This is a genomic window from Nocardia callitridis, from assembly GCF_039543305.1.
GTDB classification, from domain to species: domain Bacteria; phylum Actinomycetota; class Actinomycetes; order Mycobacteriales; family Mycobacteriaceae; genus Nocardia; species Nocardia callitridis.
In genome coordinates, this window is record NZ_BAABJM010000004.1 from 228675 (window position 1) to 404615 (window position 175941).

Consider the following 175941-nt stretch of genomic DNA (forward strand, 5'->3'; position numbering starts at 1 on the left):
CGCCAGGCGGTGCGCTGGCACTCGGGTCGCAGGATGTCGGTGAGCGCGGACTGGAGCGAGCGACGATCGAGATCGGCCTGGCGCAAGGCGGTTCCGACGCCGAGCGCACGCAGGCGCGCGCCCCACATCGGCTGATCCGCGCCCAACCAGCACACCAACGTCGGGATTCCGGCACGCAGCCCCGCCGCGGTGGACCCGGCGCCGCCGTGGTGTATCGCGGCGGCGCACCGAGGCAGCACGGTCGCGTGGTCGAGGGTGCGCACGACTCGAACGCGGTCGCTGTCCTGGCCCGCCATGAACTCACTCCACCCCGCCGCGACCAGCAACCGGTAGCCGAGTGCTGCGGTGACCTCGGCGAAGACCTTCGCCAACCGCGCGGGCTCGGCGACCGTCATGCTGCCGAAACCCAGATAGATCGGTGGCGGACCGGCGTCGAGCCAGGCGGCGGTCTCGGTATCGGTGCCATCCACCCGGCCACGGGTCGTGCGGTCGAGATCGAAGAAGCCGACGAGCGGGCGCTGGGCACCCCATTCTCCGGCCAGCCCAGGAAAGAGCGCGGGATCGTAGGCCTGGATCTCGATGGCTCCACGGCGCGCGATGCGGGTGGCAGCCGGGGTCGTCGGCCGGTCGAGGCCGAGATCGGCCGCGAGAGTCTGTTCGGCTGTCCGCGTCGCCTGCCACAGGACGTGCTCCAGGCCGGTCCAGCTGGCGCGGCGCACCGTGTTCGGGAGCCGGTCTCCCGGCAGCATCGAGACCACACCGTTGCGCCGCACCGGACAGTAATGCACCGGGATGTAACCGATTTCGCGTGCCTGCGCGACATTGAGCGCACGTTCCTGACCGACGCTGCCGCCGATGATCGCGTCGGCGTCGGCGGTGAGCTCCATCAGCTCGGCCTGCATCTGTCGTCCCCCGCGCAAGGTCAGCTCGGAGATCGCTCGCAGCTTCGTCAGCGGGTTCGCCGATTTCAGCCGATCGGTGACGAGATCGGAATCGAGCAACTCCTTGGTATCGGTGCCATACGGGTGTGTGGATAGTCCCGCACGGCGGCCGAATTCGACAAGATTCGGCGGCGCGGCCAGTTGCACATCGTGCCCGCGCGTACCCAATGCCACACCGAGCGCCAGCGCCGGTTGCACATCACCGCGACTTCCGGTGAAAGCGAGTACGAATTTCATCGATCTCCTCGCACTATCGGCTCTGCCTCGAAGAACGGTCATATTTCCAGAGGTGTCGCCACCGCGCGCGTCGAGCGCGGGGTCAGGTGCTTCTTCTCACAACCGCGAGGTCCTGACCTGCGAACTGGGGCGTAGCGCCCCTAAAATGTCGAGGATCGAGGCAAGGAGAGCCCATGAGGTTTCTGCTCGCGTTCAATGGGACTCGCGGAGATATTCAACCGGCCGTGGTCGTGGCGTCGGAATTACAGCGACGCGGTCATGACGTCGTTTTCGGTGCTCCACCCAACCTGTGTGCTTTCGTTGCCGCCGCCGGTGTATCCGCACGCCCTTTCGGCGCGGATAGCCAGGCGCAGATGAATTCGGAATTGGTGCGCACGGGGTTGCGCAGCGGTGGACCACGTCGGCGAATGAAAGCGCTGGCCGAGATTCGTGATCTCGGTTGGTCGCAGGCCGTCTCGGACATGGCCGCGATGTACGAGGGCGCCGACGCGATCGTCACCGGCTTCATCACCGAACAGATCGCGCAACCGTACGCCGAGTCGCTCGGCGTCCCCTGCCTGTCGCTGCACCACGCGCCGATTCGCCCTACCCGCCATATCGGCCCCGTGCCCGGCGCGCCCGCGTTGCCGCCGCTGCTCAACAGTGCGATGTGGACGGTCGCGCAATACACGATGTGGTTGCTCACCAGGAACCGACAGAACGAATTGCGTAGGCGCCTGGGCGTTTCCGGTGCCGCTGGGGTGAACTACCGTGGTGCGCTGGAGATTCAGGCCTACGATCCGCTGCTGTGTCAGGAGCTGGTGCGGGAGTGGGCCGGGCAGCGGCGGCCGTTCGTCGGATTCCTGAACCTGTCGCGCGAGCAGCGCGTGCGCATCGGCCTGGACAGCACCGACGATCCGGGCCTGGCCGCATGGTTCGAGGCCGGGGACGCGCCGGTGTACTTCGGCTTCGGCAGCATGCCCGTACCCGACGTAGCGGCGACGGCCGCGGCCATCGTCGACGCTGCCCAGCGGGTGGGGGTGCGCGCGCTGATCAGCAGCGGATGGGGTGCGCTCGCCGCCGCCGTCGCCGAGGACGACCGCGTGCGGGTGGTCGGCGCGGTCGATCACGACCGGATTTTTCCGCGATGTCGCGCGGTCGTGCACCACGGCGGGGCGGGAACAACGGCGGCTGCCCTGCGGGCGGGTGTGCCGAGTCTGGTGTGCTGGGTGGGCTCGGATCAGCCGTACTGGGGTGCGCGATGTGTGCGGTACGGAGTGGGGGAGACGACCAGATTACCGGGCATCGACGCCGACATCCTCACCGAAAAGCTCGCCACCATACTGTCTTCCGAGTACACGCGGCGGGCGCGTGCGCTGGCCGAGGGCTTGATTTCCCCCGAACAGGCGGTGCGGCGTTGCGCCGATCTGATCGAGCGTAGTGTCCACGACCGCGCTACCCACGCCGACGACTCCGAGAGCGAGCGCACATGAGGGCCGCGGTCGCACGAATGCAGCCGGAAGACAGCACCTACTGGTTCGTCCGCGAGGCGTTCGGCTGGTCGGTGGTGTTGCAGATGGTGTGGCGCTTCGAGCGACCGCCCGAGCCCGCCGCACTGGCCGCGTTCAACGAGCGCTTGGCCTCGGGCGTACTGAACCGCCGATTGATCAGGCCCGCAACACCTTTCGCCCGCCCGCACTGGGTGCGTTCCGAGGACGCGCCAGATCTCCTCATCGACGATGGGCCGATCGGCGCCGACGCCGTCGAACGGTGGGCCGGTGTAGAGCTGGACGCGACCCCGTTGGATCCCGAGACCGGCCCGACCTGGCGGCTGCGTACGGCCGAGGTCGACGACGGTGGCGCGGTGCTGTCGCTGACCACCCTGCACCTGGTCGCCGACGGCAGGGCGATGGTCACCGCGGCCGCCGCGGCGCTGGCCGACACCGCCGCCGACCCGTTGGCGCCGCGCCGCCCACCCGTTGGCGCGGCCGCGCTCGTCGCCGATGCCACCGACGCGCTGCACCAGGTCACCGCCGCGGGTGTCGGGGTGCTGCGTGCCGCCCTGAGCACGGTCCGAAACCGTTCTGCGACAACAGAACCCATGGCAATCGTGCCCAAGGCCGTCGTGTCCAAAACCGAGGCGCATGTCCGCGCGCCGCGCGCACGCTACTCGTGGACGACCGTCAGCGTCGAGGCCACCGCGTGGCAGGAGGCCGCCCGCGCGCACGGCGGCACCAGCAACACGCTGTTCATCGCGGTCCTCGCGGGTGCGCTCCGTGCTGCCCGTTACGTGCCACCGGGCGCACCGTTGAAGGTCGGCATCCCGGTGAGTCGACGCGGCGACGGTGACGAACGCGCCAACGCGACCGCGGGTGTGTCGGTGTTGCTCACCGACGATCCCGGCATGGACCTCACCGCCCTGCGCGCACAATGCAAGGCCGCGTTCACCCGCCTCGCCGAGGGACACCGCGCGCCGCACATCCACCTGTTGCCGCTGCTGTCGCTGCTGCCGACCGCGCTGGTGGTGCGCGCCGCGACCGCGGGTTCCGGGATGCCGGACGTGGTTGCCTCGAATCTCGGTGAATTCGCGCCGGAATTGGCGCGCGTCGGCACCGTCTCCGCGAGCGCGGTGGCATTCCGTGGCATCGCACAGGGCGTCGAGCCCGCCGAGCCCTACCGGTTCGGTGACGGCGTGCAGTCCTGGTGCGTGCAGGTCGGTACCGTCCTGACGTTCTCGGTTGTCGCCTTCGACGAACAGCACTTCCCGCGACCGGACGATCTGCGCGGCGTGCTCGCGCGCGAGCTGACCCGCTGGGGTGTCGCCCACCGAATGTGGTGAACGTCGCGTTCGGTGCCGCAGCGGGTGCGAGCTCGAACGGGTGCCATTAGCCTGCGTAAATGGACAGGGTTGCAGGAGCGGACGAGTCATACCTGCTGGCAGAACGGTTGTTCGGCTGGTCGGCTCCGATCCAGTACGCGTGGATCTTCGGTGCCGTGCCGGAGGAGAAAGCGCTCGCCGCGTTCGGCGACCAGCTGGGTTCCGGGTTGTTGAGTCGCAAGGTGGTCGACGCCGTCGTCCCCTTCGCGAGGGATCGCTGGGTGCGTTCACCGCACCCGCCGTTCCTGCGCATCGACCCGACCCCGATAGCCGACTCCGAGGTCGGCGCGTGGACCGACCGGGTGTTGCGCACGGCCGATCTCGACCCCGCAGCGGGCAAGGGGTGGCAGCTGGTCGGGGTCGCGACCACTTCGGGGAAATTCGCACTGTCGCTGTTGATTTCGCACATGGTCGCCGACGGCCACGGGCTCTACAACGCGCTGGCCGCAGCCCATACCGGTACCTCGAGCAGTTCATTGCGCCGCGCAGAGGACCTCGGGTGGCGGACGAGAGTGCTTGGCGACCTGAGGGATTCGGTGGGTCAGCTCGCCGAGGCCGCGACAGCGAGCCGGGTCGTCGCCACCGAATTGTGGCGGCAGCGGCGCGCGGGGAAGTCGAAACCCACGGCATCGGCGAATCCCGAGCCGCCATCCGCTGTGGTGTCGCACACGGGGGCGGCCGCGTCGACGGACGTGGACGTGACTTCGAGCAGGCATATCGCTGCGCAAGCGGACAGGGGCGCCGCTGTACCGGCGGCCGAGGGCGTCACTGTGTCGTCGGACGTCGGCGGTTCCTCATTGCCTGGCACGGACGTCACCGTGTCGTCGCATACCAACACCACGGTGCCGCCGCATGCCGACTACGCTCCGCCGTCGGACCCGAGCGTCGATCGGCAGTCGGACCGCACTGCCGGTGCACGCTCGCACGCGGATTCCGGGGCGGCTTCGAGCGCGGCCGATCCGGACACCACATTGGCCATCGTGGACGTGGATCGGGGCCAATGGGTTGCGCGGGCACAGGAATTCGGTGGCACCGGTAACAGTTTGTTCACCGCCGTCCTCGGCGGGATCGTGCACCGCTGTGGGTATTCGGTAGGCGCCGAAGGGCTGCGGGTCTGTATGGCGGTGAGCAAGCGTGCGGAAGGTGACGAGCGCGCCAATGCCTCCGGTGGGGTCTGGATTCGGGTGCCCGGTGAGATCTCCCCGGAAAAGGGGCTCGGGGGCATCAGGGCGCTGAGTAAGCAGGCGTTGCGCGACTACGAGTCCGCCGGCAAGGACAAGCTCGCCGACAACCTTCAACCGGTCGTGCGGCTGCTGCCGAAACCGTTGATCCGCAAGCTCATGCTGTCGGTCGCGGGGCCGGACACCACCGTCTCCAACCTGGGCGCCGCGCCCGAAAGTGCTTTGCACGTCGGCGGTTTACGCGCCGAGTCGTTCGCGATCCGCGCGATCATGCAGGGCCGCAGCGGCGTCGAGCGCCGTCGTCAGGGCCCGGCTATCGCCGCATGGGCTGTCGAATACGACAACAAGATCACCATCACCTTCTTCGGCATCGACCCCGATCACTTCGGTGAGTCCGAACGCCTGCGTAAGACGATCGACGCCGAACTCGACCGCTGGGGACTGTCGGCCACTCCGTGGTAAGTGGCGCCCGGGGCCAGCCTCGATCGCTGATCAGGTGACGCGGTATGCCGTGTAGCGCACCTGGCCCGCCTCGCGCAGCGCGGCTGCGACGAACAGCGCCTGTTCGAGCTCCACGAGCCGCGGACTCGACGTTTCCAGTCGTACGACGAGGCGGAAGTAGTACTCGGACGGGTCGACCTGATCGCCGCGCTGGAGCGCTGCCAGCACCTCGGGGCGCCCGCTGCGGACGCCGTAGGTGCGGATGTGCACGTGCTCGCCCTTGGGTGTGTGCGCCGAATAGCGTGCCTCGATCTCGATCGCGCCGTCGGGACGAACCACCTGCCAGTCGGCGCCGCCGGGCAGGACATCGGCCTCGAACAGGCCGGTGATGCGCCCGCCCACGATCGGAACCACTCTGCGGTGGCCCGCGCGGGTCACTCCGTGGTCCTGCATCGGCCCGAGATCCGCCGCGACCTCGAACGCGGCGGCCAGGCTGGGAACCGGTGGTGCGGTCATGGTCTACTCCGGTCTCGCGTGTTCATGGGTCGCGTGTTCATTCCGGCAGCACCGGCAGGTCGATTCGCGACGCGGCGGCCGTCGCATGCGAAAGCGTCTGGGTCGCAGCATGTGTGGTGGTCGCTGTCGCCGCGGGTTCGCCGGATCCCGGGTTGCGCGCGTAGCGCGGGTGCGCGCCGGAGCTGATCTGAATGCCGACGCGGTGACCCGGTGCGAATTGGTGGAACGTCGGCCAGAGCCGTACCTCGACCTCCTGAAAACCGTCGGCGTCCTTCGGCGGATCGCTGTCGCGGGTGCCGACGCCGCCGATGCGGCGAATGCCGTCGCACACCGTCATCGAGCGGCCGTCGGGATGGTGGTCGCAGATCCGGATGAACAGGTCCGCACTCGGTTGCGACGAACGGAACCGGATATGCGCGACCGGTTCGCCCGCGAGAGTGACCGAGGTCGGTAACGTCTCACCTCGGAACACCACCACGTCGGCGCGGCGCTCGTGCGCGGCATTGTCGACCGGGCCCGAATTCTGTTGCAGGCTCGGCCCACCGACGGCGGGGGTGGGGTCGGCCGGGTCGTAGCGATAGCTGGTGACACCGTCGTCTGGACGTTCGGGTCCGAGCCCGCCCGCCTCCCGCAGGTACAGCGACCGCGTGGAAGTCCCCGGTGGCGGCCAGGATTCGAGGTCGTGCCAGCGCTCGTCGCCGGTGCGGTACGCGCGAACCGGTGCCGCGCGCTCGCTCGGCGCTGCGATGAACTGTTCCCGGAGAAACGCGGCGGACTCGGCGACGGACGGGGCGTCCATGGCGCGTGACATATGCCCCCACGGGCCCAGTGTGAGCCGAGGCGGGCGACCGGCCGCGACGAGTTGAGCGTAATTGCGCAGCTGCCACGGCAGAAAGATGTCGTACCAGCCGCTGATCATGTACACCGGCGCGGCGACATCGGGAACCGATGCGGTGTGCGACTGTCGGGTCCAGTACTCGTCGCTCAACCGTTCGTGGCGAACCCAGTCCTGATACCAGTGCACCTGATGCCCGCTCACCGCCACATCGCCCTCGGCGAGCGGCAGCACATCGAATGCCTTGCGTAGCTGGGGGTCCGAACGCAGCTGCGCCCACCCCAGTGCCAGGAACTTCCTGCGGATCATCAGATCCATCATGCGTGACCAGCCGAGCGCGTTGCGCAGTGAGAAGGCCGCGTTGTCCCAGGTGATCACGCCGAAGTCGGGCATCGTCGCCACCAGGCACAGTGCCTCGGGGGCGATCGCGGGTTCGTTGACGTGCAGTTCGCCGGCGACCGCCCACTGGGTGAAGCCCATGTAGCTCTTGCCGAAGGTGGCCACCGCGTCGGTGACCCATGGCTGTTCGCGGACCCAGCGGTGGGTGGCGATCCCGTCGCGCTGATCGTCGATCTGCGGAGTGAACACCCCGCCCGAACCCCAAGTGCCACGGCAACTCTGGAACAGGACGGTGAATCCCTCGCGGGCCAGCGCGCGCGCCTCCTTCGCCACCGGTCCGGCGTGGCCGTAGGGGCCGCGCATCACGATCGTGGGTAGTCGCCGGTCGACGTCGCCGATCGGCGTGATCAGGTCGGCGAGGAGCTCGACTCCGTCGGGCATGGGCACGCGCAGGTTCTTGCGCACCGTGATGTCGTGCGGTCCGGGTGTCAGCCCGGTGATGGTCCGGGTCTGTATCCATCGGGATATGCTCTGGCGTAAGCTCATTCGGTTTCCTGTAAGGAGTTGATTCGCTGGATCGCCGCCCGTAGATGTTCCAGGGCGGGTAGGGCGGCGGCCAACGCGGCTCGATCGTCGACGCTGAGTGCCGCGGCCGCGTCGGTGACGAGATCGCCGCTGGTGCGGTCGAAGCGCGTGAACAGGTCTCTAGCCTTGGCCGTGAGCAGGATTTCGACGTGGCGGCGGTCGTCGGGCCGGGAACGGCGTTCGATCAGCCCGCTGGCCGCCATGGTGGTGAGCAGATTGCTGACCGTCGGGCGGCTCAGGCCCAGCCGTTGGGCCAATTCCCCTGAGGTACTGCTGTTTCCGTACGGCAGCGCGCGAATGATCTCGATCTGCGCGTCCGGAATCTCCGGCAGGCCCTCGGCGTTCCTGGTCGCGGTCAGCAGTGCTCGACGCAGGGGGGAGATCACCGCGGCCAGTCGCGCGGGGTCCAGCGCGGTCATGGCGTCGCGCCCGGTGTGCCGCCGTGTGGGCGGGGCGTGAGCGAGGGGCGCGCGTTCAGTGCCTCAGGATGAAACCCCGCCGCCTTCTTGTATCCGGTGGCGATCTCGGTGAGTTCCTGTGGCGAGAGCACATCGTGGATATTCGCGAACCCGTCCGGTGCTCGCTCGTGGGCGAGCACCATGACCCGCTCCGGCCCCTGCTGCCGGTTGCGGTGCACCAAATCCGTGGTGGCGGGCCTGCGATCGCGCTCGTAGGCCGCGAGGCCGATGTCGGTGTCGCGTGCGGTGGCCAGGTGATAGGCGAGGGTGCGCGCGTCGAGGATGGCTTGGGAGCCACCATTGGAACCGTTCGGATACATCGGGTGCGCGGCATCGCCGAGTAGGGTTGTGCGACCGTGGGTCCACCGGTCGAGCGGGTCGCGATCCACCATCGGATATTCGAGTATTTCGGCTGCGGCACCGAGTATTTGGGGCACATCCAGCCACGGGAAGCGCCACGAGCGGAACAATTCGATGATCGGTGTCGCATCGACGGCGCGGTTCCAGTCCGCGTTCGCGCCGCCGAATCCCGTGGCGCGGCGCTCGGCGATGAAGTTGATCCCGTCGCGGATCGGGTAGGCGACGAACTTCTGTTCCGCGTCGCCCGCCATAATCATCGTGCGACCGTCGAGAAATCCGGGCAGTCGCGCGGTGCCACGCCAGAGTGTCAGGCCGTTCCAGATCGGCGCACCCTCGTCGGGGCGGCGTTCTCGACGCACGGTCGAGTGGATGCCGTCGGCGCCGACGACGAGTTCGGCGTGCACGGTAACCGCACCCGCTGTCGTCTCGAACCTGGCCGTCCCGGCGGGATCGGTGGAAACCAGACGATGGCCGGTGCGAACGGTGTTGGGGCCCAGTCTTTCTCGGACAGCCTCCAGTAGCGCCAGTTGAAGTTGCCCGCGACCCACCGACAATTGCGGCCAGTGGTACCCGGCGTCGAGGCCACGCGGCTCGCGCCAGATCTGTTGGCCGTGCCGGTTGTAGTAGGCGAGCGTGCCCGGCGCGACCCCCAGCGCGGTGACCCGCTCGCCGAGACCGAGCTCGGTCAGCTCGCGGACCGCATGCGGCAGCAGATTGATCCCGACCCCGAGCGGGCGCAAGGTTTCGACGCGCTCGTAGACCCCGATGTCCTCGAATCCCGCGGCGTGCAAACTCAACGCCGCCGCCAGCCCACCGATCCCGGCGCCGACGATCACGATGCCCATGGCTAGGTAGTTTTGCAACAAAAATAACCCACGTCAATCGGACCTGCGCCTCGGCCTCCTCGGTGCGCGAGTCCTGCCCAGAACTACTACGACCCGGCCAACGCGCACCGCATGCCCGTCGCCCGCGATGAGCGACACCGTCGCCGCCGTGCGGGCAGCCGACTCGTCTACGCCGACAGCATCGCTCCCGTGCTGAGCAAGGCGGTTTTGTGGGAGAACAGCTTTCGCATCGACGACAACCTGGTGCTGGAGGCGGGCCCCGGTCGCACACCGGGCTCATCGCCGGTGCGGTTGTCCTCCGGTTCGGATCGCGCCGTGTTCGTCGGCGACCTGGTGCACAGCCCGGTGCAATTCCTCGAGGACCCGGTGACGGCCTCCGCCACCCGGCGGCGAGTGCTCGAACGGGCAGCCGACACCGCCGAGTTGATCATCCCCGCACACTTCGCCGGTCCCGGCGCGGCCGAAATCCGCCGCGAGGGCGACAAATTCACCGTCAGTCGATGGGCGCAGAGCTGACGCGGCGGTCGGCGGCGCCGCCGAGTCGGTCCCCCCGCGACCGAAAGCGCAGGTACCCGGTGCGGCAGAGCAGGACCCACCACGCGCCGATCGCCCAGCCGCCGAGAACGTCGGTCGGCCAATGCACGCCGAGATACACCCGTGAGACGCCGACCAGCGCGACGAAAACGACCGCGACTGTGACGAGTGCGGCGCGCGAGGACCTGCGCGCCTCGCCCAGGACGAACACGCCGACGAGAATGCCGATCACCCCGATCGATCCGAGGCTGTGGCCGGAGGGAAACGATTGATTCTCGACCGTGACCAGCCGAATCGCCAACGGCGGTCGGTCACGATCGACCACATACTTCAGTACACGAACCAGTAGAAGCGTTCCCACGCCGGCGATGACCACCACCGCGAACTCCGGCCAACGGCGGTGTGCGGCATACCAACCGCAGGCGATCAGTGCCAGCACCCACATGGCGACGCTGCCACCGAGCGTGCTGATCACCGTGAACACCGTGTCGAGCCAGCCGTGCCGATGCTCGACAGCCCAGTTCATGAGGGGCACATCGAAGCTCGTCATGCTGTGTCCGGAGACAACCGCCCAGGTCACGATCGCGACGATCAGCGCGAGCAGGAGCGCGGCGAGTGCGGTCGACAGCATGCGACCACGATAGGCGGGGCCGGGGTCGGGCCCGCTATTCGGCGTCCGTAGGGGGCGGCACGAACAGCGTCAGCGCGGCGGGGCGACTGGTGAAGGTGAGGGTTCGTGCGCGGTGGTTGACCTCGCCGTCGGTGGCCAGTGCCACCGGATGCCCGTCGAGCGCGATTTCCGAGCGTGCCGTGCGCCGATGCACATAGGTGCCCGAATACCCCAGCGTCCCCGTCCATGTCGCCCAGACGAGGCGGGTGCGCGAGAGGCGGCGGTCCGCGCGCAGATATCGCACATCGAGCACGCCGTCGTGCAGGCGTGGGCGCGACATCGGGATCTGATCGGCGGGGTGATAGGCGCCGTTGCCGACGAACAGCATCCACAGGGCGACTCGCTCACCGTCGATCACCGCGTCGACCGGCTTCGCGTGTCGCAGTACCCGCAAGAGCGCCAACCCCGCCGCGGGCCACTTGCCGATCCGATGTTCCCAGCGCTCGCGCGACCGGACGAAATCGGGGTAGCCACCGAGGCTGGCCGTGTTGACGAACGAGCGCTGATCCGCGCTGTCGAGCCGGACCTCGGCGGTGTCGACGAACACGACATGGCCCTGTTCCAGCGCGGTCAAGGTGGCCTCGGGGTCCTCGACGCCGATGTCGCGCGCGAAATGATTCAGCGTGCCACCGGGAAACACCGCCAGGGGAAGACCGTGGCGCACGGCGGATTGCGCCGTCGTCGAGACGGTGCCGTCGCCGCCGAGCACACCGAGTGCCGTGACCCGACCGCCGCGTATCCGTTCATCGATCCGTGCCTCGAGGTCGAGATTCGGATCGAGTTCGAGAATCTCCGCGTCGTTGAGCCGCCGACGCAAGAGGCTGAACAGTTCGTCGTCACCGTCCTGTCCGGAGGCCCGATTGACCACAAGCAGCAATCCCGCGCCGCGCGGCAACGGGTCGATCTGTTTCTGCGGACCGACGCTCGCGGGCTCGTCGTCGCGCACCGCCCACCACCGCCGGGTGGCCAGCGCGACACCACAGCCCAACGCGGCACCGACCACGACATCGGAGGGCCAATGCACCCCGACGTGCACCCGTGAATACGCGACGGCGGCGGCGACGGGTGCCAGCACGGCGGCCGTCGACGGCGACTCCAGGGCCACCGCGGTGGCGAAGGCGGCCGCGGACGCGGCGTGGCCGGAGGGAAACGACGACGACACCGGCGGTGTGATCAGCCGACGCACGGAGGGGACGGCCTCGGCGGGTGGTCGACGTCGCGGAAACAAGGGTTTGGCGACACCATTGGCCAGCGTGCTCGCCACCCCGACCGCCAGGAGCCCGCGCACCGCACCGCGACGCTGTGCGCGCCCGCCCGCGACGAACAACCCGGCGGCCACCGCCGACCACAACACGCTGTGATCCGCACTGGTACTCAGCGCGCGAAGCACACGGTCGACCGAGGTCGGCCGTAATCCGGCACTGCGGGCCACCAGCCAACGGTCGAGGGTGCTCACCGTCGAGGTGCCAGGAGAAGCCGTGGTGAACGGTTCTCGCCGTGGCGAATTCATGGCACGGACGAAACGGTGACGCATCGGGCGATTCTGTCACGAATCGGCGCGCGTGCACCGGTCCGCGTGCGACGCCTCGGCGATGCTCAACTCGTCGTGGCGTCGGTTTCGATCACGCGCTTGAGGTTGCGCAGGGTGAGGTGAATGTTCTTCTGCTGAAAGTCCGCGAAGGTCTTGCCTCTGGTCACGATGCGGTCGAAGACTCCTGCCACCCTGTCGGGCCAGTTGGTCCTGTCGTCGTTCCAGGTCTCGGTGACGCGCGTACCACCGGCTTCGGGTTCGAATCGGTACTCCCAATTGGCGATCCGGCCGTGCAGGAGGGGTTTGCCGACACCGATGACGTGCACGCGGAACGCGAAGCGCGCACCGGGGTCGGCCGCGGTGACCGTGCACCGCGTGGACCACCGAAACGCGCCGCGCTTGTTGTGCCCTTCGAACACCATCCCCACATAGGCCGCCGCCCTCGGCTGCGCGATCTTCGCCCCCCGATTCTCCGGACTCCACGACCCCATCTGCGTGACATCACTGATGCGGTCGTAGAGCGTGGTCGGGTCGGCGTCGATCACAATGCTGTCCGACACTGTCATCGGTCGTTCAGGCACGGTCCACCTCCGAAAGACTGTTCCCGCCGCGCGGTGCGGTGGGATGGTTGTGAGTTCGCAGTGTGTCACGGACGCGCGTTCCAGAGCGCCGCCACCGGCATGGCCAGAAATTTCGGCCCGAACGCGGCAGGGTCTCGGTACCGGTGTCGATCCCAACTCGGGAAGCGGCCCGGTCGCGGGTCAGTCGGCGAACCAGCCCTCGACCGTCGGCGCGGTGTTGTGCCAGATGTGCTTGTGCTCTTGGTATTCGGCCAAGCCACCCGGTCCGAGTTCTCTGCCGATGCCGGAGCGGCCGAACCCGCCCCATTCGGCGGCTGGTGTGTAATAGCCGAAGTCGTTGAGCCACACGGTGCCGTGCCGCAGCGCTCGCGCCACGCGCTCACCACGGACCGGATCGGCGGTACGAATCCCCGCGGCCAGGCCGTATGCCGTGTCGTTGCCCAGCGCGATCGCCGCGTCCTCGGTGGCGAATCGTTCCACCGTGAGAATCGGCCCGAAGGTCTCCTCCTGGACGATGCGCATATCCCGGTGACAATTGTCGAAAATGGTGGGCAGGTAATAGCTTCCGTGCGCCAATGCGGGATCGGCCGGGCGCTTTCCTCCGGCGACCAGCGTCGCGCCTTCGGAAATGCCGAGCGCGACATACGCCTCCACTTTCGCCCGCTGCTGCCGCGAAACCAGCGGACCGGTCCGTGACGAAGGATCGATACCGGGACCCACACGAATGCGGGCCGCGCGGCGGGCGAGCTCGGCGACGAAATCATCGGCGACGGATTCGTGCACGATCAGGCGGGTCCCCGCCGAACACACCTGTCCGGAATGCAGGAAAACACCGGTCAGCACGGCATCGACGGCGGTGTCGAACTCGGCGTCGGCGAAAACGATATGCGGATTCTTTCCGCCGAGTTCCAAGGCGACCTTGGTGATGTGCTCGGCCGCGTTGCGCGCGATCTTCGTGCCGGTGGCCGCGCCCCCGGTGAAGGAGATGAGGTCGACCTCCGGGGTGGTGGTGAGCGCCGAACCCACCACCTCACCGCCGCCCTGCACCAGATTCACGACCCCCGCGGGCACCCCCGCGCGATCGATCAATGCCACCAGCGCGACGGTGCTCAGCGGCGTGACCTCGCTCGGCTTGGCGACCATGGTGCATCCGGCGAGCAGTGCGGGCGCGATCTTCCACGACATCTGCAACAACGGATAGTTCCACGGCGCGATGAGCGCGCACACCCCGATCGGTTCGGCGACCACTCGACTGAGCACGGCCGGATTGCCGGTATCGACCCGGCGTTCGGTGCTCGCCTCGGCCAGCGTCGCGTAGTAGCGGAACACGGCGATGACGTCGTCGATGTCGATGTGACTCTCGCGCAGCGTTTTTCCGGTGTCGAGGGTCTCGATGCGTGCGATCGCGTCCCGATTCTGCTCGAGCAGGTCCGCGATACGCACCAGGTAGTCGGCCCGTTCGGTGGCGGGGGTCGCCGACCACCTGCCCGCGGCGAACGCGGAGCGGGCCGCGGCGACCGCGCTGCGCACATCGTCGTGATCGGCTTCGTCGACGACCGCGATCACCGTGTCGTCGGCGGGATCGGTGATTTCGCGGGTACCGCCCGCGCCCGCGCGCACCCAATGCCCGTCGATGTACAAGCCGCGCGAGCGAAGCAGGGGTTCCTCGTCGAGGATCATGCGGTGTGCCCTTTCTTCGCTGGTCCATGGCGGTAATTCACCGAAACACCGTTCGGTTCCGACAGCGTACGAGGTCGGCGAATGTGGCCGCTCGCACGTTGTCACCGTGACCGCGCGGATTTCGCTCGGGATGAATGTAATGCTGGCCGTGTCTATGGTGGGCTAGTTTGATTTGGGCCGAGTATGAGCTTCGAGGGAAAGGGGCCGAGCGCATCGAAGGCGTGCAACAACGCGATTGTCGACGGATGCGCACCGTATTGTCGCGCTGTGCGTCATCGGCAACGTGCCATCCTGAGCCGAACGAGCAACGTCGATTACGCTATGGCGGCTTGTGCTCGGCGACTGCGCACCGACCGGATCCGGCCTGCCTTCGGGTGATGGGAGTCCCGTGAACTTATGGAGCTACGTCCAAGGACGCGGCGAATTATTGACCTTCCTCACGTATCAGCATGCCTCCCTGGCATTTCAGACGGTGCTGGTCGGAACCATTGTCGCCGTTGCCATCGCGGTGGCGGTGTATCGATTGCCGGTGTTGTCCGCGCTGTCGCTCACCTCCAGCCGCGTCGCGCTGACGATTCCGGCGCTGGCACTGCTGGCACTGCTGCTGGTGCCGTTCGGGCTCGGCGTCGTCCCGTCGTTTGTCATGCTGGCGTTCTTCGCGGCACTGCCGGTAATCGGCAACGCGATCGTCGGATTGCGTTCGGTGCCGGCCACGGTCGTGGAATCGGCTCGCGGCATCGGGCTTTCGCGGTGGCGCATTCTGCTCACCGTTGAGCTGCCGATCGCGTGGCCGGTGATCCTCACCGGAATCCGGGTCTCGACGCAGATGATCGTCGGCGTCGCGGCCATCGTCGCCTACGTCCTCGGCCCCGGCCTCGGTTCGTTGATCTTCAACGGACTGTCGCGGCTCGGCGGAGCGAACGCGCTCGAGATGGCGCTGACGGGCACCATCCTCATCGTCATCATCGCGTTGGTGTTCGACGCGCTCCTCGTCCTGCTCGGACGCCTCACGATCGCAAAGGGACTGCAATGACCGATGGTGTGACAAGCCAGGCCGCTCCGACGACACCGGGTCGCACAGTAACCGGTGCCTCCATCACGCTGGACTCGATCGTCAAACGTTATCCCGGCCAGGATGTTCCGGCCGTCGAGCGGCTGGACCTCGAGATCGAAGCGGGCGATATCGTCGCGTTCGTCGGCCCATCCGGCTGCGGCAAGACCACCACGCTCAAGATGATCAACCGGTTGATCGAGCCGAGCGAGGGCCGAATCTTCATCGGTGGCCGCGACGTCACGAAAGAAGACCCCGACAAGCTGCGGCAGTCGATCGGGTACGTCATCCAGTCCGGCGGCCTTTTCCCGCACTGGTCGGTGGCGCGCAATGTCGGCGCCATCCCACGGGTGCTCGGCTGGGACAAGAAGCGCATCGCCGAACGCACCGAATACCTGCTCGACCTGGTCGGCCTCGACCCCACCGTCTTCGCCGACCGGTTGCCCAAGGACATGTCCGGCGGACAGCAGCAGCGCGTCGGTGTCGCGCGAGCGCTTGCCGCCGACCCGCCCGTGCTGCTGATGGACGAACCGTTCGGCGCGGTCGACCCACTCACCCGTGTTCGCTTGCAGGACAGCCTGATCGCGATCCAACACGAACTCGGCAAGACCATCGTCGTGGTCACCCACGACTTCGAGGAAGCCACCAAGCTCGGCGACAAGGTGCTGATCCTGTCCGAGGGCGGCCACATCGAGCAGTACGCGCGGCCCGAGGAAATCCTCACCGATCCGGCTACGCCGTTCGTGGAGGATTTCGTCGGCTCCGGTGCGAAGCTGGCCTACCTCACCGTGCAGCGAGTGAAGGACGTCGAATCCAACGAGGTGATCACCGCGCGCGTCGGCGAACCCGCCCAGGGCGTGATCGACCGCGCGAAGGCGGCAGGACACACCTGGGTCGTTGTCGTGGACGCGGCGGGACGACCACGGTCGTGGCCCTCGCTCACCGAGCTCGCGACCAAACCCGAGGTTTCCGACTATCTCGATCGGCGACTGCCCGTCGTCGCGCGGTCCTCGACCCTCAACGACGCACTGGACGCGATGCTCGCCGCGAGTCAGGGTGCCGCGCTGGTCACCGATGGACGCGGCGCGGTCGTCGGCTCGCTCGGCATCGCGTCGGTGACCGACACGATCCGCACCAAGCTCGCCGACGTGCGCTCCGAGGAAGAAGCGCCGTCCTACGAAACCTACGTCGACGGCACCGATCCCACACCGACCCCGGTGATCGCCGCCGAGGGTGAGGACGAAGGCCGCCAGCCGGCCACCGAAGCGGGATCGGCCGAACCGTCATGAGCCGCCTGCGCACCGTCCCGTTCGACGTCTGGCTGGAACCGCTGATCATTCTCGTCATCGGCATCGGCTACGCCATCTGGTACCGATCGACGACGTTCACCGCGACCGAACAGGCGTCGCTGCAGTGGTCCAATTTGCAGACCACGATCCTCGAGCACATCAAGCTCACCGTGGTCGCCACGCTCATCGTGGTCGTCATCGCGATTCCCCTGGGTATCTTGCTGACTCGGCCCTCGGTGAAGCGGTTCGAGCCGGTCGCGGTCAATATCGCGAACATCGGTCAGGCCGCGCCCGCCGTGGGTCTACTGGTCTTGTTCACCTTCTGGTTGGGGACCGGATTCCGCACCGCGGTGGTCGGCCTGGTCGTGTACGCGGTCCTGCCGATTCTGCAGAACACCATCACGGGCCTGCGGCAGGTGGACCAGCGCACCATCGAGGCCTCGCGCGGCATCGGTTACTCGGGGACGAGAACGTTGGTGCAGGTCGAATTGCCGTTGGCGGTGCCGGTGATCCTCAACGGTGTGCGTACCGCGCTGGTGATCCTGGTCGGCACCGCGACCCTGAGCACCTTCATCGGCGCGACCAGCCTCGGCACGCTCATCACCACCGGCGTCACCCTGTTTCTGCCGAAACTGCTGATCTCCGGCGCGATCCTGGTGGGGCTGTTGGCACTGATCATCGACTGGCTCGGCCGACTAGTCGAACTGGCCGCGACCCCGCGAGGTATCTCATGAGAGCGCCACGAGCCCGACTGATCACCCTGTTGTGTGCGTTGGTCACGACGACGGCCATGCTCGCGGGATGCGGGTTGGTGAGTTCGTCGGGGAAGTTCCACGAGGCGCGCCTGCCCGGCGGTGAGCAACCGCTGGCCGGCGCCAAGCTGACCGTCACCTCGAAGAGCTTCACCGAGGGCGTGCTGCTCGGCAAGATCACCGCGACCTATCTCGGCGCCGCGGGCGCGAACGTCGCCGACCTCACCGGGGCGCCGGGTTCCGCATCGTCGCGGCAGGCGCAACTCAACGGTGACGCCGACGTGCTCTGGGAGTACACCGGCACCGGGTGGGTGAATTACCACAACGAGACCGAGACGATCGTCGACCCGAACGAACTCTGGAAGCGGGTCAACGAGGTGGAGCAGCGCGACTACCAGTTGGAATGGTTGCCGCCCGCCAACTTCAACAACACCTACGCCTTCGCCGCGTCGACGCCGACGGCGCAGCGGTTGAACGTGAAGTCGCTCTCGGACGTCGCCGCGCTGCCGGTCGCCGACCGGACCTTCTGTGTCGACGACGAATTCTTCAGTCGCTCCGACGGTTTCATTCCGATGCTGGAGAAGTACGGCATTCCCTACAACGGCCCGAACGGTGTGCCCTCGGGCAATGTGACGCGGATGGACGCCGGTGTCGTCTACACCGCGACCTCCAACGGATCGCCCTGCAACTTCGGCATGGTCTACACCACCGACGGTCGCGTCAAGAACCTGAAATTGCAGGTGCTCGACGACGACAAGAAGTTCTTCCTGCCCTACAGCGGCACGGCGGTGGTGCGCGAATCCATCCTCCAGCAGTATCCGCAGCTGCGGCCCCTGATCGCGACGATCTCCGAACACCTCACCGAAGACCTGATGCAGGATCTCAATGCCCGCGTCGACATCGACGGCGAGGATCCCTCCGATGTCGCCTACGACTGGCTGAAGAGCGAGAACCTGGTCGAGTAATCGTTCACCGCACGTAATCGTTCACCGTGCGGTGAGTCGCTCGATGAACCACCGCGTGAGGATCGCGTCGACCGCCGCGGCGGTGGGTAGCTGTGGTGCCGGTGCCAGGCCGGGTTCCTCGGCCAGCGGGTGCGCCAGGTTCGCGACCGTCGTCAACTCGACGTCCTCCGGTGTCGAGTGGTGCTTGCGCAGCACATCGACCAGGTCGTTCGCGTCTGCTCGGAAGGCGGGATGGTCGAGTTCCCCGCTGACCAGCAGCAGCGGCGGCGTCGTGTCACGGTCGGCGAACCGACGCACGTAGTCCAGGGCGTCGGCGGTCTCGGTGGCCGCTTCGGTCCACGGATACGGCTGCCCGAACCCGGTTTCGATGAGTTCGACCGCGGACCGTATTCGGACCGCCGGATTGACCAATGCGACCGCCGCGAGCGGAATCTCCGCTCTGGCAAGCACTTCCAACGCTACGGCCCCGCCGAGTGACCCGCCGAGGATCGCGACGGGACCGTCGTCGACCGGCAATTGATCGCGCACGGCGGCCAGGGCGGCGGGGAATTCGTCGGCGGCTTGGTAGAGGAACGGGGCGAGGTAGGCCAGCAGTGGGTCCTCGCGGATGAGTTCGAGGACGGCATCGACGCGGCCGTCGACCATCCGCGCGCCACACATCGGCATCCCGAGATGCACCCGCCACGCGGGAACCCCGGCCATGGGCAGAGCGGCCGCGAAGGCCGGATCGGTGCGCGGTGCGTCCAACATGTGCCAGGTCACGATCAGTGGTGCGGAACCCGTGGTGCCCTCGGCCGGTGGCAGCGCGGTGAACGGTACCCCCGCGGCGGTACCGGTGATGGTCTCCATACGTCCCCTCGCGGTTGTCTCGGTTACGGGGTCAGCGTAAGCAGACATCGACGCGCCGGGGGATCATTTCGCCAACGGCGAAACGGCCGAGGTTTCTGATTGGCTATTCACCTGTGGCACAACAACTTCGGGTTCGATGCGTGGGTACTGATCGAACAAGGCCTATGTTCCGTTTCGATCTCCCGCCTGTGGCGGCTCAGTACCTGGCGCTGCGCAGCCCACCACGTTCTCGGGTCCGCGGTTGTCGGTCATGCGTGCGATGATTCCCACAGTTATATCTGTTGCGCCAGAAAGGGACTCCGAATCTCGTGACCGATCTGCCCGAACCCCCCGACGAGTCCGACGTGACACACCCGTGGATGGAGGTCGGACTGGAGGACTTGGACTACGCCTACAGCGTCACTGTGATTCACCACGTGGATCCGGACGAGGCGCTGCGCCGTTACGGGATCGACGAGAGCCGGATCATCACGACCACTTGGGCCGAACTCCAGCTGGCTCGCGAGGACAGCGTCGTTTACCGGGTGGTCGCCGCGTTCGGGCTCGGCCCGCACACCCTGATCGTCGAGGACGGTGGCGAGGGGGCCTCGCAACCGGAACTATCCGAGGGAACCTTCGCGGTCTCGAGCTATTGCAGCATCAACGCCGACCAGCTATTTCTGGTCAGCCGGGACGGACAGACCCTGGCCGAGTTCGATGAAGGCTTGCCGAGCGGGGTGTGGGGAGCCGAACCGTGGGTGATCGAGGAAGCCCTGGCCGTGATGGGCATCGATGACCCGAACGTCTTCGACGAGGACGACGCCGAATTGCTCGACGATCTCGAGTTGTTGTGCCAGCTCGCCGAGGTCCGACCGACGGTCGCGGACGTGGCAGGACCCGCCCGCGCCATTCTGGAGTGACAGCGACAACGGGTGCGGCCCCCGGGATGCCGCGACACCAGCGGATCACCCTGGTGTAACCACCTACCCCTCGACATCGAGCCGGGTGCGAGCTGACAGACAATCCGCACCTGAAGACCGCCTCGGACCCGCGGCTCCCACCAGTGGTGCGGGACAAACGAAAGAACGAATCGACAACCAGTAAGGCGCGCCGACCTCGCTCGTTGAGTCGGTGGTGAGCCTCCCGTGTGGTCGGCGAGCTCGTGGTGGTCGTGGTGTTCGCCTTTGCCGCCGCCGACGGGGTAGAAAGGTTCGTGGCCGGGCCTTCGCGCGGTCACCCCTTTTGCCCCTGTCGAACGAAGAGAGCGGATTCATGGCGACCTCTACAGCGCGCGCCCAGATCGGCGTCACCGGCCTGGCGGTCATGGGCAGCAATATCGCCCGAAACTTCGCCAAGCACGGCTACACGGTGGCGTTGCACAACCGCAGCGTGGCCAAAACCGATGCCCTGCTCGCCGAACACGGCGCCGACGGCGAATTCGTGCGCACCGAGACGATCGCGGAATTCGTCGGCGCACTGGAGAAGCCGCGCCGCGTGCTGATCATGGTGAAGGCGGGCGAGGCCACCGACGCCGTGATCGAGGAATTAGCGAACGCGATGGAGCAGGGCGACATCATCATCGATGGTGGCAACGCGCTCTACACCGACACCATCCGGCGCGAAGCGGCGATGCGGGAGCGTGGACTCAACTTCGTCGGCGCGGGAATCTCCGGCGGTGAGGAGGGCGCGCTCAACGGGCCCGCGATCATGCCCGGTGGCCCGAAGGAGTCCTACGAGTCGTTGGGGCCGCTGCTGGAGTCGATCGCCGCACAGGTCGACGGCACCCCCTGCTGCACCCATATCGGTCCCGACGGCTCCGGCCACTTCGTGAAGATGGTGCACAACGGCATCGAATACGCCGACATGCAGTTGATCGGCGAGGCCTACCAATTGTTCCGCGACGCACTCGGATTCGACGCGAAGCAGATCGCGGACGTCTTCACGCAGTGGAACTCGGGCGATCTCGAAAGCTACCTCGTGGAGATCACCGCGCAGGTGCTCGAGCAGGTCGACGCGAAGACCGGCAAGCCGCTGGTCGACGTGATCGTGGACGCGGCCGAGCAGAAGGGCACCGGTCGCTGGACCGTGAAAGCCGCGCTCGACCTCGGTATCCCGGTGACCGGCATCGCCGAAGCGGTGTTCGCACGGGCGCTGTCGGGTTCGCGGGCGCAGCGCAAGGCCGCCGTCGGTCTCGCGTCGGGCCAGTTGGCCGAAAAGCCCACCGACGTAGCGCAATTCACCGAGGACATCCGGCAGGCGCTGTATGCCTCGAAGGTTGTCGCCTACGCGCAGGGTTTCGACCAGATCGTCGCGGGCAGTGTCGAATACGGTTGGGACCTGCACCCCGGTGACATGGCGACCATCTGGCGCGGTGGTTGCATCATCCGCGCTCGCTTCCTGAACCGGATCAAGGAGGCCTACGCGCAGGACCCCACCCTGCCGAGCCTCATCCTCGCCCCGTACTTCCGTGAGGCGATCGAAACCGCCATCGACAGCTGGCGGCGCGTCGTGTCCAGCGCCACCCTGCTCGGAATTCCGGTGCCCGCGTTCGCGTCATCGCTGTCGTACTACGACGCGTTGCGTGCCGAACGCCTGCCCGCCGCGCTCACCCAGGGCCAGCGCGACTTCTTCGGCGCGCACACCTACGAACGTGTCGACAGCGAAGGCAAGTTCCACACACTGTGGAGTGGGGATCGCAGCGAGGTCGCCGCAGGCTGATCGCCGCACTTGCTGTCGAAGGTCCGGCACCGCCGCGGTGCCGGACCTTTTGTTGTGCTGGTCGCGGGGTTGTCTCGGCCGTCGACTCAGGGCAGCGCGTGGCGAACGCGTGGTCACTTCGCTCGACCGGCATGCGGCACCGCTTCCGGCTGGCTGCGCGTCGAGTTCTGTCGGTGCACAGTGGGCACGGTGAGTTTCGACGGGGTACAGGGCGGTCGCTCGCGCGGTGTGGTCCAGTCTCCCTTCCCGCCGCGCGCTGACGGTGTGGCCCGACATCTGCGCTGACCGTCCCCGTTAGTGCTGGTCCCGGGCACGCTCGCTGAGTGCGATCGCCGTGGAAAACTCGCGGCGATGTTCGAAAGAGATTCTTGGGCAATCGATTCCATGCAAGACAGCAGCATCGAAGTGACACCGCGCTCGGTCCACGCGGCGAGCAACTGGGCGACCGCGCTGTTGACCGGATTCGCCTTCTTGACCACCGGTTTCGCCCTGGTGACCCAGCAGTCGCCGGAAGGCCTCGGCATCCTCCGGTGTCGTGATCACGATTGCCGCGCTCGGTCCTGAACCGACCGGACGGCTTGCGGGGGCTGCACTCGAAGTCGTGCGGCTTGTGCATCGACGGCGTCGTGGTCGCTGCCGGATACGTGGTCTCGCGCCGTTCGGTGGACACTGCCGACGCGCCCAGCGTAGGTCGCCGAAGTCGGTGGCGACCGATTCCGTGCACGCGGGCCTGCCGAGCGCGCGGTACCGGGCAGTCGCGTGGCACGCGTTGTGACGCAGGCTATCGCGCGGGTCAGTGCTGGCCGAATGCCCCGGTCTTGTCGAACGCCAGCTGCGCGAAACGTGTCGCGATCAGCTCGTGTGTCGCCGCGTCGGGGTGCAGGTTGTCCGGCAGCGGGTGTGCGGCGGAGTCGTCGGGGCCGTAGAGCTCGAGACCGTCGAGGTAATGCAGATTCGGGTCGTCGGCCATGCGCGTGGCCATGAGGTCGGCGAGTTGCTCGCGAACCACCTTCAGGGTGAGTTTGCCGCGGGGAACCTCGGCGGGGTCGCCGGTCGCCAGGAACCGAACCCGGCCCACACGCAGCGCCTCCACATCGAACATGCCTGGGCCGGGGGCGTTCTCGTGGATCGGGCAGTACAGCGGGCCGACCACGAGCAACGGCGCGTCGGGGTGTCCGTCGCGGACGGTATCCAAGAACCCGTGTACCGCGGGACCGAAGGCGCGCAGCCGCATGACGTCGCCGTTGACGATATTGATACCGATCTTCACGCTGAGCAGGTCGGCGGCGGTATCGCGCATCGTGCGCGCGGTGAACGGGTCGAGCATCGCGCTGCCCGCGAGTCCGAGATTGATCAGCTCCACATCGCCGCTGGCCGCCGACAGTGCGACCCACGTGGTGCTGGGGCTCGCGGCATTCGACCCCTGACTGATCGAGCTCCCGTGGTGCAACCAGACGCGTCGATTTCCGATCGACGCGGGCGTGATCGGCGCGTCGGTCCGCAGCGCGACGAGCTCGATGCGCTCGTAGTGCGGCAACCAGATCTCGATGTCCTTGTCGTGCGCGGGCAATTCGGCGAACCGCACGGTGCCGACGGGTCCGTGCTCGATCTCCACCTGCCCGGTGGAGAGATTCGCGCGCACCACATCGCCACCCGTTGTAGTGACCCGCTGCGCGAGTTTCCCGTCGACCCGCAGATCGACCGTCCCGTCCGGACGATCGGGCACCCCGACAATGGCGTTTCGCGTGCGCAGCAGGTCGAGCTCGATCACCGTTGAGCTGGTACGAAACACCAACCGCACACCCGACGGTTGTGCCTGCGCACCCACCAGTTGCGGATCCGCGCACTGCGCGCGAGCCGCCGCGGGCAGGCGGTGCGGAAGCCACCCGCGCTCGGTCGGTGCCAACTCGGCGGCACCACGAACGAACTCGATATCGAGAGGGTGGTCCCGCATCACATTGTCCGCACTGGTCATAGTCGCTCGCTCACCTCCTGTGTGGAAATCCATGCAACCAGGCGCCGACCGAGAACCGACCATCGGGTGCCGCCTCGGATCGGCGCGGAGTTCTCTGCTTCCCGTCGTGGGTCACATCGCGTCGCGGCTGGCGGGGGAGTCAGCCGATGTCCTGCGTCGCCGCACGGGTCACGACAGGCGGCGAACGACCGAAAGATGTACTACACCAACGTCACCGCCGCCCGTGTCCGCGGGTCGAACAGGGCGTCGAGGCCGCCGGCACCCGCGATGTCGCCGCCGAAGCCGGGGCGAACCAGGCGCTGGCCTACCGCTCTCGCGGGTCGAGGAAGCTCTTTCACCGCGAGTGCGGATTCGATCGGAGCCCGAACACCGCCGTGTGTGCATCGGCCTGAACCGGCGGCGCCGGAGTGCCCAGTTTTCGTCTGCGTCGACGACTCCTCGAGTTGCACAGGACCTCGAGGAGTGCCGAGCGGCCCTGCGCGAGCTGACCGCGCCTGGCCGAGGGCGGCGAATCACCTTCCGCGGCAGCCGGACTCGCCGCACTCCTGCTCTCGGCGCGACAGCCCGTGGAAGAGCTCCACGCCTACCAGGCGCACCATTCTCACGCGTCGTGGCCGGGATGGAAATCACGCACATCGGCGAAACCGACCAGCCGCGAATCGGTTTCGTCACTCGTCCGGGTGTCGAGAGCGACGGGCTCGAGCAGATACCCCCGGTGGTCGCCGAAATCCACGCGCTCGATGATCTCGCCGACGAACCAAGCGGCGGCTTCCTCGAGGATCGGTGTTCGGTACGGCCCGTCCCGCCACCGGCAGCGCGCGAACTTGTCGACGTCATCGCCGGTGGTCTCCCCGAACAGGTGGGCGAGCCCGATGTCGTGCCGCGCGACCAGGTGCACTGCGAGGTGGCGTGCCTCGGTCGCCACGCAGCTGGTGAAGTTCGCGACCGACACGCACACCAGGAAGCGCGGGGGCTCGATACTCACCTGCGACGCGAACCCGACCAGACACCCGGCCCGCTGCTCACCGCCGCGGCAAGTGACGATGAACATCGAGTAGTCGAGCAACGCCAAGAAGCGTTGTGGGTCAACGGCCATACTCGGTCCTCTCGCCGGCCTGCCGCGCTTGCTTCGACCACACCGACACAGGCTTGATTCGGGTGTGCGGGTCCTGCTGTGCGAAGTGCCCTGGACTCGCGCAGCCAAACGTGGTGTGGGCTAGGTTTTGTCTCGAAGTGGAGCAAGGACAGGCCACGGGCCTGTCCTTGCTCACGAGTGTCTTAGCCACTGGTTGATCACGGCAATGTGGATCGTGGCCTGTTAGCCGACAGCGAGTTTGTCGAATCGGGTTGCCACGGCCCGATGCTGTTTTAACTGGTTGATGCCGCGTGGTCTCACTCTATCTGGAATGGGTCGACGTCGACGTCAGCCGTGACCGGATCACCGACGCGGCTGTCGATATCATCTTCGCGCTGGTGCAAGCCGCGCGATCGTCCCCGTGAAATCCGGCAGCCAACTTTCAGATCGTCGCGGTACGAGTGGCGCGACCGGGGTGCCGTGATCGACTCTACTGTCGCCCAAGGAAAGCGATGCCGAGTAGTGCGACGACGATACCGGCGGCATCGTCCACTAGCTGTTCGCGGGTGATCGTCAGGTGTCCGTCGGTCCATTCGAGGTATATGGCGGTCAGCGCGCCGGCAAGGGCGGTGCCGATGGTGGCTAGCGACTCGTCGCTGCTGGTGAACAAGGTTTCCGCAACGGGGCCGAGTAAGGGTGCCAGGCCACGGAACACCGAGGGGGTCCGCTGGGTGATGTGGCGGCGCAGATAGTCATCGGCCATGGGCTCACGAAGTAATACACGCGCGCGGCGCGGGTCTTCCTCGAAGAAGTCGGCGCATGCCTGCAACGCCGTCCGAATGGCAGCGGACGGGTCGGCATCCGGTGCGATGGCTGAAAACTCTTGGAACAGAGCGGTTTCGGTGCGGTCGTACACTGCGGCCAGGAGAGTTTCGCGGTTGTCGAAGCTTTCGTAGAAGTACCGAGGACTCAGATTCGCCTCCCGGATGACCGCCCGCATGGTAACCGCACTCGCGCCCGCAGTGCCGAGTAGGTCGAACGCGTGATCGAGTAGTTGTTCGCGTCGTTCGCCGGATCGGTCCTGAAGAGTCTGGCCGCGCCAGAGTTTGGGTGTCTCGGTCACGAACCCCATCCTCGCATCCGGTATCCGCCACTACATTGACATCATGCGATTCTATATGAATCGTGTGATTCATCTTGAGTGCGGAGCCGCCACATCGTGGCCGCCGCAGTGGTCGTGTGAAAGGTGCGCCATGTTCAACGAGGAACAGTTCCAACAGGCTCTACGGCAGCCGCGGCTGTCCAAGCCGATTCCGGAATTTCTGAATTCCAATCGCGCGGTGCCGATTCGGGCGATCCCAGAGGCCGAGTTGCAGGTCAGCACCCTGCGGTGGTTCGAGGATTTCGAGCGCAAGCTGGAGTTCTACAGCAAGCTCGGGGCGGACCTGAGCTGGGTGATGGAATGGGCCAAGAAGTACTGGTGGAGCTTCCTGGTCCGCGATATGAGCGTGAACGACGAGCTGTACTCCGCTGACATCCGGTATACCGATGTGACGACGTTCGGGCGCACGATCGTGGGGATCGACGAGTTCGTGAAGTACAACTTCGCGTTCTTCGACGCGATCCCGGACTGGCGATATGACCCGCTGCCGAACCAGGTGTACTTGGACGTGACACCAGAGGGTCGGGTGCGCACCATGATTCGCTACATCGGTAGCGGGCATTGGACCGGCCCGCTGCGGTTGTACCCGTACGACGAGTCCGCACCGGTGATCTACGGCAACGGGCGTTTCATCCAGTGCCCGGCCGTGGACCGCTATCACTTCAACGCCGACGGGCTGATGGAGGAGGGGGAGACCCTCTATGACTTTCTGGACGCGACCCAGCGCGGCGGTGTGCTGCCACGCGACGACAGCTGGCAGTTCCGCACCCTGATGGCCGCATCGAAAGTGCCCGCACTGTTGTCGCGATTCGGGACCAAGAGGTAGTGGCCGGTGCGCGCACTGTATCCGGCGGTGCGAATGCGTATTCGGCGCTGCACACCGATGCCACGGGCTGCGGGACGGGGACGACACGCCGCCTCGAACAGGTGCGGACCGGGAAGGTCGCCGGCAACTCCCATTCCGCGGTCTTGCCGTTGACCTCCCAGCGACCGCGTATCTGTCCTCATTCATCGAAAGGCGTAATCCATCGTGTGCGAGCCGGGCAGGGGATCGGTCGTGAATTGGCCACCGTGCTGCACAGCCGAGGCGCCTGCGTGGCGCTGGTCGACATCGACGGCGAGTGGGTCGAGCGCACCAGTGCTGTGCTCGGCGACCGTGCGCTGCCGATCGCGACCGACGTCGCCGACCGCGACGCCATGAGGGATGCCGTCACCGCAACGGTCCAGCGGTTCGGCGGATGTGATGTCGTAGTTGCGAACGCTGGCGTCGTGCCGCCACCGGCAACGTTGCGCATCGTGCCGGGCGGGGCGTTCGATCGTGTCATCGCGATCAATCTCACCGGCGTGTTCAACACCGTCCAGCCGGCTTTGCCGCACGTCATCGCCGGGGCAGGACATGTGGTTGTGGTTTCGTCGTGCGCTGCCTTCGCGCCACGCATGGGCGGAGCGCCGTACATGATCAGCAAGGCGGCCGTCGAGCAACTCGGCCGTGCGCTGCGTGCGGAGCTCGCGCCCCACGGTGCCACCGCCGGCATCGCCTATCTCGGAATAGTCGACACAGCGCTGACTCACAAGACGCTGGACGACGATGATCTCGGGCAGGAGATGAATACATTGCTGCCCAAGCCATTACGCACTCGGATCACCTCGGTTGATGCGGCCCGTAGCATCGCCTCGGGCATCGAGCACCGCGCGGCGGCGACGTTCGCGCCGCGCGCATGGCAGCCGTACAGCCTGCTGCGCGGACTCGTCAACGCCTGGCTCGATGCTGTATATCTCTCAGGCCGTCACGATCTAGGCCCAGGTGCGATACATCGCCGACGCGATCGACCGAGCCGAGCGCCACCACATCACCGCCCTCGACGTTCGACCCGAAATCTAGCGGGAATTCACCGGTTCGGTAGATCGAAAGCTGGCCGGCAGCGTATGGAACAGCGGTGGATGCTCGTCCTATTATCTCAGCTCGACCGGGCGGAACTTCATATTTTGGCCCGGATTCGCCTGGCAATCCAGCGTCACAGGGCCAAAGCTGACCTGGACGACTTCGTAACCGTTCCTGCGTCACCCCCCGGTTCCAGCCAACAAGACGGCACCCTCGACAGCCTGAACTCGCAGAGAACCGTTCGCGGTGGCCAGGCGTCGCGAATTGGACCTGTGATTCTTGGATCAGGGCCGTCGTCGCGGTCGCGATGGCGGTGGTGATCGATGTGCTCGGCTCGCAATTGCACAGTAAGACAAGCGAACTCACCGGCGTCGACGACCGTGGGACGCAGGCAGCGCCCGCCGAGCAGGTAGCACTCGACTACTCGGAGGGCGCCGCGGAATGAAGTTCCAGGATCTCGCGAACAGCTCAGCGTCGATTGCCGGAAACGGCTGGGCCCGCACCGAGGAGGCGCGGCCGGTAACTCACGCTGAACACCTGTTTTCTCCCAGACATAGGCAGCTGCGGTCGCTGGGATCGGCAACGCTGTCTTGTTCGACTCGTCCAGGGGATCTTGAATTGTTCCCACCTGAGCACTCCAGTTTCGAAGGGTGGGAACCGTGCGTGAAGTCGTCCTCGTCGAGGCGGTACGCAGTCCGATCGGCCGCCGCGACAAGGGCCTTGCGGATGTTCATCCAGTGGACCTGGCGAGTCAGGTGCTGTGCGCACTGGTGCGGCGCAGTGGGCTGGACCCGACGCTGATCGATGACGTGATCATGGGTTGTGTTTCGCAGGCGGGTGAGCAAGCGGGAAACATCGCCAGGATGGCCGCGCTCGCTGCGGGGTGGCCCGAGGCGATCCCGGGCGTGACAGTCGACCGGCAATGTGGGTCCTCGCAGCAGGCAATCCAATTCGCGGTCGCGTCGGTGATGTCGGGTATGCAGGATGTTGTGGTCGCGGCGGGAGTCGAGTCGATGACTCGGGTTCCGATGGGCGCGGCCCGCCTAGACGTCGAATCCACGCTCGGCCCGGCGCTGGAGCGGCGTTATGGCCTGCGGCGATTCAGCCAAGGCGACGGTGCCGACCGGATTGCCGAGCGTTGGCAGCTGTCCCGTGGCCGCCTCGATGAGCTTTCCGCCGAATCACACGCCCGTGCGCAGCGTTCGCAGGACGCGGGCGAGTTCACCGACGAGATCGTGGCCATCACTACGCCGGATGGCGACAAGATCGCAGCCGATGAGGGCATCCGTCGCGGTACGACGACGGAGAAGCTCGGCGTGCTGGCGCCCGCCTTCGGCGGCGCGCACACCGCGGGCTCCGCGTCGCAGATCTCCGATGGTGCGGCAGCGGTTTTGGTGATGGCGGCCGAACGTGCGCGCGAGCTCGGATTCGAGCCCCTCGCGCGTCTGCACGCGTTCAGTGTCGTCGGCACCGACCCGATACTGATGCTGACCGGACCGATCCCGGCGACCGCGGATGTGCTGGCCAAGGCGAAGCTGTCGATCGAGGAGATCGATACCTTCGAGGTGAACGAGGCGTTCGCGGCGGTGCTCGGTGCCTGGTTAGCGGAGACCGGCGCCGACCCGGCGAAGACGAACCCGCAGGGCGGGGCCATCGCGCTCGGGCATCCGCTCGGCGCTTCCGGCGCCCGGTTGATGACCACGATGGTGCACCGCATGCGTCGCGAGGGAGCCCGCTGGGGATTGCAGACCATGTGTGAAGGCGGCGGCATGGCGAACGCGACGGTCGTGGAGACGCTGTCGTGAACGCTGCGGACGGAATCCGACTGGATCGCGAAAACGGAGTCGCCACAGTGACTCTCGATCGACCGGCACGTAAGAACGCGCTCGACCAGGCCGCATGGATCGCGCTGCGGGCCGCGGTCGAGAAGGTCGCCGACGACGGCACGAGTCGGGTACTGGTCCTTCGAGGGGCAGCCGATACCTTCTGTGCCGGAGCGGATGTCACCGCCGCGGGAGCGCAGCCCGTGCACCCTGCCGTCCGTATGCGCTCGATCACCGCCGCCGTTCTCGCGCTGCATACTATCCCGCTGCCGACGATCGCGAAGGTCGACGGTGACGCGGTCGGGGCGGGGTGGAATCTCGCGCTTGCCTGCGATCTGGTGGTGGCGACGAGTAGGGCGAGGTTTTCGCAGATCTTCGCTCGCCGTGGGCTTTCCGTGGACTGCGGTGGATCGTGGTTGCTGCCCCGCATGATCGGCGTGCAGCGCGCCAAGGAGCTGCTGTATTTTCCCGATCTGCTCGACGCGCGCCGAGTGTACGAGCTGGGGTTGCTGAATCGTCTGGTGGAACCGGACGAGCTGGACGAGACCGTCGCCGAACTGGCGGCACGGCTCGCCGCAGGACCGCCGGTCGCGCTGGCACAGAACAAGGCGTTGATCGACAGCGCGTTCACCGGAACGCTCGCGGAGGCGATCGCCAGGGAGAACGCCGCCCAATTGGTCAATTTCGCGACCGATGCGCCTGCGGGTCGGGCGGCGGCGAGCGCCAAGACGACACCACAATTCGAGGGGACGTGGCAATTATGACCGCCCAGCAGATGCGCACCCGCTTTACCGAGCTGTTCGGCATCGATGTCCCGATCGTGCAAGGTGGCATGCAGTGGGTGGGACGCGCCGAACTCACCGCGGCGGTCGCCGACGCGGGCGCGCTCGGATTGCTCACCGCGCTCACCCAGCCGACGCCTGGTGCGCTCGCCGCCGAGATCGCACGCACGCGTACTATGACCGACCGCGAATTCGGGGTCAATCTGACGATCCTGCCCGCGATAAATCCGCCGCCTTACACCGAATACTGCAAAGCCATCGTGGACAGCGGCGTCCGCATCGTGGAAACCGCGGGCAACCTACCCGCCGACATCATCGAGCTATTGGCACCGCACGACGTCAAGATCATCCACAAGTGCACCAGCGTGCGACACGCCCGTAAAGCCGAGTCGCTCGGTGTCACCGCGATCAGTATCGACGGCTTCGAATGTGCGGGACATCCCGGCGAGGACGACATCGGCGGGCTGGTGCTGGTTCCTCGAACCGTGGAGAGCGTGTCCATCCCGGTGATCGCCTCCGGGGGGATCGCCGACGCCCGTGGGCTGGTGGCGGCGCTCGCGTTGGGCGCGGACGCGGTGAATATGGGCACGCGCTTCATGTGCACCAGAGAGGCGCCCATTCATCCCGAGATCAAGGACGCCATTGTCGCCGCCGACGAGCGCGCCACCGAACTCATCTTCCGGGAACTGCGCAATACCGCCAGGGTCGCGAGTAATGCGGTCAGCCGCGAGGTCGTCCAGCGGCTCGCGGATGGTGCGCGATTCGAGGATATTCGGGAACTCGTCGCCGGTGCGCGTGGGCGTCGGGTCTACGAGGACGGCGACCCCGATCTCGGTATCTGGACCGTGGGTGCGTCGCAGGGCCTCGTCCATGACATACCCACGGTGGCCGAACTGGTCGAGCGCATCAGCCGCGAGGCCGTCGACCTCATCGCCGACCGGTTCGCACAGCTGGTCGGTGCCACGGACGGAGTCCGCTCATGACCGAGCAAGTACTGGTCGAACGTCGCGACAACGTTCTGCTGATCACCATGAATCGACCGGATGCGCGCAATGCGATGACGCTCGCGATGTCCGAGCGTATCGCCGCCGCGGTCGATGAATTGGATTCCGACGACACGCTTTCGGCCGCGGTACTGACCGGTGGCGCCTCGGCGTTTTGTGCCGGCATGGATCTCAAGGGGTTCCTGCGCGGCGAAAAGCCTTCCGTACCTGGGCGGGGGTTCGGTGGTATCACCCAGCGGCCACCGGTGAAGCCCCTCATCGCCTCGGTCGAGGGATGGGCGCTGGCGGGCGGTTTCGAACTCGTGCTCGCCTGCGACCTGGTGGTGGCGGCCGAGACCGCGCGGTTCGGGCTGCCGGAGACCAAACGGGGCTTGGTGGCCGCCGCGGGTGGCTTGTTCCGGCTGCGCGAGCGCGTTCCCGCGAATGTAGCGCTGGAATTGATCCTCACCGGAGACCCGATCGACGCGTCGCGACTGCACCGTTTCGGCCTGGTCAACCGACTCACCGAAACCGGTGCGGCGCTGCGGGAAGCACTCGAGCTGGCGCAGGCGATCGCGGCGAACGGCCCCCTCGCTGTTGCCGCCAGCAAACGGGTTTTCGCCGAGGCGCCCGACTGGGCACGCGACGAACGTTTTGAGAGACAAGCGCCTATCACCGGACCCATTTCGGCGACGAACGATGCGCGCGAGGGTGCCGCGGCGTTCGCGGAGAAACGCCGACCCGAATGGACCCGCTCATGACCGTCGGCGTTCTTGCCGGGATACGTGTTGTCGAACTCGGTGGCATCGGTCCAACGCCGTTCTGCACCATGCTGCTTGCCCAGCACGGTGCGGCCGTCACCCGACTGGTTCGTCCGGGCCGAGGCCCGCGACCAGCCGCATTGGATCGAGGAAAGAGTTTACGCGAAATCGACCTGAAGGACCCCGATCAGCGCGCCGAAGTGCTGGCTCTGGTGGCTGAATCCGATGCCGTAATCGAGGGTTTCCGGCCCGGAGTGAGCGAACGACTCGGGTTGGGGCCCGATGATCTGACCGCCGTTCGCCCCGGTCTCGTCTACGGGCGGATGACCGGTTGGGGACAATACGGTCCGCTGGCGGGCACGGCAGGCCATGACATCAACTACATCGCGATCAGCGGCGTGCTCGGCGCTATCCGTCGCACCGGTGAGCGACCGATCCCTCCGCTGAACCTGGTCGGCGATTTCGGCGGTGGAGCGATGATGCTCGCCTTCGGCGTCGTCGCCGCTCTGCTTCGGGCGCGGGCTACGGGAGTCGGCGCGACGGTCGATGCCGCGATGGTCGACGGCTCGGCCAACCTGATGGCGATGACCTGGGGTTACGCAGCTGACGGCCGATGGTCCGAGCCCCCGGGGGGCAACCTGCTCGACGGTGGGGCGCCCTTCTACGACACCTATTCCTGCGCGGATGGCCGTTACGTCGCCGTCGGTGCGATCGAGCCGCAGTTCTACCGAGAACTGTTGGCAGGACTGGGTTTACAGAACCAGATCGACGCGGCCGAGCAGCTGGATCGCTCGGCGTGGGCGCGGCACCGGAAGCTGTTCGCCGAGCGTTTCCGCACCCGCGACCGGGATGTCTGGGTCGACCATTTCACAGGCCGGGACGCATGTCTTTCCCCGGTGCTCGACTTGAACGAGGTACCGGAGCATCCGCACAACCGGGCCAGAGAAATCTTCGAATACGACGACGCGGGCCATCCGCTGCCGCGAACGGCTCCACGCATCACCGCACTCGACGTCGCGTCGGCGCCTGCTTTCTCAGGAGAACCTGATGACGAATTCCCTGTATCACGCTGAGCACGAGGAGTTTCGCAGCTCGGTCCGTGGTTTCCTGGATCGGGAGGTCGTTCCGTATTTCGCGGAGTGGGAGCGTGCGGGCAAGGTGCCGCACGACTTCTACGCCAAGGTCGGCGAACTCGGAGTATTTGGGCTACGGGTGCCCGCCGGGTACGGCGGCGGGGGGTTGGCGAACAGTTTCCTGTATCAGTCGGTGTGGACCGAGGAGTGCGGAAGGGCCGGAGTGGCGCTCGGCGGTGTCGGCGCCCACGCGAACCTGGTGATCCCATATATTTTGGCCAACGGCACCGACGAGCAGAAAAGTCGCTGGCTGCCGGACATGGTCGCCGGCCGGTGCATGGGTGCGATCGCCATGACCGAACCCGGCACCGGTTCCGATCTCGCCGGTATGTGTACCGGTGCGGTCCGCGACGGCGAGGACTGGGTGCTCAACGGGCAGAAGACCTTCATCACCGGTGGCATCAACGCTGACCTGGTGATAGTGGCTGCCCGCACCAGCACCGAGCAGGACCGACGGAAGGGCCTGTCGCTGTTGGTCGTCGAGTCTCACTTCGGCGGGTTCAGTCGAGGGCGGAATCTGGAGAAGATGGGCCAGAAGGCCACCGACACCGCGGAGTTGTTCTTCGACAACGTCCGGGTGCCGGGCGACAATTTGCTGGGCGAGGAGGGAAACGCCTTCGCCTATCTGGCGCAGAACCTGGTGGGTGAGCGGCTCGGCATCGCGCTCGGCGCCCAGGTTTCGGCGGAGACGGCGCTGCGCCTCACCCTTGACTACGTGCGCGAGCGCAAAGTCTTCGGTCAGCCGGTGGCGCAATTCCAGAACACCAAGTTCGAACTCGCGTCATGTCGCATCGAGATCGCCGCGGGCCGTGCCCTGATCGATCGGTACATGGTGGCGCACGAAGCGGGCGAGCTGACGGCGCCGGAGGCTTCGATGGCGAAGGTGTACTGCACCGAACTGCAGGCACGAGTGATCGACAGATGCCTGCAATTGCACGGCGGATACGGCTTCATGAGCGAGTATCGAATCAGCAAGATGTACACCGATTCCCGAATTTCGCGAATCTACGGTGGGACCAACGAGGTGCAGCGGGTCATCATCGCGAAGTCGATCGGACTGTGACGCGATAGCGACCGAGTGGGCCCTGCGACGGGAGAGACGATGGAACTGCAGCAGCTGCGATACTTCGTGACCGTCAGTGAGCAGGGCAGCATCAGCGCGGCGGCGACACTGCTGCGCGCCTCGCAAACCACGATCTCCGAATCGTTGCAGGCGCTGGAGCGCAATGTGGGGACCCCGCTGTTCTTCCGGCTCGGCAGCGGGATGAGCCTCACCTCGGCGGGGTATGCCCTGTTGAGCACCGCGCGCCGCGTGACGCGGATGGCGGCGGCGACGCCGTGGAAGATCCGTCGCGGCGAGGACACCATGCCGGATCGGCTGACGGTGTGTCTCATCGACAGCACGGCGTCGGGTGCGGGAGTGCGCTGTATCGCTCGATTTCTGCGTGCGCATCCGCGCGCCTCGGTGGTGACCAAGCGTGCGCCGGACCCGACCGAAGCGGCGGACCTGGTGCATCGTGGCGTCGCCGATGTCGCCTTCGTCGTGGTGACGCCGGGTGCGGCGCGTACCAACGAGTTGGACTCGCTGCACATCGATACCGAGACCGTGCTGGCGGTGTATCCGCCGGGCAGTACGGTCTCGGCGGAGGCGGTGAGCTTGGCGGCACTCACCGAACAGCCACTTGTGCTCACGAGTGCGGAATCGGACGTGTATCCGGCGCTCGCCGAGCACTTCAGCCTGCTGAGGTCGCCGCAGCGGGTGCCGGTGCGTGCTTCGCGCCGTGAGGATCGGCTCGGCCTGGTCGCCGCCGGGCTCGGTGCGAGCCTGGTCACCGATCGGGACCGCGTACGCGCCGAGCATGTGGGCGCCGTGGTTCGACCGTTACGCCCGGTTCTCGACCGTGATGTACTGCTGCTGTGGGAGAAGGACCGCGAGACCGGCGTCGTTCAGGAATTCGTCGATCTCTGTAGGGCCGAGGCACAAATGTGGCGGGAGGCCGCGAGCCACGCCTGAGCGGCGGGTGTCAGCGGGCCTGCCCGGTGCGCCACACCCACGTCCCGAAGCAGCGCGGGTGTCAGCCCCCGGTGCGGAACCCCAGGCAGCACCATGTCGGCTGCCCGCGCCGAAACGAAGGTGGCGGCCCCACCGTGCGCCACGACGTCCCACATCGTTTCCCGTTCGGCGGCGGTCAGTCGGATCTGTTCGGTGAGTGTCGCCATGACCTGGGTGGAGCGAGAGTGCCCCACACTGGCCCGGTCGAGGACCGCGAACGGCAGCCGCCGAGCCTCGGCGGGCGTCATCGGCTCCGACGACGACCCCAGCAGCGACTCCTGACCCGCGACGACGATCTCCTCCCTACCCAAGGGGTAGGTGACCAGCGCTTCTTCGTGCAGCGGCAATTCGACGAACCCCAACTCCGCGGCGCCGGCGCGGACCATGGCCGCGGCGCCTTCGGGCGAGCCGCCATCGAGGACGACGATCTGAATGTGGGGATGCCGGTTCAACATCGCGCGCGCGATCTCGGGCAGTGGGAAGACGCCGAAGGTGCTCGACGTGGCCACGGTGACCCGGCCGGAACGCAGCTGCTTCACCTCGTCCACCTGGCCGCGCGCCAGGTCGATCTGCGCGATGATCTCCCGCGCCTGGACCGCGAGTTCCGCACCCTCCTCGGTCAATTCGAGCCTGCGGCCGGCCCGGACGAACAGTGCCACGTCGAGGCGTTTCGCCAGCGTACGCATCGCTTGGGACAGTGACGGTTGGGTCAGGTACAGGGCGTTGGCGGCTTCGGTGAGGCTGCCGTGTTCCACGACTGCCAGAAAGTAGCGCAGCAGTCGAAGATCCATACCGGGAGCGTACAAGGGGGCGGGCGGTGGGCAGAGCGGTCTCGACGGAATGCGGCATAGGCAGTTCCGACCGGCGACCTCGCCGTTCGTACTTTGTGCTCGCGGTCGCCCTCGGCTTCGCTGGAGACAGGTTGCATTCGACTGGAGGACAGCATGATTCGCGCACATGGCGGAACCGATGACCGAACGATCGTGTGAGGGGCGCGTCGCCGTGGTGACCGGCGCGGGCAGGGGTCTCGGCGCGGCCTATGCCGAGCGGCTCGCCGCGGCCGGTGCCCGCATTGTCGTGAATGACCTCGGGGTCACCCTGGACGGGGCGCCCGACCCCGCTTCGCCTGCCGCCGCAGTGGTTGATCGCATCACCGAGCTCGGCGGCTCGGCGGTCCTGAGCGGACACGATGTCGCCGACCGGGAACAAGCGGGGGCACTGGTTCAGTTCGCCGTCGACACGTTCGGTCACCTCGACGTGCTGGTCAACAACGCGGGCATCCTGCGCGATCGCAGCATCGTCAAGATGACCGATGCCGAGTTCGACGCCGTGATCGGCGTCCACCTCAAGGGCACGTTCAACACCATGCATCACGCGGCGGTGCACTGGCGGCAACGAGTGGACCATGGGGCTCGGCTCGATGCTCGCCTGATCAACACCACCTCGGTCGCCGGACTGTTCGGCAATGTCGGGCAGGCGAACTACGCGGCGGCCAAGGCGGGTATCGCGGCCATGACCCTGGTGGCGTCGAAGGAACTGGCGCGCTGGGGTGTGACCGCGAACTGTGTCAGTCCAGGAGCCGCGACCCGGATGCTGGCTTCGATTCCCGGGCGTGATGTCGCCGCGCTCGCGGAGACGATGTCGCCACAGTGGCCCGCCGCCGTGGTCGAGTGGCTCGCCTCGGCCCGCAGCGCGGGCGTGACGGGTCGCGTTTTCCTGGCGTCGGGGCGCAGGATTTCGGTCGCCGAAGGATGGGAGCACGGGCCGAGCGCCGAGCCGAGCAAAGATCTCGACACTCTCGATAACGTGTTGCGGGAACTTGTGGATACCGCCCGCCCGAACGCCGACATGCGTGGACCGCGATGACCCTGCACTACGCGAACATCGGGGCCGAGGGAATGCCGTGGCAGCGGGAATGGCACGTCGATGACACATTGCTCTACAACCTTTCGGTCGGCGCGGACGCGAGCGATCCGCACCTGGTGACCGAGAATTCCCAGGGTGTCGGGCTGTGCGCGCTGCCGAGCTTCGCGGCGGTGCTGGGTGGATCGCTGCGTTCGGTGCGGCATCTGGTGGGGGAATTTCCTTCGCACGCGGTTGTTTTCGTCGGCCAACAGCTCGAACTGTTCGATGCCTTGCCGGTCGCGGGTCGGATCGAGGTCACAACCTCGATCGCCGAGATGACCGATCGAAGTACCGGCGTTCTCCTGGAAACCGAGGCGGTCGCGGTGGCAGGTCCCGCAGGCAGGAAGTTGTTCACCGCCCGTGCTTCGTATTTTCTGCGTGGTCTCGGTTCGCGTCCTGATTCGACCGGCGCACCGGTCATCGACGCGCCGCGTTGGGCTACGACGTTGAGTGTGCGTACTCGCACGGATCAGGCGCTGCTGTATCGGCTGTGCGGCGACCGTAATCCGCTGCACAGTGACCCGGTTGTCGCGAAGCGGGCCGGCTTCGATCGTCCTGTTCTGCATGGACTGTGTACCTGGGCGATGGTGGCGCGCACGGTGATCGGGCACGTGCTTGGTGCCGAGGTCGGCGCGGTCGACGAAATCGGTGGCCGTTTGCGCCATCCGGCCTACCCCGGGGAAATATTGACGATCGATCTCGTGCAGACGGCGGAATGCGTGCTGAATTATCAAGCCCGCGTGGCGGACCGAATCGTGCTGGCCGATGGCCTTGTTCGCACCGCGCACGAGGTGTCACTGTGACAACGGAACCGAAGCCAGTCCCGATACCCACGCCGTTGACCGCACCGTTCTGGGCTGCCGCACAACGCCACGAGATCGCCTTGCAACGCTGCGGCGAGTGTTCGGCGGCGATCGGCTATCCCCGGTTGAACTGTCCGAACTGCGGCGGGCGTGATCTCGACTGGTTCACCGCCACCGGGCGAGGTCGGGTGTGGAGTTACGTGGTCGTCGAGCGTGCGGATCCCACCTTCGCGCCCGACGTGCCCTATGTGCTCGCCGTGATCGAGCTCGACGAGGGACCTCGTTTGCTGTCCATTGTCGTTGATGTCGTGGCGGCATACGACATGGGATTGCTCGATCTAGCGGTGCGTGCGTCGTTCGAAACCCGTGGTGCGCAGCAGGTTCCGATTTTCGTACCGATCGGGGAGGGTGCATGACCACCGGTTGTTTCGTTGTCGGCGCCGCCGAGACAGCACGTCTCGGCCGTATCCCCGACCAGTCCGTGCTCGAACTGAACGTCGAGGCCGGGCTGCGCGCACTGACCGACGCCGGGCTCAGGACCACCGATATCGACGGGATCGCGGGTGCCTACTCACCGCATCAGGTCGCGCACGCACTCGGCGTCCAGCCGCGATGGGTGGACACCACCAATGTCGGCGGCTGCTCGTTCATGGCGCATGTGCGGCATGCGAGCGCGGCGTTGCGCGCTGGATACGCCGACGCGGTGCTGATCACCCACGGTGAGTCCAATCGGTCACGGGTCGGCGTGCCTCCGCGTCCCCGTGACCCCGCGTCGCTGACCGGACAGTTCGAAGAACCCTACGGTGCGCGAGCGCCGTACACGAAGTTCACCCTGCCCGCGTTGCGTTATATGCACGAGCACGGTCTCACCGAACGAGATCTAGCGGAGGTTGTTGTCGCACAACGGCACTGGGCGCACCGGAACAGCCGGGCGGGTCGGCGTACGCGCATGACGGTCGAGGAAGTGTTGGCCGCGCCGGTGCTGGCGTGGCCGTTCCGTATCCCGCAAGTATGCATGGTGACCGACGGCGGTGGTGCGCTGGTGCTCATTCGGGCCGGGGACGCCCGTGTCGGTCAGCGTGCGCGCGCGGTAGAGGTGCTCGGCACCGGCGAGGCTACGGAGTCGCCGATGGTGGCCTACCTGCCGAACGCGGGAGTGTCCGGCGCAGCGCGCCGCGCCGCGGCCGATGCTTTCGCGGAGGCAGATCTGCGCCATGGCGACATCGACCACGTGATGAACTACGACGCCTTCGCGCATCTGCCGTGGATCGGCTTGGAGAGCATGGGGTTCTTCGGACCCGGCGCCGCCGCGCGCTTCATCTCCGAGGGCGGCACCGCCCCCGGTGGCCCGCTTCCCCTGAACACGAACGGCGGCGGCCTCGCCTATACCCACACCGGGATGTACGGCATGTTCGCGCTGACCGAATCCGCGCGCCAGGTACGCGGCGAAGCGGACGCCGACATCGGCCCGGTCGGTACCAGTCTCGCGCTCGGCTTCGGTGGCATGTTCACGGCGGCCGGAGTGACCATTCTCGGCCGTCCCCGTTGACCGGTTGTCCGCTGCGTCCTCGCCGAGGCGATTTTTTATGGAGGAACGATGCGAAACTTTCACGCCTATGCCGAGGTGGCGCCGGACCGACCGGCCGTTGTGGACCCCACCGGTGCCGTCACCAGCTTCGGTGCGCTTGCGGCACAGGTCGATCGGTTGACCCGCTTCCTCAGTGACCGGGTGCCGACGCGTGGCGCCTCGGTGTGCGTGCTGCTGCCCAACGGCGGTGCGTTGCTCACCGTCCAACGCGCGGTGCTGCGGCGACCGCTTTATCTGACCGCGATCAACTGGCATTACGCGGCCGCCGAAATCGCATACGTCCTGCGGGACTGCGACGCCGAACTGATTTTTACCGATACCGACCATCTGGAACTGGTGCGCGCAGCCGTCACACTCGCGGATCTTCCCGACGACCGCATCGTGGTCGTCGACGAAACCGGCGGCAACGAGACGATCGCCGCGTATCCGGCGACGCCTCCCGAACCGAGCACCGGCGGTAGCCGAATGCTCTACACATCCGGGACGACCGGGAAACCCAAGGGCGTGCGGCGCGCACTGCCTGCCGCCTCCCCGGAACGTCTTGCGGCGGCGGTGGTCGAGCGCGCCGAGCTGTACGGTGCGGCCCATGAGCACGGGCGTTATCTTTCGGTGGCGCCGATGTACCACGCGGCGCCGTCGGCCTATGCCGATCAGGCACTGGATGTCGGACACACCGTGGTTATCCTGTCGCGCTGGGACGCCGAGTCGGCGCTGAAGGTGATCGAACGGTGGCAGATCACCTGGACGTACCTGGTTCCGTTGATGATGCGAGACCTGTTGGAATACAAGGACTCTCACCCGGCCGGTCTGCGCAGCCTGCGGTCGATCGTGCACACCGCCGCACCGTGCCCACCGTCGGTGAAACGAGCCATGATCGAGTGGGCGGGGCCCGTTCTCAACGAAATCTACGGCGGTACCGAGGGGTCGGCCACGTTCATCTCGACGCCGGAATGGCTGCGGCGCCCGGGCTCGGTCGGGCGCGCCCGCAAAGGGGTGACGATCACGGTGCGCGCCGAAGGCGGTGCGGTGTTGCCGCACGGGGAGATCGGATTGATCTACTTCGCGAATGCGGGCGCCCCATTCGAGTACCACCACGCCGAGGACAAGACTCGATCCACCCGGATCGGAAACCAGGCCACCCTCGGTGACATCGGCTACCTCGACGCCGAGGGATACCTCTATCTCTGCGATCGGACAGCCGACACCATCATTTCCGGTGGCGTGAACATCTATCCCGCCGAGATCGAGCACGCGTTGCTCGAGTTGCCGGAGATCAGGTCGGCGTGCGTCGTCGGCCGTCCCGACTCACGGTGGGGTGAGTCGGTGCACGCGGTGCTCGTCGCGGCCGATCGGGTCGCCGACACCGAGGCGCTGGCGATAGAGATCGCCGCGCGGCTACGAACGAAGATCGCGGGCTACAAGGTGCCGAGGACATTCGAATTCGTCACCGAGCTGCCCTTCTCGGCGGTCGGCAAACTGTTGCGTCGCGAGGTCAGGGACCGGGTGATCGCCGAGGCAGGCAACGAGGGCGGCGCGGGGACGGAAAGTGCCGACGAAGCACGAGAATAATCTCGACGAATCGAGCGGCCCGGCGCTACCACTGCGCCGGGCCTGCTCTTGTGCGCCAACCGGTCTCAGCGGTCGTGCCGAACCACCGCTTGCAGGTTGGTGTACGCGTCCAGGGCGTAGGTGCCGCCGGTGCGTCCGATACCGCTGTGCTTGTTTCCGCCGAACGGCGCATCCGGGTGTCGGGTGGTGGTGTTCACCCCCACCTGGGCGGCGTCCAGTCGCGCGGCGACGCGGTCGGCCTGTTCGAGGTCCGCGCTGAAGACGTAGTCGTACAGCGCGAAGTCCAAACCGTTCGCGATCTCGACGGCTTCGTCGTCGCCGGAGACCGCCGTCATGGCGAGCACGGGGCCGAACGCTTCGACTCGCAGCACATCGTCTTCCGGCTGCGCGTCGGCCACCAGGGCGGGTGCGGTCCAGTACCCAGTGGCAGGCAGCTCGGTGTGTCGATGCACGCGCCGCCCCGCGGATTCGGCGGCGCCGACCAGCCGTTCGATATGCGCGCGCTGTGCTGCCGAGATCACCGGCCCGACAGTGGTAGTGGAGTCTCGAAGCGCGCCCGCCCGCAGCGTGCGCAGCTTGGCGACCAGCAGATCCTCCAGGTCGGCCGCGACCGTTTCGTCCGCGAGAATGCGAGCGGGTGTGAGGCACACCTGTCCGGCCTGGATCGTCCAGGTGCGGGCGACCGAATCGGCGACCATGGCCAGGTCGGCGTCGGCGCGCACAAGCACCGCGCCTTTGCCGCCGAGTTCGAGCAACAACCGCTTCATGTGCGGTGCGGCGTTCGCGAAGATCGACCTCCCGACCCCAGTGCTGCCAGTGAAGCTGATCGCACCTACCCGAGGGTCTGCCACCAGCGCCTGTCCGGTCTCGGGGCTCGATCCGGTGAGCGTGCCGACCACCCCCGGGTCGAGCCCGAGTTCGGCGGCGGCGCCGGCGGCGAGTCGTCCGAGCTCCATCACCAGCAGTGGATCCTGTGGGGCGGGTTTGAGCAGGACACTGTTGCCCGCGAACAGCGCGGCCGCGACCTTTCCCGCCATCGCGAGGAGCGGAAAGTTGTACGGACTGATGCAACCGACGGTGCCGACCGGGCGACGATACAGTGCGGCGGACAATCCGGCCGTCTCGGGCGGGCCCGATGGTTCCAGCACGCTTGCGGGTGTGGCGGCCCAACCGCGGAAGCGGGCGATCGCGCGATCTACGTGCAGACTTTCCGCGATGACGAGGCGGGCGCCGGTGTCGGTGACCGCGAGGTCGACCAATGCGTCTCGTTCGGCCTGCAATTTATCGGCGATGCGATCGAGGAATGCTCGCCGCACATCGAGATCACTTGCGGCGAAACCGATTCTGGCGCGTTCGGCGGCGGCGATCGCCCGTTCGATATCCTCGGTGTCGCACTCGGGAACCTGTGTGATCTGCGCACCGGTCGACGGGTCGTCCACGCGGTAGGTCCGCGTGGTGGTCGCCTCTTCGCCGTCGATCCATGTCGTGTACATCGGTACTTCCTCCAGCTCGGTCAGCGATCGCGGAAATCGAGGTAGCCACGGGCGATCTCGCCCCGCCCGAGGCTCGCGATGAGCTCGTTCACCTCGTCTGGAGCCACGATGGTGGAAACGACGGGTGTGAGATCGAGTTCGCCACGGCCGACGGCGGCGGCCAGTTCGGGAATGAAGCGTCGCGGTGGGACCGAACCCATCCGGCAGCCGAGCAGCGCTTTGTCATTGAACAAGTCGCGCACCTCCAGGTTCAATTCGGTTCCTCGGGTGGGCAATCCGACGATGACGGCGCGACCGCCCCATCCCATGGTCAGGAACCCTTCGCGTAGCAGTGCGGGAACGCCGGTGCATTCGAGTAGTACGTCGAAGCCGTTGTCCGGTGCGATGCTTGCGAGCGATTCCGCGGTGTCGGGGGTGTGAAAGGCGTCGGCTCCGCAGCGCAGTGCGAGTGCGCGCTTGCTTTCGTGCGCGTCATAGGCGGTGATGTGGCGCGCGCCGTAGTAGCGGGCGGCGATGATGGCGTTCAGTCCGACACCGCCCGCACCGGTGACCAGAACCTTGTCGTCGGGACCGATCCGTGCTTGTTGACGCGCGGCGCCGAAGGCGGTCACGGTGGCGCAGCCGAGCATCGCTGCGACCTTGGGGTCCAGCGTCTCGGGAAGCGGGATGAGTTGCGACTCGTTGACCACCGTGCGGGCGGCGAAGGCGCCGAGCCGGACGAACTGGTGAACGGGTTGCCCGTGCCGGGAGAACGGGGAGTGGGGGCGCGAGGCGCTACTGCGGCACCAGTGTTCGTGACCGCTGCGGCAGTGTTCGCAGTGCCCGCACGACGGCAGCACGGTCAGCGTGACGCGGCGACCGTGCCAGCGCTGGTCGACGTCCGCGCCGAGTTCGACCACCCGTCCGACGGCTTCGTGTCCGAGGACGACGGGAGTCTCCTGGGGGATGTTCCCGGTCACGGGGTTGAGGTCGCTGTGACACAGTCCAGCGATGTCCACTTCGACGGCCACTCGGCGGGGGCCCGGCGCCTCCACCGAGAGGTCGTCGACGCACAGAACTTCGGTTCCGGTCCAGAGGATGCCTTGCAATTTCCCACACCTCTATTTCACTGACACATATCAAGTTTCTCTGAGCGGAATTTAACACGGCATTTTTCCGTGCTGGAGCGTTCGTCGTCGGGATCGGTTGTTTCGTCGCGGTCTGTTCGCCCGCTCATCACGCCCGCAGTGGGGCACGGCGCGGTCCGCATAGGCATTGCCGAGGGGGTGTCTCGGTGAATTTTCGCGCGCGAGGCGTTGACGCCGCCCGCGGTGAACGTAATGCTCAGTGGAGTTGAATTCCGCTCAGCGTAATCGCGGGTGGCCGTTGAACCTGGAGGGTGTGATGGGTTCGTTGCAGGACGTCGTGATCGTCGACGCGGTGCGCTCGCCGATGGCGAAGGGAAAGCCCGGCGGACAGTTGTCCTCCGTGCATCCTGCCGAGCTGCTCGGTCAAGTGTTCCGGGCGCTGCTGCACCGAAGCGATCTCGACCCCGGTCTGGTCGACGACATCATGACCGGATGCGTCACCCAGGCTGGTGAGCAGGGTGCGACAGTCGGCAGGGTCGCTTGGCTGGGCGCGGGACTGCCACAGCACGTACCCGCGACCACCATCGAACGGAAATGCGGTTCCGGGCAGCAGGCGGTGGTCTTCGCCGCACAGGCGATCGGGGTCGGGGCGGCCGATGTCGTCATCGCCGCCGGGGTGGAATCGATGAGCCGGGTGCAGATGGGTGCGGCGAAAATCGCACAGGACGGCTACAGCCCGGCGATGTGGCGACGCTTCCCGAATCTGACGAGCCAGGGGGTAGCGGCCGACCGAGTCGCCGCCGAATTCGGACTACAGCGCCCGCTGCTGGATTCCTATGCGGCGTCTTCGCATCATCGAGCGCACGCCGCTGTGGAACAGGGAGCGTTCGATGACGAGATCGTGCCCATCACACTCGACGACGGAACCCGCGTCGGCGCGGACTCGACGATCCGGCCGAACACCACCGTCGACAGTCTGGCGGCACTGGCGCCCGCTTTCTCCGATGCTCAGGTGCGTGCGCGTTTTCCCGACCTGGTGAGCGTGACCACCGCGGGCAGCTCGTCCCAGCTCACCGACGGAGCGGCCGCGGCGCTGCTGATGTCGGCCGCGCGTGCCGACGCACTGGGTCTGCGGCCTCGTGCACGGCTCGTGGCGTCCACCGTGTGTGGTGACGATCCGGAATTGATGCTGACCGCGCCGATCCCGGCGACTCGGCGTGTGTTGCGGCGCGCTGGTCTCACGCCGTCGGATATCGACCTGTTCGAAGTGAACGAGGCGTTCGCCGCGGTGCCGCTGGCGTGGATGCGCGAACTCGGGATCGACGAGGAGCGGGTCAATGTTCGTGGCGGCGCGATCGCTCTCGGGCACCCGCTCGGCGCCTCGGGCGTGCGGCTGCTCACCACGCTGATCGGCGCGCTGGCGGATTCCGGTTCGCGTTATGGATTGCAGACGATGTGCGAGGCAGGCGGGATGGCCAACGCCTACGTCATCGAGTCCTTGACGCGGTAACGCCGTCGCATGCGATATCGCCCCAGGCGGAACTGTTTTCCGCGCAACACAATACGCGAGCTGTGGGATGTGGTTCGCAGTCGAAGGAGTCGGAAGTGAACAGGCGAGATCTCCGTCGGGCGTTGGCGGTCGCCGCCGCGGCCGTCGTGTTGTGCGGCGTCGGCGCGGGTTGTGGCGCTCCCGCACCCACCGTCAGTGACGGAATGGCACCGGATGAGATGTGTCCGACCGAGCAGACCGCGGGCACGGTGAAGATCGGGATGAGTTCTCCGCTGGCTGTTTTCGCACCGCTGCTGCTCGCGCTCCAGACCGACGCGTTCGCGGGCACCGGACTGGAGGTGAGCACCGAGTCGTTGCAGAGCACCGCATCGCTGCCCTTGGTCGCTCGCGGGCAACTCGACGCGCAGATCACCTCACTGTCCAACGCGCACTACAACACCGCGAACGCACACGTTCCGCTCGAGTGGATCGCTCCGATGGACAAGCAGGAACCAATTCCCGCCGGTGAAGCTGTCGCCGGGTACTGGGCCAGGGTCGACCGGGTCGGCTCTGCCGCGGCGCCGAACCTGGCGGCACTGAAGGGCGCCAAGGTCAGTACCCCGACGCGCGGCAGTGGCGTCGCGGGTCTGATCATGGACAACGCCCTGTCCAAGGTCGGGCTCCGTCTCGGCGACGTCTCCCTGACCGCCCCCCTCGTCGGTGCCGACGCGCTGACCGGCCTGATCAACGGTTCCGTGGATGCGGCATGGATTTCGGCGCCCTTGGAGGTAGAGGCGGCCAAGTACCCCGAGTTGGTGCCGATCGCGGGTTACGAGCCCGGCATCACCGGAACCTCGGTGATGGTGGGCCCGACCATGCTGAATCGGCCGGACGTCACCGTGAAGTTTCTGCAGGTGTTGCGCAAGGTCACCCAGCGGTACCTGACCGGCGACTATCGTCGCGACCCCGAGACCGCCGCACTGCTGGCCGAAGCCGAGCAAACCGACATCGAGACCGTGCGCAACGCGGCACTGCTCGCCTTCGACCCGACCTTCTCGATGGACGGCGCCGCCGAATTCGTCGACCGTCTTCAGACTTTCTCGCTGGAACGCGGGGAACTCGAATACGACCAACCGCTGGACTCGTCGGAGATCATCGATACCCGATTCACCGAGGCGCTGGCGCTGTGTCGCCCGATCGTCTGACCCACCCGAGCTCGATGCCCCGACCGACGACAGCTGGTTTCGTCCGGGGCGAGCGGAGTATCCCCGCCTACCACGCGTCATCCCCGGAGGAGCCAATGACCGACCGCCATGTCACCGTCGAGAAGAAGGGTCGAATCGGTGTCGTTTACCTGGATCGCCCCGACCGGCGCAATTCCTACACGCCGCTGATGGCCAATCAATTGCAGGCGGCATTGGTCGAATTCGACGACGACGCCGACGTGTCCGCCATCGTGGTGACCGGTCGCGGCGACCATTTCGGGGTGGGCGCGGACCTCGGCCTGGATTGGCGTGAGGTCGACGCGCACGCCGTCGAGTCGCTCACGCGACCGGACCAGGCCCCGTGGCGGTTGCGGACACCGATTATCGCGGCACTGAACGGGGATGCGATCGGTGTCAGTCTGACCTGGGCCATGCAGGCCGACATTCGGGTGGTTGCCACGGACGCACGCTTGGCGTTCTCCTTCAACCGGGTCGGCATCATCCCCGACCGCGGCTCGATGTGGTTGCTGCCCCGGCTCGCCGGATTCGGTGTGGCGATGGACCTGTTGCTGACCGGTCGGACCATCGACGGCGCCGAATTCAGCAGGCTCGGCTTGGCGACGCACTGTGTTCCCGCCGCTGACGTCCTCGACCACGCGATAGCCCTCGCCGAGGAAATGGCGCAGCGCTGCGCGCCCGCGTCAGTGACTGTAACCAAGCAGCTCATGTACGAGTTCCTGGAGACCACCGACCGGCTGCACGCCTACAACCGTGAGCGTCGAACCCTGAACTGGGTACGCACGCTCGGTGAAACCCTGAGGGGGATCGCGGCTTTCAAGGAGAAGAAGCCGCCACAGTGGCAGACCACCAAACACACGACGATCCCGGCGGAACTGCGATGACCACGGCGTCGCGCGCGCGGGAAGTCCCTGACCTCACCCCGCTGTTGTTTCCCGAGAAGGTCGCGATCGTGGGTGGCGTGTCGAAGCCGACCGGCCTCGGTAGTCGTACTGTGCGTCACCTACGAGAGGCCGGTTTTCCGGGAACGATTCTCACCCCCACCGAGCAGCACCCGCTCACCGAGCCGGTCGATGTGGCGATGATCGGTGTTCCCGCACCTGCGGTCGCCGACGTGCTCGCCTCCATCGACGGGCAGGCCCGGTTCGCGGTGGTGTACAGCTCAGGGTTCGAAGAGGTCGGGCTCGCACCGCCGAAGACCTCGAAGGGCACCCAGCTCATCGGACCCAACACGGTCGGGCTGTACCACGCGCCTGCCCGTGCCATCCTCACCTTCGCGCAGGCATTCGACGCGCTGGTCGACTGCCGCGGCGGCAGTGGCGCTTTCCTCGTTTCGCAGAGCGGTGCGTTCGGGGCGCGTGTGGTGAGTGCGGCGGCGCGGTACGGACTGCACCTGGACGGTTTCCTCGGAACCGGGAACGAAGCTCGATTCGATGTCTGCACGCTGGCACGCGGTGTACTCGTCGCCGCCCGACCCGCCGTGCTGATGCTGTATCTCGAAGGGCTGCGCGACATTGCCGCGCTGGAGGCGCTGCTGGCCGATGCGCGCGCGGCGCGAATTCCGGTGGTGTGCCTGCTCGGTGGGCTCTCCGCCGCTGGCGCGACCGCCGCGGCCTCGCACACCGCCGCGGTCAGCGCGGATGCCGAAGTGCTCGGCGAGTTGTTCCACGCGTACGGCGCGACATTGGTGCACTCCGATCGTGAACTCATCGTGAGTGCGCTGGGCTTCGCGCTGCTCACCACGGCAAAGGGACGGCGAGTCGGCATCGTCACGGGTTCCGGGGGCGCCGGTGTCGTGGCTTCGGATCTCCTGAGCGGCGCAGGTCTGGCATTGCCGACCCTTGGCGAGGGAACGCAGCAGAAATTGGCGGCGTTGTTGCCCCCGATCGCATCCACCCGAAACCCGGTGGACGTCACCGCGCAAACCATCGGTGACGACGTGGTATTGCGGCAGGTTTGCGACGTACTGCGCGAATCGGGTGAGGTGGACACGATGTTGGTGATCGGTCGCGAGACCCAGTCCGATGTCGCCGGGGCCAGGTCGGGCGCCGATATCCCCACCGTGCTGGCCACTTTGGACCGGGAACCAGCCGATGTGCGCCCCCTGATCGAAACCGGTGGTGTCGTGCTGCCCGATCTGGACTCAGCCTGTGCGGTGCTCGCGGCCGTCACCGGACACGCGGGCACCCTGTCCGGAGAGCCACTACGGCGGACGGACACTACGCCTTCGGCGCCGCTCACCACGGATCCGAGCGCGGCCGACAGCATGACGCTTGTCGCCAGCGCGGGAATCACCGTCGCGCCATGGGATCTCGCGACCGCGCCCGAGCAGGTCGAGGCGATCGGTGACCGGATCGGTTGGCCGGTGGTCCTCAAGGCCGATACCGCCGCGGCTGTGCACAAGGCCCGAGCAGGCGGGGTGCGGCTCGACGTCGCCCGCGCGACCGCGCACATGGTCGCGCGGGAGATGTTCGAGCGGGCGGACAGCGTCATCGTGGCTCGGCAGCTGCGGTCCTCGGTGGAGCTGTTCGTGGGTACACGTCATGACGAGCAATGGGGCGCAGTGGTTTCCGCCGGGCTCGGCGGCGCGAACGTCGAACTGATGAATCGCACGGTCGCGTTGCCCGCCTTTCTCGGTGAGCAAGCGCTGGCGCGCAGGCTCGAGGAGGTGATCTTCGCGTCGGTCGCGGACCGTTATGTCGGTCTGGCCGCCGAATTGGCCGCAGTCGCATACCGGCTCGTCGCCCTGACGGAGTCCACGGGGGCTGCGCTGGTCGAATGCAACCCAGTGGGGTGGGTCGACGGTGAACTCGTCGCACTCGACGCGAGGGTCGTGCGATGAGCCCGGTCGATGAACTGCGCGCGGCGCTGGAACGTACCCTGCCGGCGGAATGGATGGCGGCAGTCCGGTCCGAAGATCGCGAGCGGCTGGACGAAGTGCTCGATGGCACCGACCGAGGCACGATCGACGGTTACGTTCGTCAGATCGCCGCCGATGGGTGGCTCGTTCCCGAGTGGCCGCGTGAACTGGGTGGGCGAGCGTTGGATGCCGACGCCACCGTCGACGTTCGTCGTGAGCTGGCGCGTTGGCGGGTCGGGACGGTGGACAGCGCTATCGGAACCGGGTGGGTCGGGCCCGCCATTCTGCGTTTCGGTGACGCGACGGTGGCACGGGAGTTGCTCCCCGCGATAGCACGCAACGAAACACTGTGGTGTCAACTGTTTTCCGAGCCCGACGCGGGATCGGATCTGGCTTCGGTGCGTACCAAGGCCACACCGGACGGCGAGCATTGGCGGGTGAACGGGCGCAAGACCTGGACCAGTCGGGCCGACCGCGCGCAGTGGGGTCTCGCGGTGACGCGGACGGACATCGACGTGCCCAAGCACGCCGGGCTCACCTGCTTTCTGGTGGACATGACGAGTCCCGGTGTCACGATCGAGCCGATCCGGCAGATGACCGGTGACTCTGAGTTCTTCCAGGTCACCCTCGACGATGTCGCGATCGCGGATCGCTACCGACTCGGCGCTCGGGGCCAGGGGTGGGAAGTGGTGCGCACGGTGCTGCAATGGGAGCGTCTCGCGGGGTCCGGTGCGGGAGCGGCGACTCCCGGTTCCATGGTCGGGCGCTCGATCGAAGAACTGGTGGCCGCCTTTTTGTCTGGTGCCGACGACGTCGCGGCCGACCGGATCGCGCAGCTGTGGGTGGAGTCGCGGGCGATCGCGTTCAACAATCGCCGGCACGCTCTGCATCGCGCCGCCGACCTCCCTCCGGTGGCGGGTGGCACGCCCTACAACAAGGTGATGCAGGCCGAGCACACGAAACGGCTGCAGCGCGCCTTTCTCGAGTTCGGCGGAATGTCGCTGCTGGCACACGGTCTCGATGACCGGGCTGCCGCATACGACGTCTGGGCGTTCCTGCGGGTGCAGCCGAAGACGGTGGCGGGCGGCACCTCCGAGGTGCTGCGTGATCAGATCGCCGAGCGCGGGTTGAGCATGCCGCGCGGCACCGATCCCAGCCGGGGGCAGACCTGGCGTTCCTTCCTCGAATCTCCTGGGGCGAACACATGAGACTTCCGACCACAGAGCAGCGTGACTTCGTCTCGACCGTCGAGGCGATCGCGGCGAAGCACGATCCGTTGCGCGGTGTCCGCGCTGCGGCGGCATCCCGACAGCTCGACGAGGCGCTGTGGCAGGCGCTGGTCGACGCGGGCGTGCTAGAGCCGCTGCGCGAGGGTGATGTCCTGACAGCATGTTTGGTTGCCGAGGCGTTGGGCAAATCCGCTGCTCCGGTGCCTTACCTTTCGAGAAGTGTTGCGCAGGAATCGCTCTCGGTTATGGGTGCGGATGACCCCGAAGTGTGGGCGACGTTCGGATTCCTCGGCGCCGATGGTGGCTGCACCGCGCGGTCACTGGATGAGCGTGAGGGCAGGGTGGACGGTGTGCTGCCGTTCGTACCGGACGCGGATCTCGCTCAGGCGGTGGTGGCGGTTGTCCGTGGCGACCGGCCCTGTGCGGTGGTGCTCGACATCGCCGACGCGAAGCGGACACCGCTACGCACCTTGGATCTCACCCAGCCGATGAGCAGTCTGGAATTCGGCGGTGCGGCGGCCACGGTCCTGTCGGTGGCGGGTACTGAGCTGGTCGCTGCCATGAACCGGGTGCAAGCCGTCGGGACCGCGATCCATTGCGCGGGTCTGGTCGGGGCGATGTCCTGGCTGCTGGAGACCACTGTGACTTATGCGGGTCAACGGGTGCAGTTCGGTCAAGCGATCGCGACGAGGCAGGCGGTGAAGCACAGCTGTGCCGAGATGCTCGCCGAGGTCGAATCCAGCCGTGCGATGGTGCTCGAGTTGGCGGACGCACTCGGCGACGAGGGCAACGACAACGACGCCCACGCGCGCGAGCTGTTGGTGTCCACGGTCAAGGCGTTCGTCTCCGACGCGGCCCAGGACTGTGCGTCGCGGGCGTTCCAGCTGCACGGTGGAATCGGTTTCACCTGGGAACACGATCTGCACCACTACTTCAAACGATGTGTCACCGGTGCCACCCTGTTCGGAACGGCGACCAGCCATCGTGCTCGGATCGCGCGGTACTTGCGTGCGCTGCCCACCGCTCAGTAGAAGTAACTTCAGCCTGGTGGAATTCTGCTACCATGGCGGCACAAATCGGGACCGAGGGGAGCGTCGTGGCAGAAGGGTCGATCACCCGAACCCTCCGTGTCCTGGAAGTGGTGTGCGCCAAGGGGCCGCAGCCGCTCAAGGCGCTCAGTGACGAACTCGATCTCGCGCCACCGACGCTGCTTCGCATCTTGCGGCTGATGGAGCAGGAAGGGTACGTGACGCGGTTGCCGGACCGCACATGGCGCGGCACGATGCTGCTGTGGAGTCTCGGCTGTGCCGTGAACGCCCAGGTGGGCTATTCGACACTGTCCCAGGAGCACACCGACATTCTGACCGCCGAGTTGGAGGAGACCTCGGTGTACGCGGTCTTCGAACAAGGGGTCGTCACCTACGCGGCGCACTCCGAGCCGGCTAAACCGGTGCGCGCGCATGTCCGGCTCGGTCGTCGGCACCGGCTGCTGTCCACCACGACCGGCCACGCGGTGCTCGCGTGGCTCGACGAAGCGCAGGTCGAGGTCGCCGTGGCCGAGCAACGTACGACGGATGAAACCGTAGCGGTCGAGGCTGTCACCGAGGCCATGGGGCGGATTCGGGCGAGCGGCTACGCCGCGGGCGCCGGGCTGAAATGGCCGGATCTCTGGGCGGCCGCCGCGCCGGTCTTCGACGCCTCGGCTCAGGTGGTGGGTGCGCTCGGTGTCACCATCCCGGCCTCGCGGCCGGACGAGCTGCGCGAGCGCGCGATCGGCGCGGTGGTCCGTGAGGCCGACGCGATGACGCGCAGGCTCGGCGGCCCCCGGCGCAGGGTGCTCCAACTCGAAGCCTGACGGGCGACGAGCTAACTCGCGGAGAGCATTTCGGCGATCGCGTCGAGCTGGGCGAGCGCGTCCTCGAAGATCACCGAGAGATAGATGCCGTCGACGTGCGCACTCAGCTGCGACAACCGCTGCGCGCAGTCTCCGGGAGAGCCGACCACGGCGAACCTGTTCAGGAGATAGTCCTCGATGTCCGGCCGATCGGCGAACATCGTGGCATTGCTGGTCTTTCCCGCGACGCCGTGCGCGGTGTAGTCGTAGTGCGCGTACCGCTCGGTCAGTACCGACTGGAAGTGCTCGGGGACATTCTTTCCCGCGAAGGTCGCGGCGAACGCGAAATGTGACGCGCTGACCGCACGGGGGACGAGCGCGCGCCGCAGGCGTGCGATTTCGGTGTCGTCGCGTCCCACCGCGAGTCGGACCGATGCCCAGATTTCGGTGCGTTCGCGTCCCGGTGCGCGGGCGACGTCAGCCGCGGCACCGATGGTGCGGATCGCGACGGTGTCCGCGCCCACGCCTGCGATGACGCCGTCGGCGGCGCGTCCCGCTATCCGCGCCGTGCGCGCCCCACTGGCGGCGACGAGAGTGCGCACGGTGGGGACGTTTTCGGTGAACGTCGCGAGAAACCGCTCCATGGCCGACAGTCCCGCAGGCGCGAGCCCGAACGTGCGTACCGCGGAATCGCCCCGGCCGATGCCGAGTCGGAACCGCCCCGGGTAGGCATCCTCGAATGTGCGTCCCGCCGCGGCGGCTACCGACCAGTGTCTGGTGATCGGATTGGTGACGCTGGTGCCGACGACAAGGGAGGACGTCACGGCCAGTGCGTCGGCGCACGCTGAGTACAGCTCGCCGTAGTTCGGGGAGTCGCCGATGCCGATGCCCCACAACCCCATGTCCTCCGCGCGCCGGGCGACCGATCGGGTCAGTTCCGGCCGCAGCGGGAGCCAGTTGATACACAGACGCATTTCAGGAGCCTCCTGCACTGATGGGTTTGCTCGAACGGCCACGAAAATTCCGTGCTGCGCCGAGGTCGCATAATCCTGGCCATTCAAATGCGTGCCCGCGGAGTCCGACAAAGTGGTGGTTCCGAGGGGCCCGATCGCGATTCTCGATGGCTCGGCCGCGGCGAGTCGCGAATGCCGCCGTGAGCGGTTCGAATGCCGGAAACACCGGGTCGCGGCCCCGTTCGAGCGCGCACTGTGACCCTTGACATAGCCGAAGCGGGCCGTGACTATTCAATTCAGCAGAAGTTAGTTTCGCTGAGTCTAATTTGAGGTGTCTGATATGAAGGCTGCATCCGACAGTCCTCCCGGGCAGCTGGACCTACACCCAGGCCATGAGCGCGCGGAGGCCAAGATTCGGGTCGAAGGGCTCGAGTACCGCTACCGTCCCCGTGGTCGCGACGACGTGGTCGCACTACACGACGTCGATCTCGAGGTACGTCGCGGCGAGTTCGTCTCGGTGGTCGGGCCCTCCGGCTGCGGAAAATCCACGCTGTTGCGGGTCATCGCCGGGTTACAGAAGCCGACCGAAGGACGTGTTCGGCTGCGCAGGGAAGAACCCGCGAGCCCACTGGTCGCGCCGGTCTTCCAGGAGTACAGCATCTTCCCGTGGCGCACGGTCGAAGCGAACGTGCGCCTCGGGCTCGACGCCGCGGGCATCGATCGCCGCGAAGCCACCAGGCGGGTCCACCGGTGGCTGGATCGAGTCGGACTGTCCGGCTACGAGAAGGCATACCCGGGAAACCTCTCCGGTGGCATGAAACAGCGGGTCGCGCTGGCGCGAGCGTTCGTGGTGGAGCCGGAGATCCTGCTCATGGACGAGCCGTTCGCCGCATTGGACGCCCAGCTGCGCAAGGTGCTCCAGGAGGAATTGCTCGCCATCGTGCGCGAACACCAGCACACCGTCTTCTTCGTGACCCACAACCTGGACGAAGCACTCCTACTTTCGGACCGGATCGCTTTGATGTCCGCCCGCCCCGGACGAATCCGGGAACTCATCGATGTCCCCTTCGGGCATCCGAGACAACCGGAGCTGCGCCAGGACCCCGAATTCGTTCGGATGGAAGAGGTCCTGTGGTCGAAACTGCGCGGTGAAGTCCAACAGGTCGCAGGAGGCGCCTCGTGACGATTCATGCCGAACAATCGAGTGCCACCACGGAAAAGCCATGGGTCGACCGCAAACCGGATGCACGACAGCGGACGACCAGCGTGCAGGCGCGACGAGATCTGTTGGCGCGCATAGCGCTCGGGTTGTTGCTGCCGGTCGGCCTGCTGGTGCTGTGGGAGATCGCGGCACAGGCGGGCTGGATCGATGCCCGCTTCTTCAGCCACCCCAGCGCGGTCGCGAGCAAAGCCCTCGACGACGTGCGATCCGGGCTGCTGCAAGGTGAAGTGCGGGTCACGGTGGTCCGGCTGGTCACCGGCTACGTGGCGGGCTCGCTGGCCGGGATCGCCGTTGGCTTGGCCATGAGCCAGTCCCGGCTGCTGCGCTGGATGCTGGAACCGATCATCCGCGGTCTCTACGTGATCCCGAAACTCGCGCTGCTACCGCTATTCCTGCTGGTCTTCGGGCTCGGTGAAATGCCGAAACTGGTCTTCATCGGATTGGGGACCTTCTACATCGTCGCGTTCACCACGCTATCGGCGGCGATGATGATCCCGACCCCCTATCACGAGGTCGCCCGCTCCTACGGCCTGTCACGGTCCCAGCGGTTCCGGTGGATGATCTTCCCCGCCTGCCTGCCGCAGATCGTCGCCAGCCTGAAACTGGCCTCCGGCATCTCCATGCTGCTGGTCATCGCGGTCGAATTCGTCAACGCCCAAGAGGGATTGGGCTACTACACCTGGCATGCCTGGCAGATGTTCGTCCCGGACCGGATGTACGTCGGCATCGTCACGGTCTCGATCATCGGCGTGCTGTTCAGTGCCGTGATCGGGCTGGTCGGCGGCCGGTTGGTCCGGTGGTCCGACGGCGAATACGGCCAGCAGCGTTGAGCCCGTTTCGTGTAATCGCACCCGCACAGCAACAGTAGAAGGACTCGTATTCACCATGTCGACAACTACCGCGGCCGACCGCGCCGACACGGCAGACGAACTCGATGACCTCCGGGCCGTGGCCAAGGAAGTCGCCAACGAGCGGTACGCGCCGTTCGCCGAGCAGTGGGATCGTGACCGAAGCACGATCTCGGTGCAGGAGCGCCGCTACCTCGCCGAACTCGGCTGGCTGGGAATCGCGCTACCCGAGGAATTCGGCGGCGCGGGAGGCACTTTCGCACAGGCGTTGGTGGTGGTCGAAGAACTCGCCAAAGTGTACAGCCCTGCGGCGTTCCAGGTTTTCGAAGCGAATGTCGGTCCAGCACAACATCTCGCGCGGATCGGTACCGAGGAGCAGAAGCGCCAGTTCCTGCCCGGAATCGTCAGTGGTGAACACACCATGGCCGTCGGCATCTCCGAGCCGGACGCTGGTTCCGCGGCGACGGACATGGTGACCAAGGCGGAGATCCGCGACGACATCGTGGTCGTGCGCGGGCTGAAGCGTTGGATCTCGAACGGTGGCGAAGCCGACCGGTACCTGGTCTACGCGCGGATGGACGATACGCCGGGATCTCGGGGCATCGGCGCGGTGATCGTGGAATCCAACCGGCCGGGAGTGCGTTTCGGCAGGCGGGAACGACTCATGGGGTTTCGCGGCATCCCCTCCGCGGATGTCATTTTCGAGGATGTCGAGGTCCCGGTGGAGAACATCGTGGTCCGCCCGCCGGACGGTTTCCGCAAGCTGTTCAGCAACTTCTCCATCGAGCGCCTCGGTAATACCACCATGAGTCTCGCGCTCGGGCAGGCGGCACTGGACAAAAGCATCGACTACGTACAGCAGCGCCTACAGTTCGGCCGCCCGATCGTCGAATTCCAGTCCGTGCAACTGACTCTCGCCGACATGGCGCTGCAGGTCGACGCCGCTCGTCTGTTGCGCGACCGCGCGGTCGCGAGCCTCGATGCGGGAACACCGAGCACGCTCGAAGTCTCCTTGGCCAAATGCGCCGCCAACGAAATGGCCAAACGCGTGACGGACATGGCGATGGCACTACACGGCGCGAACGGATACTCCGAGGAATACGGCCTGGAACGCATGCACCGCGACGCGCACGGCTGGGCGCTCGCGGGTGGCACACCCGCCATGCAGCGGATTCGGATCGTGTCGGAAATTCTCGGCCGCGGCTTCGATCAACGTCCGCCTCGCCAATCCTGACCGCGTCAGCCGCAACAGCTTTCGATCCAAGAAAGAAGACGAAAAATGCGAATCAGTGCAAGTACCGCTCTGGTGACCGGTGGCGCCTCCGGCCTCGGACGCGCGTGCGCGCAGCGACTGCTGCAAGACGGTGCGCACGTCGTCTTGGTCGACCTGCCGACCAGCGACGGTGCCGCGGTGGCCGAGGAACTCGGCCCGAACGCGTCGTTCCAGCCTGCCGACGTCACCGACAGCGACCAAGTCGAGGCGGCGGTGACGGCCGCCGAGCAACACGCCCCTTTGCGCGCGGTGGTGCACTGCGCGGGGCGCGGCGGACCGGTCCGTGTGGTCGAGCGTGACGGTGAACCAGGCTCGATGGCGACCTTCGAGGCGGTGGTGCGCACGAATCTGTTCGGCACGTTCAACGTCATGCGCTACGCCGCGGCGGCGATGGCCCGACACGACGACCTGGACGAGGAGCGTGGAGTGTGCGTCCTGACCGCGTCGGTCGCCGCATGGGAAGGGCAGATCGGACAGTTGCCATACGCGGCGTCGAAGGCGGGCGTGGTCGGGATGACCCTCGTCGCCGCCCGTGACTTGGCGCGCAATCACATTCGCGTCTGCACGATCGCACCGGGACTGTTCGACACCCCGATCCTGGCGCGCGTTCCCGAGGAAGTGCGTGGGCGGCTGGCCGATGCGGTGCCGCATCCGAAGCGGCTGGGCGACCCGAAGGAGTTCGCCGATCTCGCGGCGCACATCATCGCCAACCCGATGCTCAACGGCGAGACCATCCGACTCGACGGCGCCATTCGGATGGCGCCGCGCTGACCAACCCGCCGTGAACCGACGCTTGTAGTAACGATTCCGAAAGGCCAACTGCGATGACCCTCGATGCCGTGCAGTCCACGGAGGAGCCGATGTTCGACGCGGCTCGCGACGTGTGGGATCCAGCCTTGCTGGACCCCGAGATCACCTGGGACGGAATGTGGGCCGAACTGACTCCGCGCCAACGCGAGATCCGTGAACTCGCCCGCGAACTGGCTGTGCGGGAACTGCGTCCCCGCGCACACCGGTGGGATGAGAATGAAGAGTTTCCCCGCGAGAGCTTCGCTGCCGTGGTGGAGTCCGGGCTGGTCGGGCTGACCATTCCGCGCGAATTCGGCGGGCAAGGCGAAGGACTGCTCGAGGGTTGCCTCGTGGTGGAGGAGTTGGCTCGCGCGTGCCTGTCGACCGCGATGGCGGTGCAGCCCTTCCTGAACGGCCCGTGGCGCGCGATCAATGTACTCGGTACTGATGATCTGCGTCAGCGACTACTGCCGGGAGTCGCCGAGGGCACCAACCATTTCGCGATCGCGATGAGCGAGCCGGTGGCGGGCAGCGCGGGAACGGACATGCGCTCCACTCTCACCCCCGAGGGTGACGGCTTTCGGCTCACCGGGACGAAATGCTGGATAACCGGTGGCCGAGAGGCGGACACGATCATCGTGTTCGCGCGGCTGGCGGGCAGCGCAGGTCCGTACGGTATCGGTGCCGTCGTCGTGCAGGGTCACCCCGAGGGGATGGGCGAATTCGTGGTGGACCCGAAGATGGGCATCCGCGGGGTCGGTGAATGCCTTGTTCGCTTCGACGATGTTCGCATCGAGGCGCAGAACGTTCTGGTGTGGCCGCACCTGGACTCCAAGGAAGGCACCGGGATACTGGTCGACCAGTTCAATCCGGAACGTTGCGGGAATGCCGCGATGTGCACCGGCCTCGGTCAGGCCGCGCTGGACGCGAGCGTGGGGTACCTCAACGCGCGCAACCAATTCGGGCGCCCGTTGTCGAGTTTTCAAGGGCTGCAATGGAAAATTGCCGACATGGCCATGGATGTCCATGTCTCGCGGATGCTGCTGTGGCGGGCGGCGCGTACCGCGACCGACGGATTCCCGGACCAGACCGCGACATTGATGGCCAAGCTGCACAGCAGCGAGATGGTGCAGCGCGTGACCAATGAGGCCATCCAGGTACACGGTGCACGCGGGTATTCACGGCGCTGGCCGGTCGAGCGCTATTTCCGGGACGGCCGGGGGCTCGCGATCGGCGGCGGCACCGCCGAGGTCATGCGCAATGTCCTTGGCGCCAAGGTACTCGGTGTCAGCGGCAGTCAGCGGCGCCGATGAGCGTCCACGACCTCACCGAACGCGACGTCTACGACAGCGAACACCGCGACTTCGCCGAGAGCGTCGCGGCTTTCCTGCGCAAGCAGGTGACGCCACGGGTCGCGGAGTTCGAAAACGCGGGAATGGTGCCACGTGAGATCTACCGGACCGCAGGTGAGCTCGGTATGGCCGGGCTACAGATTCCCGAGGAGTACGGGGGCGGCGGTCAAGCCGGGTTCCTGTTCAATTGCGTTGTCACCGAACAGGTGGCGTACGAACGTGCGACGCTGGGTTCGTTGCGGGTGCACACCGATGTCGTCACTCCGTACCTGCTGAGTCTGGCCACATCCGAACAGCGGCGACGATGGTTGCCCGGCATGGCCTCCGGCGAACTCATGACCTCGATCGCGATGACCGAGTCAGCGGCGGGATCCGACCTCGCGGGCATCAAGACGAGCCTGGAACGCAAGGGCGAGAACTGGGTCCTCAACGGCGCGAAGACCTTCATCACCGGTGGCGCGCAATCCGATCTGATCGTCGTCGTCGCGCGCTCGCAGGCCGCACGCGAACGCAGGGACGGACTCACCCTCGCGGTCGTCGAAAGCTCGATGAACGGGTTCGTGCGCGGCGCACCCCTGGAAAAACTCGGTTTGAAGGCGCAGGACACCACCGAACTGTTCTTCGACCAGGTCGTGATCCCGCCCGAGAACATCCTCGGCGAACCAGGGCGGGCGTTCGAGTATCTATCCGCCCATCTTGCGCAGGAACGGTTGTCGATCGCCGTCAACTCCCAGGCGCAAGCTGTCGCCGCGCACCGCATCACCTGCGATTACGTCCGTGACCGCAGGGTATTCGGTGCGATACTCGGCAGTTTTCAGAACACCAAATTCGTGCTCGCCGAGCTGGCTGCGCGGATCGCCGCAGGCCAGGCACTCGTCGACCGAGCGATGCTGCGCCACGAACACGGCAGGCTGACACTCGCCGAGGCGGCCGCGGTGAAGCTCTACTGCACGGAATTACACGGTCACGTCGTCGACGCCTGCCTGCAATTGCACGGCGGTTACGGCTACACCTGGGAGCAGGACATCTGTCGCATGTATGCCGATGCCCGTGTCGCTCGAATCTACGGCGGCACATCGGAAGTCATGAAAGGCATCATCGCCCGCACGCTCGATCTGGTCGAGCGGTAGTCGACATCAGGGCGGTACCGCGAACCAGACTGACGTAGCGCGTACGTTGTGGGTGGCCGAAAGGCAGGAGTAAGGCGGGTGGACCGGGCGGCTCAGCTCGATCAAACCAAACCGAATGAAAATCGTGGGTTCAGTGGATAAAGCTGCTGGTCAACAGGTGGCGGCCTCGCACGCGCGGGGATGGTCCATCGAAGCCTCACGGGGATGTGGTGAGTCATGATGTTGGCCCCAATCTCCGTCGGGGGTGGCGTCGAATATGGCGTCACCTCGAGGGGGTGGCCACCTGTCATGCGTGACATGGTCCGCGTCGGGGTTGGGCAAAGTTGGGGGGCTTCCATAGGTCAAAGGTTGTTGTCGGTGGGGGGGTTTTATGGTGTCGCCATGACTGATACCGGGGGTGCTCTGGTGGGTGGCTGGTCGTCGTTCTCGGTGGCGGAGCGGGGTTGGCTGGGCGCGTTGTGGGGTTAGTCGGCCGCCCGTGCGGGTGGCACGGCGAATCTGTTGTTGTCACACATGCTGGACACAGCTGGGGGCTGCTGCACGATCGGGTGACAGTGGTTACGCAGCCTGTCGGGCTGCTGTGGTGATGATGGTTTCGTATTCGATCGGGGTCAACCGGCCCAGGCGGGCTTGTCGGCGTCGGCGGTGGTAGGTGCGTTCGATCCAGGCCACGATCGCGGTTCGGAGCTGCTCGCGGGTCTGCCATTGTCGGCGGTCGAGCACGTTGTGTTGCAGCAGGCTGAAGAAGCTCTCCATCGCGGCGTTGTCACCCGCGGCACCGACCCGACCCATCGATCCCGACAATCCGTGAAAAGACAACGCGCGCACGAACTTCCGACTACGAAATTGACTTCCTCGATCGGTGTGCAGCACACAACCGGCCACAACACCACGACGGGCCACAGCATTGTTCACCGCGGCCACCGCCAATCTCGACTTCATGCGCGAACCGATCGAATAACCCACGATCCGGCCTGAGAACACATCCTTGACCGCACACAGGTAGAGCTTGCCTTCTCTCGTCCAGTGTTCGGTAATGTCGCTGAGCCACAACATGTTCGGTTGATCGGCGATGAACCTTCGTCGCACGAGATCATCATGGACCGCCGGGCCTGGGCGACGTGATTTTCCTCGGGAGCGTTTAGCGAACACGCTCCACCACCGCCGCGAGGAACAGATCCGCCACGCGGTCCGTTCACTCATTAAATTACGAGAGCTCAAGCGCCGCAATCGTTTACTGGAGCAAGAGAACGAGGTGTTGCGCCGGGCAGCGGCGTATCTGTCGCAGGCGAATCTGCCGGGAAAAGGATCTACCCGCTCGTGAGCGAGCTCGCCGCCGACGGGATCCCGACGGCATGACCTCCGGCACACCGGACTTACCTGGCTGGCCGATGCCGGGGTGAGCGTGCACCTACTGCAAAAGATCGCGGGCCATGCCGACAGTCGAACAACCGAGCGCTACCTACACCCTGATCAGCGGGAAGTCACCGAGGCAGGCGACAAGCTCTCGAAACACCTTCGGTCCCGTTCTGGTCCCGCTCTCCGTGTTGTCGGCTAACAGAAAAACCCTCTCCAACCAAGGTCGGAGAGGGTTTTTTACTGTCGGGCTGACAGGATTTGAACCTGCGACCACTTGACCCCCAGTCAAGTGCGCTACCAAACTGCGCCACAGCCCGTTGCGTCGTTCGGTGACGGCGCTCGATGAGAATACATCAGCGGTATTGCGGGGAGCTAATCGGCTGGTCAGTAGGTGTTTCGGCGGCCGTGCGGTGGTGTCGACGCGAGGCCGGGGCAGCTCTGCGCACCTGGTCACCTCGGGTGGGAGCACCACGGACTACTGTTGGTCGTCTGGCTCGCGGATACGGACAGTTGTGACGCGCAAGCACTTTCGATATTCGGAAGCTTGTCACATCGCTCGAGGATCACCGGATCAGCGTGCTGGCGTGCCGCGACCGTCCAGGGGTTCGCGCCTGATCATTCGGCACTGGATCGGCGGGGCAGCACCGCTGCTCGCCGCGACCATCTCGGCGATCAGTGGCCGGTGGGTGATTGGACCGGATTGGTCGCTGCCGCAAAGAATTCCACGATCAAGATCATGCGTATGCGGGAGCTGCCTGCGCAGCCGCCGCAGCATCGCCAGGAGTACGACCCGGAATGGGCTCGGGTGTTCGTCGAGGGCACGGTCGGGTTGCACAGCCCGTACGACCAAATACTCTCCCAGGTGAAGACACCCATACCCGTACGCGCACACGATCGACGCGCACACCGGTGTCGATATCGGCGCGTACTCGGACGTGCAGGCAGTGAACGCTCAGGCGATCCTGCGCGCGGCGGGCGTCGACGTGGAGTATCACTCCTTCCCCGAGTCGGCACACACGATGCACGCCAGCGAACCGGAGCGCTACGCGGCGCTCCTCGCGGAGTGGGCCCAGTTGCTCGCTGTAGGTCGACCACCTCGGCGTCGGTGTCGGCCCGAGGGGACTCGGGCTGTTCGGCGACCTTACCGGTGCCACTGGCGATCGCCTTCGCCACCGACTGGGACCCCCAGCCCTTCCATCTCGGCGAGGACACCGCCCGCGACACCTATCGACTCAGTCAGCGGCGTTTCGACCCGGGGCAATCAGGAGAGGTCGAAAGGGGTGGGGTAGTGGCCTTCCCAGATCTGGCGGGATGCTTGTTCGGGGTAGGGCAGAGTCTTCGACTCGGTGTCCAGGACGCGGGTGAGGTGCTCGCCTGGCCGGTGGGCGGACCAGCCCGCGTCGCCGGTGGTGAGGAAGCGGACCCATGCCTGCTGGAGTTCGCGGGAGAGCGCGACGGCTTCGGGAGTTGGCTCCTCGCCGATGAGTTGGGTGCCGACGGGGCTGTCCAGCGTGCCGAACGCCAGGGGCACATCGAGGCTGTGGCAGGCGCCGAGGATACCGCCGAGAGCCGGTGCGACCCAGCCCAGTTCGAACAGGTACGACGTGCCGCCGGCGGCGGCGTTCGTCTCGGCCAGCTTCTGTGACGGCATGCGGAACAGGGCGTCCGAGTACACGGTCTCCACCAGCTCCTCCGGGCCCGCCTGCGGGAACGCCGCACGGTAGGCCCGCGCCCCGCCCGGTTGCGGGGCATGCAGTTGCAGGGCCGCGTGGGCGTCCTCCTCGGTGAAGGTGCCATACCGTCCGCTCATGACGCTGAAGTACCGGAACTCGTCCCGAGTGTGGCCGACGAGCAGTTCGGTCCCGCTCGCTCGCGCGCCGCTCAGCGCGGACCAGGGCGTTTCCGGAAGGATTTCGCCGTCGACGACGGGGCACAGCGCGGTGCCGGTCTCCGTGAGGCGACCCCAGTTCTCCCGGTGCGCATGGAGGTCGGCGTTGAAGGAGGTGAGTTCGGCGGCCAGGTGCCATGGTTCGATGTCGCGCAGGGCCTCGGCGGTGGGGGCCGTCGCGCCGAGCCGGTCCGCGAACGCGGCGGTGACCTGCCGTGCCAGCGCGGGGGTGCTGTGCAGGCCCGGCACCGAGTGGGCGATGGCCCGCCGGAACAGGCCGCGCGCGGACCTCATCGTCAGCAGAGCGGCGACCGAGCCCGCCCCCGCGGACACCCCGGCCACGGCGACCCGTCCGGGGTCGCCTCCGAAGGCGGCGATGTTGCGCTGTACCCACTCCAGCGCCGCGATCTGGTCGAGGAACCCGCGGTTGGGTGGCGCGTCGTCGAGGAACGCGAAGCCCTCCGCGCCCACGCGACAGTTGATCGTCACCACGACGACGCCCGCCTCGGCCAGCGCTGCCGGGTCGAGCATCGGGTCGCTCGACGCCGCCGAGAGGTAGCCGCCCACGGGGATCCACACCAGCACCGGCAGTCCCGCGGCGCCGGGACCCGGAGTGCCGACGTTGAGCGTCAGCCAATCGGTGCCCTGCGGGGGCACCTCGATCGGCAGGGACAGCGGCACCACGGGCCCGAATTCGACGGCCTGCCTCGTCCCCTCCCAGCGGTGCGGCGGCGCGGGCTCGGCGAAGCGGAGCGCTCCGACCGGTGGCTGGGCGTAGGGGATGCCGCGGAACACCGCGTGACCCTGCCGCCAACGCCCCTGCACCACGCCTTCGGTGGTCCGCACCTTCGGCTGTTCGGCCATGACGATCCCCTTCCTTCGCGTGCACCTCAGGATTATGGGTCAGGTGTATTATGTCAACTGTATTGGAAAAGCCCGAGCGTACGAGGGAGACCGGCGATGCCGAAACAGGTGGACCACCGCGGCCGCCGCGAAGCGATCGCCCGCGCACTGTGGCGGGTGGTGGAGCAGCGCGGCGTCGCACAGCTGACGATGCGCGTGGTGGCGCAGGAGGCGGGCATGTCACTCGGGCAGCTGCAGCACTACTTCGCTTCCCGGACCACCATGCTCTCCTTCGCCATGGATTTCGCGTCCGAACAGACCTCGGCGCGCGTACACCAGGGGCTCGAAAAGCTCGGTGACCGTCCGCATCCCCGTGACGTGCTGCGACTGACGCTCGCGGAAATGCTCCCCCTCCATGCCGACGCCCGCGCGACCAGCCGGATGAGCGCCGCCTACGTCCTGGAGGCGCTGCACGACGAGGACGTGCACGAGCAGGCGCGCCGCGGCCTCGTCGAAGGGCGGGCTCTCGTCGAGCAGTTGGTCCGCCAGGCGATCGCCGACGGGCACATCGACTCGGGCCGCGACCCGGCGACCGAGACCAACCTGCTCCTCGCCCTCACCGGCTTCACCTCCCTGATCGAACTCGACGTGATCAAACCACGGGACGCGCTCGCAGCGATCGACGTGCAGCTGGACCGGCTGTTCAGGAGTGCGTGACCTGCCGAGCGTCCGAGCCAGCACAATGGGTCGTCCCCGACTCGTTGCCTCGGCGACGCGAAGTCGTCGTTATCGCAGCTCTTGTTCCCGACCATCGCGATCCAGACGCGAAATCCGTGGCGCACCGGCATGGTCGAGTACCGGCTCGTCATATTTCCGGCCAATGGCGGTCGAGCCCGGTGATGATGAAGTCGAGTTTGATGTCGATGACCCCTCGATCCGTCCACGATTCCCGGGGTTGAAAGCCAGTGGTGTTGTCGCCGAGGGCCTCGCGAACGCGCTCGAGTCCGGTAGCGCCGTTGCGGTCGGTGGTGCGCATCGCCACCACCGAAAGGTGGCAGGCGAAGACGGTATCGCCGATGAAATCCAATGCGAACATGGCCTGGCCGTGGGTGATTCCCGCAGCGGCCATATTTTCGGCGTAATCCCCGAGCACGTCCGCGATGCGGGTGAATGCCGGCGCGAACGAGTAGACCGTGCGGTCCAGTCCCGGATACTCCTCGCATATCCGCCAGCATTCGTCCGACCACAGGCGCAACGTTGTTCGCCAATCGCTGCCGGGAGCGGGCCGCCGGATGGTCGCGGCGACGGCGTCCAGGCAGGCGATGACGATATCGTCGCGGGAGGGGAACAGCCGGTAGATCGCGGTGGTGGCGACCCCTATCCGATCGCCGATCGCCGCGAGGGTGAATCTGTCGATGCCCTCGTTGATCGCTGCCTGGACGACATCGTTGTCCGTGAAGGCGGGTTTACGGCCGACCTTCTTTCCTGCCGCCCATCCGGAACCGCTCATGCGGCCAGGCTAATGGCTGGTCAGCTGCCACCCCTGAGCGCTGTGCAGGTGCCGCCAGAAACGGGCGTAGGTCCCGTCCTCGGCCAGGAGCTCGTCGTGGGTGCCAGCGGCGGCGATCCTGCCGTCGGCGCCGAGCTGCACGATTCGATCCGCTCGGATTATGGTGTCCAAGCGGTGGGCGATGACGACGACCGTGGCTTGTTGCCGCAGCGCCTCGATGGCCGCGACCACGTGGGCTTCGTTCTCCACGTCCAGCGCTGAGGTCGCCTCATCGATCAGGACGATGGGCGCTTTCTTGAGTAGTGCCCGCGCGATCGCCACCCGCTGGCGTTCACCGCCGGACAGTGCCCGCCCGCCTTCGCCGACGCGAGACCCCCATCCGTCGGGCAGTCGTTCGGCGATCTCGGTGACACCGGCGAGGTCGGCGGCGTGGCGGATCTCTGTCGCGGTGGCACCTTCGCGACCGACCTCGATATTGGCCGTGAGGGTGTCGTCGAACAGGTAGACGTCCTGGAACACCATCGAAAGCTGCCCGAGTAACTGCTCACTGGTCTGTTCGGTGACCGGTGCACCACCGACCAGAATCTGTCCCTCGTCGACGTCGTAGAAACGGCTGATCAGCCGCGCGATGGTCGTTTTCCCGCTGCCGGACGGTCCGACGAGGGCGACCATCGTTCCCGCGGGCACCGTCATGGACACCGCACGCAGCACCGGTTCGTTTGCGTAGCCGAAGGTCACGCTGTCCAGTTCCACGGCGCCGGGTGTGCCGAGGACAGCCGGGGTGGCCGGTTCGGGTAGTGGTTCGACGGTGAGCACCTCATCGAGCGCATCGAGAAGCGGGCGGCGGGATTCCAGTGCCACCGCGCTCTCGGTGATCGCGGAAACCGTCGACGAGAACCGCAGGGCCAGGCCGATGAACGCGAGGGCAGGGATCGGCGCCAGGGTGCCGGCGACGGCCAATGAACCGGTCGTACTGATCAAGGCGACGATGACACCCTGGGTGATCATGCCGCTGATCAGGATTCCGCCGGACTCGAACCACAGTGCGCGGGTCTTGGTGGAATACGCGTTCTCCAGCGCGACGGACAGCGGGGGAAAGTCTTCGCTGCGACCGCAGGACCGCAGCGACCCTTGGCACTGGGCGTATTCCACGATCCGATCGGCCAGCGCAACCTCCTCCGGTTCGTGGATCGCCCTGCCCTTGCGCATGAGCCCGGTCGACACGAGGGTGATTCCCCCGAAGACCGGCACCGCGATGGTCAGAATGAGGCCGAGAACGGGGTTCCAGAACCAGGCCGCGACGATGATCACCACGGCCGCGGTGGCCCTGGCGATCAACGGGCCGAACATGTGGGCGAAGATCTGCCCTGCCGACATCAATTCGGTGGACACCAGCCGCGACAGGTTGCCGGCCAACTGCCGGGAGAACCAGCCCAGAGGCTGCTTGGCCACCTGATCGCCGGTCAGCCGGTGGATGCTGCGTAGGAAGTCGAGGGCGACGGCGTAATTCTTGCGACTCTGCGCATAGTTGACCGCGAAGCTGGCCGCTGCCAGTCCGGCGAATACCCAGAGCCACCCGGCCAGTCCCATTCCCCAGACCGGCGCGTCTCGGGCCAGGGCGCTGATGGCAGGCAGGAGCGCGGCGAGCGCCAGTCCTTCGACCGACCCGGCGAGGACACTGATGGCGAGCGCGGGTTTCAGTGCTTCCGGGTGCGAGATCATCCGGCTCATCCGCGGCACGATATCGATCAGGGGCACAGTCATTTCCGGTCTCCTCCGTGCGCCGCGTTCATGGGTTGACTGTCGGATTTTCGATCTGCGCCGGTTGTTCGCCACAGGTGCGCGTACCCGGGCTCGGTGAGCAGCTCGTCATGCGTACCCGTGGCCGTGATCCGCCCGGAGTCGATGAGGATGATCTGGTCGACACCCCGAATTGCTTCGGGGCGGTGGGCGATGAGCAGAACGGTCCGGCCGCGAACGAGCGTGGACAGCGCCTGCTGGATCTCGTGCTGGGATTCGGGATCGGTCAGTGCGGTGGCCTCGTCCAGAACGAGGATCGGTGCGTCGACCAGCAGGGCGCGGGCGATCGCGAGACGTTGGGCCTGCCCGCCGGACAGACCTGTGTCCTTGCCGTAAACGGTATCGAAGCCCCTTGGTAGCGCATCGATTTCGTCCAGCACCTGGGCCGCGCGAGCCGCATTCCGGATCTCCACATCGGTGGCTTCTGGACGACCAAGGGTGATGTTGTCTCGGATGCTGATACCCAGTAGCTGCGGGTCCTGCAGCACGAAGCCGACGTGCGAGTAGAGGTCGGCGACCTTGGCAACGGGTACTCCGCCGATGCTGATGGTGCCCGAACCCGGGTCGTCGAACCGGGCCAGCAAGGTGGCGATCGTCGACTTTCCCGACCCGGACGGTCCGACGAGCGCGGTCATCGTGCCCTGCCGAAGGGTGAAGCTGACGTCCTCGACAGCAAGCGCGGAATCGGTATCCGAGCCGTAGGAGTAGCTGACGCGGTCGAAAACGACCTCATAGGATTGCGGCTTTGCCGCATCGTGCGCACCCCGCTCCGGCAGCGTCGGGGTTTCCAGCAGATCGGCGAGCCGCAGCGCCGCCCCGCCGGCGAGTTGCTGGGACCACATCGAATTCATCAACACTTCCAGCGCGTAGGGGACCAGAAGTGCGATCAGCGCCGTGGCCAGCACATCGGCCGCGCTGACCGAACCCCGATGGACCAGCCAGGAACCGGCACCGATATTGATCAGCAGTACCAGCGGAACGGCGAGGAACGAGGTGCCCAGCGCCGAGACCCGGATCAGCGGTCTGACCCAGGCGAGATAGAAACCGTAGAAGTCGTCGGCGGCTTCCTGGTAGCTGCGGTGCGCCCGCCCGACCCGACCGAAGGCCTTGACCACCGAAATCCCGGTGACGAATTCGACCATCCTGGCCGATACGGTCGAGAGCCGCTTATCCATCTCCACGGTCTTGTCTCCCATGCCGATCATCGACAGCGACATGGCCCCGATATAGAGGGGCAGTGTCGCGATCGGCAGCAGCCCCAGCCGCCAGTCGATGATGAAGGCGTAGACCATCAACGCCAGCGGCATCACCACGGCGTTGGTTCCGTCGACGGGCCGATGGGCGATGAGCTGGTGGACCGTACCGATCTCGTCCTGCAGCGCCTTGCGGACCCGGCCCGAGTTGGTGGAGGTGAACCACGCCAGTGGCACCCGGGAAAACCGCTGCACCATCCGCAATCGGAGCAGGTGCCCCAGCCGGGCGTCGGCTAAGTGGGTGACGAACAACGCGACGAAGTAGATGATCAACCGAAGAGCGAACGCGCCGAGAAGAATCCGCAGCCAGCGACCGACCTCGTCGGAGTCGACATCCGCGCCCGCGGTGTGGGCATACAGCAGCACCTCGCCGATGCGCACCAACGCGATATACGGGACGACGGCGAGCACTCCGGACACGACTGCGAGCAGCCTGCCGATTGTCAACTGCGACGAGACCGGCCGCAACAGTCCCTTCAAGGCCCGCGCACCGGCCTTCTGCTCTTCCTGCCTGCTCTTCTCGTCGGTCTCGCCGGCGCCCGGCGTTGGAACCGGATGTGCCTGCGTGGGCGTGGCAACCTGGGCAGCCGCTGTGGTCATGACACTCCTGATCAGGCAGTCCGGGTTCGACGGAGGATGAAAATTAGGTATGGCTCACTTAATTCTGAATGGCATTCAGAATATTGATGAACGGATCGTCGTGCAAGGGGCTCTCGTCGCGCAAGGGCTCAGCCTTGCTTCGCACATCCGGGAGTGAGGTCGCGTGAGGGCGCTCCAGCAGCCAGTCCGGGGAAATACAGCGAATCAGGTCGGGACATCTACCGAGTGGTGGCACCGAAGGGTGTTCACGCGGTCGCCACCACAGCGATCTCTACTCCAGGATGGTGACCGTGCCCAGGTCGCCGTTCAAGCGGATGCGTTGGCCGTCGCTTATCCGGTAGCTGCCGTTGTCGGTGCCGCACACGCAAGGAACGCCCAGTTCGCGCGCGACGATCGGACCGTGACTGAGCATGCCACCGTGATCGGTGACGACCCCGGCTGCGAGGAGAAACAGCGACACCCAGCTCGGATCCGTTGTCTCGCAGACGATGATGTCGCCCTCGTCGAGTTCGGTGGTCGACGGATCGCGGACCACTCTGGCCCGTCCCTCGACCACACCGCTGCTGGCGGCGACACCGGTGACGACGCCGGTGGATTCCGGTGCTCGGGACGCACCAACCTCGATCAATGTCGGCAATCCGGTCCACGATCGCGGTAACCGGCAGGCGCGGCGTTCGTAGTACCGAGCTCGGCGATGGTCGACCTGCGCGTGCCGACTACCGGTAACTCCGGCGCGCACCTCGTCGTAGGACAGGTGAAATATATCGTCGGCCCTGTCGATGACACCGTCCGCGATGAGCAGACTGTTCAGTCGACGAATGGCGCCGCGAGCTACGTCAAAAGTGAGCAGGTACCCGGCCTTGCCCTGTTCGCGGAGGGCAAGCCAGCGACAGGCCAGACGCGTGATCAGGACCGCCGCGAGTCGCCGGTGCCGGGGGAGGGCCGATTCGAGTTCGGCGAGTGCGCGCTGTCGCGCCCGGGTCTGCACCAGGCTCCTGTTGTGTGGCGCGCGTGGGCTGTCAGCGGTGATCGAGCGATAGTCGTCGAGCCGGTTGAGCACCGGCGTCGGATCTTCGCGCCAAGAGACGCCGGACAGCTGGCCCTCGTCGCTCCCGTGGTAGCCGTGCCGATCGGTGAACTCGTGCAATGTGATCCGGTCGTGGGCCAGAGCCCAGAGATCGTGGGCGACGTCGTTCTCCTCCGATCCGACGCCGGACAGCAGCCCTGGCCCGAGATGGGAAAGGTCGAGGGCGGCCAAGGTATCGGCGAGTCGGTCGGTAAGGCCCGAGCTGACGAACGCGACGACCAGGTGCTTGATCATGATGCTCTGAAAGCGCGCCCGTGCGTCCGCGAGCACTGCGAGGCATTGTGCGTAGTCGAGTTCATCGATGCCATCGAGCTGTGCCAGACGCCATAGGCGCACCTCGGCGAACTCCGCGTCGTGCTGCTTGGGCAGACGGGCGACAGCTCGCGGCGCCTTGGCGAGAATGATCGGATAGCGCCGCACGCTGTTCTCATCGACCGTTTCCTGGCGGACGTAGCCGAAAAGCTGTTGCTCGATAGCGGTGGCCGACGTGCCAGGAGTGATGTTCGCGACCTCCCGGAACTTGTCGATGTTGGCCGCGGCGCGGCCTGCGAACAGCGTCCAGAACATGTCCTCCGCCCGCTCAGGGACATAGACCTGGTTCGAGGTGAAGACCCCCAACCGCAGAAACATCGTGCGGAACGCCAACTCCACCGGCTCGTTGAGGAAGGTGAAGCCGAGCGTGCTGAACACACCGGGAAATGCCTCGGCGACATTGCCGGTAGTCCATGTGAGATTCGGATCGATCGTGGCGTTGTCGAGTGTGGTCTCGACATTCTGACGGCTGCTCATTCGCTCTGCTTTCCATTGCGCCGCGCGAGTAGACCGAGCAGCGAATCATTCAGTTCAGCCATGGCTTCCTCGCGTGCCAGGCTGGTGAGTAGCAGCACATCGGGGTCGTCTGTCGTGGGAGCGGGCAGCACCGTGAGTTCGCCGGAATACGTGATTCCCGACGTCGCGTCCACGGTAACGGTGCGTCCGGCCAACGCCGCGAATGTTCCGCTGCCACAGCCGACTACGCACGGCACACCCAGCTCTCGACAGACCACCGCCGCGTGCGAGGTCGACCCGCCGAGTTCGGTGATCACCGCGGCGGCGACGGACATCACGGCCACGTCCTCGGGATCGGTAGTCGGCCGGGCGAACACGACCGCCTCGCCGCGGTCGACACGCTCCTGCGCGGCGGCCGCATCGAGCACAACGGTTCCCGTTGCGATGCCGGGACAGGCCGGTTTTCCAGTCGCCACACGTGTGGCGGTGGCTACGGCAGACTGGTCGAGATGTGGGGTGAACAGGGCCTGAAGGTGATCCGGTCGTACCCGGTCGAGCGCCTCGGTGCCGGTGATCAGGCCTGCCCGGTGCAGTACCGCCGCGTGTCGAACGGTAGCCGTCGGAGATCGTGTGGCCGCCCGGGTCTGTAGTAGCCACAGTGTGGCGCTCTGCACAGTGAACTCGATGTTTTGAACGTCGCGGGCGTCAGCCTCCAAACGCTCGGCGGCGGCGAGTAGATCGGCATGGACCTGTGGCATCGTGGCGGCCAACACGGGCAGCGCGAGGGCATCGGCTCGTCCGGACACGACGTCCTCGCCCTGTCCACGTGGCAGCCACTCACCGTAGGGTTCGGCGCTGCCGCTGAGGGGATTTCGAGTGAACAGCACGCCGGTGCCCGATCGATCATCGAGATTGCCGAAGACCATGGCCTGCACCGTGATCGCGGTGCCGTCGGTGTGCGGGAGCCCACGACTTTCTCGATAGCTGTTCGCGCGGCGCGAGTTCCACGAGTCGAGCACCGCGCTGATTGCCAGACGTAGTTGCTCCCACGGGTCCTCGGGTGGTGCGAAGCCGACGACCTTCTGGAACTGCGCGCGAAAGCGTCGACGGGTGTCGGCCGCGAACGCCGGGTCGCCCGTGTGCTCGGCGAGCGCCAGCTCGACGCTGTCGGTCATGCCGAGGTCGAGGACAGTGTCCATCATCCCCGGCATGCTGGCCGCCGCGCCCGAGCGCACCGAGACCAACAGCGGCCGCGCACCGCCGCCGAATCGGCGTTCGGTGCGCGATTCCAGAGCGGCCATGGCCGCTGGCACCCCACCCCAGACGTCGGCCGGCAGCGTCGCCGGTGTGTGGTGAAACCTACGACAGACATCGGTGGTGACGACGAAGGCAGGCGGGACCGGGATGCCGAGCGCCATCATCCGTTGGATGCCCCATGCCTTGCCCCCGAGCAGTTCCCGGGTAGCGCTGGTGGTGGCGTCCAAGACGACGATCGACTCGGGCTCGGGCGTTGTGGTCACTGTGCCCTCTCGGTACGGGCTTCCCGCATGCGCGAAAGTCCAGCGAGTCCGATCAGCTCTTCGTGTAGTTCGAACCAGACCGTGTGATAGCTGTCGATGAGCGGGCGCGCCAACCAGGCGTGATCACCGGACTCGACATGGTCCAACGCGCGAACGAATCGGCGTTGGTAGGCGGCCAGTCGCGGCACGAGTCGGACGAACTGTTCGAGCAGCGGTGCGAAGCGCCGGTGCAGCTCGGCCAGTTGCCGCACGATGTGGGCGTCGTATTCGGGATCGTGATGGTCGTTCGGTTGTGTCCCGTCGATGAGTTGCCAGTCGGTGACCAGCTGCTTGAAAGCGGTATTGATTTCGCCGAAGTCGCGATACTGCTTGCGCAGCAGCCGCCGGTCGACCGTGGTGCGCTCGACCGTGAGCAGCGAGTCGAGCCGGGCGCGGCCCGCCGCGTTGAGTTGGAGGCGGGCACCCGCTCGGTCGAGCTCGCCTGCCGCAATGAGGGAACGTACTACGGCGAGGGCTTCGGCGGTTTCGGCTTCGGTGAGACACGCGGCGGCCGTCAAGTCGGCCTCGCTCGGGCGTCCTTTGAGGCGCGCCGCCTGCAGGATGCTCAGGTCGTGTGACATCGTCGCCCGTTTCCTCTCGGCAGGTTGTTACGCGACCCGGTGGACCATGCCCTGCTCGAAAAATCCACCGCCGCAACGGTCCTCGCTGTCGAGCGTCATGAAGTCGTCGTAGGTTCCGAACGCGGGACCTTCCGTCTCGGCGGGGCCCATGGGCACCCAGAAACCGCCGTGACGCGCGCGCATCGATACCACCCGTGTGCTGTCGTCGTCGAGTTCGAGTCGCGCCCACAGGAATTGCGCGGCGGCATTGCGTGCGAAGGTGATGCCGGTGATCTGTGTCGAGCGCGCGCGGTCGATGACGAAGCCGTCCGTGGCCAGTGTGCCGTCGGTGCGCAGGAACTTCATCGCAGAGATGAAGCTCGTTTCGTCGACGGTGATGAGCCCCGCGTACTCGACCCACTGCGCTGCCTCGTCGCGGAAACCCCATGTGCGGTCACGCATTCCATGGCCGGTGGTGCCGACAGTCGTCCCGTCGATCCGCACCTGCCCCGTAACGGTGCATGCCTGTTGGAAGTGGTGAAGTGGTTCGCCCGGCACGAGTGCGGGTATGAGATCGCTCGACGCGTAGTCGGCGACGGCGAACAAGGGGGCGTTGACCAGTTCGGCGCGCACCGACGGATGATCGACCAACACCCGGCCGTCGAGCCCGAAGTCGATGCTGGCGCTCTGGAACGTGCCTTCGTCGAGTGGCTCGACGACCTCGACGGTCCGGCCCGCCGCGCAGACGCTGAATCGGGCTCGGCGGGCACTCGGCGCGTTGGGTGAAGTCGCGACATGCAGTGTGCCGAAGACCTGGGAGTCGTTGTCCCAGAATGAGAGATAAGCATTGTCCTTCCAGACGGGCTCGCTCGGTCCCGCGGCGTTCAAATGGATGGGCTCGGAGAGGCTTCCCCAGATTTTCTCAGCCGGTGTGATGGATGTCATCGAAGGTCCTTCTGAGTACCGCGCGGACGTTCTGTCCGTTGACGAAAGGGTGTTCGGGGGGTGTGCCGCCTCCGTCCTCGGCGGTCGTGGGCCGGGACGAGCTGTGCCCATCAGGTTCAATGATGGCTGAATGACGCCGAGCTCAAGGACTTTTGGCGTAATCGATGAATTCGCTATAGCGGGGGACGCCTCACCGCCTTCCGGTCCTGGTGAGTACGCACCCGCTGATCACAGGTCGGGTGTCGCGACGAGCGGGAATGGTTGGCGCGCTAAGAGATCGGGGCAAGAGGTCCCGATTCGTGCGGACCGAGCTGGACGCACCGTCGTCGCGGCAGTGCTGGTGAGCCCACCGTGTGTTCGCTCGATTCGTCTACCCGGACGACCTCACCCGTTGGACACAGAACCCAAGGCGCCGAGGGGTTTCAGCTCAGTTGCCGCCGTTCGGATCGGTACCGACTCGTTCTCATGGCCGGGAGGGGTCCCGGTGCGCCCGGCTTAGCGTGTTCCTCGGTCGTCACGGAGGGAGTGGATCGTGGTTGAGCGCGTTCGTCCTGCTCGTCGCCGGCTGCACCAGCGAACCGCGAGAGACGTGTGGTGAGTTCCTCTGCTCCGGCTCCGGCTACTCCCCGGGTACCGCCACCCGGATCGAGAACGGTGTCGTTGCCGTCCTCAGCGCTGTCGGCGTCGTCCCGATCGTCCCCCGCAGCGCGAACGGCCCGGCCCGGCGGACGGCCGAGTAGTAGCCGCGCACTCGGGCGGCGTTGGTTCGCAGTGGGATTGGTGTCGCGCGGCGGTGCGCGCTGCGGGTGACTGTCATCGGTTGGACTGGGGGAGTTCGATATTGATCGGCATGTGCAGCTCGGCCAGGTACCACAGGGCGAATTGGCGGAGGAATTCATCGAAAAGCCAGTAGGCGTCCGCTGACGGGGGGATGGCGCCGAGGATGCCTTCGCGGACGGCGACGAAAGGGCCCCAGGCGACTTCGAGTAGTGGGCTCCACACGGGTTCTCGGGGGATGTAGAGCCAGTCGGCGACCTTGTCTCCCATGACGAATCGGGTGAACGCGCCGAGGATGGGTTTGCTGAGCAGGGTCAGGTCGAGGTTGGCGCCGAGGTCGAGGAGTTTGTGTGCGAGGTCGACGCCCTCGGGTGTCGGTGCCAGTATCGGGTCGAGTACCTGCTGCGCTTGGCTTTCGGCTTGGTCCCATGCGGCCGGGATGTATTCGTCGCGGATGCCGAGCAGGTGGCCCGCGAGCTGCCAGCTGTGCAGGTATCCCTCGGATTCGTTCGCGGGGATCGGCACGTTCCACGACTTGAACGTCCGCATGATGGTGGTGGGCAGGCTGTGCCAGGTCACCATCAAATCGTCTTGGCTGATCGGGATGTCCTCGGTGTGCCAATGGGGTGACTGCGGCAGCAGGTGGCGCACCGCCGCATGGATGATCCTGGTTTTGACGCAGGTCACGACCATTTGACCACCGGGGCCATACGCATTGATCGTGCCGATGTCGTAGCCGAGTTTCGCGGTTTTGGCGATACGGTCCTTCAGATGCGACCCGCCGCGTGAGTAATACACCGCCAGTGCCTCGTGCGGAATCACGGTGGACATCATGCCGCTGGCAAACGCTTGCATGACGCCGAGGTAGGTGCCGCGCTTCTTGTTGAATTCGAAGGCGGCGGCCAACTTTTCGTGATCGGTCCACGGAGGCAGCTGACGCGCGGATTCCATGAAGTCGCGGAGGTTCTTCGGCAGCCCCTCCGGCACGGGTTGTTCGTTGTGGATCCAGGTGGCCAGTAAGCGGTTGACCTCGGGCACATTCGCGTGTTCGAGAACGTCGGCGACGATCGAGTCGGCCTCGGGGTCCCACACGGTCAGTGGGTCGGCTCCGTCACCGCTGCCGAGGATCGATCCGTTCGGCGACCATGTCCATGGTTGCGCTCGTGCTGTTCGCGCACCCAGTGCGAGCGCGGCGGCGGCGCCAAGGAAACCGCCACCCGCTTTCAGTGCGTTACGTCTGTTGAGTCCGAGACCGTCCATGCCGGGTTCCTCTGCATCGAGTCCAAAGATACTGAGATACGTAATATGTATCTCTGTATCTCGATGACAGCACATCGTGACTACGATCACAAGGAGTTGGCGGTATTTTCGAGGTGAGACCAGGAGGAAATGTGAAGGCGCGACCAACGGCACCCGAGCGCACGCCGGAACCCGAAGGGCTGCTCGAACGCGCCGTCAGCGCCGCGGTCGACGGGGTCGACGACAGCGACGACATCCGCACCCGGGTGGTGGACGCGGCGTGTGAGCAGTTCGGGGTGATGGGTGTGCGCCGTTCCACCATGGACGATGTGGCTAGACGCGCGAAGGTTTCCCGGATCACGGTCTACCGTCGCTTCGCGACGAAAGACGTACTGGTAGAACAGGTCATCCTGCGGGAATTCCGTCGATACTTCGAGAGCTTCCGCACCGATATCCGAGACGCGCGCACCGCGGCCGACCGTGTGGTTCTGGGCTTCGTCAGCTCCTTGCGGGTGATCAGAGGCAATCCGATCATCGGGGATCTGCTCGCCGCCGAGCCGGAGATACTCGTCGGCTCCATGATCGGCGAGCGGGGACGCAGCGTCGCCATGGTGCGGCAGTTCGTCGCGGGGCAACTGCGCCGCGAACAAGCTGCCGGTCATGTCTCGACCGAGGTGGACGCGGATGTGGTGGCCGAGTTGATGGTTCGAATCTCGGCGTCGTTCCTTGCCGTTCCCAGTCAGATCATCGATCTCGATGACGACGAGCAGTTGGCATCGCTGGCTCGGCGGTACCTCGTCCCCATGCTGGAGCCTGGCAGGAACTAGACCGCCCCGTTACTCAATCGGCCTTGTCGAAGACGATGTGCAGATCGGTCATTCCCCGCAGGATGTAGGTCGGTTCGTAGCCGTAGGTGCGGGCGTCGGCGGGGCCGTGCTTGTCTTCGTCGATACGGAGGTTGCGGAGGCGGTCGAGGAGTCGTTCGATGGTGACCCGTCCTTCGACGCGGGCGAGCGGGCCGCCGGGGCAGGTGTGCGGGCCGCGGCCGAAGGCGATGTGGTCGCGGACATTGTCGCGGTCTACGCGTACCTGATGGGGGTTGTCGAATCGTCGAGGGTCCCGGTTGACGGCGCCGGGGCAGACCATGAGCGTTGTGCCGGCGGCGATGTCGACGCCACCGAGGGTGGTCGACTTTCGGACGAGGCGGAAGTCGCTCTTCACGGGGCTTTCCATGCGCAGCATCTCCTCGACGAAGTCGCCGATCAGGCTGCGGTCGGCGTCGAGTTGTTCCACGATGTCGGGATTTTCGGCCAGGACACGAACCGCGGCCGTGAGCAGCTTGGTGGTGGTCTCCTGCCCGGCGGCGAACAAGAATGTCGCCGAACGCACCACCTCGGGAATCGGGGGTACGGATCCGTCGGGGTAGTTGGCCGTGGCGAGGCCGGTGAGGACATCTTCGCGCGGATGTGCGCGGCGCTCTTCGAGGTAGGTGCTGAACTTGTCGTCGAGCCATTGGAGCGGATTGTGGTCGAGGGCTTCCTTTTCCAGTGATCCGACGCGGGCTCCCGGACGTGGTTTTCCGCCGAGGACGAGTCGGAATTCGTCGTGGTCTTCCTCTGGGACACCGAGCAGGTCCGCGATCACCAGCAGCGAGAACGGCTTGGCGTAGTCCTCGAGGAACTCGGAGCGACCTCGGTCGATGAACTCGTCGAGTTGCTCGTCGGCGAGGCGCCAGACGAACTGCTCGTTCTCCTTCAGTCGACGCGGGGTGATCAGGCGGGTGAGCAGCGATCGGGCGTATTGGTGTTGCGGTGGGTCCATGGTGATCATGTGCTCGCTCATGGGCATCGAATCCCGATGTTGGGCAAGCAAGTCGCTGATGTCGTCGCCTTCGGGTGTGAAGGGTAGCGGTGGGAAGGGGCCGCCGACGGAGATGGCGGAGGAGAAGGTATCGGGGTCTTTGTATACGGCCGCCGCTTCCTCGTGCCCGGTGACCGCGACAACGCCGTAGGCATCGGTGTGCAGCACGGGACATTTCGCGCGCAGGGCGTCGAAGTACGGGTAGGGATCGGCGATGAGTGATTGGTCGGTGAAGAAGTCGACGGATTCGATCTCGGTCATGGACTGTCCTTACTGGTGGTGATGCGTGCGATTGTGCGGAATGGGCTGTCGGATCGGTGGCGTATCGACCGAAACGGATTTGGTGTCGAGATAGCCCTCGATGCCTTCTCGGCCGAGTTCTCGCCCGTAGCCGCTGGCCTTGACGCCGCCGAACGGGGCGAGGGGGTCCATCGTGTATCCCTCGTTGACACCGAAGGTTCCGGTGCGCACGCGGTCGGCGACGGCCAGACCCTGGTCGATGTCGCCGGTCCACACCGAACCCGCCAGGCCGTAGTCCGAGTCGTTCGCGATATCGATAGCCTCGTCGGTGTCTCGATAGGCGATCACCGACAGCACCGGTCCGAAGATCTCCTCGCGGGCTATCCGCATGCTGTTGTGTACCTCGGCGAACAGGGTGGGGCGCACGTACCAACCGCGATCGATACCGGGCGGCATATCGCTGCCGCCGAGCACCGCGCGGGCACCTTCGGCGTGAGCGCTGTCGATGTATTCGCGGACGCGCCGCTGCTGTCGACGGGTGACCAGCGGGCCGACCTGGGTCTCATCGAGTGCGGGGTCACCGATGGTGAGGCCGGCCATTTCCGCGGCGAGGGCGTCGATGTATTCGTGCTGCCGTGCGGCCGGAACGAGAATGCGCGTCAACGCGTTACAGATTTGTCCGCTGTTGGACAGGCTGGCCGTCCGTATCCCCGAGGCCACATTCTCCGGGTCGGCGTCGGCCAAGACGATCGCCGCGGACTTGCCGCCCAATTCGAGGCCGACTCTGGTCAAGTTCGGCGCGCACGCCGCCGCGACCGCTTTTCCGGCCGCCGTGGACCCGGTGAACGACACTTTGTCTACGCCGGGATGGGCGACGAGGTGTCGACCGACGGAGGCGTCGCCGTTCAGAACGCTCACCACGCCGGGCGGTAGGTCCGAATCCGCGATGGCTTCCGCCAACAGCAGTGCGTCCAGCGGCGCTTCCTGCGCGGGTTTGACCACGACGGAGCATCCGGCCAGCAGAGCGGGGACGAGTTTGGTGATGATCAGAAACTGCGGCATGTTCCACGCGACGACCGCGGCCACCACCCCGACCGGCTCGCGGCGCAGGTGAATGGTCTTTCCGTACAGGCCGATTCGTTCTTCCCGCCACGGCACGTGCTGCGCGACATCGCAGAACGCGCGCATCATCATCAATGGCAGGCCGACCTGCGCGCGGCGTGCGAAGGCCGCGGGTGCGCCGATCGACTCGGTGATCGCGCGGGCGATGTCGGGCTGACGCGATTCGTAGCTGGTGGCCAGACTCCGTACCGCGGTGATGCGTTCGGCGGGACTCGTTCGGGCCCAAGGGCCGACGGTGATCGCTTCCCGTGCCGCCAGGACAGCGGCGTCGATGTCGGGCTCCGTCGCGGCCGCGACCCGAGCGATCGCCTGCTCGGTGTGGGGTGAGATCACCTCGAGGCTCGTCTCGCCGGTGGAGCGCGACCAGGCGCCGCCCACGAATACGGCATCGTTTCGGTACACGTGCCACCTCCTTGTGGGTTGGTACCGAGGCCACTATATCAACTACTTGTGATTACGGGTAGAAGCAGCTACCGTCGCTGTGCAGGGATTGGCATGTGGCTCGAAAGAGCAAGGGTACGTGGATTATTGGCGGATCTGCTCGCTGCCTGTTCGATCCGGCAGTGCGGTTGTCACCGAAGCGACAGGAGCCGATATGCCCCGCTTTCCCAAGCCACCAGCAGGTAGTTGGACCGAGCATTACCCCGACCTCGGCACCGACCCGGTCTCTTACGAAGATTCCATCAGTCCCGAGGTGTACGAACTCGAGCGGGCGGCGATCTTCACCCGCGCCTGGCTCAACGTCGGTCGTATCGAGAGCCTGCCGCGCACCGGCAGTTACTTCACCAAAGAGCTTGCCGCGGCGAACACCTCGATCATCGTGGTGCGCACGCGCGGGGGTGCGATCAAGGCCCACCACAACATTTGTCGACACCGAGGCAACAAGCTCGTGTGGGACGACGACCCGCGCGCGGAGTCGAGCGGCACCTGTCGTCAGTTCACCTGCAAATACCACGCGTGGCGATACAACCTGGACGGCGCTCTGACGCACGTGCAGCAGGAAAGCGAATTCTTCGATCTGGACAAGGAACGCTACGGATTGGTGTCCGTGCACTGTGAGGTGTGGGAGGGGTTCATCTTCGTGAACTTCGCGCAGGAGCCGGAGCAATCACTGCGTGAGTTCCTCGGGCCGATGGTCACCGGGCTCGAGGGTTATCCCTTCGAGCGAATGACCTCGAGCTTCAAGTACCGGTCCGAGGTGAAAGCCAACTGGAAGCTGTACATGGACGCGTTCCAGGAGTTCTATCACGCGCCCGTACTGCATGCGAACCAATCGCCCGCACAGTATTCGAAGGCCGCCGCGGAGGCCGGATTCGAGGCGCCGCACTATCGGATCGACGGCCCGCATCGCATGGTGAGTACCTCGGGCGTTCGAGCGTGGGAGATGTCGCCCGAGATGCGCAAGCCGATCGAAGATATCTGCCAGAGCGGGCTTTTCGGTCCATGGGACAAGCAGGACCTCGGCCCGATGCCGCCGGGGCTCAATCCGGCGAAGTGTGATCCATGGGGCCTGGATTCGTTCCAGCTGTTCCCCAATTTCACGATCCTGGTGTGGGGCCAGGGCTGGTATCTCACCTATCACTACTGGCCTACGTCGTATAACACGCACGTCTTCGAGGGAACGCTCTATTTCCCCGCACCTCGTTCCGCGCGAGAGCGTGTCGGCCAGGAGTTGGCCGCCGCCTCCTTCAAGGAGTTCGGATTGCAGGACGCGAACACCCTGGAGGCCACGCAGTCGATGATCGAGTCTCGCGCGGTCGACCGCTTCGTGCTCAACGACCAAGAGGTGTTGCTGCGCCATCTGCACCGAGAGACGGCGCACTGGATAGCCCGGCACGAGCGCGAGAATGCGGTGACACCATGACCAACGACGAAAAGCGCTACGGCGCCACGCACGACCGCGATCTGCCCGCCGCGTTCGCCGACCTGCGGCCATTCACGGACTGGTGCTTGTCCACCGAGGCACAGCGGTATGCCAAGCGGTTGGGTAGCGACATGGCCGAGATCCAAGCCTTCTACGACGCGATCACCGCGCGCGCCGAGGACGCGCTCGCCTATTGCGACAAGTTTCCCCTCGATGACCTGCCCGACGAGGTGCTGAACTTGATGCATCTGTTGTATTCGATGATCACGGTGTCGTTCTCGGTCGAATGCTGGAGCCAGCCAAGGGTTCCCGATTCCGGCGCGACGTGGCTGGACTGTGTCAGCGAGCCGGTCCCGTGAGCGGCGTGATCGTGCTGAAGGCGGCGCGGTGGATCGACGTCGTCGCCGGGGTCGTGCGAACACCGGCCGTCATCGTGGTCGACGGCGAGCGGATCACCGCCGTGAACCCGGAGGTTGTGCCCGAGGCCGAGGAGGTCATCGACCTGGGGGACTCGACGCTATTGCCCGGCCTGATGGATATGGAGATCAACTTGTTCATCGGCGGGCCCGGTGGCCCGGAGGGTTTGCCGACGCCGATGCACGGCGTGCAGGACGACCCCTCGTACCGAACGCTGCGCGGCGCGGTCAATGCCGCGACCACGCTGCACGCGGGATTCACGACCGTGCGCAATCTGGGACTCATGGTCAAGACCGGGGGATACCTGCTCGACGTGGCGCTCAAACGTGCTGTCGACCAAGGGTGGAACGTAGGGCCGCGGATCTACCCCGCGGGCCACGCGGTGACGCCCTACGGTGGTCACCTCGATCCCACGGTGTTTCAGCGGCTCGCACCGGGGGTGATGCCGCTGAGTGTCGCGGAGGGAATCGCCAACGGTGTCTCGCAGGTGCGCGCCTGCGTGCGTTACCAGATCCGGCACGGTGCGGAGTTGATCAAGGTGTCCGCGTCCGGCGGCGTGATGTCGCACAGCACGCCGCCCGGTTCTCAGCAGTACTCGGATGAGGAATTCGCCGCGATCGCCGACGAAGCGCACCGAGCTGGCGTGCGGGTCGCGGCGCATGCCGTGGGCGACAGCGCGATTCGCGCGTGTATCCGCGCGGGAATCGACTGCGTCGAGCACGGCTTCCTCGCCACCGACGAGACGCTCCAGATGATGGTCGACCACGGGACGTTCCTGGTGTCGACCACCTATCTGACCGACGCCCTCGCCGTCGACCGCGTGGCGCCCGAGCTGCGCAAGAAGGCCGAGGAGGTGTTCCCGCGTGCGAAATCCATGCTGCCGAAGGCCGTCGCGGCCGGTGTGCGGATCGCGTGCGGCACCGACGCGCCCGCGATCCCACACGGGCAGAACGCGAAGGAGCTCGTGGCGCTGGTCGAGCGCGGCATGACACCACTACAGGCGATCGGGGCGGCGACGAAGGTGAGCGCCGAGCTGATCGACGCGGACGACGAGCTCGGTCGTCTCGCTCCCGGCTACCTCGCCGACATCGTCGCCGTACCGGGAGACGTCTCGACCGATATCCGCCGCACCGAGCAGGTCGAGTTCGTGATGAAGAACGGTCGCGTGCACAAGCGGCCGTGACCGTGGAGTACCGGTCGAGCGACGCGTGGTCGCCTGCGTCCGCTGGTGGGTTACCGTTGAGCGGGAACGGACCCCTGCCGTGTCGGGCGACGAATCGGCAGGCTTGAAGGCGGAGGGCGACGTGGAGCTGACCGACAATATCCTGTGGTTGCTCAAACAGGCGTTCTATTACTCGCTGACCACGGTCAACGATGCGATGGAGCCGCACGGTGTGAGCACCGCGCAGATCGGTGTGCTCCGGCAGCTGGCCAACGAGTCCGGCCTTTCGGGCGCGGAGCTGGCTCGCCGGCTCACGATCACTCCGCAGGCCGCGCAGATGGCGTTGACCTCGCTCGAGCGCCGCGGTCTCGTGGTGCGTAAGCAGGATCCGCATCGGGGCCGGGTGTTGCAGGCCTATCTCACCGACACGGGCCGCGACGTCGCCGCGGCGGTCGTGGAGGACGCCTTGCTCGTGCACGAGCGGGTCTTCGGTGTCTTGGACGCCGAGGAACAGCGCACGTTGCGTGAGTTGCTCGGCAAGGTGATCGAGCAGGGCACGGGGAACAAGCGCTTCACCGATCGCCCCCCGCTCGACAGCTGACCACCCCTTCGTCGAAATAGCCAGTGCTCTAAGACATTTCGTCCGCGATTCCGCCTATGTCTACTACTTGATATGTATGACAACTACTTGATATATTGAGGTGGATGACGAGCGAGCAGGCGAGCGGAGCCACCGAATCCGCAGGGCGCGAGGCGATTGGCGCGGTCGATGTGACCGACGGCTTCGTGCCGGTGCCGATACGCACCGTCACCCGCGAGACTGTGGACGCGGTCTCGCTGACACTGGATCTCGCTTCGGTCGCCGAGGGATTCGACTATCGAGCCGGCCAATTCATCACGGTGTCGGTACCGATCGGCGCGCAGTGGTATCGCCGGTGCTATTCGATGTCGTCGGCGCCCTCGGTGGACAAAGGGCTGCGGATTACCGTGAAGCGCAGTATCGGCGGCCCGGTGTCGAACTGGATCAACGACAACGCGCGCGCGGGCGATGTCCTGAATGTGCGTGCGCCGGAAGGTCGTTTCGTGCTCGACCCGTTGTCCGACGCGCCACTGGTGGCGCTCGCGGGTGGTAGCGGCATCACGCCGATTCTGTCGTTGATCCGCACCGCACTGCACACCACCGACCGACGGCTGAAGCTGTTGTACGCCAATCGCGATCGGGACTCGATCATCTTCCGCGACGAGCTCGACGACCTGGCGGAGCTGTTCGGCGACCGGCTCGAGGTAGGTCACCATCTCGACGTCGACTCGGGATTGTTGACCAGGGACCAGATTGTGTCCGTTCTCGACGGCTGCGCTGGCGCCGACTTCTACATCTGCGGGCCGCGAAAGTTCATGGACGTCGCCGAGGAGGCGGTCATCGACGCGGACCCGAGGTCGGTACACCTCGAACGGTTCGAGACCGCCGAAATCCCCCCGCCCGAAGAGGTTTCGAGTGTGGCGACGCCAACGACCGAGGAGGTGACGATTCGGTTGGGCAGGCAGAAGGTGACGGTCGCCTACCGTCGCGGGAGCACCCTGTTGCAGACCGCACGATCGGCGGGCCTGCGCGCACCCTCCTCATGCGAAACCGGTTCCTGCGGAACGTGTATGGCACGGCTGCGCATCGGTTCCGCGCGCATGGTCAACAACGACGTACTCGACGACGACGAAGTAGCCGAAGGGTGGGTTTTGACCTGCCAGTCGCTGCCGACGAGTCCGACGGTACATGTCAGCTACGAATAGGACGGACGAACGTGACGGCGAGCAGGATGCACACATGTCTCGGGTAGCGGTGGTCACCGGCGGCGGGTCGGGGATGGGTGAGGCGACCTGTCACGAACTCGCCGCCCGAGGTCATCGAGTCGCCGTGCTCGATATCGACGGCACCGCCGCCGAGCGAGTCGCCGAACAGCTGCGCGGAAAGGGTGCGGTGGCGGTGGGCCTGCGGGTCGACGTCACCGACCGTGCCGGCGTCGAGGCGGGATACGCGACCGTGCGAGAACGACTCGGCCCCCTCGAGATCCTCGTGACCAGTGCCGGGGCGGTCGGGTTCGCACCGTTTCTCGAGATCACCGCCCAGCAGTGGCACCGGATCGTGGAGGTGAATCTGACCGGCACCTTCCACTGCTGCCAGGCCGCGCTGCCGGACATGATCGCCGCGGGCTGGGGGCGGATCGTGCTGATCTCGTCATCGAGCGGTCAACGCGGATCGCCGGGGATGGCACATTACGCCGCCGCCAAGGGTGCGGTACTGACGCTGACCAAGTCGCTCGCACGGGAATTCGCCTCCCGCGGCATCACGGTGAACAACATTCCGCCCTCCGGCATCGAAACACCGATGCAGCACCAGTCGCAGGCGACCGGTGATCTGCCTCCCAATGAGGTTATGGCGCAGGCTATTCCGCTCGGATACCTGGGCAGCGGGACCGATATCGCCGCCGCCGTGGGGTATCTCAGCTCGGACGAAGCCGGTTTCGTCACCGGCCAGACCCTCGGCGTCAACGGCGGGTCCGTCATGTAGTCGGGCACTACCGGACACATCGCATCGACAGGAGTTCACATGGCTACGAACTGGCCGAAACCAGCCGAAGGAAGTTGGACCGAGCACTATCCGCACCTGGGTACGGGACCGATTTCGTTCCACGACTCGGTGTCTCCCGAGTTCTACGCGCTCGAATGCGAAGCGATCTTTCGGCGCGCCTGGCTCAATCTCGCTCGGGTCGAAGAGCTTTCGGCCCCCGGTGATTTCATGACCAGGGAGATTCCCTCGGCCGAATCGTCCTTGCTGCTGGTGCGCGGCGAGGACGGTCGGATTCGCGCGTTCCACAATGTGTGCCCGCACGGCACCAAACTGGTGTGGAAAGACCACTTCGACGCGGAAACCACCGGAAACGTCGGCCATTTTCGCTGCCGATGCCATCGCTGGCGATACCGACTCGACGGCACGGTCGACCAGGACGGCGGACCCGAACGCGCCGAACTGCGCGCGGTACATTGCGACATCTGGAACGGATTCGTGTTCGTCAACGTCGATCACGAACCGAGGCAGAGTCTGCGTGACTTTCTCGGGCCGATGGTCACCGCCCTCGACGGGTACCCATTCGAGAAGCTCACCGAGCGTTACGATTTCGTCGCCGACAACAACAGCAACTGGAAGATCTTCGCCGACGCGTTCCAGGAGTACTACCACGTTCCCTCGTTACACGCCCAGCAGGTGCCCTCGGCAGTGCGCGTGCCCAATGCGGAGTTCACTTGCGCGCACTTCCAGATCGACGGCCCGCATCGGGTGGTCTCCACCGCGGGCGCGCGACGGTGGACACTCCCGGCCGAATACATGTATCCGATCGAGCGTGCGACGCGCAGCGGTCTCGTCGGGCCTTGGGAGACACCGGATATCGGGCCCCTGCCCGCCGGGCTGAATCCGGGAAATATCGACCCGTGGGGGATCAGCAACTTCCAGATCTTCCCGAATCTCGAGATTCTCATCTACGGCGGTTGGTATCTGCTGTACCGGTACTGGCCGACCTCGCACAACACCCATCGCTTCGAGGCGTACACGGCATTCACTCCCGCGCGCACGGTGCGCGAACGCGTTGAGCACGAGGTCGCCTCGGTGGTGCTGAAGGAATTCGCCCTCCAGGACGCGGGCATGCTCGGCGGCACCCAGGCGGCGTTGGAGACCGGGATCGTGCGCGAGTTTCCGCTCAACGACCAGGAAATCCTCGTGCGTCATCTCCATAAGGAGGTCGGCGACTGGGTGCGCGCCTACCAGGACCAACCGCAACGGGTGGTGGTTTGAGATGGCCGCGACCACGCTGCCCCCCGCGTTCGCCGAATTCGCGCCATTCGCCGACATCTGGTGTCTGGCAACGGAAGCCGAGCGCTACGAGCGCAGGACCGCCAGCACGATGGCCGAGTTGCAGGCGTTCTACGATGCCTTCTTTCCCCGCCTGGAAGAAGCGATCGAATACTGCGACAAGTTTCCCCTCGACGGCCTCCCCGACGACGCACTGAACCTGCTGCACCTGGTGTATTCGCTGACCATGGTGGCCATGGCCGTGGAGATCTTCGGCCAGCCGACCATCGTCGACGCGGCCGACGCCACCCTCTTTCGCGTCGGACAACCCACCCCATGACCATGCGGCACCCCTGGGCGCCGACACCCGCCGAGGACCGGCTCGAAAGGATCACGACTATGAGCGTGCTCACTATCAATCCATTGACCGACACTGTCGGCGCCGAGGTGACCGGCGTCGACCAGGAAAGTCTTGCCACCGATACCTCGTTGAGCACGACACTGCTGGCCGCGCTCGAGGACAACGGCGTTCTGGTGTTCCGTGGCCTCGGACTCCAGCCCGGTCCGCAGGTCGAGTTCTGTCGCGGTCTCGGTGAGATCGACACCTCCACCGACGGACAGCACCCGGTCTCCGGGATCTACCCGATCTCCTTGGACGCCAAGAAGAACGCGTCCGCGGCCTACCTGCGGGCAACGTTCGATTGGCATATCGACGGCTGCACTCCGGTCAACGAGGACTGCCCGCAGCGAGCGACCGTATTGTCGGCGGTTCAGGTCGCCGAGACCGGCGGTGAGACCGAGTTCGCCAGTGCGTACGCCGCCTATGACGCGCTCGACGAGGACGAGAAACAGCGATTCGGCCAGTTGCGCGTGGTGCACTCGCTGGAGGCCTCGCAGCGTCGGGTCACACCGGACCCGACGCCGGAGCAGCTGGCGAGGTGGCGTGCGCGCAGGACGCACGAACATCCACTGGTGTGGTCGCATCGGTCCGGTCGCAGGTCATTGGTGCTCGGCGCGTCCGCCGACTACGTCGTCGGCATGGATGTCGACGAGGGCAGGGCGCTGCTGACCCGACTGCTCGACCGTGCGACTCGGCCCTCGAACGTGTACAGCCACGTGTGGTCGGTCGGCGACACCGTGATGTGGGACAACCGAGGCGTCCTGCATCGCGCGGCGCCCTACGACCCGTCGTCGCCACGAGAGATGTTGCGCACCACAGTCCTCGGCGACGAACCGATCCAATAGTTCTTTCCAGGCATCACCCACAACCCGAAGCGGAGTTCGAGCATGACCACAGCACTTCTGATCGTCGAAAGCGCCCCGGTCTCGGCGGACGTCCTCGAGGAATACCACCGGTGGCACGAGCTCGTGCACATCCCCGAGATGCTCGCCGTCGAGGGCATCGTCGCGGCGCGTCGTTGGGAAGCGGCCGCCGACAGCGGGTTCCTCACCGTGTACGAACTGGACGTCGACGCCGAGACGGCGAAGGCGAACCTGCAAGCCGCGTTGAAATCCGGGGAGATGTCGAAACCGGTAGGCGTGCGGACCGACCCGCCGCCCACCATGCGGTATTTCACCCAGGTCCGAGAAAGCGGCGAGTGAGCCGCCTGGCACCGCTGCGAGGCGACGGTGCCGACGCGGCAATCACACTGCTGACGGAGGCCGTCGACGAGCTCGTAGACAACGGCGCGCTCGAAGCCACCACTTGGCAGCGTCTCGAGCGGGTGTTGCGAACCGAGCAGATCATGGACCTCGTATTCACGGTCGGCGGATACACGTTGCTGGCCATGGCGGTTCGTAGTTTCGGTGTGCACAACGAGGAGAACACATGACACCGACCGCATCGGCCGAGCGCGAGTTGTTCCTGTCGACCACCAGGGCGTTTTTGGACCGGCACGGTTCGACCGGCGCCACGCGCGCTTTGCACGCCGCGGGCGCGTCGTTCGAGCGCGAATACTGGCGTGCGGCCGCAGGACTCGGCTGGAGCAGCATGCTCGTTCCCGAGGAGTTCGGTGGCGGTTCGGTGTCCGGTCGACCGTTGGCGGACCTGGCGGCGGTCGCCGAGTGCGTCGGCCGTGCCGTCGCGCCCGGCCCGTTGCATCCGGTCAATATCGTGCTCGCCGGGCTGGTGCGCAGTGCCCCCGAGTCGCACACCGCCCTCATCGAAGGGCTGGTGTCGGGTCGCCTCGTGGCCTCGTGGGCGGTCTACGAGCCGGGGCGTCGGTTCGACCCGCACTCGGCACGCGGCGTCACCGCGAGCGTCATCGAGTCGGGATATCGCATCGAAGGCGTCAAGGATCGCGTCGAGGCAGGCGCGGACAGCGATGTCTTCCTCGTCACCGCCGAACTCGACGAGACGGTGCGGCAATTCGTGATTCCCCGCGATGCTCCCGGAATTCGGCTCGATCCGCAGGAGTCGATCGATCTGACCAAGCGCTATGCGCGAGTGACGTTCGAGAACGTGTCGATCCCAGCCACGGCCCTCCTCGGGACGGCGCGAGACGCGCGGAGTGTGATCGCGCATCAGCGTCGCGTCGCGATCGCGGTGCAGTGCGCCGAAACGGTCGGCCTGTTGGACGAGGTGCTGGATATGACGACGAACTGGATGACCGAGCGCTACAGCTTCGGTCGTCCGTTGGCGTCCTACCAGGCGCTCAAGCACCGGCTGGCGGATATGACCATGTGGGCCTACGCGTGCCGAGCGGTCACGAGCGCCGCGATCGCCGCCGTCGATGCGGGCAGGGCGGATGCCGACGAGTGCCTCTCGGCGGCGAAATCCTATCTCGGCGAACATGTTCCGCGGGCCATCCAGGAATGCATCCAACTGCACGGGGGGATCGGCGTGACGTGGGAGCACGACCTGCACCTGTATCTGCGGCGAGCGACGCTGTACCGGATGATGCTCGGCACGCCGAGCGAGCATCATCGAGCGCTGTACCGCCGCGAGGAAGAGGCCACCGTATGAACGCCCCCGCCGACCGCGCGGCCACCGAAACCGTCGAGGAATTCGCCGACCGTGCCCGAATCTGGTTGTCGCAGCGCATGCCTCGCCTCGACGACAACGACCCGCCGCCGACCGGCCGAGGCGACGAGCTGGCCTGGCAACGCGCCCGCGAGCTGCAAAAACTGCTCTGGGCGGGCGGATTCGCCGGCATCTGTTTTCCGCGTGAGTACGGCGGCCTCGGTCTGGACCATGCCTACCAGCGAGCCTTCGATGTGGTGGCCCGCGGGTACGAGATGCCGCTCATCCTCAACACACCGAACTTCACGATCTGCGCGGCAACGCTGCTCGACGCCGGCACAGACCAGCAGAAGCACGACCGTATCGGTGCCGCCCTGCGCGGTGAGGAGGTGCTGGTCCAGTTGTTGTCCGAGCCGAGCGGAGGATCGGACCTCGCGGGTGTCCTCACCCGAGCCGAACGCCGTGACCGACAGTGGATCGTCAACGGCGCCAAGACCTGGAGCACCAGCGCCTTCGCCGCGGACTATGGCCTGATGTTGGCCCGCACCGACTGGTCGGTGCCCAAACACGAGGGACTGACCATGTTCCTCGTACCGCTCGCGAGTGCGGGCGTGACCTTGCGTCGAATCGAGCAGGTGGACGGTTCCCGCGAATTCTGCGAGGAGTTCTTCGACGATCTGGTGCTTCCCGATGCGGCGGTGGTAGGGGAGGTGAACCACGGTTGGGCGGTCGCCAGCCGACAGGTGCATCATGAACGTCGCGCGGTCGGCGGCGGATCCGAATTCGCCAGCGGCGCGGGCCAGGAGAAGACACAGCGGATCGCGCACGATCTCATCGGTTTGTTACGCAGGGCAGGTCGCGCCGACGACACGGATGCGCACGACAAGATCGGCCGCGTCCTGGCCCGTCGTCTGGTGCGCGACCACCTGGTCGACCACGTGTCGCGTGCCATGGCCGACGGCTCGGTCCCACCCAGCGCCGGTTCGATCATCAGACTGTTCCACTCCGACGTCACCTTCCTCGAGGTGGACACCGCGCTCGAGATCACCGAGGACGCCGCGGTCATCGAGTCGGCGGCAGGGCTGCGCGGGGTCGGCGACCGCTTCCTGTCGCGTCAAACTGTCGCCCTCGGTGGCGGAAGCGACGAGATCGCGCGCAATGTGATCAGCGAGCGCCTCCTCGGCTTTCCGCGCGAGCCGGCCGCTGATCGTGGTGTTCCGTTCGACCAGGTGCGCCACAACCGCGTCTGACGTGGAGTCAGCGAATCTCTCCGTGTTCGGTGCGAATCGCGTTATTTCTCGGGCTGTATTCCGGATAATCGGCGCGCCCAACAATTGTTACCGAGGATAGTCCACTACGTGCAACACAATTCCGAATGACATTCGGCGCTGATTTTCGGAATGTGGGTGACCGCGTGGAAACCTCGTCAGAATGCGTGCATGTCCTGCTTGGTGTTCGCATCATCGCAGTTCAACGCCTGTCTGTGTGATTTGCCCTTCTCCCAAAAGATTCGATTGTATGCCCGAAACAGTTCTCGGTGTATCCCATGCTGTATTCACTCACTAGCAGCATCGGGGTTCCATGTGAGATATCGAGGAAAAGGTCGCTACCGTCCTCGAATGGTCTTGTGCGGGCATAGCTTTTGGACACGGGTGCCGGAGTCAGTGAGCTCCGGCACCCCACCCCATGAACACAGTGGTTCTGCATAAAGGGATGACATGAGAAGAAGCATTTACCGTCGATCTGTTTGTACCGCCGCTTTCGCCGGCGTCACGCTGCTCACCGCGGGGTTGCTCGGTGCGGGTGCGCACGCCGCGCCCGCCGAGCAGCCGCAACAGGAGCAATCGCTCGCCGATTACATCAAGGACGGGTTGAAGGACAAGTCCGCCGAGCCGAAGACGGCCGAGGCGGTGGCAGCCAGCGAGGGTTCGGTGTCCTCCGACACCGAAGGTTTCGGGCCAGCGCAAAACACCTTCGTCGAGGCGTTCGCCTACGGGGCAGCGCATCCCGACGTGGCGCCGCCCGGAGCCAACGACTGGTCCTGCAAGCCCACCGAGGCGCATCCCGAGCCGGTGGTGCTCGTGCACGGCACGTGGGAAAACGCCTACAACAACTTCGCGGCGATCAGTCAGCCCATCAAGGACGCTGGCTACTGCGTCTTCACCTTCAACTACGGCAAGTTGAGCATCGACCAGGGCGGCGGGGTGGGTTCCTTGCTTCCCGGCGCCAACGGCACCGGATACATCGAGGAGTCGTCGAAGCAACTGGCGACCTTCGTCGATCGGGTGCTCGACGCGACCACGGCGGCCAAGGTGAATATCGTCGGCCACTCCCAGGGCGGGCCGATGTCGTTGTGGTACCTCGAAAACGAGGGCGGCGCGGCGAAGGTGCACCACGAGATCACCTTCGGTGGCACCAACCACGGCACCACGCTGGCCGGTATCGGCGCTCTCGGTCGAGCCATCAACAACCTGGGCATCGACATCCTCGGTCCGGTGGAACTGCTTGTCGGCCATGCCGGTATCCAGCAGACGGTCGGCTCGGATTTCATCAACGCACTCACCGCCAACGGTGACACCGTGCCCGGCGTTGACTACACCATTGTCGGATCCCGATACGACGAGGTCACCACCCCGTATGACTCCACCTTCCTGGAGGCGGGCGAAGGCGCGACGGTCAAGAACATCACGCTGCAGGACGGATGCGAGACAGATCTCGCCGAGCACCTCGGCCTGATGTACTCCAAGCGTTCGCTCTCGATCATCCTCAACACCCTGGACCCGGAGCAGACCCCCGACCTGACCTGCTAGCCCGATTCGCCGCTGATCGGAAGCGGTTGTCGGAACCTACTACTCGATAATCCGACCCACAGGTGGGGCAGGTGTCACCAGACACCTGCCCCACCTGTGTGGGGTGGCACCGAGTCCTGGTTGTTATGCGTTGTGTCGCAGGAATTTTCGACTGTGGATCGAGGGGTGGCCGGTGCCGCCGGTGAAGTGCTGGTTCGGCTCGGCGGCATCGACCGCATCCGGCTCCGTGAACGGACGAGCTCACACTGTCACGGTCGGTCGCCCAGTATTGATTCGCGCGGCAGGTCGACGTGCATGTCCTCGCGCCTGGTTTGCGCTGCCCGGCCGGTGAATATGATACTCTCCACCGCAGAGAATGATATTTCCAGGATGGCGGCGACCAGAGGTTTGAGTACTCGGATCACGGTGACTCACCGACCGGTTCACACCGGACGGCGCGGCTCGGCGGTCGGCGACGCCGCATCGGCATCGCGGGGAATCGAACGCGGGCGGAGTATCGCGTGCCCGCGACGGCACGGGAGCTACACGTCATGACATTTTCCCCGATGGAACTGCTCGCTGGTTCGTCGGAGCCCGTCCTACTGATCGGTGGACGGGCGGCGGCCACGCCGCTGCGTGACACCGATCGGGTCACCGCCGACGTGGTCGATTACTTCGAACGGTACGTCGCGCCCTGCTATGGGCTGCCGGTCGAGCAGCTACGCGAGGATTTGGTGCAACTCATCCACAGTTGTCTCGTCCTCGTCACCGACATGCTCGACCACGGCGCGGTGCCCGCGACCTCGGAGCTCGGCGCGATCCGTGCGGCGGCGACGCGGTGGGCCGGAGACGGTGTCCCGTTGACGGCGATCGTGCGTGCCTGCCACGAAGGGGCTCGGATCGCCTTCGGTATGGTCACGGCGCCCGCGAAGAAGGACGATGTCGAGCAGTTGCGGGTCGCGGGCGAATTGATGCTCGAGCTGATGAACGCGATCATCGCGGGGGCGTCGGAGGCATACGTCACCGAACAGCTCCTGGTCACCGAGCGGTATCAATCCGCGACCGAAGGGGTGGCTTCCGCACTGCTCGGCTATCGCGGCCACCCGGTGTCGGCCAGGCGGGTCGGCGTGGCGATCGCCGACTCGTATGAGGTTGTGGCGCTGACGATCCCGGAGCACCCCGACGAGCGAGACGCCGAGCTGGACTCGGACATGGCCGCCCGGCGAAAATTGCGTCGTCTGCGGTCGGAGATCGCCGCCGTGTTCGGTCCTCGCGCACTGGCTCTGCTCGGGCCCGAAGGTGGAACCTTGCTGATCGCGCTCGGTGCCGCGGCCGAAGCTACCGTGTGCGTCGAGACGTTGGCATTACTGTCGGAGGCAGCGCAGGTGCCGCTCACCGCGACCGTGGTGATCAGCGATACCGATCAGATTCCCGAATCGGCGGACCAGGTCCACGAGTTGCTCACCTTGGTGCGGTCGGGTCGTCGTCCACCCGGTCTTTATCGCATGCGGGATCTCGACATCGAATATCAGCTCACACGCAGTCGATTGGCGACCCGACGGATCGCGGCCGTCCTCGACCCGCTCCACCAGCATCCAGAACTGTTGGAGACCGTGCGTAGCTACCTCGCCAGCGACATGAACCGGCAGCGCACGGCCAGCAGGCTGTACATCCACCCCAATACCGTCGACCACCGGTTGCGTCGTGTGGCACGGTTGACGGGTATCGAACTGACCACCTCGGCGGGGATCTGGCGTGCGTCCGTCGCGCTACTGGCATACGACCACCTCGATAAGGCAACACCGGGCGCGGACGACCAGGCCGCGAACTGACCGGTCTACGGACTCGGGTGAACGCGATGACGAGCCCGCGGCCCGCCACGCGGGCCTACCGCCGGTCGGGATTGGGGAGCACGAAACCGGCTGTCACGACGTCGGATTCGCGCCGGGTCGGTCCGCGCGACATGGATGACGGGACGGCATGGGTACCTCTCGGTGCCGAACCGCACCCAGTCCGCGTCCCGGTGCGTACGGTGTTCGGATCAGAACACGACGCCGACGTCCTCGGCGATGATTCGATCGATCGCGCGCTCGGCGACCGCCGCTATCGTCATCGACGGATTGCACGCGCCGGTATTACCGGGGATCAGCGCTCCGTCCAGGACATATAGGCCCTGCTTGCCGTGGACGCGCCCGTTCAGGTCGCACACCGAGCCCATCGGGGCGCCGCCGAGTGGATGCCAGGTGCTCGGTGCGATGGCATTGGTGTCGGTGACCTGGCTGGCCGGTCCTGCGATCGTGTGGACGCGTTCGGCGATGCGCGGTTGCAGGTCGTTGTCAGCGTCTTCGGGCCAGTACAGCTTCGCACCATCGGAGGCCGCGTCGTAGGTCATCCGTCCTCGGCCACGGGTGACGCCGAAGCCGACGAGCATGGTCGTGCGAACGTCCGCGCCCGCGGGAGGTATCGAGGCCTGGATGACGGTATTGGCGGTGTCGGGATCGTCCCACTCCTCGCTACCGTAGACGACGGGTCCGCCCTGTTCCGCGCCGAAGTCGTCGCGCAGGCTGGTCCAGGTGTAGATCCGGTCGCCGTTGTTGCCCCACGCCGAACCCAATCCGTCTGGCAGATCGGGGATATGACCGTTCGCGGCGGACCGCAGCAGCAGCTTTGTCGTGTTCATCGTGCCTGCGGCCATCACCACCGCGTCAGCGGTCAGAATCTTCTGTTCGACCACCGCACCCGCGAGGTCGGTCCGGTCCACCGAGACCTGCCAGCGACCGTCCTTGGTTGTCGCGACGTCGGTCACCTCGTGCAAAGTACTCACGCTTGCCAGGCCGGTCGCCTCGGCTCGGTCGATGTAGGTGACGTCGACGGAGTGTTTGCCGCCGTTGTTCACGCCGAGTGCGCAGTCACCGTTGGTGTAGGACTTTTTCATTTCGCCGTCGAGTTCTCGCATCGCGAATGACCAGTCGATCGGCATGGGGATCTTCTGTAGCGGGTATCCGGCGGCTTGCACGTTGCGGGCGAAGACTCTGGCAGGAAGATAGGAGGGGCTGTTGATCAACTCGTCGGGCGCGGTGGCGGCGCCGAGCATCCGCGCGACGCGCGGGTAGTAGACGCTGTCCATCGTCGAGTAGTCGAGTTGTTCGGGCAGCACGGTATTGAACACCGCCTCCGATGGTTGCAGGGTCATTCCCTGGTAGACGAGCGAGCCACCGCCGACACCCGCGGCGCAGATCGCGGTCATGTTCTCGCCGAGCACAGTTTCCAGCAGTCCCGCGTAGGGCTCGAAACCGACCGGCTTACCGAACACTTGGGGTACCGAGCGGTGCCACAGCATGCGTTTGTCGGGACTCGATGGGTGCGGGAACGTTTCGGCGTTCGGCCCGGTGGGCCAGCGAGTGCCACGCTCGAGTACCAGAACCGGGACACCTGCCTGCGCCAGGCGCAGTGCGGTCACACCGCCGCCGAACCCGGAGCCGATCACGATGACGCGATGGTCCTGCCTGGTCAGCGGAATCGCGCCGCGTGCCCGTTCGGTCGTCGCGCGCGCCTGGGCGGGCGGCGTGTTGGATACCAGCGGCACGGCTGCCGCGCCGAGTGCGGCGGCGGTCAGTAATCCGCGTCGCGACAAGCCGCTGCGCTGGGGTGGCAACCTGTCCGCCGATTCGGCCTCAACAGTAAAACCATTGCTGGTCAACGGAATTCCTTTCGGTTGGTTTCGACGCGCGGTGTCGAAGGATGGGTTTCTCGCGTAGGTGGCGCAAGCGCACCTCGCTCGATGCCCCGCCGAGTCCGGTGGTGCCAGCACGTGCGTGCGGTTGTGCCTCCCCGGCCGCGCCGCAGCAAATGCGCTGGCGCGAAAGATGTTTCGTCGTTCTGGATGGTCGCCCTCGGCGCGACGAGTTGGGCGCCGAGGACGACCACGGGTACTAGGCGCCGCCGGTGGCCGGGGTGCGGCCGTGGCGCATGAACAGCGCGACGATCAGGGCGATCAGTGTGGTGGCGGTGACCATCCAGAATCCGATGACCCAGCCGTTGTCGGCATATACCTGAGGGATGGTTTGGTCGACGGTGCGGCCCATGACGTCGATGTGCGCGGTGATCGGGCCGTTGTTGAGCAGCGCGGTGACGACGGCGATACCGACGCCGGAGCCGATGCTCTGGGTGACGCCGAGCATTCCGAGACCGATGCCCTGTTGCTCCTGCGGTACGGCGTCGACCATGAGAATCGGTACGGCGGCGTAGAAAAGACCGAAGCCGATGCCGAAGATCGCGGCGAGGATCGCGAAGACGAGCCAGCTGTAGGACGTGGTGGCGAGTGCGTAGCCCGCGCTGACGCTGGCCATGACTACCAGGGCGACGATGGCGGGGGTGCGTGCGCCGGTGCGGCGGGCGATGATGCCGCCGAGCGGTCCGAAGATCATCGATACGATGCCGGTCCAGATGCCGAGGTGGATCGCGTACTGCAACAGCGAGAAGCCGCTGCCGTAGCTGTAGCCGGGCTCGAGGGCGACTCGTACGACCGAGATCGGCAGCGTGGCGCCGGTCATTTGCTGTGCTTGGTCGACAACACCCTGCGCCACAGTCCCTTTCAGCTCATCCGAGCTGGGTGTCTGAGTCATGTATCCCAGTGCGTAGGACTGCACGGCGAGGACGAAGACGCCGAAGAAGGTCATCAGCAAAACCATGCTGACCTTCGGGTGCCGCAGTAGTTTCATGTCCATGATCGGGCGGCTGACCCGGTTTTCCACCACGAAGAACAGCACGATGAGTACGACTCCGGCAACCAACCAGGCGAGGGTGGTCGGTCGACTCCAGCCCCAGTCCTGCCCCTTGTCGAGATAGAGCAGGGTCAGTCCGGCGCCGCCGGACAGTAGCAGGGCGCCGATCGGGTCGATGCGCTCTTTCACGCGCAGCTTCGACTCCGGCACGACCAGCATCACGATCGGGGTCATGATCAGGGTGAAGATCGCCAGGAACCAGAACATGGCTTGCCAGTCGAAGTGGTCGACCAGGAATCCGCCGATGACTGGGGCGAGGACGCCGGAGAACCCCAGCCCCGCGGCCGCGAGGCCGAGACCGACAGGAACGTACCTGCGCGGCATCAGGTCTCGGATCAGGCCATAGGAAATGACCTGTGTGGCAATGGCGAACGCCTGGAGCGCGCGGCCGATCAGGAACAGTGTCCAGTTGGTGGTGAGCGCATCGATCAGGCAGCCCGCGATGAACAGTCCGCCGCAGCACAGAAACAGCCGTTTCTTGCCCCAGACGTCGCTCATTTTGCCCAGTAGCGGCGTAGCGGAAGCGCCGACCAGCGTGAGGATGATGACGGCCCAGCTCAGGTTGGCGCCGACCGTCGGAAACGTCGCGCCCATCTTCTGCAGCGCCGCCGCGATCATGATGTATTGCAGCGGTGCGACTTCGGTGTACAGCACGATCACCGTCAGTACGGAGAACACGCGCCAGCGCGAGGCCCCGTCCAGCCGCCCGGTATCGGTCACGTCGTTGTCGAAGCCCTCGGGCGGTGGGGCAGTAGCTGTGTTGGGCATAGGACTCTCCAGAGAGTGAGCACAGGCTGCGGACTGATTGCCCGCAGGCCGAGGGCGGTCGGGTGAACCGGCAGGCCGTCGGCCGACATCTATGCTGCTATTGAAACTCTCAGAAAAGCAAGTGTTATTTTCACGAATCGGTAATCATATTCTCCAAAAACTGGCCGGACGATGGCGTGTGGGCGGGTATTCCGCCTGTTCACGTAATCTGTTGCGCCAGTTGGACAGTCCGAGGCGGGGGACGAAATAGTCGCTGCGACTGAATGCTGTTGCCCAATATGCGGGGTTGAAATTGTGACAAGCTACATTCGTCTTTTCGCAATAGAAGCCATGGTGCATCCGACTATGGTTCTGGGGTTCGGTCGGGTGGGCAGGCAAGCACGTATGGATCGTGCGTACCGCACCGGTCGACGACGCGGCTGGGTCGACGACATGGCTGGGTCGACGCTGCGGCGCCGCGGCCGGAAGTGAAGGCCGACCGCGGCGTTCGCGAGGCAGGGGCGCGCTCCGATAAGGCGAAGCCGGAGCGGAGTGTGGGCGTGTGGTGGGAGGGCTCGTTAGACCACGATCAGCATCGGCTGTTGCAGAAGGGTTTTCAGCTCTTTCAGGAACTGCGCGGCGATTGCGCCGTCGATGGCGCGGTGGTCGGCGGAGAGGGTGACCCGCAGGATCTTGCGGCTGACGACGTTTCCGTCGTGGAGCTGTAGTTCGTCGGTGGCCGCGCCGACAGCCAGGATGGCGGCTTCCGGAGGGTTGATCACGGCGGTGAAGTGTTCGATGTCGAACATGCCGAGGTTGGAGATGGTGAAGGTGCCGCCGGTCATTTCGTGGGTGCCGAGCTTGCGGTCGCGGGCTCGTTCGGCCTTGTCGCGGCTTTCGGTGGCGATGGCGGAAACGGCCTTGCGGTCGGCGTCGCGAATGACCGGGACCAGCAGGCCCGCCGGAGTCGCGACCGCGATGCCGACGTGCACGCCGTGGTGGCGGCGCAGCGTCTCGCCCGCGAACGAGGCATTGACCTGCGGGTTCGAACGCAGGGTCAGCGCGACGGCCTTCACGAGTAGATCGTTGACGCTCACCTTGCCCGCACCGGTGTGTGCGAGAGTCGCATTGATCTGCGCACGGAACTCCAGCAACGCCGTCACGTCGATCGCACTGGTCAAATAGATATGCGGCGCTTGCTGTTTGCTCTCGGTCAGTCGCTGCGCCGAAACCCGCTGGATCGCGGTGAGCGCGACTTCGTCGTAATCGCCGGATGCCGGGGTGGTGGTGGCGTCGGGAGACGCACTCGGCGCAGGTGCACTCACGGCCGAGGCGGCCACGGACCCCTGTGTCGCAGAAGAATCTGCCGCGGTGAAGGATTCGACATCCAGTCGGGTTACGCGACCGCCAGGTCCCGTGCCGACGACCGCGGCGATATCGATGCCGAGCTCGCGGGCGATCTTGCGGGCCAACGGAGAGGACTTGACCTTCCGGTCGCCCGGTGCGCTCTCCGCCGCCGGAACCGGGGTACCCACCGGGGTCGGTGCTGCTGCCTCGGTGGTCGCCGGTTGTGCTGCGGCGGTGGCGGATGGGGCGGGGGTGTCCGCCAACGTGGCGCTGCCGTCGCCGACGAGCGCGATCGGCACCCCGATCGGCACGCGCGCGCCCTCTTCGAAGAGGATCTGCTCGAGCACGCCGTCGTCGTAGGCCTCCAGCTCCATGAGAGCTTTGTCGGTCTCGATCTCGGCGACGATGTCGCCGCGCGAGACCTGGTCGCCGACCTGTTTGAGCCAGGAGGAGACAACGCCGTCCTCCATGGTGTCCGACAGGCGCGGCATGATGATTTCAGGCAAGGGGGTGTTTTCCTTCGATCTCGGGCTCAGCGCCGCTTGCCCACGGCCGCAAGCGTTTCCAACGCGGCGGTGCGCAGGGATTCGGCCGACGGTAGGGCGAGTTTTTCCAACGGCTTGGCATAGGGCAGGGGTACTTCGGCCATGGCTACCCGGCGTACGGGGGCATCGAGGTAGTCGAAGGCTCCGTCGGAGATCGAGGCCGCCACTTCGGCGCCGATCCCGTAGGTGAGCCAGTCGTCCTCGCCGATGACCGCGCATCCGGTTTTGCGCACCGAGGCCACCACGGTGTCGCGGTCGAGCGGTCGCAGGCTGCGCAGGTCGATCACTTCGGCGGATATGCCCTCGGCGGCAAGCTGTTCGGCGACCTGCGTGCAGACCGTCGCCATGCGGGAATAGCCGATCAAGGTGATGTCGGTGCCCGTGCGAGTGATCGCCGCCTTGCCGATCTCCGCGGGAGCGGTCGCGTCCGGCACCTCGCCCTTGGTGTTGTACAGCGACAGATTCTCCAGGAACAACACCGGATCGTCGTCCTCGATGGCTGCCTTCAGCAGCGCCCGCGCATCGGCGGGGGTGCTCGGCGCGACGACCTTCAAACCGGGCACGAACGCGTAGTACAGCTCGATGTTCTGCGAATGGGTCGCCCCCAGTTGCTGACCGCCGCCACCCGGCGTGCGAATCACCATGGGCACGTTGGTCTGCCCGCCGAACATGCCGTAGATCTTCGCGGCGTGATTGACGATCTGGTCGAGTGCGAGCAACGAGAAGTTGATCGTCATCAGCTCGACGACCGGGCGCAGGCCGAGCATCGCCGCGCCGATGGCCGCACCGACGAACCCTTCTTCGGCGATCGGAGTGTCACGCACTCGCTTCTCGCCGAACTCGGCCAACAGTCCCGCGGTGATCTTGTAGGAGCCCTCGAAGACGCCGATCTCCTCGCCGATCAGGAAAACGTCGTCGTCGCGGCGCATCTCTTCGCGCAGGGTCTCGCGCAGTGCTTCGCGGTAGGTCATGACAGCCACGGTGTGGTCCTTTTCAGACGGTAGCGGTGCGTGGCCCCGTGGGCGCGGCATCGGAGACGGGGAACAGCGGGTCGGCGGGCAGGCGTCGGGAATCGCCCGCGACCGGGGTCGCGTAGTTGTAGTCGAACAGGCTCGACGGGTCGGGATGCGGGCTGGTGTCGGCGAATTCGACCGCGGCCGCGACCTCGGCGGCCACCTGGGTCTCGACCTCGGCGGCGGAATCCTCGGTCAGCACCTCGGCCTCGAGCAGCGCCGTGTGCCAGCGCACGACAGGATCGTTCTCGCGGGCCACCGAAACCGCCTCGCCGGTACGGTATTTCGCGGGATCGACGACAGAGTGTCCCTTCAGGCGGTAGCTGACCGCCTCGAGCAATGCGGGTTTGCCCTCCCGCCTAGCGGTTTCGATCAGCTCACTCGCGACATCGCGCACCGCGAGCACATCGGTGCCGTCGACCCGCTCGCCGCGCATGCGGTAGGAGTGCGCGCGCTTCCACAGATCCGGTTCCGCGGAGGACTTCTCCACCGTGGTTCCCATGCCGGTCTGGTTGTTGATCACCAGGAAGACAATCGGCAGCCGCCACAACGCCGCGATATTCAACGACTCGTGAAACGCGCCGATATTCGTGGTGCCTTCCCCCATCTGGCACACCACCACATCGTCGTCGCCACGGTAATCGATGGCCAGTGCCGCACCAACGGCCAAGGGAACCTGCCCGCCGACAATGGCGTAGCCGCCGAGCAGTCGGGTTGCGGTGTCGTACATGTGCATCGAGCCACCCCAGCCCTTGGAGGTGCCGGTAGAGCGGCCGTACAGCTCGGCCATGACCCGGCCGGGTTCGATGCCCTTGGCCAGGGCGTAGCCGTGCTCGCGGTAGTTGGTGAACAGGTAGTCGGTGGCACGCATCGCGGCACCCATGCCGACGACGGTGGCCTCCTCGCCCAGGTTCAGGTGGCAGTAACCGCCGATCTTGGCCTGTTGGTAGCTCTGCGCGGTGCGCTCCTCGAAGCGCCGCACGAACAGCATGTCGCGGTAGAGGCCACGCAGCGTTTCGGGATCCGTTGCGGCGATGCGGGTTTGGATAGTCTCTTGCTCGACATCCGGATTCGATGGCACCTCGGCGGCAGTGGCACCCGCCTTGGCGGTGGCCGGGCGAGTGCGGCCTCGGGTCGAGGTCTTGCGCGCGGGGGTTTTGCGGGGGGTGGGGATGGTGGTCACGAGGGGTCTCCTCAACGCTTGCGGGACGGGGCGAGGTGTACCGGCAGGCCGAGCCCGGTCAGGGCTGCTTCCATACCGATCTCGCCGAGTGTGGGGTGGGCGTGAATGGTGTCGGCGAGTTCGTCCAGGGTGGCCTCCAGCGATATCGCCAGCGCGCCCTCGGTGATCAGATCGCTGGCCGAAGGGCCGATGATGTGCACCCCGAGTACTTCGCCATGCTGGTGGCCCGCAACGATTTTCATGAAGCCCTCGGTGTCGCCGAAGGTCTTCGCGCGGCCGAGCGCGGCGAACGGGAACTTGGCGGTGACCACCTCGTGGCCCTCGGCCTTCGCCGCGTCCTCGGTGAGCCCGACGCTGGCGATCTCGGGGTGGGTGAAGGTCGCGGCGGGGATTACGGCGTAGTCGATGTGCGCGTCGTGACCGGCGATGACGTCGGCGGCGGTGAGCCCCTGATGCGACGCTACGTGTGCGAGCAGTGCCTTGCCGGTGACATCGCCGATGGCCGACACATTGTCGACGTCGGTACGCAGTTGCTCGTCGACTGTGATGAAACCGCGTGCGTCGGTGGTGATTCCGGCCTTGTCCAAGCCGAGATCGGCGGTATTCGGGCGACGGCCGACGCCGACGAGCACCACGTCGGCATCGATGTCGCGCGCATGGGCGCCGCTGACGCTGACCCGTAGTCCGGTATCGGTGGATGCGATCGCGGTGACGGTCGACCCGGTGAGTACCCCGATGCCGTGCTTGCCGAACGAGCGGCCGAGGGCGGTGCCGATCTCCTTGTCCTCCAGGGGAACAAGACGATCCTGCATCTCGATGACGGTCACTGCGCTGCCGAAGGTGGCGAACAGGCTCGCCCACTCCGCGCCGACAGCACTGCCGCCGATGACGACGAGTCGAGCGGGAATCTCGGTCAGGCCGAACGCGCCGTCCGAGGTGATCACGCCGGGCAGATCCGCGCCGGGGACGGGCAGTTGCGCGGGTACCGAACCGGTGGCGACGATGACGTCGGTGGCACTGACCGTGCGCGTGGCGGTGGTGGTCGGTGCGGCCGCGTAGCGGGGGCCGTCGGGGAAGACGGGCGAGGGTCCGGCGTCGAAGATGTCCACGGTGGTCGGCCCGGTGAATCGCGCGTGCCCCTCGAGCACGGTGACGCCGTTGGCTTTCAGCAGCCCGGCGACGCCATCGGTGAGTTCGGTGACGATGCGGTCCTTGCGGTGGCGAACAACGCCGAAGTCCACGCCGAGACCCTCGGCGTGGATGCCGAAATCTGCTGCGTCCTTGACGCTTTGGTAGATCTCGGCGGAGCGGAGCATGGCCTTGGTCGGAATGCAGCCCCAGTTCAGGCACACACCTCCCGGCCGTTCCTTCTCCACCACGGCAACCCGTAGACCGCGTTGCGCCGCACGGATGGCCGCCACGTATCCGCCTGGGCCACCACCGATTACCAATAGATCGAACTCCGGCACTCGTGGTGCTCCTTGTCTCGACGAAATGGGCCCGGCCGTGCTTGTGCTCGGGCTGTCCCGTCGAGTTTTGTCGCGACCGCAACGGCGAACAATGACCTCGAAGCTCAGAGATCCCGTCGGCGAATTGGGCGTTGCGCCCAATCGGCAGTCGGCGCGAACGCGCTCAGGCCGGTTCGCGCAGCTTCAGTGCCGCCAACGCCAAGGAGAGCTCCACATAGGAGCGCTGGGTTTCGAGTGGGCGCCCGAGCAGCGCCGATATCCGATTCAGGCGGTTGATCACCGTGTTGCGGTGGCAGTTCAGGTGCGGTGCCGCGTTCGCCGCGGAGCACCCGTGCGCGAGCCAGGCGGTGAGCGTCTGCAACAGGAGTTCGCGTTCTCTGTCGGGCAGCGCCAGTACCGGCCCGAGGCCGTGGCTGACCAGCAAGGCGGCCAGATCGGGTGAACGGACCAACAGTGCCTCCGGGTAACGATCCTCCAGCGACACCAATCCGTTCGCCTCGCCGGTCATGGTGTCGAGAGCGGTGACGGCGAGTGCGTGCGCGGTGCCGACCTCGGCGAGACCGGGGACGCGGGGTGAGGCCGCACCACAGCCCGGTAGCTGCTCGCGGATGTGGTGCAGCACCGTCGTGACGCTGTGCGCCGCGATCGAGACGAGGCCGACGGTGGTTTGCGCTCGGTCGTGCCAGACGGATCGAATTCCCAAGGCCGCCAACGCTGTTTCGGCGCCGATGCGCAGCGGGGGAGTGGCACCGCGCGCGGCGACAACGAGATAGCTGCCCTCGATCGGGAGCGCGAGCTCACGCGCGGCACGGGCGAGGAAGGCGACGTCGTGTGCGCGGCCCGCCAGCAGGTCCTCGATCAACGCGTGCCGGTGGCGTTCGTCGCGACGCACCTTGTCTAGTTCGGTATTGCGGTACGCGGTGACCAGCGACGACGAAAGCCCGTCGATGACCGCCCACGTGGCTGTCCCGATCTCGCGGAACTCCGAGGAGCCGGTGTCGTCGGAGTGGGTGACCAGGGCTTCCCACACGATTCTGCCGCCGAGGCGGAAGGTTCGCAGCATCACCTCGAGCGGAACACCTTGTTGCGCGCGGTGTTCGCCGATCGAGGCGGCGACTTCGTCGTCTTCGATGACGACGCCGGGGTTTTCCAGGAGGTCGAGGATTCGGGTCAGATAGCGGCGACAGCCGTCCTGTAGATCCAGGCGTGTGACCGAGGAGTAGTCGGTCCAGTCGGGGTTGTCGGTGAAGATCGCGACGATCAAGCGGCGAGTCAATGCCGCGATCTCGGCGCGGCACGCGGCCAGCAGGGTCGCGGTGCTTGCTGCGGGAATCAATGGATCACCTGGTTCTCGACAGTTCCGGTTGTTCCGGAGCTCTGGTCGGTTCCCGGCTGGTGGGCGGGGACCGGTCGGCCGCTGCCTCGGTGGTCGGACCGGGTTTCTGGCCGGATTCGACCCTACTGGATCGCCGGAAGTCGATGTGTCCGGCCGAGCGAGTCCTGTTCGTCTGACCCGAGGAACGCGGGCGTTGGATCGCCACCGGCTTCCGGTGCCACCGGCGACCTCGCCAGCGCCTGCGGAGGACTTACCCGAATAAGCCGCTGAACACCGCGTTTCGAGCACCGAAGGCGCATGCCTTCGTCCCGCCGCGACCGTGACCGGCGTCGGCCGTTGGCGCGCACAGGTACGCTTCCCGGCGATGGAGCGTCGTCGTCCGTGCGGGCGCCGGTGGCGGGCCAACGGTGCTGTCGAGCACCTGACCGAGCGTGAGGACCGAGTCTTGAAGATCGATCAGGTTTCCGATTCCGTCTATGTCGTGGCGGGCACCAACGTCAACTGGGCGCTGATCAGCGACGGGTCGGGGGTGACCGTTGTCGACGCCGGATATCCCGCCGATACCGGTGCCGTGCTCGGTTCGATTCGCGAGATCGGCCACGAGATCGCCGACGTCGCGGCCATCCTGCTCACCCATGCGCACCTCGATCACATCGGTGCGATCGCCACCCTCGTCGAGCAGACCGGTGCGCCGGTCTACACCGGCGCCGAGGAAGTTCGCCACGCGAAACGCGAATACCTGCAACAGATCACGCCCGCGGAGATGGTCCGGCAATTGGGTAATCGAGCGGGGCGCAGGTGGGTGCGACAGACCGCGCTGGCCGTGGCGGGCCACCTGCGCACCCGCGTTCCCTCGGCGACCGCCACCCAAGACGCGGTGCTCGCGGCGTTGCCGGGTGGGTTCGTCGCCGTGCCGACGCCGGGACACACCAGTGGCCACACCGCCTACCTCATGCCCTCGGAGTCGGTGCTGTTCAGTGGTGACGCCCTGGTCACCGCGCACCCATTGTCCCGCCATGCCGGAGCGCAACTCCTGCCCCCGTTCTTCAATCACGACGAAGACGAAACCCTCGGCAGCGCACAGCTACTCGCCACGCAACCGGCCCGCACGATCGTGCCTGGCCACGGCCCGGCGGCGTCCCACGACCCGGACCAACCGCTGCGTATTTTCCACCAGCACTGAATGCGCGGGCCTGCGTTGCGGCGGGTAGAAAATGCGGACGTACCCGTCGAAACGGGGCACGAGTTCGCTTTCGTGTCGAGTCGAGGAAAACGCGATCGATTCTTCCCCCTATTTGTCTGTGGCCCCCGTCTCGGCAATCGCACGGCCACGGCGAGTTTACCGATTCGAGACCTGAAATACGGTGTCGACAGAGCGCGCCGAAATCGACGTACACGGCGGCGAAAACACTGGTCGTCAGGCGTTATCGTGCTTTCGTTTGCGCAGGTGAAGGCGATTTTCGGCGCTCATTTGTCACCGTTTCATAAACGCGGCGCGGCGTAGCGTCGGGTGGCGCACATAGGAAGGTGCGGGTTCTGTGCAACAGCGCGGTTTCCCGGACTCGCACCGGTTTGCAGGAGGTTCGATGCAACGTTTCGACGGTGGCACACAGCCGAGGCCCGACGCGGATGATCCGATCATCTGGCCCGAGCCCAACAATTTGTCCGACTGGTGGCAGCGCGTCATGACCGACGGTGACAGGTCACCAGGGAATGCCGGGGAAACGCATTCCTGGACGAGGTAACCCCGCGTATGCGCCCTCGACCCCTCGTGATCGGTCTCGCCGGACAACGGCGTCCGGCGAGACCCGACGCTACGATCGCGTCCATGGGCGCGATCGAACTGGTTGGTCGGTGGCAGTTGACGGCGTGGACCGCAACCGACGAAACGGGCAACACGACCCTGCCGTTCGGTGCGCATGCGCAGGGATCGGTGGTGTACACCCCCGGCGGTTGGATGAGTGGTCACCTCGCCGTCGCCGACCGTGGCGAGTTCTCCATATCGGTCGCGCTCAGGGGTACGGAACCCGAACGTGCCGAAGCGTATTCGAGCTACGTGGCCTACTGCGGTGACTACCGACTCGAAGGGGATGTCGTGGTCCACGTGCTGCGGATGAGCTTGTTCCCGAACTGGGTGGGTACCGAGCAGCGCCGCTTCGTCGAACTCGACGACGACACATTGGTCCTACGAACGCCGCCGACGCCGGTCGGCGGGCAGACCCTCGTCAATCGCCTGCGATGGCTTCGCGCCGAATAATTCGCGGCTGTGCAACCCCCGCGGTTTCCGCGCTTCGGAAGCAGCCGGGATGCGTCACCGGCGAGGATCTGATCGCAGCGGGGTTCGGTCTGCGGCAATGTCACGATTTTCGCGAGCGTTTCCCGTAGTTTTCGACTACGCGGTCAACCCCTATTCGAGTGTACGGTTGTACACAGAAAGGTGGTGCCGTGGGTCTGTTGAAGTGGAGTACGCGTCCGACCGAGGGTGTCGGGGTGCGCAAGCCCGAGGTCAACATTGTGCGTGGGTTGTTGGCGCGTGCCACCACGCCGCTGCTTCCCGACGATTACCTGCATTTGGTCAACCCATTGTGGACCGCCCGTGAGCTGCGCGGGAAGGTGCTCAGTGTCGTCAAGGAGACCGAGGACACCGCGACGGTGCGAATCAGGACCGGGTGGGGTTTTCCAGCCGGGTACAAGCCGGGTCAGTACGTCGGGATCGGACTCCAGATCGACGGTCGCTGGCGGTGGCGCTCCTACTCGCTCACCTCGATCGGTGCGGCCGAGAAGAAGACCATCACGATCACGGTCAAGGCCAACCCCGACGGCTTCCTGTCGACGCACCTCGTGGATGGCGTCACCCCCGCCACCATCATTCGGTTGGCCGCACCGCAGGGCGATTTCCACCTGCCCGAACCGGTTCCGCGCAAGATTCTGTTCGTCACCGCGGGCAGTGGCATCACGCCGGTGATCGCGATGCTGCGCTCGCTCGCCTCGCGTGGACAGCAGCCCGACATCCTCCACATCCATTCCGCGCCGACCCGCGACGACGTGATCTTCCTCGATGAGATGGAAAAGCTCGCCGACACCACGCCCAGCTACGCACTGAACCTGCGCCTGACCAGGGACATGGGCAAATTCACCGTCGATCGCCTCGACGAGTGGGTGCCGGACTGGCGTGAACGCGAATGCTGGACATGCGGACCCGCCGGGATGCTGGACGCGATGGAGTCCCACTACGAGTCCGGTGGTCTACGCGAGCGCCTGCACATCGAGCGGTTCGCCATCTCCCGTACCGATCACGGTGGCGAGGGCGGGGCGGTGCGGTTCGCGATCTCCGACAAGGAGGTCGAGATCGACGGCGCGACAACGCTGCTCGAGGCGGGGGAGAGCGTGGGGATCCAGATGCCGTTCGGCTGCCGGATGGGCATCTGCCAAACCTGCGTTCTCCCGCTGGCCGGCGGGTATGTCCGCGACCTCCGTACCGGTGAGGAGCGTCGCGAAGGGGAACGAATCCAAACGTGCATCAGCAGTGCTTCTGGTGCATGCACTCTCGATATTTAGGAGGCCGGATGGCCATTACCGACATCGACACCTACGCGCATCTGACCGCCGCCGACATCGAGGCACTCGGTGCCGAACTCGACGCCATCCGCAGGGATGTCGAGGAATCGCGTGGTGAACGCGACGCCCAATACATCCGGCGCACCATCGCCGTGCACCGCGCACTGGCCGCGGGTGGCAGGATCGCGCTGATGTTCAGTAACCGTCGGCCCGCGTGGCTGGCGGGGACGGTCATGCTGTCCTTGGCCAAGATCATCGAGAACATGGAGCTCGGGCACAATGTGATGCACGGGCAGTGGGATTGGATGAACGATCCCGAGATCCATTCCTCGGCATGGGAATGGGACAACACCTGCCCCAGCGTGCAGTGGAAGCATTCGCACAACTTCGTGCACCACAAGTACACCAATATCGTCGGGATGGACGACGATGTCGGCTACGGCATCCTGCGCGTGACGCGTGACCAGCCGTGGGAGTGGTGGAACGTCGGCAACCCCGTCTACAACCTCACGCTGGGAACCTTTTTCGAGTACGGCGTGGCGTTGCATCACCTCGAGTCGGAGAAGCTGCGCAAGAAAGAGAAGACCTATCGGCAGGCGTTCAAGGATCTGCGGATCATCGGCACCAAGGTCGGCAAGCAGGCGGCCAAGGACTACCTGATCTTCCCCGCGGTGGCGGGACCGAGGTGGAAGACGACCTTGACGGCCAACGTGACCGCCAATGTCGTCCGCAACTACTGGGCCTACATGGTGATCTTCTGCGGTCACTTCCCCGACGGCGCCGAGAAGTTCACCGTCGGCGAGTACGAGGCCGAGGATCAGCCGCGCTGGTATCTGCGACAGATGTTGGGATCGGCCAACTTTCGTGCCGGACCGCTGATGCGCTTCATGAGCGGTAACCTCAGCCACCAGATCGAGCACCACCTGTTCCCCGATCTGCCGAGCCACCGCTACGAGGAGATCGGCGTGCGGGTGCGGGAGTTGTGCGACAAGTACGACCTCCCGTACACGACAGGTTCGCTGGGCGGCCAGTACCTTCAGTCGTTCCGTACGATCGCCAAGCTGGCGCTTCCGAATGCCTTGTTGCAGGCAACCTCCGACGATGCGCCCGAGACGGCATCGGAGCTGCGCTTCGCGATTCGGGACGGCGTCCAGGAGCACTTCGGGGTCGATCCGGAAACCGGAAAGCGGCGTGGGCTGCGCACCGCGTTACGGGAGCTGAAGCACGCGCCGGTGCGGTCCGCACGCTGAGGCGGTTCGTTGTTCGGTGGCGCTCGGAAGCGGGTGCCGCCGCCCTGAACTGCTGCGCCGACACCGCGCCGCGAGCTGATCGTCGGGTGCGGGGCGGGCGGCGGTCAGGCGGGGGCCTGCCAGACGTCGGTGCGCGACATGCCCGCCGCTCGCCCTTTGGCCGAGACGACCAGTGCCATCTTGCGTGAGGCTTCATCGATCATCTCCTCGCCAAGCATGGCGGCGCCGCGGTGGCCACCGGCCTGTGAGGTGTGCCAGGTGTAGGCGTCGAGGATGTTCTCGGCGTGGTCGTAGTCGTGCTGGCGCGGGCTGTAGATCTCGTTGAGCGCCTCGATCTGGCCGGGGTGCAACGCCCACTTGCCGTCGAAACCCAGTGCGGCCGAACGCTGTGCGACCCGGCGCAGGCCGTCGAGGTCTTTGATGGCGAGATACGGTCCGTCGATGGCCTGGAGCTCGTTGGCGCGCGCGACCATCAGGATGCTCATCAGAATGTGGTGGTAGGCGTCGCCGACGTCGTATCCGGGTGGTTGTTCGCCGACCACCAGCGTTTTCATCTGGATCGAGGCCATGAAGTCCGCGGGGCCGAAGACGATGGTCTCGATCCGTGGACTCGCGGTGGCGATGGATTCCAGTGCGAGCAGGCCCTGGGAGGTCTCGATCTGAATCTCGAGGCCGATGCGGCCGACTTCGAGCCCCTCGGACTTCTCGACCTGGGTGAGTAAGAGATCCAACGCCGCCACATCGGTCGCGCCGCGTGTTTTCGGCAGCATGAGGCAGTCGAGATTGTCGCCCGCGTTGCCGACGACCTCGATGACGTCGGCGTAGGTCCACGGTGTCGTCCAGTCGTTGACCCGGACGGTACGTGTCTTCGTGCCGAATCCGCCCTCGTTGAGCGCGGCGGCGATCGTCTTGCGCCCCTCCGCTTTCGCCGCGGGTGCGCAGGCGTCCTCCAGGTCGAGAAACAACGCGTCCGCGGCCAAGTCGCGTGCCTTGTCGATCATCTTCCGGCTTGATCCCGGCACCGCCAGGGTGGTGCGTCGGGACCGGGTGGGGCGTGTGGTCACTGGTGTTACTTCCCTTCGACTGCACCGAACCTTGGCAATATATCAGACAAAGGCTGATATTTTAGAACCGGTAGGCTTGATTCGCCAGCGAGCAGTGTTGTCGCACTGCGGCTTCGGGCTGCACATGTCGCCACCGCGGTGTTCGGAATGTCGACAACTTCGGGATCGGCAGGGCCAACAATCAGTGGACCACCGCGCAACGTCGACCGCAGACGTAGGTTTCGTTCCGCCGAGCGGTCAGCGGTGGGTCCAGTCGGGTTGCAGCAGGTCGGCGACCCTCGTGTCGCGTCCGAGCAGGACGACATCGCGAAACTGGAGCAGCATGGCGCCGGTGGGTGCGTGAATGGTCATCGCCTCGCCGAGTTTGAGTTGCAGAAGGCGGGAACCGTCCTCGCGGTCGACCCAGTGCGGGGTGTCGTCGGCGGCGAGACGGGCCAGCGGGACGAAATGGATGGCGTGCACCTCGTGATTGGGCGTGAGCGTGCCGGGATCATCCACCGCGACGACGAACGGTGTGATCGCGAAACCCGAGGCGGCCGGGAAGTCATCGAGCCTACCGAGCACCCTTTCGGCGTCCACCTCGAGGCCGATCTCCTCGCGCAACTCGCGGACACCCGCGTCGACGAGCGACTCGTCACCCTCCACCCGTCCACCGGGCAACGCCCACTGCCCCGCATTGCGACCACGGTAAGCCCGTCGGATCACGACGACACACGGCTGCCCCGCGTGCTCCAACACGCACAACACCACCGCGGCACGCCGTATCTCGGGGACATCCGCGCTGGTCCGAAAGTCGAAGTCGCGCAGACGCGCCACCGCGAGGTCCCGAAATTCCTGCACCGTCATCCCTGGATCGTGTCACTGCCGCCCGTCGAGCGGTGAGCTGGTGCCGCGAAACCGGTCGTGCTGGACACGGATCGCTGCTCGACCCGGTCGGATCGGGGAATCAGTCTGCAAGATTGCAAATCGAGTACTCGATCGCGCCGTTGGTGGCCGCGACAGACCGGGGGTGGCGTCGACCGTAGGATCCGATTGGTGACCGCGGTGGAAGGTGAATACGTGACCGACGGAGTCGAACGATCCGAGGTTCGCGTGTCCTGCCCGCTGCCCGACGGGACGGTGCTGGCGTGTCAGGTGGTCGGCCCCCCGACGGCACCGCCCCTGTTGTTGCTCGCGGGTCAGGCCAATTCGCACCGGTGGTGGGACGGGGTTCGGGCCGGTCTCGCCGAGAACTTCCGCACGATCACCTTCGATTATCGCGGGACCGGCGGTACCGAAGCCGACGAAGCCGCGGCAGCGGACTGGACTACGGAACTGTTCGCCGCCGACGCCGCGGCCGTGCTGGCCGCGACGAACAATCCGTCGGCACACGTGTTCGGGACGTCGATGGGTGGCCGTGTCGCCCAGTGGCTGGCGGCGCGCCACCCCGAGCGAGTGCGACGACTGGTCCTTGCGTGCACCTCGCCGGGCGGTGCGATTGCCGCCGAGCGTGGGCAGGAGATCCGCCGCTCGCTCGCCGACCCCGACCCGAAGGTCCGGCGGGAGGCGCTGCTGGAACTGATGTACACGCCGGACTGGTTGGCCGGCGCGCCGCGCCGCTCGACGCTGCTGGGCGATCCGACGATGAGCGCCGCGGCCACGCGGGGCCACCTGCGCGCCAGCAATCGCCACGACGCCTCCTCGGTGCTGGGCGAAATCCGCGCGCCCACCTTGGTGTTGCACGGAAGCGACGACCGAATGGTTCCCACCCGCAATGCGGCCGTGCTGGGGGAGTATGTGCCCGACGCTGTCGTGGAGATCCTGCCCGGGCGACACGGCTTCTTCGATGAGTTCCCTGCCGTCGCCGAGCGGGTGACGGAGTTTTTCCTGTGTGTATGACAAATTGGTGAGTGGATGAACGTCAGCGAGACCCTGCGGGCCTGGTGGAAGGACCCGGTCGATTACCGCTGGCTGGTGCGCACATTGGCCGCGCACTCGGCCTTGGGGCCGCTGAAGGCGCTGCTCGGTCTCTCGGGGGCCATAGTCGCGCTGATGGGCGTGGTGATCGGGGGGACGCCGATGGGACCGGCGGGCGACCCCGGCGTTGCCACAACGCTTGGTGTCGTGTCGGGCGTGTTGTGGGCGCTGCGCTGGTGGTTGCTGCCGTGGCCGGGCAAAGCCGAGTCGTTGGTGCTGATCTACGGCGCGGACGTGCTTTTCGTGTTGGAGTTCTTGCGGGTGCCGAACCCGCTCTACGCGGCGATGGGTACGGTTCTGCTGGTCAGCACCGGCAGCTATCTGGGCTTTTTCCACAGCGCCCGTGCACTCGCGGCGCACTCGGCGTGGTCGCTGCTGGCGGTGATCGTGTTCTCGGTGCGCGTGGCCACCGACGGCGGCGGTGTGCGATTGGGCATCGCGGTCGCGCTGCTGTTGTTCGTCTCCGTGGTCAGCGCGCTGCCCGCGTTGCAGATCCTCTACTGGCTGTTGCGCACCGAATCGCTGTCGGACCCGCTGACCGAGTTGCTGAATCGCCGTGGACTGGAGATCCGGCTGCCGTTGCTGGTCGAGGGAGACTCCGCGATCTGCGTCATGACCTTCGACCTCGACCGTTTCAAGCGTGTCAACGACACCTGGGGTCACCGCGTCGGCGATACCGTCCTGGTGCGGACCGCGAGCCGACTCCGTGCGGCCGCCGGGGACGACGCCGTCGTGGCGCGCACCGGCGGGGAGGAATTCGTGGTGGCCGCGCCGATCGCCGCCTCGGCTGCGCGCGACGAGGCGGAACGGCTGCGGCGGGCGGTCGCCGAACCGTCGGAGAACGCGGTCGAGGTCACCGCGAGCGTCGGTGTCGCGATCTTCGACGCGAGCGTCTGCGTTCGATGCCCGCGCCCCAATCCGGAGCGCCTGCTGCAATCCGCGGACGCGGCGATGTACCGGGCGAAGAAGGCCGGCGGCAACCTCGTCGTCCTCGACGAGCTCACCCCGTCGCCCGGCCACTTCCACACGCTCGGCTGAGGCGGCGATCGACCCTGCCACGAGAACCGAAGCGGCAGTGCTGATTATCCGCAGCAGCCACCTGTATTTCTCTGTTACGTCCGCGTAGCCGAGTACAGGCCGATGGTCTTCCCCTGGTCGTCGCACGGCGGATCGGGTCAGGTCGCGACTATGCGCCCCCTTACCGCAACGGTGGGCGTACTTGGTGCGGAAGTGGCACTCGGCGCGCAGGGAAACCGGAGCGCCGCACCGGCGATCTGCCAGCAACTGGTCGTGCCCGCAGCGGCGAGCACTGCTGCTTGCCTGCGAGTCTGGCTGGCGCACAGTCGGTTCCGTTCATTCCCACCGCGGGCAGCGATTCTTCGAGTCAGCGAGGTTCGATGACGCATAATGTTGCGTCGGGGTGAACCCGCCGCCTGCTCGGCGTACGGCTCGACCAGGTGATTCGAGGCAGAAGGTGAGGCTGTCGGTGCAACTGTTCAGGATGTTGTTCGGTGCGGTCGCGATGGTGGTGGCCGCGGTGAGTGTGGTGGCGACGGCGGGTGTGGCGTCGGCCGATGTGGGGGTGGAGATCGCGACCGGGCGGCACTGGTTGGTCGTCACGGTGACGCCGCTGGAAGGCGATGATTTGGCGTCGTGCCGGGTCGACCCGTTCTTCGGGACGCCGGAAACCGTGAGCTGGGAGGTCCCTGCCACGGGCAACCTCTTCGTGGACGGTCTTCCGGCCGGACCGAGGAAGGTCTCGATCTGGTGCCCGAACGGGGTGTCCACTCAGGATGTGGTCGTCGGAGGCTGACGGCGTTCGGGCCGGTGCGCGGTGCGGTCGCGATGACCGCACCGCGTCACGGGTTCGCGGCTCAGTGCTTGCGGGCGACGGTGAGGACGTCGGGGATGAAGGCGCCGGGGAGTGGGCGGCGGATGGGGCGTTGGGTGAGCAGGGTGAAGCCTGCCTCTTCGACCAGGTCGCGCATTTCCTCGATCGTCGGGAAGTACATGACACTCGGGCTCGTGGTCAGTTGGAAGAACTGGCCGAGCAGATTGTGCTGGTTGGCGACGACGATCGCGAGTAGCCCACCGGGGGCGAGGATGCGGTGGAACTCCGCGACCGCGGGCGCGTGCTCGAAGAAGTGGAAAGCGTGCGTGGAGACCACGGCGTCGACGGCGCCGTCGGGGAGGCCGAGGTCCTCGGCTTGGCGGTTGATCCAATTCACCTCGGGTGTACGGGCTTTGGCCTGGGCGAGCATCCCTTCGGAAGCGTCGCAGCCGTAGAGCACGTCCGGGCCGATCTCTTCGTAGATGCGGGAGGCGAGAATGCCGGTGCCACAACCGATATCGGCGATGCGTCGCGCGTCGGTGAGGTGCAGCTGCTCGAGGATCTCGTCCTGCGGCGGGCGGTAGGCCAAGCGTTGCAGGATGGGGAAGTCATAGGCGCGTGCGAGCCGATTCCAGCTGTCGGTGACGAACTTGTTGCGTGCGCGGGTGGGTGCGGCGGGCGTGCTGGCAGTCATCATTTCCCTTCCGAGGCTCGGAGGTTCACCCTAGGGTGTCGGTGTCATTGTGAAAAGGGTTTGCTTGGTCATAGCTACGCATCGGTGCTGGTCGCGTGCGGTATTAATGTGGGAATACGAAGACCCTGCATATGAGTAGGATCCGCCGACGAGGGCGCTGGCTGCGGGTTCTGTGCGGGGCTCGATAAATTGGACTGGTACGGCAGGTTCTCACCAGCCAGTCGTGGCGCGGCCGGCGGTGGCGGACTCGGACGGAGCCAGGGCGCGATAGAAGTCCAGGTGCGCTGCCGCCGCCTTGCCCCACGAGAAACCTGCCGCCAGGGTCCGCCCTCGATCGGCGCGCACGGGGTCGGGGTGCATCGCCGCCGTCATCGCCGCGGCCATCTCGGTCGGTGTGCTCGCGAAATCAACGGCGGTGCCGAATATTTCGCGCAGGACCGGAAGATCACGGGCGACGACCGGAACACCGGCGGCCAGCGCCTCCATCGCGGCGAGGCCGAACCCCTCCTTCGTGGACAAGAACGGCAGTACCGCCGATGCGGCGACCAGTGCGGGCAGTTCGGCATGCTCGACGGTGCCGAGGACGCGGGGACTGATGCCGAACTCGCGCGCGCGGCGATCGAAAAGCACCCGGTAGTCGCGGTAGTCGAACAATGTCTCCCCACCGGCGATCACCAGCTCCAGACCGGGATCGTCGGCGCGCAGCACGGCGAACGCCTCGAGCAGGTCGAGCGAACCCTTGCGCGGCTCGATACCGCCGACCGCGAGCACGTAGCGACCGAGCCGCTCTCGCCACGCCGCGCGTGCGGCATCGGCCGCGGGCGCCGCGCCTGCCGCGGCCGCGAAGCGCTCGTATTCGACACCGTTGGGGATGACCGTCGGCGCCAAACCCCAACCGGCACGGACCTCTTCGGCCACAGCGGCTGACACACAGATCCGCGCGTACGGTCGCACGAGGGCTGTTTCATGACAATCGGCGAGCTCGGGGGTGGTGAAGGTGTCGAGGTGGTGGATCGTGCGCACACAGTCGGTCACCGCATTGGCGCTGATGCAGTCCTGGGCGTGCACCACGTCGTAGCGCCGCGGCGGGAAGGCCGCGCGCAAGGTGCGCACCGAGCGCATGATCCGCTGCCCGACGGTCTCGGCGTCGTCGGCGGCGAACGGCACCACTTCGATCGCGACGCTGGGGTGGACCGGACGAAAGAAGCCGCTGTCGCCACCGCGCCCGAGCGTCCACACCGTCACCTCGGCGCCGGCGGCGGCCAGCGCCTCGGCCAGATTCAGGGTGTGCACGACGCCGCCGCGTGGCTTGGTCGAGTAGGTGAGTAAGGCGATGCGCATCAGTGCACGGTCCCTTTCGCCAGGAGATTGTGATAGCTGTCGACCCGCCGCTCGTCGAGGTGACGTAGCACCCGCCGTGCCCGGTCCACCTCGGCGTCGATATCGATATCCACCACGGCCAGACCACCTTTCGACCAGGTCTTGGCGAGAATGTCGCCACCGGGGCCGACCACCTTGGCCTGTCCGAGAAACCGCAGGTTGCCGGTGACGCCGGTCTGATTGGCGGAGGCGAGCACCACCTGATTCTCGGCGGCACGCGCCTGGTCGTAGAGGTCGAACAGCCGCGCCTGCCGGTCGTTGGGCATGCGGGAGGCGCGGTCGGTGATGCTGGCCGGCCAGGCCGAGAGGGCGGCGAGGGTGCGCGCGCCGTCCAGCGCGAGGGTGCGTGCGGATTCGGGGAAGGTCTTGTCGTAGTCGATGAGCATGCCGAGCCGACCGACCGGGGTGTCGAAGGCCGAGAACTCGGTGCCCGCCGCGTAGGCGAGATGCTCGCCCGCCGGTTGGTGCACCTTGCGGTGGCGGCCGAGCACACCGTCACCGGTGAGGCAGACCGCGGCGTTGTAGCGCAGGTCGCCGACCCGCTCGGCGTAGCCGACGCAGACGGTCATCGAACCCGCCATCCGGCACAGCAGCCGGATCTCCTGGCCGTCGCCCGCGATCGCCTCGGGCGCGGTGACCGGGTCGGGATTTCGGAGATCACCGAGATAGCCGCCGAGGGTCGCGTCGGGCAACACGAGCAGCTCGACCCCGTCGTGTCGCAGACGCTCGATGATGCCCGCCAGCTTCTCCAATGCCCGGCCGATATCCTGGCCGAAATGTCCTGCGAGCGCGGCGATCCTGGTCACTGCCATTGTGATCGCCGTCAGGCCGCGATGGTGTCCAGTGCGCCGGTGGCGATCCGGCGGGCGAGAAACTCGGCGTCCCTGGCGATGGCCGCGAACCGGCCCGAACCCCAGGTGTGCAGCCAGGGCAGGCCGAGAAAGTACAGCCCCGGTGTCGTGGTGACCCCACGCTGGTGGCACGGGTGGCCCGCACCGTCGAACACGCCGACCCGCAACCAGGAGTAGTCGGTGCGGAAACCGACCGCCCACACCACCGCGCCGATGTCGTGCGCGGCGAGGTCGAGTGCGGTGCGTTCGCGTTCTGGCCGCCAGACCGGGACGTATCTCGGCTGGGTGGCGACCTGGATGCCGGTGCGGGTGATGTAGGCGTCGATGGCGTCTTTGATGCCTTCGGCTACGGCGTCGGCGTTATCCAGCGAGCTGGTCAACGTCGGGTCGAAATAGGCGGTGCCGGAGTCGATGTCGCGCAGACGGCCGTAGAGGCGCATGCCTTCGAGGGCGAATCGGCGCAGGTCGATATCGCGTCCACCGTCGCGTCCGGTGACGTAGTGATTGGTGTTCTCGCGCTTGCCGACGCCGCCGGGTTGGTCTTCGATCGGCCGGTCGTAGTGGCCCATGTCCTGCAACCATGCGACGCAATCGCGGCCGCGATACCTGCGCGCGACCCTCGGCGCCGAACCGGTGACCAGGTGTACGGCGCGTCCGGCCAGGTGCAGGTCCTCGGCGATCTGCGCGCCCGACTGTCCGCTGCCCACCACGAGCACACCGCCATCGGGCAGCGCGTCGGCGCCTCGATACCGCGAGGAATGCACCTGGGTGATCGCCGCGGGCAGCTTCTCGGCGCAGCGGGGAACAACCGGCTGATGGTAGCCGCCGGTGGCGACGACCACCTGATCGGCATGGAGCGCACCGTCGGTGGTCGCGATGTCGAAACCGCCATCGGCGCAACGGGTTACCGAGGTCACCGCCACCTTTTCCCGCACGGGGGCGGCGAAGGAGTCGGCGTAGCCACGGACGAAGTCGTAAACCTCGGCGCCCGGCATGAACCCGTCGGGCTCGGGGCCGCGGTATCGGTAGCCGGGCAGCACGCACTGCCAATTCGGTGTCACCAGAGTGAAATTGTCCCAGCGGCTGTCCCGCCACTCGTGGGCGATGGTCTCGCGCTCGAGCACCACGTGATCGGTGCCCCGTTGACTGAGGTGCCAGCTGATCGACAGCCCGGCCTGGCCGCCGCCGATCACGACGACCTCGTGGTGACGGATATCAGGCATGGCTGGGCTCCAAGGTCTCGTGCTCGGGCAGATCGGGTTGGCCGACGACGCCGTGGCGCCGCACGACGCTCTGATACAGATCGGGTCGGCGATCGCGCAGGTTGTACATGCCACCGCCACGTGCCGCCCCCACCGCCTCGGTGAGATCCACGGTGGCCGTGGCCAATCCGGGTTCCACGCCGGTACCGGCCAGCAACTCGCCGCCGGGTCCGACGATCTTGGCGCTGCACACGAAGCGCAGCGACCCGAAGGTGCCCGCCTGGTTGGCGGCGACCCACACCACCTGGTTCTCCAGTGCGCGCGCGTGGTCGTAGATGTCGAAACGTCGCTTCCACCGGTCGTCTTCGAGTCGCGCCACCGTCGCGGTGCGTGCGGCGGGCCACGCCGAGAGGGAGGCGATGATCTCGGCGCCGTCGAGCGCGAGCGCGCGTGCTGCCTCGGGAAAGGCCTTGTCGTAACAGATCTGCATGCCCATCCGGCCGACCGGTGTGTCGAAGGCCCGGTAGTGCTCGCCCGCCGAATAGCAGAGGTTCTCGCCGAGCGGTTGATGGACCTTGCGATAGGAGCCGAGGATGCCGTCGCCGTTGAGGGTGACCGCGGCGTTGTACCTGATGTCGCCGTCGGCCTCACAGAATCCGAGGGTGATGACGAGATCGCCTGCCATATCGATGATTCGGCGTAACTCGGGCCCGTCGAGTGCGAGCGCGGGCGGGAGGCTACGCAGCCTCCGACGCTTGGCCTGCGCGCTTTCCTCGCCCCCACCGAGGCTCGGCAGATACCCGCCGAGACACGCCTCCGGCAGGACGAGCAGGCGACTGCCGCGTGCGCGGGCGGTCGCGATCAGCGCCGCGATGGTGCGGTACCCGGCTTCCATGTCGCGGCCGAATTCGGTCGCGGCGACCGAGATGGTGGTGGCGTTCATGATTCTCCCAATCCGGTGACGGTGCCGCGCACCGCCGTTGTCGTTGTGCCGTCCGGCCAGCGCAGGCGCACACCCGGTGTCGCGGTGAGCGCGCCGCACGCCGTCGAGGTGGCGGGGCCGGTCGGGGCGATACTTCGGTGCGGTCGATCGGCGGTGATCATCGCGAAACCGGGAAAGCAGGTGAGCCACTGCGCCATCGAGGCGCCCGCGGGCCGGGGGATGTGATCGATGCGCAGTTCCGCGCCGACGCCGCTCGCCTCGGCCAGCATGCCGACGGTGCCGACCAGTCCGGCCATGCTCACGTCCTTGGCGGCCTTCGGCTGGGTGCGTGCGACGAATTCGCCGAGCGCGCGCAGCTCGGCGGTGCCGCGCTGGGACGAGGAATCCCATTGCCTTCCTTGGTAACCGGGCCGCCAGCGGCCACCGAGATCGGCGGTGAGCCGTAGCTCGTCGCCGACCGCGCCGCCGCCACCGCGGACCGGTGCCGCCGTGCGACCGAGCGCGGTCACCGCGAGCGCGGCGGGAACGCCGACCTGGGTGTGCCCGCCGAGCACCGGCACCCCCCAGGCGGCACTGGCGCGGGCGAGACCGCGCAGCGTCCTGGTCAACAGCGATGCGGTGGGCGCGCCCACCGCGTCCAACAGGCCGACAGGGGTGGCGCCCATGGCGGACAGGTCGTTCAGGTTGACCAGCGCGGCGCACCACCCCGCCCACTCCGGGTCGCGCTCGACCATCGAGGGGATGATCGCGTCGCAGGCCGCGATCAGGTCACTGCCCGGCACGAGTGCGCCGTCGTCGCCGCGAAAGCCGCTGCCGCCCAGCGCCATCGGTGTGTGCTCCAGCGGTGCGAGCGCGCGAGCCAGCATGGCCTTGGCGGACCTGGCGAGCCGTTCGAGCCGGTCGATCGGCCACCGCATCGTCAGGTGCGCGACACCGCCGATCGTGGATTCACCGAGGCGAATCCACCCGAGTTCGGTGAACAGGGGAGCGTGCCGGGTCTGCACATCGGCCTCGAAGCGCAGCGCGTCGTGGTTCTCGGCGAACGCGCACGCCGCACGTACCAGCGCACGCCCGACACCGCGGGTCCGCGCACCACCGCGCACGACCAGGCGGCTGCCGGTCCACCAGCCGATGTCCTGCGCAGTCGCCGGAGCCAGCCGCACCCCTCCGAGTACCGCACCGTCCGGCGCGACGGCGACCAGGATGTGGGCGCGCGGATCGTCATCGATGTCGTCGGCGTCGGTCCCGGCGAACAACCCCTGCTCCACCACGAAATTCGCGCGGCGCAGGGTGCGGTAGGCGGTCAGGTGCGCGCGTTCGGCGGGACGAATGAGGAACTCGGAGTCGGCGGCAACCGGGCCCGGTCGACCCGACAACACGCAGTGATCAGTGGAAGCCGTTGCCGCGCAATAGGTCTGGTCCAGCCACCCGACCTCGGATATGTTCGCCATGGTTCAGCCGCCCGCCTTGCTCAATACGCTGCACGCGCCGCACGCCGCGCACCCCGCGCGTTGATCGGCCCCGCGCATCCCCGCCCGCGTCAGCTCCGCACCGACTCGACGGGTGATGTCGGCCAACACGTCGGCGGGCGGTGCGACGGAGCTGTCGACATCCACGGCGAGCGTGCCCGCCAGCGGACGGAACGGAACAACGAACGGGTAGACGCCCATCGCGATGAGATCGGTAGCGCCCGCGACCAATTCGTCCGGGTCCTCACCGAGGCCGACCAGAAGATAGGTCGACACCTGGTTGCGCCCGAACACCCGCACCGCCTCCGCCCACGCGGCGCGATACTCCGTCAACGCCACCGTGGCCTTGCCCGGCATCCAGCGGGCGCGCACCCGCTCGTCGAGTGATTCGACGTGGATGCCGATCGAGTCTGCGCCCGCCTCGCGCAGTTCGGTCAGTGTGGCGAGATCGCCGGGTGGCTCACACTGCACCTGAACGGGCAGGTCGGGTACTGCCGCCTTCACCGCGCGCACACAGCGCGCCAGGTGTTTGGCGCCACGGTCTTTCGCTGCCGAGGTGCCGGTGGTCATCACCATGTGTTCCACGCCATCCAGCCGCACGGCCGCCGCGGCGACCTCGGCGAGCTGGTCGGGACGCTTCACCGCCACCGTGGTGCCCGCGCGCAACGAGGCTTCGATGGCACAGAAACGGCAGCGTTGGTCCTCGCCGTAGCGGATGCAGGTCTGTACGACGGTGGTGGCGAGCACCTTGGCGCCGTGCAGCTTGGCGATCTGTTCGTAGGCGACACCGTCGTCGGTGCGCAGGTCGTAGAACTTCGGCCTACGCACGGGTTCGATCGTGAGGCCGAGGTCGGTGCCGTCGCGCAGGAGACGGTTGCCGTTGATCTCGTACGGGCTGTCGGCGCGCAGGGGAAGGGCGGCGCCGGTGCCGCCGATCAGCACATGACCGTCGTCGCTCGGTCCGGCTCCGCCGCTGCGGTGGACGGGGGCGTCGAAACGAATCCCGCGTAACGCCAGGTCCACCCGCGTAGACACTTCGGTCATGGTCGCGCTCCCTACAGCTGGTAGGTGGAGTTGATGATGGCGCCCTTGCGTGCGTAATGGATCAGCGCGTCCTGCACGTCGAGGGGATGGGCGGGGATGACGCCGTCGATGAGGTCTTCCTCGCGGGCGCCGTGTAAAGCAAGGCCGAAGCGGCAGGCGAATACCTTGCCGCCTTCGCCGATAAAGCTGGTCAGCGCCTCGTTGATGTTCTGTTCGCCGGGGAATCCGCTGGCACCGGTGGTCGGAAAGCCTCGGGTGGCAACGCAATTGATGGCGCCGGGGCCGTAGAAGTAGATCGCGGAGTCGAAACCTTTGCGCAGTGCGCGGGTCGCCTGGAGAATGGCGACGAAGCTGACGGATGATTCGTGCGCGATGCCGTGGACGAGAGTGAAGTAGGTTTCGCCCGCCTCGGCGCGGTAGTCGGGAAAGATCTTGGTGGACCCGTAGATATTGGTGCCCGGCGGGAGCGCGGGGTGCGGGATCTCGGCGAGCGATGCGGCGATGTTCGCCTCGATCGCCTTGTCGATGTCGGTGGTCGACTCGGTGGGTGCGGACATTCGGGTTCTCCTGTGCTCGTGGCGGGCGATCGGTGCGATCGCTGATGAATTGATTTCACGCCAACGGCATTTCCGAATGGTCACGTCGGGAACAATTGGGTATTGCCGAGTGCTCACCGTGTCGGCGGATCAGCGTTTCCAGGAAAAGTGTTGTGTTGCAACAGTTTACGAGTGACCGAATGACCTCGACTCGCCCGTCCAGGCGATGTCGATTCGCAACCGCGTAACCGAAGTCCTGCCGATTCGCGCGGCCCGTTAACGCGCACGCTACGGGACGATCGCCCGCGTTAACTCGCCTCTTCCCTAGCGTCGGCGCGCCCGCGCTGCCCCAACCCACGACGTAACCAAGATCATCAGGACATCAGGGCGGCGCTACCCGAGTGAACCCACCAGGATGTCCTGATGATCTTGCAATCTCGGTTTGGGTGCTGAATCGCCGGGCGACGGCTTCGTGTAGGGCCGCGCGTGCCGCGAGTACGCCGGGGTGGTTGCCGGTGCCGCGGCGGTAGGCCAGTTGAGTTCTGCGCTGGGTTTTCAAGGGTGTGAGCGTGATGTCCTCGGGGCATGCCAGTGCGCCGAGCTCCGGGACCAGCGCCACGCCTTGGCCCGCGGCCACCAGCGCGAGCACCGTCCCGAAGTCGTCGGCGTGGTGACGGATGCGCGGGGTGAAACCGCTTGCCTCGCAGGCGCGCACCGTCATCCGGTGGCACAGTGTGCCGGGTGTGCTGGCTATCCACGCGCTCTCGGCGTGGGTCATCAACGGATCCTCCGACAACGCTGCCAGGTAGACCGTCTCCTCCAACAGCGGTTCGGTGTCCAGCGCGGCATCCGGTGCCACCGGCACATAGTCGTAGTCCTGCACCAGCGCGACGTCCAGGGATTCCGCGCGCAGCGCGTCCGGCGCCAACACGGGGTCCAGCTCGGTAACCATCAGCTCCAAGCGGGGATAGTTGCTGCTCAACGCGACGAGTGCGGGCGAGAGGATGGTGCGCACGGCGGTCGGGAACGCGCCGATCCGCAGGGTGCCGGTGAGTTCGGTGCGGGTGCCTGCCAACTCGGCGGCCGCCTGTTCGAGCACCGCGAGGATGGTTTCCGCGTGCGCGACCAGGTTCATGGCCGCCGGTGTCAGGGTGACGCGCCGGCCCGAGCGTTCCAGCAGTCGCACACCCGCTTCCCGCTCCAGCGCGGTGAGCTGCTGCGACACCGCCGACGGCGTATACGACAGTGCCTGCGCGACCGCGGCGATGGTCTCGCGGTGGGCGAGTTCGCGCAGCAGCCTGAGCTTGCGGACATCGAGCATAAGCCCAGCTTATGCTCGAGCGCAGAAACCTGAACTGGACCGCTCGGCACGGTCGGGGAGAGGCTGGGGTCATGACGCTCACCGGCCTTTTCGTCCCGCTCATCACGCCGTTCACCGACGACGGCGCGGTGGCCGTCGACGCGCTGCACGACCTGGCCGAGCAGGCGCTCATCGACGGTGCGACGGGGCTCGTCGCGCTCGGAACTACCGCGGAAACCGCGATGCTCACCGACGACGAGCGCGCGAGTGTCACCGAGGTCTGCACCCGCGTGTGTCGCGCGCACGGCGCGCCGTTGATCCTCGGCGCGGGTGCCAATGCCACCGCCGCCTCGATGGACGCGGTGGCGGCACTCGACCCGAGCCTGGCCGCCGCCCTGGCGGTGGTGCCGTATTACGTGCGGCCGTCCGAAGCGGGCGTGATCGCGCACTTCACCCACCTGGCCGCCGTGAGCCCGGTGCCGTTGATCATCTACAACATTCCGTACCGCACCGGCCGAACACTGAGCGCCGACACCCTGCTGCGCCTGGCGGAGCTACCGAATGTCATCGGCGTCAAGCACGCCGTCGGCGGCATCGATGACACCACGATCACGTTGATGAGTACGCGGCCCACGCAATTCGCGGTGTTCGCCGGGGACGACCTGTACGCCTCACCCTTGCTCGCACTCGGCGCGTCCGGCGCGATCGTGGCCTCGGCGGTGGTGGCGACGGCGCCGTTCGCGGACTTGGTAACGGCGTGGCACCGGGGTGATTCGATGCGGGCGCGGACGATCGGTCACCGGTTGGCGGGACTGACCACGGCGTTGTTCGCCGAGCCCAACCCGACCGTGATCAAAGCGGTTTTGGCGGCACAGGGCCGAATTCCCAGCCCCGCAGTGCGTTTGCCCTTGCTTCCGGCGACCGAGTCCTCCTTGTACACCGCATTGGCCGCGCTGAAGGCATTTTCAGCTGCGGGTGAACAGAAAAGCTCTGGTGTGCTGACCGCGGAAATGCCACGCTGAAGCGGTGACACAACCTCCGGATACGCAGGCGCCCGAGCCTGTTCCGACAACAGAGAAGCTCGACGCCGGTGTTCTGAAGGTCGCAGGCGTCGTGGTCATCGGCGCGATCATGTCGATCCTCGACATCACCGTCGTCACGGTGGCGATTCCGACCTTCCAAACCCAATTCGATACCAGCTACGCCGTGGCCGCGTGGACGATGACCGGGTACACGCTGGCGCTGGCCACCGTCATCCCGCTCACGGGGTGGGCCGCCGATCGATTCGGCACGAAACGGCTCTATCTGGTCGCACTGACGCTGTTCGTGCTCGGTTCGGTGCTGTGTAGCACCGCGTGGAACATCGAGACGCTGATCGCCTTCCGGGTGATTCAGGGGCTCGGCGGCGGCATGCTGATGCCGTTGGGCATGACGATCATGACGCACGCGGCGGGTCCGCAGCGCATCGGCAGGGTGATGGCCGTGCTCGGGGTGCCGATGCTGCTCGGCCCGATCTGCGGCCCGATCCTCGGCGGCTGGTTGATCGAGAACTTCAGCTGGCACTGGATCTTCCTGATCAACGTGCCGATCGGCATTGTCGCGCTGGTGCTCTCGATCATCGTGTTCCCCTCGGACAAGCCGGAGCCCTCGGAGTCGTTCGACTTCGTCGGGATGCTGTTGGCTTCGCCGGGACTCGCGCTGTTCCTGTTCGGTGTTTCCTCGATTCCCAGCGAGGGGACCGTCGTGGCGGGGAAGGTGCTGATTCCCGCGATCATCGGTGCGCTGTTATTGGTGGCGTTCGTCTTCCACGCGTTGCGTACCGAGCATCCGCTGATCGATCTGCATCTGTTCCGCAACCGCGCGATGACCTTCGCGGTGATCACGATGGTGCTCTTCGCGATCGCCTTCTTCGGCTCCGGTCTGTTGTTGCCGACCTATCTTCAGCAGGTGCGCGGCGAGTCGGCACTGTGGGCGGGGCTGCTGATCGCCCCGCAGGGACTCGGTGCGATGGTGTCGATGCCGATCGCGGGTCGGATCGTGGACAAGATGGGGCCGGGCAAGGTCGTGATGGTCGGCATCGCGCTGATCTCGGTCGGCACGGCGTTCTTCGTGCAGCTCGAGTCCGACACCTCCTACGCGTGGATGCTGGCGGCGCTGTTCGTGATGGGACTCGGCATGGGGTGCACGATGATGCCGATCATGACCGCTGCCATCCAGACGCTGACCCATCAGCAGGTGGCGCGCGGCACGACGCTGATGAACATCGTCAACCAGACCGCGGGCTCGATCGGCACCGCCACCATCTCGGTGGTGCTGACCAATCTGCTCAATGGCCACCCGGAGGCAGGGCAGGCGATCTTTGCCAAGGCGAGCCCCGAAGTGGCGGCGCAGATCCCGCCCTCGGTCCTCGAATCCGGCCTCACCCAGGCCGCGCACGCGTTCAGCAATACCTTCATCGTGGCGCTGGTGCTGATCGTGCTGACCTTGATTCCGGCCTATTTTTTGCCACGCAAGAAGGCGGGGAACCCCGAGGCCGCCGGGGCGGCGACGACGGCCATGCACGTCTGAATTACGGGAAAACGACTGTGTAGCAGTCGGTTTCGTGCGAGTAACCAGGTCCGGCGTCCGCGTATCGCGGGCGCCGGACCTTTTTCGTCCAGCGGGTGCACCGTCGTCGGTCGAGCCGCGGCGGAGATCGGCTGTCCGCGGTGGTCGCCTCGTGGGGAGGGGCGTCGTGCGGCTCACCGCTGCGGCTGTGGCGTGCGTAGGCCGTCGAGGACGAAGGTCAGGCAGCGGCGACCAGTGGGCGAGTCCGGCGGGTCTGGCAGCTGCGCCAAGGCCGCGATGAGCGCGATGACGTCCTGATCGGTGGCATCGGGCCGGACCGCGCCCGCCGCCCTGGCGCGGGTGAGCACCCCGGCGAGGTTGGTCATGCCGCGGTGGCAGGCGTCGGCGAGTTGTGTCGCGGCGGGGTGGCCACCGGCGATCACTTCCATCAGCGCACGGTCGACGCTGAATTGGACGAGCAATTCCGCGATGAACGTCGCGAAACCGCGCCAGGGGTCCGGTTCGGCAGCGGCGCGGGCGGCGAGCTCGTCCATCGCGGCGATACGTTGCGGCAACAACGCGCCGATGAGGGCGTCGCGGTGCGGGAAGTGGTTGTAGAGCGTGCCGATGCTGACCCCGGCGCGGCGCGCGATTTCCTCCAGTGACCCGTCGAGCCCGTCTTCGGTGAAGACGTCGGCGGCGTGGCGCAGCAGTTTCTCCCGATTACGGGCGGCGTCTCGACGCAGGGGCTTGGTCATGGCCTCCAGTGTACAAAGTCGAGGGGTGCCTCGGTTTCGTGCTACGGTGAAAATATTGAGGGCCCCCTCAATATTTTCGAGAGAGTTGCGCATGGGTAGGAAAACGGCAGTGATCATCGGCGTCGGTCCTGGGCTCGGTATGTCCATGGCCCGTCGATTCGGCGACGAGGGATTCCGGGTGGCGGTGCTTTCGCGCAGCGGCACGCGCCACGCGGCCTACCTCGCCGATCTCGCGGAACGCGGCATCGAGGCGAGTGCACACGCGGTGGATGTCACCGACGGTGTGCGCCTGGGCGCGGTACTGGCCGACATCCAGCGCGCCGGTGATATCGAGCTGCTCTACTACGGGCCCGGCGCGACCCAGCAGCCGCGTCCGATCGCCGAGATCGATGCCGCCTCGGTGCGTGCGAGCTTCGACTGGGTGTTGCCCGCGGTGGACGCGGTGCGGGTGGTCCTGCCCGGCATGCTCGAACGCGGCAGTGGCGCGCTGTTGTTCGCCGGTGGTTTGTCCAGCGTGCGGCCGATGCCGATGCTGGGGCAGCTCGCGCTCGCCGGGGCGGCATTACGCAATTACGCGCTCACCCTCAACGCGGGGCTTGCCGAACGCGGAATCTACGCGGGCACGCTCACCATCGGCGGGCTGGTCGAGCGCGGGGACATCCACGCCATGATCGCCGCGGACCCCGACCGCTTCGGCGGTGCGGCCGGGCACACGCTCGACCCTGACGATCTCGCCGAGGCCGCGTGGCGGATGTATCGCGACCGCGACCGCGCCGAAGAGGTCTTCGACGTGCTCGGCGACGCCGAGGTGCGGTGAGCCGGTCGGGGCGGTGAATCAGGCGCGGCGGTAGGTCATGTGGTCGGTGAGTCAGGCGTAGAGCTCGACGAAGCGAGCAAGCGAACGGTCGATATCGCCGCGCACCGCACGCGCGACACCTGCGCCGATCGGGCCGAACAGCGGCTTTCCGCCGAGCTCGATGTCCACGGTCACCTCGGAGGCGTCGCCCTTCGGGGTGACGGTGAGTTGCAGGCCGAGCTTGGTCCCGCCCTTGCCGGAACCCTTCAGTTGCAGGCGCTTCGGCGGCTCGGCGGTGGTAACGGTCCAGGTCACCCTGTTGCGCATGCCCTTGACCGAGGCGACGCCGACCAGTTCGGTGCCGACGGTCAGTTCCTCGGGTACCTCGCTGCGCCAGGCTTCGTGCATGGTCAGCCACTTGTCGAGTTCGGAGAGGTTGGAGGTGTGCGCCCACGCTCGCTCCGCGGGCAGCGGCACGTCGACGGAGACCTTCAGCTTTGCCATGCGCGCATCGTATCGGGGTCGCGGCGGTGCGTCGCGTCGGCCGGGTAAGCCGTGTGTGGGTCTCGCAAAGCGGGGTTTACACGAGGTCGGCGCGGCGGCACGCCCGAGGGGGTGTACCGGCGGGTAATGACCCGGATCACACCTGAATGCGGCTATCGCGCAACGCAACTCGCCCAGGCTCGGCGCAAGTACTCCGATTCCCGCACTTGGGAAGGCGCTTGCTGTGGAGCATGTCCTCGATGACGACGAATTCCGCTGGTAGCGGCAAGGTTCGACGGTGGCGGCAGGCGGGCGTTCACGACCGTGGGTAGGCGGCGCCCGTGCTGGTCAACCCACCGAACCGGGTGTCGACCCGAGAGGGGAAGTGCCACACCATCGCTCGGCTCATTGAGACACGCCGTACGACACGCCGGTGTCCGCGATGGCTGCGATGGCTACGGCTCGGTCTCGCTCGAGCTGTCCTCTACCCTCGGTGGCGCGGCGGAAAACGCGATTGTGTCAGTGGATCTGGAGAGACTTCGTGGCATTGCTGCTAATGTTCCGACAGTCGGGTTCTGGTTGCTGTTCGGATACAATCCGGGCGGCGCGGCGATTGCACGTAATCGCCTGTCCCTCAAGCGGTTCGGGTCTTGTGACGGTACGCACCTTCGCCCTTGATGGTTCCGGTTCTTCGACGTGCCCTTAGAGACGTGCCCTTAGATCCGAACCGGGTCGCTCATGGTCGGTCGAGACGAGGAAGGTGAGACGAAGCGCTATGGCAGCAGGTCGATTCCTCGATGCCGGGCCGTGACGCGCTGGGGTTGCCGCGCAAACCTCGAGCCAGTCAACGACGAAAGAACCGATGAATCAAGATACCGCCGTGGTGCTTATATGGATCCTCATCGCCGCACTGATCGCTGCCATTGGGGTGGCGTGGTACGTGGCGCAGCAGTCGAAACAGCAGCGATCACGGCTAGAAGCGTTGACCGCGCAGCAGCGGTCGGCCGATGACGCGCTGGAGCACTTCGCCGCGACGACGCTGCCCGCGATCACCGAAGCGGTCCGCCGCTACGACTCGCATGTGCCCTCGATCGAAGTGCCGGCAGGCATGGAGAGCACCCGCCTGGCGCAGGGACTGAGCTGGATCGGCGAGCGATACGCCGACGATCTCAGCCTGCTGCGCGCGGAGGCGAGAGATCAGGCCAACCACGAAGCCCAGCAGGCGATCCAGTCCGCCGACGAGGGTGCGCGCACCGAGGTGACGGCCGCGGCACGCCAGGCGACCAGCGCCGCCGTCCGCTCGTTCGGCACCTCCGTGGTGAGCCTCGGCGCCGATGTGAGCCAGGCGGTCAGTGCCGCGCTGCGCAAGCATCGCGACGACGAGGTCTACGAGACGCTCACCAATATCGATCACACCGTGCAGCAGATGATCCGCCAGGCGCAGTCCTACGTGATCGTGTGTGGCGGTCTGCCCGGCCGCAGGTGGCCGGCGCAGACGCTCACCGATGTCGTCGGTGGCGCGACCGGTCGTGTCCGCGACTACCTGCGGGTGCGCGCCAACCAGCTCGACCGGGTGGTGCTCAGCCGTGCGGTGGAGCCACTCGTGCACGCGCTGGCGACGCTGTTGGACAACGCGTTGCGTTACTCGCCGCCGACGTCCTACGTCGACGTGAGCTTTCAGGAGGGTCACCACGGCGTCACCGTGATCATCGACGACGCCGGTGTGCGGATGAACTCCGAGCAGATGGAGGAGGCTCGCCAGGTGCTCGCGCACGAGCGCTCGGTGGATATCCACCAGCTCGGCCCGTCACCCAAGGTCGGTTTTCCCGGTGTCGCGGCATTGGCCCGACGCTACGGATTCACCGTTTACATCGATGGCCCGAATGTCTACGGCGGCATGCGCGCGATGGTCTACATCCCGGAAGCGCTGCTGGTCGACCCGAAGAGTCTCCAGGAGGCCGCACCGGTGAACGATGCGCCCGCCGAACACCCGACCGCACCGGCGGCGATCCAGTCGCCCGCTCCGGTTCCCGCGCAAGCGCCCGCCTCGATCGCGGCGCCCGCCATGCCGTCGGCCGCCGCGTCGCCGGTGGAGCAGCAACGGCGCGACGAGCCGAGTAATGAACAACAGCAACAGGATTCGTTCGCCTCAGACGATGCGGACGAGCCAGAATCGTCGTTTGCCGTGCACGAGATCACCAGCGGTGGTTTACCGAAGCGCCGCCGCAGGAACGTTTCCCTAGCCCCGGTCGGGCCACGCACCGAGCCAGGCTTGGCGCGCCCGGATGTCGCAGCGGCATGGCAGAGCGGCTCCAAGAGTGGCCGCGCGGCCTCACCTGACGATGACTCCGAAGGGGTGAACTCCTGATGGCGATACCCGCGACAGACAGTGCGAACAAGCTCGGCTGGCTACTCGAGGATCTCAGTGTGCCCGGCGTGCGATTCGCGGTCCTGCTTTCCGAGGACGGCCTGCGTATCGCGCACTCCCGAGGGATCAATCGTGATGAAGCCGAACGCTTCTCGGCCGCGGCCTCCGGGCTGCGTTCGCTGGGCAAGGCACTCGGTGAATTCTGTGGTGGCGTCGGTAACGGCGTGCGGCAGAACATGACCGAGTACGACCAGGGCATGATCTTCATCACCGCGGCCGGTGAGGGCGCGTTGCTCGGTGTGGCGACCACCCCGGAGATCGACGTCGGCTTGATCGCGCACCGGATGAACGAGCTGGCGGGGCGCGTCGGGCACGAGATGGGTAGCCAGCCGCGCCGGCGCCAGGACGGCAGCGAAGCCCCATGATCGAGCGCAGCGTGCGGGTCGAAGACACTGCGCCGCTGGGCGATACGGCGGGGTTACAACGCGGGACCGATCCGAGAGGCGTGTGGCGATGAGCAGACACCGGCGTGATCCCGACCTGGTCCGTGCGTATGTGCGCACGGGGGGACGCACCAAGGCCAGTCGCGAGCTGGACTTGGTCACGTTGGTACTGGTCGCGAAGGACCCGTTACCCGGTGCCTCACCGGACAGCCTGCGGGTCATGAGTTTGTGCAGTCGCCGAGGCGGATTGTCGATCGCGGAGATCGCGGCCTACCTCGACCTGCCGGTATCGGTCGTGAAGATCCTCGCGGCCGACCTGCTCGACAGCGGGCTCCTGGTTACACCTACCCCGGCTGAGTCGATGCCGGAGATCGCCCTGCTCGAGGAGGTACTGAATGGGCTCCGCGCTCTCGCCGTCTGACCGTGTTGTCGAGTATGTGCCGGAAACGGTCACCCGCTCGGTAAAGCTCTTGGTGGCAGGCAATTTCGGCGTCGGTAAGACCACCTTCGTCAGCAGCATCTCCGAGATCAAACCGCTGCGTACCGAGGAAACCATCACCGAGGCCAGCGTCGGCGTCGACGACATGATGGGGTTGCCAGGTAAGAAGCAGACCACGGTCGCGATGGACTTCGGTCGTATCACCCTCAACCCCGAGCTGGCGTTGTACCTGTTCGGTACGCCGGGTCAACAGCGGTTCGTTCCGCTGTGGGAGGAGTTGGCCCGCGGCGCGCTCGGCGCGCTGGTGTTGGTCGACACCCGGCGCATCGAGAAGTCCGACGAGGTGCTTTCGGTGCTGGAGGAGCGCGGCGTGCCGTACTCGGTGGCGGTCAACCAGTTCGAGGGCGCGCGGGCGTTTCCGCTCGACGAGGTGCGTGACGCCTTGGACCTGGAGCCGGGTACTCCGTTGACCGCGTTGGACGCCCGTGACCGCCAGACCTGTCTGCGTTCGCTGATCACCCTCGTGGAGTTCCTGTTCCATCGCGTGGAGGCCCGCGTGTGACTCGCGGACTGTTGGTCGACGGAACAGCGCTACGAAGACAGCGCGACGAAGACAGCGCTGCAAAACCGAAGAAGCAATGAATCCCGGTGTCGGTGAGCATGTCTCACCGACACCGGTTGGTTCGTGTGGCGCGGCCGGTCACGCCGCGCTGGTGTCCGATCGCTACGACCGGTGCTGCCCCTGTGAATCTCGGGCAACGAGCATCCTCGATCGTCGCGGTGACACCGGTCGTGGCGTGCCGCGTCGCGCCGAGTAACGATCAGACTGCTGCTTCGGTGTCGGAAAACGCCCACAATCGCGACCTTTCGGTCGTACGCTGTGTCCCGAGCGGACCCGATACCCCTTGGGCCAGCCACTATTTCCCGTGCCATCGTATGGAGTTACGTCTGTGATCACGCCCCAGCACTCATCGGGCAACGACGACCAGACGGTGGTCGCCGTCAGTCCTGTTCCGGATATCTCGCCGGTCGATACCGAGAGTCCTCGGGTTTCCTTGTATTCAGAGGAATTCGCGGCCGACCCGCACGGTGTGTACGCGCGGATGCGCGCGCAGTTCGGTCCGCTGGCACGCATCGAGCTGGCGCCAGGCGTACCGGCTACCTTGGTGCTCGGCCACCGCGAGGCGCTACGAATCCTCAACGACCCCGAGCACTTTCCCGTCGATCCGCGCGGCTGGCAGCACAAGGTGCCGGGTGATTCGCCGATTCTGCCGCTGATGCAGTGGTATCCGAACGCGCTGCGCAGCGACGGTGACGAGCACCAGCGGTATCGGCAGGCTTACGTCGCCAGTATCGACGGCATCGATCTGTACAAACTGCAATCCATGGTCGAGCAGCTCGCGATACCGCTGATCAACAACTTCTGCGAGAACGGCTCGGCGGAGCTGATCGGGCAGTACACCTTTCCGCTGGTTTTCGATGTGGTCAACCACGTGCTCGGGTGTCCGCGCGAGCTCGGCCAGCGCGTCGCGACCGGCACCGCCCTGCTGTTCGATACCGCGGAGGCGGCCAAGGGAATGGAAATGTTGGTCACGGCGCTGCTGGAGTTGATCCAACTGCGCCGCGACGACCCCGGCGACGATGTGACCTCGCGAATGGTGCAGCACGGTGCGGGATTCACCGACGAGGAGATGATGTCGCAGCTGGTGTGCCTTTACGGCGCCAGCATCGAGCCGCAACAGAACCTGATCAACAACACCCTGCTGGCAATGCTCACCGATGAGCGTTCCGGCGGGATCCTCGGCGGCGCGCTCTCGACGCAGGAGGCGATCGAGGAGGTGCTGTTCAATGACCCTCCGGTCGCGAACTTCTGCACCACCTACCCCAAACAACCCATCCTGATCGACAACCAGTGGTTGCCCGCGCACGAGCCGATTCTGGTGAGTCTCGCTGGCTGCAACCATGATCCGGCGCTGGGCGGCACCGACCGCAACGGTAATCGCGCGCACCTGTCGTGGGGTGCGGGCCAGCATTCCTGCCCGGCACGGTCGGTGGCGTACGTGGTGGCGCGGGAGGCGATCGATCACCTTCTCGACGCCCTGCCGGAGATGTCGCTGGCCGAGCCGCTGGCGCAGATGTCGTGGCGCCCTGGCCCTTTCCATCGCGCGCTCGCCGCATTGCCGGTGACCTTTCCGAAGTCGCCGCGACTACCGGTGAGGTGAGCGCGGCTGCCGATCGAGCGATCGAAGCTGGAAATGCAACGCTCGGGTGTCGCTCGCGGTTCACCGGGCACTGGTCGAATGGCCTGGCAACGTTCGCCAGGGAGGAACAGCCATGACCAGTACCGATACGCATGCCAACGGCCAGACCACCGACCGGAGCGCGGACCCCACGGTCGCGAAAAGGGTCGAGGAGCTCACCACGATCTTTCAGCACGGCCTCAACGAAAACCTCGGCGTCGGCGCTTCGCTGGGTATTCGCCTGGAAACCGCGGGGGAGGGCTACACCCGCTACCACCTCGACCCGAACCCGGCGACCATCAACGCCATGTTCACCGTGCACGGCGGGGTGATCGCGACGCTGATGGACACGGCGATGGGCAGCGCGGTGTTCACGAAACTCGGTGACGGCGTGGCGTATACGACATTGGAGCTGTCGGTGAACTTCATCCGCTCGGTTGCCGTCGACGGCTCGCGCCTGACCTGCGAGGCGAGTGCGGTGCATGTCGGCAGGCGCACCGCGACCGCGCAAGCGCGCGTGGTCGACGCGAACGGCAAGCTGGTCGCGCACAGCTCCACCACGATCCTGGTGCTCGCGCCGCAGTCATGACCATCGCCGAAGGCCCCGGCGCCGAGCAGGTTTCGGCGTCGGGGCCGTCGTGTTCGACGTTCATTCAGGCCATGGTGCGGCATTCCTGGACGAAGCGCACGAGTTCGTCGTGTCGATCCGTTCGGGCGTCCACCGCACGATCGAGCACCTTGATCAGGTGCTCGTAGGCCTCGGTGTGATCGTAGGAAGCCACATCGGCGATCCGCAGCGCCCAGCGCCAGTACCCGCGCATGGTGTCGGACAACGGCATTCGGAAGTTCGCGATGACGTCGCGGATCGGTTCCACCGCCGCGTCACCGCTCACTCGCAGGTAACGCCCCACCACATCGGCCATGAAGCTGAAGTGGCGTGCCTCGTCCTTGGCCATGCGGGTAAGCAGCCCGGCCAGCACCGGCTCGTCCACCACGTCGCGCAGGTGCTGGTAGTACATTTGGGTCGCCTTCTCCTGCACGAGGGCGTAGGCGAAGAACTGCACGGGGTGGTCGTAGGGCAGGTCGAACGGTTTCTGCCCCTCCACCGCCAATTCGGCACGCAGCCGGTCACGTTCGGCGATTCCGGAGGCGTCCTGATAGCGGCTGAGTGCGCGGGCGTGGGTGTCCTCCTCCCACGCCCAGCGCACGGTGAAGTGATACAGCTCGCGGTTGTGCACGAAGGTGGCACGGTCCACGGTGTCGTCCACCGGAAAATACCGGTGATACACCTCGAAATAGCCGGGCAGGTGATCTTCGATGAGGGTCACGAACCGCACGGCGGAACGCTGCCCCTCGGTGAGCCGATCGGCATCTGCGCGTGACCAGTCGAACGCTGTCTCGACGTCCCACGCGCGCGCCGCGGGCGAGGCGGCGAGGAATCCGTCGACGGCGCCGACGAGTTCCTCGACGGGCAGGATCTGTGCTTCGATGTCCATCGTCGGCGCCTACCTGGCCCTGCGGCAGGTCAACGCGTAATGCTTGGTGGTGTAACCCCATCCGGCGTTGGCGACCTCCAGGTAGTGGCGCAGCTTGTCGGCCATGCCGGTGCCGTGGGTGTCGATCCGCTCGGCCGCCGCGTCGACATTGCCGATCCAGTCCTCGATGGTGCGGCGGTAATGCTCGGTGAGGTCATCGACCGCGATTATCGAGAACCCCGCGTCCTCGGCGGCGGCGACCAACTCCGACAGCGGACGCAGATCACCCCATCCGAAGATATCCTCGCGCACGAACTCGGTGCCGTCGTTGGCGTCGAACGCGGTGCGCGCGGCGGCGTTTCGGAAGCAGCTCTCCGAAAGATACAGGTGCCCACCACGGCGCAGCGCGGCGCGGGCGCGGCGCAGGACCGCGACAGGATCGGGCATGTGCACGATCGAGCCGAGCATGGTCACCGCGTCGAAGTGGCGTTCGGGCAGTGTCATGTGCTCGAAGTGTCCGACTTCGGTGCGCACCAGGTCGGCCACCCCTGCTGTCGCCGCGCGCAGCGCGATGTATTCGTGCTGACGTGGTGCGGGACTGACCCCCAGTGTGGTGCAACCGAATTCCTCGGCCATGAACACCACCAGCGAACCCCATCCGCAGCCGATATCGAGCAGTCGCTCGCCGCCGCGCACGGCCAACCGGTCGGCGACGAAACGCAGCTTCTGCCGTTGCGCCTGCTCGAGGGTGTCGGTATCGGCGTGATACAGCGCCGAACTGTACTTGCGCAGCGGGTCGAGGAACTCGCCGAACAGTTCGGGATCGAGGTCGTAGTGCTGGTTGGTGTCGGCGGTGACGGTCACGCCGCCGCCTCGCGCAGCGCACGGTCGACGACCGCGACCACGTCGTCGAGGGTGGCGAGGCCGAACACGTCCTCGTCCTCCATTTCGATGTCGAAGGCGCGTTCGATCTTCGCGACCATGCGCAGCACTCGGACCGAGTCGACACCGGCCATGCCGCGCAGGTCGACGTCGGGGCGCAGGTCGGCGCGGGCGATGCCGGTCTCGGTGGCGGCGATCTCGGTGACGGTGTCGAGGATCTGATCGGTGGTGGCGGTGGTCATGGGTGAACTCCGTTCGATGTGTGGTCCGCGCCGGTGGCCAGCGCGTGGCTGAGCAGGGCGATGTGGTCGTCGTCGAGGGTGAGTCGATCGCGCACGTCCTCGAGCGCGAAACGTTGGTAGGCCGCCGTCGAGGTGGCGCACACGGTGTCGTCGGCGGCCAGGATCTCCGCGCGCGCCTGGATCGCGGCGCGCGTGGGGTCGTCGGACAGTGTTGCCACACAGCGGTATTCGGTGTCGATCCGCAACGGCGCGATGAACCGGGTGCGCTGGGTGACGGTGAAGGCGGGGAAGTGCCGGTCGAGGACGATGAGGTTGCCCATCACCTCGTCGCAGACCACGCCGATCAATCCGCCGTGCACCACGCCGGGATAGGACTCGAACTCGCGGCCGAGTGTGAAGCGGGCCTGCAACGCGGCGCCCTCGCGGGTGAAGGTCAGGCGCAGCCCGGAGCGATTGTGTGGGGAACAGCCGAAGCAGTGGTAATCCGGGATCACCGACCACGGCACCCGCACCGGCGCACCGGAATTCGGCTCAGCGACCATGTCAGGCGATCGCGTCGGCCAGCGCGCGGCGCACCCTGGCATTACTGGACAGGTCCAAGCCGGTGATGTTCGCGAAGGTGCGCCGCACCTTGTCGTGCAGCACCTCCAGTTCGCCCTCGGCGGCGACCTGTTCGAGGAACAGTTCGAATCCCGTGTCGATGGTCTCGTGGTCGCCGAGTTCGCTGATGCCCGCCTTGAATGTGCTCACCGGGTGCTTGATCTTGGCCTCGGAGCTGTAGACGTACAGGGTCTCCAGCACCGAAGGCAGTTCCTCCGGTCGCGCCGCCAGGCGCTTGGTGGCGTAGTGGATGAACTCGCGGGCGTGGCCGGCCTCGTCGCGACTGGCGTTGAGCAGCAAGCCCTTCAGGACCGGTTCGCGCACCCAACCGGCCACGGCGCGGTAGATGTGGTTGACGGTGAGTTCGGAGATGATGTTGGTGGCCAGGGTCGCCGAAGGGGTGCTGCCCGGCGCGTACGGTTCGCGCATCGCGTCGACGGCACGGTCGTCGACCTGTTCACCGACCGCGTTGAGCCAGGCGCGAAACGCGTAGTGGTGCTGCACTTCCTGATAGCCCCACACCACCGCGAAGGTGGAGAAGTCGTAGTCGTCGACGAATTCGTTCATGAAGCCGTGTACCGCGGCGATCACATTGGACTCGCCCATGGTGGCGCTCTTGGCCAATGTCACGTACTCGGGTCGGACGAGGTCGATATCGACATCGTCGAATGCCAGATCCGCCAGTCGCCAGTGCAGGCGCTCGTAGTGGCGGAATACTTCATAGCTGTGCACCGTGGTCTCCAGTTCGGTCGGGGTCGAAAGGCTCTGCGGGGCAGACAGTGTTGTGGTGGGCGGAGTGTCCGAGCGATGGGAGCCCAGGCGCCGTCGCGGTGATCGCGTGAGTACCGCGTCGGGGCTCCTGCACGCGAAGCGTCACCGGCGCAACCAGTTCGGCGGTGGGCGCCGGGCCGCCTCGGAGGGCGCACAGCACCGGGGCGGACGGGGCCGGTCGAGGCGCTGGATGAGTTCCCCGGCCGCCTGGCGGCGCGGCTTGCCGCTGCTCGTGCGCGGCGCAACTGGATACACCTCGATCGCGGTCGATCCCAGTGTGCTGCGCGCGGCGGCGCTTGATTCGTACGGCGAGCTCGCCGGTAGCGGTTCGACGCGGGTTGGGTCCAGGACGACCTCCGAAACTCGGCGAACCACAACTCGTCGGACTCATGGGTGGCCGAGACGACCCCGATGTTCGGGTGAGGTGCGCGTGGCTCGCGGTCATGCGGCGGGCTCCCTCGGTCCCACGTCCCGGTGGTCGAGGCGCTGGATCAGCTCCCTGGCCGCCAGGCGGCGCAGCTTGCCGCTGCTCGTGTGCGGAATAGTGCGCGGCGCAACCGGATACACCTCGATCGCGGCCAATCCCAATGCGCTGAGCACGGCGCGTTTGATTCGTGCGGCGAGCTCGTCGGCGGCGGCCCCGGTCGCCTCGGTCTCGGCGATGAGGGCGATCACCTCGGCACCGTCGGGATCCATCGCGGCGGTACAGCGGCCCTTGTGGATACCGTGGAGCCCGCGCACCGCGGCCTCCACGTCCTGGGCGTAGAAGTTCTCGCCACGCACCGTGATCATGTCCTTGCGGCGGCCGGTGACGAACAGTTCGCCCGCGCGCAGATAGCCGAGATCGCCGGTGCGCAACCAGCCGTCGACGAACAAGTCGGCGACCGAGGCGGGGTCGGCGGTGAGGTAGCCGTCGGTCACCGAGGTGCCTCGGATGACGATTTCGCCGACGAGACCGTCGGAGACCTCGAGCCCGGTGTCCGGGTCGAGGATGCGCAGACTCAGCTCGCGCACCGGCGCGCCGACACCGGCGACGGCCCGCGCACCGGGCGCATCGGCGTGAACCGGTTGTGCGTGAGCGTCATTGGACAGCTGGCGCCGATCGACCCACTCGAACAACGGCGCCCGACCCAGTGGCGGGAACGCGACCGCGAGCGTCGCCTCGGCCATGCCGTAGACGCCGAACATCGTCGATGCGGCGAAACCGGCGGGCGCGAACCGATCCAGGAAAGCGGTGACCACCGCGTGCGAGATGGGTTCGGCGCCGTTGAACGCGATTCGCCAGTGTCGAAGATCGAGCGCGGCCACGTCCGCAGGCGGTATCGCCGCCAATAATGCCTCATATCCGAAATTCGGCATCGCCGTGATAGTGATTTCCGCACGGGCGAATTCGGTCAACCATCGCTGCGGATCTTTGACGAACGCGAGCGGTGACCAGATATGCGCGGGAATTCCACGCAGGATTGCCGAGAGGGTGCCGAACAAACCCATATCGTGAAACAACGGCAACCAGAATCCGCCACGATCGGAAAGATCGAGCGCGATGCCGGAACGGATGGCGCCGAGACCACCGAGCACGTTCGCGTGGGTGAGTCGCACACCCTTCGGTGTCGCGGTACTACCCGAGGTGAATTGCACGATTGCTTGGTCACCCGAACCGACGACGGGCAACGGTGTTTCGGGGTGCTCGGCGACCAGCAGGGTATCGATGTCGACCAACTCGACCTCGACGGCGGCACCGAGCATGCCCACCAGGTCGACGAAGCGCGGCGACACCACGACCGTGCGCATGCCCGCCGCCGCGACGATCGCCGCGAGCCGGGTTGCGTACTCCGCCAGCTGTCGCGCACCCGTCGGCAGTGGCAACGGGGCGGCGGCACCGCCAGCGGCGAGCACGCCGAACAGGCCGATCAGGAACTCCGGTGCGTTGGGGCACAGGATGCCGACCGGCTCGCCGCGGCGCAGACCGCGGCGCACCAACGCGGCGGCGGCGAGTTGGGAGCGCTCGTGCAGGTCGGCGTAGGTCACTGTCTCCGACACCGACCAGAACGTCGCCGTCTGCTCGGGAAACGCGTGCGCCGTCGCGGCCATCCGTTCGTGCAGCGTGTCGGGCGAATCCACGGAATTCATGCTCGTAACGACAACAGCGCCCGATGACGCGCCACTGAACTGACTGTGAATTGCGATGTGCGATAAAAAGGAGCGATCGCCCCATCGTGTTGGGCGATAAAGTATTCCGACTATGGCGCGATAGAAGCGCGCGATCGCCGTCGCAACCGGTCGCCACGGCGCCCCACCATGGATCACGAATCAGCTCTTGCCGCGGTGCCGATCGCATCGCTGAATATTTTCCGCTCTTGCCGATTTCGACCCAGGAGTTGCCGGTGTATGGCGACCAATTCCGGAAACTACGACGGACCGTGACATTGTCGTCGGCGTCGAGGAACGCGCAGAGTTTCGGCGCTCGGCTTTTCGTCGTTGCGCTTTTCGGCGCTGCGGGCGGCGCGGTTCTCGGACGAGGAACCTCGAGGTGAGCAACGCTCGGCATGCCGTTGTGCTCGGTGCGGGGATCGCGGGATTGCTTGCGGCACGGGTGCTTACCGAACATTTCGGCCGGGTCACCGTCATCGAACGCGACACCCTCGGCGACGACGCGCGCAGGGGGGTGCCGCAGGGGCGTCATCTGCATGGGCTGCTCGACCGCGGCCGCACCAGCATCGAGCAGTTGTTTCCCGGTTTCACCGCCGAGATGTCCGAACACGGTGCGACGACCGTGGAAGCACTGGTGGGCACTCGCTGGTATATCGGCGGCCTGCGTGCCGCGCCCACCGCGACCGGACTCACGTCGGTGATCGCGAGCAGGCCGCTGCTGGAATCTGTGCTGCGGCAACGGACTACAGATCTTCCGCAGGTGCGGTGGGCTGTGGGTACGGCGGCTGGGCTGGTCGGTGATTCGCACCGGGTTCGTGGCGTCGCCGTCCGTGCGGGCGACGAAACATACACGCTCACTGCCGATCTCGTCGTCGACGCGACCGGGAGAGGGTCACGCGTGACGCAATGGCTCGCCGAGCTCGGGGCACTCGCCGCGCCCGAAGAGCGGTTGGACGTCGACCTGGGCTACGCGTCGCGGCTCTACGAGCACCGGCCCGAACACTTGGACGGACATTCGTCGGTGATCATCTCCACCGGTCCGAACGGTCGCGGCGGTGGCGCGGTGCTCGTGGAGGGCGGGCGCTGGCAGGTAACGCTCGCCGGGATGCTCGGCGACCATCCGCCGACGGATAAGGACGGTTTCGCCGCCTTCGCCGAGACCATCAGCTCGCGCGATATCCACGAGATCATCAGCACGGCAACACCGTTGGGTGCCGCGGTGCCGCATCGCTTCCGTTCCCCGGTGTGGCGGCGGTTCGACCGACTGCCCACCGTGCCGCAAGGATTTCTGGCCATCGGCGACGCGTTGTGCCACTTCAACCCGCTGTACGCGCAGGGGATGACGGTCGCCGCACAGCAGACACTCGTGCTGCGGTCCTGCCTGCGCGCGGGGGACACCGGAGACCTGCCCGAGCGGTTCTACTCGGCCGTCGCGCCCGTCATCGACGTCGCGTGGCGACTGTCGACGGGCTCGGACCTGGCCAATCCCGCCGTCGTCGGACCACGTGACCTTCGAACCAGACTCACCAACCGGTACGTCGCACGCGCCCAGCGTGCCGCACACTACCACCCTTCGGTGGCACGCGCGTTTCTGCGCGTAGCCAACCTCGTCGACCCCCCGGCAGCATTGCTGGCACCGTCGACCGCCTGGCGAATCCTGATGCGCGGCAGTACTTCCGCCGTAGTATCCACCGGCGATGTCAGCGGACCTGCGGCAGTCTCGGTGGCAGCAGCTCACCCCACCGGCGCGGCACAGGCCGGACCGTTCTCGGCCGACGTTCCTCGCCGCGACGGTTCGCTCGACGACTCTGTCGCAGACGAGGCTGGCTGTGTCACGGGTGCGGCCGGTTCTGTCATGGGTGAGGTCGGCGTTGTCGCGCAGGGAGCTGACCTTGCAGGTGAGGTTGGTGTCGGTGTTGTCGCACGGGCTGGCCTCGACGCGTACGGGGCTGGTCTTGCGGTGGATGAAGCTGGTGTCGTTGTGCACGGTGCTGGCCCTGCCGCGCACGAGGCTGACCCTGCCGCGCACGGTGCTGGCCCTGCCGCGCACGAGGCTGACCCTGCCGCGCACGAGGCTGACCCCGGTGCGCACGAGGCTGACCCCGGTGCGCACGCCGCCGATGAAATCTCCCGTGAACCCGCGAGTCCCGTGAACCCCCTTGCGTACCAACCTGCCCGAACCGAAGGTCAGCCAGCCAGCCACACCGACCTCTGAGCAACCTCGAACCACAGGAAGGAACACCGGTTATGGACACAACGTCCACGAATACCGCTGTGGCGGAACCAGATTCCGCCATTCAGACAGCGCTCGCGCAACTACTCGGGCCTGAGGGCCGCCCGGACCCCTACACGCCGGCCAGGGTGCTGCGCGAGGCGGGACGGGTGCATCAGACCCCGCTCGGGTTCCCCGTGCTCACCCGCTACGAAGACTGCGCGGCCGTGCTGTCCACCACCGCGTGGAGTCATTCCGAAGAGGCCGGGATGATGCATCCCACGGTGTCGCCGGAGAACGCCCCCGAGGAACTGCCGACCTCGTTCCTGTGGATGGAGCCGCCGGACCACACCCGGCTGCGCAACCTCGTCACCAAGGGCTTCACCCCGAGGATGGTGACCCGGCTGCGTCCGCGTATCGAGGAGCTCACCGAGCAACTCGTCGACAAGGCCGTGGCCGCAGGGGAATTCGACCTCATCGAATACATCGCCTATCCGCTGCCGCTGATCATCGCCTGCGAACTCATCGGCGTGCCCCGCGAAGCCTACGGGCAGGTGCACCAGTGGGCGCAGGATCTCGCGCGCGGTTTCGACCACGACTACACCCTGCCGCCCGAGGCGCTCACCGCCCGCAGTGCCGCCTCACGTGGTTTCATGGGCTACTTCCGTGAACTGCTCAACGAGCGCCGTCGCGATCCGAAAGACGATCTGCTCAGCGTACTTTCGCAGGTCGAGGACCGTGGCGACGTGCTGAGCGAGCAGGAATTGCTCGCCACCTGCATCACCACCTTCGTCGCTGGCCACGAGACCACCGCCAACCTCATCGGCACCGGCATGTTGCAGCTCATGCGTAACCAGGACCAGATCGCCGCGTTGCGCGCACGGCCGGAGCTCACCGCCTACGCCCCCGACGAGCTGCTGCGGCTCGAGCCTTCGGTACAGGTCACCACGCGTGCCGCGACCCAGCCGATCACCGTCGCGGGCCACGACTTCGCGAAGGGCGACGGCGTTGTGGTGCTGATCAATTCGGCCAACCGCGACCCCGAGGTCTTCACCGACCCCGAACGCGTCGACGTGGCGCGCTACTCGGACCCCAAGAACCCCGCCAAACGGCACCTCGGCTTCAGCCTCGGCATCCACTACTGCCTCGGTGCGCCGCTGGCATTGCTGGAGATGGAAATCCTGCTCGACGCGCTGATCCGCAAGACCCGCGGAATAGAAGTTCTCACCGATACGCCCCCCTACAAGCCGAACGTAGTAATCCGCGGATTGGAGTCCCTACCAACCCGCATTACACCGGCATAGGACGTCGAGATCACCAGGACTCAGCGGCAGCCCCGGCGTGGGATCCGGACCGAGATGGCCTGGTGGTCTCGAGGCACACGCGTCTCGAGCGGAGGCGCTGGGTGGCTGCTGCACGCCTTCGGGACCGCGGGGGTGTGAGTGTTGGATTCGATGGGAGTGGGATGAACTCACGCGCCCGCGGCGACCCCCACTCGCCCACCAAACCCAGCCATCCTCCCGAGCCGCCGAAACAATTGTTCCGAGCGAAGCGAGACGGGCACGGTAAGGTTCGCGGCAGCGAAACTGGCAGGGCCGCGAACCCCGCGGCGCCAGCCGCCAAAAATACAGTGTTTGTGGGCTGGGTGCTGCTGTGGTTGGCATGGGTGGTTTTATCGGGGGATGAGCGAGAGTGACGAGGACGTGCGGGTTGTCAGTGCTGGGCGGGAGATTGCCGCGGAGGCGGGGGTGGTCTTCGAACTGATCGCGGATCCCCATCAGCAGCCACGGTGGGACGGTAACGAAAACCTCGTGGAAGTGGTTGCGGGGCAGCGGGTTCGCGAGGTTGGGGACGTGTTCGGTATGCGCATTACCCAGGGTGGTATCCGCGACAATCACGTGGTCGAGTTCGAGGAGGGGCGGTTGATCGCCTGGTTGCCCGCCGAGCAGGGTGGTGACGTGCTCGGGCATTTGTGGCGGTGGGAGGTCGAGGCGTTGGGGCCGGGACGTAGCCGGGTCACCCACACCTACGACTGGTCGAAGTTGACCGACGAGAATCGGTTCCCGAAGGCGCGCGCGACCACCTCGGACCGGCTGTTGGCGTCAGTGGATCGGTTGGCGGAGGTTGCTGAGAGCGGTCGGTGACCCGGCACGGATTCGCGGCCGACTCAGGGGGTGCGAATTCGGTAGTCGCGCAGCACTACCGCCAGGCAGCAGGCCGCGATGCCGGCGCCGATGCCGAACATCGTCGGGTAGCTCGCGCCGGTGACCTGGTGCAGCAACGACAACAGGGCGGGCGCGCCGAAGCCGAGGTAACTCACCGAATAGAAGACGGCGGTGAGCCCCGCGAGATCGGTGGGTAAGGCGATGCGTTCGATCTCCTGGAGTCCGGCGACCAAACCGATGCCGTAGCCCGCGCCGAGCACCAAGGCCGTGGCCAGGGTCGACCAGAGCGTCAGTGTCGCCGACGACCACGCGGCGATGACCATGCCCACGGTGGTCAACGTCAGCGAGAGGGCGGCCGTACGGGCGGTGCCGGGCCGATCGATGCGGCGTGCGACCGATTGGATGGCGAAACCGCAGCCGAGGGTCAGCACGCCGACGAGTGCGGAGAAGGCGATCGGGGTCGAATGGATCCGTCCGGCCATGAGGGTCGGCATGATGGCGTACGCCGTTGCCGCGGAGGAGAACAACCAGAGTGCGATGGGCAGCGCGATGCGCACGAAGCGGCGATGCCCCGCTGCGGGAACCTTGATGTCGTCGACGAGTCGGCCGGGGGTCGCGTTGCGTGGCACGGTTTCCGGTGCGCGCGTCACCCACGCCGTCGCGACCAGGCACAGGGCGACGCTGATCAAGAACGGCAAGGTGTCCGGCAGCGGCGCCCACTGGGCGAGCACGCCCGCACACCCCGCGCCGGCGGCGAAGCCGCCGGTGAGACTCATCGCCGACCGGCGCGCGCCGGTACCGGACGGCCGATCGGCCGCGAGCTCCTTGAGCCAACTGCTGCCGACCGCCATCGCCAGGCCGAGCGCGATCCCGCACAGCACCCGCCCGATCGACATCACCGTCACCGAGGCGGAGCCGAACGCGATGAGCAGCGACCCGGCCGCGCTGATCAGGGGAGCGGGGCGAAGTAGAACGGCACGGCCGTATCGATCCGACAGTGGCCCGCCGATGAGTAGCGCGGGCACGATGCCGAGCACGTAGGCGAACAGCAGGAAATTCACCGTGGTGACGCTGAGCCCGTTGTTCTTGTACATCACCAGCAGTGGCGTGAATTCGTTTCCGCCCCAGGCGATCGCGAACATGGCGGCCGCGACACCCCACCACCGCTTGGTGACGGTGACCGTACTGTGCGCGGTAGCGGTGAGGGTGGCCATCACAGGCCCGTGAGGCGTAGTCGGTGCACGCCGGCGAGGTGCTCGACCAATGCGGTGGCGAAGCCGTCGCCGTCGCCGTCGGTGATCAGGGTGGCCAGGTGCACGTGCTGGTCGATGATCAAATCCACGTCCATCGGACCGCGATGAAACGCCACACTGTTCATCCTGCGCTGCCGTTCGCGCAGCGAATCATAGAACCCCGCGAGCAGCGGATTGCCCGCGGCGATGACATAGGAGCGGTGGAAATCGGTGTCCTCGTCGGCGAGTCGATCGAGGTCGCCTTCGGCCGCGAGCGTGCGCTGCCGTTCGAGCGACGACATGAGCATCGCGGCCAGCGTCGTCCGGTCGGCGTTGGCCAGTGCACGCACCGCCGCGGCTTCGACGACGTAGCGGGCGTAGGCGACATGCTCGGCTTCGTCGGCGGGGATCGGCACGACGAGCGCGCCCCGCTTCGGGTAGAGCTTCATCCACCCTTCGGTCTCCAGCCGCAGAAAAGCCTCACGCACCGGCGTCCGTGAGGTCCCCAAGTCGGCCGCGACCTCGCCCTCGCTGATCAGCTCACCGCCGGACAACGCGCCGCTCAGTATCCGCTCCTTGACCTCGCGATAGGCGTTCTCAGCCGATGAATACATCTTAGACACAAGTCGTATCCTAACGAACCGTCAGCGAACACGCCGCGTGAGTTCCCTCATAAGCCAGGCAAAGGGTGCCCACATGATCAGCAGGACCATGCGTGGGTCTTTGCGTGTCTGTGGCGCCGGGTTGTGCTGGTGATCTTGCGTCGACTCAGCGAGGTGGACGTGGGTGTGGCCGGGCCTGCTCGAGTTGTGCGGCTACGGAGAGGATTGTGGGTTCATCGTTTGCCGGGGCTACGAGTTGGACGGCGAGTGGTAGGCCGTCGTCGCCGATTCCGGCGGGTAGGGATGCCGCGGGGTTGCCTGTGACGTTCCACGGTGCGGTGTAGGCGACCATGGGCAGCGAGCGCAGTTGTGCGCGGAATGCGCCGACGCCGTCCAGGGCGCCGAGGCGCGGTGGGCGGGTGGCAGTGGTGGGGGTGAGCAGGAGGTCGCAGTGGGTGAACAGCTGCTCGGATTTGCATGCGAGCTTCTCGCCGTGCGCGATCGCCCACTCCACCACTGATTTTCGGGCGAACGCGCCGATGCGGATGTGCTGTCTCGTCCGGCGTTCCAGTGCGCCGGGGCGCTCGACGAGGGCGGCTTCGGCGCGGACTCCCGCGGCGAGTTGCGGCGTGAAGGCGGGCAGCACCTGGGGGTAGGCAGGGTCGACTTCGAACACCGTGTGCCCGAGGTCGGTGAGAAGTCGCACGGTGGTGAGAACGGCCCGCACCTGTTCGCGATCCGGTTTCAACAGTGGCACAGCCGGTTTCGTGCTGTAGCCGATGCGAAGGCCGGTGTCGGGTGTGCGCGCGGCGTGCTCGAAGGACACGATCGAGTCGGCGGCGCGGAATCGGTCGGTGGCGACATTGCCACGGATGACGTCGTAGACGATCGCGGATTCGAGGACACCTCGGGTGAGGGGGCCGAGGGTGCCGAGCGCGAACCACAGGTGCGGGTGCGGGTGGTGGGAGACGCGTCCGCGCTGCGGTTTCAGTCCGAACAGCCCGCAGCAGGCGGCGGGGATACGAATGGATCCGCCGCCGTCGCCGCCGATGGCCACCGGGACCAGTCCGGCGGCCACCGCCGCTGCCGAACCGCCACTGGAACCGCCGGTGCCGCGGGTGCGGTCCCACGGGTTGCGCGCGGCGCCGTAGGTGCTGGATTCGGTGAACGGCCACTGCCCGAATTCCGGCATGGTGGTCTTGCCGACGATGATCGCGCCCGCGGCGCGCAGGCGGCGCACCACCTCCGCGTCGGCGGCGACGGGCGTGCTGTTGGCGCGGGTACCGAAACCGGTGACGGTGCCCGCCACATCGATCTCGTCCTTGATCGCGATCGGAATGCCGTGCAGCGGACCACGATCCACCTCGGGCACCGCGTCACGATCGGTGGCCTCGGTACGGGCGGCCTCGCGCAGCACCTCGGTGAAGGCGCCGAGGTCGGCGGCGCGTTCGATGCCGTCGAGGGTGGCGGCAGTGAGTTCGGTGGCGGAGATCTCGCCGCGGCTCAGCAGGTCGCGTTGGCGTAGGAGTCCCGCCGAGGTGACGTCGTGCAGATCCATGCGTTTTCCTCTCGAGTCCCGGCTGACCCGACGCTACCTCGGGCCCGTGAAGTGCCCGAAAACCTATGCGGTGCTGGTGTTTTCGCGTTGCAAGAGCGAATGTGAGCGCGAGTAGCCGAAGTACACCGCGAGCCCGACGGCCAACCACACCAGAAACCGCACCCACGTCTCCCACGGCAGCGACCAGATCAGATACAGCGAGAAGCCGATACCGATCAGCGGAACCACCGGCATGAGCGGCAGTCGGAACTCACGCGGCGCGTCCGGGCGGGTGCGACGCTGCACAATCACCGCGACCGAGACCACGATGAAGGCCATCAGAATGCCGATATTGGTGAGTTCGGCGACCACGGTGATGTCGAGGAAACCCGCCATCAACGCAGACCCGATGCCGACAATCCAGGTCACCCGCGTCGGCACCTTCCGCACCGGGTGGGTCTTGGCGAACCATTGCGGCAACAGACCGTCGCGGCTCATCGCGAACCAGACGCGCGTCACGCCGAGCATGAAGGTGAGTACCACCGTGACGATGCCGACGATCGCGCCGATCGCGATGATGTTCGCGACACCAGGCAGGCCCACCGACTCGAAAGCGGTGGAGAAACCGCTGGTCGGGCTGATCTCGGTGTATTTCTGCATACCGGTGAGCACCAGGGTCGCCAGTACATACAGCACCATCGCGATGGCCAGCGAATACAGGATCGCCTTGGGGAGGTGCTTCTTGCCGTCGGTGGATTCCTCGGCGGCGGTGCTCATCGCGTCGTAGCCGAACACGGCGAAGAACACCGTCGCCGCACCGGTCCACACCGCGCCGGAACCGAACGGGAAGTAGGGGGTGTAATTGGCACTGTCGATGTGAAAAACCCCGAGCGCCACGATGAGCACCACCAGCGCGACCTTGATCCCGACGGCGACGGTCTCGAACCGGCCGACGCTGCGGATGCCACGCGAGAGCAACCACGCGGTGCCGAGGCAGAACAGCATCGCGAAGACATCCACCACATGGCCGTCTCCGGTGCCCGCGGCGCCCATCATCCAGTCCGGCGGTGTGAGTTCCACCTGCTCGAGCAGGAATCGGAAATATCCGGAGACGCCGATCGCGACGACGGCGGCCACCGCCACATACTCCAGCAGCAGGTCCCAGCCGATGAACCACCCGGCGAGCTCACCCAGCGAGACGTAACCGTAGGTGTAGGCCGAGCCCGCCTTGGGCACCATGCCCGCGAATTCCGCGTAGCACAGCGCGGCCGCGGCGCTGGCCACCCCGGCGATCAGGAACGACAGCAGCACCGAAGGCCCGGTGACCGAGTGCGCCACCGAACCGGCCAGGGTGAAAATGCCCGCGCCGATGATGCCGCCGACGCCGATCGCGGTCAGCTGCCACAGGCCGAGCGAACGGGCGAGCTGGTGGTCGGTGGACTCCTCGTCCACCTGCTCGATCGGCTTGCGGCGAAGTAGCTGGCCGCGCAGTTCGGCGAGGGACATGACGGTTTCCTTTCCTCTTGCGTACCGCGGCACACCGACCGGTGGGTGGTCACCGCGCCAGCGGTTGTCCTATCCGATCACAGTGCGCGGTCCACGGTGTGCAGGCTGCGTAAAGTTCGGCGAAACGCGCCGCGCCGCGGCAGACAGGTGATGAGAACGGCTGCGCGAGTTGCCGTTCTGCTCGTCGTGCGGGAAACTGAGAGGTCACGACGTGCGATGCGGTGGACCACAGTGGTTTTCGCCGCCGAGTTCACCCGCCCGCCATGGTCCCGGTAGCCGCCGTCCTGTTGCGGTTCATCCTTGGTTATCTGACGCGATTAGCCTTCTGGTTACGCGGAAAAAGGAGCCTGCGGCATGGAGTTCCGACATCTCGTCTCGTTCATCACGATTGCCGAAGAACTGCATTTCGGCCGCGCAGCGCAGCGCTTGCATCTCACGCAACCCAGTCTCAGTGCCCAACTGCAGAAGTTGGAGAAGTCGCTCGGCGTGCAACTGGTCGCACGCAACTCACACGAGGTCAAGCTCACGCCCGCCGGTCGGGAGTTCGAGAGCCAGGCCAGGATCATCGTGGCGCAGATGGACCGCGCCGCCGAGGCCGCCAAGGCGACGGCCGAGGGGCGGGCAGGAACACTCAGCGTCGGCTACAACCTGCCCGCGAGCAGGCACGTATTGCCCGAGGCGTTGGCCAGGATGACCGAACAGCACCCGGACATCGGGGTCTCGCTGTTCGAGAAGCGCACCGGCCCGCAGTTGGCGGCGTTACGCGACGGGTCCTTGGACCTCGCACTCGTCTACGGCCACCCGAGCACCCCGGACTTCCGGTATCGGCGTCTGCTGCACCGGGTTCCGTTGGTCGCGGTGGTGGGTCGACGGCATCGGTGGGCGGATCGTCCCGGGGTGCCGTTCGCCGAATTGGACGGCCAGGATTGCGTGCTGTTCGCTCGTGAACAGTGTCCGGCCATGTACGACTCGTTGTTCCGCGCCGCCGCGGATTCCAGGATCACCCTCGCGGTGGCCCAGACCGCCGACGATCCCGGCGCGACCGCGCACATGGTCTCGGTGCGGCCGCTGGTGGGTTTCGCGTCGTTGCCGAGGGCGATATCGATGGGCATGGGTGCGCCGGGTAGCAACTCGGTGGCGGTGAAACTGTTCGACCCGGTGCCGACGCTTGATTTGTACGCGGTGTGGCGGGCGGATGAAACCAATCCGTCGGTGTCGTTCTTCCTCGATTGCATCGATTCTCCTGACGCCGCTCGGGTAGATATTGCCCGTGCCGTCTCGGCCTGATCTCTTCGATAGGCCATGACGTTCGCGCGGTAGGAACCGGCGCATCGACCGGTCGATAAATTCTGCGGCGCAGCAGAATTGGTCACTGTGAACACAGTGACTTTCACCGATAAATCGTTCGCCGAAAACGGTGTGGATTTAGCGGATACCGCGAGTTTGTACTCGATGATTTCCGCCGCCGCGGCCGAGAGTCCACAGCGGGATTCGCTGTGCGGGCCCGACGGCGTGCCACTCACCTGCGCCGAGGTGGACCTGCGCGCGCGAGCGCTGGCCTCGGCGCTGGCCGCCCGCGGTGTCCGTGCGGGCGACCGGGTCGCGATCCTCGGCCCCACCCGACTGGAGTGGGCGCTGCTGGACTGCGCGGTGCTCGCGCTCGGTGCCGTGGTGGTTCCGGTGTACCCGACCTCGTCGCACGCTCAGATCACCCACATCCTTTCCGACAGTGGCAGTGCGTTTTTCGTCGCCGAGACCGAGGTCGACGCCGAACGGTTGCGTGCGGCCGGTGCGGGCGAGGTGTGGACGTTCGAGCGCATCGAGGAATGGTCCCGCGGTGCGATCGCCGACGATCTCGCCGCGACGATCGCCGCTGTGCGCGCCGACGACCTGGCGATGCTGGTGTACACCAGTGGCACGACGGGCGTATCGAAGGGCTGCTTGATCACGCACCGCAACATGTTCGTCGCGGCGGCCAACACCGTCGTGCGGACCGGCAAGATGTTCGACGGCACCACGGTGCACGCGCTGCCGCTGTCGCACGTGTTCGGCCAGACCATCCTGTTCGCGTGCCTCTACGGTCACAGCCGCACCCATTTGTTGCCGAGCATCCCGGACCTGGTGCCCGCGTTGCCGAAGCTGCGGCCGACGTTCCTTGCCCTGATTCCCTACGCGCTGGAGAAGATTCGCAAACACTGCCGCACGCTGCTCACCGACGAGCAGGAGGACGCGGCGGTGCGCGCGGGACTCGCGGCACTGCGCGAGCCAGGCGCGTCCGGCGCGCTGACTTCGGTGGACAACCCGGTGGCACGGGCGCTGGGTGGGCAGTTGCGGTTCGTGATCTCCGGCGGCGCGTCGCTCGACGATTCGACCGTCGGGTTCTACGCGGGTTTCGGCGTGGAACTGCTGAACTGCTACGGACTCACCGAATCGGCGACGGCGGTGACCGTGAGCGCGGCGGGCACCAATCGCCTCGGCACGGTGGGTCGCCCGATCCCCGGTACGGCCGTGGCGATCGCCGCCGAAGACGGCGAGGTGCTGGTCGGTGGTGGGCATGTGTCGCCGGGGTACTGGGGTGGCGCCGCGGACCAGACGGCCGTGGACGCCGAAGGGTGGTTGCACACGGGCGATCTCGGCACCCTCGACGCCGACGGATACCTGCGGATCGTCGGACGCAAGAAGGAGATCCTGGTGACCTCCGGCGGAAAGAACGTCGCACCGACGCCGTTGGAGGACCGCGTGCGGCTGCACCCGTTGGTGAGCAATTGCATGGTGCTCGGTGACGGCCGCTCGTATGTGACCGCGCTGATCACCCTCGACGCGGCGCGGTTGGCCGAGTGGCGTACCCGGCATCCCGACGCGGACCCGCACGACGCCGTCGAATCAGCGGTCGCCGAGGCGAATTCACTGGTGTCGCGCGCGGAATCGATTCGGGCATTCCGGATCGTCGAGGGTGATTTCACGGTGGAAGCCGGATTATTGACCTCGTCACGAAAACTTCGCCGAAATGTCATTGCGGAGGCGTATGCGGCGGATATCGACCAGTTGTATCCCGTCAGCGCACCCGCACGATAGTCACGGCCGATCGGCCGATGAATCAGAGCTCGTCGCGGTGGTTGTGCGCGCGAATCGGCCACAGACTCGAAATTGGAATTCGACTAGCGGAAAGTGATGCGAACTCATGTATGACGTCATTGTCGTCGGAACACGGGTGGCGGGTTCCCCGCTGGCCATGCTGCTCGCCAGGAAGGGTTACCGGGTGCTGGCCGTCGATCGGGCCACGTTCCCCAGCGACACTCCCTCGACCCATTACATCCACCAGGCCGGTCTCGGCTTCCTGAAGCACTGGGGACTGCTGGACAAAGTGATCGCCAGCGGCACCCCGCCGATACGGAAGCTGAACTTCTCCTACACCGACATCGTCATCAAGGGCTTCGCCAACCCGCCCGCCGCGGGCACCATGCCCGAGGGCATCGACGCGGTGTACTGCCCGCGCCGCACCGTGCTGGACAAGATCCTGGTCGACGAAGCCGGTGCCGCGGGTGCGGAGGTCATCGAGGGTTTCGCGGTACGCGAGTTGATCTTCGAGGACGACCGCGTTGTCGGCATCCGAGGGGCGGCGGGTGCGGGGCCCGAACGTGAATTCCGGGCGAAACTGGTGGTCGGCGCGGACGGCGCGAACTCGACGGTCGCCAAGGCCGTCGGCGCCGAGATCTACGAGGGCTCACCGGGCGCGTGCTTCATCTACTACTCCTACTACTCGGGGCTGGACTGGGGCATGCAGCACCGCACCGGTTTCGGTGAGCAGCAGTTCGCTTCGTGGCCGACCAACGACGAATTGGCGATGGTGGCGGTGATGCGCAAGCGTGACCGGTTCCGCGAGTTCCGTGCCGACCCGGACGCGTCGTTGCAGGAGATCGTTTCCCAGATCGACCCGGAATTCGGTGTGAACCTGAAGGATTCGGGCGAACGCGCCGAGCCGTTCCGCCCGATGCTCTACCCGGACAACTATCGTCGCCAGTCCTACGGCCCCGGGTGGGCGTTGGTCGGCGACGCGGGCTACCACAAGGATCCCTTCACCGGCTGGGGCATCACCGACGCGTTCAAATACAGCCAGCTGCTGGCCGACCGCGTCGACGAGGGGCTCTCGGGTGCCAAGCCGATGGACGAAGCCCTCGCTGAATACCAGCGCGACCGCGACATTCAGAGCGCGAGCACCCTCGAGCTAACCCTGAGCATCTCGGAGTTGTCGCTGACGCCGTACTACGACTCGGTCTTCCGCGCCACCAGCCTCGACGCCGACTACACGAAGAACTTCTTCGGCCTGATCGCGGGCACCTACCCGCCCGAAAAGTACTTCGGCGAACAGGAACTCGCGGCACTGTATGAGAAGTTGGATTTCCCGGTCGAGGCGCGCCACACCACCAAAGACGGGGTGCGCGCATGAGCGGCGGATTGACGGCACTCGGCGACAGCTTCGTCGAGGGCCGAGGCGACGACAAGATCGGCGGCGGTTATCGCGGCTGGGTGCCTCGTCTCGGCGGTCAGCTCGGTTTGCGTCCGGCCGCGGTGCGCAATTTCGGCGTGCACGGGGCAACCACCACGGCCGTGCTGGAAAGCCAACTGTCCGAGGCGGTCTCGACGCGCGGCGCGCTCTACGGCGTGGTCGTCGGGGTGAACGATCTGGTCAGCGACTTCGACGCCGACCGATTCCAGCGCAATATCCGCACCATATTCGCCACATTACGTGCCGGTGGCGCAACGGTTTTCACCGCGAGCTACCCGGATATCCCGGCGCGCCTGCCGGTACCGGACCGCTTCCGCGCGCTGCTGCGCGAGCGGTTCGTCTTCGCCAACAGCGTGCTCGCCGAGGTCACCGCGGACACCGGCGCGCTGCTGCTCGACATCGCCGTCGAGGACCGCTGGGCCCGCCAGGAACTGTGGACTGCCGACGGCCTGCATCCCAGCTCGCTCGGGCATCGGCAATTCGCCGCCGGCGCAGCCGAACTCATCGCCTCGACTACCGCGACCACTGTCGCGGCCTGAACGCTTTTCATCCGGTTCGAGAGGAAAATTCGTGACAGACGACAGACGCCTGGCGCGCGACCCGATCGCTATCGTCGGGATGTCCGGGCTGCTGCCCCACGCGCACAACCATCGCGAGTACTGGCAGAACATCGTCGACGGTGTCGACTGCACCACCGAGGTTCCCGAATCCCGCTGGAGCCTGGACGATTACTACGACGCCGACGCGAGTGCGCAGGACAAGACCTACTCCCGGCGCGGTGCCTTCCTGCCCGACATCGAGTTCGATCCCCTGGAATTCGGCCTGCCGCCGAATCAGTTGGAGGTCACCAGCACGATGCAGACCCTCGGGCTCGGTGTCGCCCGCGATCTGCTGATCGACGCGGGCGCGGTGGATTCCGAGTGGTACGACCCCGGCAAGACCGGGGTGGTGCTCGGCACGACCGGCCCCGTGCCGCTCATGCACCCGCTCGCCGCGCGGCTGTCGACTCCGGTGCTGAAGCAAGCAGCGCGTTCGGTGGGGCTGTCCGACGCGGACGCCGACGCGATCGCGGAGAAGTTCATCGCCGCCTACCCACCGTGGGAGGCGAATTCCTTCCCCGGTCTTTTGGCGAACATCACCGCGGGCCGGGTGGCCAACCGCCTCGGCCTCGGTGGCATCAACTGCACCGTCGACGCCGCGTGCGCTGCCTCGCTGGCCGCGCTGCGCACCGCGATCGCCGAATTGCAGGACGGCCGTGCGGACATGATGATCACCGGCGGTGTCGACACCGAGAACACGATCTTCATCTACCTGTGCTTCAGCAAGGTCGGCGCGCTCTCGTCGACCGGTCAGATCAGCCCGTTCGGTGCCGACGCGAACGGCACCCTGCTCGGTGAGGGCATCACCATGCTCGCGCTGCGTCGCCTCGCCGACGCGCGCCGCGACGGCAACCGGATCTACGCCGTCATCCGCGGGCTCGGTTCCTCCAGTGACGGCAGGGCCAAGAGCATCTACGCACCGCGTGCGGGCGGCCAGCGTGTCGCGCTCGACCGTGCCTACGCCGACGCCGAGATCTCACCCGCCGATGTCGCGCTCATCGAGGCGCACGCCACCGGCACCCCCGTCGGCGACAAGACCGAACTCACCGCGCTGAAATCCCTGCTTGCCGAAGCGACTTCGGAAACGGCGTTCGCCGCACTCGGCAGCGTGAAATCGCAGATCGGACACACCAAGGGCGCCGCGGGCACCGCGAGCCTCATGAAGCTGGCCTTCGCGCTGCACCAGAAGGTGCTACCAGGCACGATCAATGTGACCGCACCCAATGCGGAGATCGCCGCGACCGCCGCGCCGTACTACGTGAACACCCGCACCCGGCCGTGGATCAGCGACCCGCAGCGTCCCGTGCGCACTGCCGCCGCGTCGGCATTCGGATTCGGCGGCACCAACTTTCACGTCGTACTCGAGGAGGCCGACGCCAGCCGCGACGGATACACCGTGCTGGCGAGGACGGCGCGCGCACACCTGTGGCACGCACCCGATGTGGCCGGTCTGATCGATGCCGTGCGCAGTGTCGAGGCGAGCGACGGCGGCGATATTCCGGAGGCGCACGCGCGCATCGGGTTCGTCTCCGTCGACGACGAGAATGCCGAGCACCTGCGGACTTTGGCTGTCGACGAGCTGATCGGCCATCCCGACGCCACCGCGTGGGACCACCCGGAGGGCGTGTACTTCCGTGCCAGTGCGTTGCCGGATCGCAAGGTCGGTGCGCTGTTCGCCGGGCAGGGCAGCCAGTACGTCGATATGGGTGCCGAAGTGGCACTGCACAATCCGACCGTCGGCGCGGCCTTCGACGCCGCTAACTTCGCCTTCGCCGGTGCGCCGAAACGGCTGTCGTCGGTGGTGTTTCCGCCGCCCGCGTTCGCGGATGACGAGGCAGCGGCGCAGGAAATCGATTTACGCCGTACCGAATTCGCGCAGCCCGCGATCGGCGCGCTCGCGGCGGGCCAGTTCGGCGCGCTGCGCGAGTGGGGTTTGCGGGTCGAAGGATATCTCGGCCACAGCTACGGCGAGCTCACCGCGCTGTGGGCATCCGGGGCGCTGAGCACCGAGGACTTCTTCGCGCTTTCCCGGGCACGTGGTGTGGCGATGACGCCCGAACCCGGCGTCGAGGTGGGCACGATGGTCGCGCTCAATGCCACCCGTGAGGTGGTGGGTGCGCTGATCGACGGAATCGACGACGTCTGGATCTGCAACCACAACGCACCCGACCAGGTGGTGGTGGGTGGCGGTGCCGAGGCGGTCGCCGCAGTGGTGGCGCGGTGCGCCGAACGTGAAGTCGCGAATCGGGCGCTGCCGGTGTCCGGCGCGTTCCACACGCCCTATGTGGGGCACGCGGTGTCGGCGTTCGCCGAGGCGACCGCCGCGGTGACCATCGGCGCACCTGATGCTCCGGTGTATGCCAATACCGCCGACGCGAGCTACGGCGGCGATGTGGTCGCGAATCGGGCGATCCTCACCGAACAGCTCGGCAAGCCGGTCGAATTCGTGTCCTCGGTGACCGCCATGCGCGAGGCCGGTGTCACGGTGTTCGTGGAATTCGGTCCCAAGCAGGTGCTCACCTCGCTGGTTCGGCGCACGCTCGGTGACGACGTGATCGCCATTCCGACCGACTCCGGGCCGATCGGCAACAGTGATCTCACGCTGGTTCGTGCCGCGGTGCGCCTGGCGGTGCTCGGGTTCTCCTTGAGTGGGATCAATCATCATGGTGCACAGCCGTTCCCGCTCCCGGCCAAGAAGCGGGCGATGACGGTGACCATGTCGGCGCCGGAGTACGTGCCCGAGACTCGCCGTGCGGCGTACGCGGCTGTGTTGGCCAACGGGTATCGCGTGGGCGCCGTGGAGGCTCGCGGCAACGGCAACGGCAACGGCAACGGCAACGGCAACGGCAATAGCAACGGCAATAGCAACGGCTCGGCATCGGCGGCGCCCGCTGGCACCCTTGTCGCACCCGCACCCGCACCCGCACCCGCACCCGCACCCGCACCCGCACCCGCACCCGCGTCCGCACCCGCACCCGCACCCGCACCCGCACCCGCACCCGCACCCGCGTCCGCGCCCGCGCCCGCACCCGCGTCCGCGCCCGCACCCGCATCTGGATCGGCACCCGCGCCTGGATCGGCGCATGCACCCGCCTCTGCACCTGCCTCAGCGTCTGCCTCCGTGCCCGCGTCTGCACCGGCCTCCGTCGTCGCTCCCGCCGCGACTGCCGTCGCACACCGGCCCGCATCGGTAGCGGATTCGGCGCGCTCCCCGCAAAGGCCGGGTGCACCACAGACTTTCACCGAATCATCGGAGACCACCGTGTACCCACCCACACAGCCCTACGACCAGGGTTCGGGCGCCATGGACAGCGCGCTCACCCAACATCTGCAATCGCACCGGCAATTCCTGGACGGACAGCTGGACATGGCCCGAGGGCTCGCGGGCGTACTGAGCGGCGGCCCGCTGGACGAGGCCACCGTGCGCGCCATCGAGGCCGTCAAAGAGCACGCCGTCGCGATCAGCGAAAGCCATTCGCGGGCAAGCGATGTACTCGGCCAGCTCGCTCAGCTCGAGAGCGGCGTTGCCCTCGCGCCCACCGTGACACCGTCGCATCGGGTGCCACGCACCGCGATCGAGTCGGCCCCGGTACGCCCACCGCTGCACGCCGCGCCGAACGCTCCGCAGCCGCAGCCGCAGCCGCAGCCGCAGCCGCAGCCGCAGCCGCAGCCGCAGCCGCAGCCGCAGCCGCAGCCCGCTTCGGTCTCGGCGGCCGCACCCGCGACGGCACCTGCGCCCACATCCGCCGCCCAAACGAACGGTCACGCGCGCACCGAAGCAGCCCCCGCGCCGGCAGCGACCCCGGTCGCCGCCGCAGCCCCCACCAGCGGCCCCACGGTCGACGATCTGCGCCTGGCCCTGCGCGAGGTGGTAGCCGCGCAGACGGGATACCCGGTCGAGATGGTCGACTCCACCATGGATCTGGAAGCAGACCTGGGTGTGGATTCGATCAAGCGGGTGCAGGTGATCGGCGCGTTGCAGGAGCGTTTTCCCGAGCTGCCGAATCTTGGCCCTGAGCAGCTGGGTTCGCTGCGAACGCTCGATCAGGTCGCCGAAGAGCTCGGTGCGCCAACGCTGAACGGTCCTGCGGCGGAGTCGAGTCCAGAGTCTCCGGCGTCCGCCGCATCCGCGAATTCCGTCCCCTCGGTGGATGATCTGCGTCTTGCCTTGCGTGAGGTGGTCGCGGCGCAGACGGGCTATCCGGTGGAGATGGTGGATTCCACGATGGATCTGGAGGCGGATCTTGGTGTGGATTCGATCAAGCGGGTGCAGGTGATCGGTGCGTTGCAGGAGCGTTTTCCTGAGCTGCCGAACCTGGGCCCTGAGCAGTTGGGTTCGCTGCGAACTCTGGATCAGGTCGCTGATGAGCTCGGCGCGGCGAACAGTGCGGCGGCAGTGGGGGAGTCGCCAACACTGGCGGCTGATCTCAGCGGTCCCTCCGTAGCTGATTTGCGCGTCGCTCTCCGCGAAGTGGTTGCGGCGCAGACGGGTTACCCGGTGGAGATGGTGGATTCCACGATGGATCTGGAGGCGGATCTTGGTGTGGATTCGATCAAGCGGGTGCAGGTGATCGGTGCGTTGCAGGAACGTTTTCCTGAGCTGCCGAATCTCGGTCCTGAGCAGTTGGGCATGCTGCGAACTCTGGATCAGGTCGCCGATCAGCTCGGCGCAGCGAGTAGTGTTGCAGCACTGGATATTTCGTCGGGACAGGACGCGGGTGTCACGGCGGCCGGTGTCGATTCCGCGAGCGCGGGACGGTCGGTCGACGAACTGCGCCAGGCATTGCGCGAGGTGGTTGCCGCGCAGACGGGCTATCCGGTGGAGATGGTGGATTCCACGATGGATCTGGAGGCGGATCTTGGTGTGGATTCGATCAAGCGGGTGCAGGTGATCGGTGCGTTGCAGGAACGCTTCCCTGACCTACCGAACCTCGGGCCCGAACAGCTCGGCACGCTGCGCACGCTCGATCAGGTCGCCGAGGAGTTGGGTGTGGCCGGCGGTGATGTCTACCCAAAAGCTGAGGCCGCGGCCGGTACGCCGCGGCACCTCGTAGAACTGGTCACCCTGCCCGCCGTCGACCAGGCTGTCGCGCCGTACGGCGACAGCGCCACGGTCGTATTGCTCGACCTCGGGTCGGGCGAAACCGAGTGCACCGCACTGGAATCGGCGTTCACGCGCCGTGGCTGGTCGGTACGTCGACACACGATCGAGGATCTCGATACCGTCGAACACCTCGATGTGTGCGTGGGCGTACTCGGAAATGTGACTGAAAGCGTTGGGGTCGAAGGGGATTCAGCAGCACGTCGGCTCACCGACGCGATCGTCGCGGCGGGTCGACTTACGCCGAAGTTGCTCGCCGCGCCGTACACGGCAGCGTTCGTCACGGTGACCAGGCTCGATGGTCACCTGGGTTTGCTCGGAACCGCGTCCACGGAGGACGCTCTGCTCGGCGGTGTCGGCGGAGTGGTCAAAACCCTTACCGCGGAGGTGCCGTCGCTGCTGTGCCGGTCGCTGGATATCGACCCGACGATCGAGGACGCGCGATTCGCGACGCTGGTGATCACCGAACTGTTCGACGTTGCCCGCGACACCCTCGAGGTCGGCATCGACGTCGAGGGCCGTCGTAGGACACTCGTGCCGAGTACACACGGTCCCGCTCGCACCGTCACCGAGATCCTTCCCGGTGATGCTCAGCCGCCGAGCCTGCTCACGGACTCGGATGTGCTGGTGGTGACCGGAGGAGCGCGCGGTGTCACGGCGACCTGCGTGCTAGCGCTGGCAGAACGCAGTGCGGCTCGGTTCGTGCTGCTCGGTCGCTCCGAACCGACCGACGAACCCGATTGGGCCACCGGGGTTCCCGACGATCAGCTCAAGCCGGTAGCGGTGCGCGCGCTCGCGGGCACCGGCGCAAAGCCGCGCGATATCGAGCGTGCCCGCGCCGATGTGCTCGCGAGTCGCGAGATTCGCGCCACGCTCGCCGCGCTCGGCACACGTGCGGATTACCTAGCCGTCGATGTCACCGACGAGGCCGCGGTGCGTACCGCACTCGCACCGTGGCACGACAGGGTCACCGGTGTGGTGCACGGTGCCGGAGTGCTGGCCGACTCGATGATCGGCGAGAAGACCAGCGAATCCATCGCTCGTGTGCTCGCACCCAAGATCACCGGTCTTCGGGCGGTACTCGGCGCACTCCCCGCACTGCGGCACCTGGTGCTGTTCACCTCGGTAGCCGGCCTGTTCGGCAACGCGGGACAAGCCGACTACGCCGCGGCGAACGAGGCGTTGACTCGATTCGCGGCCAGCTGGCGCCACGCACATCCCGACTGCCACGTGACGGCGATCGACTGGGGTGCGTGGGACGGCGGCATGGTGACACCTGCGCTGCGCGAACTCTTTACCGCACGCGGAATCGGTTTGCTCGCACCGGAGGTGGGTGCCGCGGCCTTCACCGAACAGTTCACCGAGGAACGCGCCGACGACACGGTTGTGCTCGTCGGACCCGCGCACTCGCTGTCGGGTCCCGCCGTGCCGGACGTACGGTCGGTGCGGGCAACGCGCTCGCTCACCGGACTCACCGACGATCCGATCATCCAGGCACACCGCATCGGCGAACATCTCGTGCTGCCAGCCACTTTCGGGCTCGGTGCGATGGTGCACGTCGTCGAGCGGCGGCTGCCGGGGTACACGGTGCTCGGCGTGCGTGATTTCCAGGTGCTCAAAGGGCTGGTCTTCGACCGCGAGGTGGGGCAGCTGGAAATCGAGTTGGCGCCGGGTGCTGCTGTCGATGGGTACACCTCGATCCTGGTCACTGTGCACGGCGACAACGGGATTCACTTCCGTGCCACGCTCCTTGCCGCCACCGGAGACCCGGAATACTCTGCACGGCAGACGATTCCGACGCTCTCCGGGAGCACGACCGATATCTACCGCGCGGGCATCCAGTTCCACGCGCCCGCGCTCCAAGGGCTGACCCTGCGCGGCGCCTCCGACGAGGCACTGGTGTTCGACTGTGCGCTGCCGTCCACGGTGGTCGCCGATGGCGCATACACGGGCAGGCTGCACGATCCGGTGCTGGCCGATCTGCTCCTGCAAGGTCCTCCGGTGCTCGGCCACCGACTGCTCGGCTCCGCGTGCCTGCCACTGGGGGTCGCGCAGGTCGAATATTTCCGACCACTGCCCACCGGTGAGTCGTTCGTGCTTACCGTGGACAACGCGCGCGTCGGCCGGTACGACGCGCGCATCGACGCCACCGCGAGCACGGTGAACGGTGATTTGTTGCAACGGTTCTCGGGCGTCGTCGTGGTGACGACCCCTGATCTGACGGAGAAGTTCCAAACCTCGGTGAGGAGGTGGATGGCATGACAGTTCTCGATTTCGACGAACCGGATTTCGACGGAGCGGCCTTCGATCCGACGGGGAGGGCTGGCTCGGTGGCCCCTGCCGCGGGCGCGACGCAGTTGGGCGGCGCTCTGGCGACCGGCGGACAATCGACCCCCGAGGCCGCTGACTCGACAACGACACGAGGCAAACCCGGCGTGCAGTGGGGTAGTTCGCAGCCAGCGACACCGGCGCGCCGGCCCGCCGCGGTAACCGCCCCGGAGGCGACCACCCGAATGCCCAACCCACTCAGTGAGCTTCGTGCGGGCGTCGTCGCCGCACATCAGGCGGCGATGCGAGCGCAACTGGCCCTGCAACGGGCAGCATGGGACAGCGCATTCGATGCTGACACGACAGCGTCGGCGGGTGCCCTAGTGAAGGCTGTGCCACGGTCGGTTGGGCAGGGAACTTCGCCGCAGCCGCGCCCTGCCTCCGGGGTAGAGTCTGCGTCGCGGTCGAGTGCGGAGAGTGCGCCGGGGGTAACGTTCACGCCGCCAGCGTTGTTCACACCGCAGTCGCGTAGCGCGTTCGGTGCGGAACCCGCACCGCACTCGTTCCGGCATAACGCATCTGCGGCCGCGTTCGCGCCGGAAGCATCGTTCAAAGCCTTGGCGCGTACGGCTCGTACCCGATTGGATCGCGCGGCACTCGAACTCCTCGCGCACGGTGACATCGTCGGTGCGTTCGGCGCGCAGCACGCGCGCCGTGACGTCGAATCGGTGGCGCGGGTGGCCGCGCGATCGCCGCTGGTGCTGACCGAAGTGGCTGTCATCGAGCTGTACGGTGGAGCCGGAAAGGGCAGTGTCACCGCGTATTTCGAGGGCTCGACGAGCGCGGCGGTGGCCCAGGCCGCCGAGGTGTTCGCACTCTTCACCGGCATGCATTTGTGCCTGTCGAACAGCACCTTGCATGCCGAGACGATCGGCGACGCCGGGGTCGGTACCGGCTTCCTCGAGCTTGTCGTCGACGAACTCGACTTGGTGCCGAGGCCGCACCTCACCGCGACGGCGACCGTCGCCGGTGTCGCGATCGGTGTCCGCCTCACCGTAGATGAGGCCGCTGGCGCACAGGTCGGCCCAGGTCAAGCTGCACCGGGCACTCTGCTCAACGAGTTCCACATGGCACATCTCGCCCGCGGTGACCAAGCCATCGCCATGGGGCCCGAATTCGCCGAATACACCGGCGTGCGTGCGACCCGTCTACCAACGGGCGGCCTGCTGCTGGTGGATCGTGTCCTCGAATTCGACGGCGCGCGTGGAAAAATGGACTCGGCCACCTACGTCACCGAGTACGACTCACCGGCCGACTCCTGGTACTACGCCGACACCGCCAACGGCTCCATGCCGCACTTCGTCTATATGGAGACCTCCTTGCAGGCGGCGCTGCTGATGGGCTATTACGCGGGGCCGACGCTTTCCCAGCCGGGTACCACCCTGAGTCTGCGCAATCTAGGTGGAACGGCCACGGTCTCGCGTCGAGTCGACTTGCGGGACAAGACGATCAGCCAGACTTCGCGGTTGTTGTCGACCACGTTGTTGCCCGGCTCGTCGTTGCAGACCTTCGACTACACGCTCAGCGTCGACGGCGAACCTTTCTACACCGGCGAAACCATGTTCGGCTACTTCGACGACCGCGCGTTGGCCAATCAGACCGGCCTCGACGCGGGCAAGGACGCCCCGAGTTGGCTGGAACGCCACCGGGACGCCACCGTGCGGACCATCGACGTGGCCGCGCGCCGCGACGACCCGAACGCGCCCCTGTGCTCCCGTCGCGATTTGGCGCTGATCGACCGCATCGAAGTGGTCGACGGCGGCGGTGACTACGCGGCGGGCTACCTGCACTCGCTGCGCGAAATCGATGCCACCGACTGGTATTTCGCCCGGCACTTCTACCTCGACCCGGTGATTCCCGGATCGCTCGGGGTGGAGTCGGTGATCCACGCCGTCCAGGAATGGATGCTCGACGCCGGGTTCGCCGACACGCTTACCGACCCGGTTTTCGGCATCCCCGCCGACCTACCGTTCAGCTGGCGCTACCGAGGCCAATTCCTCCCCACCGATTCGACGGTGCGATTGGAAGCACACATCAAGGAGGTGCGCCGCGACGAGCACGGTGTGACCGTCCTGGTCGACGGCTCGCTGTGGAAGCCGGGCCTGCGAATCTACGAACTCACCGATCTAGCCGTAGAGCTGCGCGAACGAGAGGTCTCGCAATGAGCCTGGGCGCTGGGCGCTGCGACTCTGGCCCCGTACTTGTGCGCGCCACCTGTTGGTGGGCGGCACCGAGAGTCAGCGCGGACTATGAGCGCTGATGAATTGAACCGCCGCCCGCGAACGCATTCGTGCGCATCGGCACTGTCGGCGGCCGAGTCGGGCCGCAGCGGCGTTGTATCGCGCGGTCCTGGTGGCGGGTATCGCTGCCCGGGAATGCTTTCGCGCGCAGCGGCGCCGTTGATTACTGAGCCCCGCGGCAAGGGTGTGGTTTCGCGTCGTGCTGGTGGCGGGGGTCGGTGTTCGCGGGTGCTTTCGTGCACGTCGGCGGCGGCATCTTGGCTGGTTGAGTCGGGCCGCAGTGGCGTTGTCCCCCGCTCGGGTGGTGGGTGTCGCTGCTCGCGTGTGCTTTTGCGTGTGTCGGTGTTGTTGATTGGTGAGTCCGGCGGTGAGTGCGTTGTTTCGCGTGGTGCTGGTGGTGGGTGTCGCTGCCCACGAAAGCTTTCGTGCGCATCGGCGCCGGTGATGACCGAATCCGACCGCGCGAGCTCTTTATCGCGCCGAGGCGTCGGCTGGAACCGGCTGTCCAAGGGGGATTTCGGGGCTCTCAGGGGTGGGTGCTCGCAGTGCACCGGCCAGCCGCCCGGCTCTAGTGAGCAGGGCATGAATCTGTTGTTCATCGCAGAACTTAGGGACAGGTTATGACAACGACCGAAGTCGAGACGATCGCACGGACCGCGGACGAGATCGCTGCTGTGCTGCTGGATGTGCACCGGCCCGCCTGGTTCGTGAGCTACGAAGGCAGGGTGGGGGTGACCTCGTCCGAGCGGCTTGCCGCAGCTGGTGAGGTGCTCACCGCCGTAGGGTCTTTGTCGCCGGAATCACTTGGAGACAAGCGATTTCGTGTCGCGCACGGCGTGCGCGCGGCCTACTGCGCTGGCGCGATGGCCAATGGGATCGCTTCGGTGCCGATGGTGACGGCGATGGCCGACGCCGGATACCTCGCCTCCTACGGCGCGGCGGGGGTGGCGCCGCGCGCGGTGGAGAGCGCCCTCGCCGAGCTCAGCCGGACCTTGGGCACAAAGCCGTTCGCGTGCAACCTGATTCACAGCCCGTCCGAACCCGCGTTGGAGCGCGCCATCGTCGACTCGTGTTTACGGCACGAGGTCCGTTGCGTGGAGGCTTCGGCCTTCATGAATCTCACCGCAGAAGTGGTGCGCTACAGGGTGGCCGGGCTCGTCGCGGATCAGCAGGGGCGGGTCGAGGTAGGTAACCGGCTGGTGGCAAAGGTGTCTCGCGTCGAGGTGGCGGAGCTGTTCTTGCGGCCAGCGCCCGCGGTATTGCTGCGCGAACTGGTCACCTACGGCGCGGTGACCGCCGAACAAGCCCGCCTTGCCGAGCAGGTGCCGATGGCCGATGACATCACCGCCGAAGCCGACTCGGGCGGCCACACCGACCGCCGCCCCCTGCTGGTGCTCTTACCGGAACTGCTCGCGGCCCGTGACCGCATTGCCGCCGAGTTCCCCGCGGCCGCGACGGTCCGCATCGGTGCCGCGGGCGGAATCGGCACCCCGCAGGCGGCCGCCGCCGCGTTCGCGCTCGGCGCGGCCTACGTGGTGACAGGCTCGGTGAACCAGTCGACCCGCGAGGCCGCCCAGTGCGAAGCGACCAAAAAGCTGTTGGCGACAGCGGGTTTCGCCGACTGCGTGATGGCGCCGTCCTCGGACATGTTCGAACTCGGCGTCCAGGTACAGGTGCTGCGGCGAGGCACCATGTTCGCCGGTCGCGCCCAACGCCTCTACGACACCTACCGCGCCTACGACGGGATGGACTCGCTTCCGGAGACATTGCGCGCCGACCTGGAACGCACCCTGTTCCGCCGCCCCCTCGAACAGGTATGGCACGACTGCGTCGACTTCTTCACCGAACGCGATCCCGCCCAACTCGTCGGTGCCGAAGCAGACCCGAAACGCAAGATGGCCTTGGTCTTCCGCTGGTACCTGGGCTTGTCCTCCGGCTGGAGCATCCGCGGCGAAGCCGACCGTGCCGCTGACTATCAGGTCTGGTGCGGCCCCGCCATGGGCGCCTTCAACACCTGGACTGCGGGCACCTATCTCGCTGACCCGACCAACCGCCACGTCGCCGACATCGCCGACCAACTGATGCTCGGCGCCGCCTACCTCACTCGAGTAGCCCAACTCCGCACCGCGGGCGCACGTCTTCCCGCAGCAGTCGGCCACTTTATCCCACAACCGCCTGCGCAGGGCTGACTACGCGAACGCCGTTGCTCGACCGGGGCCACCACGATGCGGCCCCGGTGCGACGCAGACTCAGCGGGGCGTGGCGAGACCGGGCAATACGGGTGCTTCGAACTCGACGGTGGCACCGACGTCGCCTTGTTCGAGCGGCGGCTGATGGTCGATTCTCCGAGGGGGCGGACGATTCCGGTGATGCCACAGGTGGATTCGGCGCGGGGTGGTGCTCCGCGTGGATGACGTGGCCGCCGCGGTACGCGAGGGCGATTTCCGTGTGCGCGCACGGCCTGGGCGCCGACCGACCAGGCCGACTCGGGAATGCGGGTCGCGCATCTGCGAGCGCCCGAGGGAACCGTCGTCGAATTCGCCAGCTGGTAGTAAAACCCGAGTCGGTGGGTCTGGCCGGTCCCCGATTGTGCGACGTCGCGAACGTGATGGACAGCACGCAGACTCGACGGCGCATCACATCCCGCACGGTGGGATGAGCGCCATGCGTCGGCAGCGCAGCCCGGCCGCTCGGAGCTTTCGGGTAGCGCATCTGTGGGCGCCTGCCGCCGGTCTCATGCGGCGGGCGGTGGGTGGTGTTGGTGTAGCCATTGTTGGTGTTGTTGTCGTTGGTGTTCGCGGCGGTGATGGATCCGGGTGAGGGCGGCGGCGAGTAACTCCGAAGCGCGGTGGCGGTGGTTGATTTTCGGGGTTCGCGTGGGATCGATATGGGCAGGTGCGATCCACCCGGTTCGTCCCGGATATGCGGAATCATTGTCCATGACAACGGTTTTCCAACCGCCCGGGCCGTCGTGAATCAACGCGTGGCAAGCATCGCAGGCCAATGTTTCGTTGGTGATGTCTGTGGGTCCGCCCTTGGCGGCGTCGCGAACATGGTGGACAGCGCACAGACTCGCCGGTGCGTCACACCCCGGACGCGAGCAGCCCCGCACGGTGGCGATGAGCGCCATGCGTTGTTCGCGGGTCGCGAGGCGTTTCGTGGTCCCGAAATGTAAAGGGACGCCAGCATGGTCGAATACCACCAGGAACGGTTTCGAGTGTTGCGCCAGTTCCAGTGCTTCCCGCATCGGGACCGCGCCGCCGGTCGCGGTGGTCGCGACACCGGCGGATTTCTCGACCTCCGCCACGCTCATCGTCAGTATCGTCGACACTGGTACGCCCCGGTGGGTGCCCCACCCCGCTGTGTTGTCGGGGTGCAGGATCGCCAGGAAAGCGTCGTGGGTGCGTTGCGCGGCGCTGCGCCGATCACGACCGGCCGCGGACGCGAGCACGTCACGGTCGACCGACTCGATGCCACGGGGGCTGTCGGGGTCTTCGGGATTGCACATGCCGGGACGCGCGTATTTCGCGACGAGTGGATCCAGCAATGCCCGCAGCGTCGGGGTGATTTCGCCGCTGATCGGTGACATACCGTCCGCGCGTTGGGCTCCGATAATGATGCCGCGCATGCGTTGCCGGTCGATATCGTCGGTGAGTGTGCCTTCGGGGTCGAGGTGCGCCAGGATCCGATCCCCGACTTTCGGTATGTCGTCGGGTGACCCGTCACGCGCGAAGTCGGCGAGTATCTCTTCTGCTGCCTGCATATCTGTGTGCGGAGTCGATGCGGGGACACGTTTCATCACCTTCGCGATATGACGCGCATGGTCGGTGGAGATCTCGCCCTGTCGCAAAGCTTCTGCGGTGTGCGGCAACTCGGGTTCGCGGACGCTGCCGTCCATGGCATGCCAGGCCCCGAGGCTCATGGCAGCGTTGACCCGTGCGCCAGCTTCCACGTGCGAGAGCCGCAGTGTCTGCATCAAGAACTTCTTCAGCGCGCGAACTCCCGCTCGTGCGGGCATCCCACGATCGGAGACCTCGACCAGGGTCGCAATGCTTGCTGAGGCGAGCATCCTGGTCGCGGTTTCGATTTCACGCAATTGATCGAGAACTTGTTCATCCGACAGTGGAGTGCAATCACGATCAGATAACTGGCTGACAGCATCGAGCAACCCAAGACCTGCCTGGCGCGGCGAGTTGCTTTGTTCCCCCATGCCCACATATTACCGACAGCTATCACCATTCGCCAGCGCAATTATGCTGTTGAGCAGCGCATTTCAGAATCCTATTCCATTTCACCACGCCCGGTCCTGAACTAGTCCGTCTGCACCAGAGATCACTCCCACAGCGAGGAGGAGACGCGGCGTCATCACGAACGCTTCCTCGAATTCTTCGCGCGCTTCCTCGCCGACGACACCGACGAGTCCCATCCGTCGACGGTTGGGTTCGGATCAGGCGCGGCAGCGCGGACCGGCCGCTCAGGGCTTGCGGGCGACGATCGCGTAGCCGGGGACCCTGGTGTCATACGACTTCGGCGTCTCGATGCCGTTGTTGCGCCATTGGTGGAGCTGGACGATGCCGGGCTCGACGAGTTCCAGGTCGTCGAAGAAGCGTGTTACCTGTTCCTTGTCGCGCGCTTCGAGGGGAATGCCGCTCGCTTCGTAGGAGGCCATGGTCTTGGCGATGGTTTCGGGGTCGAAGTCCGCGGTGAGGTGCGACATCACCAGGTGTGAGCCGGGGGCGAGGGGCTCGAGCAGGGTGCGCACGATGTCGTAGACGCGCTCGCCGGTAATGAAGTGCGCGAGGGCGATGATGCTCAGCGATACCGGCTTCGACAGATCCAGCGTCTCCCGCAGCTCCTGCGACTCGAGGATAGTTCGCGGTGCGGTGATGTCGGCGTGGATGTACTGCGTCTTGCCCTCGGGGGTGCCGCTGAGCAGCGCTCTGGCGTGCGCGAGCACGATCGGATCGTTGTCGGCATACACCACACGGGATTCCGGGGCGATCTCCTGAACTATCTGGTGCAGATTGGGTTCGGTGGGGATACCGGTGCCGATGTCGAGGAACTGGCGAATGCCGTTCTCGGCGAGGTAGCGCACCGCCCGATTCATGAACTCGCGGTTGGAGCGGGCGCCGAGACGCGCGTCGGGGATGGCGATCTCGATTTGTTCGGCGGCGAGCCGGTCGGCCTCGTAGAAGTCTTTGCCGCCGAGCAGGTAATCGTAGATCCGGGCAGAATGTGGTGTGTCCTGGTGCAGGTCCATATCGTTCACATCTGTCACATCGTCGCCCCTTCCTCACGAGCATCGATCGGGTGAGTACTTGCCGCGGGGGTCGCCGCCGGTCGAACCGCGGCCGCTCGCGCTCAGGGCTTACGTGCGACGAGGCCCCAGCCGGGTATGCGGGTGTCGTAGGACTTGGGGGTTTCGATGCCGTCGTTGCGCCACTTGTGGAACTGGATGAGGCCGGGCTCGACGAGCTCGAGATTCTCGAGGAAGCGTGCGACCTGTTCCTCGCTGCGCGCCTCGATGGGGATTTCGTTCGCCTGGTAGCTTGCGACGGTCTTGGCGACGGTTTCCGCGTCGAAGTCCGCGGTGAGGTGCGTCATCACCAGGTACGAACCGGGAGCCAACGCCGCCAGTAGGGTGCGGACGATGTCGTAGATCTGGGCACCGGGAACGAAGTGCGCGATCGCGATGAGGCTCAGCGCGACGGGCTGCGAAAGATCCAGCGTCTCCCGCAGTTCCGAGGACTCCACAATGGTGTTGGGTGCGGTGAGGTCGGCGTGAACGTACTGCGTTCTCCCCTCGGGGGTGCCGCTGAGCAGTGCCCTTGCGTGCGCGAGCACGATCGGGTCGTTGTCGACGTACACCACACGAGATTCTGGTGCCACGGTCTGAACCACCTGGTGCAGGTTGGGTTCGGTGGGGATGCCGGTGCCGATGTCGAGGAACTGGCGGACCCCGTTCTCGGCCAGGTACCGCACGGCGCGGTTCATGAACTTGCGGTTCTCCCGCGCGACCAAGCGGACGTCGGGAATGGCGGTCTCGATCTGATCGGCCGCGAGCCGGTCGACCTCGTAGAAGTCTTTCCCGCCCATGAGGTAGTCGTAGATTCGGGCCGAATGTGGTTTGTCCTGGCGTAGATCCACGCCGTTCACCTCGGCCACGTTGCCACTCCTTCATCACGAAATATCCATCGGGAAATAATTGCTGTATCTAGAGGTTACGTGCTCGCCGTTACCGTCGCTGCGGCTTGCGCCACATCGCCGATGTCCCGCGTCGGGACGACCGGTGTGCGGCACGGCCGAGCAGGGGTCGAGTACCCCCGCGTACCAGGTACTGAAACCTCTTCTCACGCAGGGAAACCAGACTTCGGTGCAGCTCTCGACGGCCAGGTCGGCGGCGTATATGGTTGCGCCGCAATCACATAGCGCGAGACAGAATGGTTGACATGACCAGCTTTCCCCTGTTGGAGCCGTCCGACTGGGCATACCGAGATCGAATGTCGCACTGGCGCACCGGGCCCGAGGATTCGACCGCACCCATTGTGGTCATGGCCGAGGACGCCGGCGACGAGTACCGAATGTCCGGATTCGACCCGAAATCGGTGGATATCCGACAACTATGGGCCACCATGTCGGCGAATCTGAGCAGGCTGCGTTACCGCTGGGAGATCAGCGAAATCCTTACCCTGCCGGTCGCGACCTGTTCCGGCAACGACCTCGCCTCGGAAAAGGTACTCGACCCCGCTGCGATGACCCAGGCGCAGGAACTGCTCGGCACCGACCGAATCCTCGTGTCGGTGCCGAGACGAACCTGCATCTACGCGGTGCCGTACGCGCTGACCGAGGCGCAGTCGATGCTGTTCTCCAAGGTGGTGCGCACGACCTACCAGGACGATTCGCACGGCAACGGCGCGATCACCCCCGGCGTTTTCGTGGTCGAGGACGGCAGGATCACCGACTTCATCAGCGATCCGCAGGTGTCGGTCGCCGCGGGCTGAGCCGTTACTTCAACCCCGACCGCACGAACGCGTTCACGATGTGGCGCTGGAGCAGCAGATACATCACCAGCACAGGCAGGCATGCCAGGCTCGCCAGCGCCATCATCGGCCCCCACTGATCGCCCTCGGTACCCATGAAGCTGCGCAGCCCCAGTTGCAAGACGCTATTGGACTGCCGCAGCACCACCGCGGGCCAGAAGTACTCGTTCCATGCGTTGATGAACAACAGGATCCCGAGCGCGGCCAGCGCGGGCCGCAGATTCGGCACGATCACCGTCCACAGAATCGACCAGGACGAGCGCCCGTCGATCTTCGCCGCCGCGACCAGCTCCTTCGGGAAACTCGCCATGTGTTGGCGCAACAGCAGCACCGCCAGCGCCGAACACAGCGTCGGAACCACAACGCCCACCAGCGAATTGATCAATCCGAGGTTGGTGAGCAGCACGTAGTTCGGCAGCATCGTCACCTGGAACGGCACCAACCAGGTGCCGACGAACGCGAGATACAGCAGATTGCGCAGCGGAAAGGTGTACATCACGAAGGCATAGGAGGCCAGCAAGGCCACCAACAACTGTCCGACCGCCGAGAACACCGCCACGAAGAAGGTATTGCCGATCAGTCCGAGCACGTCGACCTTCGCCGCCGCGTCGGTGTAGTTGGCGATCGAGATCGGCCACGGCAGCGGCGAGAGCGAGGTGACATCCTCGGGTCGGCGCAGCGAGGTGGCCAGCAGCCAGTAGATCGGGAACACACACACCAGCGCCGTCCCGGCGAGCAGCGTGTGGCTGCCCACCCGGCGGAGTCGATCAATCATCATGGAAGGCAACCTTTTCCGAGATCCACACCAGAATCCCGGCGACCACGCCGAATCCGGCGAACAACAACACCCCCGCCGCCGCGCTGAGCCCGGCGTCGAAGCTGTGGAAGGCGAAATCCCACAGCAGGTAATAGATATTGGTGGTCGACTGTGCGGGACCACCCTGGGTCATCGAGTCGATCAACGGGAATGTCAGTGTCGGACTGAGCAATACGGTGGTCAGCACGAGAAACAGCACCGTCGGCGACAGCAGCGGGAAAGTGATCCAGCGCCGGATCTGGCCCGCGCTGGCGCCGTCGACCCTGGCCGCCTCATCGTAGTCACCGCTGATCCCCGCCATCGCGGCCCACACCACCAGCACGGCGAAGCCGAGCAACTGCCAGCCGGTGATCACGATGATCACCAGGTGCGCGGTGCTCGCGTCGTAGACCCAGTTGCGATCCGAGCCGAGAATCCGGTCGACGAAGCCGCTGCCGGGGTGCAAGAGCCACCGCCACACCGCCGCGGCGGCCACCGGCGCCACCAGGAACGGCACGAACACCAATGCCTGGTAGATCGTTCGAGCGCGCGGCCCCACGCGTTTGGTCGCCGCCGCCAGCAGCAACGGAAGGACCACGGTGAACGGCAGCAGGCCGAGGATCAGCACGCCGGTGCGGCCGATCGAATCCCAGAACGCGGGAAGCTCGGCCAGTCGTTCGTAGTTGCCGGTGCCGACGGGCTTCATCGGCGAGGTCGGCAGCAGATTCCACGAATAGGTCGACAGCTGCATCGCCTGTACCAGCGGTCGGTAGATCCACACCACCAGCAGGATCAGCGCGGGAGCCAGATACAGGTACGGCACCACCCACCGCCCCACCCGGCGAAACCGGGCGCGGCGGTGGACGACAACAGCCTCCGGCGCCGAGGCGGCGTCCTCGGCAGGTGTCGTGCCGGGTGAGTCGATGACGAACATGCCGATTACCCTGCCCGCGCGGACAATTCGACCAACTGCGCGAGCACCTCGGCTTCGGCCCTGTCGTAGACGCTGGCGGCGGGCGTCGCCTCGATCGCGGTCGCTACCAGCGCGGAGCCGGGTACGGCTCCCTCGAGTACATCGATGCGGCTGTACCCGAAGCCGACCAGCCCACGGTGGCGGCCAGCGGGGGCGAACGTGTCGATCCGATACGACATCGCGGGCCCGATCCACACCGGGATCCCGGCGATCGCGGCCGCGCCGGTGAGATGGTTGTGTCCGCAGATGATCAGCCCCACATCGGTGCCCGCGATCACCTCGGCAAGCCGTTCGGGCTGCTGCAACCGCAGGTATTCGGTGGTCGCGACGGGGGACTGGACCGGGGGGTGGTGCAACACGAGCAGCGTGCCGTGTTCGGCGGGCTCGCGCAGTTGCTCGGCCAGCCAATCCAGCTGCTGCTGCTCGAGCCGTCCGTCGTGATGGCCTGGCGTCGTACTGTCGAGCGCGACGATCCGCAACCCGGAAACCTCGACCGTCCGATCGTGCGGTGCGTGTGGATCGACTGCGCCGGCGTCGATTCCGAGCAGTTCGACGGCGAAAGGTGTGCGCTCGTCGTGATTGCCCATCACGTAGACGAGTTCGGCGCCGAGTTCGGCGGCCACCGGTTCCACCGCGTCGCGCAGTCGGCGGTAGGCCTGCGGCGACCCGCTGTCGGTGAGGTCACCCGACAGCACGAACGCGTCGATCTTGCGGCCAGCGGAGCGGATTTGGTCGAGTACCCGGCTGAGGTTGTCGTAGGTGTCCACCGCGCCGTGCACCCGCTCGCCCTCGGGGCGGATGTGGGTGTCGGTCAGCTGGAGGATCGTGACGGCGCTCATGACGCGGGCAGGAGGTCGGCGGCCTGCTGGGCCGCGGCGGTCAGGGTGGGCTGCGGGTCCTTGCCCTGGAAGACGACGGCCTCGACGGCGTCCATCATGCCGTCGCGGATCTGCAGGTAGTTGGTACCCGGCATCGAGACCCACGGCTCCATCGTCGCCAACTGCGCGACATTCGGGCCGAGCAGCGGATTACGCGCCGACCAATCCTGCAGGCCGTTCGGATCGTCCATCAGTCCGGTGCGCAGTGGTAGATAGCCGATGCCCTTGGCGATCTTGGTGTAGGCCGTTTCGCTGGTGAGGAATTTGATCAACTCCCACGAGGCACGCTGCTTTGCCGGGTCCTTCGACAGGATGTGCAGCGACGCACCGGAATTCGTCGGCACCGTCGGGGCAGCGCCGAAGCTCGGCATGGGTGCCGAACGCAGGTCCCACTTGTCCTTCGCGCCGGAGACGAAGGTGCCCTGCACCGAGCTGGTCTCCAGGATCATCCCGATCTCGCCGCGTCCGAAGGCCTCGTAGCCCTGCTGCTGATTCAGTTTGGGCATCGCGCCGGAATCGACCAATCGCTTGCCGAACTCCGCCACCTGAACGGCGGGCTGTTCGGCGTAGGTGAGCTGGGTGCGGTCCTCGGAGATCACCCTGCCGCCGTTGGAGCGCACCAGCGACTGGAAGCACCAGTCCTTGGCGGTCTTGGTGAGGCAGTCGATGTAGATGCCGCCCTTGCCGGTCTTGTCGGTGATCGCGTCGGCGGCGGCGGTCGCCTCCTGCCAGGTTGTCGGCGGCTTCGCCGGATCGAGACCGGCCTGCTCGAACAGTGAGGCGTTGAAATACAGCACCGGCGTGGAGAAGACGAACGGAATGCCGTAGGTGTGCCCGTCCCAATCCGCCAGCGTGCGTGCCCTCGGTGCGTAGGAGTGCCGCACGCCGTCGAAGTTCTGCTGCAATTCCTGCGTGCCGACCAGCTCATCGATCGGCTCGGCGCCGAGTTCGTGAATGGTGTAATCCAGGTCGCTGAAACCCAATTGCGCCACATCAGGCGGGGTGCCCGCGACCATCTGGTTCTGGATACTCGAGATGGTGTCGGTCGCCGGATTCGGGCTGTTGCCCTGCGGCTTCTGCGCGGTCACCGTGATGTTCGGGTGTGCCGTGCGGAATTCGTCGAGTAACGAGTTGAAGGTGTTTGTCCACGCACCCGCGAGTCCGTAGTTGTAGGACTCGAACACGATCGAGACCTGCTGGTCGGCCGCGAGCGGCGCGACCGGTTCGGTGCGATCGTTCGCTTCGGTGGTGGTGGCGCCCAGTCCGCCGCACGCGCTGAGCGCGAGAGCGGTCGCCATCACCATGCCCAGAAAGGGCGCGGTGCGTTTCACGGTGTTCTCCTCATCGAGTGGTGTGGTGTGGTGGCGTGCGCAGAAGCAGAATTGAAGTCAGGTGGTGGTGGCGCCGAGTTCGGTGCGCGTGGTGGGGGTGAGGGCGGTCGTGGTCACCTTGCCCGGGGAGGGTGCGGTGCAATTCACGGTGTTCTTCTCGTCGGGTGGTGTGGGGCAGCAGAATTGAAGTCAGGTGGTGGTGGCGCCGAGTTCGGTGCGCGTGGTGGGGGTGAGGGCGGTCGTGGTCACCTTGCCCGGGGAGGGTGCGGTGCAATTCACGGTGTTCTTCTCGTCGGGTGGTGTGG

General features: G+C 66.4%; 150 protein-coding genes, 1 tRNA gene and 2 pseudogenes (1 of these 153 cut by a window edge). 86 read left to right on the forward strand and 67 right to left on the reverse strand.

Annotated elements, in window-relative coordinates:
- On the reverse strand, positions 1–1178 hold the 5' portion of the coding sequence (locus ABEA50_RS21375; protein WP_345497370.1) for a glycosyltransferase. Its footprint begins 976 nt before the window's first position; 1178 of the gene's 2154 nt are visible here — the first part of the coding sequence; the start codon lies at positions 1176–1178; its stop codon lies beyond the left edge, outside the window.
- Between the two features lie 173 nt (positions 1179–1351).
- Between ABEA50_RS21375 and ABEA50_RS21380 the strand changes: the two genes are divergently transcribed.
- Genes ABEA50_RS21380 through ABEA50_RS21390 form a run of 3 tightly spaced genes read left to right on the forward strand, consistent with a single transcriptional unit; the run spans position 1352 to position 5678 of the window.
- Positions 1352–2650: a glycosyltransferase gene (locus ABEA50_RS21380; RefSeq protein WP_345497371.1), complete on the forward strand. Its 1299-nt coding sequence runs from the start codon at positions 1352–1354 to the stop codon at positions 2648–2650.
- Positions 2647–3996, forward strand: a complete 1350-nt coding sequence (locus ABEA50_RS21385; RefSeq protein ID WP_345497372.1) for a hypothetical protein — start codon at positions 2647–2649, stop codon at positions 3994–3996. Before ABEA50_RS21380 ends, ABEA50_RS21385 begins: the two co-directional genes overlap by 4 nt.
- 59 nt (positions 3997–4055) lie before the next feature.
- On the forward strand, positions 4056–5678 hold the full coding sequence (locus ABEA50_RS21390; RefSeq protein ID WP_345497373.1) for a hypothetical protein: 1623 nt from the start codon (positions 4056–4058) through the stop codon (positions 5676–5678).
- Between the two features lie 30 nt (positions 5679–5708).
- Here the strand turns inward: ABEA50_RS21390 and ABEA50_RS21395 are convergent, their stop codons facing one another.
- Genes ABEA50_RS21395 through ABEA50_RS21410 form a run of 4 tightly spaced genes read right to left on the reverse strand, consistent with a single transcriptional unit; the run spans position 5709 to position 9595 of the window.
- Entirely contained in the window at positions 5709–6173 is a 465-nt protein-coding gene (locus tag ABEA50_RS21395; protein ID WP_345497374.1) for a DUF3237 domain-containing protein, read from the reverse strand.
- Positions 6174–6210: 37 nt separating this feature from the next.
- Complete coding sequence (locus ABEA50_RS21400) at positions 6211–7893, reverse strand: CocE/NonD family hydrolase (protein WP_345497375.1); 1683 nt, start codon at positions 7891–7893, stop codon at positions 6211–6213.
- Positions 7890–8351 carry a MarR family winged helix-turn-helix transcriptional regulator gene (locus tag ABEA50_RS21405; RefSeq protein ID WP_345497376.1) on the reverse strand — a complete coding sequence of 154 codons (462 nt, stop codon included), beginning with the start codon at positions 8349–8351 and terminating at the stop codon, positions 7890–7892. The genes ABEA50_RS21400 and ABEA50_RS21405 overlap by 4 nt, the downstream gene beginning before the upstream one ends.
- Positions 8348–9595, reverse strand: a complete 1248-nt coding sequence (locus ABEA50_RS21410; RefSeq protein ID WP_345497377.1) for a flavin-dependent oxidoreductase — start codon at positions 9593–9595, stop codon at positions 8348–8350. The genes ABEA50_RS21405 and ABEA50_RS21410 overlap by 4 nt, the downstream gene beginning before the upstream one ends.
- A 111-nt stretch (positions 9596–9706) precedes the next feature.
- Between ABEA50_RS21410 and ABEA50_RS21415 the strand changes: the two genes are divergently transcribed.
- A complete protein-coding gene (locus ABEA50_RS21415) occupies positions 9707–10111 on the forward strand; it encodes an MBL fold metallo-hydrolase (RefSeq protein ID WP_345497378.1) in 405 nt (134 codons plus the stop codon).
- On the opposite strand, the gene ABEA50_RS21420 is transcribed toward ABEA50_RS21415, so the two are convergent.
- From ABEA50_RS21420 to ABEA50_RS21435, 4 genes are all read right to left on the reverse strand, one after another.
- On the reverse strand, positions 10089–10760 hold the full coding sequence (locus ABEA50_RS21420; protein ID WP_345497379.1) for a phosphatase PAP2 family protein: 672 nt from the start codon (positions 10758–10760) through the stop codon (positions 10089–10091). The two genes, ABEA50_RS21415 and ABEA50_RS21420, sit on opposite strands and share 23 nt — an antisense overlap.
- A 34-nt stretch (positions 10761–10794) precedes the next feature.
- Positions 10795–12309 carry a bifunctional phosphatase PAP2/diacylglycerol kinase family protein gene (locus ABEA50_RS21425; protein WP_345497380.1) on the reverse strand — a complete coding sequence of 505 codons (1515 nt, stop codon included), beginning with the start codon at positions 12307–12309 and terminating at the stop codon, positions 10795–10797.
- Positions 12310–12395: 86 nt separating this feature from the next.
- The gene (locus ABEA50_RS21430; RefSeq protein WP_345497706.1) at positions 12396–12896 is read right to left on the reverse strand and encodes an SRPBCC family protein; all 501 of its coding nucleotides are present in this window, start codon (positions 12894–12896) and stop codon (positions 12396–12398) included.
- Between the two features lie 195 nt (positions 12897–13091).
- Positions 13092–14591 carry an aldehyde dehydrogenase family protein gene (locus ABEA50_RS21435; protein ID WP_345497381.1) on the reverse strand — a complete coding sequence of 500 codons (1500 nt, stop codon included), beginning with the start codon at positions 14589–14591 and terminating at the stop codon, positions 13092–13094.
- A 388-nt stretch (positions 14592–14979) separates the two neighbouring features.
- Between ABEA50_RS21435 and ABEA50_RS21440 the strand changes: the two genes are divergently transcribed.
- From ABEA50_RS21440 to ABEA50_RS21455, 4 genes are read left to right on the forward strand one after another with little or no spacing between them, the layout of a single operon-like run.
- On the forward strand, positions 14980–15624 hold the full coding sequence (locus ABEA50_RS21440; RefSeq protein ID WP_345497382.1) for an ABC transporter permease: 645 nt from the start codon (positions 14980–14982) through the stop codon (positions 15622–15624).
- Positions 15621–16931 carry an ABC transporter ATP-binding protein gene (locus ABEA50_RS21445; RefSeq protein ID WP_345497383.1) on the forward strand — a complete coding sequence of 437 codons (1311 nt, stop codon included), beginning with the start codon at positions 15621–15623 and terminating at the stop codon, positions 16929–16931. Before ABEA50_RS21440 ends, ABEA50_RS21445 begins: the two co-directional genes overlap by 4 nt.
- The gene (locus ABEA50_RS21450; protein ID WP_345497384.1) at positions 16928–17665 is read left to right on the forward strand and encodes an ABC transporter permease; all 738 of its coding nucleotides are present in this window, start codon (positions 16928–16930) and stop codon (positions 17663–17665) included. Before ABEA50_RS21445 ends, ABEA50_RS21450 begins: the two co-directional genes overlap by 4 nt.
- Positions 17662–18648, forward strand: a complete 987-nt coding sequence (locus ABEA50_RS21455; protein WP_345497385.1) for a glycine betaine ABC transporter substrate-binding protein — start codon at positions 17662–17664, stop codon at positions 18646–18648. The genes ABEA50_RS21450 and ABEA50_RS21455 overlap by 4 nt, the downstream gene beginning before the upstream one ends.
- Before the next feature lie 21 nt (positions 18649–18669).
- Here ABEA50_RS21455 and ABEA50_RS21460 read toward each other — a convergent pair whose 3' ends face one another.
- Positions 18670–19497, reverse strand: coding sequence for an alpha/beta hydrolase family protein (locus ABEA50_RS21460; RefSeq protein WP_345497386.1), 828 nt, complete (start codon positions 19495–19497; stop codon positions 18670–18672).
- Positions 19498–19805: 308 nt separating this feature from the next.
- Here ABEA50_RS21460 and ABEA50_RS21465 point away from each other — a divergent pair, with 308 nt between their 5' ends.
- The 3 genes from ABEA50_RS21465 to ABEA50_RS21475 all read left to right on the forward strand — a co-directional run bounded on the left by ABEA50_RS21465 (position 19806) and on the right by ABEA50_RS21475 (position 22758).
- Positions 19806–20396: a DUF6461 domain-containing protein gene (locus ABEA50_RS21465; RefSeq protein ID WP_345497387.1), complete on the forward strand. Its 591-nt coding sequence runs from the start codon at positions 19806–19808 to the stop codon at positions 20394–20396.
- A gap of 352 nt (positions 20397–20748) precedes the next feature.
- Positions 20749–22194, forward strand: a complete 1446-nt coding sequence (gene gndA, locus ABEA50_RS21470; protein WP_345497388.1) for an NADP-dependent phosphogluconate dehydrogenase — start codon at positions 20749–20751, stop codon at positions 22192–22194.
- Positions 22195–22578: 384 nt separating this feature from the next.
- A complete protein-coding gene (locus tag ABEA50_RS21475; RefSeq protein ID WP_345497389.1) occupies positions 22579–22758 on the forward strand; it encodes a hypothetical protein in 180 nt (59 codons plus the stop codon).
- 229 nt (positions 22759–22987) lie between these two features.
- Here ABEA50_RS21475 and ABEA50_RS21480 read toward each other — a convergent pair whose 3' ends face one another.
- The 3 genes from ABEA50_RS21480 to ABEA50_RS21490 form a co-directional block, all read right to left on the reverse strand.
- Positions 22988–24169 (reverse strand): GDSL-type esterase/lipase family protein, encoded by a 1182-nt coding sequence (locus ABEA50_RS21480; RefSeq protein ID WP_345497390.1) that lies wholly within the window; start codon positions 24167–24169, stop codon positions 22988–22990.
- Between the two features lie 601 nt (positions 24170–24770).
- Positions 24771–25265 (reverse strand): flavin reductase family protein, encoded by a 495-nt coding sequence (locus ABEA50_RS21485; RefSeq protein WP_345497391.1) that lies wholly within the window; start codon positions 25263–25265, stop codon positions 24771–24773.
- Between the two features lie 469 nt (positions 25266–25734).
- Positions 25735–26376: a TetR/AcrR family transcriptional regulator gene (locus ABEA50_RS21490; RefSeq protein ID WP_425577682.1), complete on the reverse strand. Its 642-nt coding sequence runs from the start codon at positions 26374–26376 to the stop codon at positions 25735–25737.
- Between the two features lie 121 nt (positions 26377–26497).
- On the opposite strand from ABEA50_RS21490, the gene ABEA50_RS21495 reads away from it, so the two are divergent.
- From ABEA50_RS21495 to ABEA50_RS21540, 10 genes are all read left to right on the forward strand, one after another.
- On the forward strand, positions 26498–27232 hold the full coding sequence (locus ABEA50_RS21495; protein ID WP_345497393.1) for a nuclear transport factor 2 family protein: 735 nt from the start codon (positions 26498–26500) through the stop codon (positions 27230–27232).
- Between the two features lie 206 nt (positions 27233–27438).
- Positions 27439–28608, forward strand: a complete 1170-nt coding sequence (locus ABEA50_RS21500; RefSeq protein WP_345497394.1) for an SDR family NAD(P)-dependent oxidoreductase — start codon at positions 27439–27441, stop codon at positions 28606–28608.
- The gene (locus ABEA50_RS21505) at positions 28596–28733 is read left to right on the forward strand and encodes a hypothetical protein (RefSeq protein WP_345497395.1); all 138 of its coding nucleotides are present in this window, start codon (positions 28596–28598) and stop codon (positions 28731–28733) included. Before ABEA50_RS21500 ends, ABEA50_RS21505 begins: the two co-directional genes overlap by 13 nt.
- A 214-nt stretch (positions 28734–28947) precedes the next feature.
- Positions 28948–30093: a thiolase family protein gene (locus ABEA50_RS21510; protein WP_345497396.1), complete on the forward strand. Its 1146-nt coding sequence runs from the start codon at positions 28948–28950 to the stop codon at positions 30091–30093.
- A gap of 47 nt (positions 30094–30140) precedes the next feature.
- Positions 30141–30875, forward strand: a complete 735-nt coding sequence (locus ABEA50_RS21515; protein WP_425577683.1) for an enoyl-CoA hydratase/isomerase family protein — start codon at positions 30141–30143, stop codon at positions 30873–30875.
- A complete protein-coding gene (locus ABEA50_RS21520; protein ID WP_345497398.1) occupies positions 30872–31876 on the forward strand; it encodes an NAD(P)H-dependent flavin oxidoreductase in 1005 nt (334 codons plus the stop codon). The genes ABEA50_RS21515 and ABEA50_RS21520 overlap by 4 nt, the downstream gene beginning before the upstream one ends.
- On the forward strand, positions 31873–32637 hold the full coding sequence (locus ABEA50_RS21525; protein ID WP_345497399.1) for a crotonase/enoyl-CoA hydratase family protein: 765 nt from the start codon (positions 31873–31875) through the stop codon (positions 32635–32637). The genes ABEA50_RS21520 and ABEA50_RS21525 overlap by 4 nt, the downstream gene beginning before the upstream one ends.
- Entirely contained in the window at positions 32634–33710 is a 1077-nt protein-coding gene (locus ABEA50_RS21530; RefSeq protein WP_345497400.1) for a CaiB/BaiF CoA transferase family protein, read from the forward strand. Before ABEA50_RS21525 ends, ABEA50_RS21530 begins: the two co-directional genes overlap by 4 nt.
- Positions 33685–34833, forward strand: a complete 1149-nt coding sequence (locus ABEA50_RS21535) for an acyl-CoA dehydrogenase family protein (protein WP_345497401.1) — start codon at positions 33685–33687, stop codon at positions 34831–34833. Before ABEA50_RS21530 ends, ABEA50_RS21535 begins: the two co-directional genes overlap by 26 nt.
- Positions 34834–34872: 39 nt before the next feature.
- Complete coding sequence (locus tag ABEA50_RS21540; protein WP_345497402.1) at positions 34873–35784, forward strand: LysR family transcriptional regulator; 912 nt, start codon at positions 34873–34875, stop codon at positions 35782–35784.
- Here ABEA50_RS21540 and ABEA50_RS21545 read toward each other — a convergent pair.
- Entirely contained in the window at positions 35718–36614 is an 897-nt protein-coding gene (locus ABEA50_RS21545) for a LysR family transcriptional regulator (protein WP_345497404.1), read from the reverse strand. The two genes, ABEA50_RS21540 and ABEA50_RS21545, sit on opposite strands and share 67 nt — an antisense overlap.
- Positions 36615–36792: 178 nt before the next feature.
- Between ABEA50_RS21545 and ABEA50_RS21550 the strand changes: the two genes are divergently transcribed.
- The 5 genes from ABEA50_RS21550 to ABEA50_RS21570 are packed head-to-tail and all read left to right on the forward strand — an operon-like array spanning position 36793 to position 41688.
- Complete coding sequence (locus tag ABEA50_RS21550; RefSeq protein ID WP_345497406.1) at positions 36793–37689, forward strand: SDR family NAD(P)-dependent oxidoreductase; 897 nt, start codon at positions 36793–36795, stop codon at positions 37687–37689.
- Positions 37686–38531: a MaoC/PaaZ C-terminal domain-containing protein gene (locus tag ABEA50_RS21555; protein ID WP_345497408.1), complete on the forward strand. Its 846-nt coding sequence runs from the start codon at positions 37686–37688 to the stop codon at positions 38529–38531. The genes ABEA50_RS21550 and ABEA50_RS21555 overlap by 4 nt, the downstream gene beginning before the upstream one ends.
- Positions 38528–38947: a Zn-ribbon domain-containing OB-fold protein gene (locus ABEA50_RS21560; protein WP_345497410.1), complete on the forward strand. Its 420-nt coding sequence runs from the start codon at positions 38528–38530 to the stop codon at positions 38945–38947. Before ABEA50_RS21555 ends, ABEA50_RS21560 begins: the two co-directional genes overlap by 4 nt.
- Complete coding sequence (locus tag ABEA50_RS21565; protein ID WP_345497412.1) at positions 38944–40080, forward strand: thiolase C-terminal domain-containing protein; 1137 nt, start codon at positions 38944–38946, stop codon at positions 40078–40080. The genes ABEA50_RS21560 and ABEA50_RS21565 overlap by 4 nt, the downstream gene beginning before the upstream one ends.
- A gap of 48 nt (positions 40081–40128) precedes the next feature.
- On the forward strand, positions 40129–41688 hold the full coding sequence (locus ABEA50_RS21570; protein ID WP_345497414.1) for an AMP-binding protein: 1560 nt from the start codon (positions 40129–40131) through the stop codon (positions 41686–41688).
- Between the two features lie 65 nt (positions 41689–41753).
- Here ABEA50_RS21570 and ABEA50_RS21575 read toward each other — a convergent pair whose 3' ends face one another.
- Positions 41754–43181: an aldehyde dehydrogenase family protein gene (locus ABEA50_RS21575; RefSeq protein ID WP_345497416.1), complete on the reverse strand. Its 1428-nt coding sequence runs from the start codon at positions 43179–43181 to the stop codon at positions 41754–41756.
- Between the two features lie 20 nt (positions 43182–43201).
- Complete coding sequence (locus ABEA50_RS21580; protein WP_345497418.1) at positions 43202–44269, reverse strand: alcohol dehydrogenase catalytic domain-containing protein; 1068 nt, start codon at positions 44267–44269, stop codon at positions 43202–43204.
- Between the two features lie 304 nt (positions 44270–44573).
- Between ABEA50_RS21580 and ABEA50_RS21585 the strand changes: the two genes are divergently transcribed.
- From ABEA50_RS21585 to ABEA50_RS21615, 7 genes are all read left to right on the forward strand, one after another.
- Entirely contained in the window at positions 44574–45758 is a 1185-nt protein-coding gene (locus ABEA50_RS21585) for a thiolase family protein (protein WP_345497707.1), read from the forward strand.
- A 95-nt stretch (positions 45759–45853) separates the two neighbouring features.
- A complete protein-coding gene (locus tag ABEA50_RS21590) occupies positions 45854–46942 on the forward strand; it encodes an ABC transporter substrate-binding protein (RefSeq protein ID WP_345497420.1) in 1089 nt (362 codons plus the stop codon).
- A gap of 95 nt (positions 46943–47037) precedes the next feature.
- Positions 47038–47844 (forward strand): enoyl-CoA hydratase/isomerase family protein, encoded by an 807-nt coding sequence (locus tag ABEA50_RS21595; protein WP_345497422.1) that lies wholly within the window; start codon positions 47038–47040, stop codon positions 47842–47844.
- On the forward strand, positions 47841–49802 hold the full coding sequence (locus ABEA50_RS21600) for an acetate--CoA ligase family protein (protein ID WP_345497423.1): 1962 nt from the start codon (positions 47841–47843) through the stop codon (positions 49800–49802). The genes ABEA50_RS21595 and ABEA50_RS21600 overlap by 4 nt, the downstream gene beginning before the upstream one ends.
- Positions 49799–51028, forward strand: coding sequence for an acyl-CoA dehydrogenase family protein (locus ABEA50_RS21605; RefSeq protein WP_345497424.1), 1230 nt, complete (start codon positions 49799–49801; stop codon positions 51026–51028). The genes ABEA50_RS21600 and ABEA50_RS21605 overlap by 4 nt, the downstream gene beginning before the upstream one ends.
- Positions 51025–52080, forward strand: a complete 1056-nt coding sequence (locus tag ABEA50_RS21610) for an acyl-CoA dehydrogenase family protein (RefSeq protein WP_345497425.1) — start codon at positions 51025–51027, stop codon at positions 52078–52080. Before ABEA50_RS21605 ends, ABEA50_RS21610 begins: the two co-directional genes overlap by 4 nt.
- Positions 52081–52112: 32 nt before the next feature.
- On the forward strand, positions 52113–52904 hold the full coding sequence (locus ABEA50_RS21615; protein ID WP_345497427.1) for an IclR family transcriptional regulator: 792 nt from the start codon (positions 52113–52115) through the stop codon (positions 52902–52904).
- A gap of 11 nt (positions 52905–52915) precedes the next feature.
- Here ABEA50_RS21615 and ABEA50_RS21620 read toward each other — a convergent pair whose 3' ends face one another.
- The gene (locus ABEA50_RS21620) at positions 52916–53857 is read right to left on the reverse strand and encodes an LLM class flavin-dependent oxidoreductase (protein ID WP_345497429.1); all 942 of its coding nucleotides are present in this window, start codon (positions 53855–53857) and stop codon (positions 52916–52918) included.
- A 319-nt stretch (positions 53858–54176) separates the two neighbouring features.
- Between ABEA50_RS21620 and ABEA50_RS21625 the strand changes: the two genes are divergently transcribed.
- From ABEA50_RS21625 to ABEA50_RS21650, 6 genes are read left to right on the forward strand one after another with little or no spacing between them, the layout of a single operon-like run.
- Positions 54177–55019, forward strand: coding sequence for an ABC transporter ATP-binding protein (locus ABEA50_RS21625; RefSeq protein ID WP_345497431.1), 843 nt, complete (start codon positions 54177–54179; stop codon positions 55017–55019).
- Complete coding sequence (locus ABEA50_RS21630) at positions 55016–55888, forward strand: ABC transporter permease (protein WP_345497433.1); 873 nt, start codon at positions 55016–55018, stop codon at positions 55886–55888. Before ABEA50_RS21625 ends, ABEA50_RS21630 begins: the two co-directional genes overlap by 4 nt.
- Positions 55889–55943: 55 nt before the next feature.
- The gene (locus tag ABEA50_RS21635) at positions 55944–57140 is read left to right on the forward strand and encodes an acyl-CoA dehydrogenase family protein (protein ID WP_345497435.1); all 1197 of its coding nucleotides are present in this window, start codon (positions 55944–55946) and stop codon (positions 57138–57140) included.
- A 45-nt stretch (positions 57141–57185) separates the two neighbouring features.
- On the forward strand, positions 57186–57950 hold the full coding sequence (locus ABEA50_RS21640; protein WP_345497436.1) for an SDR family NAD(P)-dependent oxidoreductase: 765 nt from the start codon (positions 57186–57188) through the stop codon (positions 57948–57950).
- 53 nt (positions 57951–58003) lie between these two features.
- Complete coding sequence (locus ABEA50_RS21645; protein ID WP_345497439.1) at positions 58004–59281, forward strand: acyl-CoA dehydrogenase family protein; 1278 nt, start codon at positions 58004–58006, stop codon at positions 59279–59281.
- Complete coding sequence (locus ABEA50_RS21650) at positions 59278–60450, forward strand: acyl-CoA dehydrogenase family protein (RefSeq protein ID WP_345497441.1); 1173 nt, start codon at positions 59278–59280, stop codon at positions 60448–60450. Before ABEA50_RS21645 ends, ABEA50_RS21650 begins: the two co-directional genes overlap by 4 nt.
- Before the next feature lie 558 nt (positions 60451–61008).
- Here the strand turns inward: ABEA50_RS21650 and ABEA50_RS21655 are convergent.
- A pseudogene (locus ABEA50_RS21655) lies at positions 61009–61647 on the reverse strand (IS3 family transposase); the annotation flags it as partial.
- Between the two features lie 10 nt (positions 61648–61657).
- On the opposite strand from ABEA50_RS21655, the pseudogene ABEA50_RS21660 reads away from it, so the two are divergent.
- Positions 61658–61806, forward strand: a pseudogene (locus ABEA50_RS21660) (IS3 family transposase); the annotation flags it as partial.
- Between the two features lie 49 nt (positions 61807–61855).
- Entirely contained in the window at positions 61856–62008 is a 153-nt protein-coding gene (locus ABEA50_RS21665; protein ID WP_425577691.1) for a hypothetical protein, read from the forward strand.
- Between the two features lie 44 nt (positions 62009–62052).
- On the opposite strand, the gene ABEA50_RS21670 is transcribed toward ABEA50_RS21665, so the two are convergent.
- Together ABEA50_RS21670 and ABEA50_RS21675 are read right to left on the reverse strand one after the other, a co-directional pair.
- A tRNA-Pro gene (locus ABEA50_RS21670) sits at positions 62053–62126 on the reverse strand.
- A 944-nt stretch (positions 62127–63070) separates the two neighbouring features.
- Positions 63071–64561, reverse strand: coding sequence for a carboxylesterase/lipase family protein (locus ABEA50_RS21675; protein ID WP_345497443.1), 1491 nt, complete (start codon positions 64559–64561; stop codon positions 63071–63073).
- A gap of 96 nt (positions 64562–64657) precedes the next feature.
- Between ABEA50_RS21675 and ABEA50_RS21680 the strand changes: the two genes are divergently transcribed.
- A complete protein-coding gene (locus ABEA50_RS21680) occupies positions 64658–65257 on the forward strand; it encodes a TetR/AcrR family transcriptional regulator (RefSeq protein WP_345497445.1) in 600 nt (199 codons plus the stop codon).
- Positions 65258–65405: 148 nt separating this feature from the next.
- On the opposite strand, the gene ABEA50_RS21685 is transcribed toward ABEA50_RS21680, so the two are convergent.
- The 7 genes from ABEA50_RS21685 to ABEA50_RS21715 form a co-directional block, all read right to left on the reverse strand.
- Entirely contained in the window at positions 65406–66050 is a 645-nt protein-coding gene (locus ABEA50_RS21685) for a TetR/AcrR family transcriptional regulator (RefSeq protein ID WP_345497447.1), read from the reverse strand.
- Positions 66051–66059: 9 nt separating this feature from the next.
- On the reverse strand, positions 66060–67814 hold the full coding sequence (locus ABEA50_RS21690; RefSeq protein ID WP_345497449.1) for an ABC transporter ATP-binding protein: 1755 nt from the start codon (positions 67812–67814) through the stop codon (positions 66060–66062).
- Positions 67811–69703 carry an ABC transporter ATP-binding protein gene (locus ABEA50_RS21695; protein WP_345497452.1) on the reverse strand — a complete coding sequence of 631 codons (1893 nt, stop codon included), beginning with the start codon at positions 69701–69703 and terminating at the stop codon, positions 67811–67813. The genes ABEA50_RS21690 and ABEA50_RS21695 overlap by 4 nt, the downstream gene beginning before the upstream one ends.
- 271 nt (positions 69704–69974) lie before the next feature.
- Positions 69975–71579, reverse strand: coding sequence for a PEP-utilizing enzyme (locus tag ABEA50_RS21700; RefSeq protein WP_345497454.1), 1605 nt, complete (start codon positions 71577–71579; stop codon positions 69975–69977).
- Entirely contained in the window at positions 71576–73078 is a 1503-nt protein-coding gene (locus ABEA50_RS21705) for a pyruvate, phosphate dikinase (protein WP_345497456.1), read from the reverse strand. Before ABEA50_RS21705 ends, ABEA50_RS21700 begins: the two co-directional genes overlap by 4 nt.
- On the reverse strand, positions 73075–73698 hold the full coding sequence (locus tag ABEA50_RS21710; RefSeq protein ID WP_345497458.1) for a hypothetical protein: 624 nt from the start codon (positions 73696–73698) through the stop codon (positions 73075–73077). The genes ABEA50_RS21705 and ABEA50_RS21710 overlap by 4 nt, the downstream gene beginning before the upstream one ends.
- Positions 73699–73725: 27 nt before the next feature.
- A complete protein-coding gene (locus ABEA50_RS21715) occupies positions 73726–74622 on the reverse strand; it encodes a hypothetical protein (protein ID WP_345497460.1) in 897 nt (298 codons plus the stop codon).
- Positions 74623–75158: 536 nt separating this feature from the next.
- On the opposite strand from ABEA50_RS21715, the gene ABEA50_RS21720 reads away from it, so the two are divergent.
- Positions 75159–75362, forward strand: coding sequence for a hypothetical protein (locus tag ABEA50_RS21720; protein WP_345497462.1), 204 nt, complete (start codon positions 75159–75161; stop codon positions 75360–75362).
- A 73-nt stretch (positions 75363–75435) separates the two neighbouring features.
- Here ABEA50_RS21720 and ABEA50_RS21725 read toward each other — a convergent pair whose 3' ends face one another.
- Positions 75436–76659, reverse strand: coding sequence for an oxygenase MpaB family protein (locus ABEA50_RS21725; RefSeq protein ID WP_345497465.1), 1224 nt, complete (start codon positions 76657–76659; stop codon positions 75436–75438).
- A gap of 131 nt (positions 76660–76790) precedes the next feature.
- Here ABEA50_RS21725 and ABEA50_RS21730 point away from each other — a divergent pair, with 131 nt between their 5' ends.
- The gene (locus ABEA50_RS21730; RefSeq protein ID WP_345497467.1) at positions 76791–77465 is read left to right on the forward strand and encodes a TetR/AcrR family transcriptional regulator; all 675 of its coding nucleotides are present in this window, start codon (positions 76791–76793) and stop codon (positions 77463–77465) included.
- Between the two features lie 13 nt (positions 77466–77478).
- On the opposite strand, the gene ABEA50_RS21735 is transcribed toward ABEA50_RS21730, so the two are convergent.
- Together ABEA50_RS21735 and ABEA50_RS21740 are read right to left on the reverse strand one after the other, a co-directional pair.
- Positions 77479–78759 carry a cytochrome P450 gene (locus ABEA50_RS21735; RefSeq protein ID WP_345497469.1) on the reverse strand — a complete coding sequence of 427 codons (1281 nt, stop codon included), beginning with the start codon at positions 78757–78759 and terminating at the stop codon, positions 77479–77481.
- Positions 78760–78768: 9 nt separating this feature from the next.
- On the reverse strand, positions 78769–80238 hold the full coding sequence (locus tag ABEA50_RS21740) for an aldehyde dehydrogenase (RefSeq protein WP_345497708.1): 1470 nt from the start codon (positions 80236–80238) through the stop codon (positions 78769–78771).
- 217 nt (positions 80239–80455) lie between these two features.
- On the opposite strand from ABEA50_RS21740, the gene ABEA50_RS21745 reads away from it, so the two are divergent.
- From ABEA50_RS21745 to ABEA50_RS21815, 15 genes are all read left to right on the forward strand, one after another.
- Positions 80456–81724: an aromatic ring-hydroxylating oxygenase subunit alpha gene (locus ABEA50_RS21745; RefSeq protein ID WP_345497470.1), complete on the forward strand. Its 1269-nt coding sequence runs from the start codon at positions 80456–80458 to the stop codon at positions 81722–81724.
- On the forward strand, positions 81721–82083 hold the full coding sequence (locus tag ABEA50_RS21750) for a hypothetical protein (protein WP_345497472.1): 363 nt from the start codon (positions 81721–81723) through the stop codon (positions 82081–82083). Before ABEA50_RS21745 ends, ABEA50_RS21750 begins: the two co-directional genes overlap by 4 nt.
- Positions 82080–83324, forward strand: coding sequence for a metal-dependent hydrolase family protein (locus ABEA50_RS21755; RefSeq protein WP_345497473.1), 1245 nt, complete (start codon positions 82080–82082; stop codon positions 83322–83324). Before ABEA50_RS21750 ends, ABEA50_RS21755 begins: the two co-directional genes overlap by 4 nt.
- 121 nt (positions 83325–83445) lie before the next feature.
- Complete coding sequence (locus ABEA50_RS21760) at positions 83446–83904, forward strand: MarR family winged helix-turn-helix transcriptional regulator (protein ID WP_345497709.1); 459 nt, start codon at positions 83446–83448, stop codon at positions 83902–83904.
- A gap of 104 nt (positions 83905–84008) precedes the next feature.
- A complete protein-coding gene (locus tag ABEA50_RS21765) occupies positions 84009–85088 on the forward strand; it encodes a ferredoxin--NADP reductase (RefSeq protein ID WP_345497474.1) in 1080 nt (359 codons plus the stop codon).
- Positions 85089–85122: 34 nt separating this feature from the next.
- On the forward strand, positions 85123–85866 hold the full coding sequence (locus tag ABEA50_RS21770; protein ID WP_345497475.1) for an SDR family NAD(P)-dependent oxidoreductase: 744 nt from the start codon (positions 85123–85125) through the stop codon (positions 85864–85866).
- Between the two features lie 39 nt (positions 85867–85905).
- Positions 85906–87144 carry an aromatic ring-hydroxylating oxygenase subunit alpha gene (locus tag ABEA50_RS21775; RefSeq protein WP_345497477.1) on the forward strand — a complete coding sequence of 413 codons (1239 nt, stop codon included), beginning with the start codon at positions 85906–85908 and terminating at the stop codon, positions 87142–87144.
- 1 nt (position 87145) lies between these two features.
- Positions 87146–87481, forward strand: coding sequence for a hypothetical protein (locus ABEA50_RS21780; RefSeq protein WP_345497479.1), 336 nt, complete (start codon positions 87146–87148; stop codon positions 87479–87481).
- Positions 87482–87540: 59 nt separating this feature from the next.
- Positions 87541–88386 (forward strand): TauD/TfdA dioxygenase family protein, encoded by an 846-nt coding sequence (locus ABEA50_RS21785; RefSeq protein ID WP_345497480.1) that lies wholly within the window; start codon positions 87541–87543, stop codon positions 88384–88386.
- Between the two features lie 42 nt (positions 88387–88428).
- Positions 88429–88743 (forward strand): hypothetical protein, encoded by a 315-nt coding sequence (locus tag ABEA50_RS21790; RefSeq protein WP_345497482.1) that lies wholly within the window; start codon positions 88429–88431, stop codon positions 88741–88743.
- The gene (locus ABEA50_RS21795; RefSeq protein ID WP_345497483.1) at positions 88740–88973 is read left to right on the forward strand and encodes a hypothetical protein; all 234 of its coding nucleotides are present in this window, start codon (positions 88740–88742) and stop codon (positions 88971–88973) included. The genes ABEA50_RS21790 and ABEA50_RS21795 overlap by 4 nt, the downstream gene beginning before the upstream one ends.
- The gene (locus ABEA50_RS21800) at positions 88970–90106 is read left to right on the forward strand and encodes an acyl-CoA dehydrogenase family protein (RefSeq protein ID WP_345497484.1); all 1137 of its coding nucleotides are present in this window, start codon (positions 88970–88972) and stop codon (positions 90104–90106) included. Before ABEA50_RS21795 ends, ABEA50_RS21800 begins: the two co-directional genes overlap by 4 nt.
- The gene (locus ABEA50_RS21805; RefSeq protein WP_345497486.1) at positions 90103–91353 is read left to right on the forward strand and encodes an acyl-CoA dehydrogenase family protein; all 1251 of its coding nucleotides are present in this window, start codon (positions 90103–90105) and stop codon (positions 91351–91353) included. Before ABEA50_RS21800 ends, ABEA50_RS21805 begins: the two co-directional genes overlap by 4 nt.
- Before the next feature lie 468 nt (positions 91354–91821).
- Positions 91822–92913 (forward strand): esterase/lipase family protein, encoded by a 1092-nt coding sequence (locus ABEA50_RS21810; RefSeq protein ID WP_345497487.1) that lies wholly within the window; start codon positions 91822–91824, stop codon positions 92911–92913.
- Positions 92914–93458: 545 nt separating this feature from the next.
- On the forward strand, positions 93459–94724 hold the full coding sequence (locus tag ABEA50_RS21815; protein WP_345497488.1) for a PucR family transcriptional regulator: 1266 nt from the start codon (positions 93459–93461) through the stop codon (positions 94722–94724).
- 209 nt (positions 94725–94933) lie between these two features.
- On the opposite strand, the gene ABEA50_RS21820 is transcribed toward ABEA50_RS21815, so the two are convergent.
- The 7 genes from ABEA50_RS21820 to ABEA50_RS21850 form a co-directional block, all read right to left on the reverse strand.
- The gene (locus ABEA50_RS21820) at positions 94934–96547 is read right to left on the reverse strand and encodes a GMC oxidoreductase (RefSeq protein WP_459077166.1); all 1614 of its coding nucleotides are present in this window, start codon (positions 96545–96547) and stop codon (positions 94934–94936) included.
- Positions 96548–96824: 277 nt separating this feature from the next.
- Positions 96825–98444 carry an MFS transporter gene (locus ABEA50_RS21825; RefSeq protein WP_345497489.1) on the reverse strand — a complete coding sequence of 540 codons (1620 nt, stop codon included), beginning with the start codon at positions 98442–98444 and terminating at the stop codon, positions 96825–96827.
- 557 nt (positions 98445–99001) lie between these two features.
- A complete protein-coding gene (locus ABEA50_RS21830; RefSeq protein WP_345497490.1) occupies positions 99002–100276 on the reverse strand; it encodes a dihydrolipoamide acetyltransferase family protein in 1275 nt (424 codons plus the stop codon).
- A gap of 26 nt (positions 100277–100302) precedes the next feature.
- On the reverse strand, positions 100303–101286 hold the full coding sequence (locus ABEA50_RS21835; RefSeq protein ID WP_345497492.1) for an alpha-ketoacid dehydrogenase subunit beta: 984 nt from the start codon (positions 101284–101286) through the stop codon (positions 100303–100305).
- A gap of 22 nt (positions 101287–101308) precedes the next feature.
- The gene (pdhA, locus tag ABEA50_RS21840; protein WP_345497494.1) at positions 101309–102511 is read right to left on the reverse strand and encodes a pyruvate dehydrogenase (acetyl-transferring) E1 component subunit alpha; all 1203 of its coding nucleotides are present in this window, start codon (positions 102509–102511) and stop codon (positions 101309–101311) included.
- 11 nt (positions 102512–102522) lie between these two features.
- A complete protein-coding gene (gene lpdA, locus ABEA50_RS21845; protein WP_345497495.1) occupies positions 102523–103980 on the reverse strand; it encodes a dihydrolipoyl dehydrogenase in 1458 nt (485 codons plus the stop codon).
- 163 nt (positions 103981–104143) lie between these two features.
- Entirely contained in the window at positions 104144–105316 is a 1173-nt protein-coding gene (locus ABEA50_RS21850) for a PucR family transcriptional regulator (RefSeq protein WP_345497496.1), read from the reverse strand.
- Positions 105317–105680: 364 nt separating this feature from the next.
- On the opposite strand from ABEA50_RS21850, the gene ABEA50_RS21855 reads away from it, so the two are divergent.
- From ABEA50_RS21855 to ABEA50_RS21870, 4 genes are all read left to right on the forward strand, one after another.
- Positions 105681–106499 carry an MBL fold metallo-hydrolase gene (locus tag ABEA50_RS21855; protein ID WP_345497497.1) on the forward strand — a complete coding sequence of 273 codons (819 nt, stop codon included), beginning with the start codon at positions 105681–105683 and terminating at the stop codon, positions 106497–106499.
- Between the two features lie 645 nt (positions 106500–107144).
- A complete protein-coding gene (locus ABEA50_RS21860) occupies positions 107145–107573 on the forward strand; it encodes a lipocalin-like domain-containing protein (protein ID WP_345497498.1) in 429 nt (142 codons plus the stop codon).
- Between the two features lie 188 nt (positions 107574–107761).
- Complete coding sequence (locus tag ABEA50_RS21865) at positions 107762–108874, forward strand: ferredoxin reductase (RefSeq protein ID WP_345497499.1); 1113 nt, start codon at positions 107762–107764, stop codon at positions 108872–108874.
- Positions 108875–108882: 8 nt separating this feature from the next.
- Complete coding sequence (locus ABEA50_RS21870) at positions 108883–110124, forward strand: fatty acid desaturase family protein (protein WP_345497501.1); 1242 nt, start codon at positions 108883–108885, stop codon at positions 110122–110124.
- 104 nt (positions 110125–110228) lie between these two features.
- Here ABEA50_RS21870 and ABEA50_RS21875 read toward each other — a convergent pair whose 3' ends face one another.
- Positions 110229–111188, reverse strand: coding sequence for an HpcH/HpaI aldolase/citrate lyase family protein (locus ABEA50_RS21875; RefSeq protein WP_345497503.1), 960 nt, complete (start codon positions 111186–111188; stop codon positions 110229–110231).
- 237 nt (positions 111189–111425) lie between these two features.
- Positions 111426–112034, reverse strand: coding sequence for an NUDIX hydrolase (locus tag ABEA50_RS21880; RefSeq protein ID WP_345497504.1), 609 nt, complete (start codon positions 112032–112034; stop codon positions 111426–111428).
- Positions 112035–112223: 189 nt separating this feature from the next.
- On the opposite strand from ABEA50_RS21880, the gene ABEA50_RS21885 reads away from it, so the two are divergent.
- The 3 genes from ABEA50_RS21885 to ABEA50_RS21895 all read left to right on the forward strand — a co-directional run bounded on the left by ABEA50_RS21885 (position 112224) and on the right by ABEA50_RS21895 (position 114957).
- On the forward strand, positions 112224–113066 hold the full coding sequence (locus tag ABEA50_RS21885; protein ID WP_345497505.1) for an alpha/beta fold hydrolase: 843 nt from the start codon (positions 112224–112226) through the stop codon (positions 113064–113066).
- 15 nt (positions 113067–113081) lie between these two features.
- Positions 113082–114182 (forward strand): GGDEF domain-containing protein, encoded by a 1101-nt coding sequence (locus tag ABEA50_RS21890; protein WP_345497506.1) that lies wholly within the window; start codon positions 113082–113084, stop codon positions 114180–114182.
- Positions 114183–114630: 448 nt separating this feature from the next.
- Positions 114631–114957 carry a hypothetical protein gene (locus ABEA50_RS21895; protein WP_345497509.1) on the forward strand — a complete coding sequence of 109 codons (327 nt, stop codon included), beginning with the start codon at positions 114631–114633 and terminating at the stop codon, positions 114955–114957.
- 61 nt (positions 114958–115018) lie between these two features.
- Here ABEA50_RS21895 and ABEA50_RS21900 read toward each other — a convergent pair whose 3' ends face one another.
- The 9 genes from ABEA50_RS21900 to ABEA50_RS21940 form a co-directional block, all read right to left on the reverse strand.
- The gene (locus ABEA50_RS21900) at positions 115019–115669 is read right to left on the reverse strand and encodes a class I SAM-dependent methyltransferase (RefSeq protein ID WP_345497511.1); all 651 of its coding nucleotides are present in this window, start codon (positions 115667–115669) and stop codon (positions 115019–115021) included.
- A 210-nt stretch (positions 115670–115879) separates the two neighbouring features.
- On the reverse strand, positions 115880–117010 hold the full coding sequence (locus tag ABEA50_RS21905) for an MSMEG_0565 family glycosyltransferase (protein ID WP_345497513.1): 1131 nt from the start codon (positions 117008–117010) through the stop codon (positions 115880–115882).
- Positions 117010–117861 carry a carbon-nitrogen hydrolase family protein gene (locus tag ABEA50_RS21910; RefSeq protein WP_345497516.1) on the reverse strand — a complete coding sequence of 284 codons (852 nt, stop codon included), beginning with the start codon at positions 117859–117861 and terminating at the stop codon, positions 117010–117012. Before ABEA50_RS21910 ends, ABEA50_RS21905 begins: the two co-directional genes overlap by 1 nt.
- Before the next feature lie 11 nt (positions 117862–117872).
- Positions 117873–119123 carry an MSMEG_0569 family flavin-dependent oxidoreductase gene (locus ABEA50_RS21915; protein WP_345497517.1) on the reverse strand — a complete coding sequence of 417 codons (1251 nt, stop codon included), beginning with the start codon at positions 119121–119123 and terminating at the stop codon, positions 117873–117875.
- Positions 119116–120045, reverse strand: a complete 930-nt coding sequence (locus tag ABEA50_RS21920; protein WP_345497518.1) for a carbon-nitrogen hydrolase family protein — start codon at positions 120043–120045, stop codon at positions 119116–119118. Before ABEA50_RS21920 ends, ABEA50_RS21915 begins: the two co-directional genes overlap by 8 nt.
- The gene (locus tag ABEA50_RS21925) at positions 120042–121496 is read right to left on the reverse strand and encodes an MSMEG_0567/sll0787 family protein (protein ID WP_345497520.1); all 1455 of its coding nucleotides are present in this window, start codon (positions 121494–121496) and stop codon (positions 120042–120044) included. Before ABEA50_RS21925 ends, ABEA50_RS21920 begins: the two co-directional genes overlap by 4 nt.
- Positions 121497–121499: 3 nt before the next feature.
- A complete protein-coding gene (locus ABEA50_RS21930; RefSeq protein ID WP_345497521.1) occupies positions 121500–122558 on the reverse strand; it encodes an MSMEG_0568 family radical SAM protein in 1059 nt (352 codons plus the stop codon).
- An 11-nt stretch (positions 122559–122569) separates the two neighbouring features.
- Positions 122570–123115 carry an MSMEG_0572/Sll0783 family nitrogen starvation response protein gene (locus tag ABEA50_RS21935; protein WP_345497523.1) on the reverse strand — a complete coding sequence of 182 codons (546 nt, stop codon included), beginning with the start codon at positions 123113–123115 and terminating at the stop codon, positions 122570–122572.
- A gap of 361 nt (positions 123116–123476) precedes the next feature.
- Positions 123477–124415: a LysR family transcriptional regulator gene (locus ABEA50_RS21940; RefSeq protein WP_345497525.1), complete on the reverse strand. Its 939-nt coding sequence runs from the start codon at positions 124413–124415 to the stop codon at positions 123477–123479.
- A 71-nt stretch (positions 124416–124486) separates the two neighbouring features.
- Here ABEA50_RS21940 and dapA point away from each other — a divergent pair, with 71 nt between their 5' ends.
- Entirely contained in the window at positions 124487–125416 is a 930-nt protein-coding gene (dapA, locus tag ABEA50_RS21945) for a 4-hydroxy-tetrahydrodipicolinate synthase (protein ID WP_345497526.1), read from the forward strand.
- 4 nt (positions 125417–125420) lie between these two features.
- Positions 125421–126962: a DHA2 family efflux MFS transporter permease subunit gene (locus ABEA50_RS21950; RefSeq protein ID WP_345497527.1), complete on the forward strand. Its 1542-nt coding sequence runs from the start codon at positions 125421–125423 to the stop codon at positions 126960–126962.
- A gap of 173 nt (positions 126963–127135) precedes the next feature.
- On the opposite strand, the gene ABEA50_RS21955 is transcribed toward ABEA50_RS21950, so the two are convergent.
- Positions 127136–127699: a TetR/AcrR family transcriptional regulator gene (locus ABEA50_RS21955; protein WP_345497528.1), complete on the reverse strand. Its 564-nt coding sequence runs from the start codon at positions 127697–127699 to the stop codon at positions 127136–127138.
- 91 nt (positions 127700–127790) lie between these two features.
- Here ABEA50_RS21955 and ABEA50_RS21960 point away from each other — a divergent pair, with 91 nt between their 5' ends.
- Positions 127791–128516 (forward strand): SDR family NAD(P)-dependent oxidoreductase, encoded by a 726-nt coding sequence (locus tag ABEA50_RS21960; RefSeq protein WP_345497530.1) that lies wholly within the window; start codon positions 127791–127793, stop codon positions 128514–128516.
- A 51-nt stretch (positions 128517–128567) separates the two neighbouring features.
- Here ABEA50_RS21960 and ABEA50_RS21965 read toward each other — a convergent pair whose 3' ends face one another.
- Positions 128568–128999 carry a type II toxin-antitoxin system Rv0910 family toxin gene (locus ABEA50_RS21965; protein WP_345497531.1) on the reverse strand — a complete coding sequence of 144 codons (432 nt, stop codon included), beginning with the start codon at positions 128997–128999 and terminating at the stop codon, positions 128568–128570.
- 841 nt (positions 129000–129840) lie between these two features.
- Here ABEA50_RS21965 and ABEA50_RS21970 point away from each other — a divergent pair.
- The 6 genes from ABEA50_RS21970 to ABEA50_RS21995 all read left to right on the forward strand — a co-directional run bounded on the left by ABEA50_RS21970 (position 129841) and on the right by ABEA50_RS21995 (position 135057).
- Complete coding sequence (locus tag ABEA50_RS21970; RefSeq protein ID WP_345497533.1) at positions 129841–131346, forward strand: ATP-binding protein; 1506 nt, start codon at positions 129841–129843, stop codon at positions 131344–131346.
- Positions 131346–131771 (forward strand): roadblock/LC7 domain-containing protein, encoded by a 426-nt coding sequence (locus ABEA50_RS21975; RefSeq protein WP_345497534.1) that lies wholly within the window; start codon positions 131346–131348, stop codon positions 131769–131771. Before ABEA50_RS21970 ends, ABEA50_RS21975 begins: the two co-directional genes overlap by 1 nt.
- Positions 131772–131859: 88 nt before the next feature.
- Entirely contained in the window at positions 131860–132210 is a 351-nt protein-coding gene (locus ABEA50_RS21980) for a DUF742 domain-containing protein (protein WP_345497536.1), read from the forward strand.
- The gene (locus ABEA50_RS21985; RefSeq protein ID WP_345497538.1) at positions 132185–132790 is read left to right on the forward strand and encodes a GTP-binding protein; all 606 of its coding nucleotides are present in this window, start codon (positions 132185–132187) and stop codon (positions 132788–132790) included. The genes ABEA50_RS21980 and ABEA50_RS21985 overlap by 26 nt, the downstream gene beginning before the upstream one ends.
- A gap of 388 nt (positions 132791–133178) precedes the next feature.
- Positions 133179–134450 (forward strand): cytochrome P450 family protein, encoded by a 1272-nt coding sequence (locus ABEA50_RS21990; protein WP_425577685.1) that lies wholly within the window; start codon positions 133179–133181, stop codon positions 134448–134450.
- A 112-nt stretch (positions 134451–134562) separates the two neighbouring features.
- A complete protein-coding gene (locus ABEA50_RS21995; RefSeq protein ID WP_345497539.1) occupies positions 134563–135057 on the forward strand; it encodes a PaaI family thioesterase in 495 nt (164 codons plus the stop codon).
- Between the two features lie 64 nt (positions 135058–135121).
- On the opposite strand, the gene ABEA50_RS22000 is transcribed toward ABEA50_RS21995, so the two are convergent.
- The 6 genes from ABEA50_RS22000 to ABEA50_RS22025 form a co-directional block, all read right to left on the reverse strand.
- A complete protein-coding gene (locus ABEA50_RS22000; RefSeq protein WP_345497541.1) occupies positions 135122–135964 on the reverse strand; it encodes an acyl-ACP desaturase in 843 nt (280 codons plus the stop codon).
- A gap of 9 nt (positions 135965–135973) precedes the next feature.
- Positions 135974–136807: an SAM-dependent methyltransferase gene (locus tag ABEA50_RS22005; RefSeq protein WP_345497542.1), complete on the reverse strand. Its 834-nt coding sequence runs from the start codon at positions 136805–136807 to the stop codon at positions 135974–135976.
- Complete coding sequence (locus ABEA50_RS22010; RefSeq protein ID WP_345497543.1) at positions 136804–137067, reverse strand: acyl carrier protein; 264 nt, start codon at positions 137065–137067, stop codon at positions 136804–136806. The genes ABEA50_RS22005 and ABEA50_RS22010 overlap by 4 nt, the downstream gene beginning before the upstream one ends.
- Positions 137064–137609, reverse strand: coding sequence for a PaaI family thioesterase (locus ABEA50_RS22015; RefSeq protein ID WP_345497544.1), 546 nt, complete (start codon positions 137607–137609; stop codon positions 137064–137066). Before ABEA50_RS22015 ends, ABEA50_RS22010 begins: the two co-directional genes overlap by 4 nt.
- Position 137610: 1 nt before the next feature.
- Positions 137611–138399 (reverse strand): ferritin-like domain-containing protein, encoded by a 789-nt coding sequence (locus ABEA50_RS22020; RefSeq protein WP_345497545.1) that lies wholly within the window; start codon positions 138397–138399, stop codon positions 137611–137613.
- A gap of 480 nt (positions 138400–138879) precedes the next feature.
- Positions 138880–140568, reverse strand: coding sequence for an AMP-binding protein (locus ABEA50_RS22025; RefSeq protein ID WP_345497546.1), 1689 nt, complete (start codon positions 140566–140568; stop codon positions 138880–138882).
- 400 nt (positions 140569–140968) lie between these two features.
- Between ABEA50_RS22025 and ABEA50_RS22030 the strand changes: the two genes are divergently transcribed.
- The 3 genes from ABEA50_RS22030 to ABEA50_RS22040 all read left to right on the forward strand — a co-directional run bounded on the left by ABEA50_RS22030 (position 140969) and on the right by ABEA50_RS22040 (position 144945).
- On the forward strand, positions 140969–142804 hold the full coding sequence (locus tag ABEA50_RS22030; RefSeq protein WP_345497547.1) for an FAD-dependent oxidoreductase: 1836 nt from the start codon (positions 140969–140971) through the stop codon (positions 142802–142804).
- 32 nt (positions 142805–142836) lie between these two features.
- Positions 142837–144105 (forward strand): cytochrome P450, encoded by a 1269-nt coding sequence (locus tag ABEA50_RS22035; RefSeq protein WP_345497548.1) that lies wholly within the window; start codon positions 142837–142839, stop codon positions 144103–144105.
- 378 nt (positions 144106–144483) lie between these two features.
- Positions 144484–144945 (forward strand): SRPBCC family protein, encoded by a 462-nt coding sequence (locus ABEA50_RS22040; protein ID WP_345497549.1) that lies wholly within the window; start codon positions 144484–144486, stop codon positions 144943–144945.
- Between the two features lie 23 nt (positions 144946–144968).
- Here ABEA50_RS22040 and ABEA50_RS22045 read toward each other — a convergent pair whose 3' ends face one another.
- The 4 genes from ABEA50_RS22045 to ABEA50_RS22060 all read right to left on the reverse strand — a co-directional run bounded on the left by ABEA50_RS22045 (position 144969) and on the right by ABEA50_RS22060 (position 149843).
- Positions 144969–146180 (reverse strand): MFS transporter, encoded by a 1212-nt coding sequence (locus ABEA50_RS22045; protein WP_345497550.1) that lies wholly within the window; start codon positions 146178–146180, stop codon positions 144969–144971.
- Complete coding sequence (locus tag ABEA50_RS22050) at positions 146180–146812, reverse strand: GntR family transcriptional regulator (RefSeq protein WP_345497713.1); 633 nt, start codon at positions 146810–146812, stop codon at positions 146180–146182. Before ABEA50_RS22050 ends, ABEA50_RS22045 begins: the two co-directional genes overlap by 1 nt.
- A 154-nt stretch (positions 146813–146966) precedes the next feature.
- Positions 146967–148358: an amidase gene (locus tag ABEA50_RS22055; protein ID WP_345497551.1), complete on the reverse strand. Its 1392-nt coding sequence runs from the start codon at positions 148356–148358 to the stop codon at positions 146967–146969.
- A 63-nt stretch (positions 148359–148421) separates the two neighbouring features.
- Positions 148422–149843, reverse strand: coding sequence for an amino acid permease (locus tag ABEA50_RS22060; RefSeq protein ID WP_345497552.1), 1422 nt, complete (start codon positions 149841–149843; stop codon positions 148422–148424).
- Positions 149844–150197: 354 nt separating this feature from the next.
- On the opposite strand from ABEA50_RS22060, the gene ABEA50_RS22065 reads away from it, so the two are divergent.
- The 7 genes from ABEA50_RS22065 (at position 150198) to ABEA50_RS22095 (ending at position 166807) form a co-directional block, all read left to right on the forward strand.
- Positions 150198–151130: a LysR family transcriptional regulator gene (locus ABEA50_RS22065; RefSeq protein WP_345497553.1), complete on the forward strand. Its 933-nt coding sequence runs from the start codon at positions 150198–150200 to the stop codon at positions 151128–151130.
- Positions 151131–151295: 165 nt separating this feature from the next.
- Positions 151296–152918 carry an AMP-dependent synthetase/ligase gene (locus tag ABEA50_RS22070; RefSeq protein ID WP_425577692.1) on the forward strand — a complete coding sequence of 541 codons (1623 nt, stop codon included), beginning with the start codon at positions 151296–151298 and terminating at the stop codon, positions 152916–152918.
- A gap of 106 nt (positions 152919–153024) precedes the next feature.
- Complete coding sequence (locus ABEA50_RS22075; RefSeq protein ID WP_345497555.1) at positions 153025–154290, forward strand: NAD(P)/FAD-dependent oxidoreductase; 1266 nt, start codon at positions 153025–153027, stop codon at positions 154288–154290.
- Positions 154287–154889, forward strand: coding sequence for an SGNH/GDSL hydrolase family protein (locus ABEA50_RS22080; RefSeq protein WP_345497556.1), 603 nt, complete (start codon positions 154287–154289; stop codon positions 154887–154889). The genes ABEA50_RS22075 and ABEA50_RS22080 overlap by 4 nt, the downstream gene beginning before the upstream one ends.
- Before the next feature lie 31 nt (positions 154890–154920).
- Positions 154921–162312, forward strand: a complete 7392-nt coding sequence (locus ABEA50_RS22085; RefSeq protein ID WP_345497557.1) for an SDR family NAD(P)-dependent oxidoreductase — start codon at positions 154921–154923, stop codon at positions 162310–162312.
- A 623-nt stretch (positions 162313–162935) separates the two neighbouring features.
- Entirely contained in the window at positions 162936–164543 is a 1608-nt protein-coding gene (locus tag ABEA50_RS22090; RefSeq protein WP_345497558.1) for a hotdog family protein, read from the forward strand.
- 695 nt (positions 164544–165238) lie between these two features.
- Complete coding sequence (locus tag ABEA50_RS22095) at positions 165239–166807, forward strand: PfaD family polyunsaturated fatty acid/polyketide biosynthesis protein (protein WP_345497559.1); 1569 nt, start codon at positions 165239–165241, stop codon at positions 166805–166807.
- Positions 166808–167352: 545 nt separating this feature from the next.
- Here ABEA50_RS22095 and ABEA50_RS22100 read toward each other — a convergent pair.
- The 3 genes from ABEA50_RS22100 to ABEA50_RS22110 all read right to left on the reverse strand — a co-directional run bounded on the left by ABEA50_RS22100 (position 167353) and on the right by ABEA50_RS22110 (position 170783).
- Positions 167353–168828 carry an HNH endonuclease signature motif containing protein gene (locus ABEA50_RS22100; protein WP_345497560.1) on the reverse strand — a complete coding sequence of 492 codons (1476 nt, stop codon included), beginning with the start codon at positions 168826–168828 and terminating at the stop codon, positions 167353–167355.
- A gap of 264 nt (positions 168829–169092) precedes the next feature.
- Positions 169093–169896, reverse strand: a complete 804-nt coding sequence (locus tag ABEA50_RS22105) for an SAM-dependent methyltransferase (RefSeq protein WP_345497561.1) — start codon at positions 169894–169896, stop codon at positions 169093–169095.
- A gap of 83 nt (positions 169897–169979) precedes the next feature.
- The gene (locus ABEA50_RS22110) at positions 169980–170783 is read right to left on the reverse strand and encodes an SAM-dependent methyltransferase (RefSeq protein ID WP_345497562.1); all 804 of its coding nucleotides are present in this window, start codon (positions 170781–170783) and stop codon (positions 169980–169982) included.
- A 284-nt stretch (positions 170784–171067) separates the two neighbouring features.
- Between ABEA50_RS22110 and ABEA50_RS22115 the strand changes: the two genes are divergently transcribed.
- Entirely contained in the window at positions 171068–171619 is a 552-nt protein-coding gene (locus ABEA50_RS22115) for a hypothetical protein (protein ID WP_345497563.1), read from the forward strand.
- Between the two features lie 4 nt (positions 171620–171623).
- Here ABEA50_RS22115 and ABEA50_RS22120 read toward each other — a convergent pair whose 3' ends face one another.
- The 4 genes from ABEA50_RS22120 to ABEA50_RS22135 are packed head-to-tail and all read right to left on the reverse strand — an operon-like array spanning position 171624 to position 175636.
- The gene (locus ABEA50_RS22120; protein ID WP_345497564.1) at positions 171624–172436 is read right to left on the reverse strand and encodes a carbohydrate ABC transporter permease; all 813 of its coding nucleotides are present in this window, start codon (positions 172434–172436) and stop codon (positions 171624–171626) included.
- The gene (locus tag ABEA50_RS22125; protein ID WP_345497565.1) at positions 172426–173388 is read right to left on the reverse strand and encodes a carbohydrate ABC transporter permease; all 963 of its coding nucleotides are present in this window, start codon (positions 173386–173388) and stop codon (positions 172426–172428) included. Before ABEA50_RS22125 ends, ABEA50_RS22120 begins: the two co-directional genes overlap by 11 nt.
- 5 nt (positions 173389–173393) lie before the next feature.
- Positions 173394–174266 carry a metallophosphoesterase gene (locus tag ABEA50_RS22130; RefSeq protein WP_345497566.1) on the reverse strand — a complete coding sequence of 291 codons (873 nt, stop codon included), beginning with the start codon at positions 174264–174266 and terminating at the stop codon, positions 173394–173396.
- Positions 174263–175636 (reverse strand): ABC transporter substrate-binding protein, encoded by a 1374-nt coding sequence (locus ABEA50_RS22135; RefSeq protein ID WP_345497567.1) that lies wholly within the window; start codon positions 175634–175636, stop codon positions 174263–174265. Before ABEA50_RS22135 ends, ABEA50_RS22130 begins: the two co-directional genes overlap by 4 nt.
- Positions 175637–175941 lie beyond the last annotated feature (305 nt).

Excerpts from the sequence above, each read along its gene's own strand:
- ABEA50_RS21450 (WP_345497384.1), top strand. The coding sequence starts at position 16,928 with ATGAGCCGCCTGCGCACCGTCCCGTTCGACGTCTGGCTGGAACCGCTG.
- ABEA50_RS21715 (WP_345497460.1), bottom strand. The coding sequence starts at position 74,622 with ATGACATCCATCACACCGGCTGAGAAAATCTGGGGAAGCCTCTCCGAG.
- ABEA50_RS22125 (WP_345497565.1), bottom strand. The coding sequence starts at position 173,388 with ATGTTCGTCATCGACTCACCCGGCACGACACCTGCCGAGGACGCCGCC.
- ABEA50_RS21445 (WP_345497383.1), top strand. The coding sequence starts at position 15,621 with ATGACCGATGGTGTGACAAGCCAGGCCGCTCCGACGACACCGGGTCGC.
- ABEA50_RS22130 (WP_345497566.1), bottom strand. The coding sequence starts at position 174,266 with ATGAGCGCCGTCACGATCCTCCAGCTGACCGACACCCACATCCGCCCC.
- ABEA50_RS21825 (WP_345497489.1), bottom strand. The coding sequence starts at position 98,444 with ATGCCCAACACAGCTACTGCCCCACCGCCCGAGGGCTTCGACAACGAC.
- ABEA50_RS21650 (WP_345497441.1), top strand. The coding sequence starts at position 59,278 with ATGAGCGTCCACGACCTCACCGAACGCGACGTCTACGACAGCGAACAC.
- ABEA50_RS21620 (WP_345497429.1), bottom strand. The coding sequence starts at position 53,857 with ATGCGTCTGTGTATCAACTGGCTCCCGCTGCGGCCGGAACTGACCCGA.
- ABEA50_RS21880 (WP_345497504.1), bottom strand. The coding sequence starts at position 112,034 with ATGACGGTGCAGGAATTTCGGGACCTCGCGGTGGCGCGTCTGCGCGAC.
- ABEA50_RS22055 (WP_345497551.1), bottom strand. The coding sequence starts at position 148,358 with ATGGATCTGCACGACGTCACCTCGGCGGGACTCCTACGCCAACGCGAC.
- ABEA50_RS21540 (WP_345497402.1), top strand. The coding sequence starts at position 34,873 with ATGGAACTGCAGCAGCTGCGATACTTCGTGACCGTCAGTGAGCAGGGC.
- ABEA50_RS22050 (WP_345497713.1), bottom strand. The coding sequence starts at position 146,812 with ATGTATTCATCGGCTGAGAACGCCTATCGCGAGGTCAAGGAGCGGATA.
- ABEA50_RS22120 (WP_345497564.1), bottom strand. The coding sequence starts at position 172,436 with ATGATGATTGATCGACTCCGCCGGGTGGGCAGCCACACGCTGCTCGCC.
- ABEA50_RS21695 (WP_345497452.1), bottom strand. The coding sequence starts at position 69,703 with ATGACCACAGCGGCTGCCCAGGTTGCCACGCCCACGCAGGCACATCCG.
- ABEA50_RS21565 (WP_345497412.1), top strand. The coding sequence starts at position 38,944 with ATGACCACCGGTTGTTTCGTTGTCGGCGCCGCCGAGACAGCACGTCTC.
- ABEA50_RS21570 (WP_345497414.1), top strand. The coding sequence starts at position 40,129 with ATGCGAAACTTTCACGCCTATGCCGAGGTGGCGCCGGACCGACCGGCC.
- ABEA50_RS21505 (WP_345497395.1), top strand. The coding sequence starts at position 28,596 with ATGGCGGTGGTGATCGATGTGCTCGGCTCGCAATTGCACAGTAAGACA.
- ABEA50_RS21420 (WP_345497379.1), bottom strand. The coding sequence starts at position 10,760 with ATGCTGTCGACCGCACTCGCCGCGCTCCTGCTCGCGCTGATCGTCGCG.
- ABEA50_RS21460 (WP_345497386.1), bottom strand. The coding sequence starts at position 19,497 with ATGGAGACCATCACCGGTACCGCCGCGGGGGTACCGTTCACCGCGCTG.
- ABEA50_RS21400 (WP_345497375.1), bottom strand. The coding sequence starts at position 7,893 with ATGAGCTTACGCCAGAGCATATCCCGATGGATACAGACCCGGACCATC.
- ABEA50_RS21735 (WP_345497469.1), bottom strand. The coding sequence starts at position 78,759 with ATGACCGAGATCGAATCCGTCGACTTCTTCACCGACCAATCACTCATC.
- ABEA50_RS21700 (WP_345497454.1), bottom strand. The coding sequence starts at position 71,579 with ATGAGCAGCCGTCAGAATGTCGAGACCACACTCGACAACGCCACGATC.
- ABEA50_RS21680 (WP_345497445.1), top strand. The coding sequence starts at position 64,658 with ATGCCGAAACAGGTGGACCACCGCGGCCGCCGCGAAGCGATCGCCCGC.
- ABEA50_RS21575 (WP_345497416.1), bottom strand. The coding sequence starts at position 43,181 with ATGTACACGACATGGATCGACGGCGAAGAGGCGACCACCACGCGGACC.
- ABEA50_RS21425 (WP_345497380.1), bottom strand. The coding sequence starts at position 12,309 with ATGAATTCGCCACGGCGAGAACCGTTCACCACGGCTTCTCCTGGCACC.
- ABEA50_RS21625 (WP_345497431.1), top strand. The coding sequence starts at position 54,177 with ATGAAGGCTGCATCCGACAGTCCTCCCGGGCAGCTGGACCTACACCCA.
- ABEA50_RS21645 (WP_345497439.1), top strand. The coding sequence starts at position 58,004 with ATGACCCTCGATGCCGTGCAGTCCACGGAGGAGCCGATGTTCGACGCG.
- ABEA50_RS21690 (WP_345497449.1), bottom strand. The coding sequence starts at position 67,814 with ATGACTGTGCCCCTGATCGATATCGTGCCGCGGATGAGCCGGATGATC.
- ABEA50_RS21980 (WP_345497536.1), top strand. The coding sequence starts at position 131,860 with ATGAGCAGACACCGGCGTGATCCCGACCTGGTCCGTGCGTATGTGCGC.
- ABEA50_RS21415 (WP_345497378.1), top strand. The coding sequence starts at position 9,707 with ATGCCCGTCGCCCGCGATGAGCGACACCGTCGCCGCCGTGCGGGCAGC.
- ABEA50_RS22025 (WP_345497546.1), bottom strand. The coding sequence starts at position 140,568 with ATGAATTCCGTGGATTCGCCCGACACGCTGCACGAACGGATGGCCGCG.
- ABEA50_RS22000 (WP_345497541.1), bottom strand. The coding sequence starts at position 135,964 with ATGGACATCGAAGCACAGATCCTGCCCGTCGAGGAACTCGTCGGCGCC.
- ABEA50_RS21770 (WP_345497475.1), top strand. The coding sequence starts at position 85,123 with ATGTCTCGGGTAGCGGTGGTCACCGGCGGCGGGTCGGGGATGGGTGAG.
- ABEA50_RS21605 (WP_345497424.1), top strand. The coding sequence starts at position 49,799 with ATGAGCCCGGTCGATGAACTGCGCGCGGCGCTGGAACGTACCCTGCCG.
- ABEA50_RS21955 (WP_345497528.1), bottom strand. The coding sequence starts at position 127,699 with ATGACCAAGCCCCTGCGTCGAGACGCCGCCCGTAATCGGGAGAAACTG.
- ABEA50_RS21595 (WP_345497422.1), top strand. The coding sequence starts at position 47,038 with ATGACCGACCGCCATGTCACCGTCGAGAAGAAGGGTCGAATCGGTGTC.
- ABEA50_RS21965 (WP_345497531.1), bottom strand. The coding sequence starts at position 128,999 with ATGGCAAAGCTGAAGGTCTCCGTCGACGTGCCGCTGCCCGCGGAGCGA.
- ABEA50_RS21780 (WP_345497479.1), top strand. The coding sequence starts at position 87,146 with ATGGCCGCGACCACGCTGCCCCCCGCGTTCGCCGAATTCGCGCCATTC.
- ABEA50_RS21870 (WP_345497501.1), top strand. The coding sequence starts at position 108,883 with ATGGCCATTACCGACATCGACACCTACGCGCATCTGACCGCCGCCGAC.
- ABEA50_RS21615 (WP_345497427.1), top strand. The coding sequence starts at position 52,113 with ATGGCGGCACAAATCGGGACCGAGGGGAGCGTCGTGGCAGAAGGGTCG.
- ABEA50_RS21985 (WP_345497538.1), top strand. The coding sequence starts at position 132,185 with ATGGGCTCCGCGCTCTCGCCGTCTGACCGTGTTGTCGAGTATGTGCCG.
- ABEA50_RS21970 (WP_345497533.1), top strand. The coding sequence starts at position 129,841 with ATGAATCAAGATACCGCCGTGGTGCTTATATGGATCCTCATCGCCGCA.
- ABEA50_RS22010 (WP_345497543.1), bottom strand. The coding sequence starts at position 137,067 with ATGACCACCGCCACCACCGATCAGATCCTCGACACCGTCACCGAGATC.
- ABEA50_RS22115 (WP_345497563.1), top strand. The coding sequence starts at position 171,068 with ATGACCAGCTTTCCCCTGTTGGAGCCGTCCGACTGGGCATACCGAGAT.
- ABEA50_RS22075 (WP_345497555.1), top strand. The coding sequence starts at position 153,025 with ATGTATGACGTCATTGTCGTCGGAACACGGGTGGCGGGTTCCCCGCTG.
- ABEA50_RS21905 (WP_345497513.1), bottom strand. The coding sequence starts at position 117,010 with ATGCGCATCGCCTTACTCACCTACTCGACCAAGCCACGCGGCGGCGTC.
- ABEA50_RS22070 (WP_425577692.1), top strand. The coding sequence starts at position 151,296 with ATGATTTCCGCCGCCGCGGCCGAGAGTCCACAGCGGGATTCGCTGTGC.
- ABEA50_RS22060 (WP_345497552.1), bottom strand. The coding sequence starts at position 149,843 with ATGTCCCTCGCCGAACTGCGCGGCCAGCTACTTCGCCGCAAGCCGATC.
- ABEA50_RS21800 (WP_345497484.1), top strand. The coding sequence starts at position 88,970 with ATGACACCGACCGCATCGGCCGAGCGCGAGTTGTTCCTGTCGACCACC.
- ABEA50_RS21975 (WP_345497534.1), top strand. The coding sequence starts at position 131,346 with ATGGCGATACCCGCGACAGACAGTGCGAACAAGCTCGGCTGGCTACTC.
- ABEA50_RS21485 (WP_345497391.1), bottom strand. The coding sequence starts at position 25,265 with ATGGCCGTTGACCCACAACGCTTCTTGGCGTTGCTCGACTACTCGATG.
- ABEA50_RS21600 (WP_345497423.1), top strand. The coding sequence starts at position 47,841 with ATGACCACGGCGTCGCGCGCGCGGGAAGTCCCTGACCTCACCCCGCTG.
- ABEA50_RS21410 (WP_345497377.1), bottom strand. The coding sequence starts at position 9,595 with ATGGGCATCGTGATCGTCGGCGCCGGGATCGGTGGGCTGGCGGCGGCG.
- ABEA50_RS21535 (WP_345497401.1), top strand. The coding sequence starts at position 33,685 with ATGACGAATTCCCTGTATCACGCTGAGCACGAGGAGTTTCGCAGCTCG.
- ABEA50_RS21940 (WP_345497525.1), bottom strand. The coding sequence starts at position 124,415 with ATGCTCGATGTCCGCAAGCTCAGGCTGCTGCGCGAACTCGCCCACCGC.
- ABEA50_RS21455 (WP_345497385.1), top strand. The coding sequence starts at position 17,662 with ATGAGAGCGCCACGAGCCCGACTGATCACCCTGTTGTGTGCGTTGGTC.
- gndA (WP_345497388.1), top strand. The coding sequence starts at position 20,749 with ATGGCGACCTCTACAGCGCGCGCCCAGATCGGCGTCACCGGCCTGGCG.
- ABEA50_RS21910 (WP_345497516.1), bottom strand. The coding sequence starts at position 117,861 with ATGGCAGTGACCAGGATCGCCGCGCTCGCAGGACATTTCGGCCAGGAT.
- ABEA50_RS21675 (WP_345497443.1), bottom strand. The coding sequence starts at position 64,561 with ATGGCCGAACAGCCGAAGGTGCGGACCACCGAAGGCGTGGTGCAGGGG.
- ABEA50_RS22065 (WP_345497553.1), top strand. The coding sequence starts at position 150,198 with ATGGAGTTCCGACATCTCGTCTCGTTCATCACGATTGCCGAAGAACTG.
- ABEA50_RS21635 (WP_345497435.1), top strand. The coding sequence starts at position 55,944 with ATGTCGACAACTACCGCGGCCGACCGCGCCGACACGGCAGACGAACTC.
- ABEA50_RS21855 (WP_345497497.1), top strand. The coding sequence starts at position 105,681 with ATGGAGCGTCGTCGTCCGTGCGGGCGCCGGTGGCGGGCCAACGGTGCT.
- ABEA50_RS22045 (WP_345497550.1), bottom strand. The coding sequence starts at position 146,180 with ATGGCCACCCTCACCGCTACCGCGCACAGTACGGTCACCGTCACCAAG.
- ABEA50_RS21525 (WP_345497399.1), top strand. The coding sequence starts at position 31,873 with ATGACCGAGCAAGTACTGGTCGAACGTCGCGACAACGTTCTGCTGATC.
- ABEA50_RS21810 (WP_345497487.1), top strand. The coding sequence starts at position 91,822 with ATGAGAAGAAGCATTTACCGTCGATCTGTTTGTACCGCCGCTTTCGCC.
- ABEA50_RS21545 (WP_345497404.1), bottom strand. The coding sequence starts at position 36,614 with ATGGATCTTCGACTGCTGCGCTACTTTCTGGCAGTCGTGGAACACGGC.
- dapA (WP_345497526.1), top strand. The coding sequence starts at position 124,487 with ATGACGCTCACCGGCCTTTTCGTCCCGCTCATCACGCCGTTCACCGAC.
- ABEA50_RS21790 (WP_345497482.1), top strand. The coding sequence starts at position 88,429 with ATGACCACAGCACTTCTGATCGTCGAAAGCGCCCCGGTCTCGGCGGAC.
- ABEA50_RS21995 (WP_345497539.1), top strand. The coding sequence starts at position 134,563 with ATGACCAGTACCGATACGCATGCCAACGGCCAGACCACCGACCGGAGC.
- ABEA50_RS21685 (WP_345497447.1), bottom strand. The coding sequence starts at position 66,050 with ATGAGCGGTTCCGGATGGGCGGCAGGAAAGAAGGTCGGCCGTAAACCC.
- ABEA50_RS21480 (WP_345497390.1), bottom strand. The coding sequence starts at position 24,169 with ATGACCAGTGCGGACAATGTGATGCGGGACCACCCTCTCGATATCGAG.
- ABEA50_RS21405 (WP_345497376.1), bottom strand. The coding sequence starts at position 8,351 with ATGACCGCGCTGGACCCCGCGCGACTGGCCGCGGTGATCTCCCCCCTG.
- ABEA50_RS21610 (WP_345497425.1), top strand. The coding sequence starts at position 51,025 with ATGAGACTTCCGACCACAGAGCAGCGTGACTTCGTCTCGACCGTCGAG.
- ABEA50_RS21395 (WP_345497374.1), bottom strand. The coding sequence starts at position 6,173 with ATGACCGCACCACCGGTTCCCAGCCTGGCCGCCGCGTTCGAGGTCGCG.
- ABEA50_RS21900 (WP_345497511.1), bottom strand. The coding sequence starts at position 115,669 with ATGACTGCCAGCACGCCCGCCGCACCCACCCGCGCACGCAACAAGTTC.
- ABEA50_RS21385 (WP_345497372.1), top strand. The coding sequence starts at position 2,647 with ATGAGGGCCGCGGTCGCACGAATGCAGCCGGAAGACAGCACCTACTGG.
- ABEA50_RS21495 (WP_345497393.1), top strand. The coding sequence starts at position 26,498 with ATGTTCAACGAGGAACAGTTCCAACAGGCTCTACGGCAGCCGCGGCTG.
- ABEA50_RS21520 (WP_345497398.1), top strand. The coding sequence starts at position 30,872 with ATGACCGCCCAGCAGATGCGCACCCGCTTTACCGAGCTGTTCGGCATC.
- ABEA50_RS21640 (WP_345497436.1), top strand. The coding sequence starts at position 57,186 with ATGCGAATCAGTGCAAGTACCGCTCTGGTGACCGGTGGCGCCTCCGGC.
- ABEA50_RS22035 (WP_345497548.1), top strand. The coding sequence starts at position 142,837 with ATGGACACAACGTCCACGAATACCGCTGTGGCGGAACCAGATTCCGCC.
- ABEA50_RS21815 (WP_345497488.1), top strand. The coding sequence starts at position 93,459 with ATGGAACTGCTCGCTGGTTCGTCGGAGCCCGTCCTACTGATCGGTGGA.
- ABEA50_RS21920 (WP_345497518.1), bottom strand. The coding sequence starts at position 120,045 with ATGAACGCCACCACCATCTCGGTCGCCGCGACCGAATTCGGCCGCGAC.
- ABEA50_RS21390 (WP_345497373.1), top strand. The coding sequence starts at position 4,056 with ATGGACAGGGTTGCAGGAGCGGACGAGTCATACCTGCTGGCAGAACGG.
- ABEA50_RS22080 (WP_345497556.1), top strand. The coding sequence starts at position 154,287 with ATGAGCGGCGGATTGACGGCACTCGGCGACAGCTTCGTCGAGGGCCGA.
- ABEA50_RS22100 (WP_345497560.1), bottom strand. The coding sequence starts at position 168,828 with ATGGGGGAACAAAGCAACTCGCCGCGCCAGGCAGGTCTTGGGTTGCTC.
- ABEA50_RS21765 (WP_345497474.1), top strand. The coding sequence starts at position 84,009 with ATGACGAGCGAGCAGGCGAGCGGAGCCACCGAATCCGCAGGGCGCGAG.
- ABEA50_RS21745 (WP_345497470.1), top strand. The coding sequence starts at position 80,456 with ATGCCCCGCTTTCCCAAGCCACCAGCAGGTAGTTGGACCGAGCATTAC.
- ABEA50_RS21890 (WP_345497506.1), top strand. The coding sequence starts at position 113,082 with ATGAACGTCAGCGAGACCCTGCGGGCCTGGTGGAAGGACCCGGTCGAT.
- ABEA50_RS21915 (WP_345497517.1), bottom strand. The coding sequence starts at position 119,123 with ATGCCTGATATCCGTCACCACGAGGTCGTCGTGATCGGCGGCGGCCAG.
- ABEA50_RS21960 (WP_345497530.1), top strand. The coding sequence starts at position 127,791 with ATGGGTAGGAAAACGGCAGTGATCATCGGCGTCGGTCCTGGGCTCGGT.
- ABEA50_RS21475 (WP_345497389.1), top strand. The coding sequence starts at position 22,579 with ATGCAAGACAGCAGCATCGAAGTGACACCGCGCTCGGTCCACGCGGCG.
- ABEA50_RS21555 (WP_345497408.1), top strand. The coding sequence starts at position 37,686 with ATGACCCTGCACTACGCGAACATCGGGGCCGAGGGAATGCCGTGGCAG.
- ABEA50_RS21710 (WP_345497458.1), bottom strand. The coding sequence starts at position 73,698 with ATGTCACACGACCTGAGCATCCTGCAGGCGGCGCGCCTCAAAGGACGC.
- ABEA50_RS21490 (WP_425577682.1), bottom strand. The coding sequence starts at position 26,376 with ATGGGGTTCGTGACCGAGACACCCAAACTCTGGCGCGGCCAGACTCTT.
- ABEA50_RS21435 (WP_345497381.1), bottom strand. The coding sequence starts at position 14,591 with ATGATCCTCGACGAGGAACCCCTGCTTCGCTCGCGCGGCTTGTACATC.
- ABEA50_RS21750 (WP_345497472.1), top strand. The coding sequence starts at position 81,721 with ATGACCAACGACGAAAAGCGCTACGGCGCCACGCACGACCGCGATCTG.
- ABEA50_RS21550 (WP_345497406.1), top strand. The coding sequence starts at position 36,793 with ATGACCGAACGATCGTGTGAGGGGCGCGTCGCCGTGGTGACCGGCGCG.
- ABEA50_RS22040 (WP_345497549.1), top strand. The coding sequence starts at position 144,484 with ATGAGCGAGAGTGACGAGGACGTGCGGGTTGTCAGTGCTGGGCGGGAG.
- ABEA50_RS22095 (WP_345497559.1), top strand. The coding sequence starts at position 165,239 with ATGACAACGACCGAAGTCGAGACGATCGCACGGACCGCGGACGAGATC.
- ABEA50_RS21725 (WP_345497465.1), bottom strand. The coding sequence starts at position 76,659 with ATGGACGGTCTCGGACTCAACAGACGTAACGCACTGAAAGCGGGTGGC.
- ABEA50_RS21935 (WP_345497523.1), bottom strand. The coding sequence starts at position 123,115 with ATGTCCGCACCCACCGAGTCGACCACCGACATCGACAAGGCGATCGAG.
- ABEA50_RS21925 (WP_345497520.1), bottom strand. The coding sequence starts at position 121,496 with ATGGCGAACATATCCGAGGTCGGGTGGCTGGACCAGACCTATTGCGCG.
- ABEA50_RS21860 (WP_345497498.1), top strand. The coding sequence starts at position 107,145 with ATGGGCGCGATCGAACTGGTTGGTCGGTGGCAGTTGACGGCGTGGACC.
- ABEA50_RS21805 (WP_345497486.1), top strand. The coding sequence starts at position 90,103 with ATGAACGCCCCCGCCGACCGCGCGGCCACCGAAACCGTCGAGGAATTC.
- ABEA50_RS21380 (WP_345497371.1), top strand. The coding sequence starts at position 1,352 with ATGAGGTTTCTGCTCGCGTTCAATGGGACTCGCGGAGATATTCAACCG.
- ABEA50_RS21530 (WP_345497400.1), top strand. The coding sequence starts at position 32,634 with ATGACCGTCGGCGTTCTTGCCGGGATACGTGTTGTCGAACTCGGTGGC.
- ABEA50_RS22015 (WP_345497544.1), bottom strand. The coding sequence starts at position 137,609 with ATGGTCGCTGAGCCGAATTCCGGTGCGCCGGTGCGGGTGCCGTGGTCG.
- ABEA50_RS21930 (WP_345497521.1), bottom strand. The coding sequence starts at position 122,558 with ATGACCGAAGTGTCTACGCGGGTGGACCTGGCGTTACGCGGGATTCGT.
- ABEA50_RS21785 (WP_345497480.1), top strand. The coding sequence starts at position 87,541 with ATGAGCGTGCTCACTATCAATCCATTGACCGACACTGTCGGCGCCGAG.
- ABEA50_RS21775 (WP_345497477.1), top strand. The coding sequence starts at position 85,906 with ATGGCTACGAACTGGCCGAAACCAGCCGAAGGAAGTTGGACCGAGCAC.
- ABEA50_RS21835 (WP_345497492.1), bottom strand. The coding sequence starts at position 101,286 with ATGACCTACCGCGAAGCACTGCGCGAGACCCTGCGCGAAGAGATGCGC.
- ABEA50_RS21430 (WP_345497706.1), bottom strand. The coding sequence starts at position 12,896 with ATGACAGTGTCGGACAGCATTGTGATCGACGCCGACCCGACCACGCTC.